The organism is Paratractidigestivibacter faecalis, assembly GCF_003416765.1.
Classification (GTDB): domain Bacteria; phylum Actinomycetota; class Coriobacteriia; order Coriobacteriales; family Atopobiaceae; genus Paratractidigestivibacter; species Paratractidigestivibacter faecalis.
On the sequence record NZ_QSNG01000001.1, the window covers coordinates 460719 to 691404 of the forward strand.

The 230686-nt window shown below is 64.1% G+C and carries 186 protein-coding genes, 6 tRNA genes and 3 pseudogenes (2 of these 195 only partly in view); 149 read left to right on the forward strand and 46 right to left on the reverse strand.

Going from position 1 to position 230686, the window contains the following annotated elements:
• The 5 genes from fmt to DXV50_RS01950 all read left to right on the forward strand — a co-directional run.
• Positions 1 to 279, forward strand: partial view of a methionyl-tRNA formyltransferase gene (gene fmt, locus DXV50_RS01930; protein ID WP_117204537.1) — the end only. Its footprint begins 636 nt before the window's first position; only the last 279 of its 915 coding nucleotides appear in the window; its start codon lies beyond the left edge, outside the window; it ends in the stop codon at positions 277 to 279.
• Complete coding sequence (locus tag DXV50_RS01935) at positions 279 to 1604, forward strand: RsmB/NOP family class I SAM-dependent RNA methyltransferase (RefSeq protein ID WP_147556664.1); 1326 nt, start codon at positions 279 to 281, stop codon at positions 1602 to 1604. The genes fmt and DXV50_RS01935 overlap by 1 nt, the downstream gene beginning before the upstream one ends.
• A gap of 177 nt (positions 1605 to 1781) precedes the next feature.
• Complete coding sequence (locus DXV50_RS01940; RefSeq protein WP_117204539.1) at positions 1782 to 2252, forward strand: MarR family winged helix-turn-helix transcriptional regulator; 471 nt, start codon at positions 1782 to 1784, stop codon at positions 2250 to 2252.
• The gene (locus DXV50_RS01945) at positions 2252 to 4072 is read left to right on the forward strand and encodes an ABC transporter ATP-binding protein (RefSeq protein WP_117204540.1); all 1821 of its coding nucleotides are present in this window, start codon (positions 2252 to 2254) and stop codon (positions 4070 to 4072) included. Before DXV50_RS01940 ends, DXV50_RS01945 begins: the two co-directional genes overlap by 1 nt.
• Positions 4065 to 5960, forward strand: coding sequence for an ABC transporter ATP-binding protein (locus DXV50_RS01950; RefSeq protein WP_408634253.1), 1896 nt, complete (start codon positions 4065 to 4067; stop codon positions 5958 to 5960). The genes DXV50_RS01945 and DXV50_RS01950 overlap by 8 nt, the downstream gene beginning before the upstream one ends.
• A gap of 136 nt (positions 5961 to 6096) precedes the next feature.
• Here the strand turns inward: DXV50_RS01950 and DXV50_RS01955 are convergent, their stop codons facing one another.
• Positions 6097 to 6333 (reverse strand): FmdB family zinc ribbon protein, encoded by a 237-nt coding sequence (locus DXV50_RS01955; RefSeq protein ID WP_117204541.1) that lies wholly within the window; start codon positions 6331 to 6333, stop codon positions 6097 to 6099.
• A gap of 163 nt (positions 6334 to 6496) precedes the next feature.
• Between DXV50_RS01955 and DXV50_RS01960 the strand changes: the two genes are divergently transcribed.
• From DXV50_RS01960 to DXV50_RS01990, 7 genes are all read left to right on the forward strand, one after another.
• The gene (locus tag DXV50_RS01960; protein ID WP_117204542.1) at positions 6497 to 7873 is read left to right on the forward strand and encodes a thiamine diphosphokinase; all 1377 of its coding nucleotides are present in this window, start codon (positions 6497 to 6499) and stop codon (positions 7871 to 7873) included.
• Positions 7874 to 8014: 141 nt separating this feature from the next.
• Entirely contained in the window at positions 8015 to 8203 is a 189-nt protein-coding gene (gene rpmB, locus DXV50_RS01965) for a 50S ribosomal protein L28 (RefSeq protein WP_117204543.1), read from the forward strand.
• A gap of 391 nt (positions 8204 to 8594) precedes the next feature.
• Complete coding sequence (locus DXV50_RS01970) at positions 8595 to 9968, forward strand: SPFH domain-containing protein (protein ID WP_117204544.1); 1374 nt, start codon at positions 8595 to 8597, stop codon at positions 9966 to 9968.
• Between the two features lie 12 nt (positions 9969 to 9980).
• On the forward strand, positions 9981 to 10685 hold the full coding sequence (locus DXV50_RS01975) for a hypothetical protein (RefSeq protein WP_117204545.1): 705 nt from the start codon (positions 9981 to 9983) through the stop codon (positions 10683 to 10685).
• Positions 10686 to 10736: 51 nt separating this feature from the next.
• Positions 10737 to 11549 carry a hypothetical protein gene (locus DXV50_RS01980; protein WP_117204546.1) on the forward strand — a complete coding sequence of 271 codons (813 nt, stop codon included), beginning with the start codon at positions 10737 to 10739 and terminating at the stop codon, positions 11547 to 11549.
• A gap of 64 nt (positions 11550 to 11613) precedes the next feature.
• On the forward strand, positions 11614 to 13257 hold the full coding sequence (locus tag DXV50_RS01985) for a hypothetical protein (protein WP_117204547.1): 1644 nt from the start codon (positions 11614 to 11616) through the stop codon (positions 13255 to 13257).
• A gap of 39 nt (positions 13258 to 13296) precedes the next feature.
• On the forward strand, positions 13297 to 13491 hold the full coding sequence (locus DXV50_RS01990) for a hypothetical protein (RefSeq protein ID WP_117204548.1): 195 nt from the start codon (positions 13297 to 13299) through the stop codon (positions 13489 to 13491).
• 306 nt (positions 13492 to 13797) lie between these two features.
• On the opposite strand, the gene DXV50_RS01995 is transcribed toward DXV50_RS01990, so the two are convergent.
• Positions 13798 to 15165 (reverse strand): IS3 family transposase, encoded by a 1368-nt coding sequence (locus tag DXV50_RS01995; RefSeq protein ID WP_117204237.1) that lies wholly within the window; start codon positions 15163 to 15165, stop codon positions 13798 to 13800.
• A gap of 302 nt (positions 15166 to 15467) precedes the next feature.
• Here DXV50_RS01995 and DXV50_RS09820 point away from each other — a divergent pair, with 302 nt between their 5' ends.
• From DXV50_RS09820 to DXV50_RS02020, 5 genes are all read left to right on the forward strand, one after another.
• A complete protein-coding gene (locus tag DXV50_RS09820; protein ID WP_232817422.1) occupies positions 15468 to 16262 on the forward strand; it encodes a DUF3825 domain-containing protein in 795 nt (264 codons plus the stop codon).
• Positions 16263 to 16380: 118 nt separating this feature from the next.
• A tRNA-Val gene (locus tag DXV50_RS02005) sits at positions 16381 to 16455 on the forward strand.
• A 382-nt stretch (positions 16456 to 16837) separates the two neighbouring features.
• Positions 16838 to 21487 carry a glutamate synthase large subunit gene (gene gltB / locus DXV50_RS02010; protein ID WP_117204550.1) on the forward strand — a complete coding sequence of 1550 codons (4650 nt, stop codon included), beginning with the start codon at positions 16838 to 16840 and terminating at the stop codon, positions 21485 to 21487.
• A 1-nt stretch (position 21488) separates the two neighbouring features.
• Positions 21489 to 22976, forward strand: a complete 1488-nt coding sequence (locus DXV50_RS02015) for a glutamate synthase subunit beta (protein ID WP_117204551.1) — start codon at positions 21489 to 21491, stop codon at positions 22974 to 22976.
• A gap of 2 nt (positions 22977 to 22978) precedes the next feature.
• The gene (locus DXV50_RS02020) at positions 22979 to 23251 is read left to right on the forward strand and encodes a hypothetical protein (protein WP_117204552.1); all 273 of its coding nucleotides are present in this window, start codon (positions 22979 to 22981) and stop codon (positions 23249 to 23251) included.
• Between the two features lie 119 nt (positions 23252 to 23370).
• On the opposite strand, the gene DXV50_RS02025 is transcribed toward DXV50_RS02020, so the two are convergent.
• The gene (locus DXV50_RS02025; protein ID WP_117204553.1) at positions 23371 to 24300 is read right to left on the reverse strand and encodes a zinc dependent phospholipase C family protein; all 930 of its coding nucleotides are present in this window, start codon (positions 24298 to 24300) and stop codon (positions 23371 to 23373) included.
• Positions 24301 to 24595: 295 nt separating this feature from the next.
• Between DXV50_RS02025 and DXV50_RS02030 the strand changes: the two genes are divergently transcribed.
• The 3 genes from DXV50_RS02030 (at position 24596) to DXV50_RS02040 (ending at position 28674) form a co-directional block, all read left to right on the forward strand.
• Positions 24596 to 25741 carry an ABC transporter substrate-binding protein gene (locus DXV50_RS02030; RefSeq protein ID WP_117204554.1) on the forward strand — a complete coding sequence of 382 codons (1146 nt, stop codon included), beginning with the start codon at positions 24596 to 24598 and terminating at the stop codon, positions 25739 to 25741.
• Positions 25742 to 25879: 138 nt separating this feature from the next.
• Positions 25880 to 27595, forward strand: coding sequence for an ABC transporter permease (locus tag DXV50_RS02035; protein WP_117204555.1), 1716 nt, complete (start codon positions 25880 to 25882; stop codon positions 27593 to 27595).
• Between the two features lie 2 nt (positions 27596 to 27597).
• On the forward strand, positions 27598 to 28674 hold the full coding sequence (locus tag DXV50_RS02040; protein WP_117204556.1) for an ABC transporter ATP-binding protein: 1077 nt from the start codon (positions 27598 to 27600) through the stop codon (positions 28672 to 28674).
• Between the two features lie 56 nt (positions 28675 to 28730).
• Here DXV50_RS02040 and DXV50_RS02045 read toward each other — a convergent pair whose 3' ends face one another.
• Positions 28731 to 30335 carry an FAD-binding protein gene (locus tag DXV50_RS02045; protein WP_117204557.1) on the reverse strand — a complete coding sequence of 535 codons (1605 nt, stop codon included), beginning with the start codon at positions 30333 to 30335 and terminating at the stop codon, positions 28731 to 28733.
• 66 nt (positions 30336 to 30401) lie between these two features.
• On the opposite strand from DXV50_RS02045, the gene hisI reads away from it, so the two are divergent.
• From hisI to DXV50_RS02145, 20 genes are all read left to right on the forward strand, one after another.
• Positions 30402 to 30779, forward strand: coding sequence for a phosphoribosyl-AMP cyclohydrolase (gene hisI, locus DXV50_RS02050; protein ID WP_117204558.1), 378 nt, complete (start codon positions 30402 to 30404; stop codon positions 30777 to 30779).
• 49 nt (positions 30780 to 30828) lie between these two features.
• Entirely contained in the window at positions 30829 to 31146 is a 318-nt protein-coding gene (hisE, locus tag DXV50_RS02055; protein WP_117204559.1) for a phosphoribosyl-ATP diphosphatase, read from the forward strand.
• A 113-nt stretch (positions 31147 to 31259) separates the two neighbouring features.
• The gene (locus DXV50_RS09825) at positions 31260 to 33539 is read left to right on the forward strand and encodes a GNAT family N-acetyltransferase (protein ID WP_117204560.1); all 2280 of its coding nucleotides are present in this window, start codon (positions 31260 to 31262) and stop codon (positions 33537 to 33539) included.
• A 2-nt stretch (positions 33540 to 33541) separates the two neighbouring features.
• On the forward strand, positions 33542 to 35491 hold the full coding sequence (gene uvrC, locus DXV50_RS02065) for an excinuclease ABC subunit UvrC (RefSeq protein ID WP_117204561.1): 1950 nt from the start codon (positions 33542 to 33544) through the stop codon (positions 35489 to 35491).
• 425 nt (positions 35492 to 35916) lie between these two features.
• A complete protein-coding gene (locus DXV50_RS02070) occupies positions 35917 to 37533 on the forward strand; it encodes an ABC transporter substrate-binding protein (protein ID WP_117204562.1) in 1617 nt (538 codons plus the stop codon).
• Positions 37534 to 37658: 125 nt separating this feature from the next.
• Positions 37659 to 38615: an ABC transporter permease gene (locus DXV50_RS02075; RefSeq protein ID WP_117204563.1), complete on the forward strand. Its 957-nt coding sequence runs from the start codon at positions 37659 to 37661 to the stop codon at positions 38613 to 38615.
• A 2-nt stretch (positions 38616 to 38617) separates the two neighbouring features.
• Positions 38618 to 40642, forward strand: a complete 2025-nt coding sequence (locus DXV50_RS02080; protein ID WP_117204564.1) for a dipeptide/oligopeptide/nickel ABC transporter permease/ATP-binding protein — start codon at positions 38618 to 38620, stop codon at positions 40640 to 40642.
• Positions 40643 to 41470 (forward strand): ABC transporter ATP-binding protein, encoded by an 828-nt coding sequence (locus DXV50_RS02085; RefSeq protein ID WP_117204565.1) that lies wholly within the window; start codon positions 40643 to 40645, stop codon positions 41468 to 41470.
• A 68-nt stretch (positions 41471 to 41538) separates the two neighbouring features.
• Positions 41539 to 42510 carry an acetylxylan esterase gene (locus DXV50_RS02090; protein WP_232817423.1) on the forward strand — a complete coding sequence of 324 codons (972 nt, stop codon included), beginning with the start codon at positions 41539 to 41541 and terminating at the stop codon, positions 42508 to 42510.
• On the forward strand, positions 42510 to 43433 hold the full coding sequence (locus DXV50_RS02095) for an acetylxylan esterase (protein ID WP_117204567.1): 924 nt from the start codon (positions 42510 to 42512) through the stop codon (positions 43431 to 43433). The genes DXV50_RS02090 and DXV50_RS02095 overlap by 1 nt, the downstream gene beginning before the upstream one ends.
• 93 nt (positions 43434 to 43526) lie before the next feature.
• Positions 43527 to 44450 carry a dihydrodipicolinate synthase family protein gene (locus tag DXV50_RS02100; RefSeq protein ID WP_117204568.1) on the forward strand — a complete coding sequence of 308 codons (924 nt, stop codon included), beginning with the start codon at positions 43527 to 43529 and terminating at the stop codon, positions 44448 to 44450.
• Between the two features lie 169 nt (positions 44451 to 44619).
• Complete coding sequence (locus DXV50_RS02105) at positions 44620 to 45585, forward strand: ROK family protein (protein WP_117204569.1); 966 nt, start codon at positions 44620 to 44622, stop codon at positions 45583 to 45585.
• A gap of 101 nt (positions 45586 to 45686) precedes the next feature.
• Complete coding sequence (locus tag DXV50_RS02110; protein ID WP_117204570.1) at positions 45687 to 46376, forward strand: N-acetylmannosamine-6-phosphate 2-epimerase; 690 nt, start codon at positions 45687 to 45689, stop codon at positions 46374 to 46376.
• A gap of 261 nt (positions 46377 to 46637) precedes the next feature.
• The gene (locus DXV50_RS02115) at positions 46638 to 47750 is read left to right on the forward strand and encodes a hypothetical protein (RefSeq protein ID WP_117204571.1); all 1113 of its coding nucleotides are present in this window, start codon (positions 46638 to 46640) and stop codon (positions 47748 to 47750) included.
• Between the two features lie 237 nt (positions 47751 to 47987).
• The gene (locus DXV50_RS02120) at positions 47988 to 48740 is read left to right on the forward strand and encodes a DeoR/GlpR family DNA-binding transcription regulator (RefSeq protein ID WP_117204572.1); all 753 of its coding nucleotides are present in this window, start codon (positions 47988 to 47990) and stop codon (positions 48738 to 48740) included.
• A gap of 164 nt (positions 48741 to 48904) precedes the next feature.
• Positions 48905 to 49804, forward strand: a complete 900-nt coding sequence (gene pfkB, locus DXV50_RS02125; protein WP_117204573.1) for a 1-phosphofructokinase — start codon at positions 48905 to 48907, stop codon at positions 49802 to 49804.
• 34 nt (positions 49805 to 49838) lie between these two features.
• Positions 49839 to 51803 (forward strand): PTS fructose transporter subunit IIABC, encoded by a 1965-nt coding sequence (locus DXV50_RS02130; protein ID WP_117204574.1) that lies wholly within the window; start codon positions 49839 to 49841, stop codon positions 51801 to 51803.
• Positions 51804 to 52038: 235 nt separating this feature from the next.
• Complete coding sequence (rapZ, locus tag DXV50_RS02135; protein ID WP_117204575.1) at positions 52039 to 52962, forward strand: RNase adapter RapZ; 924 nt, start codon at positions 52039 to 52041, stop codon at positions 52960 to 52962.
• A gap of 1 nt (position 52963) precedes the next feature.
• Positions 52964 to 53896 carry a DNA-binding protein WhiA gene (whiA, locus tag DXV50_RS02140; RefSeq protein ID WP_117204576.1) on the forward strand — a complete coding sequence of 311 codons (933 nt, stop codon included), beginning with the start codon at positions 52964 to 52966 and terminating at the stop codon, positions 53894 to 53896.
• Between the two features lie 239 nt (positions 53897 to 54135).
• Positions 54136 to 54915, forward strand: coding sequence for a creatininase family protein (locus DXV50_RS02145; protein ID WP_198666380.1), 780 nt, complete (start codon positions 54136 to 54138; stop codon positions 54913 to 54915).
• Between the two features lie 135 nt (positions 54916 to 55050).
• On the opposite strand, the gene DXV50_RS02150 is transcribed toward DXV50_RS02145, so the two are convergent.
• Positions 55051 to 56697 (reverse strand): ABC transporter substrate-binding protein, encoded by a 1647-nt coding sequence (locus DXV50_RS02150; RefSeq protein ID WP_117204578.1) that lies wholly within the window; start codon positions 56695 to 56697, stop codon positions 55051 to 55053.
• A 340-nt stretch (positions 56698 to 57037) separates the two neighbouring features.
• On the opposite strand from DXV50_RS02150, the gene DXV50_RS02155 reads away from it, so the two are divergent.
• From DXV50_RS02155 to DXV50_RS02275, 25 genes are all read left to right on the forward strand, one after another.
• A complete protein-coding gene (locus tag DXV50_RS02155) occupies positions 57038 to 57853 on the forward strand; it encodes a creatininase family protein (protein WP_117204579.1) in 816 nt (271 codons plus the stop codon).
• A 78-nt stretch (positions 57854 to 57931) separates the two neighbouring features.
• A complete protein-coding gene (locus tag DXV50_RS02160; protein ID WP_117204580.1) occupies positions 57932 to 58753 on the forward strand; it encodes a creatininase family protein in 822 nt (273 codons plus the stop codon).
• Between the two features lie 48 nt (positions 58754 to 58801).
• Complete coding sequence (locus DXV50_RS02165; RefSeq protein WP_117204581.1) at positions 58802 to 59875, forward strand: M42 family metallopeptidase; 1074 nt, start codon at positions 58802 to 58804, stop codon at positions 59873 to 59875.
• A gap of 293 nt (positions 59876 to 60168) precedes the next feature.
• Positions 60169 to 61194, forward strand: a complete 1026-nt coding sequence (gap, locus tag DXV50_RS02170; protein WP_117204582.1) for a type I glyceraldehyde-3-phosphate dehydrogenase — start codon at positions 60169 to 60171, stop codon at positions 61192 to 61194.
• Between the two features lie 99 nt (positions 61195 to 61293).
• Positions 61294 to 62484 (forward strand): phosphoglycerate kinase, encoded by a 1191-nt coding sequence (locus DXV50_RS02175; protein WP_117204583.1) that lies wholly within the window; start codon positions 61294 to 61296, stop codon positions 62482 to 62484.
• On the forward strand, positions 62477 to 63241 hold the full coding sequence (tpiA, locus tag DXV50_RS02180) for a triose-phosphate isomerase (RefSeq protein WP_117204584.1): 765 nt from the start codon (positions 62477 to 62479) through the stop codon (positions 63239 to 63241). The genes DXV50_RS02175 and tpiA overlap by 8 nt, the downstream gene beginning before the upstream one ends.
• 150 nt (positions 63242 to 63391) lie before the next feature.
• Complete coding sequence (gene secG, locus DXV50_RS02185; RefSeq protein ID WP_117204585.1) at positions 63392 to 63643, forward strand: preprotein translocase subunit SecG; 252 nt, start codon at positions 63392 to 63394, stop codon at positions 63641 to 63643.
• 281 nt (positions 63644 to 63924) lie between these two features.
• A complete protein-coding gene (locus DXV50_RS02190; RefSeq protein ID WP_117204586.1) occupies positions 63925 to 65580 on the forward strand; it encodes a peptide ABC transporter substrate-binding protein in 1656 nt (551 codons plus the stop codon).
• A gap of 196 nt (positions 65581 to 65776) precedes the next feature.
• Positions 65777 to 66817: an ABC transporter permease gene (locus tag DXV50_RS02195; RefSeq protein WP_117204587.1), complete on the forward strand. Its 1041-nt coding sequence runs from the start codon at positions 65777 to 65779 to the stop codon at positions 66815 to 66817.
• An 11-nt stretch (positions 66818 to 66828) separates the two neighbouring features.
• A complete protein-coding gene (locus DXV50_RS02200) occupies positions 66829 to 67755 on the forward strand; it encodes an ABC transporter permease (protein ID WP_117204588.1) in 927 nt (308 codons plus the stop codon).
• Positions 67756 to 67757: 2 nt separating this feature from the next.
• A complete protein-coding gene (locus DXV50_RS02205; RefSeq protein WP_117204589.1) occupies positions 67758 to 68855 on the forward strand; it encodes an ABC transporter ATP-binding protein in 1098 nt (365 codons plus the stop codon).
• Positions 68855 to 69880, forward strand: a complete 1026-nt coding sequence (locus tag DXV50_RS02210; RefSeq protein ID WP_117204590.1) for an ABC transporter ATP-binding protein — start codon at positions 68855 to 68857, stop codon at positions 69878 to 69880. Before DXV50_RS02205 ends, DXV50_RS02210 begins: the two co-directional genes overlap by 1 nt.
• A 180-nt stretch (positions 69881 to 70060) precedes the next feature.
• Positions 70061 to 70151 (forward strand) — tRNA-Leu (locus DXV50_RS02215).
• Between the two features lie 148 nt (positions 70152 to 70299).
• Positions 70300 to 70737, forward strand: a complete 438-nt coding sequence (locus DXV50_RS02220) for an amino acid-binding protein (protein WP_117204591.1) — start codon at positions 70300 to 70302, stop codon at positions 70735 to 70737.
• Positions 70730 to 72973 carry a GAF domain-containing SpoIIE family protein phosphatase gene (locus DXV50_RS02225; protein ID WP_198666381.1) on the forward strand — a complete coding sequence of 748 codons (2244 nt, stop codon included), beginning with the start codon at positions 70730 to 70732 and terminating at the stop codon, positions 72971 to 72973. The genes DXV50_RS02220 and DXV50_RS02225 overlap by 8 nt, the downstream gene beginning before the upstream one ends.
• Positions 72974 to 73019: 46 nt before the next feature.
• Positions 73020 to 73769, forward strand: coding sequence for an anti-sigma factor antagonist (locus DXV50_RS02230; protein ID WP_117204592.1), 750 nt, complete (start codon positions 73020 to 73022; stop codon positions 73767 to 73769).
• Positions 73770 to 73872: 103 nt separating this feature from the next.
• Positions 73873 to 73948 (forward strand) — tRNA-Gly (locus tag DXV50_RS02235).
• 41 nt (positions 73949 to 73989) lie between these two features.
• Positions 73990 to 74063: transfer RNA gene (locus tag DXV50_RS02240), tRNA-Cys, on the forward strand.
• Positions 74064 to 74736: 673 nt separating this feature from the next.
• Entirely contained in the window at positions 74737 to 75543 is an 807-nt protein-coding gene (locus tag DXV50_RS02245; protein WP_147556666.1) for a hypothetical protein, read from the forward strand.
• A gap of 252 nt (positions 75544 to 75795) precedes the next feature.
• Positions 75796 to 75871, forward strand: a tRNA-Gly gene (locus DXV50_RS02250).
• A 130-nt stretch (positions 75872 to 76001) separates the two neighbouring features.
• A complete protein-coding gene (locus tag DXV50_RS02255) occupies positions 76002 to 76937 on the forward strand; it encodes a putative ABC transporter permease (RefSeq protein ID WP_117204594.1) in 936 nt (311 codons plus the stop codon).
• A complete protein-coding gene (locus tag DXV50_RS02260) occupies positions 76934 to 78175 on the forward strand; it encodes a cysteine desulfurase family protein (RefSeq protein WP_198666383.1) in 1242 nt (413 codons plus the stop codon). The genes DXV50_RS02255 and DXV50_RS02260 overlap by 4 nt, the downstream gene beginning before the upstream one ends.
• On the forward strand, positions 78172 to 79293 hold the full coding sequence (gene mnmA / locus DXV50_RS02265; RefSeq protein WP_117204595.1) for a tRNA 2-thiouridine(34) synthase MnmA: 1122 nt from the start codon (positions 78172 to 78174) through the stop codon (positions 79291 to 79293). The genes DXV50_RS02260 and mnmA overlap by 4 nt, the downstream gene beginning before the upstream one ends.
• A gap of 123 nt (positions 79294 to 79416) precedes the next feature.
• Positions 79417 to 80784 carry a lysylphosphatidylglycerol synthase transmembrane domain-containing protein gene (locus DXV50_RS02270; protein ID WP_232817424.1) on the forward strand — a complete coding sequence of 456 codons (1368 nt, stop codon included), beginning with the start codon at positions 79417 to 79419 and terminating at the stop codon, positions 80782 to 80784.
• A gap of 79 nt (positions 80785 to 80863) precedes the next feature.
• A tRNA-Val gene (locus DXV50_RS02275) sits at positions 80864 to 80938 on the forward strand.
• Between the two features lie 444 nt (positions 80939 to 81382).
• Here the strand turns inward: DXV50_RS02275 and DXV50_RS02280 are convergent.
• Together DXV50_RS02280 and DXV50_RS02285 are read right to left on the reverse strand one after the other, a co-directional pair.
• On the reverse strand, positions 81383 to 82234 hold the full coding sequence (locus DXV50_RS02280) for an IS3 family transposase (RefSeq protein ID WP_198666371.1): 852 nt from the start codon (positions 82232 to 82234) through the stop codon (positions 81383 to 81385).
• A 20-nt stretch (positions 82235 to 82254) separates the two neighbouring features.
• The gene (locus DXV50_RS02285) at positions 82255 to 82746 is read right to left on the reverse strand and encodes a helix-turn-helix domain-containing protein (RefSeq protein WP_117204406.1); all 492 of its coding nucleotides are present in this window, start codon (positions 82744 to 82746) and stop codon (positions 82255 to 82257) included.
• 105 nt (positions 82747 to 82851) lie between these two features.
• On the opposite strand from DXV50_RS02285, the gene DXV50_RS02290 reads away from it, so the two are divergent.
• The 15 genes and pseudogenes from DXV50_RS02290 to DXV50_RS10050 all read left to right on the forward strand — a co-directional run bounded on the left by DXV50_RS02290 (position 82852) and on the right by DXV50_RS10050 (position 95325).
• Positions 82852 to 83511 (forward strand): YveK family protein, encoded by a 660-nt coding sequence (locus DXV50_RS02290; protein WP_117204596.1) that lies wholly within the window; start codon positions 82852 to 82854, stop codon positions 83509 to 83511.
• Between the two features lie 3 nt (positions 83512 to 83514).
• Complete coding sequence (locus tag DXV50_RS02295; RefSeq protein WP_117204597.1) at positions 83515 to 84402, forward strand: CpsD/CapB family tyrosine-protein kinase; 888 nt, start codon at positions 83515 to 83517, stop codon at positions 84400 to 84402.
• Between the two features lie 95 nt (positions 84403 to 84497).
• Complete coding sequence (locus DXV50_RS02300; RefSeq protein ID WP_117204598.1) at positions 84498 to 85157, forward strand: CpsB/CapC family capsule biosynthesis tyrosine phosphatase; 660 nt, start codon at positions 84498 to 84500, stop codon at positions 85155 to 85157.
• Positions 85158 to 85365: 208 nt separating this feature from the next.
• Positions 85366 to 85926 carry an antiterminator LoaP gene (gene loaP / locus DXV50_RS02305; RefSeq protein WP_117204599.1) on the forward strand — a complete coding sequence of 187 codons (561 nt, stop codon included), beginning with the start codon at positions 85366 to 85368 and terminating at the stop codon, positions 85924 to 85926.
• Positions 85904 to 86596: a sugar transferase gene (locus DXV50_RS02310; RefSeq protein ID WP_157966952.1), complete on the forward strand. Its 693-nt coding sequence runs from the start codon at positions 85904 to 85906 to the stop codon at positions 86594 to 86596. The genes loaP and DXV50_RS02310 overlap by 23 nt, the downstream gene beginning before the upstream one ends.
• 2 nt (positions 86597 to 86598) lie before the next feature.
• Positions 86599 to 87705, forward strand: coding sequence for a glycosyltransferase family 1 protein (locus DXV50_RS02315; protein ID WP_117204601.1), 1107 nt, complete (start codon positions 86599 to 86601; stop codon positions 87703 to 87705).
• Positions 87706 to 88710 carry a glycosyltransferase family 2 protein gene (locus DXV50_RS02320; RefSeq protein ID WP_117204602.1) on the forward strand — a complete coding sequence of 335 codons (1005 nt, stop codon included), beginning with the start codon at positions 87706 to 87708 and terminating at the stop codon, positions 88708 to 88710. It abuts the gene before it with no gap.
• 65 nt (positions 88711 to 88775) lie between these two features.
• The gene (locus DXV50_RS02325) at positions 88776 to 89819 is read left to right on the forward strand and encodes an EpsG family protein (protein WP_198666385.1); all 1044 of its coding nucleotides are present in this window, start codon (positions 88776 to 88778) and stop codon (positions 89817 to 89819) included.
• Entirely contained in the window at positions 89819 to 90808 is a 990-nt protein-coding gene (locus DXV50_RS02330; protein ID WP_117204604.1) for a glycosyltransferase family 2 protein, read from the forward strand. The genes DXV50_RS02325 and DXV50_RS02330 overlap by 1 nt, the downstream gene beginning before the upstream one ends.
• Before the next feature lie 60 nt (positions 90809 to 90868).
• Positions 90869 to 92113 carry an oligosaccharide flippase family protein gene (locus DXV50_RS02335; protein WP_117204605.1) on the forward strand — a complete coding sequence of 415 codons (1245 nt, stop codon included), beginning with the start codon at positions 90869 to 90871 and terminating at the stop codon, positions 92111 to 92113.
• A 61-nt stretch (positions 92114 to 92174) separates the two neighbouring features.
• Positions 92175 to 92702 (forward strand): annotated as a pseudogene (locus DXV50_RS10040) (LicD family protein); the annotation flags it as partial.
• A 47-nt stretch (positions 92703 to 92749) separates the two neighbouring features.
• Positions 92750 to 92953, forward strand: a complete 204-nt coding sequence (locus DXV50_RS10045; protein ID WP_157967006.1) for a LicD family protein — start codon at positions 92750 to 92752, stop codon at positions 92951 to 92953.
• A gap of 14 nt (positions 92954 to 92967) precedes the next feature.
• Complete coding sequence (locus DXV50_RS02345) at positions 92968 to 93672, forward strand: IspD/TarI family cytidylyltransferase (RefSeq protein WP_117204607.1); 705 nt, start codon at positions 92968 to 92970, stop codon at positions 93670 to 93672.
• Positions 93673 to 93674: 2 nt separating this feature from the next.
• Positions 93675 to 94736 carry an NAD-dependent epimerase/dehydratase family protein gene (locus DXV50_RS02350; RefSeq protein ID WP_157966954.1) on the forward strand — a complete coding sequence of 354 codons (1062 nt, stop codon included), beginning with the start codon at positions 93675 to 93677 and terminating at the stop codon, positions 94734 to 94736.
• A gap of 364 nt (positions 94737 to 95100) precedes the next feature.
• Positions 95101 to 95325: a hypothetical protein gene (locus tag DXV50_RS10050; protein WP_117204609.1), complete on the forward strand. Its 225-nt coding sequence runs from the start codon at positions 95101 to 95103 to the stop codon at positions 95323 to 95325.
• On the opposite strand, the pseudogene DXV50_RS02365 reads toward DXV50_RS10050, so the two are convergent.
• Positions 95322 to 96123, reverse strand: a pseudogene (locus DXV50_RS02365) (IS256 family transposase); the annotation flags it as partial. The gene DXV50_RS10050 and the pseudogene DXV50_RS02365 overlap by 4 nt on opposite strands.
• A gap of 226 nt (positions 96124 to 96349) precedes the next feature.
• On the opposite strand from DXV50_RS02365, the gene DXV50_RS02370 reads away from it, so the two are divergent.
• Complete coding sequence (locus tag DXV50_RS02370) at positions 96350 to 96976, forward strand: HEPN domain-containing protein (RefSeq protein ID WP_232817509.1); 627 nt, start codon at positions 96350 to 96352, stop codon at positions 96974 to 96976.
• A gap of 1126 nt (positions 96977 to 98102) precedes the next feature.
• On the opposite strand, the gene DXV50_RS02380 is transcribed toward DXV50_RS02370, so the two are convergent.
• From DXV50_RS02380 to DXV50_RS02390, 3 genes are all read right to left on the reverse strand, one after another.
• Positions 98103 to 99023 (reverse strand): reverse transcriptase family protein, encoded by a 921-nt coding sequence (locus DXV50_RS02380; RefSeq protein ID WP_157966955.1) that lies wholly within the window; start codon positions 99021 to 99023, stop codon positions 98103 to 98105.
• Entirely contained in the window at positions 99007 to 99312 is a 306-nt protein-coding gene (locus tag DXV50_RS02385) for a helix-turn-helix domain-containing protein (RefSeq protein WP_117204614.1), read from the reverse strand. The genes DXV50_RS02380 and DXV50_RS02385 overlap by 17 nt, the downstream gene beginning before the upstream one ends.
• Before the next feature lie 1421 nt (positions 99313 to 100733).
• Positions 100734 to 101534, reverse strand: a complete 801-nt coding sequence (locus tag DXV50_RS02390; protein WP_117204615.1) for a DUF4393 domain-containing protein — start codon at positions 101532 to 101534, stop codon at positions 100734 to 100736.
• A 105-nt stretch (positions 101535 to 101639) separates the two neighbouring features.
• Between DXV50_RS02390 and DXV50_RS02395 the strand changes: the two genes are divergently transcribed.
• From DXV50_RS02395 to rhuM, 4 genes are all read left to right on the forward strand, one after another.
• Complete coding sequence (locus DXV50_RS02395) at positions 101640 to 102869, forward strand: AAA family ATPase (RefSeq protein WP_117204616.1); 1230 nt, start codon at positions 101640 to 101642, stop codon at positions 102867 to 102869.
• The gene (locus DXV50_RS02400; RefSeq protein ID WP_117204617.1) at positions 102862 to 103446 is read left to right on the forward strand and encodes a hypothetical protein; all 585 of its coding nucleotides are present in this window, start codon (positions 102862 to 102864) and stop codon (positions 103444 to 103446) included. Before DXV50_RS02395 ends, DXV50_RS02400 begins: the two co-directional genes overlap by 8 nt.
• 713 nt (positions 103447 to 104159) lie before the next feature.
• A complete protein-coding gene (gene rfbB / locus DXV50_RS02405) occupies positions 104160 to 105179 on the forward strand; it encodes a dTDP-glucose 4,6-dehydratase (RefSeq protein ID WP_117204618.1) in 1020 nt (339 codons plus the stop codon).
• 102 nt (positions 105180 to 105281) lie between these two features.
• Complete coding sequence (gene rhuM, locus DXV50_RS02410; protein ID WP_117204619.1) at positions 105282 to 106256, forward strand: RhuM family protein; 975 nt, start codon at positions 105282 to 105284, stop codon at positions 106254 to 106256.
• A gap of 19 nt (positions 106257 to 106275) precedes the next feature.
• On the opposite strand, the gene DXV50_RS02415 is transcribed toward rhuM, so the two are convergent.
• The 3 genes from DXV50_RS02415 to polA form a co-directional block, all read right to left on the reverse strand.
• Positions 106276 to 107109 (reverse strand): HAD family hydrolase, encoded by an 834-nt coding sequence (locus tag DXV50_RS02415; protein ID WP_117204620.1) that lies wholly within the window; start codon positions 107107 to 107109, stop codon positions 106276 to 106278.
• A 47-nt stretch (positions 107110 to 107156) separates the two neighbouring features.
• Positions 107157 to 107636 (reverse strand): ribonuclease HI, encoded by a 480-nt coding sequence (rnhA, locus tag DXV50_RS02420; RefSeq protein WP_117205958.1) that lies wholly within the window; start codon positions 107634 to 107636, stop codon positions 107157 to 107159.
• Between the two features lie 110 nt (positions 107637 to 107746).
• On the reverse strand, positions 107747 to 110476 hold the full coding sequence (gene polA / locus DXV50_RS02425) for a DNA polymerase I (protein ID WP_117204621.1): 2730 nt from the start codon (positions 110474 to 110476) through the stop codon (positions 107747 to 107749).
• A 158-nt stretch (positions 110477 to 110634) separates the two neighbouring features.
• On the opposite strand from polA, the gene DXV50_RS02430 reads away from it, so the two are divergent.
• From DXV50_RS02430 to DXV50_RS02465, 8 genes are all read left to right on the forward strand, one after another.
• Entirely contained in the window at positions 110635 to 111309 is a 675-nt protein-coding gene (locus tag DXV50_RS02430; protein WP_117204622.1) for a response regulator transcription factor, read from the forward strand.
• 16 nt (positions 111310 to 111325) lie between these two features.
• A complete protein-coding gene (locus DXV50_RS02435) occupies positions 111326 to 112363 on the forward strand; it encodes a sensor histidine kinase (RefSeq protein ID WP_117204623.1) in 1038 nt (345 codons plus the stop codon).
• A 259-nt stretch (positions 112364 to 112622) separates the two neighbouring features.
• Positions 112623 to 113423 (forward strand): ABC transporter ATP-binding protein, encoded by an 801-nt coding sequence (locus tag DXV50_RS02440; RefSeq protein WP_269801593.1) that lies wholly within the window; start codon positions 112623 to 112625, stop codon positions 113421 to 113423.
• A complete protein-coding gene (locus DXV50_RS02445) occupies positions 113413 to 115515 on the forward strand; it encodes an ABC transporter permease (RefSeq protein ID WP_117204625.1) in 2103 nt (700 codons plus the stop codon). The genes DXV50_RS02440 and DXV50_RS02445 overlap by 11 nt, the downstream gene beginning before the upstream one ends.
• A 141-nt stretch (positions 115516 to 115656) precedes the next feature.
• On the forward strand, positions 115657 to 116586 hold the full coding sequence (nadA, locus tag DXV50_RS02450) for a quinolinate synthase NadA (protein WP_198666386.1): 930 nt from the start codon (positions 115657 to 115659) through the stop codon (positions 116584 to 116586).
• Between the two features lie 70 nt (positions 116587 to 116656).
• On the forward strand, positions 116657 to 117958 hold the full coding sequence (locus DXV50_RS02455; RefSeq protein WP_117204626.1) for an L-aspartate oxidase: 1302 nt from the start codon (positions 116657 to 116659) through the stop codon (positions 117956 to 117958).
• Between the two features lie 65 nt (positions 117959 to 118023).
• Positions 118024 to 118881 carry a carboxylating nicotinate-nucleotide diphosphorylase gene (gene nadC, locus DXV50_RS02460; protein ID WP_117204627.1) on the forward strand — a complete coding sequence of 286 codons (858 nt, stop codon included), beginning with the start codon at positions 118024 to 118026 and terminating at the stop codon, positions 118879 to 118881.
• Positions 118878 to 119462 carry a transcription repressor NadR gene (locus DXV50_RS02465; RefSeq protein ID WP_117204628.1) on the forward strand — a complete coding sequence of 195 codons (585 nt, stop codon included), beginning with the start codon at positions 118878 to 118880 and terminating at the stop codon, positions 119460 to 119462. The genes nadC and DXV50_RS02465 overlap by 4 nt, the downstream gene beginning before the upstream one ends.
• Positions 119463 to 119848: 386 nt before the next feature.
• On the opposite strand, the gene DXV50_RS02470 is transcribed toward DXV50_RS02465, so the two are convergent.
• The 3 genes from DXV50_RS02470 to DXV50_RS09670 form a co-directional block, all read right to left on the reverse strand.
• Entirely contained in the window at positions 119849 to 120406 is a 558-nt protein-coding gene (locus DXV50_RS02470) for a hypothetical protein (protein ID WP_117204629.1), read from the reverse strand.
• 47 nt (positions 120407 to 120453) lie between these two features.
• On the reverse strand, positions 120454 to 122955 hold the full coding sequence (locus tag DXV50_RS02475) for a glycoside hydrolase family 3 C-terminal domain-containing protein (protein WP_117204630.1): 2502 nt from the start codon (positions 122953 to 122955) through the stop codon (positions 120454 to 120456).
• A 193-nt stretch (positions 122956 to 123148) separates the two neighbouring features.
• Positions 123149 to 124156: a beta/alpha barrel domain-containing protein gene (locus tag DXV50_RS09670; protein ID WP_198666387.1), complete on the reverse strand. Its 1008-nt coding sequence runs from the start codon at positions 124154 to 124156 to the stop codon at positions 123149 to 123151.
• Positions 124157 to 124707: 551 nt separating this feature from the next.
• Here DXV50_RS09670 and DXV50_RS02485 point away from each other — a divergent pair.
• Entirely contained in the window at positions 124708 to 125565 is an 858-nt protein-coding gene (locus DXV50_RS02485) for a DegV family protein (RefSeq protein ID WP_117204631.1), read from the forward strand.
• Between the two features lie 106 nt (positions 125566 to 125671).
• On the opposite strand, the gene DXV50_RS02490 is transcribed toward DXV50_RS02485, so the two are convergent.
• Positions 125672 to 126751, reverse strand: coding sequence for a dipeptidase (locus tag DXV50_RS02490; protein ID WP_117204632.1), 1080 nt, complete (start codon positions 126749 to 126751; stop codon positions 125672 to 125674).
• 105 nt (positions 126752 to 126856) lie between these two features.
• Here DXV50_RS02490 and DXV50_RS02495 point away from each other — a divergent pair, with 105 nt between their 5' ends.
• From DXV50_RS02495 to DXV50_RS02515, 5 genes are all read left to right on the forward strand, one after another.
• A complete protein-coding gene (locus DXV50_RS02495; protein ID WP_117204633.1) occupies positions 126857 to 127930 on the forward strand; it encodes a Gfo/Idh/MocA family protein in 1074 nt (357 codons plus the stop codon).
• A gap of 62 nt (positions 127931 to 127992) precedes the next feature.
• A complete protein-coding gene (locus DXV50_RS02500) occupies positions 127993 to 128505 on the forward strand; it encodes a flavin reductase (protein WP_117204634.1) in 513 nt (170 codons plus the stop codon).
• An 18-nt stretch (positions 128506 to 128523) separates the two neighbouring features.
• A complete protein-coding gene (locus DXV50_RS02505) occupies positions 128524 to 129576 on the forward strand; it encodes a D-alanine--D-alanine ligase family protein (protein WP_117204635.1) in 1053 nt (350 codons plus the stop codon).
• A gap of 104 nt (positions 129577 to 129680) precedes the next feature.
• Positions 129681 to 129983 carry a type II toxin-antitoxin system Phd/YefM family antitoxin gene (locus DXV50_RS02510; protein ID WP_117204636.1) on the forward strand — a complete coding sequence of 101 codons (303 nt, stop codon included), beginning with the start codon at positions 129681 to 129683 and terminating at the stop codon, positions 129981 to 129983.
• Entirely contained in the window at positions 129976 to 130398 is a 423-nt protein-coding gene (locus tag DXV50_RS02515) for a type II toxin-antitoxin system VapC family toxin (protein WP_117204637.1), read from the forward strand. Before DXV50_RS02510 ends, DXV50_RS02515 begins: the two co-directional genes overlap by 8 nt.
• 151 nt (positions 130399 to 130549) lie before the next feature.
• On the opposite strand, the gene DXV50_RS02520 is transcribed toward DXV50_RS02515, so the two are convergent.
• Complete coding sequence (locus DXV50_RS02520; protein ID WP_117204638.1) at positions 130550 to 132697, reverse strand: Tex family protein; 2148 nt, start codon at positions 132695 to 132697, stop codon at positions 130550 to 130552.
• Positions 132698 to 132943: 246 nt separating this feature from the next.
• Entirely contained in the window at positions 132944 to 134962 is a 2019-nt protein-coding gene (locus DXV50_RS02525) for a YgiQ family radical SAM protein (RefSeq protein ID WP_117204639.1), read from the reverse strand.
• 546 nt (positions 134963 to 135508) lie between these two features.
• Between DXV50_RS02525 and DXV50_RS02530 the strand changes: the two genes are divergently transcribed.
• The 3 genes from DXV50_RS02530 to DXV50_RS02540 all read left to right on the forward strand — a co-directional run bounded on the left by DXV50_RS02530 (position 135509) and on the right by DXV50_RS02540 (position 139665).
• Positions 135509 to 137842: an oxidoreductase gene (locus DXV50_RS02530; protein ID WP_117204640.1), complete on the forward strand. Its 2334-nt coding sequence runs from the start codon at positions 135509 to 135511 to the stop codon at positions 137840 to 137842.
• 78 nt (positions 137843 to 137920) lie between these two features.
• The gene (locus DXV50_RS02535; RefSeq protein WP_198666388.1) at positions 137921 to 139222 is read left to right on the forward strand and encodes an aconitase X; all 1302 of its coding nucleotides are present in this window, start codon (positions 137921 to 137923) and stop codon (positions 139220 to 139222) included.
• Positions 139222 to 139665: an aconitase X swivel domain-containing protein gene (locus DXV50_RS02540; RefSeq protein WP_117204642.1), complete on the forward strand. Its 444-nt coding sequence runs from the start codon at positions 139222 to 139224 to the stop codon at positions 139663 to 139665. The genes DXV50_RS02535 and DXV50_RS02540 overlap by 1 nt, the downstream gene beginning before the upstream one ends.
• Before the next feature lie 221 nt (positions 139666 to 139886).
• Here DXV50_RS02540 and DXV50_RS02545 read toward each other — a convergent pair whose 3' ends face one another.
• The 4 genes from DXV50_RS02545 to DXV50_RS02560 form a co-directional block, all read right to left on the reverse strand.
• On the reverse strand, positions 139887 to 141827 hold the full coding sequence (locus tag DXV50_RS02545; protein ID WP_117204643.1) for a heavy metal translocating P-type ATPase: 1941 nt from the start codon (positions 141825 to 141827) through the stop codon (positions 139887 to 139889).
• An 83-nt stretch (positions 141828 to 141910) separates the two neighbouring features.
• Positions 141911 to 142129, reverse strand: a complete 219-nt coding sequence (locus DXV50_RS02550) for a cation transporter (RefSeq protein WP_117204644.1) — start codon at positions 142127 to 142129, stop codon at positions 141911 to 141913.
• Positions 142130 to 142201: 72 nt separating this feature from the next.
• Positions 142202 to 142525: an ArsR/SmtB family transcription factor gene (locus DXV50_RS02555; protein ID WP_117204645.1), complete on the reverse strand. Its 324-nt coding sequence runs from the start codon at positions 142523 to 142525 to the stop codon at positions 142202 to 142204.
• A gap of 291 nt (positions 142526 to 142816) precedes the next feature.
• Positions 142817 to 143395: a xanthine phosphoribosyltransferase gene (locus DXV50_RS02560; protein WP_117204646.1), complete on the reverse strand. Its 579-nt coding sequence runs from the start codon at positions 143393 to 143395 to the stop codon at positions 142817 to 142819.
• Between the two features lie 231 nt (positions 143396 to 143626).
• Between DXV50_RS02560 and DXV50_RS02565 the strand changes: the two are divergent.
• Positions 143627 to 143914 (forward strand): annotated as a pseudogene (locus tag DXV50_RS02565) (peptide chain release factor-like protein); the annotation flags it as partial.
• Between the two features lie 157 nt (positions 143915 to 144071).
• On the opposite strand, the gene DXV50_RS02570 reads toward DXV50_RS02565, so the two are convergent.
• Together DXV50_RS02570 and DXV50_RS02575 are read right to left on the reverse strand one after the other, a co-directional pair.
• On the reverse strand, positions 144072 to 145007 hold the full coding sequence (locus DXV50_RS02570) for a D-2-hydroxyacid dehydrogenase (protein WP_117204648.1): 936 nt from the start codon (positions 145005 to 145007) through the stop codon (positions 144072 to 144074).
• A gap of 79 nt (positions 145008 to 145086) precedes the next feature.
• Positions 145087 to 145881, reverse strand: coding sequence for a helix-turn-helix domain-containing protein (locus tag DXV50_RS02575; RefSeq protein ID WP_117204649.1), 795 nt, complete (start codon positions 145879 to 145881; stop codon positions 145087 to 145089).
• Between the two features lie 165 nt (positions 145882 to 146046).
• Between DXV50_RS02575 and DXV50_RS02580 the strand changes: the two genes are divergently transcribed.
• The gene (locus DXV50_RS02580) at positions 146047 to 146451 is read left to right on the forward strand and encodes a holo-ACP synthase (RefSeq protein WP_232817426.1); all 405 of its coding nucleotides are present in this window, start codon (positions 146047 to 146049) and stop codon (positions 146449 to 146451) included.
• 400 nt (positions 146452 to 146851) lie between these two features.
• On the opposite strand, the gene DXV50_RS02585 is transcribed toward DXV50_RS02580, so the two are convergent.
• The 4 genes from DXV50_RS02585 to DXV50_RS02600 all read right to left on the reverse strand — a co-directional run bounded on the left by DXV50_RS02585 (position 146852) and on the right by DXV50_RS02600 (position 154335).
• A complete protein-coding gene (locus DXV50_RS02585; RefSeq protein ID WP_117204651.1) occupies positions 146852 to 149710 on the reverse strand; it encodes a molybdopterin-dependent oxidoreductase in 2859 nt (952 codons plus the stop codon).
• Positions 149710 to 150561: an FAD binding domain-containing protein gene (locus tag DXV50_RS02590; protein WP_117204652.1), complete on the reverse strand. Its 852-nt coding sequence runs from the start codon at positions 150559 to 150561 to the stop codon at positions 149710 to 149712. The genes DXV50_RS02585 and DXV50_RS02590 overlap by 1 nt, the downstream gene beginning before the upstream one ends.
• Positions 150562 to 150808: 247 nt before the next feature.
• Entirely contained in the window at positions 150809 to 152605 is a 1797-nt protein-coding gene (locus DXV50_RS02595; RefSeq protein ID WP_117204653.1) for an ABC transporter ATP-binding protein, read from the reverse strand.
• Positions 152602 to 154335, reverse strand: a complete 1734-nt coding sequence (locus tag DXV50_RS02600; RefSeq protein WP_198666389.1) for an ABC transporter ATP-binding protein — start codon at positions 154333 to 154335, stop codon at positions 152602 to 152604. Before DXV50_RS02600 ends, DXV50_RS02595 begins: the two co-directional genes overlap by 4 nt.
• 156 nt (positions 154336 to 154491) lie before the next feature.
• Between DXV50_RS02600 and DXV50_RS02605 the strand changes: the two genes are divergently transcribed.
• The 17 genes from DXV50_RS02605 (at position 154492) to ffh (ending at position 174416) form a co-directional block, all read left to right on the forward strand.
• Positions 154492 to 155370, forward strand: coding sequence for a LysR family transcriptional regulator (locus DXV50_RS02605; RefSeq protein WP_198666390.1), 879 nt, complete (start codon positions 154492 to 154494; stop codon positions 155368 to 155370).
• Between the two features lie 113 nt (positions 155371 to 155483).
• Positions 155484 to 157844 carry a ferrous iron transport protein B gene (gene feoB, locus DXV50_RS02610; RefSeq protein WP_117204656.1) on the forward strand — a complete coding sequence of 787 codons (2361 nt, stop codon included), beginning with the start codon at positions 155484 to 155486 and terminating at the stop codon, positions 157842 to 157844.
• A gap of 122 nt (positions 157845 to 157966) precedes the next feature.
• A complete protein-coding gene (locus tag DXV50_RS02615; protein ID WP_117204657.1) occupies positions 157967 to 158920 on the forward strand; it encodes an AEC family transporter in 954 nt (317 codons plus the stop codon).
• Positions 158921 to 159570: 650 nt separating this feature from the next.
• A complete protein-coding gene (locus tag DXV50_RS02620; RefSeq protein WP_117204658.1) occupies positions 159571 to 159918 on the forward strand; it encodes an Asp23/Gls24 family envelope stress response protein in 348 nt (115 codons plus the stop codon).
• Between the two features lie 32 nt (positions 159919 to 159950).
• Positions 159951 to 161615, forward strand: a complete 1665-nt coding sequence (locus DXV50_RS02625) for a DAK2 domain-containing protein (RefSeq protein WP_117204659.1) — start codon at positions 159951 to 159953, stop codon at positions 161613 to 161615.
• A gap of 17 nt (positions 161616 to 161632) precedes the next feature.
• On the forward strand, positions 161633 to 163795 hold the full coding sequence (gene recG, locus DXV50_RS02630) for an ATP-dependent DNA helicase RecG (protein ID WP_117204660.1): 2163 nt from the start codon (positions 161633 to 161635) through the stop codon (positions 163793 to 163795).
• The gene (locus tag DXV50_RS02635; protein ID WP_117204661.1) at positions 163792 to 164373 is read left to right on the forward strand and encodes an RsmD family RNA methyltransferase; all 582 of its coding nucleotides are present in this window, start codon (positions 163792 to 163794) and stop codon (positions 164371 to 164373) included. Before recG ends, DXV50_RS02635 begins: the two co-directional genes overlap by 4 nt.
• Positions 164370 to 164897, forward strand: a complete 528-nt coding sequence (gene coaD / locus DXV50_RS02640; RefSeq protein WP_269801596.1) for a pantetheine-phosphate adenylyltransferase — start codon at positions 164370 to 164372, stop codon at positions 164895 to 164897. Before DXV50_RS02635 ends, coaD begins: the two co-directional genes overlap by 4 nt.
• A gap of 150 nt (positions 164898 to 165047) precedes the next feature.
• A complete protein-coding gene (locus DXV50_RS02645; protein WP_117204662.1) occupies positions 165048 to 165545 on the forward strand; it encodes an ATPase in 498 nt (165 codons plus the stop codon).
• 6 nt (positions 165546 to 165551) lie between these two features.
• A complete protein-coding gene (locus tag DXV50_RS02650; protein ID WP_117204663.1) occupies positions 165552 to 166115 on the forward strand; it encodes a YceD family protein in 564 nt (187 codons plus the stop codon).
• Between the two features lie 125 nt (positions 166116 to 166240).
• Positions 166241 to 166420 carry a 50S ribosomal protein L32 gene (gene rpmF, locus DXV50_RS02655; RefSeq protein ID WP_117204664.1) on the forward strand — a complete coding sequence of 60 codons (180 nt, stop codon included), beginning with the start codon at positions 166241 to 166243 and terminating at the stop codon, positions 166418 to 166420.
• A gap of 99 nt (positions 166421 to 166519) precedes the next feature.
• Positions 166520 to 167509: a phosphate acyltransferase PlsX gene (gene plsX / locus DXV50_RS02660; protein ID WP_117204665.1), complete on the forward strand. Its 990-nt coding sequence runs from the start codon at positions 166520 to 166522 to the stop codon at positions 167507 to 167509.
• 62 nt (positions 167510 to 167571) lie between these two features.
• The gene (locus DXV50_RS02665) at positions 167572 to 167811 is read left to right on the forward strand and encodes an acyl carrier protein (protein WP_117204666.1); all 240 of its coding nucleotides are present in this window, start codon (positions 167572 to 167574) and stop codon (positions 167809 to 167811) included.
• A gap of 15 nt (positions 167812 to 167826) precedes the next feature.
• The gene (gene rnc, locus DXV50_RS02670; protein WP_117204667.1) at positions 167827 to 168555 is read left to right on the forward strand and encodes a ribonuclease III; all 729 of its coding nucleotides are present in this window, start codon (positions 167827 to 167829) and stop codon (positions 168553 to 168555) included.
• Between the two features lie 42 nt (positions 168556 to 168597).
• Positions 168598 to 172137, forward strand: coding sequence for a chromosome segregation protein SMC (gene smc, locus DXV50_RS02675; protein ID WP_117204668.1), 3540 nt, complete (start codon positions 168598 to 168600; stop codon positions 172135 to 172137).
• Positions 172137 to 173036 (forward strand): signal recognition particle-docking protein FtsY, encoded by a 900-nt coding sequence (ftsY, locus tag DXV50_RS02680; protein WP_117204669.1) that lies wholly within the window; start codon positions 172137 to 172139, stop codon positions 173034 to 173036. The genes smc and ftsY overlap by 1 nt, the downstream gene beginning before the upstream one ends.
• 3 nt (positions 173037 to 173039) lie before the next feature.
• Positions 173040 to 174416 (forward strand): signal recognition particle protein, encoded by a 1377-nt coding sequence (gene ffh / locus DXV50_RS02685; protein WP_117204670.1) that lies wholly within the window; start codon positions 173040 to 173042, stop codon positions 174414 to 174416.
• 114 nt (positions 174417 to 174530) lie between these two features.
• Here ffh and DXV50_RS02690 read toward each other — a convergent pair whose 3' ends face one another.
• Positions 174531 to 175970, reverse strand: a complete 1440-nt coding sequence (locus DXV50_RS02690) for a L,D-transpeptidase family protein (protein WP_117204671.1) — start codon at positions 175968 to 175970, stop codon at positions 174531 to 174533.
• Positions 175971 to 176087: 117 nt separating this feature from the next.
• Between DXV50_RS02690 and DXV50_RS02695 the strand changes: the two genes are divergently transcribed.
• The 3 genes from DXV50_RS02695 (at position 176088) to ftsH (ending at position 181171) form a co-directional block, all read left to right on the forward strand.
• Complete coding sequence (locus tag DXV50_RS02695; protein ID WP_117204672.1) at positions 176088 to 176948, forward strand: TrmH family RNA methyltransferase; 861 nt, start codon at positions 176088 to 176090, stop codon at positions 176946 to 176948.
• 279 nt (positions 176949 to 177227) lie between these two features.
• Positions 177228 to 179138 carry a fructose-1,6-bisphosphatase gene (locus tag DXV50_RS02700; protein WP_117204673.1) on the forward strand — a complete coding sequence of 637 codons (1911 nt, stop codon included), beginning with the start codon at positions 177228 to 177230 and terminating at the stop codon, positions 179136 to 179138.
• A gap of 125 nt (positions 179139 to 179263) precedes the next feature.
• Positions 179264 to 181171, forward strand: coding sequence for an ATP-dependent zinc metalloprotease FtsH (gene ftsH / locus DXV50_RS02705; RefSeq protein WP_198666391.1), 1908 nt, complete (start codon positions 179264 to 179266; stop codon positions 181169 to 181171).
• 139 nt (positions 181172 to 181310) lie between these two features.
• Here ftsH and DXV50_RS02710 read toward each other — a convergent pair whose 3' ends face one another.
• Positions 181311 to 181841 (reverse strand): nucleoside deaminase, encoded by a 531-nt coding sequence (locus DXV50_RS02710; protein WP_117204674.1) that lies wholly within the window; start codon positions 181839 to 181841, stop codon positions 181311 to 181313.
• A gap of 302 nt (positions 181842 to 182143) precedes the next feature.
• Here DXV50_RS02710 and DXV50_RS02715 point away from each other — a divergent pair, with 302 nt between their 5' ends.
• From DXV50_RS02715 to lspA, 5 genes are all read left to right on the forward strand, one after another.
• Entirely contained in the window at positions 182144 to 183424 is a 1281-nt protein-coding gene (locus DXV50_RS02715; RefSeq protein WP_117204675.1) for a Y-family DNA polymerase, read from the forward strand.
• Complete coding sequence (locus DXV50_RS02720) at positions 183417 to 183647, forward strand: hypothetical protein (RefSeq protein ID WP_147556668.1); 231 nt, start codon at positions 183417 to 183419, stop codon at positions 183645 to 183647. The genes DXV50_RS02715 and DXV50_RS02720 overlap by 8 nt, the downstream gene beginning before the upstream one ends.
• Positions 183644 to 183940, forward strand: coding sequence for a hypothetical protein (locus DXV50_RS02725; protein ID WP_117204677.1), 297 nt, complete (start codon positions 183644 to 183646; stop codon positions 183938 to 183940). Before DXV50_RS02720 ends, DXV50_RS02725 begins: the two co-directional genes overlap by 4 nt.
• 386 nt (positions 183941 to 184326) lie before the next feature.
• Positions 184327 to 187146, forward strand: a complete 2820-nt coding sequence (gene ileS / locus DXV50_RS02730; protein WP_117204678.1) for an isoleucine--tRNA ligase — start codon at positions 184327 to 184329, stop codon at positions 187144 to 187146.
• Between the two features lie 6 nt (positions 187147 to 187152).
• Positions 187153 to 187662, forward strand: coding sequence for a signal peptidase II (lspA, locus tag DXV50_RS02735; RefSeq protein WP_117204679.1), 510 nt, complete (start codon positions 187153 to 187155; stop codon positions 187660 to 187662).
• Between the two features lie 141 nt (positions 187663 to 187803).
• Here lspA and DXV50_RS02740 read toward each other — a convergent pair whose 3' ends face one another.
• Genes DXV50_RS02740 through DXV50_RS02750 form a run of 3 tightly spaced genes read right to left on the reverse strand, consistent with a single transcriptional unit; the run spans position 187804 to position 192120 of the window.
• Positions 187804 to 188511, reverse strand: coding sequence for an HAD family hydrolase (locus DXV50_RS02740; RefSeq protein WP_117204680.1), 708 nt, complete (start codon positions 188509 to 188511; stop codon positions 187804 to 187806).
• A gap of 14 nt (positions 188512 to 188525) precedes the next feature.
• Positions 188526 to 190826 (reverse strand): tetratricopeptide repeat protein, encoded by a 2301-nt coding sequence (locus tag DXV50_RS02745; RefSeq protein ID WP_117204681.1) that lies wholly within the window; start codon positions 190824 to 190826, stop codon positions 188526 to 188528.
• Position 190827: 1 nt separating this feature from the next.
• On the reverse strand, positions 190828 to 192120 hold the full coding sequence (locus DXV50_RS02750) for a DUF1015 domain-containing protein (RefSeq protein ID WP_117204682.1): 1293 nt from the start codon (positions 192118 to 192120) through the stop codon (positions 190828 to 190830).
• 148 nt (positions 192121 to 192268) lie between these two features.
• Between DXV50_RS02750 and DXV50_RS02755 the strand changes: the two genes are divergently transcribed.
• The 6 genes from DXV50_RS02755 (at position 192269) to DXV50_RS02780 (ending at position 198184) form a co-directional block, all read left to right on the forward strand.
• Positions 192269 to 192940 carry an HAD family hydrolase gene (locus DXV50_RS02755; protein ID WP_117204683.1) on the forward strand — a complete coding sequence of 224 codons (672 nt, stop codon included), beginning with the start codon at positions 192269 to 192271 and terminating at the stop codon, positions 192938 to 192940.
• A gap of 127 nt (positions 192941 to 193067) precedes the next feature.
• A complete protein-coding gene (locus DXV50_RS02760) occupies positions 193068 to 193442 on the forward strand; it encodes a hypothetical protein (RefSeq protein WP_117204684.1) in 375 nt (124 codons plus the stop codon).
• A 3-nt stretch (positions 193443 to 193445) separates the two neighbouring features.
• Positions 193446 to 195227 carry an ABC1 kinase family protein gene (locus DXV50_RS02765; RefSeq protein ID WP_117204685.1) on the forward strand — a complete coding sequence of 594 codons (1782 nt, stop codon included), beginning with the start codon at positions 193446 to 193448 and terminating at the stop codon, positions 195225 to 195227.
• A 265-nt stretch (positions 195228 to 195492) separates the two neighbouring features.
• Positions 195493 to 196581 carry an AAA family ATPase gene (locus DXV50_RS02770; RefSeq protein WP_117204686.1) on the forward strand — a complete coding sequence of 363 codons (1089 nt, stop codon included), beginning with the start codon at positions 195493 to 195495 and terminating at the stop codon, positions 196579 to 196581.
• A 182-nt stretch (positions 196582 to 196763) separates the two neighbouring features.
• Positions 196764 to 197216 (forward strand): DUF4869 domain-containing protein, encoded by a 453-nt coding sequence (locus tag DXV50_RS02775; RefSeq protein ID WP_117204687.1) that lies wholly within the window; start codon positions 196764 to 196766, stop codon positions 197214 to 197216.
• Positions 197213 to 198184, forward strand: a complete 972-nt coding sequence (locus tag DXV50_RS02780) for a translation initiation factor 2 (RefSeq protein WP_117204688.1) — start codon at positions 197213 to 197215, stop codon at positions 198182 to 198184. Before DXV50_RS02775 ends, DXV50_RS02780 begins: the two co-directional genes overlap by 4 nt.
• Positions 198185 to 198810: 626 nt before the next feature.
• On the opposite strand, the gene DXV50_RS02785 is transcribed toward DXV50_RS02780, so the two are convergent.
• The 3 genes from DXV50_RS02785 to DXV50_RS02795 form a co-directional block, all read right to left on the reverse strand.
• Positions 198811 to 199143: a DUF2304 domain-containing protein gene (locus tag DXV50_RS02785; RefSeq protein WP_198666392.1), complete on the reverse strand. Its 333-nt coding sequence runs from the start codon at positions 199141 to 199143 to the stop codon at positions 198811 to 198813.
• Between the two features lie 5 nt (positions 199144 to 199148).
• On the reverse strand, positions 199149 to 199865 hold the full coding sequence (locus DXV50_RS02790) for a glycosyltransferase family 2 protein (RefSeq protein ID WP_269801597.1): 717 nt from the start codon (positions 199863 to 199865) through the stop codon (positions 199149 to 199151).
• Positions 199866 to 200008: 143 nt separating this feature from the next.
• Positions 200009 to 201235: a lipopolysaccharide biosynthesis protein gene (locus tag DXV50_RS02795; RefSeq protein ID WP_117204691.1), complete on the reverse strand. Its 1227-nt coding sequence runs from the start codon at positions 201233 to 201235 to the stop codon at positions 200009 to 200011.
• Between the two features lie 174 nt (positions 201236 to 201409).
• Between DXV50_RS02795 and DXV50_RS02800 the strand changes: the two genes are divergently transcribed.
• The 8 genes from DXV50_RS02800 to DXV50_RS02835 all read left to right on the forward strand — a co-directional run bounded on the left by DXV50_RS02800 (position 201410) and on the right by DXV50_RS02835 (position 211649).
• On the forward strand, positions 201410 to 202480 hold the full coding sequence (locus DXV50_RS02800) for a pyridoxal-phosphate-dependent aminotransferase family protein (RefSeq protein WP_117204692.1): 1071 nt from the start codon (positions 201410 to 201412) through the stop codon (positions 202478 to 202480).
• Positions 202481 to 202488: 8 nt separating this feature from the next.
• Positions 202489 to 203841, forward strand: coding sequence for a Gfo/Idh/MocA family oxidoreductase (locus DXV50_RS02805; protein WP_117204693.1), 1353 nt, complete (start codon positions 202489 to 202491; stop codon positions 203839 to 203841).
• A gap of 28 nt (positions 203842 to 203869) precedes the next feature.
• A complete protein-coding gene (locus DXV50_RS02810) occupies positions 203870 to 205057 on the forward strand; it encodes an ATP-grasp domain-containing protein (RefSeq protein ID WP_232817429.1) in 1188 nt (395 codons plus the stop codon).
• Between the two features lie 32 nt (positions 205058 to 205089).
• Positions 205090 to 205944 (forward strand): LicD family protein, encoded by an 855-nt coding sequence (locus tag DXV50_RS02815; protein WP_117204695.1) that lies wholly within the window; start codon positions 205090 to 205092, stop codon positions 205942 to 205944.
• 1 nt (position 205945) lies between these two features.
• Positions 205946 to 207088: a glycosyltransferase family 4 protein gene (locus tag DXV50_RS02820; RefSeq protein ID WP_198666393.1), complete on the forward strand. Its 1143-nt coding sequence runs from the start codon at positions 205946 to 205948 to the stop codon at positions 207086 to 207088.
• A gap of 885 nt (positions 207089 to 207973) precedes the next feature.
• Complete coding sequence (locus DXV50_RS02825) at positions 207974 to 208861, forward strand: glycosyltransferase family 2 protein (RefSeq protein WP_117204697.1); 888 nt, start codon at positions 207974 to 207976, stop codon at positions 208859 to 208861.
• Between the two features lie 83 nt (positions 208862 to 208944).
• Positions 208945 to 210873 (forward strand): cell wall-binding repeat-containing protein, encoded by a 1929-nt coding sequence (locus DXV50_RS02830; protein WP_198666394.1) that lies wholly within the window; start codon positions 208945 to 208947, stop codon positions 210871 to 210873.
• A gap of 110 nt (positions 210874 to 210983) precedes the next feature.
• Positions 210984 to 211649, forward strand: a complete 666-nt coding sequence (locus tag DXV50_RS02835) for a hypothetical protein (RefSeq protein ID WP_147556669.1) — start codon at positions 210984 to 210986, stop codon at positions 211647 to 211649.
• 105 nt (positions 211650 to 211754) lie between these two features.
• Here DXV50_RS02835 and DXV50_RS02840 read toward each other — a convergent pair whose 3' ends face one another.
• A complete protein-coding gene (locus tag DXV50_RS02840) occupies positions 211755 to 212939 on the reverse strand; it encodes a glycosyltransferase family 2 protein (RefSeq protein WP_157966957.1) in 1185 nt (394 codons plus the stop codon).
• A 93-nt stretch (positions 212940 to 213032) separates the two neighbouring features.
• On the opposite strand from DXV50_RS02840, the gene DXV50_RS02845 reads away from it, so the two are divergent.
• Together DXV50_RS02845 and DXV50_RS09515 are read left to right on the forward strand one after the other, a co-directional pair.
• Complete coding sequence (locus DXV50_RS02845; RefSeq protein ID WP_117204701.1) at positions 213033 to 214055, forward strand: acyltransferase; 1023 nt, start codon at positions 213033 to 213035, stop codon at positions 214053 to 214055.
• Between the two features lie 65 nt (positions 214056 to 214120).
• Entirely contained in the window at positions 214121 to 216097 is a 1977-nt protein-coding gene (locus DXV50_RS09515; protein WP_332871128.1) for a DUF6541 family protein, read from the forward strand.
• 57 nt (positions 216098 to 216154) lie between these two features.
• Here the strand turns inward: DXV50_RS09515 and DXV50_RS02855 are convergent, their stop codons facing one another.
• From DXV50_RS02855 to DXV50_RS02865, 3 genes are read right to left on the reverse strand one after another with little or no spacing between them, the layout of a single operon-like run.
• Entirely contained in the window at positions 216155 to 217267 is a 1113-nt protein-coding gene (locus DXV50_RS02855; protein WP_117204703.1) for a glycosyltransferase, read from the reverse strand.
• Positions 217264 to 218469: a glycosyltransferase family 2 protein gene (locus tag DXV50_RS02860; RefSeq protein WP_117204704.1), complete on the reverse strand. Its 1206-nt coding sequence runs from the start codon at positions 218467 to 218469 to the stop codon at positions 217264 to 217266. The genes DXV50_RS02855 and DXV50_RS02860 overlap by 4 nt, the downstream gene beginning before the upstream one ends.
• A 45-nt stretch (positions 218470 to 218514) precedes the next feature.
• Positions 218515 to 219744 (reverse strand): nucleotide sugar dehydrogenase, encoded by a 1230-nt coding sequence (locus tag DXV50_RS02865; protein ID WP_117204705.1) that lies wholly within the window; start codon positions 219742 to 219744, stop codon positions 218515 to 218517.
• A 152-nt stretch (positions 219745 to 219896) separates the two neighbouring features.
• Here DXV50_RS02865 and DXV50_RS02870 point away from each other — a divergent pair, with 152 nt between their 5' ends.
• The 4 genes from DXV50_RS02870 to DXV50_RS02885 all read left to right on the forward strand — a co-directional run bounded on the left by DXV50_RS02870 (position 219897) and on the right by DXV50_RS02885 (position 225939).
• Positions 219897 to 221009: a glycosyltransferase gene (locus DXV50_RS02870; RefSeq protein WP_117204706.1), complete on the forward strand. Its 1113-nt coding sequence runs from the start codon at positions 219897 to 219899 to the stop codon at positions 221007 to 221009.
• A complete protein-coding gene (locus DXV50_RS02875; protein ID WP_117204707.1) occupies positions 221009 to 223495 on the forward strand; it encodes a YfhO family protein in 2487 nt (828 codons plus the stop codon). Before DXV50_RS02870 ends, DXV50_RS02875 begins: the two co-directional genes overlap by 1 nt.
• 71 nt (positions 223496 to 223566) lie before the next feature.
• Positions 223567 to 225558 (forward strand): DUF4012 domain-containing protein, encoded by a 1992-nt coding sequence (locus tag DXV50_RS02880; RefSeq protein ID WP_117204708.1) that lies wholly within the window; start codon positions 223567 to 223569, stop codon positions 225556 to 225558.
• Positions 225559 to 225735: 177 nt separating this feature from the next.
• Positions 225736 to 225939 (forward strand): cold-shock protein, encoded by a 204-nt coding sequence (locus DXV50_RS02885; protein ID WP_117204709.1) that lies wholly within the window; start codon positions 225736 to 225738, stop codon positions 225937 to 225939.
• Positions 225940 to 226275: 336 nt separating this feature from the next.
• On the opposite strand, the gene ilvC is transcribed toward DXV50_RS02885, so the two are convergent.
• From ilvC to ilvD, 4 genes are all read right to left on the reverse strand, one after another.
• Positions 226276 to 227271, reverse strand: a complete 996-nt coding sequence (gene ilvC / locus DXV50_RS02890; RefSeq protein WP_117204710.1) for a ketol-acid reductoisomerase — start codon at positions 227269 to 227271, stop codon at positions 226276 to 226278.
• A 203-nt stretch (positions 227272 to 227474) separates the two neighbouring features.
• Positions 227475 to 227957 (reverse strand): acetolactate synthase small subunit, encoded by a 483-nt coding sequence (ilvN, locus tag DXV50_RS02895; protein WP_117204711.1) that lies wholly within the window; start codon positions 227955 to 227957, stop codon positions 227475 to 227477.
• On the reverse strand, positions 227957 to 229843 hold the full coding sequence (gene ilvB, locus DXV50_RS02900) for a biosynthetic-type acetolactate synthase large subunit (RefSeq protein ID WP_117204712.1): 1887 nt from the start codon (positions 229841 to 229843) through the stop codon (positions 227957 to 227959). The genes ilvN and ilvB overlap by 1 nt, the downstream gene beginning before the upstream one ends.
• Positions 229840 to 230686, reverse strand: partial view of a dihydroxy-acid dehydratase gene (gene ilvD / locus DXV50_RS02905; RefSeq protein ID WP_117204713.1) — the 3' portion only. It continues 818 nt past the right edge of the window; 847 of the gene's 1665 nt are visible here — the last part of the coding sequence; the start codon falls outside the window, past its right edge — the gene reads right to left on this strand; it ends in the stop codon at positions 229840 to 229842. The genes ilvB and ilvD overlap by 4 nt, the downstream gene beginning before the upstream one ends.

The window sequence follows — 230686 nt, forward strand, 5'->3', positions numbered from 1 at the left end:
CCCGCCTCCGCCAACGCCCGCCGCGTGCAGGCCGCCGGCGACACCGCGCCGGCCCGCACCGCCGTCGCCGGCCGAGGCGTGCGTGTCATGGCGGCCCGCGTGTCGGCAGACCTCCTTGCGCCCCGGGGCGGCGTCGTTGTGGAGCACGGCCGCGTGGGCCTGGGCTGCTCTAACGGCACGCTCGAGCTGCTGCGCGTGAAGCCGGACGGCAAGCGCGAGATGGAGGCCTCCGCCTGGGCCGCCGGCCTTCGCGGCGAGCTCTCTTGGGAGCGCATCTAGTGGCTGGCCAGGCCGGGCTGGCGCCCGCGCGCAGGGTGGCCCTCGGCGTGACGTCCGAGCGCCGCCGCCGGGACGCCCGTGCCCGTGACCTCTTGCGCGCCTACGCCGCCATGGGCGCCCTCGACGAGCGCGACCGCGCCCTGGCGAGCCGCCTGGTGCTGGGAAGCGTGGCCGCCGAGGGCGAGCTTGACCGCGTCATAGACTCCCACCTGCGCCGGGGCGCCAAGCTGGAGCCCCGCGTGAGGGACGCGCTGCGCCTCGCCGTCTTCGAGGTGCTCTACCTGGACACCCCGGACTCCGTTGCTGCGAGCCAGGGCGTCGAGCTCGTCCGTACGGTGGCCCCGCGCGCGGCGGGCCTGGCAAACGCCGTCCTGCGCCGCGTGGCCGGCGAGGACGTCGCCCGCCTGGCCGCCAGCCGCGAGGCCCTGGCTCGCGGGCGCTTCTCGGTGTACGACATGGCCCACGTGGGCGGGCTTCCCATCTGGCTCTGCGAGGCCGCGCTGGGCGCCCTTGGGCGCGAGGGTGCCGCCTCCTATGCCGAGGACGCGCTCGCGCCCGCGCTGCCCACCGTGGCGGCAAACCGCTGCAGACACAGCGAGGCCGAGGCCGTCTCGCTGCTTAGGGAGGCCGGCTGCGACCCGGCTGCCGGCGTGCTGCCGGGAAGCATCCTGCTCGGCCGCATGGCGCGGCTCGCCCCCTCGGGCCTGGTTGACGCCGTGGACGTGCTCCCGTGCGACTACGCCGCCCAGGAGGTGGCGCTTCTCGCCAGGCCCCGCCCGGGCTCCCGCGTGCTAGAGGTGGGGCAGGGCCGCGGCACCAAGACGGTGCTGCTGGAGTCCGTTGCCTGCGCCGCCGGCGGGCCGTGCGAGGTCACGGCCGTTGAGGTGGACGCCGCAAAGTCCGCTGCCGCCGCAAGGCGCATGGAGAAGGCCGGCTTGGCCGAGCACGTGAGGTGCGTGGCCGACGACGGGCGCGCCCTCGATGCCCTTGGCGATGACCTCTTTGACCTGGTCTTTGTTGACGCACCCTGCACGGGCACGGGCACGCTCTCGCGCCACCCCGAGATTGCGTGGTCGCTGGCCGATTCCTCAGTGGCGGGCCTTTCTCGCCTGCAGCTCGAGATGCTGACGGCGGCGTCGGCCCACGCGCGCCGTGGCGGGCGGCTGGTCTACTCCACCTGCTCCATCCTCGCCGAGGAGAACGAGCGCCTGGTGGAGGCCTTCCTCTCTAGCCCGTCGGGCGCCCGCTACGAGCTCGTGGGCACGCATCGCACCGCCATCCCCGGCGCCGACCGCCACTTCTGCGCCACCTTCCGCCGCCGCTAGGCGCCACCTCTGCCCCTGCCGTCCCGCGCTTTGCATGTGAACCTGGTCGCTGCCATGGCGCCCACCGACCACATTCGCATGCAAGCTGCGGGCACTTCTCGTCTTGCAAATAATACGAAGTCGGACTAAACTGTCCCGTGCTTTGTCCGAAATCGGATTAAGTTAGCGAGGTCAAACATGGCGAGAAACACGCAGGACTCCCTGCGCGAGCAGTCGCGCCAGATGGACTGCCTCTACAACGAGACCGACCGCCTCTACAACGGCTTTGCCCGCAGCTGCGGGCTCTCCGAGTGCGCGTACTGGGTCATGTACGAGATCGAGGTCTCCTCGGGCTCCGCCTCCCTGCGGGGCATGGCCGAGGCCTTCTCACTCAGCAAGCAGACGCTGAGCTCGGCCGTCAAGTTGCTGGAGGCCAAGGGCCTCATCGAGCTCTCCTTTGAGGAGGGGAGCCGCAAGAACAAGGTGGCCTCGTTCACCGAGGCGGGCCGCGCGTTCTCGCGCGAGCGCATCGTCCCGGCCATCGAGGCCGAGTCGCGCGCCTTTGGCTCGCTTGAGCCCGAGGAGCGCAAGCGGCTGGTGGCCCTCGTCTCCAAGTACGCCAGCGCCATTCGTCGCGAGCTCGACGCCCTGAAGGAGGGGGAGAAGTGATGCAGACCCAGACGAAGCAAGCCAAGGCCAAGAAGACGGGCGAGCTCGCCCTGCTTCTGCGCCTGATGTCTCCGTACAAGGCGCTCATCGCGGGCCTCGTGGTCACACTCATGTGCGACATCACGGGCATGCTGGTCATCCCGACGCAGCTCAGCGCCCTTCTCAACACCGCCATCACCACGCGCGACATGGCCGAGGTGGCCCGTCACGGCATCATCATGCTCGTGGCCGCGCTAGTGGGCTCCGGCGGAAACGTGATCTCGTACCGCCTGGCCGCGCGACTGGCGGCAAACGTGGGCCGCGACCTGCGCTGCGAGGTCTACCGCAAGTCCCTCGAGCTCTCGGGCTATGAGTTTGGCCAGCTGGGCGCCGGCTCCATGATCACGCGCACCCTCTCTGACGCCAACGTGGTCCAGCAGACCATCATCATGTCCTTCGTCATGATCAGCCCGGTGCCCGTGACCTGCGTCATCGCCACCGTCATGGCCTTTGGCATAGACCCGGTCATGGGCTGGCTGCTGCTTGCCGTCATCGTGCTCACCCTGGGCGCCATGGCCTTTGCCGTGTGGAAGTCCGCGCCGGTCTTCACCGTGCTGCAGGGCTTCATCGACCGCATGAACACCCGCCTGCGCGAGTCCATCACCGGCGTGCGCGTCATCCGCGCCTTTGGCAAGGAGCCCCACGAGCGCCAGAAGCTCGACCAGACCTTTGAGGACTACGCCGGCCGCGCCATCCGCGTGAACCTGGTCTTTGCGACCGTAGACTCGCTGACGTTCTTCTTCATGAACGCCGTGGAGTCTGCCATCTTCTGGGTGGGCGCTGACCGCGTGGGCGCTCACGCCATGCAGATCGGTTCCATATCCGCCCTGGTGGGGTATGCCATGCTCATCATGTTCTTCATGATGATGGCCCAGTTCTGCGTCCTGCAGATTCCGCGCGCCTGGGCGTGCCTCTCTCGCGCCAACGAGGTCCTGGACATAGATCCCGCAATCAAGGACCCGGCTGCCGGCAACCTGGCTGCCGCCGGCCGCGCTGACGGCGAGAAGCCCGCGTCGCCCGCGGCCCCCGACGCCGACGAGGTCGCCCGCTTTGACCATGTGAGCTTCCGCTTTGAGGACGCTGACGAGGACACCCTGCGCGACCTGGACTTTGTTCTGCGCCGCGGCCAGACCACGGCCATCATAGGCAACACCGGCTCGGGCAAGTCCACCATCGCCAAGCTCCTGCTGCGCTTCCACGACGTCACCTCGGGCAGCGTCCGGCTGGGCGGCGCCGACGTGCGCGACCAGACCCAGGACGCCCTGCGCGCCCAGGTGGCCTATGTGCCCCAGGCGGCGTGGCTCTTCTCGGGGACCATCGCCCAGAACCTGCGGCACGGACGCGCCGAGGCCACCGACGAGGAGCTCTGGCACGCGCTTGACGTTGCCCAGGCCGACTTCGTGCGCGGCCTTCCCGACGGGCTGGGCTCGCGCGTGGCCCAGGGCGGCTCCAACTTCAGCGGCGGCCAGCGCCAGCGCCTGGCCATCGCCCGCGCCCTCGTGCGCCACGCCGACCTCTACGTCTTTGACGACTCCTTCTCGGCGCTGGACTTCCGTACCGACGCGGCCCTGCGCCGCGCGCTGGCACCCGAGCTCGCCCACGCGGCCACGCTCGTCATTGCGCAGCGCGTGAGCACCATCCGCGACGCGGACCAGATCGTGGTCCTCTCCGAGGGTCGCGTCGTGGGCCTGGGCACCCACGACGAGCTCATGCGCGCGTGCCCCACGTACAAGGAGATCGCCGACTCCCAGGCAAGGGGAGGGGAGCAGAACGATGACTAGCAAGAAAGAAGAGGCGCGCGAGAGGGACGCGCTTCTCGCCGAGAAGGACATGGCTGACGGTGTCGTGGCCGCCGACGCCGCCCCCGCGGACCCGGCCCCCGACGAGGAGTCCGAGGTCCCCACCGACGCCGCCACAACCGCCCGTCGCCTCTGGGAGGCCGCGACCGGCCAGCGCTGGCGCGTGGTGGTGGCCGCCGCCAGCGCGGTGGCCTACGTCTGCTTCAGCCTGGCCGCCCCCGCCTACAGCGCGGGGCTGGTGGACCTGCTGTGGGCAAACATCCAGGAGGCCTTTGCCGCGGGCACGGGCTTTGTGGTCACGCTGGACAACGGCGGCACTCAGATTCTGACCTTCCTGGGCATCTGGACGGCCGCGTGGGTCTTCTACACCGTGCAGTCCCTGGTCATGGCGAGCTTTGCCGAGCGCCTGAACCTGGGCCTGCGCCGTCAGATCTCCGCCAAGGTCGGGCGCCTGCCGCTTTCCTACTATGACGCCCACCAGCCCGGAGACACCATCAGCCGTGCAACCAACGACCTGGACAAGGTCTCCGAGGTGCTGCAGCGCGGCCTTCTGCAGCTGCTCATCTCGGTGGTCACCCTCGTGGGCGCAACCATCATGATGGCCCGCTACAGCCTCGCGCTCACGGGCGTCTTCCTGGTGTTTTCCGTGGCGTCCTTCGTGCTGACCAAGGTGGTCTCGGCCCGCACGCTGGTCTACGCCTCGGAACGCCAGGCCTCGCTGGGCAGGCTCACCGGCAAGGTGGAGGAGGCCTACTCAGGCCGTGCCGTCATCAAGTCCTTCGGGCGCGACGACGCCAGCGCGGCGGAGATCGCCGAGGCAGCCGAGGCCTTTGCCCGCACGAGCGAGCGCATGGACTTTGTGACCAACGCCATCAGCCCGGCCATCCGCTTCCTCACGCGCCTGGCGCAGGTGGGCATCGGCCTGCTCGCGGGCGGTATGCTGGTTGCGGGGCAGCTCACCGTCGGCGTCTTCCAGGCGTTCTTCCAGTACGTGACCCAGGCCACCGAGCCCCTGACGCAGCTCTCGCTCACGGTGAACCAGCTGCAGGGCGCCCTGGCCGCCGCCGAGCGCGTCTTCCGCCTGCTCGACGAGCCCGAGGTGGAGCCCGACCCGGCCGAGCCCCTGCGTCCCGTCGAGCCCGTGCGCGGACAGGTGGCCTTCGAGCACGTGCGCTTTGGCTACGACCCGGCGCGTCCGCTCATGCATGACGTGAGCCTCGTCGCCGAGCCCGGCCAGAAGGTGGCCATCGTGGGTGCCACGGGAGCGGGCAAGACCACCCTCATCAACCTCCTCATGCGCTTCTACGAGGTGGACGGCGGCCGCATCACGCTGGACGGCGTGGACACCCGCCAGATGACCCGCGCCGACCTGCGCCGCCAGTTTGGCATGGTGCTGCAGGACGCCTGGCTCTTCGAGGGCAGCATCGCCCAGAACATTGCCTACGGCCACCCGGGCGCCACGCGCGAGGAGGTTGAGGCCGCGGCCCGTGCCGCCCACGTGGACTTCTTCGTGCGCACCCTGCCCCAGGGCTACGATACCAAGATCTCCAACGACGGCGAGAACATCAGCCAGGGCCAGCGCCAGCTCCTGACCATCGCCCGTGCCATGCTCTGCGACCCTGCCATCCTCATCCTGGACGAGGCCACCTCAAGCGTGGACACCCGCACCGAGCAGGCCATCGTGCGCGCCATGGAGGCCATCATGGAGAACCGCACGAGCTTCGTCATCGCCCACCGCCTCTCCACCATCGTGGACGCCGACCTCATCCTGGTCATGGACCACGGCACCATCATCGAGCAGGGCACCCACGCCGAGCTCCTCGCCGCGGGCGGCACCTACGCCGAGCTCTATCAGTCGCAGTTTGCATAGGGGCGAGAAGCGCTTCTTGCCTGGCCGTCTGCCTGTCTGTCTGCCACAAAAACCGACCTGGGTATCCACCTCCGGACACCCAGGTCGGTTTTTTGGCAGACGGTCTGTCGGTCGTCGAGAAGCCCTTCTCGCCGCGCTATGCGTTGGGGCAGCCCTCACAGCAGCCACCGCTGGTGGCCTCGGTGCAGGAGTCGCCGCCGCGCTGGTCGGTGTTGTAGAAGCCGGAGCCCTTGAAGACGATGCCGGAGGCGCCAAAGACCTGCGCGGCCTCGGCCCCGCAGCTGGGGCAGGTTACCTCGGGGTGGGAGCCCATGGGGTGCTCGACCTCAAAGGTGGTGCCGCAGGACGTGCACTTGTAGTCATAACGAGCCATTTGTATCCTCCGTGCAAAAGCGTGTCCGGGCGCGCGTGCGCCGCAATCGTTCAAACAGGGGATACCTTACCCAAACGAGGCCGCTCGCGTATCCGCCGCGCGGCGTTAACATGGACTCTGCCAAACAGGTCAGGGCCGCAAAGCCAGACAGAAAGGGGCTCGCATGCCCATCACCGGTGCCATCTTTGACTGCGACGGAACCCTCGCCGACTCCATGGGCATGTGGCGGCAGGTGGTGGAGGGCCTCCTGGTCAAGCGCGGCATGCCCGTCCCGCCCGACTTCTACGAGCGTACCGAGCCCGTGAGCCTGCGCGACGGCTGCGTCATGGTCCACGAGGAGTTTGGCCTGGGGCGGGATGCGGAGTCCCTCTACGAGGAGCTCTGCGCGGACGTGCGCGCGGCCTACGCCCGCGTGCCGCTCCTGCCGGGTGCGCGCGAGTTCCTGCAGGAGCTGGCCTGTGCCGGCATTCCCATGGTCATGGCCTCCTCCACGCCGGTGCGCGAGCTCAGGAGCTGCCTTGAGACCCACGGCATCGCCGGCTTCTTCAAGGACGTGGTCTCAACCGAGGACGTGGGCGGGCGCGACAAGGAGTTCCCCGACGTCTACGAGGAGGCCCTGCGCCGCCTGGGCACGTCCAAGGAGTCCACGTGGGTCTTCGAGGACGCCCCCTTTGGCGTGCAGACCTCCCACAGGGCGGGCTTCAACGTGGTGGGCCTCATGAACGACCATGACGGCCGCCGCGAGGAGGACGTGCGTCCCTACTGCGACGTCTACGCGCACGGATACGCCGAGCTCTCCCTCGCGCTGCTGAACGACTACGCAAGGCCCGCGGACGCCTCCGCCCTCGGCTCCTCGGCTGGCGAGAAGCCCCTGCAGGTCCTGGTGGTCGACGGCTCGCCCGAGCCCAGCTCGCCGGAGACGGTGGCCCGCCTTGCCGCCGAGGCGGACTACGTGGTCTGCGCCGATGGCGGGGCCGCCGCGTGCCGCGCCGCCGGCGTTGCGCCCGACGTCTTCTGCGGCGATGCCGACTCCGCAAGCGCTGACGACGCCGACTGGGCGCGCGCCGCCGCCAAGACCGACATTCGCTTTCCCGCCGAGAAGTACGCCACGGACCTCTCGCTGGCGCTTGACTGCGCCCGCCACGAGGCCGCGCGCCAGGGTCGCGCGCTGTCGCTGACGCTTACCTGCGCGAGCGGCGGCAGGCCCGACCACGCCCTGGCCGTGGTGGGCCTCCTGGCGGGGCTCGCCCAAGAGGGGGCCGCGTGCGCACGCCTGGTGGAGGACGCCTCCGAGCTGCGCGTCCTTGCGCCTGTCGGGCAGGCCGAGTGGCGCCTGGGCCCTGACGCCTGCGGACGCACCTTCAGCGCCGTCGCCGTTGCCCCCAACACCCGCATTGACGAGAAGGGCCTCAAGTGGGAGCTTGCGGACAAGCCCATGGGGCTTCTCGACGACCTGGGCATCTCCAACGTGGTCGTTGACGCCGACGCCTGCGTGACCTGCCGCTCCGGCGCCGTCGCCGCGTTCCTGCTGGGGGACTAGCGGCAATGGCCTGCCCGCGGCACAAAAAAGCCACACGTGAGGGCGGCGTTTTGGTTGCAACGGGCGTCTGCTGTGATACACTCATACAGCTTTTGGAAATTGCGGGCGCGATTTGCGCCGCGCCCCTGAGGAGGTCTAGTCATGTCGAAGGTTTGTGAGTTCTGCGGTAAGCACGCGGTTGCTGGTCGTTCCATCAGCCACTCCCACCGCACCGTCGCCCGTACGTTCAAGCCCAACATTCAGCGTGTCACCGTCGTCGTCGACGGCCACAAGAAGAAGGCCAACGTCTGCACCCGCTGCCTGAAGTCCGGCAAGATCGCCCGCAGCTAGTACGTGCGCAAAATCAGTGCTTCTGCAAGGAGGTCGCTTCGGCGGCCTCCTTTTTTGTTGATGGGGCGGGACGCTCTTCTCGCCGCTCGTCCTTCTCGCCGTCCGCCTTCCCGATTGCCGTTCTCATCCCAAATCGACATTTGACCCCCTCCGAGGGGTAGCAAATGTCGATTCAGGATGAGAACGCTTGCGCGGCGAGAAGAGCTTCTCGCCGGGAAGAGCGTCTGCCGCGACAATTATTGTCCGGTCGTCAGACTAGGCTGAGCTTACGTCTACCGCGCCGGGACGTCCGCTGAACAAGGGGGCGAATCGCCCCGCTGCCTGTTCGGCGTACCATGGCGAGGTGTTTCGTACCGTCCCTTAGGCCAAGTCTTGCGGGAGGAATGCAACCATGTCCCTGTTCCACAGCGAGAACCCCAAGGAAGAGCAGCATTCGGGCATCCTCGGCGCGTTCTCTGTAGACAACATCAAGTGGGAGCCGGGTGACGAGGCGGGCGCCTCTCTCGTTGCCTTCCGCTACCCGTACGAGGACTTTCCCAACGGGTCCTACCTTCACGTGGCCCAGTCTCAGGTGGCGGTTTTCACCAACAACATGGAGGCTGGCAGCTCCCTTGATGCCACCGGAGCGGGGGACTCCCAGGTCAGCGTCTTCGTCGGACCGTGCAAGATCAAGCTGGACACCGGAGATAGCCGCTTTGCACCATTCCGCAACGTGACTCATGCGCTAACTGGCGGCTCCTCGGCATTCCACTCGGTGGTTTACTTCATCAATACCAACTACATGAACGAGCTCAAGTGGGGCACCACCGATCCCATCATCGTCCAGGACCCAGAGGAGCAGGTCAACGTTCACGTGCGTGCCTATGGCCTCTTTGGCGTGCACATCGAGCAGAATGACCCGGGCCTCGCCCCCATCCAGGCGCGCAAGTTCCTGGTCAAGGTCGTTGGCACGCGTAGCCAGTACACTCGCGAGGAGCTCACCTCCTTCATGCGCGCCAAGATTCTCGAGTACGTGCCCGACCTTCTGGCAAAGTCCATCATCGAGAGGGGCATCTCGGTCCTCAAGATCTCGGCGTATCTCAGCGAGTTCTCGTCTCTGCTTCAGGAGAGACTCTCTGCTCACTTTGACTCCTTCGGCCTTGCTCTGGACAACTTCTCGTTCAACAGCATCAAGCCCTTCGAGGATGACCTTGCCGCGCTCAATCAGGCAAAGATTGTTCGCCAGACGAGCATTCTCGAGGCTCAGGGCAACGCCGCCAAGATGGACATAGAGTCCGAGGCTCTTGCGAGGAAGCGTGCCCGCGAGGGGTTCACCTATCAGCAGGAGCGCGGCATGGACGTCATGCAGAGCGCCGCGTCCAACGAGGGCGGTGGTGCCTCGGGTCTCATGGGTGCCGGAATGGGTCTGGGCATGGGCGTCGGCGTTGGCGGTGCCTTTGGAGCGGGTTTTGCCAACCTGGCAAACCAAGCCGTCGAATCCATGGGGGCGGGGGCGACGCAACCCACACAGCCTGCTTCTGCCCAGGGTACCGCATGCCCTGCCTGTGGACATGCCAACCCCGCGGACGCCAAGTTCTGCCTGGAGTGTGGAACCAAGCTCGAGCGAGGCAAGGCCTGCCCTGCCTGCGGCCACGTCAATCCGCCCGAGGCAAAGTTCTGCCTGGAGTGCGGCGCCAGGCTGGGAGTTCCTGTCTGTCCCGACTGTGGTACCCAGCTGCCTGGGGGAACCAAGTTCTGCCCCAACTGCGGAAGAAAGATCCAGTAAGGAGGGCGTGTCGTGAACGGAATGACTAAACGCGTCGTGGTGGGAGAGGCCGTTGCGCTCGTAGCCTGGCTCATCGTCATGCTGGCCTGCCAGAACGTCCTCATGAGCCCCTTTGTCTTCTATACGTCTCTGCTCTTTGGGCTTCTCGCCTTTGTGGTGTCTGCTGTCTCCATGGCGCTGGCAGACCGCCAGGGAGGGTCTCGCGCCATGACGGAGACCGGCTTTGGGCTCTCGACGGTGCTCTCCGTCGGGCTCTTTGCAGTGCTCCTTCTGGTCAACACGGTTTTCTGCTTTGCCTCCTTTGCCTGGATCTCCACTACGCTGCCGGTCGTCGTGAACGTGGCCATCTTGGCCGTCATGGTGATTGCGCGTGTGGGGCTTGACTCTCACGCAAAGACGGCCCAGGCAAACGTCAATTCGGCGGCGGCAAAGACGGGGGCTTTCGCTGGCTTCTCCGGTCGTCTGGGCGATCTTCTGGCGCAGGCGGACGAGCCCGAGGTCAGGGCTGCCCTTCTCGCCCTCAAGGAGGACGTCTCCATGAGCTCGAATGTCTCTCAGCCCCACACACTGGACTTGGAAGGGCAGTTTGCGTCGGAGCTCCGCGCCATAGAGGCCTCCATCCAGAAGAATGATCCGATTGAGGAGACGCTTGGCCTGGTGGCCCAAGCGAGGACTACGTGGCGCAAGCGCAATGCGGCGCTGACCTCGATCAAGTAGGCGTCCGGGATACCCAAAGTGGCATCCCGGTTAGGTGAACGGAGGCTTGTCTTGGAGGTATTCGGGCTCACGTGCGCTGGTTGCGGCAGCACCGACGTCGACTTCAACACGGAGACTAGGAAGGTCACCTGCAACCAGTGTGGCAAGGTGGAGTACTACTCCAGGGCGCAGCTGGGCGCTACGGGCAAGATTGTCATTGCCAAGGACAACGCCATCAAGTTCTTTGGGGAAGGCAACCTTTCGGGAGCGCGCGAGTTTGCCGTTGACGTGCTGAACGTCATGCAGGACAACGCTGCAGCCCTCTTCATCGTGGCGTATTGCGACGAATTCGTCGAGGGGCAGGCGGGCGCAATGGAAGGGTTCTTCCGCAGGACGGACCCCATGCCGCTCGAGTCAGACGAGGTGAAGGACCTCATGGCGCTCTTCGAGGACAAGCTGCCCAACCTGCGTGACTTTGAGGTCCAGATGGTGACGCTCGTGGTCAAGAACCTCCAGAGCCCTGATGACCGTGCGAGGCTCAGCGAGTTCATCGACCGTGTGTGTCCGTACTGCATCTTGCACTATGCGTCCGAGGACTTCATGACGCCTGAGCGCGAGGACTTCTATCGTGACGTCGCCGGCCACTGCGATGTGCCCAAGACCTGCCTGGCTCTTCTCAGGGGAATCCGCGAGATTCCAAGCTCTCCCTGGAAGGCGGGCTCTTTCGCCATGAGGGCCAGGGCGACGTACTTTCTTGAGCACTACGTCGAGCCGGTGGGAAGGGTCGTTTCGGCAATGAGGGACGGTCAGTTCAAGCCAAAGTTCCTGCAGGCATACGCTCAGGAGCACGAGAAGTACCTAGCTGCTATGTCGCAGTCGGCATAGTCCGCTTCCTTAGTTTCTTTCTTAATGTTTTGCAATTGGGACATACCCAGAAGGGACAGCAAGGATGGGAACTGAAGTCATCAACCTTGGCGGAGTCGAGCGCGAGCTTGCCCGTCTTGGCAACAAGGTCGACGCCCTGGGCTCTCACGTCTCCAGCGTGGAGTCCCAGATTTCCGAGGTCAGGGATGACCTCGCTGCTCTACGCAATGACTTTTTGACCATGATGGAGGAGCAACGACGTGCCTCCGCCCTGGAGCAGGCCGCCACCGAGTTGGTTAGCGTCAGACAGGAGATGGAGAGGAAGTTCGGAAACTACGGCGTCGTGCGCAACACCATGGTCGGCATCCTGCAGGCCACCGATGCGGCACTGGTCAGGAAGGCCACCATCTCCACGGTCTCAGAAGAGCTCATGATCTCTACCCCGGACTATTGGCTGGCCCCGGTCCTCGTGGCGCTGGCGGCGTGGATCAACAACAACCGAGACCTGGCCGAGCGCGCCATTACCGAGGCCGTGCGTCGCGACAACGAGCATTCCTCCCTGGCCATGGCACTAATCTGCAGAAGAAACCATCGTACCGGCACGTGTTACGAGTGGCTTGCTCGGTACTTCTCGACGCAGAATGCTGCCAAGATAGACATGGACTCCATGGTCTACATCGACGCCTACGTCAACGGAATCTTTGGACCAGACGAGAAGCACCTCTGCGACGACTACATGACTCGCTGGATCGCTCAGATCCAGAGCCAGACCCCACAGTTTGAGGAGAAGCAGTCGCAGTCCTGGGCTGAGTACTTCCGGACCTACGAGACCGACGGCGGCTCCAAGTACCCCGCGCTCAAGGCCGTGGTCAAGGAGTTTGGCTACATAGACAAGTACTTGGGCAAAATCAATGCCATCGAGAAGATCTCGACGGGCTTCGAGGGCATCAGGAATGCTGAGATCGACTCCCGCACGCTGGCCGAGCAGGTGGACAGTCACCTTATGGAGCTCGTCAACTCCGACGATCCCAAGGAACGCCAGCTGCGGGAGGAGGAAGAGTACCTCCTTGCGGTCAAGGCTTGCGAGGGTGACGTGACACAGGCTCGTCGCATGGTCAATCAGCGCAGGCAGGAGAAGCGTGAGCAGACCGTGAGCATCGTCGAGCAGATGACGCGCGTCGCGAGGGATAAGAGCCGCGGCGTCGATCACCACAAGAAGACTGCGTTGCGCTTCCTGGGCGGATACATCAACGATGGCTTTGCGAGGTATCGCGATGAGGAGACGCCTGACTTCCCGCAGGAGGTCACGCTCGAGCTTGACGGCTGGAGCGGACGGGCCACGACGGGGGATGAGGCTGCTGCTCTGAAGAGCGACTATGCCACCTTCATGGAGGGACAGAAGGCCGCGGAGCTTGCCGAGCTCCAAAGGAAGACTGAGCCCAAGAACCTCAAGGTCGCGGCCATGGTCTGCGCGGTCGCGGGCATTGTGTTCTTCTTCATTAATGCGACGCTGGGCATCGCTCTGCTCCTGGCGGCGGCCGTCTGCTTTGTGACCCTGAAGGGCAAGGAGAAGGCTCGCGTGAAGGGCGCTGAGGAGATTGCCGCAAAGTATGGGGCCAAGACAGAGGATGGCGCCAGGGAGATTGACCTTGCGCTGGGACAGTGGAAGGCTGCCAAGGCCGAGGCGAGCGAGCGCGGTTCCCTGCTCAAGATGGAGAAGGTCGCCTAATTGACAATCGCCGCATGCCGGCGAGGAATGGAGCGTGACATGTCTGACAACATGAACGTGACGGATTCCAGCCCCTCCCTGACCGAGGGCATGGACGCCCTTGCGGAGCTCAATGACCTCTTCTCTGAGGATGACGAGAAGATCAAGGAGTCCGAGGCCAACGTCTTGAGCCAGAACCTCACGGGCTTTGCGAGCTGCTTTCCCGACTGGGACCTGCATCCGCCAGTAGCATAGGGGCCGTCGTGTTTGCGCCAATTGTGACTCTCGTACGCGAGGGATGATTCTGGATTTGAGCAGCGACCACTTCCGTGTGAGGGATGCACTCGTATCGGAAGATGCTCGAGTGGAAGCCCGAGGACCCGTCCATTGAGACCGTCGTCGTCACCACATGGGAGAAATGCGGCGAGGGACAAGAGCCGTACGAGCTTCTCGTCCACGCCCTCCAGGCGCATGAGGTCGCCGGCGAGTGCAGCCGTGACGTCAACGGCGCTCTGACCTTGAGTGGGATTTGCCGAATTACACGGGGGTGCGGACAATTTCTTAGACACTACGGAGAGAGTACCCCAGGTCCCTGCGGTACTGCTCCGGGCTCCTCCACCCCAGGCTCCGCTTGATCCTGCCCGAGTTGTAGTAGGCGAGGTAGCCCGCCAGGCGCCGCCGGAACTCCTCGAAGCCCACCCCGGACCAGTCCCTGCCGTGGTAGAACTCCTGCTTGAGCCGGCCGAAGAAGCCCTCGGCCGCGGCGTTGTCGGGGCTGCGGCCCTTCCTCGACATGCTGCGCACCAGGCCGTGGCGCTCGCATATCGCCGCCCAGCCCGGCCACCTGTAGTGGCAGCCGCGGTCGGTGTGGACCACGGGCCGCTCGCCGGCCGCGAGCGTCGAGGCCGCCGCCTCCAGCATCGAGTCGGCCATGCGGGCGTCGGGGGACTCCGACAGGGTCCACGCCACGACCGCCCCGTCGAAGCAGTCGACCACCGGCGACAGCCAGCAGCGCCCCGACCCTATCGTGAACATGGTGACGTCGGTGACCCACAGCTCGTTGGGGCGCGAGGCGGAGAAGTCGTGGGTGCCGTCGGGGCGCAGCGGCAGGTTGGGAGGGGCCTCGGAGACCTCGCCGGCATAGCTGCTCCAGCGCCTGCGGCGCCTCAGGTAGCGCACCTCGAGCCCCTCCTCGCGCATGACGCGCCTCACGACCTTCTCGGAGACCGCCAGGGGCTCGTCGGGGTCCAGGCGCAGCCTCGCCCATATCGTGCGGTAGCCCCAGGCCCCGCCCCCGGCCTCGAACAGGGCGCGCACCCGCGCCCTCAGGGCGGCCAGGCGGTCGGGGGCGCCCCTGCGGGCGCGGTGGTAGTAGTAGGTGCTGCGCGCCACGCCGGCCGCGCGCAGGGCGTCCTCCAGGCCGAACCCGGGCCTAAGGGCGTCGGCGACCAGCGCCCTCTCCGCCGCCGTCAGCGAGTCCGGGCCCCGCCCCGGGCCGCCTCCTTTTAGGACGTCCAACACCGCCTCGGCCCTGGCGAGCTCCAGCCTCAGGGCCCGGTTCTCGGCCCTGAGGGCCTCCAGGTCCCCGGGGTCGGCCGGCGGCGGCACGCGCGGGGCGCCCCGTCCGTTCGCGAGCGACACCTCGCCCTCCCTCCCCGCGGCGCGGGCCCAGCCGCGCACGGTCTCCGGGTGGCAGCCGATCGACGCGGCGACCTCGGCGGGGTCCTCCCCGGCGAGCGCCCTGCGCGCGGCGTCGGCCCTCTGGGCAAGAGTATAGGGGGCGTGCCAGCCGACGCCCAGGTCGCCGGACGCCCAGCGCCTGATCGACTCGGCGGAGGCGAGCCCCGACTCCCTGGCGAACCTGTGGGCCGGCCGGCCGGACTCGCGCCAGAGCCCCAGGATGGCGTCCCTCTCGTCGCTCGAGTACATTGCGGGCTCCAATCCGGACGCCTGTCGGCGTCCAACTTTTCGTCCGCACCCCCCACCTTCCGCTGGAACGCCATTCTGAGCGCCGACCCAAAAGGGCATCTAGTCGCTCGCTTATTGCTTCCACTGGAACGGCAAAGTGAGCGAATGGCAGAGGTTATATCTGACGCGCGGAATCGCCTTCCAGCGGGAGCCCCATTTGAGCAAGGCGCTGTCTAAGGCCGCTTGGCGAGTAGCCGTCCTGCCGTCCCTTGCTACCATAGATCTCCCGACCCCGCGCACTTCTCGCCAGCAAAGGAGCCACGATGGACCTGCCCGACACGCTCGCCGCCGACCTCTACGACTTTGCCTTCTGCCCCGAGCCCTGCTATGAGCGGCTCGTTGACCTCGCAAACCCCGAGCCGTGGGGAGAGGGCAATCGCGTCCTCAAGAACTACCTGCTGTTCTCGTTCAAGCGGGCAGTGCAGCTGACCAAGCGGGACCACACCACGGCCGCCGCGCCCTCGGCCCTGCCGATCGTCTTTGACGAGGGACTCTGCCTCTTCAACACCGGCCTCTACACCCGCCGCTACGAGACCGTCTACGCGCTCTTTGAGCCCAACACGCGCGAGGACGCTCGCCAGAGGTGGTTCCTCAAGGGCTTCTTCAAGGAGAGCGACCCGGCGCTGCTCTCGTTTGAGTACCTGCCCTGCCGTGTGCGCTTTGCCGAGGACCCGTCCGAGCTGGTCTTTGACTATCGCCTGCCCATCCGCTCCAACATCGACCACATCCTGGGGGATGAGCGCAACCTCACGCGCATCCCGGCGAGCCTCAAGGGAGAAGAGAACTCCCTGCTGCTGCGACGTGCCTTCGAGGGCGCCGTAGTGGAGGCGGCGCGCCGTGCAGCGGCCAACTACACGCTTGCCGTTCCGCAGTTCTACAACGGGCGGATTCAGCTGCTCCTGCCGCTGTGTCTCACGGGAGACGAGCCCGAGCTCGCGCTCACCATCCAGCGCGAGGACGGCTTCTACTCGGCGCGCACCTGCCTCACGCTGGACATGGCCTACAACAACGCGCGCCTGATCTGCCGTCCGGAGTCTTCTTGGATTAAGCGCGGCTAGCTCGTGTCCAGCTTGCGCCCGGCTCGCGGCAGATTCTCTCAAAAAAGTTCTTGCGCTGCCCTGACGACTCCTGTAATCTATCCCTTGCTGCAACCCCAGCAGCGAGTCACCAAGCTTCGGGCGTTTAGCTCAGGGGGAGAGCGCTTCCCTGACACGGAAGAGGTCACAAGTTCAAATCTTGTAACGCCCACCACAAAGTCTGCGCGTCGTCGGAGAACTCCGGCGACGCGTTTTTTTGTTGCGCGTGCAAACCGCGGCGTGCCATTCGCCCCCGTCCCCAATGGCACTCACCCAATGGCATACTCGCGGCGAGAAGCCTGACTCGGCCCTAAAGCGCCACAAATACCGGGGTATGGCGGCAATCTCCTGCCATACCCCGGTTTTTGTGGCGGGGCCAGACGGAGCAGGGGCTTCCTTGCGTCACCAAACGTTTCTCGCCCGTTTCCCGTCCGCGTCAGCCCTGCGTCAGGCGAGAAACGCCCTCGCTTCGGGCGCGTAGCATCTTGGTCTCGCTTTTTCGCCGCCCTCCGGACGCCCCGTAGACTTCTCCCCGACATCGTTTTGAGGGGAGTCCCATGAGCCAGAACCTTGCATCCGCGCAGGCGCCCGCGCAGTCCGGCGACGCCGAGCCCGCCCAGCCGCGCGACCTGTACCGCAGCGAGTACGAGCACGACGCCTGCGGCATCGGCGCCATCGCGCACCTCAAGGGCAAGCGCAGCCACCAGACCCTGGACGACGCGCTGTCCGTCCTGGTCAACCTGGAGCACCGCGGCGGCACCGGCCTGGAGCGCAACACCGGCGACGGCGCCGGCGTGCTCTTCCAGATCCCGCACCGCTTCTTCCGCAAGGAGGCGCAGAAGGAGGGCCAGCTCCTGCCCGACGAGGGCGACTACGGCGTGGCCATGCTCTTCTTCCCGCACGACGACCCCCAGGGCGTCGCCGACGCGCGCCGCGTCTTCGAGGAGGGCTGCGCCGCGGCCGGCGTGCCCCTCATGTTCTGGCGAGAGGTGCCCGTGGACCCGCACGACCTGGGCAGCACGGCCCAGGCCTGCATGCCCACCATCCTGCAAGCCTTCCTGCGCCGCCCGGAGTCCACGCCGCGCGGCCAGGACTTCGAGCGCAAGCTCTACGTCTGCCGCCGCACCATCGAGCGCATGGCCGACGCCAACCCCGCGCTTGCCGGCAAGATCTTCTACGTGTGCTCCATGTCCAGTCGCACCATCGTCTACAAGGGCATGCTCGTGGCCACGCAGATGCGCCGCTTCTTCACCGACCTCAACGACGCTGCGGTGGAGACCTCGCTGGCCCTGGTGCACTCCCGCTACTCCACCAACACCACGCCCAGCTGGGAGCGCGCGCACCCCAACCGCTACATCATCCACAACGGAGAGATCAACACCCTGCGCGGCAACGTGTCCTGGATCCGCGCCCGCGAGCCGCACCTCTACAGCCCCGTCCTCGGGCATGACCTCGAGAAGGTCGTTCCCATCATCAACAAGGAGGGCTCGGACTCCGCCATCCTGGACAACGTCCTGGAGTTTTTGACCATGAACGGCCGCCCGCTGGACCGCGCGGTGACGCTCATGATTCCCGAGCCCTGGGACAAGAACCCCAACATCTCCGACAAGCGCCGCTCCTACGACGCATACCAGTCCATGCTCATGGAGCCCTGGGACGGGCCGGCCGCCATCGCCTTCACCGACGGCCGCATCCTGGGCGCCGCCCTCGACAGAAACGGCCTGCGCCCGGCGCGCTACTACGTCACCCGCGACGACCGCATCATCCTCTCGTCCGAGGTGGGCACCATCGACGTGGACCCGGCAAACGTGCTGCGCACGGGCTGCCTCGGCCCCGGCGAGATGCTGGAGGTCGACCCCTCCCAGGGCCGCGTCATCTGGAACGACGAGATCCGCGACCGCTTTGCAAACGAGAAGCCCTACCGAGACTGGCTCGACGAGGAGACCCTCGACATCTCCGACCTGCGCGAGCCCGGAGAGGCCGAGCTGCCCGACGCCCCCGACGGGGCCATCCCGCTGACCGAGCGCATGGCTCGCCTGGGCTACCACTACGACGACGTGGACGAGGCCATCCGCCCCATGGCAACCGCGGCCAAGGTGCCCCTGGCCTCCATGGGCGTGGACGCGCCGCTGGCGTGCCTCTCCAAGAAGACCCGCTCGTTCTTTGACTACTTCAACCAGCTCTTTGCGCAGGTCACCAACCCGCCCATCGACGCCCTGCGCGAGAGCCTGGTCACCAGCCAGGTGCTCTACCTGGGCAACCATGGCAACCTCCTGGAGGACTGCCGCGACACCTGCCGCCTGGTGCGCCTGCAGGGCCCCATGCTCACCAGGGACGCCTTCGAGCGCATCTGCGCCATCGACCGCGTGGGCTTCAAGACGGTGCGCCTGACCTGCTCCTACCCGAGGGACGGCCAAGAGGGCGCCCTCGCCGCGGCGCTTGACCGCCTGGCGGCCGACGCCGAGGCCGCCGTGCGCGGCGGGGCCAACATCGTCGTGCTCTCCGACCGCGCCGCCGCCGGGGAGGTGCCGGTGCCGTCCCTGCTCTCGCTGGGCTGCGTGCACAACCACCTCATCCGCGTGGGCCTGCGCATGAACGCCGACCTGGTGGTGGAGACCGGCGACGCCATCAACGCGCACGACTTTGCCTGCCTGGTGGGCTACTCCGCCTCCGGCATCTACCCCTACATGGCCCACGAGTGCATCGCAGACCTCTGCGAGAGGGGCGCCATCGAGCTTCCCGTGGAGGAGGCCCAGGCCAACTATGACCGCGCCGTCACGGCAGGCATCGTCTCCATCATGTCCAAGATGGGCATCTCCACCATGCAGGGCTACCACTCCGCCCAGATCTTCGAGGTGCTCGGCCTCTCCGAGGACCTGGTTGAGCGCTACTTCACGTCCACGGCCACGCGCATCGGCGGCCTTGGCATCGGTGACGTCCAGCGCGAGCTCTCCGAACGCTATGACTCCGCCCGCGCCCTGGCCAAGACCCCCGCGCCCGACCAGCTGCCCTCCCTGGGCCTCACCAAGTGGCGTCCGCAGGGCGGCGAGGAGCACCTCATCGACCCCAAGGCCGTCTACCTGCTGCAGCATGCCTGCCGCGAGGGAAGCTACGAGGAGTTCAAGGAGTTCTCCGCCTGGGTGCACCGCCCCGGCCGCGCCGTCACCCTGCGCGACCTCATGGGCTTCTCGCCAAAGGGCGCGCCCGTGCCGCTTGACGAGGTCGAGCCTGTGGAGAGCATCCTCACCCGCTTCAACACCGGCGCCATGAGCTACGGCTCCATCAGCCGGGAGCAGCACGAGTGCCTGGCCATCGCCATGAACCGCATCCACGGCCGCTCCAACACCGGCGAGGGCGGAGAGGATCCCGCGCGCGAGACCCCGCTTCCCAACGGGGACTCCAGGAAGAGCGCCATCAAGCAGGTGGCCTCCGGCCGCTTTGGCGTCACGAGCCGCTACCTGAGGAGCGCCATAGAGATCCAGATCAAGATGGCCCAGGGCGCCAAGCCCGGCGAGGGCGGCCACCTGCCCGGCAAGAAGGTCTACCCCTGGATTGCCGAGGTGCGCCAGTCCACGCCCGGCGTCGGTCTCATCAGCCCGCCTCCCCACCACGACATCTACTCCATCGAGGACCTGGCCGAGCTCATCTTTGACCTCAAGAACGCCAACCCCGATGCGCGCATCTCGGTCAAGCTCTGCGCCCTGGCGGGCGTGGGCACCATCGCCACCGGCGTGGCCAAGGGCGGCGCCGACAAGATCACCATCTCGGGCCACAACGGCGGCACCGGCGCGGCCCCGCGCGACTCCATCTACCACGCCGGCATCCCCTTTGAGATCGGCCTGGCCGAGACCCAGCAGACGCTCGTGCGCAACGGTCTGCGCTCCCGCGTCGTGGTGGAGACGGACGGCAAGCTCATGAGCGGCCGAGACGTCGCCATCGCCGCCCTTCTGGGCGCCGAGGAGTTCGGCTTTGCCACCATGCCGCTCATCGCCTGCGGCTGCCTCATGCAGCGCGACTGCCAGCAGGACACCTGCCCGGCGGGCATCGCCACGCAGAACTGCAGGCTGCGCGGCCGCTTTGCCGGCAAGCCCGAGCACGTGGTCAACTTCATGACCTTCGTGGCCCAGGAGCTGCGAGAGATCATGGCCAGTCTCGGCTTCCGCACGGTGGACGAGATGGTAGGCCACCCCGAGTGCCTGCGACAGGTGGAGGTCGAGGGCAACTGGAAGGCCAACCGCATGGACCTTTCCGACCTTCTCGCCGAGGGAACCTGCGAGTTCGGACGGCACATCCCGGGCGCCGACGGCCGCCACTTCCTGCAGTCCATGGCGCCTGACCTGGGCATTGGCAAGACGCTGGATGCCACGCTCTTTGTGCCCTACACCGAGAGCGCCCGCGCCCACCTCACGCCCATCCGCTTCCACGCGGACATCTCCAACGTCAACCGCTGCGTGGGCACGCTGCTTGGCTCCATGGTCACCAAGAGCCACCCCGAGGGGCTGCCCGAGGGTTCCGTCACGGTGGACTGCGAGGGAGCGGGCGGCCAGAGCTTCGGCGCGTTTTTGCCGGCGGGCGTGACGCTCAACATCTGCGGCGACGCCAACGACTACTTTGGCAAGGGCCTCTCCGGAGGCGTGCTCTCCGTGCGCCCGCCCGAGGATGCCACGTTCAAGTTCGACGAGAACATCGTGGTGGGCAACGTGGCGTTCTACGGCGCGACGAGCGGCCGCGGATTTGTGAACGGCCTGGCCGGCCAGCGCTTTGCCGTGCGCAACTCCGGCGCCACCGTGGTGGTGGAGGGCTGCGGCAACCACGGCTGCGAGTACATGACCGGCGGCCTCGCCCTCATCCTGGGCGAGGTGGGCATGAACTTTGCCGCGGGCATGAGCGGCGGCGTGGCCTACGTCTACGACGCCTTCGGCACCCTGGCGCAGAAGTGCAACCTGGACATGGTTGACCTCAGGCAGCCCACCGAGGCCGAGCTCGACCTCATCCACGAGCTCATCGAGGAGCACGCGCTGCGCACCCAGAGCCCGCGTGGCATCAAGATGCTCTACCGCTTCAAGGCCGTGGCGAAGGACTTCGTCAAGGTCATTCCGAGGGACTACGAGCGCGTCCTCGCGCACGCGCAGGAGGCCGAGGGCAGGGGCATGTCCCATGCCGACGCCCTGCAGTACGCCTTCGACGCAATGAAGGAGGGGAAGTAGCATGGGCAAGCCCGGCGCATTCCTTGACCTGGGCCGCCGTGCCCACGACCTTCGTCCCGTTGTCGAGCGCACGGGCGACTACGACGAGCTCTACGTGACGCTTCCCGCCGAGGAGCAGCGCGCGCAGGCCAGCCGCTGCATGATGTGCGGCGTGGCCTTCTGCCAGACGGGCGCCTCCTTTGGCAAGGCGCGCCCCTCCGGCTGCCCGCTGCACAACCTCATCCCGGAGTGGAACGACCTGCTCTACCGTGGCCAGTGGGCAGAGGCCGCAAAGCGCCTCTCGCTCACGAGCCCGCTGCCCGAGTTCACGAGCCGCGTCTGCCCGGCCCTGTGCGAGGCGGCCTGCAACCTGGGCCGCGACGACGAGCCCGAGACCATCCACGACAACGAGCGCGCCATCTCCGACTGGGAGTGGGCGCACGGCGGGCCCATGCGGTTCTCGCCTGCCGCGCCAGACGCGCCGCGCGTGGCCGTGGTGGGCTCCGGCCCCTCCGGCCTGGCGAGCGCCTGGGAGCTCGCGCGCCGCGGGGCACGCGTGACCGTCGTGGAGAAGGCCGACCGCGCGGGCGGCCTGCTCATGTATGGCATCCCCAACATGAAGCTGCCCAAGGACGTGGTGGAGCGCCGCGTGGGGCTCATGCGCGAGCTGGGCATCGAGTTCCGCCTTGAGACCGATGCCTCCGAGGCTGACGTGGCCGAGGGGCTGCTTGCCGACTTTGACGCCGTGGTGGTGGCCGCAGGGGCCGGTGCCCCGCGCGGGCTTGGCGCCGAGGGCTTTGCCGAGGGCCTGGCCGCCGGCGGCGTGGTCTTTGCCGTGGACTACCTCACGTCAGCGACCAAGGCGGTGCTGGGCGGCGGCGCGCCCGCCATCGACGCGGTCGGCAAGGACGTCGTGGTCATCGGCGGCGGAGACACGGGCAACGACTGCCTGGGCACGGCCGTGCGCCAGGGCGCCAGAAGCGTGCGCCAGCTGGAGTTCATGCCCTACGCGCCCGAGGTCCCGGCGGCGACAAACGCCTGGCCGCAGTGGCCCAACGTCAAGAAGACCGACTACGGCCAGCAGGAGGCCATCGCCCTCATGGGGGCCGAGATGCGCGAGTGGGCCGTGGACACCCTCGAGGTCCTGCGTGACGAGAAGGGCGCCGTGAGCGGCATCCGCGTCGTGGACCTCGACTGGTCGGCCGGCCGCCCCGAGCGCCGCATGGAGACCGAGCGCGTCATGGGCGCCCAGCTGGTGCTCATTGCCTGCGGCTTCACCGGCCCCAAGACCGACGTGCTCTCTGCGCTGGGCGTGGAGCTTGCTCACGAGGGGCGTCCGCTTCCCGTCATGGCCTGCCGCTGCTCCCACCGCGCGGCGGGGGAGAAGCGCGCGGGCAAGGCCTCCGTCTACGTTGCCGGCGACGCCCGCAACGGCAGCTCCCTTGTGGTCTCCGCCATCGCCGACGCCATGGCCTGCGCCTCCGAGGTTGCCGCAGAGCTGGGGCTCTAGCCATGCCCGACCTGGGCGACATTCCCGTCCTCGCCCGCGGTGCCATCCCCGGTGTCGCGGACTCGGGCCCCGGCGGTGCGTCTGTTGGCGCCGACCCCGGGCCCGCGCCGGGCCTTGTCTGGCTCGAGGACGGCCTCGAGGTGCCCTTCTGCGACGCGGGCGCCTCTCGCCCCTGGCTGGAGGCCTCATCGGACGCCCCTGACGCGCCCGTCGAGCACCTGCGCCCCCGCGACCATCACGACGAAGACGAGCCCCCGACCCTCCTGTGGGTCTAGGGGCTCGTCCCTTCTCGCCGTGCGCTTCTTACCTGCTCCGCCGTTTGCATGTGAAATTGGTCTGTCAGCGTGACCTCTCCGTCCAATTTCACATGCAAGCTGCGGGGCATCGCCGCCGGCTACGCCCCGTCCACGCGGCCGTTGTAGTTGACACCTGCCACGAGCTCCTCCACGCGGCTGCGCTCGCCGCGGACGAGGGCCTCGGCCAGGGCGGGGTAGTAGCCCAGCGCCTCGTCGAAGAGGTCGGCCATGCTCTCGTGGCGCACGCGTCCGGTCTGGGGGTCGCACCACTCGTGGCGGGCGAGGTTGGCCGCCGGGCAGTCGCAGGTGCGCACCACGCGGTGGGCCATGGACTGTGCAAAGGAGTGCGGGCGCACCAGCCGCTCCGCCACGCCCACGGCGCGCGTGAGGGGCTTCTCGGCGGGGTCTATGAGGCGGTACTGAAGCTCGTAGTCGGCCGTGCAGCCGGCGTACTCCTCGGCGGCAAGCTCCACGCCAAAGGCGGCGTAGGCCACCTGGCTGAGCAGCGCGCCCGCCACGCGGTCGATGCGCTCGGTGCGCATGAGGTTGTCCGCGGCGGGGCGGTCCAGCACCGTGGCGCGGCGCTTCTCCCACAGAATCCAGGTGTCGATGTCGCTCTCGATGACGGCGTGAAGCTCCGAGCCCGCCCCCGCGAGGGAGGCCTCTGCGGCCGCCAGCGCCTCCTGCTGCGCGAAGACAAAGGGGTGCGCCGTGCGGTCCAGCGCGTAGTGGCCGAGCGCTCCCAGGGCAAAGGCGCGCCCCACGCGCTCGTCTGCCACGGGCAGGTGGCTCACGCCGTCCCTCATGGCAAAGGCGGCCTCTACCACGCGCCCGTCGTGCATGGCGTGCCCCAGGCGCCGGCACCGCACAGCCACCGAGGGCGCCGTGGAGAAGCGCGCAAAGAGTGGGTCGGGCCCCTGGTTTCCCAGGAGGAACGCCAGGACCTCCTCCTCGCCCTCGACCATTCCGGCCGGCAGCGTCCTCAGGACGTCCTCGCCAAAGATGTGGTGCGTGATGATGGCAGGCATGGGCCCTCCTCGTCTCTGTCCGCAAGACTCTAGGGTACCCCAAACATCCCGGCGCCGGCCCGCGTGAGCCCCGCGCGCTTCTCGTCTGACAACGCGCTTACGAACGCTCTAACCGTTTAAATGGCATGTTCGCTCAAACGAGCGGCAGGTCACGGGCTGACTGGTACCGTTCGGCAGAAACCATTTGTTAACCAGGGGCAAAAGGGTTACAACACTTTGCAGGGAGAACGCCACGTAACCCTTACGTGGCGCGGACGTTTCTCCGACAAGGGGAAACCGACAGAAGGGGAAAGCAATGACTAACCTCACTCGTAGGAACTTCATCGGCGTCGCGGGCATCGCGGCCGCTGGCCTCGGCCTCGTTGGCTGCGGCGGCTCCGGCTCCAGCGACACCAAGACGGACGACGGCAAGTCCGACGCCACCACCGACAAGGTCGGCGCCTCCGAGGACCTGGTCAAGGCCGCCAAGGACGAGGGCTCGCTCATCGTCTACGGCTCCTGCGAGGAGGACTACCTCGCCGCCGCCTGCAACCACTTCCAGGAGCTCTACGGCATCGACGTCCAGTACCAGCGCCTCTCCACCGGTGAGGTCCAGGCCAAGATCGAGGAGGAGAAGGGCAACCCCTCCGGCGACGTCTGGTTCGGCGGCACTTCCGACCCCTACAACGTGGCCGCCGCCGAGGACCTGCTCATGCCGTACGAGGCCGCCAACGCCTCCCACATCACGGCTCCGCAGTACAAGGACGCCAACAACAACTGGTTCGGCATCTATACCGGTATGCTCGGCATCATGTACAACAAGGACGAGCTCGAGCGCAAGGGCCTGGACGCCCCCAAGGACTTCGCCGACCTCACCGACGAGAAGTACAAGGGCCTGATTTGGTCCTCCAACTACAACACCGCCGGCACCGCCAAGCTCATCGTCAACACGATGATCCAGAAGTACGGCCACGACGACGGCATCAAGTTCCTCGTCGACCTCGACAAGAACATCGCCGTCTACACCAAGTCCGGCTCCGGCCCGTCCAAGAACATCGGCACCGGCGAGTGCACCATCGGCCTGGGCTTCCTGCACGACGGCATCTACCAGATCGTGGACAACGGCTACGACAACATCGGCCTGCAGGTCCCCACGTCCGGCACCTCCTGCGAGATTGGTGCCACCGCCATCTTCAAGGGCGCCAAGCACGAGAACGCCGCCAAGCTGTGGATTGAGTACGCCCTGTCCCCGGAGTGCGTCGAGCTGGCCGCCAAGAACGGCTCCTACCAGTTCCTGGTCATCGACAACGCCGAGCAGCCCGCGGTTGCCACCGAGTACGGCCTCGATCCCAAGAACACCATGGACTACGACTTCGACCAGGCCAAGGCTGACACCAAGCAGAACGTCGAGGACGTCATGGCCGCCCTCGGCGGTGGCGACGACCGCTTCCAGACCGAGTAGGCGCCCGGAGTCTCCCAAGCTCTGCGCGCAGGCGTAGAATTTGACTTTGGTTAAGTGCCGGGCGGACGCTTTGATGGTCCGCCCGGCTCTGTGCTGCGAGGGTTTGTTCGACCGTCCGCAAGAGAGAGGAGCAAGCGTATGGCAAAGGACCAAGGCGCGGCTCTCGACCGTAAGAAGTTGATGGGCGACCCCATCATGGTGACCACCATCGTGGTGCTCATCGCCTTCCTGACCCTGTTCATCCTGTACCCGCTGGCAATCCTGCTCGTGGACTCCTTCGTCACGGACTCCGGTCCGAGCTTCGAGGTCTTCACGCGCATCTTCCAGATGGGTTCGTTCACCACGGCCATCACCAACACCCTGGCCGTCGGCTTCCTCGTGAGCATCGTGTCCGCGCTCGTGGGCCTGCTGTTTGCCTACGTTGAGGTCTACGTCAAGCTCAAGACCAAGTTCATGAGCGGCCTGTTCCAGGTCGTCTCCATGCTGCCCGTGGTCTCCCCGCCGTTCGTGCTCTCGCTCTCCATCATCATGCTCTTCGGCAAGTCTGGCCTCATCACCCGCTATCTGCTGGGCATGTACGACAACTCTGTCTACGGCTTCTGGGGCATTTTCGTCGTCCAGACCCTGACCTTCTTCCCGGTCTGCTACATGATGCTCAAGGGCCTGCTCAAGAACATCGACCCCTCCCTCGAGGAGGCCGCGCGCGACATGGGCGCCTCCCGCTGGAAGGTCTTCACCAGCGTCACGCTGCCCCTCGTCCTTCCCGGCCTGGGCAACGCCTTCCTGGTCACGTTCATCGAGTCCATCGCCGACTTTGCCAACCCCATGATCATCGGCGGCTCCTACGACACGCTGGCCACCACCATCTATCTGCAGATCACCGGCGCCTACGACAAGCAGGGCGCGGCCGCCATGGCAGTCGTGCTTCTCTGCATCACGCTTTTGATGTTCATCGTCCAGAAGTACGTGCTGGAGGCCAAGTCCACGGCCACGCTCTCCGGCAAGGCCAGCCGCGCCCGCATGCTCATCACTGACGCCTCCGTGCGCATCCCGCTCACCGTCATCTGCTGCGCGCTTGCCATCTTCGTCGTCGTGATGTACCTCTGCGTGCCCTTCGGCGCCCTGTTCAAGACCTGGGGCTACGACTTCAGCCTGACCACCAAGTGGTTCGAGCAAGTCTTCACCAAGTACCACGGCTTCCAGGCGTTCCGCGATTCCTTCCTGCTGTCGCTCATCGCCGCCCCGATCACGGCCATCCTGTCCATGGTCATCTCCTATCTCGTGGTCAAGCGTAACTTCCGCACCAAGGGCTTCATCGAGGCCGTTTCCATGCTCGCCATGGCCGTCCCCGGCACCGTCCTGGGCGTCGGCTACATCCGCGGCTTCTCCGGCGGCATCTTCCACACGGGCGTCCTGCAGGGCATCTACGGCTCTGCCGCCATCCTGATCATCGTCTTCATCGTGCGCTCGCTGCCCACCGGCACCCGCTCGGGCATCTCGGCGCTGAGGCAGATCGACAAGTCCATCGAGGAGTCCGCCTACGACATGGGCGCCGACAGCTTCACCGTTTTCCGCACGGTCACGCTGCCCCTCATCAAGGACTCGTTCTTCAGCGGCCTCGTCACCGCGTTCGTGCGCTCCATCACCGCAATCTCCGCGATCATCCTGCTGGTCACGCCGCAGTTCTTCCTCATCACGGTGCAGATCAACGAGTTCGCCGAGAAGGGCAACTACGGCATCGCCTGCGCGTTCGCAACCATCCTGATCGTCATCACGTACGGCTCGGTTCTCCTCATGAACCTTGCCATCAAGCACTTCGGTACCAGCAAGAAGCTCGCAACTGAGGAGGACTAGCAATGGCTAAGGAGAAGAAGGGCGTCCGTCTGGACCACGTCTCCAAGATCTACCAGGACCCCAAGACCGGCAAGGACTTCTACGCCGTCCACGACGCCAACATCAACATTGAGCCCGGCGAGTTCGTCACCCTGCTCGGCCCGTCCGGCTGCGGCAAGACCACCATCCTGCGCATGATCGCCGGCTTCGAGAGCCCCAACGAGGGAGAGATCTACCTCGGCGGCGAGCCCATCAACGAGCTCACCCCCAACAAGCGCGACACCGCCATGGTGTTCCAGAGCTACGCGCTTCTCCCGCACTACAACATCTTTGACAACGTGGCCTACGGCCTGAAGCTGCGCAAGCTGCCCAAGGACCAGATCACCGAGAAGGTCCACGGCATCCTGGGCATGGTCGGCCTGGAGGGCATGGAGGACCGCATGACCAACCAGCTCTCCGGCGGCCAGCAGCAACGCGTCGCCCTGGCGCGCGCCCTGGTCCTGGAGCCGGGTGTCCTCCTCTTTGACGAGCCGCTCTCCAACCTGGACGCCAAACTGCGCGTCGACATGCGCAACGAGATCCGCCGCATCCAGCAGCAGGCTGGCATCACCGCCATCTACGTCACGCACGACCAGTCCGAGGCCATGGCGCTCTCCGACAACATCATCATCATGAAGAAGGGCGTCGTAGACCAGATCGGCGACCCGCACACCGTCTACTACCACCCCGTGGACGAGTTCGTGGCCGACTTCATCGGAGAGTCCAACTTCCTGCGCGGCTCCATCTCCAAGAAGGACGGCGAGAGCGGCCTTGCCACCATCGAGGGCCACGAGGTCGAGGTCGCCAGCATCGGCCACCTCTCCGAGGGCGACAAGTGCGTCCTGGTTCTGCGTCCCGAGAGCGCCCAGCTCGCCGAGGAAGGCGTGCTGCCCTGCAAGGTCACGCTGTCCCGCTTCATGGGCAACTACCAGAACTACCAGGTCATGGTTGGCGACACCCTCGTCAAGATCACCGACTTCAACCCCAAGAACCACAAGATCTTCGAGGTTGGCGACGAGGCCTTCGTCAAGTTTGGCAAGGAGGACGTGCACGTCCTGTAGCCGGGTTGCAAGCGGTTGAAGCACTGGGGCCACCTCGCGTCGGGGTGGCCCCTTTTTTACAGCACGTCGGCCAGCCGCATGATGGTGGGACGTGCCTGTGCCGGGTCCTCGTCGGGAGCGTCCGCGCGGAAGTGTGCGCCGCGGCTCTCACGGCGGTTCAGCATTGCCGTGGCCAGAGCCCGGGCGGTCAGAAGCGCGTCCTGCGCGCGGCGCGTCTCGGCCAGCTGGCGTGCGTCCTCGCAGGGCTCAAGGGCGCCCTGGATGCGTTCCTCGAGCTCGTGTAGCCCCGCAAGGCAGGCCAGAAGCCCCTCCTCGCTGCGCACGACCATGCAGCGCTCCTGCATGAGGCCCCTGAGCCCCGCCAGCGCGCCTGCCGCCTCTCGCGACGCAAGGCAGGGGAGAAGCGCGTCCTTCTCGCCTGTAGGCTCGGGCGTGTGGTGGGTGCCAAATGCCCAGGCTGCGGCGCTCGTGCCGGCGATGTGCCCAAAGACCAGGCCGTTTGCGCTCGAGAGGCCGCCGATGCGGTCCGCACCGTGCATGCCGCCCGTGCACTCGCCGCAGGCGTAGAGCCCGGCGACGCCGGTCGAGGCAGCGGCGTCTATGCGGATGCCGCCATTTGACGCGTGCGCGTAGGGCGCAATGCGCACGCCGTCGGCGGGGTCGCGCCCAAAGGAGGCGCGGAACCAGTCAAAGTAGGTCTGCATGAACTCCGGAAGGCGCTCCGGCAGGTGGTAACCCACCTGGGCGCCGGCGTCTCCGGCGGCAACCACGGCCAGGTCAACGGCCCTGTCCGCAAGGCTTGCGGTGAAGGGGCCGTGGCCTGCGCGCTCGTCCAGGAGCTCCTCGGCGTATCCGCCGTCCAGCCCCTCGACGTGTGCGTAGCGAAAGGTCCTCTCGTTGAAGACGACGTTCTGGACGGGCTCGGTGAGGCCCGGCATGATCTGGATGAACTCCGGGTTGACGAGGCTCGCCCCATGCCGCAGCGCCACCGCCTGCGCCGTGCCCAGGACGTCGGGCATGGTGAGGGTTCGGCTGTAGAGCCCGCCCACGCCGCCGGTGGCAAGCACCACCGCCTTGGTCCCAATGACCTGCAGCTCGTTTGACTCCGAGTCATAGAGCACGGCGCCCGTCACGCACTTCTCGCCGTCCTGGGAGCTGCTGCTGACGAGGTCCAGCAGCTCGCGGTGGGGGAGTACCTCCACGCCCGCCGCGGCAAGGGCCGCGCCCATGGCGCCGCGGTAGGACTCGCGCCCCAGGCCGTGCCAGTTCCTGTGCTTGCGGTCAAAGCAGGGGATGAAGTCCCTCTCGCCTGCGTTGCTTGCCTCCTGGAGCTCGCAGCCCAGGGCCTGGAGCCGTGCCACGGCAGGTCCCGCTCCCGCGGCAAGGACGCGTGCCAGCGCGGGGTCGGCCACGCCGCGCCCGACCTCGCAGATGGCATCCACAAGGTCGTCCACGTCATTCTTGCCGTCGGGAGCGATGAGCCCTAGCCCCCAGGTGCCGGCAAAGAAGCTCGAGCCCGAGAACGTGCCACCCGCGCTTGCCAGCGCCACGCGGACGTCTGACTGCGCCGCGGCCAGCGCCGCCTGTGTCCCGGCGATGCCCGCCCCCACCACCAGCACGTCGCAGCAGCCGTCCGTCCCGTTGGTTACAACTCTGGTCATGGCATGCGCTCCCTGCGTCGCGGGCACTCTAGTTTGCTAAAGTGGCAAGGGACCAAAGGAGGCCCCATGTCATCAGGTTCAGAGGATTATACCTACGCTGGCGAGAGGCCCCAGGCCGTGGACCTGGCGGACGCCCGCGTGAAGTTCGACGAGCGGGGCCTGGTGCCCTGCGTGGTGCAGCAGGCGGGCACCGGTGAGGTCCTCATGGTGGCGTGGATGAGCGAGGAGTCCCTGCGCCTCACGCTTGAGACCGGCACCACCTGGTTCTGGAGCCGCAGCCGCCAGGAGCTCTGGAACAAGGGCGCCACCAGCGGAAACATGCAGCAGGTGAGGCGCCTTCTGGTGGACTGCGACGCAGACACGCTGCTCGTCGAGGTGGACTCGCCGGGCCCCGCGTGCCACACCGGCCACCGCAGCTGCTTCTTCCGAGAGATCTCCCGCTAGGCCGGTCGCGGGGCCGGCCGCAACCCACATACCGCAAAGGAGGCCCGCCATGGGCGTCAGGACAGCAAACGTGCAGGACGGCAACATCGGGGAGACCCTCACCGGGCTGGCCGAGGTCATCCACGGGCGCCGCGAGGCCTCGCCCGAGCAGTCCTACACCGCCAGGCTGCTGCAGGGCGAGGAGGACGAGCTTCTCAAGAAGATCGCCGAGGAGGCCAGCGAGGTCATCATGGCCTGCAAGGACAACGACCACGACCACATCCGCTACGAGGCGGGCGACCTGGTCTACCACCTCATGGTCACCCTGGAGCGCTATGGCGTGACCCTCCCCGAGCTCGCCGGCGAGCTCGACGCCCGCCACAAGTAGCTCTCGCCTGGCGCCGTCCCCTTTGGCACGCCCTTTTGGTGTTTCGGGGGTGGCGGGCTTCTCGGCGTACAATAAAAGGTCGCAAAGACCGTACGCCAACGCGAGGAGTCCGCATGCAGCTGAGAGAGGTCACGTTCCAGAGGTTCGAGGAGGAGGCCCAGGAGCTGGGCGTCTGCCTTCCCATCGAGCAGACCTCGGCCTGGGCCCGCCTTGAGGCCACCATCGAGGGCCGCTCCCAGTGGGGCTGCTTCCGCATCACCGAGCCCGCGGCCGATGGCGGCGAGAAGACCGTCGCGCTCATCTCCTTTGCGGACTACCTCACGCACGGCTACCACTACCTGCGTGCCCACCACGCCCCCGTCTGGGTGGGCGGCGCGCCCACGCCCGAGCAAGAGTCCGAGGCGCTCGACGCCATTGCCTCCTACGTCCGCCGCCGGGACCGCAAGGTGGCCTTCGTGCGCCTGGCCGTTGCCGCCGAGCTGCCCCAGACCAGCCCCGTGCTCTCCGGCATCCCCTACGACAACACCGTGGTCGTGGACCTCACCGGCGGAGACGAGGCCATCCTTGACCGCATGAAGACCCGCGGCAGGCGAGACGTGCGCAAGGCCCTGCGCGAGTCCCCGGTGACCTGCGCGGACGAGACCGAGCGCGCCACCGAGTGCTTTGACGAGTACTACGACGTCATGGTCGAGACCGCCGAGCGTGACGGCTTCAGCCCCGCCCCCAAGTCCGACTACCAGGACATGATTCGCATCCTCGGCCCGGAGCACTGCCGCGTCTTTGCCGGCCGCGACCCCGAGGGCAAGGTCGTGACCTGGGCCATCTCCACCATCTCGGGCACCCACGCCGTCTACTACTACGCCGCCTCCCGCGGCGCCACCAAGAGCCAGTTCGTGACCGACAAGCTCTTCTACTTCGAGTGCTGCGAGCTGGGCCGTCGCGGCTGCACCCAGTACGACCTCATGGGCATCGGCTCGGACTTCTCGCCGGCGCTGCTGGGGCTCAACATGTTCAAGACCAAGTTTGCCAAGGAGGTCACCGTGGTGGCCCCCGACCGCGACCTTCCCGTCAAGCGCGGCTTCTACAACGCCCTGCAGTCCCTGCAGTCGGTCCGCCGCAGCCGCCGCGAGGCCGCCCGCGCCAAGGCCGCCGAGGCCCAGAAGGCCCGCCCGCGCGAGGACCTTCTCCCCGTCATCCTGGGCGGGGACATCTCCGCCTACGCCTACGGCCGCGAGTTCCACGAGGCCTTCCACGTGCGTTCCCACGCCATGAACCAGGCCTTCGTCGGTGCGCTGGAGCACTCGGCGCTCTTTGACTTCACGGTCACCTCCTCCATCGAGCCTGCGGAGCTCAGGCAGAAGATCTCCGCGCTCGCAGAGGCCAATCCCGCAAAGAAGCTGCCGGTCATCCCCTCCACGGACGCCCTCGTGGCCTCTCTGGAACAGATTCGCGACGAGCTCCCGGCTAACGTGGTCCTGCCCATCCCCACGCCCGAGGCCTTTGCCCGCGTCTGCGACAAGCGCGCCTTCCAGGAGGCCTGCGAGAGGCTCGGCCTGCCCACGCCCGCAACCGAGGTCGTGAGCCTTGCCGGGCCTGCGGCCCCCGCGCCCTGCGGCCTGCCCTTCCCGGTGGTGGCAAAGCCGGCCCGCACGGCCGAGTACAGCCACCTCTACGAGCAGGGCTTCAAGAAGATCTACTCCTGCGACGACCAGGCTGCGCTGGACGCCCTCTGGGCGAGCCTGCGCGACGCCGGCTTTGCGGGCGACTTCCTCGTCCAGGAGCGCATAGACGGCGACGACACCCACATGGGCGCCCTCACGTTCTACGTGGGCGCAAACGGCCAGATGCAGGCCTTCGGCGCCGCCCAGGCGCTGCTGGAGGACCACGCGCCCACCATGCGCGGCAACTCCGTGGCCATGGTCAGCCGCGTTTGGCCCGACCTCATGGAGAAGTGCCAGCGCCTGGTGGCCGAGCTCGGCTACACGGGCCTGGGCGAGGTCGACGTCAAGCGCGACCCCAGGACGGGGGAGTGGCTCTTCCTGGAGCTCAACCCGCGCGCGGGCCGCAACTCCTACTACATGGCGGCGGCTGGCGTGAACCCCATGCGCGCCATGGTGACTGACCTCGTGGACGGCCGAGGCAAGAAGCTCTGGGTGGCCGACGAACCGGCCCTCTACACGCTGGTGCCGCAGTCCCTCCTCGAGCGCTACATAGCGGACCCCGCGCTTCTCGCCGAGGTGAGGGACCTCGTGGCCCAGGGCCGCAGCTTTGACCCGCAGCGCTACGACGCCGACCGCGGCCTGCGCCGCATGCTCGACGTGGAGCTCACCGAGAAGAACCAGATCCGCAAGTTCGCCCGCTTCTACCCCGAGCGCACGGACAGCTCGTTCTAGCCGTGGCAGAGCCCTCCGCAGACAGCGCGCCCTCCCTGGCCGAGCAGGTGGCCCAGGTTCCTACGGACCCGGGCTGCTACCTGTGGAAGGACGCCTCCGGCAAGGTGGTCTACGTGGGCAAGGCCAAGAACCTGCGCGCCCGCATGCGCCAGTACGTCACGCTCCAGGATGACCGCGCCAAGATCCCCCTCATGATGGAGGTCATCCGCGGCTTTGACTACGTGGTGGTGGGCAGCGAGCACGAGGCCCTGGTGCTGGAGAGAAACCTCATAGCCCAATACCACCCCTACTTCAACGTGGACCTCAAGGACGACAAGTCCTACCCCTACATTGCCATCACGGAGTCTGACGTATTCCCGGCCATCAAGTACACGCGCGAGCGCCACCGCGCCGGCACGCGCTACTTTGGCCCCTACACCGACGCCAAGGCCGCGCGAGAGACCATGGACACCCTGCGCAAGTGCGTGCCCATCTGCGTGGCCACCTGCGCGGAGTGGAAGCGCGCCAAGCGCCTGCTCGAGAAGGCCCCTGACCAGGCCTCCGTTGCCAACCTCATGCTTGCCGAGAAGTGCCGGCCCTGCTTTAACTCCCACGTTGGCAAGGGTCCGGGCGTCTGCTGCGGCGCCATCGACACCGTGGAGTACGCCCGTCACGTGGACCAGGTGGAGCGCTTCCTGCAGGGCCACCGAGCGGGCGTCGTGGGCGAGCTCACCCAGCAGATGACCGACGCTGCGGCCGACCTCGACTTCGAGCGTGCCGGCCGCATCAAGCGCCGCCTGGACGCCATCGGGGCCCTTGACGTGCGCCAGCAGGTGATGTTCCCGGACAACACGAGCCTTGACGCCATCGGCGTGTACCGCGAGGAGACCATCAGCGCCGCCTGCGTCTTCGTGGTGCGCGAGGGCCGCGTCATCCGCTCCGTGGAGTTCATCCTCGACAAGGGCCTGGACGTGGGGGAGGAGGAGCTCCAGGGCGGCTTCCTCAAGCGCTACTACGACGAGACGGCTGACATCCCCGCCGAGGTCTGCCTCTCCTGCGACCTCCCCGACGCGGAGGTCCTGGAGGGCTGGCTCGCGCAGAAGCGCGGGCACCTCTGCCGCCTCCACCGTCCTCAGCGCGGCGAGAAGAAGCGTCTTCTTGACATGGCTGCCGCCAACGCGCGTCACGCCCTCATGCGCTACATGGTGCGCACCGGCTATGCCGACGACCGCACCAACAAGGCCCTGCTCCAGCTCGAGAGCGCGCTCGCGCTGGACGCCCCGCCCATGCGCATAGAGTGCTTCGACATCTCCACCCTGCACGGCCGCTTCACGGTGGCCTCCATGGTGGTCTTCACCAACGGCCGGCCCGACAAGTCCCAGTACCGCCGCTTCAAGATCAAGGCCGACCTCGACGAGGCAAACGACTTCGTCTCCATGTCCGAGGTCCTGGGCCGCCGCTACTCTCCCGAGCGCATGGACGACGAGCGGTTTGGCTCCCGGCCGGACCTGCTGGTGGTCGATGGCGGAAAGCCCCAGCTCACGGCCGCCATGGAGCAGCTCGCGGCCCTTGGGCTGGACATCCCGGTCTGCGGCCTTGCCAAGTCCGACGAGGAGGTCTTCGTCCCCTGGGACGAGACCCCGGTGGTGCTGCCCTCCGGCTCCGCCTCGCTCTACCTCATCAAGCAGGTCAGAGACGAGTCCCACCGCTTTGCCATCACGTTCCACCGCGAGCTCAGGGACCGCGCGATGACGGTCTCCGTACTGGACGACGTGCCGGGCGTGGGCCCCAAGCGCAAGCGCCAGATCATGCGCCACTTCGGCTCGCTCAAGCGCCTCAAGGCCGCCTCCGAGGAGGAGATAGCCGCCATCCCCGGCGTGCCCGCCGAGGTGGCCCACTCCGTCTGGCAGACCCTGCGTGCCTGGGACGCCGAGGCCGCAGGCGTCGCCGAGAAGGCCGCCAAGCCCGAGTAGCCATTCGCTCCCCGTCCCCAATGACACGCGATTCTCCCTTGCCTTGCAACTGGTATCGGACCGTGGCACAAACGGCGAGTGGCGCGGCTCAAAACGGTTTCAGACGTGTTTCTCGCCTGGCGCGCGCCTTAAGCACGCAAGGTACTCCATGAGTAATACCAGTTCAAATGAGCCGCACGTAGAACGTAATGCCACTGGAACAAAACTCAATACTCCAGAAAAGCCCGGGAAACCTCTTCCGACTGGTTCCTAAGTAAGGTAACAACCAGAGCCATTCGCGCTCGCAAATCTACCGTTGGGGGCAACCTAACCCGCCGTTCGGCGGTGCGTGAAACCGATTCCACCCGGGTGCGGGTAGGTTGCAATCAAGGACGGGACGTAGGGCAAAGGGCCCTGCGCCCGCAGGAGGAGAAATAGAGGCAATCATGAAGAACTTTGCGAACCACGCCGTTTCCCGTCGCGCGTTCCTCGGTGGCTCTGCGGCCGCCGCGGCTCTGGGCCTCGCGGCTTGCGGCGGCAACAGCGGCTCCGACGCCAAGACCGACGCCGGCACCACCACGGGCGGCAAGGAGGGCGGTGGCACCCTGACCGTCGGCTCCGCCTACTCCCCGTCTTCCTATGACCCGGCCAACTGCTCCTCCGCGTTCTGCCTGAGCGCCAACATGAACGTCATGGAGGGCCTGTACAACATCGACTTCACCGACTACTCCGTCATCTCCGGCCTTGCCGCCGGCGACCCCGTCGAGGTCGACGCCAACACCTACGAGGTCACCCTGCGTGACGGCGCCAAGTTCTCTGATGGCACCGACGTCACCGCTGACGACGTGGTCAGCTCCTTCGAGCGCGCCACCGCCGAGGGCGGCCTGTACGTCTCCTTCCTCACCATGTTCGACGGCATCGAGAAGAAGGACGACAAGACCGTCACCGTCAAGGTGAGCATCCCCAACTTCTCGCTGCTGAAGGAGCGCCTGGCCATCATCAAGGTCATGCCGTCCTCCCTCTCCGCCGACGACGCCAAGGCCAAGCCCGTGGGTTCTGGCCCCTGGATGTACACCGAGGTCTCCGACACCTACGCCACCCTGGCCCCCAACCCCAACTACAACGGCGAGTTCCCGGCCAAGGACAACGAGCTGCGCATCGAGTCCCTCACCGACACCACCGCCCGCGTCACCGCCCAGCAGGAGGGCACCACGCTCGTCACCGAGTCCGTGCCTCCCGAGTCCATCGACCAGCTCAAGGCCGCCGGCTGTGACGTCGACCAGGTCAACGGCTTCGGCACCCGCTTCATCATGTTCAACGTCAAGAAGGCCCCGTGGGACGATGTCAAGGTCCGTCAGGCCATCATGTACGCCCTCAACACCGAGCAGATGATCGCCAACGCCTTCTCCGGCCTGGCCGCCATCCCGACCTGCTACCTGCCCGAGTCCTTCACCAACTACCACAAGGCCGCCAACACCTACACCTATGACGCCGACAAGGCCAAGAGCATGCTCTCCGAGGCCGGCGTCACCCCGGGCGACCTCGTCCTTCGCACCACCGACAACGCCCAGGTCGTCGCCATGGGCACCCAGGCCCAGGAGGACCTCAAGGCCCTTGGCTTCAACGTGACCCTGACCTCCGACCAGTCCCCGGCTACCTACGCCGCCATCGACCAGGCCGACGACTCCTGGGACATCCTCATCGCCCCTGGCGACCCGTCCTGCTTCGGCGGCGACACCGACCTGCTCCTCAACTGGTGGTTCGGTGACAACGTCTGGATGAAGACCCGCTGCGCCTGGAACACCTCCGACGAGTGGAAGAAGCTCAACGGCCTCATGTCCGACGCCCTGGCCACCTCCGGCTCCGACCAGCAGGACTGCTGGAACCAGTGCTTCGACATCCTGTCCGAGCAGGTCGTCCTCTACCCGGTCCTCCAGGTCGTCACCCCGACCGGCTCCTGGCGCTCCGCCGCCAGCCCCAAGGGCGAGTCCGTCAGCTCCGACTTCAAGGGCATCGGCACCACGGGCGTTCAGCTGACCGGCATCAACACCGTCACCGCCTAGCTTTGCAAACCGGCGGGGCCATAGCTCCGTCGCAATGAGCGCCTGATCGCGGGGGCCCGAGACATGAACTCTTCGGGCCCCCGCACTTTTGGACGTTCAACGTCTTACTGAGAGGAGAGAATCGCATGAACAACCTCCTGCGACTCGTCGGTCGGCGTCTCGTCGCCCTGCCCATCATGGCGCTTGGCGTGACGTTCCTGATCTTCTTCCTCATGTCCTTCTCGCCCATCGACCCTGCATATAAGGCCCTTGGCGAGAGCGCGACTCCGGAGCAGATCCAGCAGTACCACGAGGAGTATGGCCTGGACGACCCCTGGCCCGTCCGTTACGTCCGCTATATGGGCGACCTTCTCCACGGAGACCTGGGCACCTACAGCGCCCGCCGCAGTTCCGTCGCCGACCGCGTGGCCACCGCCCTGCCCGTCACCATGCAGCTCACCTTCTTCGGCCTGCTGCTGGGTGCCGTGGTCTCGTTCCTTCTGGGCATCATCGCGGCCCTCTACCGTGACCGCTGGCCTGACCAGGTGATCCGAATAGTCTCCATCGCAGGCCTTGCCACCCCCTCGTTCTGGCTGGCCGTCCTGCTCATCCTGGTCTTCTCGTCCTACCTGCACCTGCTGCCCGCCTCCGGCGCCCTGCCCGACCCGGCCACCAACTTCGGCGGCTACATGGGCCGCATGATCATGCCGGCCGTGGCCCTCGCGGTGCCCCTGACGGGCCAGATGACCCGCATCGTCCGCACCGCCATGGTCGAGGAGCTCGACAAGGACTACGTGCAGACCGCCAAGGGCTCCGGCCTTCCGCAGAAGGTCATCATCGCCCGCAACGTCCTGCGCAACGCCCTCATCACGCCCGTCACCACCCTTGGCATGAAGATCGGCTACCTCATGGGCGGCGCCGTCGTCATCGAGGTCATCTTCAACCTGCCCGGCATGGGCATGGCCATCCTCGACGGCGTCTCTGGCAACGAGCCCATGCTCGTCATGGGCGTCGTCATAGTCGTGGCGCTCTCCTTCATCATCATCAACATCGTGGTTGACATGCTGTATCTGCTCATCAACCCCAGGATCAGGAGCGTGTAGCCATGCTTACCCAGAGAAAAGAGGGGGCGGAGAAGCTCGAGGGCATGGCCAAGTCCAAGGGCCTCAAGTTCACCGGCCTCAAGAACATGAAGACGAGCTCCAAGATCGCGCTGGTCATCCTCGTGGCCGTGGTGCTCATCTCCATCCTCGCGCCCGTCATCGCCCCGTATGATCCCTACGCCATCGGCATGGCCCGCCAGGCCCCCGACGCCGCCCACATCTTCGGCACCGACGACAAGGGCCGCGACATCCTGAGCCGCATCCTCTACGGCGGCCGCATCTCGCTGGTCATCGGCTTTGGCTCCGTGCTCTTCGCCCTCGTGCTGGGCTCCATCGTCGGCGCCCTGGCCGCGGTCTCCCGCAAGGCCGTCTCCGAGGTCATCATGCGCATCCTGGACATCATCATGTCCGTCCCGGGCATCGCCCTGGCGGCCGTGCTGGTGACCATCCTGGGCAACTCCGTCCCGGCCATCATCTTCTCCATCGGCTTCATGTACACGCCGCAGATCGCCCGCATCGTGCGAGCCAACATCGTGAGCGAGTACGGCGAGGACTACGTCCGCGCGGTCATCGTCTCCGGCGCCCGCGCCCCGTGGATCCTCATGAAGCACGTCCTGCGCAACTGCGCGGCGCCCATCATGGTCTTCACCGTGACGCTCGTGGCCGACGCCATCATCTTCGAGGCGTCCCTGACGTTCCTCTCCGCCGGCATCGCCGAGCCTACGCCCACCTGGGGCAACATCCTCGCCGACGCCCGCGCTGGCGTGCTGTCCGGCCGTTGGTGGCAGGCGCTCTACCCGGGCATCGCCATCATGCTGACCTGCCTGGCCCTGAACATCCTGTCCGAGGGCATCACCGACGCCATGGCCGCGGCCCCCTCCGCTCCCGTGGACACCGAGAACTCCGAGAGCCGCCGCGAGGCCGACCTTCTGGTCGCAGACCCCGTCCGCGCCTACAAGGAGCAGGCCGAGAGCCTGGCCGTCCGCCTGTCCGCCCTGCGCGAGGTCGAGCTCGCCCGCACCGACCGCCGCGTGCCCGACTACTCCGTGGAGCCCCTGCTGCAGGTCAAGAACCTCTCCATCGGCTTCCCGCGCCACGGCGACGTCAACGTGGTCGACAACGTCTCCTTTGACGTGCGCCCCGGCCAGTGCATGGCCCTGGTCGGCGAGTCCGGCTGCGGCAAGTCCATCACCACCAAGACGATAATGAACCTGCTGCCTGACACCGCCCGCATCCAGGGCGAGGTCCTCTACAAGGGCCAGGACCTGCTCAAGCTCAGCCCCGAGGAGCACCGCAAGCTACTGGGCACCGAGATCGCCATGGTCTACCAGGACTCGCTTTCCGCTCTCAACCCGTCCATGCTCATCTCTGCCCAGATGAAGCAGCTGACGAGCCGCGGCGGCACCCGCTCCGCCGAGGAGCTGCTCGAGCTCGTCGGCCTGGATCCCAAGCGCACCCTCGAGAGCTACCCGCACGAGCTCTCCGGCGGTCAGTGCCAGCGCGTCATCATCGCCATGGCCCTGACGCGCGACCCGTCCCTGGTCATCTGCGACGAGCCCACCACCGCCCTTGACGTGACCGTCCAGAAGCAGGTCATCAAGCTCCTGAACGACCTGCAGAAGAAGCTCGGGTTCGCCATGATCTTCGTGTCCCACGACCTTGCCCTCGTGGCCGAGGTCGCTTCCGAGATCACCGTCATGTACGCCGGCCAGGTCGTTGAGTCCGCCCCCACCAAGGAGCTTCTCACCAACCCCATCCACGAGTACACGCAGGGCCTGCTCGGTTCCGTGCTCTCCATCGAGGCCCACGACGGCAGCCGCCTGCACCAGGTGCCCGGCTCCGTGCCGAGCCCGGCGGACTTCCCCGCGGGAGACCGCTTTGCCCCGCGCTCCAGCCACCCCACGGTTGGTCTGGACGTGCACCCCATCCTCAAGCCGGTCCCCGGCGTGGAGCACCACTTCGTCGCGGAGATCCCCGATGAGGAGCTCGCCAAGAACGGCCTCGTTTCTCGACTGGAGGTGAGGTAGATGGCCGACGAGAAGAGCAGCGCCCAGGAGCCCATCATCTTCCTGGACAACATCTCGGTCACCTTCAAGACCCGCACCGGCTCCATCCTGCACCCCAACCTCGTCCACGCCGTGAACGGCCTCACCCTGAAGCTCATGCCCGGCGAGACCATCGGCCTCGTGGGCGAGTCCGGCTGCGGCAAGTCCACCACGGCTAACGTCATGTGCGGCCTGCAGTCGCCCACGAGCGGCCACGTGTACTTCAAGGGCGAGGACGTCACCAAGCGCACCGCCGAGCTCCGCAAGAAGATCGGCCGCGTGGTCTCCGTGGTCTTCCAGAACCCTGCGACCGCGCTGAACCCCCGCATGGCCGTCCACGACCAGCTGCTCGACCCGCTGATCGTCCACTCCGTGGGCAGCGAGGACGAGCGCGAGGACCGCATCCGCGAGCTCTTTGGCCTCGTCGGCCTGCCGACGTCGGCCATGTACGCGCTTCCCGGCCAGCTCTCCGGCGGTCAGCGCCAGCGCGTGGCCATCGCTCGCGCACTTTCGCTGCAGCCCGACGTCATCATCGCCGACGAGCCCACCAGCGCCCTTGACGTCTCCGTCCGCGCGCAGATCCTCAACCTGCTGACGGACCTCAAGAAGGAGCTCGGCCTGGCCATGGTCTTCATCAGCCACGACATCCAGACGGAGCGCTACATCTCCGACCGCATCGTGGTCATGAACCACGGCCAGATCATGGAGGAGGGTCCCGCCAGGCAGGTCTTCGAGAACCCGCAGGACGCCTACACCAAGACGCTCCTCGCCGCGGCCCCGTCCCTGCTGCACCCCAACCTCGGCCAGTAGTAACGCACCTTCCCGCGGGCGCGTCCGGCACCCGGGCGCGCCCGCATGCATGAAAGGGGATGAGACACGTGCCGATTTCCGCCAGTCGCCTGCGCGAGCTGGAGTCCTGCAGGGGGGCAAACCCCATTCCGGAGGACTTTGACGAGTTCTGGGCCAAGCGGATGGTCGAGGCCGACGCCGTCGACCTCGACTACGAGATAGTGCCTTCCAAGATCCCGACCTTTGACACCTGCACCTACTACGACCTGTGGTTCACCGGCATGGGCGGCGCCCGCGTCTACGCCAAGTACGTGGTGCCCAAGACCGAGGGCAAGCACCCACTGGTGCTGCAGTTCCACGGGTACCCTGGCTGCACGCGCAGCTGGGCCGAGCAGTCCTCCTTCCCGGGCATGGGCTGCGCCATCCTGTCCATGGACAACCCCGGCCAGGGCGGCCGCAGCGAGGACGTGGGCGGCTTCAAGGGAACCACCGTCTCAGGCCACCTCATCGCCGGCCTGGACGGAGGGCCCGAGAACCTCTACTACGTTCGCCTCTACCAAGACCAGCGCATTCTCTGCCGCATTGCGCGCGAGCTTGACGGCGTCGACCTCTCGCGCGTCTTCGTCAACGGCAGCTCCCAGGGCGGCGGCATGGGCCTTGCCTGCTGCGCCCTCAACAGCGACCTCGTCAACCGCGCATCCATCCTCTATCCCTTTCTCTCGGACTTCCGCGAGGTCTTCGAGCTGGGCCGCGACGAGATCGCCTACGACGGCATCCGCTACTACTCGCGCTGGTTCGACCCGGACGGCGCCCGCCTCGACGAGTGCTTCCACACGCTCGGCTACATCGACACGCTCTCCTTCGCCCACCTCGTCCGCTGCCCCGTCCTCTTCGGCACGGGCCTGGCCGACGTGGTCTGCCCGCCGGAGACACAGTTTGCCGTCTACAACGCCCTCACGTGCCCCAAGAGGCACGTGCTCTTCCCGGACTTCGGCCACGAGGAGATCCAGGCCTACGACGACATGATCATCGGCTTCTACCAGGGGGAGGTTGACTTCTGATGGCCACGGTCTCGCAGATTCGCGCCGCAGGGGAGAAGTACCTCGGCGCAGACGCCGCCCCCGAGGACCTTGCGTCCTACTGGTCCGCCCGCGCCGGGCGTGCCCTGGCGGCCAGGCCCCACGAGCTTGCCGAGGTTGGCATCGACACCCCGGTGGCCGCCTACCGCGAGCTCTCCTTCGCGTCCACCGACGGGCAGGGGGTGCGCGCACGCGTACTTCTCCCCAAGGCGGAGGGCCCGCACCCGCTCATCCTGGTCTTCCACGACATGGACCGCGGCGTGCGCGGCTGGCACCACCTGACGCGCTACCTGGCACCCGGCTACGCCGTCTGCCACCTTGGGTGCCGCCCGTGGGCCAAGGACGTCACGGCCGGCTGGCAGGACGGGGCCGACGGCCTCGTGCTGGCGCAGCTGGTGGACGACGCCCTGGCCATGGCCGGCATCGCCCGCACGCTCGAGGGCGTGGACGCCAGCCGCGTCGTGACCTGGGGCGAGGGCCTGGGTGGCCTTCTCTCCCTGGCCTGCGCGGCGCTGGTGCCCGGCGTGGCCAAGTGCGCGGCCTTCAACCCCACGCCGGCGGACTTCCGTGGCTCTTGGGAGGCGGGCGCGTCCGACCTGGCCTTCTCGGGCGTCACGCGCCACTTCCGCGAGGAGGACCCGGCGGCCGAGCGGCTTGGGGAGTTCTTCGGCGCGCTCGGGTACGTGGACGCGGCGTCCTTTGCCGCGCTGCTGCCCGCGGGCACCGAGCTTCTCTGCGGCTGCGGCCTCATGGACGCGGCCCAGCCGCCGCTTGGGTGCTACGCCGCCTACAACCGCGCGGCCTGCGCCAAGAAGGAGCTGGCCACGTACCCCAAGTTTGTCCACGAGCGCATCAACGACTTCGAGGACAGACTCCTTGCTTTCATGCATTTCGGCGAGCGGTGACGCCCGTCGCCCTCTGAGGTCTAGTATCACTGGGGCCCGCAAGGGCCGATGGCGGGGGAGAAGCCCCCGCCGCCAACAGAAAGGTTTTCTCCCATGGCTGACAAGTTCCAGATTCGCGGCGTCGTCCCGCCCGTCGTCGTTCCCGACACGCCCGACCACGAGCTGGACGTCCCCTCCTTCGAGCGCCTGATCAACCGCCTCATCGATGCCGGCGTGGACGGCCTGTTCTTCCTGGGCTCCTCCGGCGAGGTCGTCTTCTCCACCGACGAGCGTCGCCGCCAGATCATCTCTGAGGCCGTGCGCATCGTGAACCACCGCGTGCCCGTCCTCATCGGCATCATCGACACCGAGACCGAGCGCATGATCGAGCAGGGCAAGCAGGCCCAGGAGCTCGGTGCCGACGCCCTCGTCGCCACCTGCCCGTTCTACGCCCTGCAGGGCATGACCGAGGTCGAGGAGCACTTCCGCATCCTGCACGAGGAGCTCGACCTCCCCATCTTTGCCTATGACATCCCCGTCTGCGTCCACACCAAGCTTCCTTGGAAGCTCCTCGCCAAGCTCGGCGCCGAGGGCGTGCTCGCCGGCGTCAAGGACTCCTCCGGCGACGACGTCTCCTTCCGCTACCTGGTCCAGGAGAACGAGAAGCTCGGTCACCCGCTGACGCTGCTCACCGGCCACGAGGTCGTCGTCGACGGCGCCTACCTCGGCGGCGCCGACGGCTCCGTCCCGGGCCTGGCCAACGTCGAGCCCGAGGGCTACGTCCGCATGTGGAAGGCCGCCCAGGCCGGTGACTGGGCCACCGTCAAGGCCGAGCAGGACCGCCTGAACGAGATCTCCCACATCTGGGACGTCACCTCCGGCGTCCAGGGCTACGCCGGCGGCGTGGGCGCCTTCAAGACCGCCCTCAACCTCATGGGCGTCTTCGACAGCCCCACGATGCCCCGTCCCGTCAAGGCCATGACCGGCGAGAACGTCGAGGCCATCCGCAAGGTCCTCGCGGACAACGGCCTGCTCTAAGCGGCAGAAGAGGGGAGCGGCCGCCCAACCCGCGGGCGCACCCTTTTCATCCCCCTGCGGGCGGGCGTCCTTTTCGGCGCCCGCCCGTCCTCTGGGGCGGCAGGCACCCATGCGCGCCGCGGCCGCCCGATCTTATCGACACGTCAGAACGTCTGGTGTAGGAGGAACCATGGCACAGGGCAAGAAGGTAGTGGCCATCGACATCGGCGGCACCAAGATCGCGTCCGCTCTGGTGACCCTCGAGAAGGGCGCCAAGCCCGTCGTGGAGTTCTACGACAAGATTCCGACCGAGGCCAAGAAGGGCGGCCAGCAGGTCCTGGCCAACGCCATCAAGATGGCCAGGCGCGTCATCGAGCTTGCCGGCGAGGATGTCTGCGGCATCGGCGTCTCGTCCGGCGGCGTCATCGACCCGCGCACCGGCGACGTCACCTACGCAAACGACATGATGCCCGGCTGGGGCGGCACCCACCTGGGCGTCGAGCTCACCGCGGCCACGGGCCTTCCCGCGCGCGTCCTGAACGACGTGCACGCCCACGCCCTGGGCGAGGCCCGCTGGGGCGCCGGCCGCGACGCCTCAAGCTGCCTGGTGGTTGCCGTGGGCACGGGCATCGGCGGCGCCTTCGTGGAGCGCGGCTCCATCATGCTGGGCGCCCACAATGAGGCCGGCCACATCGGTCATGTGAGCTGCACGGACGCGGCGGGCGTGCCCTGCCAGTGCGGTGCCACCGGCCACCTCGAGACCATCGCCTGCGGCCCGGGCATCATCAACCGCTACCTGGAGCTGGGCGGAGACCCCAAGGACGAGGACGGCAACGACGTGGACGGCGCCGTCATCGACCGCCGCGCCGCGGCAGGCGAGAAGGCCGCCATCGACGCCGAGGCCCGAAGCGGGCACGCCATCGGCGAGGTCCTGGGCAGCCTGGTCAACATGCTCGACCCCGACTGCATCATCCTCTCCGGCTCCGTGGCCCAGTGCGGCCCGGCCTGGCACGACGCCATGGCCGCCGGCTGGTCCGAGGCCGTCATGCCCCCGTGCGCCAAGACGCCCATCGTCTCCGGCAACCTGGGCGGCGACGCGCCCCTCGTCGGCGCCGCCGAGAACATCGTCAAGTCCGCCTACGTCGAGTTCGAGTGACGCGATAACGTGATACGAAGGGACAGTCCCTTCGTATCATTTTCGCGCCAGCTGCCGATGCGGTGGGCACTTCTCGCCGTGTCGGTCTGAAAGGAGCAAGCATGGCAATCAGTCCGCTCGTCCAGTCCATCAAGGGCAAGCTCATCGTTAGCGTCCAGGCGTACCCCGGCGAGCCTCTGCGCCATCCGGAGACCATGGCCCAGATGGCCCGCGCCTGTGAGCTTGGCGGTGCCGCCGCCATCCGCTGCCAGGGCCTCTCTGACATCGCGGCCATCAAGGGCCGCTGCGACGTGCCCGTCATCGGCCTGTGGAAGGAGGGCCACGAGGGCGTCTACATCACCCCGACCCTGCGCCACGCCGTGGCCTGCGTCAACGCCGGCGCCGACGTGGTGGCCCTCGACGCCACCGACCGCCCCCGCCCGGACGGCCGCACCTTCGAGGAGACCGTGCGCGACCTGCGCGCCCAGTGCGACACCCTCATCATGGCCGACTGCATGACCATCGAGGACATCCGCCGCGGCGTCGCCTGCGGCTGCGACCTGGTCTCCACCACGCTCAGCCACAACAAGGCGGCTATCGACACCACCATGAACGACGGCCCGGACATCCCCATCCTGCGCCAGGCGCTCGAGGAGTTCCCCGGCTTCCCTGTGATCTGCGAGGGCCACGTCCACACGCCGGCCGACGCCAAGCTCGTCATGGACGAGGGCGCCTGGGCCGTGGTCGTGGGCACCGGCATCACGCACCCCACGAGCCTGACCAGCTGGTTCAAGGCCGCCATCGAGGAGTAGCCCCTGCCGGCGCTTCTCACCATACGCGCGTCCCCCGCGGGGCCCGGACTCCTCCGGGCCCCGTTATTTTGTTGACACTCTACGGGCGCCATGGAGGTCCTCTGGAGTTTTCCGAGTCATAAAGTGTGGAATCAAGCTCCGGGCGTGCCGCCTGAACGGCCCCTTTGGCGCTTCCCGGAAAGTCAGCCGTCCGCGTTCTGCAAGCTTTGTGCAAGCGGCATCGGCTAGGCTCTTTCGTCACATTCGTCGGGGGAGGCAGCCGTGGACGTGGTGCTTGCTGGTGCAGACTCGCTTTGGGTGTTGAGAAGGGCAAGGTCAGATGCGGCACTTGGGCTGGCACGGGGCGTCCCCGCGCCCGCAAAGACCCGTGCCGCCGAGCTTGCCGCCATAGCGGACGTCCTTCCGGACGGCTTTCGCCCCCTTGGCAGCAAGACCCCTCTTGACCTGACGTACTTCTCCCGGCGCCAGCGCCCCTTCCTTGCGGCGGTCCATGCGGTGACGCATCTCTCGCCCGTATTGGAGGACACGTATCTGCTGGTCACAGGAGCTGGCGAGAATGGCGTACGGCTCTTTGTGGAAGGTCCCGCGCTGACGCTGTCGCACATGGCCGAGAGGCTGAGGGTTGCCGTGGGGCATGGGTCGCTCACGCGCACGGCCGCCTTCTTCAGGCTGATGGGACTTGCCTCGGAGCTCTGCGGAACCTATGCGCGCGATCCATCCAATCCGGCGTCGGGGGACTGCGCGTGGAAGGTCGACGTCCTCTGCGGGCCCGAAGAGCTGCGAAGGTCCCTGTCCCTGGCCTCTGGCGTTCGCGGCGTGGCCGAGGCAAGGCGGGTCGCGTCGCTGGTCGTCGGCGGGTCGGCTTCGCCCACGGAGAGCCTCCTTGCCATGGCGATGAGCCTGCCTGTGGAGTTGGGCGGCGTGCCCATGTCCGCGTTCCTGCACAACGAGGAACTGGCTTGGCCCAAGGGCACGCGCCAGCTGGTCAACCACCAGACCATGACGCCCGACTTCTACTGGCCGCGTCACGCCGTGGCCCTGGAGTATGACGACGCCGTCCACGAGGACCGCAAGAACGTCCGCGAGGACCACCGGCGCCAGCAGGATTACGCCGCGTGCGACATCGCGCTCGTGACCTCGCAGGCAGATGACCTAAGAAGTGCCCATGCCCTCGAGCGACTGATGCGGCTCGTCGCCCTCAGGCTGGCTCCCTGCGAGGAGTCTGGGTTCATGCTGCTGGTGGAGCAGGCCCTCCAAGACTCATCGGCCTCCTCGATGCGGACCACGCTCCTCTCGCAGCTTCTTCCGTCGCGACCGGAGGGCCGTGAGGACAAGAAGCGGGCCCCGGCTGGCGACAAGTCCCTGCACTCATGAGTGCGGCCCCATCCAGTGCAGGTCGGGCTGGCGAGAAACCCCTGCACTGGATGCCGCTCTGGCGAGAAAACCGCAGGTGGGTCTCGTCGGGTCCAATCCAGTGCAGGTGGTCAGGCCTGCACTGGATTGACGGATGGAGACGGAACGCCCGGCAAGCGGCGCGGCGTGCCGGCTGTCGGCGCACTTCTCGGCGTATACTTGCGCGAAGTTGGAAGAAATTGGAAGGGGAGAAGCGCTATGCTCGCGGACAAGCGCCACTCAAAGATCTTGGGCATCGTCAACGACGAGGGCTCGGCCACCGTTGGGGACCTCGCCGAGCGCATTGGCATCTCCGAGTCGACCATCCGCCGGGACCTGGCCCAGCTCGCCGACGCCGGCAAGCTCAACAAGGTGCACGGCGGCGCCGTGGCGCTTGACGCCGAGGACGTCCAGCACGACGTGCCCGTGGCCGAGCGCTCCGCCAAGAACGTGGCCCAGAAGCGCGCCATCGCTCAGGCCGCCGCGCGCCTGGTGGGCCCGCAGGACTTTGTCTACCTGGACGCCGGCTCCTCCGTCGACCTGCTGGTTGACTGCCTTGACGAGATGCGCGCGACCTACGCCACCGACAGCGTCTCGCACGCGCTCAAGCTGGCCTCGCGCGGCTTTGAGGTCATCGTCCTGGGCGGCAGCCTCAAGAGCGCCACACAGGCCGTCGTCGGTCCCGACACCAACTCGGCCATCGCCCGCTACCACTTCACGCTGGGCTTCTGGGGCGCCAACGGCATCACGCGCGAGGACGGCTTCACCACGCCCGACGCTGCCGAGGCCGAGGTCAAGCGCCTCTCCATGCGCCAGACCCTCCACCGCTTCGTGCTTGCGGACGCCAGCAAGGCGGACCGCGTGAGCCGCGTGACCTTTGCGGACTTCGAGGACGCCACCCTGGTCACGAGTGCCCTTCCCGCCAGCTCCGCGCTCCTGGGCTGCGAGAACGTCATGGTTGTGGACGCCTAGCCGCGCAGGCTGCGCTCCGCGCCCTTCTCGCCTCCGCTCGCCGTTGAAAGAAATTGCCGACTTTTGCAAATTTCTGCGCACAAACGCGCAAGAATGCGCAATAATACCCAACAACGAGCAAGACAAGCGCCCACAAGGGCCAGAGGAGAGGGCGGAGGCACCGCATGATCTTCACCGTCACGTTCAACCCCTCGCTGGACTACATCGTCCGCGTTGACGAGATGCGTCTCGGCACCATCAACCGCACCAACTACGAGCAGCTCCTTCCCGGTGGCAAGGGGATCAACGTCTCAATCGTCCTGGGTAACCTCGGCCACCCCTCGCGCGCACTGGGCTTCAGCGCCGGCGTCACGGGGGTCGCGCTGGAGAAGCTCCTTGCGGACGCCGGCGTGGACGCGGACCTCGTCCACGTCAAGGAGGGCTTCACGCGCATCAACGCCAAGGTCAAGGCCGTCGAGGAGACCGAGCTCAACGGCCAGGGCCCCCGCATTGCCCCCGAGGACGTGGATGCGCTCTTCTCCAAGCTGGACGTCCTTGGCCAGGACGACACCCTCGTCATCTCCGGCTCCGTACCCAACACGCTGCCCTCCGACATGTACGAGCAGGTCATGGAGCGCCTGGCCGGCCGCGGCGTGCGCATCGTCGTGGACGCGGAGCGCGATCTGCTCACCCGCGTGCTGCCCTACCGCCCCTTCCTCGTGAAGCCCAACAACCACGAGCTCGGGGACATCTTTGGCGTCACGCTCAAGACCCGCGACGAGGTCGTTCCCTACGCCCGCCGCATGCAGGAGATGGGCGCCCAGAACGTGCTCGTCTCCATGGCGGGGGAGGGTGGCGTGCTCGTGGCCGCTGACGGCCAGGTCTACCAGAGCCCGGCCGCCAAAGGCACCGTGGTCAACTCCGTCGGCGCGGGAGACTCCTGCGTGGCGGGCTTCCTCGCCGGCCTCATGGAGACCGGCAGCTACCAGACGGCCTTCCGGATGGGCCTGGCCGCCGGCTCCGCGAGCGCGTTCAGCGACCACCTGGCAACGCGCCCTGAGGTTGAGGACCTGATGTCCCGCTAGCGCGGGGCCAGCCAATAAGGAAAGGGGTTTTGAAGTGAGAATCACCGACCTGCTCAAGCCTGAGGCCGTGGCCATCGACGCCAGCGCCTCGACGCGCGACGAGGTCATCGACCAGCTAGTGGCCCTGCACGTCGCCGCCGGCAACGTCACCGACGCCACCGCGTACAAGGCGGGCGTACTGGCCCGCGAGGCGGAGTTCTCCACCGCCGTGGGCGAGGGCATCGCCATCCCGCACGCCAAGGTGGCCGCCGTCGCCCAAGCCGGGCTTGCGGCCATGACCGTGCCCGCTGGCGTCGACTGGAACGCCCCCGACGAGAAGCCCTGCGATCTTGTCTTCATGATCGCGGCCCCCGAGGGCAAGAACAACCTGCACCTCGAGATGCTCGCCAAGCTCTCCGCCCTCCTCATGCACGAGGACTTTGCGGCCGAGCTGCGCGCCGCCAAGACCCCTGAGGAGTTCCTCGCCGCCATCGACGCCGCCGAGGCCGCCCGCGACGAGGCCGAGGCCACGCGCGAGGCAGCCGCTGCCCAGCCCAAGGCCGCAGCCTCCGACTGGCCCGAGGTCCTGGCCATCACCGCCTGCCCCACCGGCATCGCCCACACCTACATGGCCGCCGAGAACCTCGAGAAGAAGGCCGCCGAGCTGGGCGTCACCCTCAAGGCCGAGACCCAGGGCTCCGCGGGCGCCAAGAACGTCCTCACCGCCGAGGAGATCGCCCACTGCAAGGGCGTCGTCATCGCCGCGGACAAGAACGTCGACCTCTCGCGCTTTGACGGCAAGCCCGTCTACGTGACTAACGTCTCCGCCGGCATCAACGACGCCGAGAAGCTCATCGACGTGGTGCTCTCCGGCAAGGCTCCCATCCATCACAACGCCGGCGGCGCTGCCGCTCCCATCGAGGCCGGCGAGGCCGAGTCCGCCTGGCACAAGGTGTACAAGCACCTGATGAACGGCGTCAGCCACATGCTGCCCTTCGTCATCGGCGGCGGCATCCTGACGGCCATTGCCTTCCTGGTTGACCAGCCGGGCCTGGGCACCGCGGCCTACGGCTCCTCCATTCCGGCGGCGGCCCTGTTCAAGACCATCGGCGGCGAGGCCTTTGGCCTCATGCTGCCCATTCTGGCGGGCTACATCGCCAGCTCCATCGCCGACAGGCCGGGCCTGGCGCCGGGCTTCGTGGGCGGCCTGTTTGCCAAGGCGGGCTACGACTTTGCCTACCTGGGCACGCTCGACTCCACGGCGCTCGTCTCCGGCGGCTTCATCGCCGCGCTCTTCGCGGGCTTTGCGGCCGGCTACATCACCCTGGGCATCGAGCGCGCCTGTGACAAGCTCCCCAGCTCGCTCGAGGGTATCAAGCCCATGCTCATCTATCCCATCCTGGGCGTCCTTGCCATCGGCGTGGTCATGCTCGCGCTGAACCCGCTCTTTGCCTGGATCAACACCGCCCTGAATGGCTTTCTCGCCAGCCTGGGCACGAGCAATATCGTCATCCTCGGCATGGTGCTCGGCGGCATGATGTCCGTCGACATGGGCGGCCCCTTCAACAAGGCCGCGTACGTCTTTGGCACCGCTGCCCTTGACCCCAGCTCCGGCCTGGGCGCCACCGGCCAGGTCATCATGGCCTCCGTCATGGTGGGCGGCATGGTCCCGCCGCTGGCCATCGCCCTTTCCACTACGTTCTTCAAGAACCGCTGGAGCAAGTCCGACCGCAACGCCGGCCTGGTGAACTACATCATGGGCCTCTCCTTCATCTCCGAGGGCGCCATCCCGTTTGCCGCCGCCGACCCCGGCCACGTGCTGCCCAGCTGCATCATCGGCTCCGCCATCGCCGGCGGCCTCTCCGCAGCCTTTGGCTGCACGAGCCCCGCTCCCCACGGCGGCGCCTGGGTCACCGCCGTCATCGGCAACCCTGTCATGTGGCTCGTCGCCTGCCTCGTCGGCTCCATCGTCGGCTGCCTGATCCTCTCCCTTTGGAAGAAACCCCTGAACACCGACTAGCCTCCCAGGTTCAACAAGAGGCGGCACTCTCATCCGGCCGCGGGCTCCCGTCTGAGCTCGCGGCCGGTCGCGCTTCCGTCACCGCAGGCCGCAGGCCCCCGTCCTTCTCGGCAAAAGTTCTTTGCGCAGCGTAACTTTTGCGAGAAGGGCGGGGGCCTGCGGCCTGCGATGCCCGACCCCGCGGCCTTCTCGCCTGTATACTCAGACGAAGGAAACCAGGGCAGGGGAGACCAACATGGGGGATAGCCAGAGCATGCGCGTGGCGGAGATCCGCAACCGCGTCCCGGACGTCGTCGTGATCACCGGCATGAGCGGCAGCGGCCGCACGCAGGCGCTCCACGTCTTCGAGGACATGGGCTACTTCTGCATAGACAACCTGCCGCCGCGCCTCATGCTCCAGCTGGCCGAGCTCGTGGGCATCAACTCGGGCGTGGGCCGCCACCTGGCCGTCACGTGCGACCTGCGCAGCCAGGGCCTCTTTGACGAGATTACGGAGTCCCTCTCGCAGCTGCGCGAGCACGAGCTCTCCTGCCAGGTGGTCTTCCTGGACACCTCCGACGAGGTCCTCATGCGCCGCTACGACGAGAACCGCCGCCGCCACCCGCTGGCCAAGCCCGGCGAGTCCCTTGCCAGCGCCATCTCCCGCGAGCGCGCCCAGCTTTCTGCGGTGCGCGACGCCGCCGACCTGGTCATCGACACCAGTAAGCTGCGCACGCAGGCCCTGCGCACCCGCCTGCGCCGCGCGTTCTCGGAGCTCACCGACCAGCAGCTCATGGAGGTCTCGGTCTTCTCGTTTGGCTTCAAGCACGGCATGCCCGTGGAGGCCGACCTCATGATCGACGTGCGCTTCCTGCCCAACCCGTTCTACGACCCCGAGATGCGCCGCCTCACCGGCAACGACCGCAAGGTGGCGGACTTCGTGCTCAACAACGAGGTCACGTCCAAGTTCCTGGAAGCCTGGTACCAGCTGCTGGACGTGGCCATGCCCGGCTACGTGGCGGAGGGCAAGAGCCACCTCTCCATTGCCGTGGGCTGCACGGGCGGCCAGCACAGGAGCGTGGCCATCGCCAACGCCACGGCCGCCTACCTGGAGAAGGCCGGCTACCATGTGAGCCTCTCCCACCGCGACCTGTCCCTGGCCAACGTGAGGACGAGCTAGCATGTCGTTTACCGCCGAGGTCAAAGACGAGCTCTCCCGCCTTGAGGACCGCGACAAGAGCGCGCAGCTGGCGCAGCTCTCCGCCCTCATGCGGGTCTGCGGCACGCTCTCCTTCAGGGGCAGCGGCCGCTACTCCATCCGCATAGCCACCGAGACGGGCGCCGTCGCGCGCACCGTCATCAAGATGACGCACAAGCTCTTTGACCTGGACACGGCCCTCACCGTGCGCAGGAGCGTCCTGCACAAGACCAGGAACTACCTCATAGAGATGCCCGAGCAGGACGAGCTGGCAGACGCCCTCCTTGAGCTGAGCATCCTCGCGCCGGGCCACGGCCTGGCCGCGGGCGTGCCCACGCGTCTTTTGGGCAGCCGCGCCTCGCGCTGCGCCTTCGTGCGCGGCGCCTTCATGGCTGGCGGCTTCATCGCGGACCCACGCGGGGACTTCCACCTGGAGATCGCCGTGACGGGGGAGGAGTTTGCCCAGGGCCTGGTCGCCGTCATGGGGACGCTGGGCGTGGCGGCGCGCCTCAACCGCCGCCGCGGCGCCTTTGCCATCTACGTCAAGAGCTTCGAGGACATCGTCACGCTGCTGGTGGCCATGGGCGCCGGGAGGATGGCGCGCGTGGTCAGGGTGGCGCAGGCAAAGAAGTCCGTGAAGAACGACGTCAACCGCCGCGTCAACGCCGAGATGGCCAACCAGGCGCGCTCCACCGGCGCCGCCGTGGCCCAGCTCGAGCTCATAGACCGCGCCGAGAAGACCATCGGCCTCGCCTCTCTGCCGCCTGCACTGCGGGCCTTCTGCGAGGCACGTCGGGAAAACCCCGAGCTTAGCCTCGCTGCCCTCGGGCAGGAGATGGACCCGCCCGCGTCCAAGTCGGCGATGTACCACCGGGTTCTTCGCCTGCAGCAGCTCGTGGACGAAGCGAAATCGTAAATCGAGTAGCCAATAATCGCCAAAGGTGCCCAAACCTCGGCAAACAGGTCCTGGAAAGAAGCCCTCGGGAACTTTGAGACCGTCACTTCACAGTCACGGTGAGGAATGCGGCGGCGTAAAATATGAACTTGATCCCGTTTCTATTTGTGCTTGTCTCGACCGGCCCCGGTATGGATTGCCGCGCTGGGACCCATTCATGGGGAGAGCCTTGGCTCTACCCCGGAAAGGTGGCGAAAAAGTTGCTTCTCGAGAAATCTACGTGGCCAGCTGTTGAGGCCTACTTCGCAAACAGCGACCTAGTTGTTCTTGGTTTTGGCAGCACGGAGAATCATGGACGGCATAATCCCCTGGGTACCGATTGGATGGCACCCCAGAGGATAGTGGACCTTATGGATGAGCGTCGCCCTGAAGTTCTCTATGGGCCGACGCTTCGACTTGGGTCTGCCGACCACTTCATCGATTATCCCGGAACATTGTCCCTTGGGGACGACCTTCTGCACCAGGTCGCCGCGCGCATCTGCGGTCAGCTCTACCATTACGGCGCTCGGCACTTCTGCTTCGTCAACGGTCATGGCGGCAACACCCGCGCCCTTACCATGACCGGCTATGAGCTCAATGACCGCGGCTGCCAAGTAGCGCTTCTTAACTGGTGGAAGCTGGCAGGCGAACTTAACCCCGCATGGGGCGGCGGCCACGGTGGCGCGCAGGAGACTTCGGCAGATCTCTGGATAGACCCAGAATCCGTGGATATGACGGCTCTTGGACCCATGGGCCTTGTGGATGACGGCGGAAGCAATATCAAGACGCAGGGGTTTGACGTTGTGGAGTTTGAGGGGGTTCACCCGTCGCTCATTCGTCGTGCTCGCAGGTACGCAACGAATGGGTGGATTGGGAAGGACGATCCCAGGCAGGCATCCGCTGAGTGGGGGGAGCAGATGCTCACCGCCTTTGCGGACTGGGCAGTCAAGTTTGTGGACGCTTTTGCTCAGTCCCCGCTTCCTCCCCAGGTGGATCGTTAGACAAGAAGGACGAGGCATATCCTTTCGATTACTGAATTCTTGCCGGCGTCTGGTCCTTCGCTCCTGCTTTTATACATAAACGGGGCCCATCGGCATCTGCCGATGGGCCCCGTTGTTTACCTTGGGGCTTCGGAACTACTTCGCAAGCGTTGCGTTTTGCAGCTCGGGCAGGCGCGCGGCGTTGACCTTGATGTTGGTGAACTTATTCGAGGTCACCTTGTTCAGCGTCTTGTGCAGCATGGGGATGATGGGCATATCCTCGGCAGCAATCACGTCCGCCTCGTGCATAAGCTGGATACGCTCGCTCTCGTCGACGGTCCTTCTCGCCTCGTCAAGCTTGGCGTCGAAATCTGCGTTGGAGTAGTGCGAGACGTTATCGCCCACGCCGGTGTACATGAGGGGCTGCAGGAAGTTGTCCATGATGGGGTAGTCCGCCGTCCAGCCGCGGAAGCCAATCTGGAAGTTGCCGGCAATGTAGTCGTCGAGCATCGTTGCGTATTCCTTCTGGTCGATGGTCACCTCGATGCCCACCGCCTTCCAGTCGCTCTGAAGGATCTCGCTCTCATCCGTCTTGACGTTGGAAGACACCATGACGGTGAGTTCGATTCCGCGCATCCCGTCAGGGCCAGCGGGATAGCCCGCCTCGTCAAGAAGCTTGTTGGCCTTGTCGACGTCGTAGCCGCAGTACTGCCACGTGGTCTCGTCGTTGCCCTTGATTCCCGGCGGGACGATGTCGCCTGCGGGCTTTGCGAAGCCCTCGTACAGCGTGTCGCAGAGGTTCTGGCGGTTAATGGCGAGCGACATTGCCTGGCGAACCCTCTTGTCAGAGAGGACGGGATCGTTGACGTTGTACGCGAGGTACTCCGTGTACAGAACCTCGCCGACCAACGTCTGCTTGTTGGGGGAGGTGGTGTAGCCGTCATCCGACTGGCCGTACTTGTCTACCGTCTCTTTGACGCGTCCTGCCGGGATGTCGCAAATGTCGAGGTTGCCGGCCTCAAACTCGCGATATGCCGTAGTTGTGTCCTTGTAGATGTTGTAGCGGATGGCGTCGCATTTGACGGGCCTGTCGCCGGCGTAGCCCTCATAGCGCGTCATGTTGATGTACTGGCCATCGTTCCAGGCGCCGTCCATCTGGAGGGGGCCATTGCCTACGGGCGACTTGGAGTAAGTATCGAAGTTGCCCTTGGCGCAGTCGGGAATGGGCGAGAGGGGTGCGCAGGACACAACGAAGGGGAAGTCGGCGTAGGGCTCGTCGAGCTCAACCTTGAGGGTGTAATCATCGGGGCAAGAAAGCCCCTCAAGCTCCTCGGCCTTTCCATTTACCACATCGTCGTAGCCCTTGACCATTGCGAGGTGGTACGAGACCACGGAAGGCGCCACGGTGGTTTTGGGGTTGCAAAGTCGGTTCCACGCGTACTGGAACGACTTGGCCGTCACATCGGAACCGTCATGGAACTTGAGCCCCTGCTTGATACGGAACGTCCACGTCGCTGCTTCGTCGGACGACTCCCACGACTCGGCAACGCTGGGCTTGATCTCTTCCGTGTCATAGTCGTAGGTCGTGAGCTGGTCGAAGAGCTGGGAAGCAACGGCTGCGCCATAGAACTCCTCAATGTCGAAGGGGTCGATCGACGTGGGGTTCGTGATTGCATAGTTGATGGTCCCGCCGGAGGGCTTCCCGCCGCCGGACGAACGCTGCCCGCAGGCGGCAAGACTGGTTGCCGCAACTGCGGCGGCTCCGCCCTTGATGAAGGTACGACGATTCATCGAGTGATCCATAGCTTCCTCCTATATGTCTGTCGCCTTGCAGGCGGCGCGCAGCGCGAAAGCCCGCATCGTGGGATTAATACTCTTCCTATTGGGGAGGGGTGACGGAAGAATGAAACAGATTTGAAGCAATTGTTTCCGCATCAATGCGTCCACCTCAGCCTTCCTACCGTTTGCTGTTTGCTCCATATGAACTTCACAATTCAAAGGTGGGGTGGAGCTTGCCCTCCAACCCTATTTTGTAATGTCGCGTTCAAGTTAATAGATGAGCCGTTGAACCCGAAGTCAGTTTCCTCCGACACCTTCGAGTCTAAGCTGCTAGCCTAAAGCTTTGTTATAAGGAGGAAGTCACATGTACATGGCGAGAAGCACTTGGACACAGGTTCGTGATTACTTTAAGAGGCATGACCTGGTGATTATTGGGGTCGGCTCGACCGAGTGCCACGGCAGGCACAATCCGCTGGGCACCGACACCATGGCGCCAGACAGAATCCTCGAGCTGTTGGAAGTGCGTGATGGAACATATCTCGTTGCGCCGACCCTTCCCTATGGTGCGACGGATGACCTTGTTGGGTATCCGGGCACGGTGAGCCTTGGCGTGCAGGGGCTCTACGATGTCCTCTCGAGCATCACGCGGCAGCTGGTCAGCTACGGCGCGCGTCGCTTTGTCTTCCTTAACGGCCATGGCGGCAACGTGAAGTCGCTCTCGATGGTGTCAATGGATCTGAACGACGCCGGGTGCCTCGCGGCAGTTGTCAACTGGTGGAAGGTGGCTCCGCAGCTTAACCCGGCATGGGGCGGCGGGCATGGCGGCGCCATGGAGACGAGCGCCAATCTCGCCATTGATCCCGCTTCCGTCGACATGTCGCAGGTGACCGACGAGGGCCTGCTCAACGACATCGGAGAGGATATGCCCTCGTGCGGCTGGAACACCGTGAGCTTTGGCGGAGCCGAGGTCGAGTTCCCACGCCGGCTTGCGCGTTTTGCGAGTTCCGGGTGGGTTGCCGAGGGGCATGAGGACCACCCGAGTGGCGCCAGCGCAGAGCTTGGCACCGCGATGCTCGAGGGCACGGCAACGTGGCTCCAGGGCTTTACGCACGCCTTGGAGGCCGAGGAGCTGCCCCAACCGATCGACTTCTCCCACGAGACGGACCGCCTCGACCGCTAACGTGGGCATGTCCGACGGCCATGCCTAGAACAATATGTTCCGACCTGCCGCAGGGCAGGCTGGAGTCAAGGAGGAAAGATGCGCATCGAACTAAGTACTTGGCCTGCGGTCGAAGACTACTTCCAGCGGGGAAACGATCTTGTCGTCATGGCAATAGGAAGCACGGAGGAGCACGGCAGGCACAACCCGCTGGGAACAGACACCCTCGCTCCCAACCTGCTGCTCGACAAGATCGAGGCCGCCCTTGGCAAGGACGTTCTCATCGCTCCAACAATTCCCTTCGGCAACGCCGATGACCTCCTGGGGTTCCCGGGAACGCTCTCGATAGGCTACGACCTTCTCCGTTCGCTGGTCCGGACGCTCAGCATGCAGCTCTATGACTACGGCGCGCGAAGGTTCCTCTTCATAAACGGCCACGGGCCCAACATCAAGCCCATCTCAAGCGTGTGCGAGGAGCTTAACCGGCGCGGGTGCCTTGCCGCCAGGGCGGATTGGTGGCTCATGGCCGGCGAGCTCAACCCCGCATGGCGCGGGGGACATGGCGGGGCGGAGGAGACGGCTGCCGTGATGGCCGTCGACCCCTCGCTGGTGGACGTCTCCGAGATCGGCCCCATGGCCTTGGCAAACGATATCTCAGACGAGCTTCCCACCTCTGGATGGGACAACGTTGAGTTTAAGGGGGCCCACGTTGCGGTCCCCCGCGATGCCTGCCGCTATGCTGGCAACGGCTGGATAGGCCCCGATGACCCGGTTCTTGCCGACTCTGAGTGGGGAGGCCAGATGATGGACGGCGTCGCCGAGTACCTCGTCGACTTCATCGGAGCCCTCGGGCGTGCCCCGCTTCCAGCGCCCATGCCTGTCCGCACGACCAAGGCATACAGCGAAGTCGGCAACAAGTGATATCGGCGCGTACGCGACAGTAGGTACTAGTGAGAAAGGCTATCAACCATGGAATTTAATGACAGCGAGGTCGCGGACCTTCTTGGCAGGCTTTCTAACGCAAAGTCTCCCTCGGGCTTCGAGGACGAGGTCGTTGACGTCGTGCGTGACTTTTGCAGCGGGTGGGCAAAGGTCGAGAGCAACACCGTCCACGATGCTCTCATCACTCCCAACAATTTCACGGGCGATAAGCCCGTCCTCATGCTCGACGCGCACGGCGACGAGGTCGGGGGCATGGTCAAGTCCATCCGCTCCAACGGCACGATGACGTTCGTCGAGCTTGGCCGCTTCTCTCCCAACGTGCTCGCTGGTCAGGATGTCCTGGTCAGAAACACGCTCGGCGAGTGGGTGCACGGCGTCATCGGCGTGAAGCCGCCGCACTTCATGAGCACTGCCGAGCGCGCGACCGGGGAGCTCCAGCTCATCCTGGATGTCGGTGCCACCTCCAAGGAGGAGGCGGTGAACGTCTTCCACATGGGCATGGGCGAGCCCTTTGTGCCCGCTACGAAGTTTGAGTACAACGAGGCGACCGGTGTTGCGCTGGGCAAGGCGTTCGACTGCCGCGCAGGAGTCGCCGCCGAGCTTCTCGCCCTGCGTGAGCTTTCCGGCCGCGATGATCTTCCCTTCGACGTCGTGGCGTCGGTGAGCGCCATGGAAGAGGTAGGCGAGCGGGGCGTGCTCGCAGCGGCCATGCGCTTCAACCCCATGGTCGCCTTCATGTTCGAAGGCTGCCCGGCCGATGACACCTTCACCATTCCCGATGACGTTCAGACCGCCTTCCGCCACGGCCCGATGTTCCGCTACTTCGACTGCTGCATGATCACCAATCCGCGTTACCAGCGCTTCGTTCTCAAGTGCGCTTCAGAGGCGGGGCTTGTGTGCCAAACGAGCGTTCGCGAGGGCGGCGGCACCGATGGCGGACCTATCCACATGCTTGACGTGCCTTGTGTGGTTGCCGGCGTTCCCAGCCGCTACGTCCACTCCGGGACCGCCCTGTGCACGCTCTACGACGTCAAGATGACGGCGGAGGTTGCGGTCGCGGTGGCCGAGCGCATGACCCCCGAGGACGTCCGCGCGTTCTAGTGGGGAATGCCGCGTCGGATCGCTCCGAGGCCGCGCTGCGTCTACGACAGCTTGCCGATGAAGCCAAAACCTCATCCGAGTAGGTCAAATTTCGCTCAAAGGCTCGAAAATATCGGCAGACGGGTAATTTTGTGGCTATTTTTTAGCGATTTTGCCCGACATCGGCGATTCAATTTGCTGAGCGCGGTATAAAGTCGGCCCTGATTGCGGTACACTCCAAAACGGCAATGTTTTGCCAATCGCAAACAGGCCCAAGGGGAGAAGCCCCCAAGGACCATGTGAAAGGAGAAGGCATGGCAGTAAAGGTTGCTATTAACGGCTTTGGTCGCATCGGCCGTCTGGCTTTCCGCCAGATGTTCGGTCACGAGGGCTCCGAGATCGTCGCCATCAACGACCTCACCTCCCCCGACATGCTCGCGTACCTGCTGAAGTACGACTCCACGCAGGGCAACTACGCTCGCGACCACAAGGTCGAGGCTACCGAGGACTCCATCATCGTTGATGGCAAGGAGATCAAGATCTACAAGGAGGCCGACGCCAACAACCTGCCTTGGGGCGAGCTGAACGTCGACGTCGTCCTTGAGTGCACCGGCTTCTACACCTCCAAGGCCAAGGCTCAGGCCCACATCAACGCTGGCGCCAAGAAGGTCGTCATCTCCGCTCCCGCCGGCAACGACCTGCCCACCATCGTCTACAACGTCAACCACGAGCAGCTCACCGCTGATGACAACATCATCTCCGCTGCCTCCTGCACCACCAACTGCCTCGCCCCGATGGCCAAGGGCCTGAACGACTTCGCCCCCATCGTCTCCGGCATCATGACCACCATCCACGCCTTCACCGGCGACCAGATGCCGCTCGACGGCCCGCAGCGCAAGGGCAACAAGCGTCGCTCCCGCGCCTGCTCCGAGAACATCGTCCCCAACTCCACGGGTGCCGCCAAGGCCATCGGCCTGGTTCTCCCCGAGCTCAACGGCAAGCTGATCGGCGCCGCCCAGCGCGTTCCCACGCCCACCGGCTCCCTCACCAACCTCTACGCCGTCGTTGACAAGACCGTCACCGTCGAGGAGGTCAACGCTGCCATGAAGGCCTACGCCGAGACCATCCCCGAGACCTTCGCCTACAACGAGGACGAGATCGTCTCTCGTGACATCGTCGGCGAGACCCACGGCTCCATCTTCGACGCCACCCAGACCATGGTCCAGGACCTCGGCAACGGCCAGTCCCTCGTCCAGGTCACCTCTTGGTACGACAACGAGAACTCCTACACCTCCCAGATGGTCCGCACCATCAAGTACTTCGAGAAGTTCGTCGCCTAGTCGGTACCTCGGCTTTGCATCTAGGGGGTGCGGTCGCAGCTCTCGGGCCGCGGCCGCGCCCCTTTTGTGTTTGCACCTTCCACCAGCTAAGGAGTAAGCATGGCCTTTACCAAGAAGACCGTCCGCGACGCCGACGTCGAGGGCAAGCGCGTCCTCATGCGCGTTGACTTCAACGTGCCCCTGAAGGACGGCGTGGTCACCGACGACACGCGCGTGCGTGCCGCCATCCCCACCATCCAGTACCTCAAGGAGCACAACGCCAAGATCATCCTGATGAGCCACCTCGGCCGTCCGGATGGCACCGGCTTCCAGCCCGAGCTCTCCCTGCGCCCCGCCGCCGAGAAGCTCGCCGAGCTCACCGGCTATGACGTGAAGTTCGTCGAGGACACCTACGGCGACAAGGCCACCGAGGCCGTGGCCGCCCTCAACGATGGCGACATCCTCGTCCTCGAGAACGTCCGCTTCGACAAGCGCGAGAAGAAGAACGACCCGGAGATTGCCAAGAAGCTTGCCTCCTACGGCGACATCTTCGTCCTCGACGCCTTCGGCACCGCACACCGCGCCCAGGGCTCCGTCGTGGGCCCCGCCGCCTACCTGCCCGCCTACGCCGGCTTCCTGCTCGAGAAGGAGGTCGACACCCTGACCAGCATCTTCGCCGAGCCCGAGCGTCCGTTCGTGGCCATCGTCGGCGGCTCCAAGGTCTCCTCCAAGATCGGCGTCCTCGACCACCTCATCGACTCCGCCGACACCCTGATCATCGGTGGCGGCATGGCCTACACCTTCTTCCTGGCCCAGGGCATGACCGTCGGCCAGTCCCTCAAGGAGGAGGATTGGGTCGAGCGCGCGGGCGAGATGCTCAAGAAGGCCGAGGCCAAGGGCGTCAAGATTCTGCTCCCCATCGACAACCGCGTCGCCGACCACTTTGGCGAGGACGCCGTGCCGGAGGTCGTTCCCTCCAACGCCATTCCCGATGACCGCGAGGGCATGGATATTGGCCCCAAGACCGAGGAGCTCTACGCCGAGGCCATCAAGGGCGCCAAGACCGTCTTCTGGAACGGCCCCATGGGCGTCTTCGAGTTCGACAACTTCGCTCACGGCACCGAGGCCGTCTGCCGCGCCGTGGCCGAGTCTGACTGCACGTCCATCATCGGTGGTGGAGACTCCGTCGCCGCTGTCAACAAGTTCGGCCTGGCCGACAAGATGAGCTGGATCTCCACCGGCGGTGGCGCTTCCATGGAGCTCGTCGAGGGCAAGGCCCTTCCCGGAGTGGAGGCGCTTCTCGATGCGTAACCGTATGATCGCTGGCAACTGGAAGATGAACAAGACCTACGTCGAGGGCGTCGAGCTCGCGCAGGGTCTGGCCGACCAGCTTGCCGATGGCACCGGCGACGTCGACGTCGTCGTCTGCCCGCCCACCGTTGACCTCAAGGGCGTCTCCGAGGTCATCGAGCAGTCCGAGGCCCCCTTCGCCCTCGGTGCCCAGAACGTCTACTTCGAGGAGTCCGGCGCCTTCACCGGCGAGACCGCTCCCAACATGCTCGAGGCCGTGAGTGCCACCTACTGCATCATCGGCCACTCCGAGCGTCGCGGCTACTTCGGCGAGACCGACGAGGACATCAACAAGAAGGCCAAGGTCCTCATGGCCCACGGCATCGTCCCCATCTCCTGCTGCGGCGAGCCCCTCGAGGTCCGCGAGGCCGGCACGCACGTTGACTTTGTCGTGAACCAGATCAAGGCCGACACCGAGGGCCTGGAGATCTCCGACCCCTCCAAGTACGTCGTCGCCTACGAGCCCATCTGGGCCATCGGCACCGGCAAGACCGCCACTGCCGATGACGCCCAGGAGGTCTGCGGCGCCATCCGCAAGACCCTGGCCGAGGTCTTTGGCCAGGAGACTGCCGACGGCATCCGCGTCCTCTACGGCGGCTCCGCCAAGCCCGAGAACGTCGCCGGCTTCCTCGAGAAGGAGGACGTCGACGGTGCCCTCGTCGGCGGCGCCTCCCTCAAGGCCGACTCCTTCTCCGCCATGGTGAAGGCTGCCATGTAGCTTTAAGGAGCACGCGCTTCTCGCCAGATAATGGCAGACAGACGCCGGGTCCTGGTGGCCCGGCGTCTTCTTTTTATGGGGTAGGGGACAGTCGCTGCGGGTTGTGATATTCTGAACCACTGACTGTGAAACCCCTATAAGGAGCTCTACGTGAATCCTCTGAACATCATCCTCACCATCCTGCTGTTCCTCTCCGGTGTCCTCACCGTCATCCTCGTTCTCATGCACTCCGGCAAGGGCACGGGCGTCTCCGACATGATCGCCTCCTCCCTCTACAACGCCGGCACCGGCTCCGGCATCCTCGAGAAGAACCTGGACCGTCTGACGGTCATCACCGCCACGGTCTTCATCGTCTGCGTCATCGTCATGGCCCTCTCCTTCCCGCTGGGAGCCATCGGCTAGGCTTGGCAACACTGAACCTGGTGGGGGCGTCCGACTTCGGGCGCCCCCTTTTTTTGCCGGGCTTGGCCCTTTCTCCGCCCATGGGCCCCGTAAATCCACAACTCGTGTTGTGAAAACGAATAGATAACGTTACGTAATGGTGTCGTAGCGCATGACATGGCGCTTTTTCGCCTAAAGTAAGAAAACTTGTATTAGTCAGGGGTCTGTCCTCTGGCTAGACAAGATCGGGGGATGGGACAAACAGGTTGTCCACCCCGAAGACTGCAAGAGGAGGATCGTCTATGACTCTCGACAGGAACGGTGGCGGCGTCACTCGCCGCACCTTCGTCAAGGGTGGCCTGGCCGCCAGCGCCCTCGCGGCCCTCGCGGCCTGCGGCAAGAACGAGAACGCCGCGTCCGCCCAGGGCGATTCCGCCGTCAAGGCAACTGACGGCGGCACCTTCAAGTACTACATCTCCGACCCCGTCGCCATCGACCCCTACAACCTTCAGGAGTCCGAGGGCACCCAGGTCGGCCACATCCTCTTCGACTCCCTGGTGGAGTGGGACTGGGACAAGTCCGACGTCAAGGCCAAGGCTGCCGCGTCCTGGGAGATCAGCGACGACAACACCGTCTTCACCTTCCACCTCAAGGACGCCAAGTTCCACAACGGCGACCCCGTGACCGCCGAGTCCTTCAAGCGCGGTTGGCAGCGCCTCGTCGACCCGTCCATGACCACCCCCGGCGAGATCGGCTACCACCTGTCTCCCGTCATGGGCTATGACGAGATGGCTAACGGCTCCGCCAAGGAGATTTCCGGCCTCACCTGCCCGGACGACAAGACCTTCGTCGTGACCCTTTCTGCCCCCATGGCCGACTTCCTGGCCGTCTGCTGCCACCCGGGCCTGGCCCCCGTGCCGCAGGCCGCCATCGACGACCCCGACAGCTTCCTGCTGGCCCCCATCGGCAACGGCCCCTTCATGATGGACGGCAAGTGGGAGTCCGGCCAGTACATCAACGTCAAGCGCTTCGAGGACTACTACGGCGACAAGCCCGCGCTGGACGCCATCAACTTCTCCATCCAGAAGGATCCCAAGACCGCCTACAGCGAGCTTGAGGCCGGCAACATGGACTTCTGCCAGATGCCGACCGGCCGAATCCAGGAGCTGACCGAGAAGTTCGGCAAGTCCGTCGACGGCTACACCATCTCCCCGAGCCGCCAGGCCCTGCTGGGCGCCGAGGCCTCCGTCTACTACCTGGCGGTCAACCTCGAGGACGAGACCATGGCCAACAAGGACCTGCGTCACGCCATCTCCCTGGCCATCAACCGCCAGAACATCGTCGACACCCTCTTCGAGGGCGGTCGCGAGCCCGCTGACAACGTCTTCCCGCCGATCATCGACAAGAAGGGCGGCAGCTGGGAGTTCGCCGAGTACGACCCCGAGAAGGCCAAGCAGATCATCGACGAGAAGGGCCTTGCCGGCACCTCCGTCACCTTGAGCTACAACTCCGGCGGCGGCCACGAGGACATCATGTCCTGCATCCAGGCCGACCTGCAGGCCGTGGGCCTTACCGTCGAGCAGGACACCAAGGAGTGGGCTGCCTACCTCCAGGGCCTGACCGACGGCACCTTCCAGATGGGTCGCCTCGGCTGGATCGCCGACTATCCGACGCTGGACAACTTCATCTTCCCCAACTTCTATTCCACGGCTGACAACAACTACTCCCGCTACGCCAACCCGGAGGTCGACGCCGCCATCGACGCCGCCCGCGCCATCGCCGACGAGGACGAGCGCAAGGATGCCTACCGCGCCATCAACAAGATGGTCGCCGACGACATGCCCATCATCCCCATCATGTTCTACTGCCACAACCACGTGGCCTCCGACCGCGTCAACGAGCTCTTCTACAACGCCCAGAGCATCGCTGACCTCGGTCACGCCTCCCTCAGGGCCTAAGTTCCTGAGCAGGCCGGCCTAGAGCCGCAACTGCGTGCGGGGCATCGCGCCTGTGTGCCGATGCCCCGCACATGCGGTTCAGCCCGGGCTCGCTGCGTCATCCTCTCCGCTTCGGCGGACGTGACCCCAGACCCTCTCGAAGAGGGGACGATGGCGCAGAAGGCCGACGCATCTATCCGACACTAGAGGGGAAAAAATGGGAAAGTACATCCTCAAGCGTGTTCTCCAGTTCATACCGGTGTTTCTCGGCGTGACGCTCATCCTTTTTGCGATGGAGAACATCGTCCCGGGAGACCCCATCAAGCTCATGGCAGGAGAGAAGAAGCTTGATCCGGTCACCGAGACCAACCTGCGTGCCACCTATCACCTCATCGAGACCGATGAGGATGGCAACATCCTGTACGACGAGGGCGGCAACACCATCGAGACGCCCCTGTGGAAGCGCTACGTTCTCTACGTGAACGGGCTTCTCCACGGCGACCTCGGTACGTCCTACCAGCGCAAGGGCCAGGCGGTGACCGACATCCTGGCCGCCAAGTACCCCTACACCATCAAGCTGGCCGTGGTGGCCATCCTCCTTGAGACGGTGGTGGGCATCGGCGCCGGAATGGTGTCTGCCATCAAGCGCTACTCGTTCTGGGACGTCCTGGTCACCCTCGTGACCTCCGTCCTGGTGGCAATGCCCGCGTTCTGGCTGGGCATGCTGTTGCAGCTCTTCTTTGGCGTCGTCCTGAAGGACCTGACTGGAGGTGCCTTCTACCTGCCGATCTCCGCGGACTTCTCGCCGTACTCCGAGTTCCAGAGCTGGGTGTACTACATCCTGCCGGCCATCACACTGGCGGCCGTCTCCACGGCCTACTCCGCCCGCATCATGCGCTCGCAGCTCCTCGAGGTCATGAACCAGGACTACATCCGCACCGCGCGCGCCAAGGGCCTCTCCCGCCGCGACGTCATCTGGCACCACGCTCTCAAGAACGCGCTCATCCCCGTCGTCACCTACATCGGCAACGACTTCGGCGCGATGATGGCCGGCGCCATCCTGACCGAGACCGTCTTCAACTGGCCTGGTGTCGGTTATGAGACCTACCGCGCCATCTCCCAGCGAGACTGGCCCATCGTCTTGGGTTCCGTCACGGTCATCGTCGTGCTTGTCATGATCATCAACCTCATCGTGGACGTCTCCTATGCGTTCCTGGACCCCAGGATTCGCTTTGGCGCCCCGAAGAGCGAGCAGTAGGGAGGTGCCTGATGTCTGAGAATAACGCCGCCGACGTCCAGAAGGACGCCGCCGAGGAGGCAGCTGCCCCGTCCCGCACCCTTTGGAGCGACGCATGGAAGCGCCTCAAGCGCAACAAGCTTGCCATGCTGGGAGCCATCTGGATCATCTTCATGGTCATCGTGGCTGTGTCCGCGCCGCTATGGGCTCCGTCCGTCCTGGGCGACCCGACGGCCGCCGATTCCGCCACCATGACGGCCAACTCCCGGCTGGTCCCGTCCCTGGAGCACCCCTTCGGCACCGACACCCTGGGCCGCGACGTCTTGTGCCGCGTGGTCTACGGCGCCCGCGTCTCCCTTGCCGTCGGCGTGCTGGCCACTGCCATCTCCACGGCCATCGGCCTGGTCATGGGCGCCCTCGCGGCCTACTACGGCGGCATCTGGGACACCATCATCATGCGCCTGGCCGACGTCTTCATGGCCTTCCCGTACACGCTCTTCGTCATTGCCATGATCGCGGTCATGGGCAACGGCATCCAGAACGTCTTCATCGCCATCGGCATCCTGGGTTGGCCCTCCATCGCGCGCGTCTTCAGGAGCGCCATCCTCACGGTCAAGGAGAACGACTACGTTGACGCCGCGCGCGCCATGGGCGCCTCTGACCTTCGCATCATCGCGCGCCACATCTTCCCCAACTCCGTGGCCTCCATCGTGGTCTACGCCACGATGAACATCGGCGGCGCTATCCTGACTGAGAGCGCCCTGTCCTACCTGGGCATGGGCGTCGTGCCGCCCGACCCCTCGTGGGGCAACCTCATCTCCGACGGCCAGACCTACCTGGCCACCCAGCCCTGGCTCATGATCATGCCGGGCCTGGCCATCCTCACGACGGTCCTTGCCTTCACCCTGCTGGGCGACGGCCTGCGTGATGCCCTCGACGTCAAGATGAAGGACGCATAGCCATGTTTGGAAAGAAGAAGACCAAGGTCGACCCGAGCCAGGACCTCAAGAACCAGCCGGTTCCCGAGGGCTCCCACCTGCTTGAGGTGGACGACCTCAAGATGTACTTCCACACGCAGGACGGCGTGGTCAAGGCCGTCGACGGCGTGAGCTACACCCTCGACCGCGGAGAGACCCTCGGCGTGGTCGGCGAGTCCGGAAGCGGCAAGTCCGTGACCTCGCTCACCATCATGGGCCTCATCGACATGCCCCCGGGACGCATCGAGGGCGGCGACGTCCGCTACCGCGGCCAGTCCCTGCTCAAGATGTCCGAGGCCCAGATGCAGCAGATCCGCGGCAACGACATCGCCATGATCTTCCAGGACCCCATGACCTCGCTGAACCCGGTCTACACCATCGGCCGCCAGCTGGGCGAGGGCCTGCGCCTTCACCGCGGCTACTCCAAGGAGCAGGCCACGGCCCGCGCCATCGAGCTGCTTGACCTGGTGGGCATCCCCAACCCGGAGCAGCGCGTCAAGGACTACCCGCACCAGTTCTCCGGCGGCATGCGCCAGCGCGTCATGATCGCCATGGCCCTGGCCTGCGACCCCGACATCCTCATCGCCGACGAGCCCACCACCGCCCTGGACGTCACCATCCAGGCGCAGATCGTCGAGCTCATGAAGGAGATGCAGCAGAAGAACGGCAACGCCATCATCATGATCACCCACGACCTTGGCGTGGTGGCAGACGTCGCCGACAAGATCATGGTCATGTACGCCGGCTCCCCCGTGGAGATGGGCACCGCCGACGAGATCTTCTACCAGCCGCACCACCCCTACACCTGGGGCCTCATGCGCTCCATCCCCAAGCCCGAGGGAGACGAGAAGCACCCGCTCACGCCCATCGAGGGCAACCCGCCCTCGCTCATGAGCCTGCCGACCGGCTGCTCCTTCGCGCCCAGGTGCCCCTACGCCACCGACAAGTGCCGCGCCAGCAAGCCCGAGCGCGTCGAGGTGGCCCCCGGCCACTTTGCCCGCTGCCACTACGCGGCCGACGAGGCCTTCGTCGCCGCCAACGCGCCCGAGAGCTCGCGCGCCAAGAAGGGAGGGGAGGCCTAATGGCAGACAAGAGAACCCCGCTTCTCTCCGTGCAGCACCTCTGCAAGGAGTTCCCCGTCGAGTCCGGCGTCTTTGGCAAGCGCTTCTCCAAGAGGGCCGTCCACGCCGTCAACGACGTATCGTTTGACATCTACGCCGGCGAGACCTTCGGCCTGGTGGGAGAGTCCGGCTGCGGCAAGTCCACCACGGGCCGCTGCATCATGCACCTCACCCGTCCCACCAGCGGCACGGTGCTCTTCGAGGGCAAGGACGTCTCCAAGATGAGCAAGAAGGAGCTCAAGGAGATGCGCCGCAACATGCAGTTCATCTTCCAGGACCCCTATGCGTCCCTGAACCCCCGCATGACCATTGGAGAGATCGTCTCCGAGCCGCTCATCATCCACAACGTCATGCCCGACGCCAGGGAGCGCGAGGAGTACGTCCGCGGCCTGCTGGACGTGGTGGGACTCAACCCGGAGCACATCAACCGCTACCCGCACGAGTTCTCCGGTGGCCAGCGCCAGCGCGTGGGCATCGCCCGCGCCTTCGCGCTCAAGCCCAAGCTCATCATCTGCGACGAGCCCGTCTCCGCCCTTGACGTCTCCATCCAGGCCCAGGTGCTCAACCTCCTGAACGACCTGCAGAAGGAGTACGGAACGGCCTACCTGTTCATCGCGCACGACCTCTCCGTGGTCCAGCACATCTCCGACAACATCGGCGTCATGTACCTGGGCAACATGATGGAGTACGCGGACTGGAAGGCCCTCTACGACCGTCCGCACCACCCCTACACGCAGTCGCTGCTCTCCGCCGTGCCGGTGCCCGATCCGGACATCCAGGCCACGCGCAAGCGCATCGTCCTTGCGGGAGACCCGCCGTCGCCCATCGACGCTCCCTCCGGCTGCTGCTTCCACACGCGCTGCCCCATGGCGTGCGAGAAGTGCTCCCAGGAGCGCCCGGAGTTCCGCGAGGTGGAGCCTGGCCACTTCTGCGCCTGCCACTTTGCGGCACCCAACCCCATCAAGGAGAGCTCCATCGAGCTCTAGCGCCACGGGCCGAGAAGACCTGCTCTTCTCGGCCCGCTTTTTTGTTCTGGTGGGGCTCTGACCAGGCACTTCTTGGCAATCCAAACTTTTTTGAAATTGGGGGTTGCGCCTCTCAAAAGGAGCGTGCTATATTACTCCTCGCGCAAGGGGGCGGCGGCAACGCAGCAACCGAGCAAGCAAGTCGGAGTGGCGGAATTGGCAGACGCGCTAGCTTGAGGTGCTAGTGACTGACTAAAAGGTCGTGCGGGTTCAAGTCCCGCCTCCGACACCACGAAATCAAGCGGGTCACCTTCGGGTGGCCCGCTTTTTCGTTAACAATGCGGTTCCGTGGCGTCATCATTGTTACGGAAGGGGCCGCGCGCCGTGTCCGGCCGTAAGATTCGCTCAGGAGCAGGTTTCCCAAGAGAGGGGAGCGTCCCATGATCGAGCAGCTCACCGTCTGCCTTCCCGATGGCCCCGGCAAGCTTGCCGCCATGTGCGGCCTTCTGGGCCACAACGGCGTTCAGATCCACGCCCTCATGGTTGCCGAGACCGTTGACTTTGGCATCATCCGCGTCATCTGCGACAGGCCCCGCCACACGGCAGAGCTTCTCTGCGGTGCTGGCTACAACGCCATGTGCACGCGCGTGGTGGCAGTCGAGGTGCAAAACGTCCCTGGCGCCCTGGGCACCCTACTTGACCGCCTCTCCTCCTGCGACCTCAACGTGGAGTACGCCTACACCTGCTGCGTCGACTCCCGCACGGCGGACATCATCAAGGTCACCGGCGAGCCCCTTGAGATCAAGCTGCGCGAGAGCGGTCTGGCGCTGCTGACGGCCGCCGACCTCTACGACCCCGACGAGGTGGCACGTGCCTAAGGCTCTGGGAAAGCGTCACGTGGAGGGCATCGGCGAGGGGAGCCTCTCGGGAACCCTCGCGCGCCTGCTGCAGCTCACCGGCGACGCCGTCGTGGCGTTCGACGGCGCCGGCAGGGTGCTTTTGGCAAACGACGAGGCGGCGTCCCTGTTCTTCTCGGCTTCGGAGGGCCTTGTGGGCTCTGACGTCCGCGGGCTCTTCCAGCTTGAGGCAGATGTTGCCGACGTGCCGTTCTGCGCCCAGGACCTGCCGTTTCCCGTGGACGGCTCCGGGGCCCTGGTGCTTTGCCGCACCGCTGGGGGGCACCTCTCGGCCGTGCGCGTCCGCTGCGACGCCGTCCATGCCCCGGGCGAGACCTACCTTCTGGTGGCGAGGCTTGCCGGCGACGCCGAGGCGGCCGCGCATGAGACCGAGCGGACCGTGGCGGAGCTCCGGCGCGCCAACAAGCGCCTGGCGGGCGCCATGAACATCGTGCTGGACACGCTGGACTACGAGGACGTGGGCAGCCTCTTTGGCCGTGCTCTGGAGGAGATCTGCGAGACCATGGAGGCTGACGGCGTCCTGGCCTACATCGCCGACGTAGGCGGGTTCCACCTCCGCGGCGCCACCGAGGGCGTGGACGCCTCCCGCGCCCCGCGCTTCATGGAGTACGGCCGCGGTCTGGAGACCCTTGCCGCGCGCTCGGGAATGGCCCAGCGCATCCGCGTCCTGCCGCCCGCGGGCGAGGCCCTGCGCCAGGGTCGCCTCTCCAACCGCGAGGTGATCAACGAGGAGACCCACGAGGTCCTCAAGATCTCCGCCCGACGCCTGCCGCCCTTCACCAGCTTCATCGTGGTGCCCGTCTGGTTTGACGGTCGCGCCATCGCCATGATCGAGGTCGGCTGGGAGCGCATGCACCCCCTGCGCGAGGACGACGCCAAGCTTCTGGACGCCGTGGCCCACTACCTCTCGGTGCAGCTTGTGGGCGCCCTCTCGGCCATGCGGGCGGAGCGGGCGCAGAGCTTTGACGCGCTGGGAACGGACCTGCGCGAGGAGCTCATGGGAGCCTCGGGCGAGAAGGACGTCGAGCAGCGCGTTCGTGACGTCCTGGCGGATGCCGCCGACGCCCTCGAGGCGGCCCTCGTGCCGTTGGGCGTCAACGAGCACCAGAGCGTCGTCGTGGCCGACCTACCGCTGTGCGGCCACCGCGCCATCCCGGTGGCCGAGACCCTCGGCGAGGACGTGGCCGCCCATGAGGAGGGCGCCTGCGTGACCGACGTCGGCCCGGAGAGCCCGCTCGCCCAGACCCTGCGCGACCTGGGGGAGCCCTGCGTGGGCGCCCTCGTGGACATGGGCTACCTGGCCGGGGAGAGGCGTGCCTTCCTGGTGCTGCGGCCCGACGGCGAGGAGCCCCTGGACGAGGTCGAGCACGGGTTTCTTCTCCGCCTCGCCCAGGACGTCTGCGACATCTACCGCGGCGAGGCCGAGCGCGCCCAGGACAAGCGCATATCCCAGGCATTGCAGCGCGGCATGAGAAACGAGCTCCAGAAGGTGGAAGGACTCACGGCCCAGGGGCTCTACTCGTCCGCCACCGCGGCGGCCTTCGTGGGCGGAGACTTCTACGACCTCATCCGCCTGCCGGACCGGCGCGCCTGCGTGATCATGGGAGACGTCTCGGGCAAGGGCGTTGAGGCCGCCTCGGTCTCCGCCGCCGTCAAGACCGCCCTGGGCGCCTACGCCTGGGAGGGGCTGACCCCCGCGCGCATGGTGCGCTCGCTCAACGACTTCCTTCTGGGCTTTTCTCGGCTGGAGACCTTTGCCACGCTCTTTGTGGGCATCATCGACCTGGGGGCGGCCACCATTACGTACTGCTCGGCGGGTCACCCGCCCGCGCTGCTGGTGCGTGCCGGCGCGCAGGAGATTTCCATGCTGGATGTTCAGTCCGGTGTGGTGGGGGCCTTCGCGGACATCTCGTACCAGGACGGCGTGGTGAGCGTGGGGGAGAGCGACGTCCTCATGCTCTACACCGATGGCACCACCGAGGCAAGAGACCCCGGCGGGGCCTTCTTTGGCGAGCAGGGCCTGCGAGACATGCTCATGCGCGAGTCCGCGCCCGACAAGCCCTTCGAGGGCTTTCTTGACCGCCTGCTGGCCACCCTGGACGCCTTCACGGGCCAGCGCCTGGACGACGACGTGGCCATGGTCGCCGTTCGCTTTGACGAGCTGGGAGGCCTCCCGCCAAAGATGAGCTACAAGTGACGCCGACGAGGGCATAGGACGGCGCGCGCAGGGGAATAAACCCCCTATGAAAACAGAAGCCAACATAGCGACCATTTCCGTCCCGGGAGACCTCGACGTCCTGGCGGCGCCCGCCCTCAAGCGCTCCCTGGAGGGGCTCATCGACGGGGGCTGTCACCGTGTGGTGGTCAACATGGCCAATGCCGGCTACGTGGACTCTGCGGGTATGGGCACCATCATCTGCGAGCTCAAGCACATGCGCCAGGAGGGCGGGCTCATCTCGCTGGTCAACGTGGCGCCGCGCGTGTACCGCGCCCTCGCGCTCATGCGCGTGATGGACTTCATGCCCGTCTCTCGCGCAGGCGTGCGCCGCAGCGTGCGCGAACTCGACCCCTCGGTGCTTCCGGAGTGGAGGCGCACCTTCCGCGTGGCGGCAGGTCAGATGGCCCAGGTCCGCGGGCGGGTCGAGTGCCTCTGCGAGGGACTGCCGCTTAAGGCTGACGAGGTCTTTGACCTCACGCTCGCGGTGGGAGAGGCCCTGGGAAACGCCGTGGACCACGCCGGCGAGCGTGGGGTGCTGGTGACGGTTGCCGCCTATGCGGACCGCGTCGTCGTCGACGTCGCCGACTGCGGCCAGGGCTTCTCGCTTGGTCCGGACGAGGAACTGCCGGAGGCGGCCGCCGACGCCGAGCGCGGGCGCGGCATCAAGCTCATGCGCATGCTCACGGACTCGGCGAGCATCTCTCCCAAGAGCACGGGCGAGGGCTCGGTTACGCACCTGGTCAAGCTCTTCTCTAACAGCGTTGTTGCCCGTTGATTATTTCTATGGCATCTACCTGCGCAAACGAACTTTTTTGCAAAGAAGTCCAAATTTTTGCTTGCGCGGGCGGCTGAGTTTCCGTATATTACTCCTTGCGCACGCGGGCTTAGCGCAGTTGGTAGCGCGCCACCTTGCCAAGGTGGAGGTCGCGGGTTCGAACCCCGTAGCCCGCTCCATGCGAGCACCAAGGCCGGTCTCGATCGGCCTTTTTCATATCGGCGAAGTGGCCAAGTGGTAAGGCAGGGGCCTGCAAAGCCCTCACCCCCGGTTCGAATCCGGGCTTCGCCTCCAAGAGCGCACAGGGCGCCTGCATTCGCAGGCGCCCTTTTTGCGTTATAGGGGCTTGTTCCACCTAATTAATTGCTACGTTTGCGTTTTGTTGTGTACCCCATGAGTATCAAACACTCTCTTGCTCCGTTTGCCCAGTTGGCGGCGACGTATGGCGCGCTGATACTTGGAAGGTCCGTTACAAAACGCAAACGTAGCATCAGCGGAGCCCGCGGAAGCCCCAACTCGAGCGTTTCCGGTCGTTTTCCCACCGTTTGGCGGACTTGCGGAGGCTCTGGGTTACCCGGATTCACGTACGTGCTAGCTTCTGAAAATGGCTACCACAATTTGCGACATAACGGCATTTGACTATTGGCGCATCCCGCCGATAGTGCGTCTTCTTCTCGTAGGTGAGGAAGATGATGCTACCTTGCGCAAAATCGCAACGCCCGACCAGCTGAGGACGCTGAGGTCCGAGGTCGTCGAGACGCTTCCCCTGTGCAATTCTTTCCTGAGGCCCAGTCCTCGCACAAGGCACCTCGGCGCCTCTGCCAAGGAGCTGCTTCCCGTAGCTCCCATTCTTGCCGCGGGTCACGAGGGAGCGGTCGACGTCCTGACCGACCGCCATTCGGGCTGCCATTCCTCGACTCTCATTCGACCTCGCCTTTGGACTCGCAAGCTTCCGCTTGGCTCTACCGTGGAGATTTACGACGAAGTGTGCGTTACCTCCCCGGAGCTTGCGATGCTCCAGCTTGCCGCAAGGGCCAGCCTTCCCCTGACTATCATGATGGCCTCCGAGCTCTGTGGCTCCTTCGCCGTCCATGAGCCTTCCCAACCCATCAAGGCGTTTCTTCAGAGAATCATCAAGGCAGACAAGAAGATTCCCACGGTCAATGGGTGGAAGCCCTTTGTGGACGCTAGCGGCAACCTCGGGAACCTATGGAGCCGCCCACCCCTGACGACTCCCCACAAACTTGCCGCCTTTGCCGCTGACTCAGGGGCAAAGAGGGGAGTCGTGCGCCTTGTCAAGGCGACCGAGCTCCTGGTTCCAAACGCTGCCTCACCCCTCGAGGTCCAGACGGCCATGCTCCTTGGCCTTCCTAGTAGCATGGGCGGGTATGGCATTGGCGGCTTTGAGGCTAACAGGAAGGTCAGGCTCAACACCGGAGGAAGGTTGCTTTCTAAGAAGAGCGCCTGCTATTGCGATCTGTTCTGGGAAGAGGCGGGGATTGACGTTGAATGTCAGAGCACCATGGTTCATCAGAACGCCGACAGCTTCTTGTCTGACTCCGAGCGGACCACGGCGCTCAGGGGCATGGGCTTGGATGTGCTCCCCATTACGTTTGACCAGCTAAGCGACTCCGCCAGGTTCGACTCGTTTGTCAAAGTCCTTGTTGGCATGCTGGGACTGACCCTGGAGAGTCGGACGGAGGCCGTGAAGAAGGCGACCGTTGGGCTTCGGACTGAGGTTCTTGCGCCCTGGGAGACCATCCACCACGTTTGAGTGGCCTTTGCGGCGTGCAAATTGCTACGTTTGCGTTTTTGCTCTGGGCTTGCCAAGAAGCAAGCAAAACTGCCGCGCATTTGCCCAGTTGGCAGAAGGGGCCGAAGGGCTGATATTTAGGGCCCTTGTAACAAAACGCAAACGTAGTAGTCCGAGCCCTCAAATCTCTCGCGTAGACCCTCCGTTTTTCAAAAAAGTTGAGATTCCCACTTGCGCGGGAGGCAAGATTCCCGTATTGTATCTCCTTGCGTCGCGGGCTTAGCGCAGTTGGTAGCGCGCCACCTTGCCAAGGTGGAGGTCGCGGGTTCGAACCCCGTAGCCCGCTCCATGAGAGCACAAGGGCCGGTCATCTAGGTGACCGGCCCTTTTTGCATATGGTCGACACCCGAGCCCCATAGCGGGTAAGGTTAAGGTTGACGTCAGCTTCTGCCGCCCGCCAGGGGGTCTCGGAGGGTCCCATGTTTCTTGCCATCGTCTCGCTCATGTTCTTCCTTGCCGTGGTGCAGGGCTTCGTTCGCGTGGTCATGTACTTCTGGGACTGGCTCTCTCAGGGCGAGAAGCTCGACCGCCACGAGGTAAGCCGTGCCGAGCAGGCGCTCGAGGGCTCCGAGGACGTGCTGGAGCGCGAGCTCGCCCGTGCCAAGGACGTCCGCGGCTTCGGCCGCGTCTTTGCCCGCTGGCGCGCCTCCAAGGAGGCCGTCAACGAGTATCTGGATCGCATGCACCTGGGCTGGTACCAGGTCATCATCATCTTCTTCGTCGGCTGCATGGCCGGCCTTCTGCTCGAGGAGATCTGGATGCTCCTCACGGCGGGCCTCACCGAGAACCGCGTCGGCCTGGTCTGGGGCCCCTTCAGCCCGCTCTACGGCACCGGTGCGGTCCTTCTCACCGCCCTGTGCTTCCAGCTGCGCCGCCACGGCGCGGGCAGCCTCCAGATCTTTCTGGCCTCCGCCTGCATTGGCGGCGGCCTGGAGCAGCTGACCGGCTGGGCCATGGAGGAGCTCTTCAACGCCACCTCCTGGACCTACGAGTTCCTGCCCGACCACATCACCAAGTGGGTCGCTTGGCGCTTTCTCTTCTTCTGGGGCATCCTCGGCCTGGTCTGGGCCCGCAGCGTCATGCCGCGCCTGCTCTACCAGATCGGCATGCCCACCTCCAAGCGGCAGGTGCTCTTCGTCACGCTCGTGGCCGTCTACCTGGTGGCCGACATCGGCATGACGCTGGTCTGCTTCAACCGCAAGACCGCTCGCGACGCAGGCGTCCCGGCGGCCAATGCCTTCGAGCGTTGGGTGGACACCAACTACACCGACGAGTTCATCTCCAGTCGCTTCCAGAACATGGTCATAGAGAGCGGCGCCCCCCAGCAGGACCAGTCTGGGGAGGCCGCCCAGTGATTGTCGAGAAGCCCGCGTCCGCAGAGCCCGCAACCTCTGCCTATCTGGACTATGCCGCCGCAACTCCCCTTGACCCCGAGGTCCTGGAGGCCATGACGCCCTACCTCACGGGCCGCTTCTACAATCCTTCCGCCCCCTACGCGCTGGCCCGCAACGTCCGCGCGGACGTGGAGGCCGCCCGAGCCGCGGTGGCCCGGTGCATCGGCGCCCGTCCGGGCAACGTGACCTTCACCGCCGGTGCGACCGAGGCCAACAACCTGGCGTTTGCCGCCACCGAGGGCCACGTGGTCACAGACGCCATCGAGCACGAGAGCGTCCTCGCCTGCGCCGAGGCCCGCTCGCACGCCATCGTGGGAGTGGGCCCGGACGGCCGCGTCGACCCCGAGGACGTGCTCTCCGCGGTGACGCCCGCCACGCAGCTAGTCTCCGTCTCGCTCGCAAACGGGGAGATCGGCTGCGTGCAGCCCGTGCGCGAGCTTGCCCGCATGATGGCAGGCCTTCGCGAGAAGCGCCTTGCCGCCGGCGACCTCACCCCGCCCTATCTGCATGTCGATGCCTCGCAGGCGGCAAGCTGCCTCACCGTGGACGTGGGCTCGCTCGGCTGCGACCTGCTGACGCTCTCTGCCGCAAAGATCGGCGGCCCCAAGCAGGTGGGGCTCCTCTGGGCCTCTGACGACGTGGTCCTGCGCCCGCTCGTGCTGGGCGGCGGCCAGGAGGGCGGCCTGCGCTCCGGGACCGAGAACGTCGCCGGTATCGTTGGGTTCGCGCGTGCCCTGGAGCTTGCCTGCGGCCGCCGCCGGGAGGAGTCTCGCCGCCTGTCGGCGCTCAGGGGTCGTCTGCAGCGCGGGCTTCTCGGCGAGTTTCCCTGGGCGCTGGTCTCCGGCCCCAAGAAGGAGAAGTTCCGCCTGCCCGGGCTTCTGCACGTGAGCTTTCCCGGGCTGGAGGCACGCCGGCTGGTGATTGGCCTCGAGCGCGAGGGCGTGAGCGTGGGCACGGGCTCCGCGTGCGCGGCCAGCAAGATGCGCGTCTCGCACGTGCTACGTGCCATCGGCATGCCCGAGGAGGCCGCCGCCGGAAGCCTGCGCATGACGCTCGGTCGCCCCACCACGCAGGCCGAGGTGGACTACGCGGTTGCGGCGGTGACCCGCGTCGTGCGGGCCGAGATGTCCCGCCTGGGGATTTCCGACGGACAGGCGGCCGCCAACGCCGCCCGCATCATGGGAGGTAGGCGCCAGTGAGCACAAACGCAAGCAAGGGCAAGCGGGTCTTTGCCGGCCTTTCCGGCGGCGTGGATTCGGCGCTTGCCTGCGCGTTGCTGGTTGAGCGGGGCTACGACGTCACGGCCGTCTACATGCGCAACTGGTCCCGGGACCTGCCCGGCTTCAAGTGCGCCTGGGCAGATGACCTCGCGGACGCCGAGCGTGTGGCCGTGACCCTGGGCATCGACCTTAAGGTCTGGGACTGCGAGGCCGAGTACAAGGCCACCGTCGTGGACTACCTGGTGGACGCCTACGCTCGCGGCTACACGCCCAACCCGGACGTCATGTGCAACCAGACCGTCAAGTTCGGCACCTTCGCGGAGCGCGCCTTTGCCGCGGGCGCGGACTTTGTGGCCACGGGCCACTACGCTCGCGTGGCCCCTGCCGCCGAGAAGGGCACGGGCCAGAAGTCCGCAGCCGAGAGGCCCGTCTGCCTCCTGCGCGCCGCCGACGAGCACAAGGACCAGACCTACTTCCTGTGGCGCGTGGGCGCGGACGTCCTGGCCCGCACGCTCTTTCCGGTGGGGAACGTCCCCAGCAAGGCTGAGGTTCGCCGCATGTGCGCCGAGCGCGGCCTGGGCGTGGAGGCAAAGCCGGACTCCGACGGCATCTGCTTCGTGGGGCCGGTGGGCATCAGGACCTTCCTGCTTGACACGCTGGACCGTCGCGCGGGAGACATCGTGGAGTGGGAGACCGGGCGCGTCCTGGGCCACCACGACGGGGCCTTCCTCTTCACCGTGGGGCAGCGCAAGGGCCTTGACCTGGGCGGCGGCCCCGCCCGCTACGTGGTCTCCACGGACGTCCAGAAGAACGTGGTCTACGTCACCGCAGACCACCAGAGCCCTGCGCTCTTCTCGGCGGAGGTCGATCTGACTGATGCCATGTGGATTGGCGGCTCGGCGCCCGCGGCGGGGGAGTACCTCGTGCGCACCCGCCACACCGGTCCCCTCACGCCCGTACGGGTGGAGCCCGACCCGGACGGCCGCACCACACACCTGACCTTTGCGGAACCCCAGCGCCGCGTGGCCCCCGGCCAGTCCGCCGTCATCTACGACGGCCTCACCTGCCTGGGCGGCGGCATCGTCTCTAAGAGTTGACAAAGGGACAGTCCCTTTGTCAACTTTTCGCCGCGCCGCTCCCAGCCGACGGCCCAAGCCCAGCCGGGGGTATCATGGGAGAGTTAGGCGCCCTGCGCGCAAGGGACTACCAAAGGAGTCGGCGTGGCCGAGGAGCCCAAGAAGAAGGTCAAGCTCAAGGTCAGCGGTGCCCGCTCCACCAAGGCGGCCGCAGAGGACGCCGCGGCTGACCGCGAGTCCATGGGCCAGGTGCGCAAGAGCCTGGTGTTTCTCGCCTTCGTGGTGGTTGCCTACGTGGCGTACCTGGTCTTCTCGGGCCAGTTTGACGAGTTTGTGACCTCGCTTGCCGGCGTCGACTTGGGCTGGGTCACCGCGGGCGTCGTCTGCTTCCTCTTCTACTACGTCTTTGGCGTGCTGGCCTACGTGCTCTCCGTCATCGCAGACCCGGACTCCCCGGTGGGCATCCGCGACCTCATGAGCGTGGAGGCCTCCGGCGTCTTCTTCATGCGCCTCACGCCCAACGGCGCGGCGGCGCCCCCGGCACAGATCTACCGCCTCACGCGCGCCGGGCTCTCCGTGGGCCAGGCCAGCGCCCTCAACTTCACGCGCTTCGTGCTCTACGAGGCCGGTGAGGGCGTCTTTGCGGCCATCATGCTGCTCTTCTGCGGCAACTACTTCTACGAGCAGTTTGGCGACGTCACGCTCATCGGCCTCTTCCTCTTTGGCTTCAAGGTGGTCCAGGTGGGCGCCGTGCTCTTCCTGTGCCTCTTCCCCAAGCCCGTCATGGCCATTGGCAACTGGGCCCTGCGCTTTGCCAACCGCCACGGCTGGCTCAAGGAGGAGAAGTTCAACAAGTACTACGAGATGGTCAACACCCAGGTCATGGAGTTTGCCAGCGCCTTCCGCTCTGCCTGCGGAAACGTTGGCGAGATGCTGGCCACCGAGGTGGTCACCCTCCTGCAGCTCGGCTGCATGTACGCCCTGCCGTTCTTTGTGCTGAGGGCCTTTGGCGAGCCCGCCGACCTCATCGTCTGCCTGGCCAGCGGCTCCATGTTGGAGCTGCTCATCAACGCCATCCCGCTGCCCGGTGGCACGGGCGGCGCGGAGGTGGGCTTTGCCTACCTCTTCCGCGACATGTTCGGCCAGCACCTGGCGGCGGGCTTTGTCATCTGGCGTGCCGTGGAGTACCTGCTGCCGGTCCTCATCGCCGCGCCCTGCATGGGCATGCGCTCCAACGGCGGCGTGAGCATCCGCAGACGCTGGGACGCCCTGTGGGGCGGCATCACTGGCCGCATCAACGGGTTTGTGGAGACGGGCAGCCTCAGGGGCGCGGGCGCTCGCAAGGCCTCCGGCGGCGTGACCATCAGGCCCAAGGCAAAGTCGGGCGGTGCCAGCGCCAGCGCGGCAGCCAAGCCAAAGGCGAGAAGGACCTCGGTCTCCGGCACGGGCTCCGCCAAGGTTGACGTTGCCGCAAAGATCGCCGCCGGCAAGGCGGCCGCCAAAAAGAAGTAGAAAATACTTCTTGCCTTGGCGGACGCCGTTGGGTTATTCTATCCCTTGCTGCAACCCCAGCAGCGAGTCACCAAAGTTCGGGCGTTTAGCTCAGGGGGAGAGCGCTTCCCTGACACGGAAGAGGTCACAAGTTCAAATCTTGTAACGCCCACCACAAAGTCTGCGCCCCGTCGGAGTCCTCCTCCGGCGGGGCGCTTTTGTGTGTGCGGCCAGCCTTACGGCTCCTGCGATCCGCCCACACCGCAGACGCAAAAGTTGCGCAACAAAAGCCTGCCAAAGCGGCGTCGTGGCCATTGCGCGGACCCCCGCCTCCAGTTTGTCCAAACATGGTTGTACAAGCGGCTAATAATTGCGGGTGCGTCCTAACCTACCTGCTGTTTTGTGGCCCCGCATCAACAAAACCCAATCAAAATCAGAAGCAAAAGGCAGGTACAACGCTACGCTGGCCAACCGGTTTCCAACCTGCCCCCCCCCCCCTCGTCGAATTAGAAATAAGTTTATGTTGTGTGCCCCGGGGTACACGCGGTATCTTAAAGGGAGCAAAATACCCCCTCCCACGTTGAACTGCACCCCAAAACTTGGACGGCTTAAATAAGAACTACGCCGCAAGGGACTGTCTCCGGAACTCCTCCGGGGTCAGTCCCTTCAGTTTAACCTGGCGCCTCCTCGTGTTCCAATGGACCACGAAGTCGTCGAGGTCCGCCTTGAAGGACTCGAAGTCCGGCCACGTCCTTCCACGGAAGAACTCGTCCTTGATGTGGCCGAACACCTGCTCCGTCGCGCCGTTGTCGATGCAGTTGCCCTTCCGGGACATGCTCTGCACCACGCCGGCCTCCTCCAACCGCCTGCACCAACCGGCCTGCTGGTACTGCCAGCCCATGTCCGAGTGCAGGATCGGCCTGGAGCCCTTGGGCTTCTTGGACACGAGCTGGTCGAGCAGCTCGTGCTGCTGAGCCATGTTGGGGTGCAGCGACGTGGACCAGGCGACGATCTCCTTGCTGCCGAAGTCGTAGACCGGCGCGAAGTAGGCCTTGCCCCAGGGCTGCTTGAACTCGGTGACGTCGGTGCCCATCTTTTCCCACGGCCCGTCGGCGGCGAAGTCCCTGCCGATGACGTTCTCGAAGGTCTTTCCGACCTTGCCCCTGTACGAGTTGTACCTGTGGTAGTCGGTCTCGCGGCGGATCCCGCAGCTGATGCCCATCTCGCGCATCATCTTCAGCGTCGTCTTGTAGGCTATGCGCACGCCCTGCTCGGCGCGCAGGCACATGGCGATCTGCCTGTGGCCGCACCCGTTGGCGGTGCGCGAGAATATCTCGGCGGCGGCCTCCCAGAGCTCGGGCCTGGTGGGAGCCTTCGGGTGCGACAGCGCGTAGTAGTAGCTGGACCGGGCCATGCCGGCGCACTCCAGCAGGCGCCCCAGCCCGTGCCCCTCTTCGCGCAGGACCCTCACGGCCTCGACCTTCGCCCTGGTCAGAGCCCGTCCCTCTCGACCAGGGCACGCAATTTTTTTAGGTAGGCCACCTCGGTCTCGAGCCTTCGGCAGCGCTCCTCGAGCTCCTCCTCGCGGGTCCGCGGCCTCGCCTTGGAACCGCTCGGCCGGCCCTTGGGCCTCGGGCGCAGGGCCTCCGCGCCGCCCCGGCGGTATAGCGCGCACCACTTCTTGAGCGGCGACATCGACATTATGCCGAACGCCGCCATCGCCTCGGCCTTCGTCATGCCGCCGTCGACCACGGCGGAGGCTGCGGCGACCTTCTGCTCGTATGTGTACCTGGCCTGCTTGCCGTCCATGGATAGCAGCACCCCGCTTCCGAACGACCGGTATACGCAGAGCCATTGTCTCACGGTTCCGCGCGGGACCGACAGCGCCTTCGCCGCAGACTTGTAGCCGTTGCCTCGCTCGAAGAGCCCGATCGCCGCCTTCCTGGCCTCGATGTCGTGCTTCACCCTCAAGTCGACACGCATAAAAAGCCTCCCATTTCTCGTGTCCAAGAAATGGGAGGCAGTTCACGTCAGGACGGGCCGTCCGGCCAGACGTGGGAAAGACGGCCTATGGGAGAATCGCGCGCCATGACACTGTTGGAACTGTTGCACCTGCTGAAGAAGCATTTAAAACTGGTAATCATCATGCCTCTGGTATGTGCCCTCACGGTGGGCGGCTACTCCTTCGTGGCAATGAAGAACACCTACACCGCCTCGGTGAGCATGTACGTGCTCGTCCAGCATGACAACGCCAACAGCAACTCGCTGAGCTCAGACCTCTCCGCCTCCCAGATGGTCACCAACGACGTGGCCACCCTCCTCAAGTCGGACCGCGTGGTGCTTGAGACCGCAAAGGCCCTGGGCCTTGAGGACCTCAAGGGCTACACCACCTCCATCACCAGCTCCACCACCTCCCGCGTCCTCACGCTCGAGGTCACCGGCACTGACCCCCAGCGCACCGCCGATGTCGCCAACAAGATGGCCGAGGAGGTCTCTGGCGTGGCCCGCGAGGTCATGAGCGTGGACTCCGTCAACGTCGTTGACTCCGCCAAGGTGCCCACCAGCCCCAGCGGCCCCAAGCGCCCGCTCTACATTGCCGTCGGCCTTCTCGCCGGCCTCTTTGCCGCCGTGGCCATCGTGGTCGTTGCCGACATGCTCAACACCAAGGTCCGCGGCGAGGAGGACCTCGAGGAGCTCCTTGGCGTCCCCGTCATCGGCCGCATTCCCGCCATGAAGGGAGGGCGATAATCCATGGCCAAGAAGGCACAGGACGATCGCGTCTTCATCCAGAACGCCGTCAAGACGCTCGCAACCAACATCCGCTTTGCCTCTGTGGATAACCCCGTCCGCTCCATCGTGGTGACGTCGTCCATCCCCAACGAGGGCAAGACCACCATCGCCACCAATCTCGCCCAGGCCCTCGCCTCCGGTGGCAAGACCGTGCTCATCGTGGAGTGCGACATGCGCCGTCGCTCCCTTGCGGCTGCCCTGGGCACCCACGCCCGCAACGGCATCTACGCCGTGCTCTCCGGCCAGGTTGACCTTGACGACGCCGTGGTACGCACGTCCACCCGCAACGTCTGGTTCCTTGACTCAGAGCCCCACATTCCCAACCCAGTGGACATCCTGGGCTCCAAGCGATTCTGCTCCTTCATCGAGCGCCTCAAGGACGAGTACGACTACGTGGTCCTTGACACCCCGCCCCTCTCCGCCTTCATCGACGCCGCCGTCATTGGCTCCATCGCAGACGGCACGCTTCTGGTGGTGCGCCGCAACTTTGTGCGCCGCGAGGAGGTCCTCTCTGCCTACGAGCAGCTCAAGAAGGCCGAGGCCAACGTCCTGGGCACCGTCCTCAACTACTGCGAGGACAAGAAGTCCGAGTACTACTACGAGTACTACTCAAAGGACGGCAAGAAGCTGAGCAAGGGCGGCGCCGACGCTGACGCCCCGCAGCTCAGCAACGCTCCGGCCCAGCAGACCCCGCGCCCCAGGACGACGCCTGCGGTCCCCAAGAGCCAGCCCACCACGGCTCCGGGCCTGAAGCCCATTCCCCAGGGCCAGCCGGTGGCGTCCCCCGACTCCACCTCCCAGTTCCTGGCTCAGACCGGCTACGCCCCGCGCACCTACACCGAGGAGTAGCCAAAGGCGAGAAGCCCGGCCACTCCGGCGCTCCGGAAGCCACGCGCCCCCGCCGCACCCACCCACCACACGCACCCAGAAGGGAGTGACGCACGATGAGAGACATGCACTGCCACATCCTGCCCGGCGTTGACGACGGGTCCCCAGACATGGAGACCAGCCTCGTCATGCTGGACGCTGCCAAGCAGGCCGGCGTGACCAGCATCGTGTGCACTCCCCACGTGCGCAGCCCCTACTTCAAGGACCTGGACGTCCTGTGGGATGCCTACCACCGCCTCAAGGAGGCGGCCGGTGGCTTCCCCATAACCATGGGCTTTGAGGTCAACCACACCAAGCTCATGGAGCTGGGCCTTGAGGAGTGGGCGCCTTATCTGGGCTTTGAGGGCACGGGCGAGTTCCTGCTGGAGCTTGACACCCGCTGCACAGAGGCGGACTTCCAAGACTACGAGCGCACCATCTTTGTCCTGCAGGGCATGGGCTATGACGTCATCATCGCCCACCCGGAGCGCTACCGCGCCATCCAGCAGAACACGGAGATTGCCCGCAACCTCCTCAAGATGGGCTGCAAGCTCCAGGCCTCCGCGGACTTCATCGCCGGCGGCCGCATGGGGAGAGCGAAGAAGCCCGCGCAGAAGATGTTTGACCAGCTCCTCTACCGCTACATTGCGAGCGACGCCCACAAGCCCGAGCACTACGCCCTGCTTGCCAAGGCGGTGGCGGAGTACCCCACGAGGGGAGCCCACATGCGCGTCTAGCGCGTGCGCGGGCAGGTTCCCTTGGGCTCACTTGGTCCCAGCGGACGGAGCGAGCCCAAGGGAGAAGGCCCACGCCTGATCCAACATATCTTGCTCCGAGGTGGACCGTGTCTGGTGCAGGACGCCTGAGGTGCCAGGAGGACGAATAGGTCTCTTACCTAGCGATGGAGCCAAGGGCGGAGCCCTAGGCATTGAGGGAGTTCCAAGGATGGCTACATCAAAGGTTACATGGTACGTGGTACAGGTCCAGACGGGCCGGGAGCGCGCCATGTGCGAGCTCATAGAGCGCGTGGCGCCCAAGGGCCTGGTGGGGGAGTGCTTCACTCCCAGGTACCAGACGCAGAAGAAGTTCCAGGGAGAGTGGCTAGAGGTTGAGCAGCTGCTCCTTCCCGGATACGTGATCGTAGACACCGCCAAGCCGGAGCTCCTCATGCAGACGCTCCGTAAAATCCCGGACTTCACGCGCCTGCTGACCATGGGAGAGACCTTCGCACCCCTGGAAGAGCGCGACGTAGAGTGGATAGGAACCTTCACCCAGAAGGGCAGAAGGATCATCCCCATGTCCATGGGAGTCATGGAGGGTGACCGCGTCGTGGTCACCGAGGGACCCCTCGTCGGGCGAGACGCGCTCATCAAGCGCGTCAACCGCCACAAAAGCCTTGCCATCTTGGAGCTCCAGATATGTGGCAGAACGGTCACGATAAAGGTTGGTCTTGGAATTGTTGGAAAGTCAGAGCAACAAGACGGTGAGCGCAAAGACGTTTCCTGAGCCTGGGACGCCAGAGTTTGCTGAGGCTAGCAAGTCTCTTGATACAAGGTCCCTTGGATACAAGGTCGTCAAGCGCTCGTTTGACATCGTCTTCAGTGGCTTTGCCGTTGCCGGTTTGCTGATTCCTTGTGCCATCCTTTCGGTCGCCATTGCGATTGATACCAAGGGCGCTCCTATGTATTCCCAGGTACGTGTGGGCAAGAACGGAAAGCCCTTCCGCATCTACAAGTTCCGTAGCATGGTTGCCGATGCTGACGATGTGGAGAAGTACCTGACGCCCGAGCAGCTCGTTGTCTGGAACCGCGAGCGCAAGGTTGATGACGATCCCCGCATCACCAAGGTCGGCAAGTTCATTCGCAAGACGAGCCTTGACGAGCTCCCGCAGTTCCTGAACGTCTTTGTCGGACAGCTCAGCGTCATCGGGCCCAGGGCCATTACGTTTGACGAGCTCAACAACTACACGCCCGAGGACTGCGCAAAGCTCTTGAGCGTGCCTCAGGGCATTACGGGTGCATGGCAAGCCGGTCCTCGCAATCAGGCTACCTTCGAAAACGGCGAGCGTCAGCGCATTGAGGTTAATTACGCAAGCACTGCTTGTCTTAAGTCCGACGTAGACGTGTTCTTCGGCACCTTTGGTGTGATGTTCGGCAAAAAGAAGACGGGGAAGTAGTCATGCCTGAACCGATTAGAGTGGCGCAAGTCGTTGGTAAGATGAATGGCGGCGGGGTTGAGACTGTGGTGATGAATTACTATCGCCACATTGATCGTTCCCGTGTGCAGTTTGATTTCCTCGTTGATGCGGACTCGACTCTCGTGCCACGAGAGGAGATTGAGTCACTGGGAGGTCGTGTCTTTGAGATATCGCCGTACCAGCACGTCCTCAAATACCAACGTGGTCTTCAGCGTCTCTTCAAGCAGGAGGGTTGGAAGATTGTCCACAGTCATATAAACGCCCTTTCAGTGTTCCCGCTTCGTGCTGCAAAGAAGGCTGGCGTTCCTGTGCGTATCGCCCACAGCCACAGCACCTCAGGCAAGGGCGAGTACGTAAAAAATACTCTAAAAGCTATGCTCAAGACCCAGGCCAACCGCTATCCCACGCATTGCTTTGCCTGCGGCAAACGTGCCGGCGAGTGGCTATTCGGTAAGGACACGAATTTCGATATCATCTACAATGCCATAGACTTGGACCGCTTCTCTTTCGATGCCGAGGCCCGCGCGCAGGTACGGGCTGACCTGGGCCTAGTCGACGATCAGTTTGCCATCGGTCACGTTGGTCGCTTCACGGCCCAGAAGAACCATAGATTCCTAATCGATGTGTTCGAGCAGGTGGCCAAGTGCTGCGATGACGCAATTCTCCTGCTGGTTGGCACCGGCGAAGACGAAGACTCCATAAGGATCAAAGTGACCGAACGTGGCCTTGCGGATCGCGTGAAGTTCTTGGGGCAAAGGGATGACGTTGACCGGCTGTACTCGGCCTTCGACGTGTTCGTGCTGCCGAGCCTTTACGAGGGACTCTGCGTCGTCGGCGTCGAGGCGCAGGCTGCTGGGCTGCCTTGTCTTTTCAGCGATGCGATTACCCGTGAGGTTGACATGTCGGGGAAGAACGAGTTTCTCACGATCGATGATTTCGCGCCTTGGGTTGATGGACTGTGCAATTTGTCTACCAATGGCTTGGTGTCGCGGGAGTTGACTATTCCCAGTCGGTTCGCTAACTATGACATCAATGCCCAAGCTCATTTACTGACCGAGAAATACGAAAAGCTATATAAGGACTGTTAGATGGGGCCTAACGATCTCGTTTCGGTCATCGTGCCGGTATACAACGTAAAGCAATACCTTGAGGAGTGCTTTACCAGCATTTGCAATCAGACCTATCAACACCTGGAGATTATTCTCGTTGATGATGGATCGACAGACGGCTCAGGAGATTTGTGCGATGAGCTTGTAAAGAGGGATCTGAGATCAAGGGTGCTCCACAAGCCAAACGGTGGACTGTCTGATGCTAGAAATTACGGTCTTCGCTTTGCAAACGGCGACTGGGTCTCTTTTGTCGATAGTGATGATTTTATATCGCCCGTTTTCGTTGAGGTTCTTCTTAAAGCATGTCTTAAGACGGGTTGCCAGATATCTGCAGTTCCTTTTGGAAAACCCTTTGATGATGGTGATCAGTGCGCTCTTGTTAACTCAGCTGACTCTGTGGTGGCTGCAACAGCTCTGCTCTCATCAAATGTTCAAAACTTGATGCTATATCAGGCATTGGACACTGCCGCCCAATGGCGCCTCTACGCAAATGATTTATTAGGCACTGATCCGTTTCCAAGGGGACTGTATTACGAGGATCTTGCCAGCATCTACAAAATTATTCACGGGGTTGATTCCGTTGCGATTGTCGACTGTCGTGACTTGTACGCATATCGCATGAGAAGCGATAGCATTATCAGACAAGAGTACAAACACATTAAAGGCGAGTCAGCGCTGAAAATTGCAGATCAACTTTATCGTGATATTTGCAATTGGTATCCGAACCTAAGCAAAGCTGCTGCATCTCGCTGCTTTTCAGTATGCAGAATGGTGTTTGCACAGATTCCTATACTTGCGAACGATTTTCTTGTTCGTGGGGATTCAGATGAACTTTGGCATGTATTAAAAGAATATCGTCGGGTGGTTTTGTTCGATGGCAGAGCCAGAAAGCGCGAACGTTTTGCTGCTGGAATTGCCCACCTTGGAAAGACTCCTTTCCGTATCTTCTGTTTGTTGTGCCGAGCTTTCGGATTGATGCGATGATTTATATAGTTATAATAGGGTTGCCGACTTTTCTTGCCCTTCTCTCCGACTATACAAGGGGCTTCTTGTCAAAACTCTTATTCTGCTGCGCAATGCTTGTTCCATGCTTCTTTGCAGGTGTTAGAGATTTATCTATCGGTACTGATGTGATGACATATGGTTACTGGACTTTCAACTTTGCAAAGTCGGCAAGCTTACTGTCTTTTTTAAATGCATATTCAAGTATTTCAGCTTTTGGATTTAACTTATTCAGCTGGTTAATTGCAAGGACTGGCTCGTTTGAGTTGTATCTAGCTTTAATACAAGGTCTCACCGTATTGCCAATCTGTCTCTATGCAAAGAGACGATATCCGAGATCATCCTGGGTTGCAGTTGCAGCGTATATGCTCCTGCTATTCCCTGTGTCATTAAATGCCATGAAGCAAATGATAGCAGTAGCGCTGTGCGTCCCCGCTTTTAAGTATTTTGATGAGAAGCAGCCCGTTGCTTTTTGTCTTACTGTTGCTGCTTCCGCGTTCTTGTTTCATCAAACAGCAGTTGTTGCGCTGTTATATTGGCCTGCATCCAAAGCGATTGAATCCATTGGCGAATCTAGAGCGTTTTTCGGCAGAGTTCAAAGCTTAGCGCTTATCATGATTGCCATTTTGATAGCTCTGTTTGTTTTCGTATTTGGTGAGCGCTTGATATCCGTGTTCTCCTTCTTAAAAGATTCCTACTCCTATCAATTGAATGCTTCTGGGACAAGACTTAATTACTCAGCAGTTGTGCTGTTACTTGGCTCAATGATAATATATCAAACTAATAAGCTTTCGTTAATTAATGAAGGAAAAGACAGGAGGGATGTGTGCGTCTTTGCCCTCTTCTCGATAATCGGCGCAGCCTTGATTCAGCTAAATCTAATTGCCAACAGCCTTATGAGATTTTCTTACTACGCCTTGTCGTTTTATCCATTGTTTGCATCGGGCCTAGCCAATAAGACTTCTCGAAAGAAATCGTACAGCACGGTATTTCTTCTACTGCTATTAATTGCCTATTTCGTTCAGACGACTGTAATTAATGGTGGTAATCAGGTATATCCATACACTTCAACGCTATTGGGAATTCGATAATGTTATTTTCTGTAATTATTCCAGCCTATAATGCCGAAAAATATTTCTCAGAGTGTCTGTCTTCAATCAAAGAACAAACATTTAAAGATTTCGAAGTAGTGATAATTGACGATGGATCTAGTGACTCAACTTCTGCAATGGCAGATAAGTTTGCTGACAGTCTAAGGTCGGTCAAGGTTATTCACACCTCGAATCAAGGTCTTCTTCTTGCAAGAAGAAGAGGACTTCTCAATGCGCAGGGCGAATATGTTGTCTTTGTTGACGCTGATGACTGTCTACGCAGTGATGCTCTCATGCTGCTATCTAAGACTATTCAGGAGACTAATGCAGATATCGTTTCCTTTCAGTACTCCCGTGACTCCTCATTTAAGACTATGTCCGGCCTCGGGCTTCCGGCTGGTCTATACGAGAATGAGAAATATGAGTCTGTAAAGTCTTACGTCTGTAGGGGACGATTTAACAATCTATGTGGCAAAGCCATACGGCTTTGCCACATAGATTTAAATACAACCTATGGGGCATATAGAGGATTGATGCATGGGGAAGACCTGTTTCAATTGCTTCCAATTGTTGACTCTTCTTCGTCGCTCATGCAACTCAACGATGTTCTTTATTACTACCGACCTAACGACTCGTCAAGTACAGCTCGATATAAACCTAGCCAGCTTGAAGATATTATTCGCGTAAACCGTCGACTTATCGATTATGGAAACAAGTGGGGCGGGCCCTGCTCTATAGAAGCATCGGTCGGAGAGGTAAATCAATACCTATATCTCCTGAAGCTAAGTGAGTTATCTGATTCGGATGATTCGGAAAAGAGCACGAACTTTTCATCCATTTCTTCAGCGATGAAACGTGAAGGTGCATTCGATCGCGTGTATTTACGAAACTTAAGATTTGACAACTTGATTCTCTGTGTTGCTCTTAAGTGCCGATTTAGAAAGCTTGCTGTGTTTCTAATTCTGTTGGTAGAGGCTCTGAAGAAGTGACCTGCAATTTAGCTTCAAGTCATTTATTGCACTAAGTTTTAGGGTTCTGGAAGTGTCAGTATGAAACATATTTCTTTTTATAAAAATTTATTTTGGCAGTACGGACTTCAGGGACTGAGGTATATATTCCCGCTTCTGCTGGTTCCGTATCTTACACGAGTGCTCGGGACTGACTCTTATGCAGTTTATGCCTATGTACTTTCTTTTATGGGGATTATTCAGACGATAGCGGACTTTGGTTTTACATTGTCTGGCACAAAAGGCGTTGTAAAGAAGAGGGATGATACGATCTCCGTGTCCCAGCTTGTCGGGGCAATCACCTTTGCTCGTTTGTTGCTACTTGCATTTCTCGTAGCGGTTGTTTTAGTTGCTAGTTATTTCATCCCAATTATGAGTGAAAACTTAACCTATGTAATGTTGGCATTTGTGGGGGTATCTTTAAGGGCATTGCTGCCTGATTTTGTATTTCAGGGCTACGAGCAGATGGGTCCTTTGACGACTCGCTATTTTGTCTCAAAAGGCCTTACTGTCGCGCTTAGTTTTCTATTCGTAAAAACACCGGAAGATTTGCTTCTTGTTGCTATTGCAGATATAGCAGGAGGCATAGTGGGGCTTATCTGGAGCTTCCTGGCGATGCGAAGGTTATTCCGAGTATGGATCTCATTTCCTTCAATCCAAGCAACGTTATGCGAATTGCGAACTTCCGCAATTTATTGCATTTCAAACGTCAGCTCATCGCTGTTCTCCGGGTTTACAACGATAATTATTGGACTCGCAATTACTGATAAATCAAGTATTGCTTTTTGGTCGTTAACTCTGACTACTGTTAATGCTGTTCAGGCACTGTATACGCCTATTACTAATAGTCTCTACCCTCATATGTTGAATAGCAGCGACTATTCTTTTGCAAAAAAACTAGCGCTAATGGCGCTACCAGTCCTTTTGATTGGAACCCTAGCCTATTGCTATTTATCTAAGCCCATAATGCTTCTGCTTGGAGGAACAGAATACGTGGCCGGAGCACGTATTATGTGCCTAGTTTCTCCCGTTCTCCTGTTCTCCTTCTACTCTATGTTAATTGGATGGCCAGTTCTCGGAGCCATGGGATATGTTAAAGAGCTGACCACATCAACCGTTTTTACTGGCCTTATAAACATTGCTACCTTGATGTGTCTGTATCTATCTGATCGAGCAGATATCGAGGCTATTTGTTTTGTTCGTTGGGCAACAGATGCCCTTCTGCTTGCGTCTAGGTCTTACTACATACGGAAGATTCGCGCTTCACAAAATGGAATATCTCATTGATCTAAGGAGTATGGGTGTGCGAGAACTATCAACCAGAGAAATACAACTAGAGCTGTTTTCTATGCTTCTCTCACTTTCCGAGGTGTTTGATGAGCATGGAATTCGCTATTCTCTTGACGGAGGAACACTGCTTGGAGCGGTAAGGCACAAAGGATTCATTCCGTGGGATGATGATATAGATATCCTTGTCCCCAGGCCTGATTTTGACTTGCTTCTGAACAATCCTGATTGGTGTCCTGATGGGATGATGCTTGAGGGCATGGGCATTAATGGAAACCCACTTCCCTTTCTTAAGCTAGCTAATCCTAAATTCCGAGCACAAGAGGCAGCATATGAAGGGGCCTTTGAAGAGCATTTGTGGGTAGACATTTTCCCGGCAGACTCGATGCCTCAAGATCTCAATGAGAGGGCTGGGCTTATGCGTAAACAGCAAAAGCAACAGAAGGCAGCCGCTCGTTCGGTGATTAATATTGATGCTGCGATCTCAGCCTCCAGAGGAGTTATAAAAAAGAGCCTAAAAAAATTCTATCTTCCTATATATAAAGCTACTCACTCATCTTTGTATGAGTATCAAAAAATGACCGATACAGCGCGCGCGCGACACAATTTGGATCTACAGAAGAAATCGGTAATGTGGTGTGGGGACCTTATAAGCAAGATAAGCCTGGTTTCCCCCTTGAAGATTTTAACAATCTTGTTGAGCTTGAATTCGAGGGGCATGTCTTTAAAGCCTGTCGACACTGGGATGACTACCTTACTCGTCTATATGGCGACTACATGCAGCTTCCTCCTGTAGATCAAAGAGTGACTCATGGAATGAAAGTCTGGGCTTTAGACTAGGCAAGGGAGTAAAAATGTCAAATTATGTGGTTCTAACTGCTGGTGGTATAGGTTCTCGTATGGCAAACGAAATCCCTAAGCAGTTTATTAATGTTAACGATAAGCCAGTCATTGTCTACACAATGGAGGCATTTCAGAGTCATCCGAGCATCGACGGAATTGTTGTTTCTTGCCTCAGCGGATGGGATTTAATTCTTCGGGCTTATGCAAAAGAGTTCGGTATTACCAAGCTGAAAGCCATTGTCCCCGGTGGGGAGACAGGGCAACAGTCAATTTTCAATGCGCTCACTAAATTGAAAGAGTTTGCTTTGGATGACGACATGGTAATTATCCATGATGGTAATCGTGCATACGTCTCCCCTGACATCATCTCTAATGCCATTAGCGTTGCCGAATCGAAGGGAAATGCAATTGCATGCATCCCATGCGTTGAGGTAATTGCCAAGCGCGATGCGCCCGATGCACAGACTGCTCATGTCACGATTCCCCGGGATAGCCTCGAGCGTACGCAGACTCCACACGTTTTTAAGTTCGGAGACATCATGGAGCTACACAGTTGGGCTCGCGAGAATGGGGTAGAGGCCGCCGCCGCTCCTGAGTTGCTCACATTGAGTGGTCGCGCAATTAATTTTTCGTTGGGTGATGAGACTAATTTCAAAATTACAACTCCAGGCGACCTTGAAATGTTTAAAGCGTTAATTAGCATGAGGGAGCGATAAAGTTGAATGCGTATTGGAAGTATATAGAAGAGCTTTCGGAGAGTTTTGATTCGATTCTCATCGGCTCCTTAGAGGGTCAAAGGATTTTTATTACTGGAGCCTGTGGTCTGATTGGCTCATGTCTCTCCGAAGCGTTTCTTGCGTTGAATAGGAACTTTCAAACTAAATGTCAAATTTATCTTGGTGCTCGAGATGCAAATCGACTCCGACAGCGTTTTTCTGAGTTCGTTGGCGAGTTTACCCCCGTGGAATACGATGCTCTGAAAGCCGATCTTCCTAAAGTAGATTTCGACTTCATCTTTCACTGTGCCTCTAATGCTCATCCAAAAGCCTACGCATCTCAGCCGGTTGAGACGGCTTTGACAAATACCTTAGGCACAAATAACCTGCTTGGTATGCTTCGCGCCTCCAGTGGTGGGCGCCTTGTTTATATTTCCAGTAGCGAGGTGTATGGACAAAGAAAGAGTGCCGAGCCGTACGTTGAAGAGGATTCCTACCCCGTCGATTCGCTGAATCCCCGTTCCTGTTACCCCGCTTCAAAGAGGATGGCCGAAAATTTATGTGCGGCATATCTTGCCGAATATGGAGTTGATTCTGTCATTGTTAGACCGGGACATATTTACGGACCAACAATGTCTACTTCTGATTCCCGTGCTCACGCTCAGTTTGCTCGTAATGCGGCTGCTGGCGATAATATTGTTATGAAGAGTGATGGACGACAGTTCAGATCTTACTGTTATGTTGTTGACTGCGTCACTGCCATTGTTTCCGTTGCTCTGAATGGGCGCTCTGGCGAAGCCTACAATATTTCAAATCCTGATTCCGACTGCACCATAGCCGAGCTTGCGGAGGCATTTGCCAAGGCTGGTGGAACAAAACTCGTCAGGTCTGAGTCGAGCTCAGATGAGAAGCGTGGATATAACATGATGGATAATTCCGCTCTTGATTCTTCTAAACTTCAAGCCCTTGGTTGGTCGGGACGCTATTCGCTTGAAGAAGGTACCAGAAGAACGGTTGAATTGTTAAGGGCTGGTTGTTTTAGCGGGGGCGTACTGGCAAACTGAGAGCGACTGCTATGCAGAGTGTGCCTCCAACAGTCCGCTTGATTTTATCTTTGCAGTGGCAACGATAACTCCCCGCTGGCTGCTAAGGTGCTCTCCGACATGGCCCGTGTCTCTTCCGCTTGTGGTTGATTGCTTGGTCGCTTGAAATCATATGCGGAGGCGCGGGCCATGCTCCGTTTTGTTGCGGCCAATTCGGGATAGATGCTTTTAGTTGTCGCCTTGCTTTCTATGGGTGCTTGGAAGAGCGCTAGCGTTAGGGCGTCATGGCAGTGGCATAAAGCACACTCTTTAGCGTTTTGTAAGATACCGCTCACGCAAGTAGTCCCACAACGAAAATATGGTGGTAACCGATTGAAAGTGGACGATGAATTACGAGAGCGAATCAAATATCAAGAGACTTCAAAACATCGTAAAAATCGCCATTACGCAATTTGACGTAAGTGATTGGGCCCTAATTGCCACGACCTTACCATTTGGCCATCTCGTAACGGACCATGATCGCTTGATTTGGAGCTACAACTCCGGCGACGGTACCGTCAAGGATCTTTCGCAAATTGACTCGCACGGCAGCGACCCCGCCACCTCTTAACCTTCCGCCTCGTCTATCTGTCCCTCGCCCCTCACCAACTCGCCCATCCCCTCCAGCCTCATCATGTTCAGGTACCTCCTCTTCCCCCACTCGTTCTCGACTATGTATTTCAGCCTTACGGTGACGAGCATGAGGGCAGAGTTGCCGTCGGGAAACGCTCCGACGACCCGGGTTCGCCTCCTAATCTCGCGGTTTATTCGCTCGCTCCCATTGTTGGTCCGGATGCGGCGCCATTTCTCGGGCGGGAAGCCGGTGTAGGATAGCGTCTCGGCCCGCCGTCGCGCACGACCCCGACGGCGGCGCCCAGGCGCATCTCGTCGAGCGAGCCGGCTACCTCCGCGGCCTTCCTCTCGCAGGCTTCCCTGGACTCCTGGGCGTGGACCGCCTTGAGCATGCGGGCTGCCTCCTTCCGCTTGGTCGCGGGTGCTCTCCACAGCACGTTGCGGTAGAAGTGGACCGTGCAGTGCCGGTAGCTGGTCCCGGGGAACACCTCGGCTGGCGCTCCGAGCATCCCCGTGCACTTGTCACCGGCGACCAGGCACACACCTGACAGCCCGCGCTCCCTGAGCCAGGAAAGGAACTTGCGCCACGAGTCTGCGGATCCCGTGTAGCCCTCGGCGCGGCCGACGGGTTCCCTCTCGCCGGAGGAGCTGACACCGATGGTAACCAGCACGGCAACGTTCTCATAGGAGCCGCCCCAGCTGCGCTTGAGGCAGGTACTGTCGACGAAGAGGTGAGGGCGGTCGCCCCGGGCGGGCAGGTGCCCCAGGCCTCAATGGAGGCGAATGCCTTCTCGTTCGACGTGCCCTCGATGGTCCTCCTGACCAGCCCCTCTTTGACCGCAAAGATGTCCCCTGATGCGGTCCACGCCCCTTTCGTCTGTGACTGATTGCCTGAAGCTATATGATGAGACGCGGGCCATGCTCTCTTGTGCGGCTGCCAATTTGCGAATGATATTATGCGTCACTCCCGTTCTGAAGCGAGGATTGACGTGACAAGCGGGGAGGTGCTCTAGGTGGCTGACATGTTCAAAGACTACGTCTTCCCGAAATACGAGAAGAGGCGCGTCATGAGGTCGCAGATGGAGGGCTTCGGGGACCCGGCGCTCAAAAGCTTCTCGCTGCTAGATTCATCGGCCCTGATGAAGGCGGAGCTCAAGGACGGGATGTTCGAAGACGAGTTCATTAGTTCGTTCCTCAACGCCGCCAAGGTGCTGGCTGCTGCAGGCAGAGAGGCTGTCGACAGACCTGGCATGTACGTGATGTACTACCATTCCTATGCGATTCCCGTGTTGTTTCTAACGAGGCACTGCATGGAGCTCGCCATAAAACGGGCGATCAGGAAGTGTGGGCGTGAGCCAAAGAGGGACCACAGCCTTTCGGGGCTCTGGAGCTCGCTTCTCTCGGAGTTCTCAGGGCAGAGGGGGCGTGAGGACCGAAGGGTCATCAAGAACATGGGTGCATTCGTCAGGTCCATTGCCGACATCGACGACAACGGCATCAGCCTCCGATACCCGAGGGACAAGACGGGCGAGTTGACGCAGGACAGGCCGCTGTTCGTGAACAACGAGGAGGTCGTCTCGCATCTTGAGAAGTTCGTCAATCAGCTCGAACTGATTGACTTCGATTTGATTGGCAAAGACGATGGCTAAAAGGTTTGAGCTTGGCGCCTTGAGTTGTTAAATGGATAGCTGAGCGTGCTGGTTAAATGGCTGCTGGACCCAACCGGAAATCTACCGCCTCCCAACCATTCGTTTTATATAACCCGCTTAAATTAGAGCTCTTGGATGCAATTGACGGTGAAGCGGCGCTCGCTATCGCAACGAGTGATGAGGGCCTTTATAAGGTCTAGCTTATCGAAAGGAGCGAGGTGTGTAATCAATCTGAGCAAGACCAGCTTGATACGTTTAAACGCGCGTATTGGTCATATTACATGGCGCTTGAAAATCGATTTCTGGAAACAGAGCGGTTCTGCGCGTTCTCCCCGTGCAATAAGAATGCGTATTCCATTGAATATCTGAGCCTCATCCTATCGACCTGTGGAGAAATAGATGTTCTCGGCAAGGCGATTGCATCTCACTTCTTTCCTGATATTGATTTGGACAAGGCCTCGATGCCTAAATGGGGATATTACGTTGGAGAAAGCCTAACTAACATTAGCAACGAGATTGTTGAGTTCAAAAGCGGTTACCAGTTCAGGCCATTTGATTGTTGGCATTTGCAGAAGGCAATCAATAAAAATGGAAAAAAGAGTCATTCGCTCTTAAGCCGGAATCGAAGCGTTTAACTTGGTGGGCTGATTACAACAAAATAAAACATCGGCGGACTTCACTCGATGCTCGACGAGGTCTTGCCAATTATGCAAAGGCAAATCAAGGCGCGCTCGTCAAGGCTATGGGCGCGCTGATCCCGCTTAACCGGCTCATGATGCGAGAGCTTGACAGAGACGGGTATCAGGAAAGCGAGCATTCAAGGCTGTTCAAAATTTGCGATGCGGTGAACGAAACGTTGACCACCATAGCCTATGACAGTGATGGCTATCCGTGCTATGTAATTAGCGAGGCGCCGAGTGCAAGGATACAGAAGCTGAGTAATGATTAATTGGCCGCGACTGAGGATGAGAGGATGCTGACAAGTAGTTGGATCAAATGTGGTCTGATTGAGAATCCGATTGCATTGGAAATACTGGGTAGACAACTGATTCCCGGTACGGGGGCGCGGGCGAAAAGTCGGACCGAATGAGGTCAATCTTCTCGCCCGCGCTCTCTAATTGCTTTGCTATGCGGATGCTAGAATCTGCTCCACCTGACGCTTTGAGTCGGCAAACAGGTTCCGCTCAATCATTTGCGCGGCATTGATTCTTCCCAGGCAACTGACGATTTTGCTGAGGTCGCCACTGCTAATCTGAGTGAGATCGCTGACCGTGGCTTCCCTTAGGGCGTTTGGTGCCTTCGGCTCTCCGCTTGGCGTAAGCGCGACGCCTGTGATTATCTTTGAGGTGCTCGCATCTAGGTACACTGTCTTCTCGGCCTTGATGCAATGTCCGTACTGCCTTGCGATGTGGCTGATAGAGCGTTCGAGGTTGCTTGGATTTGAAATGCCGCTTCTGGAGGAGAAAGTGAGGTCGTCGACGTATAAGGAGAATTTGCATTTGTAAAGGTCTGCGACGGCCTTGATTTCATCAAACATCTCCCTATAGGCAAGAAATGCGACGATTTGGGCCGAAGGGGAACCGGTCGGAATGATGGTCGAGCCATCCTGGAGCGTGTAGGTTGTCAGGTCGCATAGAGCTTCGGCGATGTCCGGTGAGCACTTCATGGTGTTCTTGAAGAACCGATATACGTGCTCTCTGTCGCAGTGGTCATAAAAGGAGGAGAGGTCTGACTTCACCAGGTAACGAGCTCCTTCGTGATAACGTGCGTTATCAACATAGCAGACTCCCTTTCTGGCAAAGAAAGCCCATGGAGGCATTTCAATTCTTGACAGCAGATTACCAATCCTGTGCTGGACCCTCTTGAGCGATGGATTGGGGTTGTAAATAGTGCGGAATGTTCCGTCTGCCTTTGGAGTCTGCGAAATTCTGTAGCTAGCGTTTCGCAAAGTCCTCTTCAGCTCCTGGGGATTAGTGCAGAGCACCTCTGCAAGCTTTCTTTTGCTCCTGAGCTTGTAGAAGCGACTTTGGTCAATCGGATGAGTCAACTTGGCTTCCAATTGCATAGCTATTGATTAGCTTTGACATGAGGCCCGTGATGAAGGCCTGAGCAGCGTTGTTGTCGTAGGCCTCTTCATAGTCTTCAGAGAAACGGAGTAGGGTGGACAAGCGCAGGCCAAATAGATCGGCGCTTTTTTGAAGCAGGTCGATTGAGGCCTTCTTCTTCCCGTTCTCGATCTCAGAGAGATAGCTCTTTGAGATTCCCAGGCACTCGCTTAGCTCCTGAGCGGAATACCCGTATATCCCTCGCAACCGCTTCAATGTCTCGCCGAGCATGTCTACTCCCTCTATTTGCAACCCCTAGGGGTCAGATGTCAAAGACTGAGCGGACTGTCTGGAGCTCTAGGAAGTCAGCAGCTGCTTGAACTTCAGAAGAACGTCAAGCAGGGGACCAAGGCATCCAATCAGGAGGCCGAGGCGTTCGAGCGCTTTCATGGACACCCTAAAGAACAGGGGCGCCTTCTTCTCGACTCGAACTCTGACTCCCGAGCGAACTCGGCGGTCTCCAGAACGAGATGAATTCTGCATGGAATGCACCTCCCTTCTCGCTGCGGCTGCAGCGTCCCAAAGAAAGGAGGAGGTACTTCCGGAGACGTCCGCTCAGCTTCGTGCGCCCGCGGTCCCAACGCGGGCGCCGGGGTCGGGGGCGGAACAAAGGTAGGGCGCCGAAGCGCCCCGCGGCAGATTGTCGGTCTGCCCAGAGCTGGGAAAGGACCTTTCACGGGTGCCTTGCTCCACCCGTGAATCACCTCAGTGGAGACTATAACACAATTAATTCGTCTATGGCGAATTAATTTCGCTACTAGAGAAACGTCTGACAATTATCGCTAGCTTCGGTAATTTGCCTAATTCCGTTGTCGCAATGGGATAACTACGAAAAGGTTCCGCCTCGTTGACACGAGCCCATGGGGCTCTTTTCCCTAGGGAAATAGATGGGGAGGTCAGTTGAGGCCAAGCTGCGCAGCTTGGCCTTAACTTTTAATCAGGGAAGACGATTTCTCCTACCTCGCGAAAAGAGTTCACGCATTTGCTGAGCGGCCAGGTTTTGTTCTGCGTCAGATCTCGATGCGCAGTCCAGCAAAAGTAATCAACTGCCTGAAGGTTTGGGTCACTGCATGACTTGTGGTGGAGCAGCTGATAGGGGATGTTTGAATCTTGGAACAGCTGCTTCATGTAACGTTTCAGAGGCCTTGTCACCTGACTCCGCTTGACGTCTTTGGGAAGGTCATCGGTTATGGCAATGACCTTTTCGACATTGCCGTTGCACTCCCGCTTATACACTTCATCCTACGGAAGCAATTCATACCCTCTGAGAATGTGTGCCATACCTTCGAGTCGGACGGTTGGAACAGAATTGGAAATTCGGGATGGTGGTTCTCCAACGTGGTTCTCGAGAACCATTTGTCGCAACACTCGCCCAAGTCTGGTTGATGGCACGGACTTCGCGAGCGGCCTTTCGTTGGGACACGTCGTGGAAACAGCTTAGGCCCTAGGGGTGGGTGCAATCCAGTGCGGGTCGCGGGCCTGCACTGGATTGCGGCTGGAAGGGGTCAACTGGGGTTTCTCGCCGGGCGCGCGATCCAGTGCAGGGCGATTTTGGCCTTTGGACCTGCACTCATGAGTGCAGGGCAATCAAATGCAGGCATTGCATTGTGCCGGTACGGGACGTGGGCCACAAGACGACCCTCTACCGCCCATCACGCAACGCAGCACTCAACGAACCGCTTGCCTAGGCGGGTGAGGCGGTAGACGTTGCGCGTGATGTCAAAGCACCAGCCCTCGTCCAGCGCGGTTGTCTCCTTCAGTCGCAGTATCTTCTCGCTCTGCTCCAGTCTGGGATATTCGCCGCCCTCGTCTATCGCAAACTCCTCCTCGCTTATAAGCCCCAGACGCTCCAGGTTGTCGAGGGAGAGGGGGACGTTTCCGGGCTCCTCGACGATTCCGTCGAACACGTTTGTATAGTTCTCCAGGAGCGGACGCCACGTGTGCTTGATGATCTGGTCGGTCCTGACCAGCCGCAGGTCAACGATGGGCATGTAGTCGCGGCCTTCGCCGGCGGCAAACCACGCCATGATCTTTGCCTCGTCGGGCGTCATCTGGCCGATCAGGTTCACAAAGCTCGGGTGGGCGCCGCCGCGCCTCTCCCGGTCCATCGAGGCCGCGAGCAGGTTGACGTAGAGCCTGCGCAGCTCCGCGCTGTCATAGGAGTAGGAGAGCTGCTGGATTGCCGGCACCACGACGTTTGGGGCGGGCTCGCAGAGGCGCTCCTCCGGCACTCCCTCCAGCCTCTCTGCGACCTGGCTGATGGCTAGGTCGATGCTCCTCTCGCCGTTGACGACCCACACCTTCCAGCGGCCGAGCAGCACCCCGACGGTCCTGGGAATCAGGCTGGCGGTATCTCCGATGGACACCGCGGAGGGGTGGAGCGCGTCGTCGTAGGCCTTTTCCAGGACCCCGGACGTCTGCCTTGCGAGCTCCTTTGTGGTTTCATCGTTCATTGGTATCTTCCCTTCTGCAGGTTCGAGCGGTTCGAGTGGCTTGGGTTGCTCATAGCGTATGAACAAGATTCTTGTTTATAATACTCAGTGTGGAAAGGGGAAGCCATGCGGCTACTTAAGGTAAGGGTCGACGGCGTCGAGCTATTTAGAAATCAGAGGCTCGAGATTGACTTTGTCGCAACCGACCGGGTTCCAAAGGATGAGGAGGGCAACATTGCGGATGTGTCCAAGTTGCCCAAGGGCTCGTCTCTCTACACTCAGAATGTTATGGGCATCGTCGGAGTCAATGCTTCCGGCAAGACCACCGCTCTCAACGTGGTGAGGTTTGTGCTTGGCTACATGTCTGGCACGTATGCCATTCGTCGCTTTGCGACTTCTTCGGACCGTCTTGGAAAGCTGGGGGATACGTTTTCCGTTGCATGCGTTTTCTACGAGGAGGGCAAGTTCTATCTCATAGAGTCGAGGCTTAGGCGGGTTGATGACGACCTGGGCTCTTCTCGTCTGAGGGACGCTTCTATGGCAGAGGCCTACGTGTTTGACAACGAGTGGCTGTGGTCTTGTTCGCTTCCCCCAATCAGGATGACCAGGGGCCTGGTTACGGACATCGAGGCCTTCAAGCGGGCGTCCGAGTTGGTGCTTGTCCGCAACGGCTCGCCTGACGACGAGATGACCCTGGATCCGAGGCAGAGGACCTTTTTGGGCGACAGCATGTCGATCGTCTCGATTGTCACGGGCAGAAAATCGATTCCGCTTGAGTTTCCCGACAGGGCCTTGCCCCTCATCAGCATGCCAACTCCCGTCCTGCAGGCCTTTGATCCGAGCATCGAGTACCTCAACTGGAACGTGGAAAACCAGGTGTTCCATCTCAAGTTCAAGAATGAGGCGGGGGAGCGAGTCGTCAGCGATTCCGTAGCCACCTCCATCCTCTCCAACGGAACCATTTTGGGTGCCGAGTTGGTTGACCGTGCTATCAGCGCGCTCAAGTCCGGTGGGTATCTCATTGTCGATGAGATCGAGACCGGCCTTAACCGCTCGCTCGTCGGCACGGTGATCGGGCTGTTTGCGTCGCCCGTCACCAACCCCCGTGGCGCTACGCTGCTGTTCTCTACGCACTACTCTGAGCTGCTTGACGCGCTGCAAAGAAAGGACAACGTCTACGTTCTGGTGCGTGACGATGCGTTCAAGACCGAGGTGGTGAAGTACTCTGACCGCATTGAGCGGATTGAGAATAAGAAGAGCGATGTAATCATTAACAATGTGATTAAGGGGTCGATGCCGAAGTATCCCGACGTCCAGGCGATGCGCAGCTACGTTTGCGAGCACGTCAATGGATAGCCAGGCGCTTGACGCCCTTATCAACCGATATGTGTTGTTCAGCTGCGAAGGCACTGCCGAGGGCGTTGTTGTCCAGGCGCTGTATGACAACGACTTGATGGTTGTGCCTCAAAGCCGTGTGGTGATGGACTCTGTAATTACAAACCGCCCGTATACGCGCAAGCGCAAGGCGGGGGAGATTGCAAACGAGTACTTCTCAATGGACTATGAAACCGATGGGGCTCAGGGGCTCACGGTTGCGCGGATTGTGGACAGCCATGCCGCCAAGTTTGAATTTCCTCGGCGTCAGCAGAACGGGACCAAGGTTCTCAGCTTTCTCACGCGTCCAGAGATCGAGATGCTGCTAATTCATGCGGAGTCCGCCTATTCCGACTGGCTGAAGGCGTCGAGGAGGAACCGACAGCTCAAGCCTAGCGACTTCTGCAAACAGCAGCTTGGCTTTGCGGATGTCAAGAAGGGGGAGTTTCTTAGGGAGTATTGGGGCAACCCCGGGGACCTTGTTGATGCCATTCGTGCGTATGCCGAAAACTGCCAGCGCAAGCCCGGCGAGCTGGCGCTGGCCGATTTGCTTAGGTGAGGGCGCGCGGGCGAAGAGGTGGGCTCTTCCGGGCTCGCAATCCAGTGCGAGCTCCGCATGCCCCGCCCGCCCCATGCACCGGATGCTCTTCTCATCACCGTGTCAAAGGAAGAGTGGATTCAGCATTTGGCAACAACGCTCTGCCTGCATCAGAAGCTTGTTCCAGAGACGATGAAGCGGTGCCGTGGCGAGGAGCTTGGCAGGCTGATTGTCCGGCTGCTCACAATTGCGACTGGTATTCCGCACTGCGCAAAACGGTTCGCCGTCTTAAGGGGGGCTTCCGAAGGGGGAGTGCCCCTATTTTTATGAGATGAATAGCCGAGTTAATGGGCTTCCTAACAGCGTCTCTGAGTGAGGCCTTGCTACGTTTGCGTTTTGTTGTGACTTGGCGAGTAGCGCGGCGTTTTGCCCGCTCGCCAACTGGGCAAACGCAGGGGATTTTGGCGCTGTACTTGGGGTGTCCGGATTAAAACGCAAACGTAGGGATGTGAGGGCGCGAAGGCGGCGATTTCCGGCTCCGGACTTACAAAACTCGCCTATGTTTGGCTCTTGCTTTGGCTTTGGCGAGTATCGGACGCCGTTGACTTCTTGCCAACTGGGCAAGCGTTGGCGATATTAGGCTGGTACTTGGGACTCTCAAATCAAGAGCCAAACATAGGCGAGTTCTGGCTGGGGCCTGCCGTAGACGGCGGTATTTGGAGGGGATGAATCGCATGACGGCCGTGTTTGAGCCACATAACGTCCTGGTCACGGGCGGCTGCGGGTTCATGGGCAGCAACTTTGTGCGCTATGTGGCGCGAGAGCACCCCAACGTGCACGTTACGGTGCTGGACAAGCTCACCTACGCCGGAAATCCCGCCAACATCGCGGGCCTGCCGCCCGAGCGTGTGGAGCTTGTGGTGGGCGACGTCTGCGACGCCGAGCTCCTGGCAGATCTGGTTCCCGGGCATGACACCGTCGTGCACTTTGCGGCCGAGACGCACAATGACAACTCCATCGCGAATCCGGCGCCATTCCTGCATACCAACGTCGACGGCACGTTTTGCCTGCTCGAGGCCGTGCGCAGGTGCGGCGCGCGCTACCACCACGTAAGCACGGACGAGGTCTTTGGCGACCTCGCCCTTGACGACCCGTCCCGCTTCACCGAAGGCTCTCCCTACCGGCCGAGCTCCCCGTACAGCTCCAGCAAGGCCGCTTCCGACCTGCTGGTCCGCGCCTGGACGCGCACCTACGGCCTGCGTGCAACAATCTCAAACTGTTCCAACAACTATGGCCCCTGCCAGCATGTGGAAAAGTTCATCCCACGGCAGATCACCAACATCATTGATGGAGTCAGGCCCAAGCTCTACGGCACCGGGCGCAACGTCCGCGACTGGGTCAACGTCGAGGACCACTCCAGCGCCGTCTGGGCCATCTTGACTCGCGGCCAGGTTGGGGAGACCTACCTCATCGGCGCCGACGGCGAGCGCAGCAACATCGACGTGCTGCGGATGATCATGGAGGCCATGGGCCGCGACCCCAACGACTTCGACCACGTGCCCGACCGTCCCGGCCACGACCGCCGCTACGCCATTGACTCCTCGAAGCTCCGTCGCGAGCTTGGCTGGCGTCCCGCCCACGCGGACTTTGCCGAGGGCCTTCGCCAGGCCATCGACTGGTACGTGGCCAACGAGCCCTGGTGGCGCCCCTCCAAGCAGGCGGCCGAAGCGCGCTATGGGCGGCAGGGTCGGTAGGGGAACCTCCTAGTAGCTTGTCTTAATCCAGGTAAGGCTCATATCTTGATAACAGAACATATGTACTATACTATTTGAGACGGAGCGTGATGGGAGGCAATGATGGCAGACGAAATCGTTCTATTTGAGTCGGGGGATGAGCAGGTCTCTCTGTCGGTTGGTTTTGATGGCTATACGGTCTGGCTGAGCCAAGCTCAGATGGCCGAGCTGTTTAACACAACCAAGCAGAACGTAAGCCTCCACGTGAACAACTGCTTTAAGGAAGGCGAGCTTGAGCGAGACGCAGTTGTCAAGGAATCCTTGACAACTGCGACCGATGGCAAGAGGTACAGGACAAAACTGTACAACCTGGATGTCGTTATCTCGGTAGGATATCGAGTCAAATCCAAGCGGGGCGTTGAGTTCCGACGCTGGGCAACCGATGTGCTGCGCAGGTACATCGTTGACGGGAACGCGGTCAATGAGCAACGGCTGCGCCAATTGGGGCAGGTCGCCAAGGTAATGGCTCGTATCCCAGAGCAGCTCGAGACGCAACAGGTGCTCGATATCGTGCAGAGCTACACAATCGCGCTTGATCTGCTTGATGACTATGACCATCAGCGGATTGTCCTCCCGGAAGGCGGGAGAGCTACCTATAGGCTTACATACGATGAGTGTGCACGGGTCATTAAATCCATGAAGTTCGGGGACGAGAGCACCCTGTTCGGCGTTGAGAAGGATGATTCGTTCAAGGGAAGCATCGGTAACATTTATCAGACCTTCGCGGGCGAAGATATATACCCGTCGCTTGAAGAAAAGGCTGCGAACCTGCTCTACTTTGTCACCAAGAACCACAGCTTCCTAGACGGCAACAAGCGAATTGCCGCGACCATGTTCCTGTACTTTCTGGACCGCAATAACGCCCTGTTTGTGGGCGGTCGTAAGGTAATGGATGACAGCACAATAGTTGCCGTTACCGTGATGATTGCCGAAAGCGAGCCCGATGAGAAGGACGCCATGGTTGCGCTGGTCATGAACTTCCTGGCTATGGGTCTTGGGGGACACGAGGAGAGGCGTACGCGGGAGGACCCGCTCTGAGGCACCTCCTGGAGCGCCCCTACCGCCCCTTGGCGGCGAGGATGGCGTCGATGAGGGTGGCCACGCCGTGGTCGTCGTTGCTGGGCACCAGGTAGTCGGCGTGGGCATGCATGTGCTCCTCGGCGTTGGCCACCACAAAGCTGTGGCCCACGGCCGAGAGCATGGGGATGTCGTTGTAGGTGTCGCCCACGGCGGCGGCATCCGCAAGGCCAATGCCCAGCTGGCGGCAGAGGTGCGCCACGCCGGAGCCCTTGCTCACGCCCAGGTTCATGAAGTCGATCCACTCGCGCCCGGCGTTGGTGACGTAGAGACGGCTGCCAAAGCGCGGCTCGTAGACGCTGGCAAAGCGCGGCTCGGCGTCGTAGTCGGGGAAGAAGATCGTGACCTTGTCCGCCTCGTCGTCCACCTCGTCGAAGCTCCCCACGTAGTGGATGTCCTTGTAGTACTTGTAGATGTCCTCGTGGAACTGGCGGTCACGCTCCAGGACGTAGGCCTTGTCAAACGCGCAGAGCACCGGGGCGCAGTTGCCGTCGGCGGCGGCAAAGTCCAGCACCTCGTGCCAGAGCTCGGGCCTGATGAGGTCGCGGAAGGCAGTGCGCCCCTGGTAGATGACCCAGCCACCGTTGTCCGCGCAGAAGGCGATGCTGTCCTTGTGCGCGGGGAACATCATCTGCAGCGTTGGTGCGGGCCTGCCGCTCGCCGGGCAGAAGAGCACGCCCGCCTCGGCAAGCGCGTCAATGCGCTCGTCCATATGCGGCGGCAGGCTCCCGTCGCTTGCCAGCAGCGTGAGGTCCATGTCAACGGCCAAAAGCTTGATGTCGGACAGGTCCCTGTCCTCGGTGTAGTCCTTCACGGTGTTCTCCTCCCCGGCGGGCACCCGCGGCCCGCCCCGGTCTGGGTCTAGTCGATAAACCCGGCGTCCTCGGTGCGTCCCTCGCGGTCGTCCGCGGCGGCCGTGGCCAGCGCGTCGCAGCGCTCGTTCTCGGGATGCCCCGCGTGACCCTTCACCCACTGCCAGTTCACGTCGTGGGGCTCCGCGGCCGCAAGCAGCCGCTTCCAGAGGTCGACGTTCTTGACCGGCTGCTTGCTGGCCGTCTTCCAGCCGCGCTTGATCCAGCCGGAGATCCAGTGCTGCCTGAAGGCGTTGACAACGTACTGGGAGTCCGTGACCATGGTCACGGTGCAGGGGCGCCGCAGCGCCTCCAGGCCTACGATGGCGCCCATGAGCTCCATGCGGTTGTTGGTGGTGCGCCGGTAGCCGTGGCTGAACTCGCGCTCGTGCACGCCGCCGGCAGGGTCCACGTAGCGCAGCACCGTGCCGTAGCCTCCCGGCCCCGGGTTTCCGCGAGAAGACCCGTCCGACCAGCAGGTCACCTGCATGCGTGCCCCGCCGGCAGCCACGCCGCCGGCCGCGGCCGCGCCCCCGCGCGGAGCCGCGGCCTCCACGAGCTTCTCGCCGGCGTCCTGGGCAAAGTCGTTCCAGCTTGCCACTACTTTGCCTCCGCCCAGTTGCTGCCGTAGCTCACCTCGGCGATGAGGGGGACCTTGAGCTGGGCCACGCCCTCCATGGTGGAGCGCACGAGCTCGCTTGCGGCCTCGAGCTCGCCTACGGGTACCTCGAGGTCAAGCTCGTCGTGGATCTGCAGCACCAGGCGGGAGGCAAGCCCCTCCTCGCGCAGGCGCCTCTCCACCTGAACCATTGCAATCTTGATGATGTCTGCGGCCGTGCCCTGCATGGGGTGGTTCATGGCCGTGCGCTCGCCGAAGGCAATGAGCTGCTTGTTCTTCTGCCTGAACTCCTTGATGTGGCGCTTGCGGCCGTACATGGTGGTGGCCCAGCCGCGCTCGTGCGCCAGGCGGACGGACTCGTCCAGGTAGGCGCGCACGCCCGGGTAGGCGTCAAAGTAGCGGTCGATCATCTCCTGTGCCTCCGCGCGGGGAATCTTGAGCGAGGTGGCCAGGCCGTAGGCCTGCTGTCCGTACACGATGCCAAAGTTCACGGCCTTGGCGCGGCTGCGTAGCTGCGGCGTGACCTCGTCCACCGGCACGCCAAAGACGCGCGCGGCGGTGGCGGCGTGGAAGTCCGCGCCGCTGTTGAAGGCCGCCACCAGGTGCTCGTCTCCGGAGAGGTGGGCGAGCAGCCGCAGCTCGATCTGGGAGTAGTCGCAGGCCAGGAACACGCTGCCCTCAGGCACCGTGAAGGCCTGGCGCACGCGGTGGCCCAGCTCGGAGCGGGTGGGGATGTTCTGCAGGTTGGGGTCGGAGCTGGAGAGGCGGCCCGTGGCGGCCACGGTCTGGTTGAGCGTGGTGTGGATGCGGCCGTCCCCACGCACCAGGGCCGGCAGCGCGTCCAGGTAGGTGGAGCGGATCTTGGCACGCTCGCGGTACTCCAGGACCTCGGCCACAACCTCGTGGTCGCGCGCGAGGTCTCCCAGCACCTTGGCGTTGGTGGAGTAGAACCCGCGCGAAGTCTTCTTGAGGCCCTTGGTGGGAAGCCCCAGCACGTCAAAGAGCACGTGGGAGAGCTGCATGGGGGAGTCCAGGTTGAAGTCCTCTCCTGCGGCCGCGTGGATCTTGTCCACCATGGCAGAGATCTCCGCCCCGAGCTCGGCGGACTGGGTGGCCAGGATGGACGGGTCGACGGAGAGGCCCTCGCGCTCCATCTGCGCCAGCACGGGCAGAAGCGGCATCTCTATTGCGGAGAAGAGCTCGGCCGAGCCGTCCTTGGCAAGGGCGTCCCCAAGCACGGGCACCAGCAGACGGGCCACCTCGGCGGCGTAGGCGGCGCGGGTGGGGGCGTCGTCGGCGCCGGACGCGGCCTGGCTGCCTGCGGCGGCCTCTGGCTCGGGCAGGGGGCAGCCCAGGTGGCGCTCGCACAGGGCCTCGGCGTCAAAGTCGGAGGCGTCGGACTCAAGCAGGTAGGCGGCCACGGAGACGTCCCAGATGCGCTTGGGGTCAACGTCTGCGCAGGCCAGGCGGGCAGACTCGGCGGAGTCCATGGGGCAGAGCGCGTGGAGAAGGTCCTTCACGCCGGCGGCGGCCAGGCGCCCCTGGCGGAAGAGCCGCTCCAGCGCGTCGTCCGCGGCGGCGCCGTCAAAGCGGCAGAGCGCGCCCTCGGTGGCGGCCCAGAGGGTGTGTCCCAGGCCAAAGAGGGCGCCGGCCGCGCGGTCGTCGTCAAGCGAGCAGCCCACCCAGGCGCCGGCCTCCATGGCGGCGGCAAGCGCGGCCTCGGCGTCCGCGCCGGTGACGACGCGCGGCAGGTCAAGGGCGGCGGGCGCCGGCACGTCCTTCTCGGCTGCGGACGCGGCGCCGGCTGCGGCGGCCACGTCGGCGGCGCTTGCGCCGGAGAGCTTGGCCAGGCGGCTCGTCATGCCGGTGAAGCCCAGGGCTGAGAACGCCGCCACCACGCGGGCCGGGTCGAAGGTGGGAAACCTGGCGTCGGCCAGGTCCAGCTCGATGGGCGCGTCCGTGCGGATGGTCGCCACCTTGCGGCTGAGCAGGGCGTCGTCCACGTGGGCGCGCAGGTTCTCGCCCATCTTGCCCTTGACCTCGTCCGCGTGGGCTATGATCTCGTCGAGGTTGCCGTACTGCACGATGAGGGCGGCCGCCTTCTTGGGGCCAATGCCGGGCACGCCGGGGATGTTGTCGGAGGCGTCTCCCTTGAGGCCGTAGAAGTCCGGCACCAGCTCCGGCGTGATGCCGTGGTAGAGGTCGTCCACGCTCTCCGGGGTCATGATGACCACGTCCGAGACGCCCTTCTTGGTGGAGACGATCTTGACGCTCTCCGTGGCCAGCTGGTACATGTCGCGGTCGCCGGTGAAGAGCAGCATCTCGTAGCCGGCGGCCTCGCCGCGGCGGGCCAGGGTGCCCAGGATGTCGTCTCCCTCCCAGCCCTCGAGCTCGCAGACGGGCACGTCAAGGGCGCCCAGGAGCTCCTTCACCATGGGGAACTGCTCGTGAAGCGCGGGGTCCATGGGCGGGCGCTGGGCCTTGTACTGGGGCAGCATCTCCATGCGGACGCGCGGCTTGCCCTTGTCGAAGGCGCAGATGACGCCGTCGGGCCGGAAGGTGTCGACGAGCTTGATGAACATGTTGAAGAAGCCGAAGAGCGCGTTGGTGGAGCGCCCGTCCGGCGCGCTCATGGGCTGGCGAATGGCGTGGAACGCGCGGTGCATGAGCGAGTTGCCGTCTATGACGGCGATGGTCCTTCTGTCTGGCATGTTGCTCCTCTCGGGGTGTCCTTCTCCATTGTAGGCGGCGAGGCGTGCCGTTGGGGACGGGGTGAATGGCGCGGGTGTCCCAGCGTGCCATTCACCCCCGTCCCCAATGGTGCGCCTGTGCTACGCTGCCACGCAGAAAGCGCGAGGAGGGAGATCCCATGAGAAGGCTGCTAGTGGTTGAGGACGACGCCGCCATCAGGGACGGCATTGTCTGCCTGCTGCGCCGCAACGGGTACGCTGCGGCCGCCGTGACGGACTTTGCCGACGTTGCCGGCCAGATTCTTGCCGCGGCCCCCGACCTGGTGCTTCTTGACCTCAACCTGCCGGGCGTGGACGGCGGTTTCATCTGCCGGGAGGTGCGCGCCTCAAGCCAGGTGCCCATCATCGCCGTCACCAGCCGCGACACCGACATGGACGAGCTGGTGACGCTGTCTGCCGGCGCGGACGACTTCGTGACCAAGCCCTACAACGAGCAGGTGCTTCTCGCCCGCATATCCTCGGTGCTCAAGCGCAGCTACGGCGAGGGGGCGGCCGCCTCGGCGCGCATCAGCGTGCGCGGGGTCACGCTGGACACCGCCCGCTGCGAGGTTTCCTTCGAGGGGCGCACGGCCGAGCTCACCAAGAACGAGCTGCGGATACTCGCGCTTCTCATGCGCTCGGCGGGCTCCGTGGTGAGCCGGCAGCGCATCCAGGAGGAGCTCTGGGAGTCCGACGACTTCGTGGACGACAACACCCTCACCGTCAACGTGAGCCACCTGCGGCAGACGCTCGGCCGCATCGGCGTGGAGGGCTTTGTCGGCACCAGGCGCGGCCTGGGCTACATCGTGGAGTAGGGGAGGGGAGAAGCCCGTGTCGCTTGCGACCTACCTGCGGGACCGGCTGCCCTCGGCCTTCGTGCGTGCGGCGGCGCTGGGACTGGTCGTGCTGGCGCTTGCCGCCTATGGCGTGGAGTCCGGCGTGCTGGCGTTCGTGACCGTGGCCTTCCTGGCGGGAGAGGCCACGGCGCTGCTGCTGGACTTCTGGCGGCGGCGGGGCTTCTACCGGCGGCTTGACCGCACGATGGAGGGGCTTGGCGAGCACGGCGTGGGCTACCTGGCGCCCGAGCTCACCCAGGAGCCGTCCACGCTGGAGGAGGCCGCCTTCCTGGACGCGCTGCGCCGCGCCTCCAAGTCCATGGCCGACCAGGTGGCCGCCATGCGCGCCGAGCAGCGCGACTACCGCGACTACGTGGAGACCTGGGTCCACGAGGTGAAGACCCCCATAGCCGCCGGCCGCCTGGTGGCCGCCAACAACCCAGGGCCCGCGACCGACGCCATGGACGCTGAGCTGGGGCGCATCGAGGGCTACGTCGAGCAGGCGCTCTACTACGCCCGCTCCACCACCCTTGACCGCGACTTCCAGGTGCGCGAGGTGGAGCTTTCCGACGTGGTGCGCGCGGCGCTGCGGAGAAACGCGCGGACGCTCATCGACGCGCGCGTGACGCCCGAGCTGGGCGAGCTCGGCCTCACCGTGAGCGCCGACCCCAAGTGGGTGGAGTTCATGCTGGGGCAGCTCATGGGCAACGCCGCCAAGTACCGCCGCGAGGACGGGGAGGCCGGGCGCCTGCGGCTGTGGGCCGAGCGCCGGCAGACGGGCATGGACGCCTGGGAGACGCTGCTCTTCGTGGAGGACGACGGCGTGGGCATCCCGCCCGAGGACCTGGGGCGCGTGTTTGATCGCGGCTTCACCGGCTCCAACGGCCGCCGCTACGCCCGTTCCACCGGCATGGGCCTCTACCTGGTGCGCGAGCTTGCCGGCAAGATGGGCCTGGCCGTGGGCATAGACTCCGAGCAGGGCCACTGGACCCGCGTGACCCTCGCCTTTCCCGCCAGCGCCCGCCGCTCCTAGCCGCGCAAATTGGGGACGTGTTCGTTTTTGCGCAAGTTTGGGACAGGTTGGGGCGCCGCTCGCCGCCGATGGCGTTCCGCTTGCGGCGCAGGTGTGTCCCCGGCTTGCGCAAAAACGAACACGTCCCCAATTTGCGGCGACAACGTCCCCACTGGCAGGTGAGGAAACCGTAAGGTGAGGCTCACCTGGAGACATGGCGGGGGAGGAGCCGCTGCGGGAGTATCTTCTCGTCATACAAAGCGCAACGAGAGGAGCCGCCTTGGCACCTTCGACCTCATCCTCACCTTCGACCTCAAGCGTCCCCGCCCTGCGCGTGCAGGCGGTGGAGAAGTACTACGGAAGCCGCGAGAACGTCACCCGCGCCCTGGACGGGATCTCGCTCGACGTGGCGCGGGGGGAGTTCGTGGCCGTCATGGGCCCGTCCGGCTCGGGCAAGACCACGCTGCTCAACTGCATCTCCACCATCGACCGCCCCTCGGCCGGCCACATCCTGGTTGACGGCCAGGACGTCTGCGACCTGCGTCGCGGCGAGCTGGCGCGCTTCCGCCGCGAGCGCCTGGGCTTTGTCTTCCAGGACGCCAACCTGCTGGACACCCTGACCGCGCGCGAGAACATCGCCCTGGCGCTCACGATCAACCACGTGGCCCCGCGCGAGGTCAGCGCCCGCGTGGAGGCCGTGGCCGCCCGCCTGCAGATCTCCGAGGTCCTGGACAAGATGCCGCACGAGATGAGCGGCGGCCAGCGCCAGCGCGTGGCCTGCGCCCGCGCCATCGTGTGCGACCCGGCGCTGGTCCTGGCCGACGAGCCCACCGGCGCCCTAGACTCTCGTAACTCCCGCAAGCTCCTGGAGTGCCTCACGCAGATGAACGAGGCCGGCGCCACCATCATCATGGTCACGCACGACTCCTTTGCGGCCAGCTATGCCCACCGCGCGCTCTTCATCAAAGACGGCCGCCTCTTCAACGAGCTCTCCCGCGGCGCCGCCCCGCGCGGCCGCTTCTTCGACCAGATCATGGACGTCGTGAGCTTCCTTGGAGGGGAGGACGGAGATGCTGCCTAAGATCGCGCTCGGAAACGTCCGCAAGTCCCTGCGGGACTTCTCCGTCTTCTTCATCACCCTGGTCTTTGGCGTCTGCGTGTTCTACGCCTTTGCCTCCATCAACGACCAGACCGCCGTCATCGACCTCAACGAGCTGCAGTCCGCGGCGGTCGCCACCGTCACGCGCATGCTCTCGGGGGTCTCGCTCTTCGTCGCCGTCATCCTCGGGTTTCTCGTCGTGTATGCCAACCGGTTCCTCGTGCGGAGGCGCAAGCGAGAGTTTGGCATCTACCTCACGCTGGGCATGGGTCGCGCCCAGGTGGCGGCCATCATGGTCATGGAGACGCTTGCCGTGGGCGTGGCGGCCCTGGTGGTGGGCCTCGCGCTGGGCGTGCTCCTCTCTCAGGTCATGATGTACGTCACGGCCAACCTCTTTGAGGCCACCATCCCGGGCTTTGCCTTTGTCTTCTCGCCGAGGGCGGCGCTCTCTACGCTGGTGTGCTTTGCGGCGATCTTTGCCCTGTCGCTCCTGCTCAATGTGCGCGAGGTCTCCCGCTACAAGCTCATCGACCTCATCAACGCGGACAAGGTCAGCGAGAAGGTCAAGGTGAGGTGCCTGCCCGTCTCGGTGGTGCTCTTTGTGGTCTCGCTCGTCCTCATGGGCGTGGCCTACCGCACGCTGCTCGACAACGGCATCATGTCCGACAAGTTTGGCCTGGCCACGGCCCTGGTCACGGTGGGCACGGCTCTGTTCTTCTTCAGCGTCTCCGGCTTCCTGCTGCGCTTCCTACAGGGCCGTCCCGGCGTCTACCTGCGCGGCCTCAACGCCTTCACGCTGCGCCAGCTCAACAGCCGCGTGAACACGGCCTGGGTCTCCATCACGCTGGTCTGCGCCATGCTCTTCGTGGCCATCTGCGGCGTGTGCACGGGCTTCTCGGTGAGCCGCGGCCTTTCCGACGCGCTGGAGAAGGGAAGCCCGTATGACGCGTCGATCAGCGCGTACCCCAGGGGCCTGATGATCGCGGGCATGGACGACGCCGACTACGACCTGCCCGAGGTCAACGAGGAGGCGGCGTCAGACGGCTTTGACATGGTGGCCGGCATGCGCCGCAAGGTCTCCGACTGGGACGACATCGTCTCTGCGTCCGCGCAGGTCAACCAGTACATGCCGTTCGGGTTCCAGGGCGGGATCTCCCAGCGGTGGGCCTACGAGACCACGAGCTACGCGGCCGACGCCACGCTTGACGAGGTCCTGGGGCAGAACGACTCCCGCTTTGCCTTTGTCAGGGTCTCCCAGTACAACGCCCTGCGCGCCCTTCTCGGCGAGAAGCCCGTGGAGCTGGGACGGGACGAGTGCCTGGTCTGGAGTGACTTTGCGCCGCTCGACGGCTTCTGGGAGGCGTTCATCGAGCAGCATCCCGGCTTCGAGGCACTGGGGACCACGCTTCACCCGCGGGGCATGGCCCACGAGACGCTCTACAACACTTCCGCCGCCTCGGTGACGGGCGTCTTCGTAGTAGCCGACGAGGTCCTTCCCGCCGACCTGGTGCCTTCCGTGACCAGCCTGGACGTCACGTATTCCGGTTCCGTCGAGGAGTGCGAGCAGCGCTTCCAAGACGCCTGCGAGAAGGCCTGCGGACCCGCCAACTCGCGTGGCGTGGAGGCTTGGCCGGTGTGCTTCATGGAGACCCGCCAGGCCATTGCCGACAGCACCGTGGGCCTCACGGTGGTGACCACCTACCTGGCCATCTACATCGGCGTGATCCTGCTCATCAGCTGCGCCTCCGTGCTGTCCATCCAGCAGCTCTCCGCCGTGGCCGACGACGTGAGCCGCTATCGCGTGCTGGCCGAGCTCGGAGCCGAGCCCGCCCAGATCCGCCGCGCGCTCATGGTGCAGGTGGGCGTGTACTTCGTCTTTCCGCTGGTGGTGGCCGTCTGCCACGCGGCCTGCGCGCTCACCAGCATCAACGGCCTGATCTCGCTCATGACGGGCTTCGACATCAGCAACGCCCTGGTGGCCACGGTGCTCTTCGTGCTGGCGCTCTATGGCGGCTACTACCTGCTGACCTACCAGACTTCCAAGGCCATGGTCCTGCGTCCCGCCATGAGGTAGGCGCGCCGGGCACGGGGAAGCGGGGCGGGGGAGAGTCTCCCTCGCCCCGCTATTTCTTGCTCTTCTCGTCACTGTCTTGTCACCTGTAAAGTCAAGTGTCATACTGCTGTCCGTTTACGTTGAGACGAAGAAGGGGATGGCATGGTATCTGACGAGATGCGCGCGGAGGTTGAGCGGCTCAAGCGCGAGAAGGACGCCGTGGTCCTGGCCCACTACTACGTGACGCCCGACGCCCAGGAGCTCGCCGACTACGTGGGAGACTCGTTCTTCCTCTCCAAGAAGGCCGCCACGCTTGACTGCAAGACGCTGGTCTTTGCCGGCGTCCGCTTCATGGCCGAGAGCGCAAAGCTCCTCTCGCCTGGCAAGACCGTGCTCATGCCGGAGCCCAGCGCGGACTGTCCCATGGCCCACATGGTGCAGAAGGCCACCGTGGACGCCGCCCGCGCCAAGTACGGCGACGACCTTGCCGTGGCCTGCTACGTCAACTCCACCACCGAGATGAAGGCCTGGTCAGACGTCTGCGTGACCAGCTCAAACGCCGTCAAGATCGTGCGCGCCCTTCCGCAGAAGAACGTGCTGTTCATCCCTGACATGAACCTCGGCCACTACGTGGCGCTGCAGGCTCCCGAGAAGAACGTCATCCTGAACGACGGGTTCTGCCCCACGCACGAGGCCATCGAGCTCGCCGAGGTGGAGGCCGCCCGCCGCGAGCACCCCGGCGCCCTGGTGCTGGCCCACCCCGAGTGCGGCGACTGGGTGCTCAGGGAGGCCGACGTCGTGGGCTCCACCTCGCAAATCATCGAGGCGGCCGTGGCCTCCGACGCACGCGAGTTCATCGTCTGCACCGTCCACGGCGTCATCCACGAGCTGGAGGCCCGCACGGCCGGCACCGGCAAGCGCTTCTACTTCCCGGCCACCACGCCCGTCTGCCCCAACATGGCCCGCGTCACCGCCGAGAAGGTCCTTGCGTGCCTGCGCGACGGCACCGGCGAGGTGGGCCTGCCCGACGAGTCCGTCATCGCCGGCTCTACCCGCGCCCTGGACCTCATGCTCGACTACGCCAAGAGTTGACAAAGGGACAGTCCCTTTGTCAACCCTCTCGCCCGGCACGACTGCCAACACTAAGGAAGCGAGCATCAACATGGCAACCAAGACCATCGACTGCGACGTCGTCATCGCCGGGTGCGGCGTGGCGGGCCTGTACTGCGCTCTCAACCTGCCCAGGGCCCTCAATGTGGTCCTTCTCTCCAAGGAGGACGTGGCCAGCTGTGACTCCATGCTCGCCCAGGGCGGCATCTGCGTGCTGCACGATCCGGACGACTACGAGTCGTTCTTCGAGGACACGCTGCGTGCGGGCCACTACGAGAACCGCCTGGAGAGCGTGGACATGATGATCCGCGCGAGCCGCCCCATCATCGACGACCTCATCAAGCGCGGCGTCCGCTTTGCGCGCACGGCCACGGGTGAGCTGGACTACACCCGCGAGGGCGCCCACTCTCGCCCGCGCATCGTCTACCACGAGGACATCACCGGCGAGGAGATCACCACGCACCTCCTGGCCTGCGTGCGCGAGCTGCCTAACGCGCGCGTCATGGAGAACACCTGCATGACCGACGTCATCGAGGGCTTTGACGGGGCGGGGCGGCGCGTCTGCCGCGGCATAGTCGCCGAGGACGCGGCCGGCGACCGCCTGGTCATCAACGCGGACGCCACCGTCATGGCCACGGGCGGCGTGGGCGGCCTCTACAAGCACTCCACCAACTTCCCGTGCCTCACGGGCGACGGCTGCCGCGTTGCCGCCGAGCACGGCGTGCTGCTGGAGCACATGGACTACGTGCAGATTCACCCCACGACGCTGTGGACCAACAAGCCCGGCCGCAGCTTCCTCATCAGCGAGTCCGCCCGCGGCGAGGGTGCCATCCTGCTCAACGACGCCGGCGAGCGCTTCTGCGACGAGCTCCAGCCGCGCGACGTGGTCTCGGCTAACATCCTGGCAGAGATGCGCCGCCAGGGCTCCGAGCACGTGTGGCTCTCCTTCGAGCACGTGGACCGCAGCGAGGTGGTCAACCACTTCACGCACATCCGCGAGCAGTGCGCCGAGGAGGGCTACGACATCCTCTCACAGCCCATTCCCGTCGTGCCCGCGCAGCACTACTTCATGGGCGGCATCCACGTGGACTCCGACTCCGAGACCACGCTGCCGCACCTCTTTGCCGCGGGCGAGACGTGCTGCAATGGCGTCCACGGGCGCAACCGCCTGGCCTCCAACAGCCTGCTGGAGAGCCTCGTCTTTGCCCAGCGGGCCGCCGACAAGATCATGCGGGACCGCTTTGCCGACGACTCCGCCGCCCAGCTTGCCGTGGCTGCCTCGGCCCGCAGCCGCTTCATCGCCGGCTCGCGCGACGTGACCGATGTGAGCCTGCTCTGCGGCGCCGACTGCTAGCGGACGCGGGCGCCGCCCGCTCTTCTCGCCCCGATTGCCCCATTCCCGACCTTGGAGGACTCACCATGACCACCGACCCCATGATCTTGGCAAAGATGGACGCCGCCATTCGCGCGGCGCTCGAGGAGGACATGCCCTTTGGCGACGTCAGCACCATGGCGGTCATGCCAGAGCCCCGTCCCGGCCGCGTGCAGCTCATCTGCAAGCAGGACGGCGTGGTGGCGGGGCTGTCCGTCTTCGAGAGGACGTTCCAGCTCATTGACCCTGCCGCTCGCGTGGAGCGCCTGGTGGAGGACGGCGCCGCGGTGACGTGCGGCCAGCACCTGGCCACGGTCCATGCCGACGTGCGCGTCCTGCTTGAGGCAGAGCGCGTGGCCCTCAACTACCTGCAGCGCATGAGCGGCATCGCCACCTACACGGCACGGATCGCACGCGTGCTTGAGGGCACCGGGACGCGTCTGGTCTGCACCCGCAAGACCACGCCCGGCATGCGCCTCTTTGAGCGCGAGGCCGTGCGCCTGGGCGGCGGGCACCTCCACCGCTACGGCCTCTCGGACGCGGTCATGCTCAAGGACAACCACATCGACGCCGCCGGTGGCGTGCGCCGGGCCATCGAGGCCGCCCGCGCGACGGCTCCCTTTGTGACAAAGGTCGAGGTGGAGTGCGAGAGCCTGGACATGGTGCGCGAGGCCGTGGACGCAGGGGCCGACATCATCATGCTCGACAACATGACCCACGACGCCATGGCCGAGGCCATCGCCCTCATCGGCGGCCGAGCCATCACCGAGGCCTCCGGCAACGTCACGGCCCAGAATGCCGCTGGGTACGCCGACCTGGGCGTAGACATCGTTTCTTGCGGCGCGCTCACGCACTCGGCGGGCATCCTGGACCTCTCGCTCAAGCACCTGGAGGTGCTGGGGTGAGCGCCGTCATCTCCGGAGAGCTCCGCCGCGAGAAGATTCTCGCCACCCTGTCTGCCGCCGAGGCGCCACTCTCAGGCTCGGCGCTCGGGCGGGCGTGCGAGGTGAGCCGCCAGGTGGTGGTGCAGGACATCGCGCTGCTGCGCACGCAGGGATGGCCCATCCAATCCACCAACCGGGGCTACGTCCTTGAGCGCGAGGCCACACGCCCCTCGCGGCTCATCAAGTGCCACCACACGGTGGAGCAGACTCCCGAGGAGCTTAATACCATTGTTGACCTGGGTGGACACGTTCGAGACGTCCTGGTGAACCATCGCGTCTATGGCAGGCTCTCGTGTGAGCTGGGCATTGCCAGCCGCCGCGACGTTGCCAACTACATGACGCAGATCCGCTCCGGCAAGTCGAGCCCGCTCATGCTCATCACGAGCGGCTACCACTTCCACCACGTCACCGCTGACTGCGAGGAGGCCCTGGACGAGGTCGTTCGGGCCCTGGGGGAGCGCGGCTTCCTGGCTCCAGTGAGCGACTACGAGCGCGGCGAGTTTGCCGGCGAGAACCCTACGGGGGCAAATCCGCAGGAATAGCCGGTATTACCGGGCCCTTTGGGCTGGTGATTTAAAACCTGATATGACGCCGGTCGGCCGTCGAGGCTGGTCGGCGTCATATCTTGCGCAGAAGTCCCCTTCGTGCGAGCAATTCGCGCTCGGCCGTGCAGAACCGGCCTTCGTGCGAGTGCCTTTCGGCGGGTTTGCGCCGCATCTGGACCTTTCCCCTCGCAAAACCCCAGTTGATAACTTGCGGATACTTGGACCACCCCCGAAAGTGGCTCACACCAGGGGGACTTCTGTGCAACGGCGCGCCAATTGCTCACACGAAGGGGACTTCTGCGTAAGGGAGCGCCAAAAAGAAGGCCCCGCAGCCGGATGACTGCGGGGCCTTCCCTGAAAGCGATCGCTCCGTGGCGTCGAGGCTACTTGGCGGTCTGCTGCTCTCCCTCGGGGAAGATGATCTTGTTCACGAAGAAGAAGATCACCATGGAGATGCCGCCGTTCAGCACCGTGGTGCCGATGTTGTAGACGAAGTCGGGCACAAACTGGCCGGCAACGGCAACCCAGATGCAGTTGATGGAGTTAACGATGCAGGTGATCACGATGAAGGCCAGCACGTACCACATGATCTGCTTGGCGAGGTTGCCCTTGGAGCGGAAGACAAAGTTGCGCTGGATGGGGAAGTTGATGCACTCGCCGATGATCATGGCGACCATATAGGCGCAGAAGTACGAGAAGCCGCCGGCCTCCTCGCCGTAGCCGATGATGTACCACGGGAAGCTGATGCCCGCGATGGTGAGCGTGATGCCGGGGAAGCCAAAGGCCGCGTGGGACAGGCCGGAGAAGATCATCGGCAGGAACTGCAGGATGAGGTACTTGAAGACGGTCACGAGGTTGGACACGATGACAAAGAGGCCGCCCTCGCGAATCCACGTCGCGGCTGAGGGATGCTTCTCGGCAAACGAGTTCCAGAAGTTCATTGCGTGCTCCTAATCGTTGGTCGGACGGTCGTTGCCCGCGCGGGGTGCTAGGCGAGCTTCTTGGCCACGCCAGAGTTCCTGACGAGGTTCATCACAAAGGCGTAGAGGATGGGCACCAAGATCCACAGGGCCCACAGGCCGATGCCCGCACCCACGCCCCAACCAAGGGCGATGGCGGCCGCCAGCAGGATGACGCCGCCCCAGCCAAAGCCGCGCACCTCGCGGACCAGCGCGTCGACGAGGCCCATGTCAACCATGCCGCCGGTCATCTTGGCCAGCGCGCGCAGCGGCATGTTCCAGATGAAGAGCACGTTGAGGTTGGGCTTGCCGGACTTGTCGGCGCCGGTCTTGAGGGCCTTGAGGACGGCCCAGACAACCCAGAAGATGAGTGAGCGGCCGTGGTTGAGGTCGCGGAAGCACATGTTGCGGCCGATGACGGGGCCGTCGGCGGGCACGGGGTGGCCGAGAAGCGCCTCAAAGCTGGCGTCGCTGACGGCTGCTACGCTGGCGTCCTCGTAGCAGGAGACGTCGCGGCCCTCGTAGGGGTTGGGGGCGTCGGTCCCGGCGACCTCGACCTGGGCGGTCAGGCGCACGTCGTCAGAGGAGGAGGCCACGCGCAGCTCCCACGTGCCGCCCTCGACCTCCCAGTTGCCGGTCTTGTCGTTGAAGTAGCGGAAGGCCTTGTCGCCGAGCTCGATGGTGACGACCTTGCTCTCGCCAGGCTCGAGCGTCACGCGGGCAAAGCCCTTGAGCTCCTGCTCCGGGCGGAAGACCTGGTGGTCGGGCTTGGAGACGTAGAGCTGGACGATCTCGGTGCCGGCGACGGTGCCGGTGTTGGTGACCGTGAAGGTGGCGTCCCACTCGCTGGCCTCGAGGTTGCCGTAGGCAAACGTGGTGTAGGACAGGCCGTAGCCAAACGGATAGGCCACGGGCTTCTTGGCCGTCTGGAAGTAGCGATAGCCCACGTAGAGGCCCTCGCGGTACTCGGCGCGCTTCTCGTCGGAGGGGAAGGAGGCAAAGGAGGGCACGTCCTCGAGGCGCAGCGGCCAGGTCTCCGTCAGCTTGCCGGAGGGGTTGACCTTGCCGCAGACGATGTCCAGCGCAGCGCCGGCGCCGGCCTGGCCGCCCAGGGCGCAGTAGAGGATGGAGCGGGCGTCGTCGGCCCAGTCGGTCTCCACGCAGGAGCCGGCGGAGAGAAGTACGACCACGTTGGGGTTGACCTGGGCCACCGCGTGCGCGAGCTCCACCTGGTTCTCGTTGAGCTTCATGTTGAGGCGGTCGGCGCCCTCGGACTCGGCGATCTCGTCAAGGGCCAGGGCGAGAAGGACCACGTCGGCGTGGCGCGCGAGCTCCAGGGCGGCGGCGCGCTTGCTGGCGTTCTGGCCGCCGTGGCGCTCGAAGCCCGGCTCGTAGCCCACGAGGGTGAGGTCGGTCTCGCCGACCATGTCCAGCAGGGAGTCCACCTTGGTGGAGTTGACGGCCGAGGAGCCGGCGCCCTGGTAGCGCGGGGTCTGGGCAAAGTCGCCGATGAGGGCGACCTTGGTGCCCTCGGCAAGCGGCAGCAGCGGGGCGCCGCCGGCGATCGCCTCGTTCTTGAGCAGGACGGCGCCTTCCGCGGCGGCCTCGCGGGCTAGCTCGTGGTGGGCGTCCTGGTCAAAGGTCTTGGGTGCGGCAAGCGTGGCTGGGTGGACGGAGAGCACCAGGTCGATGACCTCGTCCACGCGCGCGTCAATGTCCTTCTCGCTGAGGGTGCCGGCGGCCACGGCGTCCAGGAGCTCGCGGACGGAGCCCAGGCCGGGGGCGGGCATCTCGAAGGTGGAGCCGGCCGCCACGCCGGCGGCGTGGTCGTTGGAGCCGCCCCAGTCGGTGACGACGGAGCCGTCAAAGCCCCACTCCTTGCGCAGAATGTCGTCCAGCAGGTGCGCGTTCTCGTTGGCGTAGGTGCCGTTGATGAGGTTGTAGGAGCTCATGATGGTCTTGGGCTGCGCCTCACGCACCACAATCTCAAAGGCCGTGAGGTAGATCTCGCGCAGCGTGCGCTCGTCCAGGATGGAGTCGGACGCCTGGCGGCGGGTCTCCTGGCTGTTGACGGCAAAGTGCTTGGGGCACGCGGCGATGCCGTTGGACTGGATGCCGCGCACGTAGCCGGCCGCCATCTTGCCGGCAAGGTACGGGTCCTCCGAGAAGTACTCGAAGTTGCGGCCGCACAGCGGGTTGCGCTTGATGCACAGGCCCGGTCCCAGAAGGACGTCCACGCCCTGGCTGGCGGCCTCCTGGCCCATGGCGGCGCCGACGCGCTCGCCCAGCTCGGGGTCCCAGCTGTTGGCGACGGTGACGGCGGTGGGGAAGCAGGTTGCGGGCTCGGACCCGTTGAGGCCCAGGTGGTCGGCGGCGCCAGCCTGGTGGCGGACGCCGTTGGGGCCGTCGGAGAACTCGATGGCCGGGATGTCGGCGCGATCGATGCCCCAGCTGCCGAAGGTGGTGCCGCCCTGGAGCAGGGCGCACTTCTCCTCAAGGCTGAGCTTGCCGATGATGTCCTCGTGTTTCATGGGAGCTCCTTCTTGCGTTATACGACAGCCTTGATGATAGACGGGGGCCGCCCCCGCGCCGCCATCCTGTCACAATCGGCCCCGCAGCGGACACGATTGGCCGCGCGGCCGGCAGGCGGGCGGCGCGGCAAACAAAAGGGCGCCCCGGCGAGAAGGGCTTCTCGCCGGGGCGCCCTGTGGGTGCGAAGAGCTCCTAGCGGCCGTGGCGGCCGAGGAAGGGGAGGCGCGGCAGGCGGCTCTTGAAGGGGCTCACGAAGGGCTTGCTGGCCGGGACTGCGGCCTCGGCCTCGGGAGGCACCGTGTCCACCACGCCGGCGGGGACGTCCGCCACGGGCATGTCGGTGATGTCGGGCATCGGCGACACGGCCGGCTCGGCCTCGGCGGCGCCCACGCCGGCAGCGGCGCCGGCGTCCTCGGGGCCCACGGCCTCGACGGCCTCGCGCTCGCGGTAGCGCACCATCATGTCGCGCTGCAGCTCGGTGATGCTGGGCGGCGCCCAGATGAGCGCGTTGGCGCCGGCCTCGACCGTGGCGCCGGTGACCTCGGGCGTCTTTCCGCCGGTGGCAAGGATCGGCAGGTTGGGGTAGGCCTCGCGCAGCTCGCGGATGACGGCGGCGGTGTTGCGCCCGGCCGCCACGTTGATGATGCGGGCGCCCGCCTCCACCTTCTGGCGGGTCACCTCGTCAAAGCGTGTGATGGACGCCACCACGGGGATGTCCACCGTGGAGACCACCTGGGCCACCATGTCCGGCGTGGCGGGGGAGTTGAGCACCACGCCCGCGGCACCCTGCATCTCGGAGACCGCGGCCAGCTCGGCGGCGCGACGTCCGGTGGTGGTGCCGCCGCCCACGCCCACAAAGAGCGGGGCCTCGGCCACGGTGAGAAGCGCCTGCGTGATGGCGGGCTGCGCCGTGAAGGGGTAGACGGCAAAGATGGCGTCTGCGTTGGAGTTGCGGATGACGGCCACGTCCGTGGAGTAGAGCAGCGAGCGGATGCGGCGCCCGAAGAGCGTGAAGCCCGTGCACTCGCCGTAGCCCTCGGGCACGCGCAGCGGCGCCTTGCGGAGGCGCCCCTCGATGGGGGAGGGCCCGTCGGCGGCGGGCACGACCTCGCCGATGGCGTCTGTCCCGTCGGTGAAGATGATGGACCTGCGGGCAGACGGCTGGTCGGCCCCGGCGATGGCGCTGCTCTGATCTGACATGGGTGCCTCCAGGCTCGCGGCGGTTGCTTATGGCGTGATTGGTGCGGCGAGAAGTGCGGCCGGGACGCGGCCGGACTCGCGCGTACCCACACTTTATGCCCCAGGAGGGGCGCCGGTAATCAGACGCGTGTGCTTCTGGCCTGCCGGCAAGAACGTCGAGGTCACGGTCAAGACCCCCGTGCCCGGCACCGACGGACACCTGGAACACAGACTGCTGGTACAAGCTGAGCAGCTCTGCGGCCGCCACGGACGGTTGGTCGCAGTTTGCGCCAACTGGGAAAACGAGGCCAAAATTGCCCGGGCTACTCGGAAGTTCGCAACAAGACGCAAACGTAGCCGCAATGCTCGGATTTTTTCGCCCCAGGGACCCATGTCTTGGGCGTGGCTGATGGGCTAAGCGTGGAGAAGGACCCTTCGGCCAACTCGGGCTTGTTTTGAACCGCTCGTGCCGCATACAATTGCTCCGCTTTGTCTAGCTGCGGAAACGCTGGCTATCAGATTTAAACTACAGTCAACAAAACCGACCTAACGTCAAAACTGGAGGTCATACAGTGAGCGACATCGTCATCGTTGCAGAGACCGGCTCCGACATTCCCGCTTCCGAGGCGGCCGAGCTGGGCATCGAGCTCGTCCCCATGCACGTCTCCATTGGCGACGCCACCATCGACGACGGCACCCTTGACCCGGCCGAGATGCTGGAGCAGTGCCGCCAGCTGGGCGTCCTTCCGCGCACGAGCGGCTGCATGCCCATCGACTTCCAGCGCGTCTTCGACCGCATTCACGAGCGGTGCCCCGAGGCCAAGATCCTCTACATTGCCTACTCCGCGGTTACCACCTGCTCCTACGAGTCCGCCCGCACCGCCGCCGAGGGTCGCGAATACGTCTACAGCTTTGACACCACGCACGTGACCATCGGCCAGGGCTTCGTGGTGCGCGAGACCGCCCTCTACCTGCGCGAGCACCCCGAGGTCTCTATTGAGGAGCTCATGGCCTGGTCGGAGGACCTGGCCGGTCGCATGCGCATGGGCTTCATCCCCGGCGACCTTGGCTACCTGCGCGCGGGCGGCCGCCTCTCCAACGCCGCCTTCCTGGGCGCCACGCTGCTGCGCATCAAGCCCATCATCGAGCTCATCGACGGCAAGCTCACCGCCACCAAGAAGCTCCGCGGCAAGATGGAGACCTGCGCCCTGGGCCTCATGGACCACATGGCCCTGCAGGGTGACTACGACACGTCCGTGATCTACTTCGTGCGCTCCAGCGGCCTTCCGCTCTCCGTCCAGCAGGCCGCCGAGAAGCACGCCCGCGAGCTCGGCTTTGAGTCCTTCCGCTGGTACGACACGCAGGACGTCATCACGTCCCACTGCGGCCCCGGCTCCTTCGCCGTGGCCTTCCCCGGCATTAGGAAGTAGCCTTCCGCCCGCACGGGCTTCTCGCTGTTTGCATGTGTTTGTGGACGCTCGGCACGCGCTGGGCGTCCATTTTTACATGCAAACGGCGAGAAGCACTCCCGCGCACCTAGGCGGGCAGCTCCATGCGCTCGAAGAAGGCGAGGGCGTTGCCGTAGCAGAGCTTGCGCGTGAGGGTCTCGCCAAAGTTGGCCAGGAGCGCCTGCTGGAAGGCGGGCATCGCGGCCGCGTCGGACAGGCAGTCCGGCACGCTCGCGCCGTCGAGGTCTCCGCCCAGGGCCACCACGTCCTCGCCGTCGAGGTCGAGCCAGTGCTCGATATGGGTCATGATCTGGGCAGGCGTCACCGCGCGCCCGGCCTCGCCCCGGGCGCCGTCAACCAGGAATCTCGTGCAGTAGTTGAGTCCCACCACGCCGCCAGCGTCGCGGATGCAGCGGAACTGGTCGTCTGTGAGGTTGCGAAGGTGGCCACAGACGGCGCGCGAGTTGGAGTGGCTCGCCACAAAGGGACGCCTGGCACGGGCGGCCACGTCGGCAAAGCACTCGTCGTTGAGGTGCGAGACGTCCATCACCACGCCGCAGCGCTCCATCTCGGCCAGCGCCGCCGCGCCTGTGGCAGAGAGCCCCTCGTGCGTGTCGTGCCCGCTGGCCAAGGGGCCGGCCGCGTTCCAGCTGAGGGACGCCATGAGGAGCCCCTGGCGAGCCAGCCGCTCAACGAGGCCCAGGTCAGCGGCAAAGAGCCGAGCATTCTCTATGGTGCGCACCGCCACCAGGCGCGCGGCCTTCTCGCCAGCCGGCGCGCCCTCGAGCAGCGGGCGGATCTGGCTCGCGCGGGTGACGGCAACGGCGCCCAGCTCGGCGCAGGCGGCCACCTGGTCGGCCAGGTAGGCGCTCACGTGGGCCTCAAACGCCACGGCCTCCTCGGGCGAGAGCTCGTCCGGCACAAAGCAGGCAAAGCACTGCGCCCACGGCGTGGCCCCGACCTTCTCCACCGAGATTGCCCCGTGGTTGCGGGCGAGCTGACGGCAGCCGGCGGGGTCGGCCTCGTCTCCCGGGCCATAGAAGTGCATGCCGGCGGCCTTCCTGAGGCTGCCGGAAGGGGTCTGCCAGCTCAGGCGGTCTGCGGTGTCGCAGTGCAGGTCAAAGACGGGGATGGGCTGGGCCGCGGGTGCCGGGCTGGCTGCGTTCATGTGGGCTCCTCTGACGCGTGTGATGAGTGCGTGTTGCTCCATTCAAGCCTAATTTGCCATGGCAGAATGAGTTGACTTGCTCTTTTAACAGGAGGGGAGAAGACCATGCCCGAGTCCGAACGCCCGCTTGACTCCGCCGGCTTTGCCAAGGCCGCCTACGAGGCCGCCATCGGCAGGGAGTTTCCGACCGACGTCTTTTGCGCGCCCCAGCTCAGGTGGGCCGTCATCGGCTGTGGGGTCATCGCCAACCAGATGGCGGACTCCCTGGCGCTTGCCGGCCGCCGCATAGAGGGCGTGGCCAACCGCCACGCGGAGAAGGCCCGGGCCTTTGCCGCCGCCCACGACGTGCCCCGCGTCTACCAGACCTTCGAGGAGCTCTACGCGGACCCCGACATCGATGCCATCTACATCACCACGCCGCACAACACCCACATCGGGTTTCTCCGCGGCGCCCTCGCGGCCGGCAAGCACGTGCTGTGCGAGAAGTCCATCACGCTCAACTCCGAGGAGCTCGACGAGGCCCGCGAGCTTGCCCGTGCCAACCACGTGGTGCTCATGGACGCCACCACGATCCTGCACATGCCGCTCTACCAGGAGCTCCTTTCCCGCGCGCGCACGGGCGAGTTCGGGCGCATGAACCTGGCGCAGCTCAACTTTGGCAGCTACAAGCCCTACGACCCAGCCACGCGCTTCTACAACCCCAACCTCGCCGGCGGCGCCATGCTGGACATCGGCGTCTACGCGCTCAGCCTGGCCCGCCTCTTCATGGACCAGGCGCCCGACGAGGTGGTGAGCCTGGCCAACCGCTGCGAGACGGGCGTGGACGTCACGAGCGGCATCGTGGCCAGAAACCCGCAGGGCCAGATGGCCGTGCTCTCGCTTTCCCTCCACTCCAAGCAGCCCAAGCGCGCCGTGCTCTCCTTTGACCGCTGCTACGTGGAGGTCATGGAGTACCCGCGCGCCGACCGCGCCGTCATCACCTGGACCGAGGACGGTCGCCGCGAGGAGGTGCGCGCGGGCGAGGAGGCCTACGCGCTCTGCTACGAGATGGCCGACCTCGAACGCGCCGCCGCCGGCGACGAGGCGGCCGCCGGCCTCATAGACGTGGCTTCGGACGTGATGGACCTCATGACCCGCCTGCGCCGCGAGTGGGGCGTCACCTACCCGGAGGAGCTCTAGGGCCGGGCAGGCCTTCCGGCTCTATAATGCTCTGGCCCCATCACGCAGACCAAGGAGGGCGCATGCCTCTGAAGGAAGTGGACGTCAAGTCCCTGAACATAAATCCCTTTACCGCCATCGGTGACGACTGGATGCTGGTTACTGCCGGTGACCAGGACTCCCACAACACCATGACCGCCAGCTGGGGCGGCCTGGGTGAGCTCTGGGGAGCCCCGGTGGCCACCTGCTACATCCGCCAGAGCCGCTACACCAAGGAGTTCGTGGACGCCAGCCAGACGTTCACGCTGAGCTTCCTGGACCCGGCAAGGTATCGCCGCGAGCTGGGCTACCTGGGTCGCGTCTCCGGCCGTGACGAGGACAAGATTGCCGCCTGCGGCCTCACGCCGGTTGCCGTGGACGGCACCACCACGTTTGCCGAGGCGGGCCTCACCCTGGTCTGCCGCAAGGCCTACGCCACCTACCTGGGCCCGGAGGGCTTTGTGCCCGGCGTGGTGGACCAAGAGCGGTGGTACGCCGACGGGGACTACCACACCATGTACGTCGCATACATCGAGCACGCCTACGTGGCGCAGTAGGGAAGGGCAAGAGTCATCATGAAAAAGGTCGCAATCATCTTCGGCGGCATCTCCACCGAGCACGACATCTCCTGCAAGTCTGCCGACAACGTCATCAAGGCGCTCGACGGTCGCTATGAGCTGGTGCTCATTGGCATCACGCGCGAGGGCGAGTGGCTCCACTACGCCGGCGACGCGGCCGACGTCACCGGCGCGTGGGAGACTCACGACGTGACGCCGGTGGCGCTGGTGCCCGGCTGTGGCAGGACGCCCGGCGGGCTCTTCTCGCTGCGTGACGGCTGCCTGGAGCGCCTTGACGTCGACGTTGCCCTGCCGGTCATGCACGGCCAGGGCGGCGAGGACGGAACGCTTCAGGGCACGCTGGAGACCTGCGGCATCCCGTACGTGGGCTGCGGCGTGCTGGCCAGCGCCGTCTGCATGGACAAGGACGCAAGCCACCGCCTGGCCGCCGCGGCCGGCGTGCGCTCGCCCAAGTGCGAGGTCCTCTACCGCGGCGCCTCCGAGGCCGAGGGGCAGGCCGCCGTTGAGGCCTGCGGCGGCTTCCCCGTCTTTGTGAAGCCTGCGCGCGGCGGCTCCTCCATCGGTGTCTCCAAGGCCTCTGACCAGGCGAGCTTCCGCGAGGCGCTCGACGCTGCGTTTGCCCTTGACCCCAAGGTGGCCGTCGAGGAGGCCATCGTGGGCGACGAGGTGGGCTGCGCCATCGTCGGCGACGCCGTCAACGGCCTGCGTATGGGCGAGGTCGACCAGATCAAGGTCCTGGGAGACGGCTTCTTCCGCATCCACCTGGAGAAGAACCCCGGTCAGAACACGGAGCTGCGCTGCCCGTCCGACCTTAACGGCGCGGTCCTGGCAAAGGTGCGCAACGCGGCCCGGCGCGTGTACGAGGCGCTCGGCTGCGAGGGCTTCGCCCGCGTTGACCTGTTCGTCACCCCCGAGCACGAGGTGGTCTTCAACGAGGTCAACTCCACGCCGGGCCTCACGTACTACAGCCGCTTCCCTCAGATGATGCGCGTCGCCGGCCACGAGCTGGGCGACGTCCTCGAGGAGCTCATCGAGGCCAAGTTGGCGTAGGGAGCAGGAACGCTCTTCTTGCCGAGAAGGGCGCCCTGGCTCACTATCCAACGGTGACCACAATCTCTATAATGTAGTCACAAACGCGAGGATTGGGGGTTTCGATGGATACCACGGCTACGCTGGAGCCCGTTGGGGTCAGGGAGGCAAAGGCCAGGTTCAGCTCGCTCACCGAGGCGGTGAACGAGCTGGGTGCGCCACTCACGGTGCTCAAGAACAACAGGCCATGGGTGGTCATCCAGCCGGCCGACGCCGGTGCTGCGGAGAGGCGCCGCAAGCTCGAGGCCTTCCGCGCCCTCACGGCGTCCATTGAGGCCGAGAAGCCCGCGGGGGTTGGCGCTGCCTGGGGGAGCATCGAGCGTGACCGGGAGCTGCTTGGCGAGGAGCGGGTGAGGCGCTTTGGCTGAGGTCGTCCTGGACACTAACGTTCTTCTCGACTACTTGGATGCCAGTCGCCCGGAGCACCGTGCCGCCGTCGACGTCATCTACGAGCTTCTCGACGACGCCGAGCTGGAGCCGGTGGTGACGGCCGGGTGCCTCAAGGACGTCTACTACATCTTGTGCCGGAGGTATCGCAACGAGGCCGTGGTGCGGCAGCGGCTCGATGACTTCCGGCAGATCGTGCGTGTCCTGCCCCTGGACGCCGCGGTGCTGGACGCCGCCTTTGCGAGCGACGAGCCAGACCTTGAGGACGCCCTCGTCCGCGCCTCGGCCGAGCTCGTGGGGGCCCGCGCCATCGTCACGCGCGACGTTGCCGCGTACTCGCGCTCGAGCGTTCCCGCCATGGCGCCACGCGCGTTTCTCGCCACGCTGGAGGGGTGAGTGGCGGCCCGCGGGCAAGCGCTGCCAGCAAAATAGCGTGTCACAACTTTTGATGCAAAGCGCTTTACCGGCGCGGAGCCACCAAGTTGTGACACGCCCTTCTCGCCGAGAAGAGCGTGGCGACCGGAAGGCGCTCCGGCCGCCACGCACGCTACTTGCCCTGGACCATGGACAGCGAGATCTTCTTTCGCTGGAGGTCGACCTTCTCCACCCAGACGGTCACGGTGTCGCCGACGCGCACCACGTCGCTGGGGTGCTTGACGAAGCGGTTCGACATCTTTGAGATGTGCACGAGGCCGTCTTGGTGGACGCCCACGTCGACGAAGGCGCCGAAGTCCACCACGTTGCGAACGGTGCCCCTGAGCTCCATGCCGGGCTCAAGGTCCTCCATGGTGAGCGCCGCGCGGTTGAAGACCACCTCGGGGGCGTCGTCGCGCGGGTCGCGGCCGGGCTTCTTGAGCTCGTTGATGATGTCCACCAGGGTGAGCGTGCCGCACCCCAGCTCGCTGGCCAGGGTGCCCACGCTGCCCACGCGACGCTCGATGTCTGGCACGCCGCCGCGCGCAAGCTCGTCTGCGCCCACGCCGGCGCGGCGCAGGACCTCGGTTGCCACCGGGTAGCTCTCGGGGTGGACGCTCGTGGCGTCGAGCGGGTTCTTGCCACCCGTGATGCGCAGGAAGCCCGCGGCGTTGAGATAGGCCTTGGGGCCCAGCTTGGGCACCTTGAGGAGCTGGCGGCGGTCAGTGAAGGCGCCGTTCTGCTCGCGGTAGGCCACGATGTTTCTGGCCACGGCCGGCGTGATGCCAGAGACGTAGCCCAGAAGGCTCGCGCTCGCGGTGTTGACGTCCACGCCCACGCGGTTGACCACGTCCTCCACCACGTTGCCCAGCGCGCGGGAGAGCTCGGCCTGATCAAGGTCGTGCTGGTACTGGCCCACGCCGATGGACTGGGGCGGGATCTTGACGAGCTCGGCCAGCGGGTCCTGGAGGCGCCGGCCCAGGCTCATGGCGCCGCGGACGGTGACGTCCAGGTCCGGGTACTCCTGGCTTGCCAGCTCGGAGGCGGAGTAGACCGAGGCGCCGGCCTCGTTGACTATGGTGTAGCGCAGGTCGGGCGCGGACTCTCCGATGAACTCGCTCACGACCTCCTCGGTCTCTCGGCTGGCGGTGCCGTTGCCGATGACGATGGTGTTGACCTGGTCCTTCTTGACCAGTCGGGCAAGCTCGCGCTTGGTGCCGGCCACGTCGTGGCGGGGCTTGGTGGGAAAGACCACGCCGTGGTCAAGAAGCTTGCCCGTCTCGTCCATGACGGCCACCTTGCAGCCGGTGCGGTAGCCCGGGTCAAGCGCCAGCACGCGGGCGCCGCGGACGGGGCGCGCGGAGAGAAGCCCCTCGAGGTTCTTGGCAAAGACCTTGATGGCCTCGGTCTGGGCGCGCACAGTCAGGCGGGCGCGCTCCTCGCGCTCAAGGGAGGGGGCCATGAGGCGCTTGTAGCCGTCGGCCACGGCCGCGTCCAGGTAGGGCGCGAAGGGGCCCTGGCGGCGAGGCCAGCGTGCGCCCAGGCGGGCCACGGCGGCCGTCTGGTCCACGGCCACGCGGACGCGCAGCTTGCCCTCGCGCTCGCCGCGGTCCATGGCCAGGACGCGGTGGTTGGGAACCTTGCGCAGGGGCTCGGCGTAGTCGTAGTAGGGCTCGTAGGGGGTCTTCTCGGCGGCGTCCACGGCCACGGAGCTGACGTCTGCGGTGGCCTCGGTGAAGGCGCGCAGGTCGGCCACGTTCTCCGGCTCCTCGGCCACGGTCTCGGCCACGATGTCCTGGGCGCCCGCAAGGGCCTTCTCGGCGGTGTCGAAGCCAGCCTCGGCGTTGACGTACCCCTCGGCGGCGGCCAGCGCTCCTCCCCTGGGGCTGACCTGCATGATCATCATGTTGGCAAGCGGCTCCAGGCCTGCCTCGCGGGCCTTCTGCGCGCGGGTCTGGCGCTTCTTGCGGTAGGGCTTGTAGAGGTCCTCCACGCGCTGCAGCTGCGTGGCGGCGTTTATCTCTGCCTCGAGCTCGGGCGTGAGCTTGCCCTGGACCTTGATGAGGAGAAGGACGTCGCGCTTGCGCTGCTCGAGGTTGCGCAGGTAGCCCAGGCGCTCCTCGAGGGCGCGCAGGGCGACGTCGTCCATGCCGCCGGTGGCCTCCTTGCGGTAGCGCGCAATGAAGGGGATGGTGTTGCCCTCGTCGATGAGGCCGACAGCCGCGCTGACGGCCTCCGGCTTGAGCCCCAGCTCCTCCGCGAGCGTGGAAACTATGTCCATGTTTTATGCCCCCGTCTACTGTTGGTGCCGATGTGCATAAGGCCACTAGGATACCCGAACGGTGCGCGCTCGAGCCTCGGCGTTGTTAGGCCGCAAATGCCGACTTGGGTGTTCGCACTCGGACACCCAAGTCGGCTTTTCTCGCCATTTGACCAAGAAAACCGAGCTGGGCATCCATGGACGCATACCCAGCTCGGTATTGTTGGCATCGCTGCAGTGGGAACGCCGCCGCCAGCTCCGCTCTGGCTACCGTCGAGAAGTGCGCTTCTTGCCGCGGGGGCCACGCCCGCACTCGTCTGTCTCCTTGGGCGGGTAGGGGCGGATCAGGCACTTCTCGCCAAAGCCGATGAGGTCGGTGCGGCCGGCCTTGTGCAGGGCCTCGTTGACCAGGCGCCAGTTCTCGGGCTTGCGGTACTGGATGAGCGCGCGCTGCATGGCCTTCTCGTGCGGGTCGCGCGGCACGTAGATGGGCTGCATGTTGCGCGGGTCCACGCCCGTGTAGTACATGCAGGTGCTCATGGTGGACGGGGTGGGGTAGAAGTCCTGGACCTGCTCGGGCATGTAGCCCATGTCACGCACGGCCTCGGCCAGCTCCACGGCCTCCTTCATGGTGCTGCCGGGGTGCGAGCTGATGAGGTAGGGCACCACGTACTGCTCCTTGCCGGCGCGACGCGTGACCTGCTCGAAGCGGCGGCAGAAGGCATCGTAGACCGCGCGGGGCGGCTTGCCCATGGCGGCTAGGACCGTGTCGCTCACGTGCTCGGGCGCCAGGCGCAGCTGGCCGCTCACGTGGTGGTTGACCAGCTCCTCGAGGAACTTGTCGGACTTGTCGGCCAGGGTGTAGTCAAAGCGGACGCCGCTGCGCACGAAGACCTTCTTCACGCCGGGAAGCTGGCGCAGGTCGCGCAGGAGCTCGGCGTAGGAGTCCTCCTCGACCACCATGTTCTTGCAGAGCGTGGGCCACATGCAGCGGCGGTTGCTGCACACGCCGCGGGTGGCCTGCTTGTCGCACGCGGGTCGGCCGAAGTTTGCCGTGGGGCCGCCGACGTCGGTGATGTAGCCCTTGAAGTGGGGGTCTGCCGTGAGGGCGCGGGCCTCCTCCATGATGCTCTTGTGGCTCCTGACCTGCAGGACGCGGCCCTGGTGGAAGGTGATGGCACAGAAGCTGCACTCGCCAAAGCAGCCGCGGTTGGCCGCAATGGAGAAGCGCACCTCGTCAAAGTCGAAGGCCGGCACGCCGCCCGCGGCGTCGTAGTCCGGGTGCCACGCGCGGGCGTAGGGCAGCTCGTAGACGCCGTCCAGCTCGGGGGTGGTGAGCGGGGGCTGCGGCGGGTTCTGCACCACGAAGAGGTTGTCGGCCGGGTAGGGCTCCACCAGGCGGTGGGCTGTCACGGAGTCCATGTTGCGGTACTGAACGGCAAAGCTGCGGGCGTAGTTGAGGCGGTCCGCGCGCAGCTCGTCGAAGGAGGGCAGCAGGTCGTAGTCGTAGACCTCGTCAAGCGAGTGAGCCTTGTAGGCAGAGCCGCAGATCCAGGTCACCTGGTCGATGGAAAGGCCCGAGTCCAGGGCCTCCGCCACCTCCACGATGGACTTCTCGCCCATTCCGTAGAGGACGAGGTCGGCACCGGAGTCAAGCAGGATGGAGCGCTTGAGGGAGTCCGACCAGTAGTCGTAGTGGGCAAGGCGGCGCAGGCTCGCCTCGATGCCGCCCAGCACGATGGCCGCGTGCTTGTACGTGCGCCTGATGAGGTTTGAGTAGACCACGCAGGCGTGGTCCGGGCGCGCCCCCATGACGCCCCCGGGGGTGTAGAAGTCCTTGCCGCGGCGGCGCTTGGCCACGGTGTAGTGGTTGACCATGGAGTCCATGTTACCGGCGGAGACCAGGAAGGCCAGGCGGGGCTCGCCCAGGACGGCAACGCTCTTGGGGTCGTGCCAGTCCGGCTGGCAGATCACGCCCACCTTGAAGCCGTGGGCCTCCAGGGTGCGCGTGATGATGGACATGCCAAAGCTGGGGTGGTCAACGTAGGCGTCGCCGCAGACGTAGACGAAGTCGCACTGCTCCCAGCCGCGAGCCTCCATGTCGGCGCGGCTGACGGGGAGAAACGCCTCACGTGGGGGACGGGCGGGCTCGGGAGCGGCTGCGGCCGGCCTGCGGCGCGCGTGGGAGCGCTGGCCGCCTTGGCTGCCTTGGCCTCGCTGGCCGGCTCGGCCGTTCTGGCCGCCTCGGCTTTGGGGGTTGCGCTTGCTGCTGTGGGCCTGGGCCATGGTGCGTCCGTCCTTCTCGACTGGGGGTGTTGCTCAATGGTAGCGCTCGGGGGCGGGCTTTGTGGTTTGTGGTGCCAACGTGGAGCGAGCGTGGTCAGATTGTGCATCCGACCAGCGGTTGATTGAGGGGGAGAAAACCGTGGTAAACCATAGTCACCTTCTTTCCTTGTTGCCCCCGCCGCCCCTCCAGCGACGGGGGCGCCTTCGTTTGTGGGGCGCCTGTGGGACGTTGGTCAGGCCGCCGCCCGCCGCCTTCTTGTGTATTAAATCATTGATACAGGAAGCCCCAATTGGCACAAAAGGCCCGTGCATGCACGCGCCAATAGCAAGAAGACCCGCTTTGTGTATCAATTTCTTAATACACAAAGCGGGTCTTCTCGCGTTTGCCGTGCGCCCGCCAGGCCAGGAGCCCCTCCCGTTGCGCCGGGCGCCTGACACGCCGTGCCGCTGTTGCGCGACGCGCGACGTCTTGCAGCAAGAAATGTTGACGTCTCAACAACCGAGGGCTAGAGTCTTTGCGTCGGAGCAATGTCGAGAGGGGACACGATGGCCAAGGACGTCCTGGTGCAGGAGTTGGTTGACGGGTTTGACGACTGGCCCGCGCGGCCGCGGCCCGAGGAGTCGGCGTCCGCCGGATCGTGCGGCGGCGCAGCCCGCATGACGAGCGAGCTCTACCCCTACGACGCGCTCTTCTCGCCCATCAGGGTGAACCGCCTCACCCTCAAGAACCGCATCGTCATGGCGCCCATGGGCAACATCGACATGTGCGAGGAGACGGGCCGGCCCAACCAGAAGATGCTCGACTACTTCTTTGCTCGGGCCAAGGGCGGCTGCGGCCTCATCACGACCGGCCTCGTGCCCGTGAGCCACGGCATCGACGCCACGGTCACCGAGCCGGGCGGGCTCACCTACTTTCCGCGCATCGACCGCAGTCGCACCGTCATGGCCGGCTGGCGCGACCTGGCACAGGGCGTCCATGCCTTTGGCTCGCGCATATTCGTGCAGCTCACGGCCGGTCTGGGCCGCGTCGGCAACCCGCAGTGCCTCCTCACGCTCAAGAGGTTCCCGGCCTCGGCGAGCGTCCTTCCCAACTACTACATGCCGTCGGTGCCGTGCATGCGCCTCTCCGACCGCAGACTCGGCCGCATCGTGAGGGCCCTCGGGCAGGCGGCCGCCGACGCCTCGGCCATGGGGCTTGACGGCGTCTACCTCCACGGGCACGAGGGCTATCTCCTCGAGCAGATGGCCAACCCCGCCTTCAACCACCGCAGGCTGGGCCGCTACGCCGACTGGCGCCGCTTTGGCCTGGACGCGGTGCGCGAGATTCGCCGCCGCGTGGGGCCGGACCTCCCGATCATGTACCGCATCGACCTCTCCCTCGCCCTGGAGGAGACCTATGGCGAGAAGGTCCTCGACGGTACCTACCTGGGCCGCATGCGCGGCGGGCGCTCGGTTGAGCAGACGCTCGGCTACATGGAGGAGCTCGTGGCGGCCGGCGTGGACCTCTTCGACGTCGATTTGGGCTGCTACGACAACTGGTGGATGCCCCACCCGCCCGCGAGCATGCCGGCGGGCTGCTTCGTGCCCTTGGCCGAGGCCGTGAAGAGGCGCTTTGCCAGGGACGGCGTCAAGTCCAACGCCGGGCTTCCCGTGCCTGTCGTCGCGGTCGGCAAGCTAGGCTACCCCGACGTGGCCGAGCGCGCCCTGCGCGAGGGCGCCTGCGACATGGTGATGCTGGGACGTCCCCTGCTGGCCGATCCCGAGTGGCCCAACAAGGCCTATGCGGGCTGCGTCGACCAGATCAGGCCGTGCATCGGCTGCCAGGAGGGCTGCGTGAACGAGTTCGTGGAGGGCGGCCACCCGCAATGCGCGGTCAACCCCCGCTGCTCCTTCGAGCACGCCATGCCGGAGATCCCGCCGCGCGCCGCCTCGCCACGCCGCGTGGCCGTGGTGGGGGCCGGTCCCGCGGGCATGGCGTGTGCGCTCGTGGCGGCGCGCCGCGGACACGAGGTCACGCTCATGGACGCGTCCGACGAGCTGGGCGGAAAGCTGCTTTGCGCCGGTGCCGCCCGGATAAAGTTTGACGTGGAGAACTACCGCTCCTACCTCGTGGGGCAGCTGCGCGCCGCAGAGCGCGAGGGCGGCCTTGCCGTGGAGCTCGGGCACCGCGCCGGCGCGGGGGAGCTCGCGGCCGGCGGCTTTGACGCCATCGTGTGCGCCACGGGTGCCACCGACGCGGTCCCGCCGATTCCGGGGGTGGACGGGCTTCTCGCCAGCGGGCGGGCGCGGCAGGCCTCCGAGCTCATGCGGGACCCGGTGGCCCTTGCCGGCGCGCGGTCGGTGGTGGTCGTCGGTGGCGGCGCCGTGGGCTGCGAGTGCGCGCAGTGGCTGAGCGTCGAGCGCGGCGTGGAGAGGGTCTGCGTCGTGGAGGCACTGCCGCACATGATGGAGGGCGCCTGCACGGCCAACAGGGGCCACCTGCTCCACGTGCTCGCCCGCCGCGGCGTGCGGCTGCTCAACATGGCACGCGTCGAGGAGGTGCGCCTCGAGGACGCGGCGGCGCCCGACGGCGCCATCGCGCTGCGCGTCTCGCGCAACCACGACAGGCACGTGCCCGACCCCTACGTCTCGTGGACGCCGGTGCTGCCCAAGAACGTGGTGAACCCGCTCGAGCCCAGGATCGGCGACGACTGGCGCGAGGAGGGGCTGCGCTGCGACCTTCTGGTGCTCGCCTGCGGCGGGCGCGCGGACGACGGGCTCTTCTTCGAGCTTCAGAAGGTCCATGCGGCCCCCGAGCTGCGAAACCTCGGGGACGCCTTTGCCCCGGGGCGCGTTCTGGAGGCCGTTCGGGCGGCGTACAGGCTCGGCTGCGCGCTCTAGGGACCCGCGGCCGCAGGCACGTTGTTGACAAGAAATGCGAACGCGCCGAGGCGTGGCCCCTGGCGCGAAGGGAGGAACATGGCTATGGAGCTAACGCCTGCTCAGCAGGCGCTCCTGGACGGCTCGCGCGGACCGGCGATGGCCAAGGTCGTGCGGACGCTCGTGATGTACGGCGAGTGCTTTGGCGCCCGCAGGATGGTCGAGGTGACGGGGGCGCGCGGCCATCTGGTCACGAGCTTCGGGCTGAGCATGCTCAAGCCCGTCTACGACCTCATGGACGAGCTCGTGGCGGGAGGGGCCGTGAGCGGCCAGGAGTTCAGCGCCGACCCGCGGCCGCTTGACCCTGCGGTGCCCGCAAACCCGCTGCAGCGCCTCGTCTTCAAGGTGATGTACTCCAAGCAGGCCGATTACGAGGCGCAGCTCGGGGCCATGGGCCTCATGGGAGGCGACGCCTTCACCTGCACCTGCTACATGCCCGAGGTCGGAAACCGCCCGGGCCGCGGCGACGTCTTGAGCTGGGCCGAGAGCAGCGCCGTCGTCTTTGCCAACTCGGTGCTGGGCGCCCGCTGCAACCGCAACTCGGGCATCATCGAGATGTTCGGCTCCATCGCGGGCTTCGTGCCGGAGTTCGGGCTTCTCACCGACGAGGGGAGAAGGGCCACCTGGGTCGTCGAGGTGGCGTGCGAGCACCGGCCCGAGCCGCAGGTGCTCGGAAGCGCCATCGGCATGAGGGTGATGGAGGAGGTGCCCTACATCAAGGGCCTCGGCCGCTGGCTGGGGGACTCCCTGGACGGCAGCGCCGAGGACTACCTCAAGGACATGGGCGCCGCAGCCGCCTCCAACGGCGCCGTGGGGCTCTACCACGTTGACGGCCTCACGCCCGAGGCCGTCGAGCTCGGCGAGTCCGGCCTCGTGGCGCCGGGCGCCAAGGTCTACCGCATAGACGACGCGGAGCTCGAACGCGTGCGCTCCGGCTACCCCGTCATGTGGAAGAGGCCCGCGGACAAGCCCAAGCTCTGCTTCATAGGCTGCCCGCACCTCTCGTCCGCGCAGCTCGCGGACTGGTCTGACCGCATCGTCGAGGGGCTTGCCGCCGCAGGAAAGAGGCGCGTCCAGGTGCCGACCGTCCTCACGGCCGCCCCGGCCGTGGCCCGCTCCTTCGAGGGGACCGCGGCCGCGGAGCGCCTTGCGGCGACGGGCGCCGTCGTCTCGAGCATCTGCCCGCTCATGTACACCAACAACCCGCTGTGCGGCCGCATGCCCATGGCGACCAACTCCAACAAGCTGCGCACCTACTCCACGGCGCGCTACTACACCGACGACGAGGTGCTGGCCCTGGTGACCCGCGGCCACGCCGACGAGAGGGGAGGCGACCGCTGATGCCCAAGGTCTTCAAGGGACGCGTGGTGGTCCCGGGCACCGCGAGTGCGGAGGCGCTCGTCTCGCACGGAGGGCTCAACACGCTGGCGTCCTTCCAGAAGGCGCTGATGTTCGGCGACGGGAAGGCCACCTGCTCGGACCAGAACAACCCCGACCTCTACGGCCGCGCGATGGCGGGCAAGGCGCTCTGCCTGCCGATGACCATCGGCTCCACCACGGGGGGCATGGTGCTCTTCTGCGCGGCCAAGATGGGTAGGCAGCCCGCGTGCCTGCTCTTCTCCAAGCCCATAGACAGCCTTGCCGCGGCGGGGGCCATCCTCACGGGCGTGTGGGCCGAGGCCGCGATGCCCACCGTCGACTGCCTTGGAGACGAGTTCCTGGAGGCGGTCCGCACGGGGGACGCCGTGAGGGTCGAGGCCGACGGCACCGTCACGGTGGGGTAGCGGCGCGGGGCGCCCGGGGCCTTGGCAGCTTCTCGCCGGCAGGGCCCTCCGGCTTTGTGTATTAAATCATTGATACAGGAAGCCCCAATTGGTGCAAAAGGCCCGTGCATGCACGCGCCAAAAGCAAACAGGCCCGCTTTGTGTATCAACTTCTCAATACACAAAGCGGGCCTCAGCGGAGAAGTGCCTGTCCGCGTGGTGGCAGGAGCGCGGACCTGCGTTTACACTCTCATCGCTCTCATCGCGTTCAGGATGGCGATGATCGCCACGCCCACGTCGCCGAAGACGGCCAGCCACATGTTGGCCACGCCCAGGGCCGCCAGGACGAGGATGACCAGCTTCACTGCCAGGGCAAACACGATGTTCTGCCACACGATGCCCATGGTCTTTCTCGCCAGGCGCATGGCCCGGGCGATGTTGGAGGGCTTGTCGTCCATGAGGACCACATCGGCGGCCTCGATGGCGGCGTCGGAGCCCATGGCGCCCATGGCAATGCCCACGTCCGCGCGGGTGAGCACCGGCGCGTCGTTGATTCCATCGCCGACAAAGGCAAGCTTGTGGTGGCCCTCCTCGTCGGCCAGGAGCGTCTCCACCCGCTCGACCTTGTCCGCGGGCAGGAGCTGCGCGTGGTACTCGTCCAGGTCCAGCTGCGCGGCCACGGCGGCGGCCACTTCCTCGCGGTCTCCCGTGAGCATCACGCAGCGGCGGACGCCGGCGGCGTGCAGGTCGCCGATGGTTCGGGCGGCGTCGTCCTTGACGGTGTCGGCGATGACCACGTGGCCCAGGTAGCGACCGTCCGCGGCCACGTGGAGGATTGTGCCAACCACGTCGCAGGCCGGCGCCTCCACGCCGTGGGCGGCCATGAGCTTGGCGTTGCCCACCAGCACCTCGCGCCCGTCGACGCGGGCACAGACGCCGTGGCCGGACTCCTCGGCGGCGTCGCTCAAGCGGGCCTGGTCGACCTGGGCTCCGTACGCGCGGCGGACGGACGCCGCGATGGGGTGGTCACTGAAGGACTCGGCGTGCGCAGCCAGCTCCAGCAGCTCGTCGCTCTGGACGCCGTCTGCCGGGTGGACGGCAACCACGTCGAAGGTGCCGTTGGTGAGGGTGCCGGTCTTGTCGAAGACCACGGTGTCCACCTCAGAGAGAGCCTCCAGGTAGTTGGAGCCCTTGACCAGGACGCCGATCTGCGAGGCGCCGCCGATGCCGCCGAAGAACGAGAGCGGCACGCTGATCACCAGCGCGCAGGGGCAGGAGACCACCAGGAAGGTCAGGCCGCGCAAGATCCAGTCCGCCCAGGCGCCGGTCAGAAGGCCGCCGCCCACGGCCAGCAGCGCGGCGGCACCGGTGACGGCCGGCGTGTAGACGCGGGCGAAGCGCGTGATGAAGTTCTCGGTGCGGGCCTTCTTCTCGCTGGCGTTCTCCACGAGCTCCAGGATGCGGCTCACGGTGGACTCGCCGAAGGGCTTGGTGGTGCGCACGCGCAGCACGCCCGTCATGTTGATGCAGCCTGAGATGACCTCGTCGCCGGCCTCGGCGTGGCGCGGGACGGACTCGCCGGTGAGGGCGGCGGTGTCCAGCTGCGTTGTGCCCTCCAAGATGACGCCGTCGATGGGCACGCGCTCGCCGGGCTTGACCACAATGACGTCACCCACGGCAACCTCGTCGGGGCCCACCTGCGCAAGGTCGCCGTTGCGCTCCACGTTGGCAAAGTCGGGCGCGATGTCCATCATGGCGGCGATGGACTTGCGGCTCTTGCCCACGGCGTAGGCCTGGAAAATCTCTCCCACCTGGTAGAAGAGCATGACGGCCGCGCCCTCGGCCATGTGCGGCTCGGTCTGGGGGAAGAGCACCATGGCAAACGCGCCGATGGTGGCCACCGTCATGAGGAAGTTCTCGTCAAAGACCTTGCCGTGGCGGATGTTGCCCCAGGCCTTTTGCAGGACGTCGTGGCCGGCTATGGCATAGGGGACGAGGAACAGCGCAAAGCTCGCGTACACCGCGCCCGTGGTGCCAAAGAGGCTGGCGAGAAGCCCGAGCTCGTCTGCGGCCAGGACCGCAAAGAACACGGCCAGCGCCACGCCGATGCGCCGCGCCTTGTGCTCCAACGACTCCTTCTTCCTGCGCTTCTTTTTCTTCTTGTTGGTGCTGCTGGCAGCCATCGATCTCTCCTTAAGGCTGAACATATGAACATGCGCTCATACATACGGTGCAAGAAAGGCCGCAACGTGGTGCGGCCGGGTGACTAGACCAGGATCTCGCAATCGGGCTCGGCTTCCTCGGTGTAGTCGATGACGCGCTGGAGCACGTCATCGAACTCGGCGTCGGCGGCCTCGAGGGTGAGCTTCTGGGTCATGAAGTTCACGGAGACCGAGGTCACGCCCTCGAGCTTGGCCAGGCCCTCCTGCAGCTCGCGGGCGCAGTTGGCGCAGTCGATCTCGTCGAGCTTGAATGCCTTCTTCATGGTGGGTTCCCTTCCGTTGTGGGCTGATTCCAGGGTTGATGTGCCGCGCCGGGTGCTTCTCGCCGCGTCGCGCTACTCGCAGACGTGGGAGAGACCGACGTTCAGCATGGTGTAGACGTGGTCGTCGGCCAGGGAGTAGACCACGTTGCGGCCGTCGCGCTCGCACTTGACGAGGTGGGCCTGCTTGAGCGTGCGCAGCTGGTGGCTGACGGCGCTCTGCGTGGTGCCCGTCTCGTCCGCGATGTCCGCGACGCAGAGGTCGCGTCCCATGAGGCAGAACAGGATCTTGATGCGCGTGGTGTCCGAGAAGACCTTGAACAGGTCGGCCAGGTCATAGAGAAGCTCCTCGTCGGGCAGCTCCTCTGGCGACTCTCCGACCGGGATTCCCTCGCACATGCCTCCTCCTTTCTGAACATATGAGCAAACTCTCAATCGATACTACATGCCATTGATTGTATGAGCATGTGTTCACATGTCAATAGGAATCTCACCGTCCTCGCAAATTGGGGACGTGTTCAAATTTGCGCAAAAAGGGGACAGGCTAGCTGGCCGTAACGCCGGCAGGAAGCAACCTGTCCCAAGTTTGCGAAAAAACGAACACGTCCCCAATTTGCGGGGGGGGCGGCGAGAAAAGAGGCCGCCCGGTTGGGGCGGCCTCGATGCAAGTCAGGTTGTTGCGGGGGAGTGCTAGGCGAAGTCGATTTCGCCGGTCTCTGCGTTCATGCCGGAGACGATGGCCAGGCTCTCCACCTGGTAGCCGCGCTCGCGCAGGCTTTTGCCTCCGGGCTGGAAGTCCTTCTCGATGGCGATACCGATGCCCTCGACCACGACGCCGGCCTCCTCGCAGATTTCGAGCAGGCCGTTGAGGGCGCAGCCCATGGCCAGGAAGTCGTCGAGGATGATGACGTGCTCACCGCGCTCGAGGAAGCGCTTGGCGACGATGACCTCGTAGGTGCGGCCCTTGGTGTAGCTCTTGATCTGGGTGCGGTACTGCTCGCCGTCGAGGTTCTTGGACTCGGTCTTGCGGGCGAACACCACAGGCGCGTTGTGGAAGTGGGTGGCGGCCACGCAGGCGATGCCGATGCCGGAAGACTCGATGGTCAGAATCTTGTCGACCTTCTTGCCCTCAAAAAGGCGGGCCCACTCGGCGCCCATTTGGTCGTAAAGCGCGACGTCGCACTTGTGGTTGAGGAAGCTGTCGACCTTCAGGACGTTGCCCTCACGAACGATGCCATCCTGGCGAATGCGGTCCTCGAGCTCCTTCATGCGGAAGTCCTCCTGAGCGGCTTGTGGTGTGCAATCCTGAAAAAACGGTTGCAGTCCATAATGCCACGTTCGCAGCCGTTGCGGGGCCAAAACCTACCGTTTGCCGGCAGATTCCCTGCATTTCTTGGCTAATATGTGCTCATGGAGAAGAGCAACCTCACATACAGGGACTACGCGCGCCTGGCGCGGCTGCCGCTAGACGAGCTTGCGGCCGGCTGCGAGGCACAGGCCTTCCACGCCTCGGGTCCCGGCGGGCAGTGCATGAACACCACGGACTCCGCCGTGCGCATGACGCACCGCGCCACGGGCATCACCGTGACCTCGCGGGAGTCCCGCAGCCAGTACAGAAACCGCCAGCTCTGCCTGCAGAAGATCCGTGCGGAGCTGGAGCGCCGGGCCGTGCCGCCCAAGGTGCGCCACGCCACGCGCCCCAGCCGCGCCGCCCGCGCCCGCCGCATGGACGAGAAGAGCCGTCGCGGACAGATCAAGCGCCTGCGCGGCCGCGTTGACGAGGACTAGCGGCGCCGCTCGCGCCAGGCCCGCCGGTCCCGCCGGGCGCGTCCCACGTGCGACCGTTTGCGGTGACCCGGGGGTATGGCGTGCGCCGCCGGCGGCGTCTCCACCTACGCTTTGCCCTCCGGTGCTCAGACGCTCACGCCCACCACGGGGCACGCCCCTAGGCGTTCACGTGGTTCCTGAGGGCCTCGCCTGCCGCAAGGTGGGCGAGGTTCTCTGCCGCTATGCCCACAATGTTGTCGAGCGTGACGGCCAGGTGGAACTGGCCCGAGACGTGGGGCGTGAGCAGCAGGTTGGGCGCGTCCCAGAGCGGGCTTTCCGCAGGCAGGGGCTCGGGCGTGCAGACGTCCAGCGCCGCGCCGGAAAGGTGGCCCGAGGCGAGGGCCTCCACGAGCGCCCGCTGGTCCACGAGGTCCCCGCGGCCGGCGTTGGCAAAGTAGGCGCCGTTCCTCATAGCGTCAAAGAAGGCCTGGTCGGCGATGCCTGCCGTCTGGGGCGTGCTGGGCAGCACCGAGCAGACCACGTCCGCCTCGGGAAGGAGCCTCGGCAGGTCTGAGAGGGTCCCCATGGCGTCGAATGGGTGGTGCGGGGCGGCCTCGCGCGAGCGGACGCCGCAGACCGAGGATCCCATGGCGGCAAAGAGCCCCGCCAGGTGGGTTCCGATGTCCCCAGCGCCCAGCACCAGCACGCGGGCGCCCCTGAGGGTGGTGACGGGGCCCAGGTCGCACCAGTCGTGCGCACGCTGGCGGTCCTGGTAGGCGGGCAGGCGCTTGACCAGCGAGAGGACCATGGCAAAGAGATGCTCGGAGACCGCCTGGCCGTAGGCGCCGGTGGCGCAGCACAGGGCGCAGCCGTCCGGAAGCACGCCGGAGGCGGCGTACTGCTCGTAGCCGGCGGAGTTGAGCTGCAGCAGGCGCAGGCTGGACGCGCCGGCGAGCATCTCGGTGGGCACGTTGCCCACGATGGCATCGGCCGCCTCCACCTGCTCCCTCGTCACGGTCCTGGGCTTGACGTACTCAAAGCGCGCCCCGGGCACAGCGGCCTCGAGCCGTGCCCTCTGCTCCTTGCTCAGCGGCAGCTGCACCAAAACGTCCATGGTCTTCTCCCCACTCCTCTTGCGGCAACGACAACCCCTTCTTGTACACCCTGTGAGGGGAGGGGCGCCAGTGCCGTGGCTACTTGCGGTGCCTCCACCACTTGTCCAGGCTGTCGAAGGCGATGCACACCAGCGGGATGGTCAGAAAGACCGGCCAGGCGCTGCCCCAGCGGTCGAAGAAGATGCCCTGCCAGACGTAGTAGGCCGTTGCCAGGAGCGGCCATGCCCCGCTGACCAGCGAGAATGGTCCCTCGCCGCCCAGTGCCGCACCCACCACGTAGTAGAGCGGAACGAGGAAGCCCAGCAGCAGCGCCGCCACCCACTGGCCCGTCGCCCAGCCCACGGCCAGGTAGGCCACCAGCACCAGCGCGGGGAAGGGGAAGGCGTCCCATCTGCGCCTGAAGTCGCTCTTGCCCTTGAGGTCATGGCCGAGCTCCTCGTGCGCGTCGTGCCAGCTATCGTAGTGCGTGCCGTTGATGGTCACGCCCTCGCCCTCGGGGTCGCTCTCCACGGTGTTGCCCTCGGCGTCGGACACGTGGATGCCGTTCCAGCCCATGTGGACCTCTTCGCCCTTTGGGTCCACCACGTGGATGCCCTCGCGAAGAGAGATCCTGACCTGAGACTTTGCAGGGTTCTCGTCCTTCTCGCCAGCGTCCTTGGGGTCCGGGGAGGCTTTCCCGAAGAGAAGCTCGTCCAGCGTGACGCCGTAGAGGCCCGCAAGCGCGATGAGGTTATCGGTGTCGGGCGAGGCCTCGCCGCGCTCCCACTTGCTCACGGCCTGGCGACTCACGCCCAGCTCCGCGGCAAGCGCCTCCTGCGAGTAGCCGGCCGCCTTTCTCCGCGCGACCAGACGCTCTGCTATCTGCATGTCCATGTGACCTCCTGGGTCCGAACGCTCCGTGTGGTGGCCGATGCTATTCTGGAGGCGCCGCACATGCCACCAACTTGGGATTGAATGTGGCCGGCAGTGCGCAACCTTGGGTTGCAATGGTTGGTTGCGGCCCATTCTACCTGCGGATACGCTTTCCTGGAGGACGTTTTGGTAAAAGGCATCGGCATAGACCTGGTGAGCCTTCCCGAGTTCCGTCGCATCTGCGACGACTGGGGCGCGTCGGGCCGGGCGGGCGTGGACATCGCAAACGCCTTCGTCAGGCGCACCTTCACGGCGGCCGAGCTTGCCCAGGCGGCGGGACGCCATGACCCGTGCGAGTTTCTCGCCGGGCGCTTTGCCTGCAAGGAGGCGGTCTTCAAGGCTGTGGCCCCGCTCACGGACGAGGGCTTTGACCTGCGCCTCGTCGAGACGCTGGACGCGCCGACCGGACAGCCCCAGGTGAGCCTTGCGGGCGCCCTCACCCCCGTCCTCTCCGAGGCCGGCGTCACGAGCGTCCTCGTCTCCATCACCAACGAGGGGCAGTACGTCCTGGCCCAGGCGCTGGCCCAGTAGGCCACCACATCGGCTTCCTCTGCGCAGAACTCCCCTTCGTGCGAGTGATTTTGATTTTGGCGTGCAGAAGCGACCTTCGTGTGAGCCTGTTTTGAGGGCAATTGCTGACTCTGGCCCTCTTCGGCCAACAAAAGCCCAGTTGGCAAATACCCGATACTCGGCAGAGTCCCGAAAATGGCTCACACGAAGGCCGGCTCTGCACAAGCTTTTGGAAAACACTCACACGAAGGGGAGTTCTGTGCAAGTGATGCCCTGACCGCGCAGCCAAAGCCCATATCCACAACGAGGGCCGCCCGCCCACTTGCTAAGCCGAGGCTTTGTTCAACTGCCTCTGTGTGCAAGCGGGCGGGCGGCCCATGTCGCAGGTTGCTTCCCGCCTGTCTCGGGTCGAGAACCTGCGCTACTTGGCTGCCGGGCTCGGGCTCATCGGAGCGGGCGCCTCGGTGGGGTCGCCGTGCAGGGCCTTCTCGGGCGTGATGGGCAGCGTGCGCACGTAGTTGCCCGTCGCGTGCGCCACGGCGCTGGCGATGGCCGGCGACGGCGTGTTGATGACGACCTCGCCGATGGACTTGGCGCCGAAGGGGCCCGTGGGCTCGTAGCTGGGCATGAACTCGACGCGCACGTCCGGCACGTCCATGCGCGTCGGGATCTTGTACTGCATGAAGGAGTCCGTGCGCATGCGGCCGCGGGCGTCATAGGAGACGTCCTCGCTCATGGCCATGCCGATGCCCTGAACCAGGCCGCCCTCCACCTGCACGCGCGCCAGGTTGGTGTTGATGACCGTTCCGCAGTCCACGACGGCCGCGTAGTCGGTGAGCTCGTACTTGCCGGTGAGCTTGTCCACCTCGACCTCGGCCACGGCGGCGATGAACGGCGGGGGAGACTGCGGCTGGGTGTTGGAGCCGTGGCCGGACAGCATGCCTGGCTGCAGGCCAAAGCCGATGGCGCGGTTGGCCAGCTCGGCAACAGACATGCGCTGCTTGCCGTCGGCGGTGCAGACGGTGCCGGAGTCAAACTCCACGGCGTCGAGCGGCAGGTCCCACCAGGCTGCGGCTTGGGCGCGGATCTTCTCGATGAGGTCTCGGGCGGCCTTGACCACGGCGCCGCCGGTGGTGTAGGTGCCGGAGGAGGCGTAGGCGCCCGTGTCGAAGGGCGAGGTGTCGGTGTCGACGCCCTTGGTGACCACGTGGTCCACGTCGCAGCCCAGGACCTCGGCCGCGATCTGGGCCAGGATGGTGTCCGCGCCGGTGCCCACGTCGGTGGCGCCGATCTTGAGCACGTAGAAGCCGTCGTCCTCGAGGGTGATGTCGACGTTGGCGATGTCGCAGTTGGAGATGCCTGACCCCTGCATGGTGAGGGCCACGCCGATGGCGCGGACCTTGTCGCCCAGGTCCTCGCGAAGCGGGCGACGGCTCCAGCCGGTGAGCTGCATGACGCGCTTCAGGCAGTCGTCGGCGCGGCAGCTGCGGAGGGGCTCCTCGCCCAGCTGCCAGAGGGTCTCGCCGGGCTTGACCAGGTTCTTCAGGCGCAGCTCGCAGGGGTCCATGCCCAGCTTGTCGGCAAGCTCGTTGACGGCGGACTCCACGGCAAAGCAGCCCTGCGTTGCGCCGTAGCCGCGGTAGGCGCCACCCGGCATGATGTTGGTGTAGACCACGTCGTAGGCAAAGCGGCTGGCGGCGCGGTTGTAGAGCGGCAGGGACTTGGCGCCCACCAGGCCGATGGTGGTTGTCCCGTGGTAGCCGTAGGCACCCGCGTTGGAGAGCGCGTAGAGATCGATGCCGGTGATGGTGCCGTCCTTCTTGGCGCCCAGGCGCACGTGCATGCGCATCTTGTGGCGGGAGTTGGAGCAGCTCATGGTCTCCATGCGCGTGTAGATGCACTTGCAGGGGCGCCCGGTCTTCCACGCCGCAAACGCCGAGAAGACCTCGTTGCAGCCGGTCTGCTTGGCGCCAAAGCCGCCACCCACGCGCGGCTTGATGACGCGCACCTGGCTCTTGGGGATGCCCAGGGCATTGGCGACCTGGCGGCGGATGTGGAAGGGCACCTGCGTGGAGGCCACCACCGTGAGGCGCCCGAAGGCGTCCACGTAGGCGTAGGAGCGCATGGTCTCCATCATGGCCTGCTCGGCGGCCTGGGTGTGGTAGTCGTTCTCGATGACGACGTCGGCCTCGGCAAGGGCGGCGTCGACGTCGCCGTGCTCGTGGACGTCGTGGGCCACGAGGTTGCGCGCCGGGTCTCCCGTGCGGTCGGCGCCGTAGGACCAGTCGGCCTCGTTGTGGATGACGGTGGCGTTGTCCAGCGCCTTCTCCATGTCAAGCACGGCGGGGAGCTTCTCGTAGGTCACCTTCACCAGCTTGACGGCCTCCGAGGCCGCCTCCTCGGTCTCGGCGACGACCATGGCCACCTCGTCGCCCACGTAGCGCACGTGGGTTTCCAGGATGCGGGTGTCGTAGGGGCTGCACTCCAGGAAGGACTGGCCGGCCAGCGTGAAGCGGCTGGACGGCACGTCGTCGGGGGTGTAGACGGCCACCACGCCCGGCACGGCGAGCGCGCGGGCGGTGTCGACCTTGGTCACCAGGGCGTGCGCCTGGCCGCTGCGGACGAGCTTGACCACCAGAGCGTTCTCGGGCGCGAGGTCGTCGGTGTAGACGGGGCGTCCCGCAAGGAGGCTCTCGGCGTCCTTCTTGACCACCGGGCGCGAGAGGGTGCTGCCGCGGTCCTCCGCGGTCACGCCCTTGCTCGCGGCCTTGACCTGCGCCTCGGCTTGCGCAGCTGCCTCGGAGCGCGCGGAGATCCTTCCGTCGGGGCTCTTGTGGCGGGCCAGGAAGCGGCGGATGGCGCGCATCTGGCTGGCGTATCCGGAGCAGCGGCACAGGTTGCCGGAGAGGAAGCGGCGGATGGTCTCGTCGTCGGCGTCGGGATACTTGCGGTCGAGCGCCAGGACGTCCATCTCGAGGCCGGGGGAGCAGAAGCCGCACTGCTCGGCGCCCTCCTCGGCCATGCAGCGGGCAAACTCCTCGCGCGCGGCGCCCACGCCCTCGAGCGTGGTGACGCTGTGGCCGTCGACGCGGGCCATGAGGACGGAGCAGGAGAGCACCGGCTCGTCGTCCATCCATACGGTGCACAGGCCGCAGGAGCTGGTCTCGCAGCCGCACTTGACGGACTTGAGGGCGTGCTCTCGGCAATAGGAGAAGAGCGTCTGGTCTGCGGGGACGTCCTCGGTGACCGGACGCCCGTTGAGCGTGAAGCTGATTATCATCAGGCGGAAACCCCCTTGGGCTTGGCCGCCTCCGCGGCAAGCCTGAGCTCGGTGGCGACGTCTTGCTGGGCCGCTGCCTCCAGGATGGCGCGGCGGGAGAGGACCTCGGCCAGCTCGGCGCGGTAGGCGGCGCTGGCGCGGCGGTCGGTGCCGTAGTTGAGGTCGCGGGCGCGCTGACAGGCGGCGTCGAGCTCCTCCGGGCTGAAGCGCGCGGGAAGCCCCAGGTCCTCGCCCTCGAGGAACTTGGCCTTCTTGGGACGCGCGCCCACGGCAAGGTGCCACTGGCCGTCCCACAGCGCCGCGCAGGCGTTGAGCGTGGAGAAGTCCGTCGCGGAGTTGCGCAGGCACTGGAAGCTCGCGCGGTAGTCGTGCTTCTTGACGACGATGCGCTCGAGCACGTCGCGCGCCGCGCCGCCGTTGACGAAGTTGGCGAAGCGCATGGTGCCTGCGCCGGTGAACTCCACGTAGGTGTCAAGCGGCAGAAGCGAGGTCACGATGTCGGAGAAGCCCATGCGCGCGTAGGCGGACCCGCCCACAGTGGCGAGGTTCCTGAACTGCGTGCCGATGATGTCGTGGACGCCGTTGGTGAAGACCGAGCGCGTCATCTGGCGGAAGCCCTCGTGGTGCTCCAACTGGCCGAGGGTCACCATGGCGCCGATGACGAAGGAGTCCTCGGTCTCCTCGATTTCGTTGAGGCCGCAGCCGGAGAGGTCGATGCCCATCGGGACGGTGCGGTCCGAGAGGCGCAGCCACATCATGCCGCCTATGACGGTGGCGAGGCGGTTCTGCTGCAGGAGGTCGTATGCCTCCCGCGTGGTCTTGGGTCGGACGTACTGGTCAAAGCGCAGCACTTGTCCTCCTCGTTCTAGTCATGGGTTGAACCTCAGCATGATAGCGCAGGTGAGAGGCCACATTCAGCAAGACGGGCAACGCTCGTTGCACTTTCACGACTTCAACGTTGGCCCGCCGCAGCCGCAAAAAGGCGCCCGGCGAGAAGTGTGTTCTTCTCGCCGGGCGCCTGACCTGCAAAATGATAAAAAATGGCCGTAAGTGATAAGTCCTTATCGCCGTGCGGACCGTCCCGGCCTTGCGGCCCGCCTACTCCGCCGGGGCGAACTGCGACTCGTAGATCTGGCGGTAGAGGCCGTCTTGGGCCAGCAGCTCCTCGTGGGTCCCCCGCTCGGCGATGCGGCCCTGGTCCACCACGCAGATGAGGTCGGCGTCGCGCACGGTGGAGAGGCGGTGGGCCACCACGAAGCTCGTGCGGCCGCGCATGAGGCGGTCGAAGGCGCGCTGCACCAGGACCTCGGTGCGGGTGTCGATGTTGCTCGTGGCCTCGTCCAGGATGAGCATCTGTGGCCGGGCGAGCATGACGCGGGCGATGCAGAGCAGCTGGCGCTGGCCGGCGGAGATGGACTCGTTGCCGTCGAGCACCGTGTCGTAGCCCTGGGGCAGGCGGCTGATGAAGCCGTCGGCAAAGGCCTCGCGGGCCGCCTCGCGCACCTCCTCGTCGGTGGCGTCGGGCCGGCCGATGGCGATATTCTCGCGCACGGTGGCGCGGCGCACCCAGGTGTCCTGCAGGACCATGCCCCACGTGCCGCGCAGGCTCGCGCGGGCGAGGTCGCGCACGTCGTGGCCGTCCACGCGCACGGCGCCCGCATCCACGTCGTAGAAGCGCATGAGCAGGTTGATGAGGGTGGTCTTGCCGCAGCCGGTGTGGCCCACCAGGGCGATGCGCTGACCGGGTGCCACCTCGAGGTCGACGTCGGTGAGGACGGGACGCTCCGGCGCGTAGCCAAAGCGCACGTGGTCCAGGGTGACCGCGCCCGAGACCTCCCCCAGCTCCAGGGCGCCCTCGGCCTCCGGGAGCTGCGCGGGCTCGTCGACGAGCGCGAAGACGCGCTCGGCGCAGGCCACGGAGTTCTGCAGCTCGGTCACCACGCCCGTGATGTCGTTGAAGGGCTTGGCGTACTGGTCGGCGTAGGAGAGGAAGGCCGAAAGGCCGCCCACCGTGATGCCGCCGGAGAGCGCCACAAAGGCGCCGAAGACGCCCACGGCTGCGTACACCAGCGCGTTGGCAAAGCGCATGGTGGGGTTGGCCAGCGACGAGAAGAATACGGCCTTGAAGTTCTCGTCTCCCAGGGCGGCGTCCACCTCGTCGAAGCGCGCGCTCACGGCCTCGGCCATGCCGAATGCCTCCACGCTGGAGATTCCGCCGATCATCTCCTCGGTGAGGCCGGTGAGCTCTCCGCGCAGGCGGGTCTGCCCGGCAAAGTGGCGGCTGGCGTGGGACGAGATGAACTTGGCCGCCCAGACCGAGAACGGCGTGAGGAAGGTCACGACCAGCGCGATGGTGGCGTTCAGGCGGAACATGAAGACCAGGGTGACCACGATGGTGAGGACGCCGGTGGGCAGCTGCTGGAAGCCCATGACCAGGCCGTTGGTGAGCTGGTCCACGTCGGTCACTATGCGGCTGGTGAGGTCTCCGTGCTCGTGGGAGTCAATGTAGGAAAGCGGCATCTCCTGGATGTGGTCGAAGGCCTGGCGGCGTAGGTCGCAGGCCGCGTCGAAGGAGAGGCGGTTGGTGACGGCGGCAAGGCCCCACTGGCAGGCGAAGATGGCCACGATGGTGAGGGCGATGGCGCGCAGGCTCGCCGTCAGGCCGGCGAAGTCGACCTCGCCCGGCCCCACGACGCAGTCCACCGCCCGACCCGAGAGGGTGGGCAGCGCGAGCGTGCAGACCACCACGGCCACCACCAGGGCAAACGTGGCCGCGAGCTTTGCCGGGTGCGCCGAGAAGAGCCCGAGCATGCGGCGCACCGTGGACCTCCTGGCGCGCACGTCCTTCTCGCCGGCCTTGCCGGCCGTGGCGGCGGTTGCGTTCTTGTTGCTCATCGGCCTGCCTCCTCGCTCGTGAGCTGGGACTCGCAGATCTCCTTGTAGACCTCGCAGCTGGCCAGGAGCTCCTCGTGGGTGCCGAGGCCCGCCACCGCCCCGCCGTCCAGGACCAGGATCTGGTCGCAGGAGCGCACGGCGGCCACGCGCTGCGAGATGGTGACGACGCAAGTGCCGGCGCAGTCGCGGCGGATGGCGCGGCGCAGGGCGGCGTCGGTGGCAAAGTCGAGGGCGCTCGCGGCGTCGTCCAGGATGAGGACGGAGGGACGGCGCACCAGGGTGCGGGCTATGGCCAGGCGCTGGCGCTGGCCGCCGGAGTAGTTGCGGCCGAACTGCTCGACGCGGGAGCCGAGGCCCTCGTCCTTGGAGGCCACCACGTCGGCGGCCTGGGCGGTCTCGACGGCAGACATGAGGTCGTCGTCGCCGGCGTCCTGGGCGCCCCAGCGCAGGTTGGAGGCTATGGTGCCGCCAAAGAGCTGGGGGTTCTGCTCCACGATGCCCACCTGCCGGCGCAGGCTTTGGCGCGTGACCGCGCGCACGTCGGCGCCGTTGACGCGGACGGTGCCGCCCGTGGCGTCGTAGAAGCGCATGAGGAGGGCCGCCAGCGTGGACTTGCCCGCGCCGGTGCCGCCGATGACGCCCAGCGTGGCGCCCGGCATGACCCTGAGGCTCACGTGGGAGAGGGAGTCTCCGGAGGCGCCGGGGTAGGCAAAGCTCACGTCGTCGAGCTCCACGGCGGGGGTGCCCTCGGCGGGGGAGGGCGCCTCGGCGGTGCCGTCCGCCTGCGAGGGGACGGTGGCAAAGACGTCGTTGATGCGGCGCGCGCACGCGGAGGCCTTGGAGAGCATGGTGATGAGGTTGGTGAGCTTGAGGAGCTCGATGAGCGCCTGGGACACGTAGCTCACCAGGGCCACGAGCTGGCCCTGGGTGAGGCCGCCCACGTCAACCTGCAGGCCGCCCACCCACAGCAGGGCGATGAGCCCGAAGTTGACCACGGCGTAGGTGAGCGGGTTCACCACGCCAGAGATGTCGCCCGTCCCCACCTGCATGTCTCGGACGCCGCCTGCCACCTGGGCAAACGTGTCCTTCTCGGCGCCCTCCTGGCGAAAGGCGCGCAGCACGCGGGCGCCCTCGAGGTTCTCGGCGGTCTTGAGGGTGACCTCGTCCAGGCCCTGCTGGATCTTGCGGTAGCGGCCGGTGGTCACGCGCATGAAGGCCAGGATGAGCCCCACGGCCACGACGGACGAGGCCAGAAGGCACGCCGCCTCCCAGCCGTCCACCAGGAAGGCCGAGACCACCGACCCCACCAGGACGAAGGGGATGCGCAGGATGAGGCGGAAGAACATGTTGAGGCCGTCCTGGGCCTGCTGGGTGTCGTTGGTGATGCGGGTCACCAGGCTCGCGCGGCCCAGGGCGTCAACGTCCTCGCGCGGCAGGCTCAGCACGTGGCGGAAGAGGTCGCTTCTGAGGCCGGTGCCAAAGTGGCTCGCCAGCTTTGACGAGTAGTACTGGGCCACGATGGCCACCACGTAGCAGACCAGGGCTATGGCCGCCAGGACGGCGCCGTGCGACACGACGAAGCCGGCGTCGCGGCTGGCTATGCCGACGTCGATGATCTGTGCCATGACCAGGGGCGCGATGAGCTGGAGAATGGCCTCCAGCCCCTTGAACGTGGGCGCGAGCACGCACTCCAGGTAGTGCCCGCGAAGGTACCTTCTGAGCTTGAACACGTGACCTCCTATGCTTGGGACCGCCCTCAAGCCTAAACCCGTCATCGCCATGCGAGAAATACCAGTTTCTGCCTGCCGCTATACTCTCAAGGTATGGATGAGAAAAGGGGACAGTCCCTTTTTCTCGCTCGGCCCGTCAGGGGAGAGGTGAGGCGCGTGAACACCCGCCAGATGGAGTACTTCGTGGCCATAGCCGAGGAGCGTCAGATCACGGCCGCCGCGGCCCGGCTGCACATCTCCCAGCCACCCCTCTCGCGCGAGCTCGCCCGCATGGAGCGCGAGCTGGGCGTGCGCCTGGTGGTGCGCGGACCCAGGAGCGTGGAGCTCACCGAGGCCGGCAAGCTCCTCTACCGGCGCTGCCGCGAGGTGCTGGAGCTCACGGGCGCCATGGAGCGCGAGGTGGAGAGCTTCGGCTCGGGCGGCTCGGGCGTGGTCTCGCTGGGGCTGGTCAGCTCCTCGGGGGCGTCCGTGCCGTCCGACGCCATGGCCCCCTTCGTGGACGACTACCCCAACGTGCGCTTTGACGTGCACGAGGGAAACACCTTCGAGGTCATAGACATGCTCAACCGCGGCATCGTCGAGCTGGGCTTTGTTCGCACGCCCTTCGAGCGCGGGCAGCTTTCCTGCCGCTACGGCGCGCCCGTGCCCATGGCGGCCGTCATGCCGGCTCGCTTTGCCGTGGGCGAGCGGCCGGACGTGGTGACGCTCGCCGAGCTGTCGGGCGTGCCGCTCGTGATCTACCGGCGCTACCAGGCGCTGCTTTCCGAGCGGTTCCGCCAGGCGGGGGCGAGGCTCGTGGTGGCGTGCCTGAACGACGACTCCCGCACCACGTGCAACTGGGCCCGCCGCGGCTTCGGCGTGGGGCTCGTGCCGCTCCAGATGTGCGAGACCGTCAACATGGAGGGGCTTCTCGCCAAGCGCGTTGCGGACGAGGCCCTGGTCACGCGGCTTGCCCTGGTTCGCGAGCGGGGCCGCAGACTCTCCCCGGCCGGCGAGCGCTTTCTGGCGTGCTTCTCGTCCTGGTCTGAGGAGTGACGGGCGTCGCGTACGCACGGCCCCGCGGGCAGGCGGCCCCGGCGTGCTAGCATTGCGTCCAAACGGATTCATCCGTCCGATTGGGACGCAAGGCGGGGAGAGGGACGCTGCGCATGAGGCTTGACGAGCTCGAGATTGGCAAGGACGCGGTGGTTGCGCAGGTGAGCTCCGACGACGCGGCGCTGCACCAGCACATTCTGGACATGGGCCTCACACCCGGCACCGAGGTCACCATGGTCAAGTACGCGCCCATGGGAGACCCCCTCGAGCTGCGCCTGCGCGGCTACGAGCTCACCTTGCGCCGGGCGGACGCCGCCCGCATCGAGGTCAGGGGCGTCCACGACGCCGACGGCGTCGCCGCCGAGCCCGTCCGCCAGGCCCCCAGCGCCCACCCGGCCCTAGGCGAGAAGGGCCTCTCGCCGCGACGTTCCGGCTCCCCCGTGCCCGAGGGGCAGCCCCTGGCCTTTGCCCTCGCCGGCAACCAGAACTGCGGAAAGACCACCCTCTTCAACCAGCTCACGGGCTCCAACCAGCACGCGGGCAACTTCCCCGGCGTCACCGTGGACCGCAAGGACGGCCAGATCCGCGGGCACGCCGAGGCCACGGTCACGGACCTGCCGGGCATCTACTCGCTGTCTCCCTACACCAGCGAGGAGATCGTGAGCCGCCAGTTCATCCTGGACTCCAACCCCGATGCCATCATCAACATAGTCGACGCCACCAACATAGAGAGGAACCTCTACCTCACGCTGCAGCTCATGGAGCTCGACCGGCCCATGGTGCTGGCGCTCAACATGATGGACGAGCTCACGGCCAACGGCGGCACCGTGGACGTCAACCGGCTGGAGGGCCTGCTGGGCATCCCGGTGGTTCCCATCAGCGCCGCCAAGAACGAGGGCATCTCCGAGCTCGTGGAGCACGCGCTGCACGTGGCGCGCTACCGCGAGCGCCCGGGCCGCCTGGACTTCTGCTCGGCCGACGGGCCCGACGGCGGCGCCCTTCACCGTTGCATCCACGGCATCTGCCACCTGGTGGACGACCACGCGCAGCGCGCCGGCATCCCCGTGCGCTTTGCGGCCACCAAGCTCGTCGAGGGAGACAAGCTGGTCACCTGCGCCCTCGCCCTCGACGCCAACGAGCTCGACGGCATCGAGCACATCATCAGCCAGATGGAGGAGGAGTCCGGGACCGACCGCCTCTCCGCCCTGGCCGACATGCGCTTCTCGTTCATCGGCGAGGTCTGCGGCAGCTGCGTGGTCAAGCCCCACGAGAGCCGCGAGCACGCCCGCAGCGCCCGCATCGACCGCGTGCTCACCGGCCGCCATACCGCCATCCCGGCCTTCGTGCTCATCATGGGCCTGGTCTTCTGGCTCACCTTCGGCGTCTTGGGCGCGTGGCTGCAGGGCCTCATGGAGGAGCTCGTGGCCTGGGTCACGGCGGGCATCGACGCCGGGCTCACCGCCTTTGGCACCAACCCCGTGGTCCACTCGCTGGTGGTGGACGGCATCTGCGCCGGCGTGGGCAGCGTGCTCTCCTTCCTGCCCATCATCGTGGTGCTGTTCCTGCTGCTTTCCATCCTCGAGGACTCCGGCTACATGGCGCGCGTGGCCTTCGTCATGGACAAGGTCCTGCGTCGCTTCGGCCTCTCCGGACGGAGCTTCGTGCCCATGCTCATCGGGTTTGGCTGCTCGGTGCCGGCCATCATGTCCACCCGCACGCTGCCCTCCGAGCACGACCGCAAGATGACGGTCATGCTGACCCCCTTCATGAGCTGCTCGGCCAAGCTCCCGGTGTACGGGCTTCTCTGTGCGGCGTTCTTCGGGCGCGGCAGCGTGGCGGCCATGGTCTCCCTCTACGTGCTGGGCATCCTGGTGGGCATGGTCGTGGCTCTCGTGCTCAAGCGGACGGCATTCCAGGGAGACCCGGTGCCGTTTGTGATGGAGCTTCCCAACTACCGCCTGCCCAGCCCCAAGACAACGCTGCTGCTTGCCTGGGACAAGGCCAAGGGCTTCATCACCAAGGCGTTCACCATCATCTTCGCCGCCAGCGTTGTCATCTGGTTCCTGCAGACCTTCGACATCCGCCTGAACGTGGTGGCGGACCAGTCCGAGTCCCTTCTCGCCGGGCTGGGCGGGCTTTTGGCCCCGGTCTTTGCGCCGCTGGGCTTTGGCGATTGGCGGGTCTCCTGCGCCCTGGTCTGCGGCCTCATCGCCAAGGAGAGCGTCATCTCCACGCTCACGGTGCTTCTGGGCGCCACCTCCGCAGGTGCACTGTCCGGAATCTTCTCGCCGCTCACGGCCTACGTCTTCCTTGCGTTCACGCTGCTCTACCCGCCGTGCGTGGCCGCCATCAGCACCGTCAAGAGCGAGCTGGGCGGGCGCTACGCGGTGGCCGTCTTCGCACTGCAGGTGTGCGTGGCCTGGGTCGTGGCCTTCCTGGTGCACGCGGCCGGCCTGGCGCTGGGCCTGGCCTAGGGCTGATTCTGTCGCTTTGTCAACCCCTAGTGTCGAGAGTGGCTCTCGGGCGCCTGCGCTTCTCGCCGTTGCGACATAATCCGGGACGGCAGCTTTAGGACGGCATAGGAGCACCTCGGAACATGGACGACCTCATCTTCAGCCTCAACGCGACGCTTCCCATCTTCCTCATGATGATGCTGGGGTACTTCCTCAGGCGCGTGGGGCTGGTCGCCCAGGAGTTCGCCGACCTGGCCAACGGCTTTGTGTTCAAGGTCGCGCTGCCGGTGGTGCTCTTCGACGACCTCTGCCGCATGGACATCGTGGCCTCCTGGGACGGCGGCTTCGTGGCGTTCTGCGCGCTGGCCACGCTGGCGAGCATCCTTCTGTGCTGGCTCGTCTCCAGGGCCTTTGGCCGCGTGCCGTGGCGCGGCGAGTTCATCCAGGCGTCCTATCGCTCCGGCGCGGCCTTCCTGGGCGTGGCGTTCATCCAGAGCATCTATGGCGAGGCGGGCGTGTCTCCGCTTATGGTCATTGGGGCCGTGCCCGTCTACAACGTGTCTGCCGTGGCGATCTTGCAGCTCATGAGCCCGGACCGTCGCGAGGGGGAGGGGCTTGACGCGGGCCTGCTCAGGCGGACGCTCAGGGGCATAGCCACCAACCCTATCATCCTGGGCATCGTCGCCGGGTGCGCTTGGGCGCTGCTCAGGCTGCCCATGCCCGCCATCCTCGGAAAGGCCGTCTCGAGCGTGGGAGGCATTGCCACGCCGCTCGGGCTCATCGCGCTGGGCGCCTCCTTCAGCTTCAGGAAGGCGTTTGCCGTGGGCGTGCCGTCGCTGGTCTCCTCTGCCATCAAGCTCGTGGGGCTTGAGCTCGTGTTTCTGCCCTGCGCGATGGCCCTGGGGTATACGGGCCAAAAGCTCGTTGCCATCATGATGATGTTGGGCCTTCCCTCCACGGTCTCCGGCTACGTCATGGCGCGCAACATGGGCTACGAGGGCACCGTCAACTCCAGCGTGGTCATGCTCACCACGCTGCTCTCGTCCGTGACGCTCACCTTCTGGATCTGGCTCCTCAAGTCAAACGGCCTGGTGTAGGTGGGGCGTCGGCGCGGTTTTTCCTAACGTGCAGACGCTGCCCGCCCCTTCGGTGGGACGGGACGGCTCTTCGCTGTGCAGAACGGGCCTTCGTGTGAGCGATTGTCCGGCGGCTGTGCAGAAGTCCGCTTCGTGTGAGCCTGTTTCTCGGGCTCACGGAGGGTGACGGCTGATTTTATGCACTTCTCTAAGTTGCGCAACGCATCTGCCTGCGGTTTTCAAGCTGGCTTATTCACTGCAATTTTGATATTGCGTTCTTGGCCGGAAAACTGGCTCGCACGAAGCGGACTTCTGCGCAACGGTTTGGAAACTCCTCACACGAAGGCCAGTTCTGCGCGACCTTTCTCACGCTCCAGTGACGGGAGGCCGCAGTATGTGGGCTTTGGCATGCCCGATCGACGATGAGCCGCAAAATGCGGGGGTTGGCACCAGATCGGGTGCCAACCCCCCGCAATCCGCGGCTCATCCGCGCAAATCTCTGCCAAACCCCGCAATACGCGGCTCCCGCGTGTCGTGCCTGCGCTCGATGTTGTGTTGTCAACGTCGAGAAGCTCGCGTCTGGGCGCGACACGCTCGCCGAGAGGCCGGCCTGCGCTATACTCTTTGAGATTCAGCCGCTATCACGGTGTCACTCAGCGAGAGGAGACCTCATGTCTGGTGCCGTTCCAGGAACGCTTCGTGTGTCCAATGACTGCATTGCCGACCTCGCGGGCTATGCCGCCCTCGAGTGCTACGGCGTCGTCGGCATGGCCGAGATCGACCAGGAGGCCGGCGTCGCCCGCCTGCTGCCCAGCGCCCGCATCCGCAAGGGCATCGACGTCGCCGCCTGCGACGGCCGCGTCACCATCGACATGCACGTCATCGTCGAGCAGGGCGTCAACATGGCGTCCGTCGTCCGCAACCTGACGAGCTCCGTTACCCACCTCGTCAAGCAGATCGCCGAGCTCCAGAGCGTCGACGTCAAGGTGCACATCGAGGGCCTGCGCGCTTCCCGCTAGGCTCACCGACCACAGAACCGAGGTTTCTCCAGATGATCTCTTCCGTCATCCGCACGTGCTTCCCCGCGGCCGCCAAGGTCGTGGCCGACAAGGCCGAGGACATCAACAAGCTCAACGTCTTCCCCGTCCCCGACGGAGACACGGGCACCAACATGTCCCTCACCCTCGGCACTGTCGTCAAGGAGGTCCAGGCCCTTTCCGCCGACGCCTCCATGGAGGACATCGCCAAGGCAATCACCCACGGCTCCCTCATGGGCGCCCGCGGCAACTCCGGCGTCATCACCAGCCAGATCCTGCGTGGCATCGCCGAGGGCCTGTGCGACGCCAAGAACCAGGAGGAGCCTACCCCCGCCGACGTTGCCCACGCGTTCCGCCGCGGCGTGAAGGTCGCCTTCAAGGCCGTCCGCAAGCCGGTCGAGGGCACCATCCTCACCGTCCTGCGCGACGTCTCCAACCGTGCGGACAAGCTCGAGAAGTCCAAGATGTCCACCATGGAGATGCTGGACGCCCTGGTCGTGGAGGCCTACGAGTCCGTGGCCCGCACGCCCGACCTGCTGCCCGTCCTCAAGGAGAACGGCGTGGTGGACTCCGGCGCCTACGGCTTCGCCACCTTCCTGGAGGCCTTCGTCAACGCCGCCGCCGGCAAGGCGGGCGAGCTCACCGACTTCGACCCCACCGTCGCCACCGATGACGCCAAGGCCGGCGTCTCCTCCAAGGTTCAGATCGAGCTCAACGACGACTGGGAGGGCTCCGAGTACCGCTACTGCAACGAGTTCCTCTTCCACGCCGAGAAGCCCTTCGACCCCGACGAGGCCCTGACCTTCCTGGCCACCCTCGGCGACTGCGAGCTCGTCGTGGGCTCCTACCCCGACTACAAGGTCCACGTCCACTCCAACGAGCCCAACCGCGTCCTTGAGTACATGCTCGGCTACGGCCAGATCTTCGAGGTCTTCATCCACAACATGGACCTGGAGGCCGCCGACCGCACCGCCAAGATTGCCGCGGACAAGGCCGCCGAGAAGGCCCCCAAGAAGCCGCTGGGCTTCGTGGCCGTGGCCGCCGGCTCCGGCGAGGAGTCCATCCTCAAGTCCCTGGGCGTCGACGTCGTCGTCTCCGGCGGGCAGACCATGAACCCCTCCACGGCCGACATCCTTGCCGCCATCGAGGAGGCCAACGCCGAGAGCGTCATCGTCATGCCCAACAACGGCAACATCCGCATGGCCTCCGAGGCTGCCGCCACCGCGTGCGAGTCCGCCCAGGTGGCCGTCGTTCCCACCAAGACCGTGCTGCAGTCCTTCAGCGCCATGTTCGCTGTGGACGCCGAGGCCTCCCTCGAGGAGAACGCCGAGGCCATGACCGAGGCCATCGCCGACGTCCGCGGCGGCGAGGTCACCCGCGCCGTGCGCGACTCCTCCGCCTCCGATGGCACGCCCATCCACGACGGCGACGTCATGGGCATCCAGGACGGCTCCATCGACGTGGTGGGCTCCGACGTGGCCGACGTCACCATCGAGCTCATCAACAAGATGCAGGAGGACGAGGAGGGCGACTCCCTCACCATCCTCGCCGGCTCCGACATGGACGACAAGTCCTTCGAGGCCCTCATCGCCCGCATCGAGGAGGCCCAGCCCGACCTGGAGATTGACTCCCACCGTGGCGAGCAGCCCCTCTACCCCGTGATCTTCTCCATCGAGTAGACAAGGGCCCACGCCGCGTGGCCGCCGGACCCAGCATAGGAACCGCCTCAGAGAGGGTGCAGAGAACCTGCGCCCTCTCTGACCCTGTGTCGAGGCTGCGGTTTGTCTCGTCCTCACGGGCGGAGGCCCTGGAGCGCCTGGGCGTCTCTCGCGTCCGTGACCTGCTGCTGCACGTGCCCCACCGCTACCTGGACTTCAGCCGCGTGAGCAAGATCGCCTTCGCTGACGTGGGGCAGGACGCCACGGTGGTCGGTCGCGTGGACAAGGTCCAGCTCAAGCGCCCGCGCCCCCGCATGCAGATCGTCGAGCTCACGGTGGTGGACGAGACGGGCCTCCTCGTGGCCACGTTCTTCCGCCAGCCGTGGATTGCCGAGCAGGTCAAGGTCGGAGACGCCGTCGCGCTTTCCGGCAAGGTAACCTTCTCGTATGGATTCAAGCAGATGAAGGCCCCCTTCCACGAGGTCCTTGGCCCTGCGGACCAGGCCTCCTCGTACGCCCGCGTGCTGCCGGTCCACCCGGTGGGGGAGGGCGTCGCCCTGGCATGGATGCGCCGCATGGTCTCCGCCGCCCTGGCCGACGTGGGCGACGTCTGCGACTGGCTGCCCGCGCGCCTGGTGGCCGACCACTCCCTCATGGGCCTCGGCCGCGCCCTGCGAGAGGTGCACTTTCCCTCCAGCATGGCGGCCGCGGAGCGCGCCCGGCGCCGGCTTGCCTACGACGAGCTGCTCTGCCTGCAGGTGGCCCTTCTCACCCGCCAGAGCGTGGAGCTTGCGGGCGTGACGCCAACCGCCCACGTGACCGACGGGCCGCACCTGGACGCCCTCGCGGCGGCGCTGCCCTTCTCGCTTACGGCCGAGCAGTGCCAGGCCGTGGACCAGATTCTGGCCGACATGGCCGCCCCTCATGTCATGAACCGCCTGCTGCTCGGAGACGTCGGCACGGGCAAGACGGCCGTCGCCGCCATGGCGCTGGCCGCCGCGGCAGACACCGGCACCCAAGCCGCCATGATGGCGCCCACCTCCGTCCTGGCGGCGCAGTACGCCCAGAAGCTGGGCCCGCTGCTCGATGCCGCGGGCGTCACGTGGTGCCTGCTCACGGGCTCTACGCCGCCCGACGAGCGCGCCCGCGCCCATGAGGGCATTGCGTCCGGCGCCATCTCGGTCACCTTTGGCACCACGGCGCTCATCTCGGACTCGGTGAGCTTCTCTGCCCTGACGCTTGCGGTCATCGACGAGCAGCACCGCTTTGGCGTGGACCAGCGCGCGGCCCTGCGGCGCAAGGGGCCGGGCGCGGACATGCTGGCCATGACGGCCACGCCCATCCCGCGCACCCTGGCGCTCTCGGTCTACGGCGACGTCTCGCTCAGCCAGATCAGGCACCGGCCTCGGGCGGGCGCCGGCGTCTCCACCAAGGTGGTGACCCCCGACAACCTGGACCTGGCCTGGGGAGCCGTGCGCGACGCCGTGGCCGCGGGCCAGCAGGCCTACGTCATCTGCCCCCTTGTGGACGACGCCGATGACGGCTCCGAGCTGGAGGACGTGCCCGAGCAGGCAACCTGCGCGGCAAAGTTCCTCCACTCGGCCACCCACACGACCGAGACCCTGGCCGCCTCCGTCCTGCCCGGCCTTGCCGTGGGGCTTCTCCACGGCCGCATGGGCGCGGGCGAGAAGGACGAGGCCATGGCCGCCTTCCGCGAGGGGGCGACCGACGTCCTGGTCTCCACCACCGTCGTCGAGGTGGGCGTGGACGTGCCCAACGCCACGGTCATGGTGGTGCTGGACGCCGACCGCTTTGGCCTGGCCACCCTCCACCAGCTGCGCGGCCGCGTCGGCAGGGGAGACCTCGCCGGCACGGTCTTCCTGAGCGCGGCGGCAAAGCGCGGAAGCGTCGCCAGAAGGCGGCTCCAGGCGCTGGAGGCCACCTCGGACGGCTTCGAGCTGGCCGAGCTGGACCTCAAGCTTCGCCACGAGGGAGACGTGCTGGGCCTGCGCCAGCACGGCGGCGTCACGCTCAGGCTGGTGGACCTGGCCACCGACGCGGACCTCGTCGAGTGGGCCCACGAGGATGCGCGGGCCCTGGCCGAGGCCGACCCCGCCCTCACGCGGGCGCAGGACCGCCCCCTCGCGCTGGAGGCGCGAGACAGGTTTCACGAGTACTTCGAGGAGTTGGAGAGAGCATGAGGATCGTAGGCGGCAAGTGGAGGGGCAGGCAGATAGAGGCCCCGGACGGGCGCGACGTCACGCGGCCCACGACGGACCGCACGCGCGAGCAGATAGCCTCCATGATTCTCTCCGCGGCGGGGCTGGACCTCTCCGGCACGTCTGTGCTGGACGCCTTTGCCGGGTCGGGCGCCATGGGCCTGGAGCTGCTCTCCCGCGGCGCCGCCCGGGCCACCTTCCTGGACCGCGACCGGCGCGCCGTGGCGCGCATCAAGCGCACGGCCTCCACGCTGGGTGCCGCCCCCGGCGAGGTGAGCGCCCTTGGCGGAGACGCCCTCAGGCTCTGCGAGAGGAGCCTTCCGGGCGCACCCTTCGGCGTGGTGTTCCTGGACCCGCCCTACGCCCTTGATGCCGGCGAGGTTTCCAGGCTGGTGGGGCTTCTCGCCAGCTCGGGACAGCTCGAGCGCGGCGCCATCGTGGTGTACGAGCGCTCCTCCAAGGCGGAGGGGCTTGACTGCCCCGGCCTTGCCCTGGCAAAGACCAAGACCCGCGGCATCACCGCGGTAGACCTGCACGTATATGAGGAGGACCCCAAGTGAGCACGACCGAGCAGACGGGCGCCGCCCGCATCGACCACGTGGTGGTGCCGGGCACCTTCGATCCGGTGACCCTAGGCCACATGGACGTCATCAGCCGCACGCGCAAGCTCTTCCCGCGCGTCACCGTGGCCGTGGCGGCCTCGGTCAACAAGCGCGGACGCGGCACCGCCTTCACCCTGGAGGAGCGCGTGGAGATGCTGCGCCAGGCGCTTGCCGAGGAGGGCCTCTCCGACGTCGAGGTCCTGCCCTTCACCGGGCTGCTTGTGGACTTCTGCCACGGGATCGGCGCCCTGGGCGTGGTCAAGGGCCTGCGCGCCATGACCGACTTTGAGTACGAGCTGCAGCAAGCGGACCTCAACTGCCACATGGCGCCTGACATAGAGTCCGTCTTCGTCATGTCCAACCCCAAGTACGGCTACGTGAGCTCCTCCATCGTGAGGGAGATCTCCTCCATGGGGTCCGACGTGAGCAGCCTGGTCCCGCCCTGCGTGAACCAGCGCCTCAGGGAGCACTACTGCGCCTAGCCGGACGGGGCCGCAGGTCCGTTCCTGTCGTTGCCGTGAGGTTTGGGCGGCAGCGCCCCAATCTGCTAGGATGAAGAACACTACTGCCCGCGGGGCTTGGCCTCGTGCCGCCCGGCGGGCGCTTGCACGTTGATTCGAAAGGAGACCTGGATGGAGCCAGGTGCAGAGATCGCCCAGCTCGTCGACGAGATGGAGCAGCTGCTCGAGGAGGCCAAGAGCCCCCTCACCGGTGGTGCCGGCAGGAAGATCATCGAGGTCAATGACTTCTACGAGATCCTGGACGAGATGCGCAGCGTCTTCCCGGACGAGTTCCAGACCGCCCGTCGCATCATCAAGGAGGAGCAGGAGACCCTGGACCGCGCCCAGCAGCAGGCCAACTCCATCATCGCCGACGCCCAGCAGCAGGCCATGATCCTCGCCGGTGACCAGGAGGTCGTCCGCCTTGCCCAGCAGCAGGCCGACGCCATCCGCGACCAGGCCGACCAGTACGAGCGCGACACCCGCTACAACGCTGAGGAGTACGCCGACACGGTCCTGGCCCACCTCGAGGAGAACCTCAAGTCGCTGACCAACACGGTGACACGCGTGCGCCAGACGCTCGACGAGAACTCCGGCCCGCGCAACACCACCAACAACGTCCCCTGGTAGCGCGCCATGCAGCCCATAATCTTCGCGCTCGACGAGCGCCTCGCCAACCCCGGTGACACCCTGCCCTGGGCGGGCCACCTGGACGAGACCGGCTACACGCTGGGCCAGGACTTCACCCTGCCGGGGGGCATCGACTTCGACATCGCCCTCACCAACGCGGGCGAGGGCATCCTGGCCAGCGGCATCCTGCGCGCCCACGTCAAGGGCACCTGTGACCGCTGCCTGGAGGACGCCGAGTTCGACGTCTCCGCCGAGGTGGACGAGTACTACCTCTTCGAGGAGCCTGAGCACGTTGAGGGCGAGGACGACGACGTGGAGTTCTCCCTCGTCTCGGAGGACCACACCATCGACCTCTCCGACGCGTTCCTCTCGGCCCTGGTGATGGAGACCCCCTTCGTGGTTCTGTGTCGCGAGGACTGCCGCGGCCTCTGCCCGGTCTGCGGCGCCAACCTCAACGAGGAGGACTGCGGGCACGCCGCCCAGCGCGAGGCCGAGCGCATGGCCGCCAGCCCCTTTGCCGCCCTCGCCGGCCTCAACCTCGACCAGGGGGATGATGGCAAGGACGCGTAATGGAGAATTGCCGATGGGGTGCATTTCTCTCCAAGGCGTGTTATAGTGGTCAACGCATGATTTTTGGTGAAAGGACGTCACGCGTTTCCTTGCGGCGGCGTTGGAAGGATTAAGAGGAGTTCAACATGGCAGTACCCAAGCAAAAGAAGGGCCGCGGCGCCACCCACACCCGTCGTTCCGCAAACATGAAGCTCGAGATGCCCTCTCGTTCCGTTTGCCCCCAGTGCGGCGCTCCCAAGCTCCCGCATCACGTGTGCCCCAACTGCGGGTTCTATAAGGACCGTGAGGTCGTCGTCACCGAGTAGTGACATCACACAGCATGCTAGAGAGGCCGGCCGCATGGTCGGCCTCTTTTGTTTAGCTACGAGGCGCGGCCCCCGGGGCGCGCGGAGGAAGGAGAGAGCATGACCACCATCTGCGTCGACGTCATGGGTGCCGACAAGGAGCCCGAGGTCCTTCTGGAGGGCGTGACCCGCGCTCTGGAGAAGGACCCCGACCTCTGCGTGCTTCTCGCCGGCTCGGCCGACGTCGTGGAGCCCTACTGCGCCTCCCACGAGCGCGCCCGCGCCCTGGTGACCACCGAGGTCATCGGCATGGCCGAGCACCCTGCAAGCGCCGTGCGCCAGAAGAAGGACGCTTCCATCGTCCGTGCGGCGGCCGCCGTGCGCGCCGGCGAGGCGGACGGCCTCTTTTCGGCCGGCTCCACCGGCGCCGTGCTCACCGCCGCCACCTTTGGCGTTGGCCGCATCAAGGGCGTCAAGCGCCCGGCGCTCTCCCTGCCCTTCCCGGGCCTGGGCAGCCACAAGACCATCTTTTTGGACATGGGCGCAAACGCGGACGTCAAGCCCGAGGTCATGGTACAGTTCGCCCACATGGGACGCGCCTTTGCCGAGGTTGCCCTGGGCGTCTCCGACGCGCGCGTGGGGCTTCTGTGCAACGGAAGCGAGGACACCAAGGGCTCCGAGATGGCCCTTGCCTACCACGAGGCCCTGGCCAACGGCAGCTGCGGGTTTGCGGGAAACGCGGAGGGCACGGACGTCCTGGGAGACCGCTTTGACGTCATCGTCTGCGACGGCTTCACCGGCAACGTCTGCCTCAAGACCATCGAGGGCACCGGCAAGTTCGTGCTCTCGCGCGTGAAGGCCGCCATGAAGGGCTCGCTGGGCGCCAAGCTGGGCGCCGCGCTTCTCGCCGGCCCGCTCAAGGCCATGGCGGGCGAGCTCTCCGGCGCCGAGTACGGCGGCGCCATCCTGCTGGGCCTGCGCGCCCCCGTGGTCAAGGGCCATGGCGCCACCTCCGCCGAGGCCGTCTGCGCCGGAACGCTCTCCTGCGCCGCATACGCCCGCGCCAACCTCTGCGAGAAGATCGCCCAGGCCTGCGAGATCGCGGGCTAACGGGTAGAATCAAAGGGCTAACTCAACTCACCCGGGGCACGCGCCCCATCCAAGGAGGAACCATGGACCGTGACGCCATTCTTCAGAAGGTCATCGAGGTCGTCAATGACACGCTGGACATCGCCGATGGCACCGAGCTCACCGAGCAGACCAGCTTCAAGGACCTCGGCGCCGACTCCTTTGACCTCCTGGAGCTTGTGACCGCCCTCGAGGATGAGCTCGACATGCAGTTTGACGACGACGCCGTCCAGTCCATCGCCACCATCGGCCAGGCCGTCGACGCCATCGCCGCCGAGCTCTAGGCCGGGGGCACGCCCTTGAAGATGCACAAGAGAATCGCCGAGGCCGAGCGCATCGTCGACCACGTCTTTGCCGACAAGAACCTCATAGCCTCCGCCCTCACGCACCCCTCCGCCGTGGAGGGAAGGCCCGTCTCGGCCTCCTACGAGCGCCTCGAGTTCCTGGGAGACTCCATCCTGGGGGCCATGGTGGCCACCGACCTCTTCGAGCGCTTCCCGGGCATGGACGAGGGCCAGCTCACGCAGCTCAAGATCTCGCTCGTCTCGGGCCAGATGCTCTCGCCGGTGGCAGAGCAGCTGGGCCTGGCCCCGCTCATCCTCATGGGCGAGTCCGAGCGCGGCACCGGGGCGCGCGGCATGCACTCCGCGCTCGAGAACGTCTACGAGTCCATCGTGGGCGCCCTCTACCTGGACGCGGGCTTTGACGTGACGCACGACTTCGTCCTGCGCACCCTGGAGCCCCACATGTCCCCGGAGCTCGCCCGCAAGCCCATAAGCCCCAAGTCCCGCATCCAGGAGGTCGTCCAGCGAGACATGCACTGCGCCCCGGAGTACAAGCTCCTGGGTGAGGAGGGTCCGGCGCACGACCCCACCTTCACCTCTGTGGTCATGGTGGATGGACGCCGCGTGGGCAAGGGCCAGGGCTCCTCCAAGAAGTCCTCTGAGAGCGCGGCGGCGGCTGACGCCCTCGTGCGCATGGGCTACAACGCCCCGGAGGACTTCGAGGGCGAGGGCATCACCAACTAGCGCAAACCAATCGCAGCTCGGACGCACGAAAGGCACCAGGCCGTGTATCTCAAGTCACTCACGCTCAAGGGCTTCAAGTCCTTTGCCGACAAGACCCAGATGGTCTTTGACCCGGGCCTCACCGTGGTGGTGGGGCCCAACGGCTCGGGCAAGTCCAACGTGTCCGACTCCATCCTGTGGGTCCTGGGCGAGCAGAGCGCAAAGATGCTGCGCGGCCAGGCCATGGAGGACGTCATCTTCTCGGGCTCCTCCGCGCGCGGGGCCGTCGGCGTGGCCGAGGTGACCCTCGTGCTCGACAACTCTGACCACACGCTGCCCATCGACTTCTCCGAGGTGGGCATCACCCGCCGCATGTACCGCTCGGGAGAGTCCGAGTACCTCATCAACGGCGCCCCCAGCCGCCTCATGGACGTCCAGGACATCCTGCACGACTCCGGCCTGGGCAAGGACACCCACTCCATCATCTCCCAGGGCAAGCTGGACTCCATCCTCTCCAGCCGCCCCGAGGAGCGCCGCGAGCTCATCGAGGAGGCCGCGGACATCTCCAAGCACCGCCGCCGCAAGCAGCGCAGCATGCGCAAGCTCGCCTCCATGGACGAGAACCTCGCCCGCGCCAAGGTGCTCTCGCGCGAGATCTCCCGCCAGCTCAAGCCGCTCGAGCGCCAGGTCGACAAGGCCAAGCGCGCCCGCGAGCTCAACTCCCAGCTCTCCGAGCTCACCATCCAGCTGGCCGTGGACGACCTGCGCCAGCTCCAGCAGTCCTACGTTCGCCTGGAGGGCCGCGGCAAGGAGGCGGACGCCGCCATCGAGCTTGCCCAGTACCGCTTTGACGAGAAGAGCCGCGAGCTCGAGAAGCTCCAGTCGCTCCTCGAGCAGAAGGGCCTCTTCGTGGGAGACCTCGGCGAGCAGCGCCGCCGCATGCAGGACATCCTCGGCCGGATGGACTCCGACATGCGCCTTCTCGAGGAGAAGGGCAAGAACATGGTCTCGCGCCTCTCCGAGATGCGCATGCAGCTCTCCGTCATGGAGAAGCAGCGCGCCGACGCCCTCTTGGAGCACGAGCGCCTTGCCGGCGAGCTCTCCGACACCACCGTGCGCGAGGCCGACCTGCGCACCAAGGTCTCCGACCTCTCCGACGCGGCCCACGCCGCCTCCGACCGCCGCCGCGAGCTCGACGCCCAGATCGGCCGCCTGACCGCCGAGGAGAGAAGCGCCCGCAGTGAGTCCGACAGGCAGACCCTGGCCTACGCCAAGCTCGAGGACCAAATCGGAAACGCCGAGGTCGAGGACCAGATGTTCGCCTCTCGTCTGGCGCAGCTCGACGAGGCCGTGCGCACGGCCGAGGAGGCCCTGGTGGAGCGCCTGCAGCGCGCCGAGGAGCTCGAGGACGAGCTTGCCGGCGCCCAGGAGCTGGCCCAGGAGCTGGCCGCCTCGGTGCCCGCGCGCGACATGGCGGTGAAGGACGCCCGCCGCGAGGAGGCGGCCTGCCGCCAGCGCCTCTCCAGCGCCCAGGCCACCCTGGAGGCCCTGCGCTCCGTGGACGCGGACGTGGAGAAGGCCAGCCCCCTCGTGGCCAAGCTCGCAAAGACCGAGGAGGCCGGCGCCTCCGATTGCCGCCTGGCCGACCTCATCGACGCCACGCCGGAGGTCGAGGGCCTGGTGGAGCGCCTGCTTGGCGACGACCTCGCCGCCTTCGTGGTGGCAGACGCCGAGTCTGCCGGGCGCCTTGCCGAGGCGGCACTCGCGCTTGACGGCGTGGACGGCCGCGCCACGGTCATTGCCCGCGACGTCGCCCGCGCCGCCGCCCCCGAGGGCGCGCCCGGAGAGCCGCTCGTCTCTCGCCTGCGCATAGCCGACGAGGCCCGCGGCGTGCTCACAGCGCTTCTGGGGGACGTCCGCCTGGTCGAGGGCGCGGCTGCCGCCGTGGCCGCCCACCAGCAGGCGCCCGCCCTCACCTACGTCACCGAAGACGGCGTCGTGGTGCTGCCGGACGGTCGCGTCCACGTGGGCACCGTGCCCTCCAACGAGGCCGGCGCCCTTGAGCGCAAGCGCCGCATCCGCTCGCTTGCCTCCGGAATGCCCGAGCTCGAGGAGGCGCTGGACGCCGCTGGCGAGGCCGTCCACGCCGCGGAGCTCGCGCTTGCTGAGGCCCGCGACGCGCAGGCCGCCGCAAAGGGCGACGTCGCCCGCCTCTCCGGCGAGCTCACCTCCGTCACCTCCGAGCGCGGCCGCCTGCAGGCCCAGCTCAACTCCGCCAATTCCGAGAAGGCCCAGGTGACCAAGAAGCGCGAGGCCTCCCAGGCCCGTGCCGCGGAGGCCCGCGAGCACATCGAGGAGCACCGCAGCGCCGCCCGCGCCGCTACCCAGCGCGCCGAGGCCCTGGGCGAGGAGCTCAAGCAGCGTTCCGGCGAGCAGCAGGAGGCCGCCCGCGAGGCGGGACGTGCCAACCACGAGCTCTCCGACGCCCGCCTTGAGCTGGCCATGGCCAAGGAGCGCGTGGCCAACCTGCGCACCCGCACGGCAGACTGCATGTCTCGCGTCTCCGAGCTCGAGCAGAAGATCTCCGCCACGGAGCGCGCAAGCCGCTCGCTGGACGTGGTGCGCCTGCGCGTTGACCCGCTGCACGACCGCTACCAGGCCATCCGCGAGCGCGCCCTTGATTGGGCGGCACGCCTCAAGGACCGCGCGTCTTTGGCCGAGGCGGACTCCGACTCCCTCAAGCGCACCATCGGCGAGGCCAAGGAGGCCGTCAACGCCGCCAGCGCGGAGCTGGAGCGCGCCAAGACCGCCGCGGCGGACGTCCGCGTGGACAAGGGCAAGCTCGAGGTCCAGGTGGAGGGCGCCATCAACGCCATCACGGCCACCGGCGCCATCCTGGACGAGGCGCTTAAGATCCCGGCGCCGGATGACCGCGAGGTCGCCGAGCGCCAGGTGGCGTCTCTGCGCCGCCAGATCGAGGGCATCGGCCCCGTCAACGAGGTGGCCATGGACGAGTACCTGCGCCTCAAGGAGCGCGCGGACTACATCTCCGAGCAGGTGGAGGACCTCGAGGGTGCCCGCAACTCGCTGCGCAAGATCAACGCCGCCATCGACCGCAAGATGCGCAACCGCTTCCTCGTGGTCTTCGACAAGGTCAACCAGAACTTCGGTGAGATCTTCTCGCTGCTGTTCCCCGGCGGAACTGCCCACATCGAGATGACCGACCCCGACAACCTGGCCGAGACCGGCATCGAGATCGTGGCCCAGCCGCGTGGCAAGCGCATCTCCAAGATGATGCTCATGAGCGGCGGCGAGAAGAGCCTCACGGCCCTGGCGCTGCTGTTTGCCGTCTACCGCGTGCGCACGGTGCCGTTCTACGTCTTCGACGAGGTTGAGGCGGCGCTCGACGACTCCAACCTCTCCAAGCTGCTCGACGCCATCGAGCAGCTCAAGGAGACCACCCAGCTCATCGTGATCTCGCACCAGAGGCGCACGATGGAGCAGGCAGACGTCCTCTACGGCGTCTCCATGCAGGCGGACGGCGTGAGCCACGTCGTCTCGCAGAGACTTGACCAGGCAACCGGAAAGGTGGTTGATGCCTGATGGGCTTTCTTGACAGCCTGAAGCACGGCCTCGAGCGGTCCCGCGAGGCCATCTCCGAGGTCTTCTACATGGGCGGCGAGGTGGACGAGTCCTTCTGGGAGGACCTCGAGGACACCCTCGTCATGGGCGACATGGGCGCCGAGCTTGCCCTGCGCGTCTCAGACGACCTGAGGGAGCTTGCCGCGAAGAAGGGTCTCACCCGTGCGAACCAGCTCAAGGGCGCCCTGGCCGACCGCCTGGCCGCCGAGTTTCCCACGCCCGAGCGCGACCCCTTTGACGACGTGCCGTCCTGCGTGCTCTTTGTGGGCATCAACGGCGCCGGCAAGACCACTACCTGCGGAAAGCTCGCCGGTTGCGCGGCGGGGGAGGGCAGGCGCGTCCTTCTGGGCGGCGCCGACACCTTCCGTGCCGCGGCTATCGAGCAGCTCGAGGTCTGGGGCGAGCGCGCTGGCGTGGACGTCATCACGCGCGAGCGCGGCTGCGATCCGGCGAGCGTCTGCTACGACGTCATCGAGGAGGCCGAGCGCCGGGACTCCGACCTCGTGCTCATCGACACGGCCGGCCGCCTGCACACCTCCGCGGACCTCATGCAGGAGCTCGCCAAGGTGGTCAACGTCACCCGCAAGCGTGCCAAGATGCCCGTGAGCGTGGTCCTCGTCATCGACGCCACCACCGGCCAGAACGGTCTCAATCAGGCCAAGGAGTTCAACGACGCCCTTGACCTCGACGGCCTCATCATCACCAAGCTCGACGGCACCGCAAAGGGTGGCATTGCCCTTGCCGTCTCAAGCCAGCTGGGCCTGCCCATCTACCGCATCGGCGTGGGCGAGTCCATCGACGACCTGCAGTCCTTCGACGCGCACGACTTCTGTGCCGCGCTCGTTGGTGAAGGGATGTAACGCATGTTCAACTCGCTCTCCGACCGTCTTCAGGACACCTTCGACAAGCTGCGCGGCAAGGGACGTCTGACTGAGGACGACATCAACCTCGCCATGCGCGAGATCCGCATGGCGCTTCTCGAGGCAGACGTCAACTTCCGCGTGGTCAAGCAGTTCGTGGGACGCTGCAAGGAGAAGTGCATGGCCTCCGAGGTCCTGGACTCCCTGACGCCCTCCCAGAACGTCGTGCGCATCGTGCTCGACGAGCTCACGCAGCTTTTGGGCTCCACCGAGTCCAAGCTGGTCCTGGCCCAGAACCGCACGCCCAACGTCATCATGATGGTGGGTCTGCAGGGCTCCGGCAAGACCACCGCCTCCGCCAAGCTGGCCTACCTCCTCAAGAGCCAGGGCCACAGCCCGCTTTTGGCCGCCTGCGACACGCACCGCCCGGCCGCGGCCGACCAGCTGGCCACCCTTGGCGGCGAGATCGGCGTCTCGGTCTTTCGCGGCGACGGCAAGGACGCTGTCAAGGTGGCGTCCGGCGCCATCCAGGAGGCCGTCGACCACCTGAACGACATTGTCATCGTGGACACCGCCGGCCGCCTGCAGATCGACGAGGAGATGATGCAGGAGGCCGTCGCCATCAAGCAGGCGGTCAAGCCCGACCAGATTCTCATGGTCGTGGACGCCATGACCGGCCAGGACATCGTCAACGTGGTCACCGAGTTTGCCAACCGCGTGGACTTTGACGGCGTCATCATGTCCAAGCTGGACGGCGATGCCCGCGGCGGCGGCGCGCTCTCGGTCCGCGAGGTCACCGGCAAGCCCATCAAGTTCGTCTCCATGGGCGAGAAGCCCGACTCGCTGGAGGTCTTCCACCCCGATCGCATGGCCAAGCGCATCCTGGGCATGGGCGACGTGGTAGGCATCATCGAGCAGGCCCAGAAGGTGGCCGACGAGCAGCAGGCGGCCGACGCCGAGCGCATGCTGCGCGAGGGCTTCACGATGGACGACATGCTCGCCCAGATGCAGCAGATACGCAAGATGGGCGGCCTGCAGAAGATTGCGAGCATGATCCCGGGCATGGACCGCGCCATGGCACAGCAGCCCGGCGCCAACCTGGACGACTCCCAGCTCACGCGCATCGAGGCCATCATCCACTCCATGACCAAGGAGGAGCGCGCCAAGCCCAAGGTCATCAACGGCCAGCGCCGCAAGCGCATCGCCGCGGGCTCCGGCCGCTCGGTCCAGGAGGTCAACCAGCTCATCAAGCAGTGGGGCGAGATGAACAAGATGATGGGCAAGATGCGCGGCATGATGTCTGCCGGCAACTCCAAGAAGGCCCGCCGCAGCATGGGCAACATGATGCGCAACATGGGCATGGGCGGCCGCGGCTGGTAGGGCTTCTCGGCTGCGGCTGAGCGTACGAGCGTCTGAAAGAAATCCCCTGGGCTGCGCCTGCGGCCCAGGGGATTTTGCTTGGGCGAGAAGCCCCTCTCGCCGTCTGGTCGTTGGCTAGTCGTGGACGATGCAGACGTCGCCGACCTGGATGACGTTGTAGAGCTCGTCGGCCTTCTCCATGCTGAGGTTGATGCAGCCGTGGCTTCCGTACCAGGTGTAGATGTTGCCGCCGAACTGCGAGCGCCAGGGCGCGTTGTGGAAGCCCACGGCGCTGCCGACGACGCCCATCCAGTACTGCACGTGGCTGTCCCACTCGGGCTCGCCGTCGTCGCCCACAGGGCCGCGCAGGTTGATGTCGCCGTGCTCGCGGCTGGTGATGGACCAGACGCCGGCGGGCGTGTCGTGGCCCTTGTTGGGCTGGCCGGTGACCACGTCGGACTCCCAGATGATGGAGCCGTCGTCGCCGTAGAAGCGGGCGTGCTGCTCGGTGCGGTCGACGTCTATGTAGCGGGCGCCCCAGTCCTGGCCGTGCGGGTTGACGGTCGCGGCGCTGGAGGTGCAGGGAATCTCGATGCTTCCCGCGGCTCCCGCCTCAAGCGCGGCCGCGATCTGCTCGGCAAGGGCGTCGCCGTCGATGCACCAGCCGTAGATGCCGCCGGAGACGGTGACCACCTTGCCGTCCGGGCGGGTGTAGGTGCGCTCGGTGCCCACGGAGTCCAGCTGGTCGGAGAGCTCGCCGTGGCACCAGTCGGCGATGGCCTGCGTGTCCAGGGTGACGGAGCCGTCGTCGCCCTGGCTGAGCCAGCCGGCGATGCGCGCGGCGTCCACCGTGGCGGCCTGGTTGCCGCCGAGCGTGAGGGCCTGGGTGGCGCCTACGTAGGCGTTGAGCCTGGTCAGGGCGTCATGGAGCTCGGAGCCGCCGGAGAGGCTCTCGTCGCCGAGGGTGACGGTCTGGGGCATGTCGCCCAGGGCCTCGGCCACGTGGGCGGCCGCTGCCCTGGCGTCAACGTGGGCCGCCAGGGCAGCGTCTGAGAGCACGTAGGTGCCGCTGGCCGCGTCAAAGGCAATGTCCTTCTCGCCAGGGTCTGTCTCGGCGGCCGCCTGGGCCGCGCTGGCGATAAGCTCCTCCAGCTTGGACTCGTCGGCGGTGACGGGACACTCCACCTCGAGGTCGCGCGAGCCCGCAAGGGCAAGCGGCCACGTCCAGGCACCCTGGGCCGCGAGGGCCTTGGCCGCCATGGCCTGGCCGTCGCGGGTGAGGCCGGCCTCGTCGGCGGTGACCGTGAGGTCAAGGCCGTCGCCGGTCACGCGGAAGGAGTAGGAGGAGAGCGGGCCCTCGGCCAGCGCGGCGGCGTCTGCGGACGGCATGAGCGAGACGTCCTGGCCGTTCAGGCGGGTCTGGGGCATGAAGACGTTGCTGAAGACGGCAACGCCGCCCAGGTAGACGGCGGCGGTCACGCCAACGATGGCGACGGGCACTACCCAGAGGCGGCGGCTGCCGCCCCGGGGCGCCTTTGCCTTGGCGTTCTTCTGCGGTGACATGTGCGCTGGCATGTGGTTCTTGGGTCCTTTCCGGGCGCCTGCCGCCCGAGCGGATTCGCTCAGGCTATCGTAGCCTAGACCCCGGACGCAAAGTCCGAGAATGGTTAAATCTTTAGGAGAGGAGCGCAAATGGCCCGCACCGTGCGCCTTGAGAGCCTGGACGACCCCAGGCTTGACGCCTACGCCCGCCTGACCGAGCACCAGCTGAGGAGCCGCCTGGAGCCTGAGCGGGCGATGCTCGTGGCGGAGTCCAGAAACGTCATCGACGTCGCGCTGGCCCAGGGCCTGGAGCCGCTCTCCTTCCTGGTGGACGAGAGCCACCTTGCCTCCGCGGCGGACCTCTTTGCCCGGGCGCCCGAGGAAGTGCCCGTCTTCGTGTTGCCCCAGGAGCAGCTGGAGCGTCTGTGCGGCTTCAAGGTCACGCGCGGCCTGCTGGCGTGCTTCCGCCGGCCGGCCGAGCGCGGCGTGGCCGAGGTCCTCGACGGCGCACGCAACGTGGTGGTGCTGGAGGACCTGGTGGACGTCACCAACGTGGGGGCGCTCTTCCGGTCCGCGGCGGCGCTGGGGGCAGACGCCGTGCTTCTCTCGCCGCGCTGCGCGGACCCGCTCTGCCGCCGTGCGGTGCGCGTCTCCATGGGCACGGTCTTCCAGGTGCCGTGGGCGCGCGTGGAGGCCGGCGCGTGGCCCGCGGCCTGCGCTGACGAGCTGCGGGGGCGGGGCTTCTCGCTTAGCGCCCTGGCGCTCACCGACGACGCCCTGCCCATCGACGCGCCGGGCCTTGGCGCCAGGCTTGGCGAGAAGCGCGCCCTCCTCTTTGGCTGCGAGGGCTGGGGCCTCACCAAAGCCGCGCTTGCCGCCTGCGACCAGGCCCTCATCATCCCCATGGCCCGCGGCGTGGACTCCCTGAACGTGGCCGCCAGCTCCGCCGTCGCCTTCTGGCAGCTCTTCCGGACAGGGGCGGACAGGGGGACGCTGTTAATTACCAGGTAAAGGGGACACCCTTCTTCTCAAATTGGGGACGTGTTCAAGTTTGCGCAAAGTTGGGACAGGTTCGGGCTGCGTGCAGGTGCGGGCTGCGCGGCCCCGTGCTTGCCTGCCCCTCGGCAACGTGTCCCCTTTTTGCGCAAAAACGAACACGTCCCCAATTTGAGGGCAGGCAGCTAACAACGTCCCCACTGTCTGGTGGGCCGCTCGCCGAATGATGGTTTCTTCTGGTGATACCAGTTGGCACACTTAAACAACGTGTCAAATGGGGAAGGGGCACATCACATGCAGGACCTAGCACGCCGCTCGCCGGCCGAGCGGAAGTACCTGGAGCTTCTCGCCGAGAAGTTCCCGACGACGCAGTCCGTCTTCACCGAGGTCATCAACCTGGAGGCCATTCTCAACCTGCCCAAGGGCACCGAGCACTTCGTCTCTGACGTGCACGGCGAGTACGAGGCCTTCGAGCACATCCTCAACAACTGCTCCGGCGTCATCCGCGAGCGCGTAGGGCAGGCCTTTGCCATGGAGCTCACCCGAGACGAGCAGGCAGACCTCTGCACGCTCATCTACTATCCCGAGCTCAAGCTGAGGCGCCTTCGCGAGCAGGACCGCCTCACCTCGGAGTGGTACGCCATCACGCTCACGCGCCTGGTGCGCCTGGCGCGGCGCCTCTCCGGCTCCTACACCCGCTCCAAGGTGCGCAAGGCCATGCCCGTTGCGTACGCCTACATCATCGACGAGCTTCTCCACATCAGCCCCGACGAGCGCGAGACGCGTCTGGCCTACCACCAGCGCATCATCGACACCATCGTGGACACCGGCAGCGCGGACGACTTTGTCTGCTCTCTGGCCGCGCTCATCAAGCGCCTGGCCGTGGACCACCTGCATGTGGTAGGCGACGTCTTCGACCGAGGGCCGCACGCTGACAAGATCATGGAGCGCCTCATGGCCTACCACTCCATCGACGTGCAGTGGGGCAACCACGACATCGTCTGGATGGGCGCTGCGGCGGGCTCCTACGCGTGCCTGGCCGCAGTCATCCGCAACAACGTCCACTACGACAGCCTCAAGATCCTGGAGAGCGCCTACGGCGTCAGCCTGCGTGAGCTGGCCCTCTTCGCCGAGGCCACCTACCGCGCCGACGACGGCATGAGCCCCGTTGAGAAGGCCATCTCGGTCATCCTCTTCAAGCTGGAGGGGCAGACCATCCGCCGCCACCCCAACTGGCACATGGACGACCGCCTGCTGCTGGAGCACGTGGACGCCGAGCGCGGGGTGGCCGTGGTGGACGGCCGCGAGTACGAGCTGCGCACGCGCGACTTCCCGACGCTGGAAGCGGACGACCCCTACGCCCTCACGCCCGAGGAGCAGCGCGTCATGGACAATCTCATGAACGCGGTGAGAAGCTCCGACAAGCTGCGCCGCCACGTGGGCTTCCTCTTCGAGCACGGCTCCACCTACCTCGTGCACAACGGCAACGTGCTCTTCCACGCCTGCGTGCCCATGAACGAGGACGGCAGCTTCTGCGCCGTCAACCACCAGGGCCAGATGCTCTCGGGCCGCGCCTACTACGACTACGCCGACCGCCTGGCCCGCCGGGCCTGGCACGAGCACGACCAGGTCTCGCTCGACTGGATGTGGTACCTCTGGTGCGGGCGCTTCTCGCCGCTTTCCGGCCGTGTGGTCAAGACCTTCGAGCGGACCTACTTTGCCGACCGCTCCACCTGGGAGGAGCCGCGCGACCCGTACTTCTCGCACACGGAGGACCCGGCCATGTGCGCCCGCGTGCTGGAGGAGTTTGGCGCCGACGTGGAGCGTGGCGTCATCATCAACGGGCACACGCCGGTCCACGCCGCGGCGGGGGAGAGCCCGGTCAAGGCCGGGGGCAGGCTGGTGGTCATCGACGGCGGCTTCTGCCAGGCCTACCACTCCACGACGGGCATCGCCGGCTACACGCTCATCGCCGACCCGGAGGGCATGCGCATCAAGGCCCACCGCCCCTTTGGGTCCATCGCCGACGTGCTCGACCTCAACGCCGACATCGTGAGCGACGACGACCGCTTCCAGAGAAACCCGCGGCCGCTCTTCATTGGCGACACGGACACCGGCGCCGACATCCGCGGCCAGATCGCCGACCTGCGGGCCCTGCTTGACGCCTACCGCACCGGCGAGGTTCTGGAGCGCACCGGCGCCTGACCGGGGCTGGACGCGCCCGCCCCGCAAATTGAGGGCGTCTGGACAGGTGGGTGCGGTTTTGGGTATCACATAACCCATGGGCCAGCACGCTGGCCGCTCAACCACGGACGAAAGGTCCCCGCACGATGGACATGAACGAGAACAAGCGAAGAAGGTCGATGCTGCTCTACATCCTCATTGCAGTCGTCGTCTACCTCGCCGTGAGCCAGACCATGTACCCGGCTCTCACCAACTCCCAGACCAAGGAGGTCAGCTACTCCGACTTCCTCACCATGGTCGACAAGAACGAGGTCACCCAGGTCCAGAAGACCCAGGGAGACGCCCAGCTCTACTTCACCACCGGCTCGGGCGACTCGCAGCAGAAGTACAGCACCGTCATCTTCGGCTCGGGCGACGGCCTCAACGAAAAGCTCGAGGACCATGGCGTCCAGATGGTGGGCAAGATCGCCGACACCTCCGGTGACATGTGGTTCTACCTGCTGCTCTCCTACGGCCTGCCCATCGTGATCTTCCTTCTCATCGGCTGGTGGTTCAACCGCCGCATGAAGAAGGCCATGGGCGATGACGGCCCCTCCATGAACTTCGGCGGAGGCGGCTTCGGCATGGGCGGCGGCCTGGGCAAGTCCAACGTCAAGGAGGTCAAGGGCGAGGAGACCGGCGTCACGTTCAAGGACGTCGCCGGCCAGGACGAGGCCAAGGAGTCCCTGCAGGAGATCGTCTCGTTCCTCAAGAAGCCCGACAAGTACAACGAGATCGGCGCACGCTGCCCGCGCGGCGCTCTTCTCGTCGGCCCTCCGGGAACCGGCAAGACCCTCATGGCCAAGGCCGTGGCGGGCGAGGCCGGCGTGCCGTTCTTCCAGATCGCCGGCTCCGAGTTCGTCGAGATGTTCGTCGGCCGCGGCGCCGCCAAGGTGCGCGACCTCTTCAAGCAGGCAAACGAGAAGGCCCCCTGCATCGTCTTCATCGACGAGATCGACGCCGTGGGCAAGAGGCGCGACAGCTCCCTCAACTCCAACGACGAGCGCGAGCAGACCCTGAACCAGCTGCTCTCCGAGATGGACGGCTTCGACAACCACAAGGGCATCGTCGTCCTGGCCGCCACCAACCGCCCCGAGTCCCTCGACCCGGCCCTGCTGCGCCCCGGCCGCTTTGACCGCCGCATCCCCGTCGAGCTGCCCGACCTCGCCGGCCGCGAGGCCATCCTCAAGATCCACGCCAACGACGTCAAGATGGAGGGCTCCATCGACCTGTCCGGCATCGCCAAGTCCACGCCGGGCGCCTCGGGAGCCGACCTCGCCAACATCATCAACGAGGCCGCCCTGCGCGCCGTGCGCTTCGGCCGCAACCGCGTGACCCAGGAGGACCTCGCCGAGTCCGTCGACGTGGTCATCGCCGGCGAGAAGAAGAAGTCCACCGTGCTCTCCGAGCACGAGAAGGAGATCGTGGCCTACCACGAAACCGGCCACGCCATCGTGGCGGCCATGCAGAAGGGCTCCGCGCCCGTCTCCAAGATCACCATCGTGCCGCGCACCTCGGGCGCCCTGGGCTTCACCATGCAGGTTGAGGAGGACGAGCACTTCCTGACCACCCGCACCGAGGCCAAGAACAAGATCGCCGTGCTCTGCGGCGGCCGCGCGGCCGAGGAGCTCATCTTCGGCGAGGACGAGAAGACCACCGGCGCCTCCAACGACATCGAGAAGGCCACCGGCATCGCGCGCGCCATGGTGACCCAGTACGGCATGTCAGACAAGTTCGGCATGGTGGCCCTAGGCCAGCAGCGCAACCGCTACCTGGGCGGCGGCTCCGAGCTCACCTGCTCCGAGGGCACCGCGCAGGAGGTGGACGCCGAGGTCAGGCGCCTGGTGGAGGAGGGCCACCAGCAGGCCCTGGACACCCTGCGCGCCAACCGCTTCAAGCTGCACGAGATCGCCCACTACCTCCAGAAGAAGGAGACCATCACGGGCGACGAGTTCATGAACATCCTCACGCGCGACGACGGCTTCGCGCCCCAGATGCCCAAGCCTCAGCAGTAGCGGCCACGGCCCGCATCCATTCCGAACGCAACAGGACGCCCCGGCGAGAAGCGCTTCTCGTCGGGGCGTCCTTGTGCTGGATAGGTTGCGGCGCCCCTTGCCCGTGGGCGCTGCCGCGGCTGCCGCTGCCGTCTCGAGGCTAGTCCCAGTAGCCCTTGTGGACCTCGCAGGCCTCCTCGACGAGCTCGGGGAAGGGGCCGACGACCTCGATGTCCTTCTGGCTGGAGCCAAAGATCTGGCGGCAGGGGGTGTCCAGCGTGGGGTTCTGCTCGTTGTCGCCGGTCTGGCCGAGGATGTCGCGCTCGGTCATGGCGTACACCACGCGGCCGACGTTGCCCCAGTAGATGGCGCCCGAGCACATGGCGCACGGCTCGCCGGTGGTGTAGAGCGTGCACTGCCAGAGGTAGTCGTGGTCAAACTTCCTGCTGGCGGCCTCCATGAGGGAGGTCTCGGCGTGGCCGGTGCAGATGTGCTCTGAGATCTCGCGGTTCTCCTGCTCCAGCACGATCTCTTTGTCCTCGTTCACCAGGATGGCGCCAAAGGGGGTGTTGCCGTGCTCGCGGCTGAGGCGGGACACCTCGATGGCGCGGCGCAGGAACGCGACGTCCTCCTCGTGGGTGAACTTGGCGCGGCGCGGCTCGTCCCAGCTGCTCTTCTTCTCGTCGGACATGGCTCTTCCTCTCTTTCTTGTGGCCCCAGGGGCCGACGGGGCGAGAAGAGAAAGGGCACGCGGAGCGTGGCAAGGGGATGCTTGCCTTCTCCGTGTGCCCAACGCCGTCCCTGCGCGTCACCTCGCGCGCGCAGCCGCAGATGCGGTCCGGACGGTGTCTCTATTCGCAATGTGTGTCGCCAACCATATCACAGCTGGGTGACGTGTGTGCCAAGAAATACGCACATTTGTTCTAGTATTTGAGTCCGGTTGGGGTACCATGATGTCAGACGACAAGAACACGCGTTTGCATTGGGGGTGCCATGTCAACGGGACCGGCGGATACGGGGAGCGTCTACCTCTGCATTGACCTCAAGTGCTTCTACGCCTCGGTGGAGTGCGCGGACAGGGGCCTTGACCCGTTTAGGACCAACCTGGTGGTGGCCGATTCCTGCCGCGGCAAGGGCACCATCTGCCTTGCCATCACGCCGGCCATGAAGGCCCTGGGCGTCCGCAACCGCTGCCGCGTGTTCGAGATACCAAAGTCGGTCGACTTCATAGAGTGCCGCCCCCACATGCGCAGGTACATGGAGGAGTCCGCAGAGATATACGGCATCTACCTCAGGTACTTCTCGCCCGAGGACATCCACGTCTACTCGGTGGACGAGTGCTTCATAGACGTCACCGGCTACCTCAGGCTCTACGGAGAGACGCCCGTCTCCATGGCAAAAAAGCTCATGGCCATCATCAGGCGGGAGCGGCACATCTGCGCCACGGCGGGGGTGGGCACCAACCTCTTCCTGGCCAAGGTGGCGCTGGACGTGCTGGCCAAGCACGAGCCAGACGGCATCGGCTGGCTTGACGAGGAGACCTTCAGGCGCCGCGTCTGGCACCATCGCCCCCTCACGGACATCTGGGGCATAGGGCCGGGCACGGCCCGCAGGCTGGAGCGCTACGGGGCCCTTGACCTGGCCGGCGTCACTCGCGTCAACGAGGAGCTTCTCTACGGGGCCTTTGGCGTCAACGCGGAGTACCTCATAGACCACGCCTGGGGGCGCGAGCCCTGCACCATGGCGGACATCCACGCGTTCCGACCACAGACCCACTCCATAAGCAATGGGCAGGTCCTCATGCAGGACTACCCCTCTGAGCAGGCGCGCATTGTGCTGAGGGAGATGGCGGACGCTTCGTGCCTGGACCTCGTGCAGAAGGACGTCGCCTGCACGGGGGTCGCGCTCTGGGTGGGGTACTCCTGCGCCGAGGAGGGGCCGGCGGGGGCCAGCGCCTCTCGCAGGCTGGGCGCCCCCACGGACTCGCGCACGGAGCTTTGCCAGCTGCTCCTTGCCCTGTGGGACGAGGTGGCAGACCCGACGCGCAACGTGAGGCGCCTTGGCGTGGCGCTCACGGGGCTGGTGCCGGCGGGGGTCTCCCAGCCCTCCCTCTTTGACGACGGGGCGGCTTTGGCCCGCGAGCACGAGCTTACGCGGGCGACAATCGCGGTCAAGGGGCGCTTTGGCAAGAACGCCCTGGTGAGGGGCACGAGCTTCAGGCCCGGCTCTACGGGAAGGGCAAGAAACGAGCAGGTTGGAGGTCACCTTGGGTAGCATGCCGTCGCATGGACGGGGGGACGGGCGCCCCGCGCCGCCGGCGGGGGCGGGCCCGCACCCGCCGCGGCCGCGCGCGCAGAGGGCTGCCCAGTTCATGCCCTTCTCGGCGCTCACGGGGCTTGAGGAGCTGCTGCGGGCCGCGGAGGCAAGGGCCGCCTGCCAGGACCCGGCGCCCTGGCCCGCCGACGAGGTGCTCGAGGAGGAGGTGAGGGGCGCATGAGCGGACGGCACTCGCTGGCGGGCACCAACGGCATACCGCTGGAGGCCGGGCGCACCTACCTGCGCGTGGTCTCCGAGTGCGCGGAGGACGGCCGCGTGCGGGTGGACGAGGTGCTCTGGCCGGACGGAAGGCGCTTTCCGGCGGCCTCCACCACCCACATCCGCACGCTGGGCCGCTGGGAGATGGGCAACGTGGTGGAGCAGTACGAGGTGGCCTTCAAGCGCTCGGGTCGCCGGGAGGTCCGCCGCACCATCTGGTGGGAGCGCGGGAGGTGGTTCACCTCGCGGTCGTGACGGCGTGCCATCGGGGACGCGCGTCGCGCAACCTGTCCCTAGTTTGCGCAAAAACGAACACGTCCCCAATCTGCGAGAAGAACGTGGTACCATCTTTGACCATAGGCGATGAAGGGGAGAGTACCCGGGATCGCGCGGTCAGAAGAGAGCGAGGCTGGTGGGATCTCGCGTCCGCGTCCCGGAGAAGATCACCCCCGAGCCGCGGCCCCAAAGCAAGGCGCACGCGCCCTGCAAGTAGGCGTCGCCGGAGTGGCCGCCGTCACAGGCCAGCCGAGTTACGCGGTAATTCCGCTCGCTGGGTGGTAACAAGCGAAGTGTGACGTGAGCGCTTCGTCCCAGCACGACGGGACGGGCGCTTTTTTGGTGCCCAGAAAGGGGTCACAGAGGTGGCAAACGAGTACAAGAAGACCACTAACCTGCCGCAGACGGGCTTCCCGATGCGCGCGAGCCTGGCTCAGAACGAGCCCAAGAGGCTCAAGGAGTGGTACGACAACGACGTCTACGCCCAGCTCCTCAAGAAGAACGAGGGCCACGACAAGTTCGTCCTGCACGACGGCCCCCCGTACGCCAACGGCCCCATCCACCTCGGCCACGCGCAGAACAAGATCTCCAAGGACATCATCAACCGCTTCTGGGCCATGCAGGGCTACCAGACGCCCTACGTGCCCGGCTGGGACTGCCACGGCCAGCCCATCGAGCACAAGGTCGAGCAGATGCTCGGCACCGAGAAGTTCAACCAGCTCCCCACCGAGAAGATTCGCGAGCTCTGCCGCAAGATGGCCGTCGAACAGGTCGACACCCAGCGCCAGGGCTTCAAGCGCCTGGGCGTCCTGGCCGAGTGGGACAACCCCTACCTGACCTACGTCAACGACTACGACGCCACCGACGTTGAGATCTTCAAGGCCATCTTCGACAATGGCGCCATCTACCGCGGCCGCAAGCCGGTGCACTGGTGCACCCACTGCCACACGGCCCTGGCCGAGGCGGAGATCGAGTACGGCGACGAGGTCAGCCCCTCCATCTACGTGCGCTTCGTCCTGACCAGCACTCCTGCGGGCCTGGAGAACTACGCCGGCAAGACCGACGTGGTCATCTGGACCACCACGCCCTGGACCATGCCGGCCGACACCGGCGTCATCCTGGGCCCGGACTTTGACTACGTCGCCGTGGTCCACGACGGCCGCGCCGAGATCATGGCCGACGCCCTGAAGGAGCGCGTCTGCGAGATCGCCGGCTGGGACTGCGAGGTGGCCCTGGGCGCCGACGGCCAGCCCTGGCACGCCACGGGCGCCGAGCTTGCCGAGAACACCTACGAGCAGCCCATCTTCCCCGAGTTCCAGGGCCGCTTCATCACCGCCGACTACGTGAGCCTGGACGACGGCACGGGCATCGTGCACACCGCCCCCGGCCACGGCGTGGACGACTACAACGCCGGCTGCAAGTGGGGCCTGGAGCTCGTCATGCCCGTCGACGACGACGGCCGCTTCTACGTGGGCGACACCATCGGCACCGGCGGCCCCTGGTCCGGCATGGACGTCAACGAGGCCAACCCCAAGATCATCGAGTGGCTCCGCGAGAAGGGCACGCTGGTGGCCCACGTGGACATCAACCACAGCTACCCGCACTGCTGGCGCTGCAAGGAGCCCGTCATCTTCCGCGCCACCAGCCAGTGGTTCGTCTCCATGGACAAGCCGCTCGCCGACGGCCAGAGCCTTCGCCAGAAGGCCACCGACGAGCTCTCCCGCGTCGACTTCTACCCGGCGCACGCGGTCAAGCGCATCGGCTCCATGGTCGAGGGCCGTCCGGACTGGTGCATCTCCCGCCAGCGCAACTGGGGCGTGCCCATCCCGGCCTACACCTGTCAGGACTGCGGCGAGACGGTGATGAACGACGACACCCTTGACGCCGTTATCAAGCTCTTCCGCGAGAAGGGCTCCGACGCCTGGTTCACCGACGAGCCGTCCAGCTACCTGGGCGACGCCTGCACCTGCCCCAAGTGCGGCGGCCACAACCTCAAGGCAAACAAGGACATCCTGGACGTCTGGTGGGACTCCGGCGTCTCCCACACCGCCGTCTGCAAGCACCGCGGCTACCTCAAGTTCCCGGCCGACATGTACCTCGAGGGCTCCGACCAGCACCGCGGCTGGTTCATGAGCTCACTCATGACGTCCGTGGCCGCCTACGGCGTGGCGCCGTACCGCTCCGTGGTCTCCCAGGGCTTCACCCTGGACGGTCAGGGCCGCAAGATGTCCAAGTCCCTGGGCAACGTCATCGACCCCAACGCCGAGTGCGACTCCCGCGGCGCCGACGTCATGCGCCTGTGGGTCTCCTCGGTGGACACCTCCACCGACGTCCCCTGCGACGACGCCATCCTCGGCCACGTGGGCGAGGCCTACCGCAAGATCCGCAACACCCTGCGCTTCCTGCTGGGAGAGATCGAGGGTCAGTTTGACCCGGCGACCGACGCCGTGGCCGTAGACGAGCTTCTGCCCTACGACCGTCTGACCCTGGCCCGCATGTGCGAGGTCCACTCCGTGGTGACCGAGGCCTACCGCGGCTACCGCTTCAACGTTGTCTACCGCAACCTCTACGACTACGTGACCGAGCTCTCCAACGGCTACCTCAACGCCACCAAGGACCGCGTCTACTGCGGCCAGAAGGACGGTATCGACCGCAGGAGCGCCCTCACCGTCTGGGCCCAGATCCTCTCCATGCTCGTGCACGACCTGCAGCCCATCCTGTGCTTCACCTGCGACGAGGTCATGGCCTTCCTGCCCGAGTCCATGCGCGACGGCCAGAAGTACGCCGCCCTGCTGGACTGGTACCAGGCTCCCTGGACGCCCGAGGAGTGCAAGGACGAGCTCGCCGCCTACGCCGAGCTCAGCGTCGCCCGCGACGCCTTCACCAAGGCCTTCGAGGAGGCCAAGGTCGCTGGCGCCGTGACCGAGAAGACCTCCCAGGGCGCCAAGGCCGCCCTGGTCCTGCCGCACGAGGCCTACGCGCTTCTCGCCGGCGAGAGCGCCGTGGACCTGTCCGAGGTCTTCGTGTGCTCCGAGGTCAGCGTCTCCGAGGGCGAGGAGCTCTCCTGCTCCGTCGCCCCCGCCGACGGCCAGAAGTGCCCGCGCTGCTGGAACTACCGCACGCTGGGTGCCGACGGTCTCTGCTGCCGCTGCCACGACGCCGTGGCCGACGCCAGCGCGGAGTAGGTCGGCTTGGCCGCCAAGAGGCTGCGCGAATCCGCGGCCGCGCGCCTTGCCCTTCTGGGCGGGGCCGCGGCCGCGGTCGTCGTGCTCGACCAGCTGAGCAAGGCATGGGTGCGCGCCGCGCTCGTGCCGGGCAAGCCCGTGACGCTCATCCCTCACGTCATGGACCTGTCGCTCGTCTACAACACCGGCGCGGCATTCTCCATGGGGGAGGGCAGGGGTGCGCTCTTCGTCCTCATCTGCGCCGTCATCTGCGTGGGCTGCTGCGTGCTCGCCTGGCGCGAGAGGGAGATGCCGCCCGCGCTTCTGGCCACGCTGGGCTGTGTCTGCGGCGGGGGCGTCGGCAACGCCATCGACCGCGTGGTGGCCGGCCGGGTGACCGACTTCTTTGCCACCACGTTCATGGACTTCGCCGTCTTCAACGTGGCCGATGTCTTCATCACCTGCGGCGTCATCCTGGCCTTCGTCCTCTGGTGCCGCTGGGACGCCAAGCGAGAGGGCGACGCCTCTTCCGACTAGCACCCGCCAGCCCAACGTACCTCTCGCCGCGGTTTGCCGGCATTTTCGGACGCTCACGCCATCGTGGGCGTCCGCTTTCACATGCAAACGGCGAGGCGCGTGGGAAAGGCTCGCGGAGCGGGCGGCGAGAAGGACGTGGCGCTAGAACGCGATGTCGGTCCAGGAGTCCAGCCAGAGGTCGGCCTCGTGGCGGAGGGCCTCGCGGGGCTGGCGGGGGTCGGCGCAGCGGACGGCGCAGGCCATCATGCCGCACCCGCGGGCGCTCCTCACGCCGGGGAGGATGTCCTCAAAGACCAAGCAGGCAGCGGGGTCAACGCCCAGTCGCCGGGCCGCCTCCAGGTAGACGTCCGGGTGGTCCTTGGTGGCGTGGGCAACCTCCTTGCCGCAGACCACGGCATCAAAGAGCTCGGCCACGTCAACGCGCGGCGCCATTGCGGAGAGCACGTACGGGTCGTTGGTCGTGGCCAGCGCAATCGGGACGCCGGCCCGCCTCAGCGCGGCCAGGTACTCCCGCGCACCGGGTCTGAGCTCCACGCGTGTCTCGTAGAGGGCATGCCCCAGGCGGTTCCACTCGTCGCAGATGTCGGCCGTCGGCTCGTCCAGCCCGTATGTCTGGCGAACCCACTCGGCGCCGGCCGCAAAGCCGAGGGTCGCCAGCGTCTGGTGCGCCAGGGCGTCGTACTCAATGCCGCGCTGGCCAAAGAAGATGCGGTCGACCTCCTCCCAGAGGCCCTCGGTCGCGGCCAGCGTGCCGTCAAAGTCAAAGATCGCGGCGCCAAACGCCGGTGGCCAGAGCGCCTCCGCACCGTTCCTCTGTGCATCAAACCCTGTATCAGTCGAGAAACCCATGGCCTCAGAGGCTCCTAGCGGTCGGGCGCGTCCTCGAGGGAGCGCAGGATGCCAAAGTAGACGTCGTCGCGAGACATGGTGCCCAGGTTGGACATGAAGTCCCCGGCCACGGGGAAGATCTCCTGGTCAAGGCTTGCGCGCAGGCCCTCGAAGAAGACCTCGCTCACGCGGTCCGTGGGCGCCAGGGGAACGTCCGCCTCCAGCAGCGTCGCCCGCGCCTCCTCGGCGGTGGGCTCGCCCTCGGGGTCAAGGGCGTGGCCCATGATTGCCATGACCTGCATGCCGGCCGCCCAGAGCGGCCCCGGCACGTACTCGCGGGCGCGCTGCAGGCACGCGCGGGCCACGCGCGGGCGGTCCCGCTCCCACTGCAGCTGCGCCATGCGGATGTAGCCCATGCCGATGGCCTCAGGGTCGTGCGCGTAGGCAAGCATGCGGCGGACGGTCGCAGTGGCGCCGTCGTTGTCACCCAGGGCGGAGAGGCAGTTGGAGAGCTGCAGCGCCGCCTCGGCGGAGAGGGGAGCCAGGTGAGCCGCGCCTGCGGCAAGGCCGCGGGCGCTCTCGGCGTTGCCCTGGATGAGCTCGGTCTGCGAGGCAATGAGCCGCGCCTGGTAGAGGGCGGCGGGGGCAAGGCGGGTCCTCGTGCCGGCGCCCGCCGTCAGGCGGTTGTAGAGCACGCGGTCGACGTAGCTGCCAAAGGCGCGCCAGGCCACATCGTCTCCGTCCGCGTAGGTGCCGGCGTCCTCGACGGGCGCCAGCGCGTCAAGGACCGCGCGGCCCGCGCCGGCCACGTCCTTTGCCATCATGCGGCTGGTGCCCAGCTCGACGGCGCGAGAGAGCGCGTCTCCGTGCGCAAGCTCCTCGGCCACGACAAGCGGGTCGTCGTCGGGCAGGGTCCCCTCGATGAGGCCCTCCATCACGCGGCGGCAGGCGGCGTCCATGGCCGGGTCCGCCCCGTCCGTCATGAGGGACATCAGGAGGCGCACGTTGCCCTCGGTGGAGTCCGTGATGCCGCGGGTGAGCTCGTCTGCGGCCCTGGTGCGCCAGCAGGCCTCGTCTATGCCCAGGTCCGCCACGCAGGAGGCCCCGAGCGCCCGGGCCGCCTCTGCGGGCAGCTCGCGGTCGGAGGTCTCGGGCGCGTCGTAGCGCGCGGGCGGGCAGAAGAGCTCGTCCTCAAGCGAGAAGCCCTGTCGCACGGGCAGCAGCGCCCCGTCGTCGAGCTCCATGGTGACGCCTGCCGCACGGAGCGCCTCCGCGGGGTCAAGACCCGGCCCAAGGTCAATGCCCTCCAGGTCAGAGCGGGTGAGGCGGCCCCAGTAGAGGCACTCGTGAGAGGTGGCGGTGTCAAGCGTGCCCGCAACCCAGACCTCGTTAAGCGCGGGCGCCCCCTCGAAGGCCCAGGCGGCCACCAGAAGACCCAGCCTGAGGTTGTAGTCGGACGCCATCTGGCGGCGCATCTGGCCCGTGGCGGCAACGACGCCCAGCTCGTCCACCCAGGCCTCGCCCGGCATGACGCGGGGCGGCACCAGCGCCAGCTCAAAGGCCGCGGCCCCGGCGGCCGCGTTGACACGGAAGTCGGCCTTCAGGCGGAAGGGCAGCTGGAAGGCCTCGATACCGTAGGCCAGCGCGCGACGGCACCCCCACTCGCCGCAGCCGTCGTCGGGCTCGGTGGCCGGCCCCAGGGTCCGGGCCTGCTCGGCGATGGAGCGACGCAGCAGGCGCTCGTCTCGGACGAGGTCCCTCTCGCCGGCGGCAGGGTTTGCGTCGGGCATGGCCTGGCTGAGCAGGGCCTCGTTGAGGGCGGCCTCGAGCGCCATGACGCGCAGCTTAGCCAGGTAGGGGAGCTCGCGGTCGGTCACGCGCAGGTAAACCAGTCCCGTCATGCGCGGCTGGATGACCCTCAAGCCGGGCAGCTCCACGTCGTCGTCAAAGAGCCCCGCCTCGCGCAGGCGCCGCGCCAGGTGGCGTTCCCGCCCGCAGGGGAGAAGCGCGTCCTGCCGTGAGGCGTCCCCGGCGGCCCGCCCCTCGACGTCCGTGACGAAGCCGCGCAGCCGGCCCAGTGGCTCCCTGCTGCCGAGCAGCTCCCTGACCAGGGCGGCCATGTCCAGCGCGCTCTCGCTCGGAGCGGCCTCGGTCTCGGCTTCGGCCGTGGCAGAGGCTCCCGCCGCGCCCTTCTCGCCGGCCTCGCGCGAAGCGGCGGCCGGCGCCACCTGCGCGTCCTCAGCCTCCGTGCCCTTCTCGGCCGCGGCCCTGCCCCTTCCGGCAAGCGCCGAGACGAGCCTGCCCAGGCCGGAAAGCGGCCCCTTGGCGGCACCCACGCTAGTCCTCCCTGGGCGCGGGCCTGCCCACGCCGTCGATGACGGTGTTCTTGTTGGCGATGCGGCGGATGAACAGGCCGCTTCTAAGCTTGGGCTCAAACCAGGTTGACTTGGGCGGCATCAGCAGACCGGCATCGGCCACGGCCATGAGCTCGTCCACCGAGGTGGCGTGGAGGCTGAAGGCCACGCCCGTCTTTCCGGCGCGGCGCTCGAGCTCGCCCAGCCCGGCCGCCCCGCCGACAAAGCTCACGCGCGGGTCTTCGCGCGGGTCGCCGATGCCCAGCACTGGTCCCAGCACGCGGTCCTGCAGGACGGAGGCGTCCAGGCGCGCCACAGGGTCCGCCGCGACGGCCTCCCCGTCAACGAAGCGCAGCTCGCGCCAGGCACCGAAGGCGTACATGCCAAAGGTCCCGCGCTCGCCTGGCTCCACGGGTTCCTCCCGCCTAGGCCCCACCTCAAAGCCCGTCGCCGCCACGGCCGCCACGAGCTCGTCCTCGCCCATGCCGGCGGCGTCCGCCACCACGCGCTCGTAGGGCAGCACGGTGAGCTGGCTTGCCGGAAAGAGAACGCACAGCAGGTAGTTGTAGGCCTCGCGGCCGGTGTGCTCGCGTCCCTCCTCGGTGCGCATCTCCTGGCAGACGCGGGCGGCCGAGGCGGCGCGGTGGTGGCCGTCGGCGATGTAGGCGCGCGGGATGTAGGCCAGCATCATCTGGAAGGCCTCGACGGCGGCCGGGCGGGCCACGCGCCAGACGGTCTGGCGGACGCCCTCGCCGTCTGTGAAGTCATAGAGGGGCTCCGCGCCCTTTGCGGCCTCCACCAGCGCCTCCAGCGCCGGGTTGTCGCGGTAGGCGAGGAAGATCGGACCCGTCTGGCAGCCTGTCGCGCGGATGTGGCGGACGCGGTCCGCCTCCTTGGCGCGGCGGGTGCTCTCGTGGCGGCGGATGACGCCGTTGTTGTAGTCGTCGAGCGAGCACGCGGCCACGATGCCCGTCTGCTCGCGGCCGTCCTGCTCCAGGCGGTAGAGGTAGTAGCAGGGGCGGCCGTCGCGCACCAGGGTGCCGTCGGCCACGCGCTCGTGCAGGAGCTCGGCCGCGTGTGCGTAGACGTCGTCCGCGTACATGTCGTGGTCAGGCGAGAAGCCCGTCTCGGGGCGGTCTATGGCCAAAAAGGAGCGGGGGTGCTCGCTCACGTAGGCGGCCGCCCCCTCGCGGTCAAAGACGTCGTAGGGCAGGGCGGCAAACTCCGCGGCGGACTCCGGCGCGGGGCGGTAGCAGGCAAAGGGCTCGGCGTGCACGGTACTCTCCTTTGGTAGGGTGACGCAGGGTGACTCTCCATGATACGACTCGGATGTTGCGGGGCAATGACGGCGAGCCGCGAGGCCGCGGGGCGCCTGGGCGGCACGTGTTACCATAGGCGCGAACCCCAACCAGAAAGGACTCCTCATGCCCCTCACCGGCGAGGACGTGGCCAACAAGGGCCTCGTCATCTTTGACTTCGACGGAACGCTCGTGGACTCCATGCCCGGCATCATCCGAACCGCGCGCTCCGTCATGCACCGGCACGGCTGGAGCGACGAGGCGCTGGGGGACATGCGCCGCATCGTGGGGCCGCCCTTCCCGGCCGCGTTCACCGAGGTCTACGGCGTGGACCCCGAGGAGGCCATGCGAATCACCGAGGAGTACCGCGCCGTCTACCAGAACCTCGGGCGCGACGGCTGGCCGCTCTTCGACGGCATGCGCGAGCTGCTGGGGGACCTGCGGGCCGCCGGCCGCAAGGTGGCCATCGCGTCCTCCAAGAGGCAGTTCCTGCTGGACCGCGGCATCGACACCAACGAGGTCCGCGACCTCTTCGACCTGCCGCTGGGCAAGGAGCGCGACAACGGCCAGACCAAGGCCATGATCATTGGCGACGTCCTGGGCCGCCTGGGCTTCTCGCCCGACCAGGCCGTCATGGTGGGGGACCGCCGCTTTGACGTTGAGGCCGCCCACGAGGCGGGTCTGCCCTGCGTGGGCGTGACCATGGGCCACACGTGCGAGCCGCAGGAGCTCGTTGACGCCGGGTGCTGCGCCCTGTGCGACACCGTGGACGACCTGCGGCGCGTTCTTCTCGGCTAGCCTTCCGCCCCGCGGGGCGGCCCCGTCTGCCGGACGGGGGCGCCTGGCAGGAATTGCCCGCCGCGCCAAGGGGTACAGTGAGACAAACGAGGGGCGCGCCCCGCGCCCGCCAAGAAGGGAGAAGAGCATGGCTGGAATTGACATCATGGGTGGCCTCAACAAGGCGTTCCTGGCAACCGTCGGCGCCGTGGCCATCACCGCCGAGAAGTCTCAGCAAGCCGTGGAGGACCTGGTCAAGAAGGGCGAGCTCACCGTCCAGCAGGGCAAGTCGCTCAACCAGGAGCTCTCGCGCAAGGCCAAGGAGGCCGCGCAGGAGACCACCGACACCGCGCTGCGCACCTTCCTGGAGGCCCTCTCCGACGAGGACCGCGCCGCCTACGCCGCCAAGGTCGCCCAGATGACGGCCGATATCGAGGCCGCCAAGGTGACTGTCGACGTCGAGGACGGCGTCGAGGAGGAGCCCGCCGCCCAGGCCGAGTCCGCTGAGGACGCCGCGGAGTAGAACGTGACCCAGGCGCAGGACAACGGCAGCAGGCAGGCCACGGGCCAGCACGTCGAGGAGCCCCCGCGCGGACAGTCCGCGCAGGAGCTCCTCGACGCCTGGTACGCGAGCGTCCAGGAGGAGCTCGACGGCGCCGACGCGGACGGCCAGACCATAGGCCTTCTCGGCGGCCGCAGCTCAGGGGCGCAGGGGCCTTCTCGCCGCTCCAAGCTGCGGCGCATTGGAGAGATGCTGGCCATCGTGAGGCGCTACGACATCTTCCACGGCCTCACGCCCAAGACGCTGCGCCGCATGCTGGAGGAGCTGGGCCCCACCTTTGTCAAGGCGGGCCAGATCCTCTCCATGCGGTCCGAGATTCTGCCGCCGAGCTTCACACGCGAGCTGGAGCGCCTGCGCACGGACGTGGAGCCCATGGACCGCGACACCGTGCTCGCCGCCCTGCGCGCCGAGTACGACCGGCCCATCGAGGACATCTTTGACGCCATTGACGACAACCCTCTGGGGTCTGCCTCGGTGGCCCAGGTGCACAAGGCGCGCCTGGTCACGGGCGAGCTCGTGGCCATCAAGGTCCAGCGCCCCCACGTGCAGGAGACCATGGCGCAGGACATCTCCATCATGAGGTCGCTGGCGCGCTATATGAGTCGCTTCATGGGGCAGAACCAGTTCCTTGACCTGCAGTCCGTGGTGGACGAGCTCTGGCAGTCCTTCCGCGAGGAGACGGACTTCCTCGTGGAGGCCAGAAACCTCGAGGAGTTCCGCCGCAACAACGCCGGCTGCGTCTACCTGGAGTGCCCCAAGCCCCACCCGGCCCTGTGCACCCGCCACGTGGTGGTCATGGACTACGTGGAGGGCATCGCCATAGACGACACTGCCGCCCTCACCGCGGCCGGCTACGACTGCGCTGAGATCGGCGAGAAGCTCGTGGACAACTTCGCCACCCAGATGCTAGACGACGGCTTCTTCCACGCGGACCCCCACCCCGGCAACATCGTGGTCAGCGGCGGCAAGATCGTCTACATGGACTTGGGCATCATGGGCAGGCTCTCCTCGCGCGACCGAGGCGCCCTCTCGGACATGATCGTCGCGGTTGCCGAGAAGGATTCCGCGCGCCTGGCGGACGGCCTCATGCGCTTCTCCATATCCGACAGCGCCGAGGTGGACCAGGCGCACCTGCTCTCCGACCTGGACGCCATTGTGGCGGACTTTGGCACGGCCAACCTGTCTGACCTGGACATCGGCGCCTTCGTGGGGTCTCTGGTCTCCATGGCGCAGAAGAACGGCATCGAGCTGCCGGGCACGGTGACCATGCTGGCTCGCGCCCTGGTGACCCTGGAGGGCGTGGTGGACAACCTCATGCCTGGCGCCTCCATGGTGGACATCATCAAGCGGCACCTGCGCGCCCATACCGACCCCGAGGAGCTTGCCAGCCGCGAGCTGCGGCGCCTTGCCAAGGAGACCCTTGCCGCCACCCACGGGCTTCTTGGCGCGGCGGGGGAGGCCCAGGTTGCCATGCGCATGCTCACCCGCGGCCAGCTGCGCGTCAACCTCGACCTTGCCGGCACCGAGGACCCGCTGGAGGACTTCTCCCGCACGGCCAACCGCCTGACCATGGGCATCATCGTGGCGGGCCTGTTCATAGGCTCGTCGGTGGTCTACTACGCCCGCATCCAGCCGGTCATCTTCGGCATCCCGGTCATCGGCTTTGTGGGCTACATCGCGGCGTTCTTCCTGGGCATCTGGATCGCCCGCGACATCATCCGCGACGCCCGGAGGCACCGCAGGTAGCACGCGCCGTGGGCGCGGCGTGCCGCGTTGTCCTTACCTTCCGCGACATCTATGTCGTCGCAATTGCGCATAGATGTCGCAAATCTTCAGCTCGTCATGAATCGAAAGTGACTATGGTCACGAATTCATACGAACCGCGACGAATTCAAACGAAAGCGCTAGAAACCGCTAGAATTCAGACGAAAAGAGCGACAAGGATAGAAATCCAACGTATTGATGGAGAATCTATCGCCAGTCGACATCAACAACCTCAGATTGGAGCGTCATGCGCAACCCATTCAAGCCAACTGCGGGAGCGGAGCCGCCTATCCTCATCGGGCGCGATGACGTCGTCCTTGCCTTTGAGGAGGGTCTCGACAATGGATGCGGCGCGCCGGGGCGTCTGATGCGAATCAGTGGCCCAAGAGGCTCTGGCAAGACGGTTCTGCTCAATGATTTGGGTGACCGTGCACGCGACGCAGGGTGGAAGGTCGTTGACGTCTCTGCGGGCTCAGACTTTCTATCCGACCTTTTCCACGAGCTTGCTCCCCAGCGGGAACTTTCAGGGGCAAAGGTCAGCCTCAACCTGCCGTTTGCCTCGGGGGAGGTCTCTCTTGTACAAGACGAGCCCAGTCTGCGTGACCTCATCCGCAAAGCAAGCGAGTCCTCTGCCGGCCTCTTGGTGACCGTTGACGAGGTGCAGGATGCCGAGCTTGGACAGATGCAGACGGTGGCCCATGCTGTTCAGCACCTCATCAGGGAGGGGAAGGACGTCGCCTTCGTCTTCGCCGGGCTGCCAATGGGCGTGGCGGACCTCATCAACGGCAAGGCAATGACATTCCTGAGGCGCGCCCTGAGCGAGGAGCTGGGAGCAATCAATATCCAAGAGGTTTCTCTCTCCCTCGGCGACAGTTTCAGAGGTACTGGAATGGACGTCTCAAAGGACATGCTGTCGGAGCTTGCCGAGGCGACTGGCGGATATCCCTACCTGATTCAGCTTGTCGGCTACTATGTGTGGCAACGAGCCCGCATTCACCATGACGACAACCCTGTCGTCACCAGCCAAGACGTCTCCGAAGGCGTCTCCATTGCAATGAGTCGCTTTCATGAGGCGGTCCACGAGCCAGCGATCAGCGGCCTCAGTTCCACAGCGGTTGATTATCTCCTTGCCATGGCTAGGGACCCTGGCCCCTCCTCGGCCAAGGACCTTGCGGCAAGGCTCGGGAGGTCTACGAAGTCGCTTTCTTCGGTCAGGAGGCAACTTATCCAGCGGCAGGTTATAGAACCCGTTCGCCGTGGTTATGTGGACTTTGCCATTCCCTTCATGAGGAAGTATCTGGTGGAGAACGAGGAAGAGATAAGAGAGCGGTTCTGACGAAAGCCCCGACCTTACCCTTTGCGACACCTATGACGCCTCTAGCGCCCATACGTGTCGCAAAGGGCAAGGTCGTCCTCGCCAATGCCCTTGGGCCGGCGTCTCTCGACTTGCCTTCTGCGAAAAGCTCAAGTCCCCAGATTTGCCATAATGGAACTCGCAATCACCAAGGGAGGGACCTCTTGCTCACAATCCACTACGGAGACATGGACGGCGTCGTCTACAACACGTCGACGTACTTCAACAACACATATTCGCCCGAGTGGCTTGAGGACCCGTTTGCCCAGAGAATCATCAAGTCCGTCGACAAGGGCGTGGTGATGGGGCCCAACGCCATACAGACCAAAGTTCTGGGCATCATTCCGCCCGAGAAGCTCTCCAGCGGCACCAAGACCCTCTTGCTCATGAACTTCGACCCCACACGGGTCTTCAACGCCACCAATTGCGGAGACAACTGCGCTTACTGGATCTTGCGCATCGCCGCCAAGAAGGACGTTACCATCAACCTCTACCACCTCATGGACTTTGGCGGCGGCAGGTTCACTGCCAAGGTTGCCAACACGGGACAGATCGTTCACACCATGGATGAGCTGGCCATCATTGGCGCCAACTGCCTGAGGGAGGACTGGGCATGAGAGGCGAGCACCTGGTCACCGTCAGAAACAACAAGGTGCAGATCAAGCTTCCCATTCGCCGCAATCTCACCATCCTGAAGGGGAGAAGCGCAACCGGAAAGTCCACGCTCATCGACCTCGTGGGCCAGTTCGACGAGCTTGGTCCAGACAGTGGAGTGGTCGTCAGCTGCGATGTGCCTTGCAAGGTCCTTTCCGGCAAAAACTGGCAGCGCGACCTTGAGCTCATCAGCGGAAGCATCGTCTTCATTGATGAGGACAACGCTTTCATGAGGTCGCGCGAGTTTGCGCATGCGGCCAAGAACAGCGACAACTACTACGTGCTCGTTGCACGTGAGGCCCTGCCTCAGCTGCCCTACAGCGTCGACGAGATTTACGAGCTCAGAAACACGGGCCGCTCATCGTCGAAGTACCCCGCCTACTCAAGGACCTACACCTCGGCGCACAAGGTCTATGGACCTCGTCAGTTTGACGGCGCGCGGCCAGATCTTGTGGTGGTCGAGGACAGCAACTCGGGCTTCGACTTCTTCTCAGCGCTTTGTCAGAAGAGTGGAGTTCCCTGCGTGAGTGCCAAGGGGAAGACTAACGTCTTCCGTACGGTTCGCGACGCTGGAGCAAACTCGATTCTGGTCATCGCCGACGGTGCGGCTTTTGGACCCGAGATCGAGACGGTCCTCGCGCTTGCTCGCTACAAGAGACTGCAGCTCTTTCTTCCTGAGTCCTTCGAGTGGCTGGTGCTGAGCTCCGGCCTCTTCAAGGACAAGAAGACGCAGGACATGCTTCTACATCCAGCGGATTTCATCGAAAGTGCCGACTTCTTCAGCTGGGAGCGCTTCTTTACCAGGCAGCTTGTGGAGCTGACCTCGGGAAGCTATCTTGCCTATGAGAAGTCCAGCCTCAATCCTGCCTATCTGGAGGCAAGGCAACGCGCAATCCTTGAGGCCTCACTGCCAAAGTTGGGACTCGAGTAGTTTTGATCGCTTGAATGCACTTGGACAGAGCGTAGCTCGTCAAAACTCGGCTACGTTTGTGTTTTGTTGCGTATGCTTCGGATAGAAGCCCAGATGGTACCTCTATCAACTGGGCAAATGCTGCCAATTTGCAGTCGATACTCAACGGTCTCGAATTAAGACGCAAACGTAGCTGAGTTATTGGCGGAGCATTACCTGGATGTGGCGAGGAGGCCAAGTTCGGCTGTCGGTTCGTTGCCTCCTTAATAAAAATGCCGGAGGATAAGCCCCCGGCGCTTGGAGGAAGCTTTCATCTGTGCCTCCTCTGGAATCCCCTATAACACGTTTGGCTGCTTCTTGTCACACCGGGAGGAACGCCGCATTCCTCCCGGTGTGTTTCTATCGTACTTAGGTTTGGGTGATATCGCCGTAAAAAACTAGGCGGAACCACTTTCGCAGCTCCGCCTTACAAAACCCGCAGGTTTTTCTGTCTGTGCCAATTATGCCGCATCAGAACCAACTGTGTGCCGGTGCCTTGCCTAATAGAAAAAGCGACTGAAGGCGCAGGCGCCCGCAGCCGCTAAAAGCCAGTCGGCTTTTCACAATGACATCATGCTAGTCCAGTCATAACCCAAGCGAGAAGCACCCTACCTCTCATGCTCCTTCAGCGCCTCGGTCTGCGTCAGCGTGGTGAGCTTTCTCTTGAGCGTGGCCACCTTGAGGTCCTGCGTGAACAGGCGGGCGAGAAGCACCAGGATGCCGCAGAAGAAGACGAAGTTGGAAGACGAGTCGAACCCAAAGATCCCGGTCACCCAGAACACCAGCTGCGGGAACGCCGCCACCACGATGAGCAGCACGGCAAGAAACACCCAGAAGATGGAGTCGATGATCTCCAGCGCAGACTTCCTTAGCTTGCGCACAACGAACAGCAGCGTGAATACCGCAACAAGAAGCAAGAAGATTCGCAAAGTGATGTTCACGCAGATCACCTGAACCACTGGACGAAGAGGATGGACATGCAAGTGCGCGCCATGTAGGAGATGGACTTCCAGGCGTTGAGGTAGCTCTCACCAGCCTGGCGCTCGCGCATCTGAACCTGCACCTCGGAGACCTTTGCGCCCTTGCGCAGAAGAAAAGCGACGGAATCCGGCTCGGGGCCAAAGTCAAAGCGAGAAACAAACTCTCCAACCATCTTGCGGTTGAAGAGCCTCATCCCGCTTGTGGGATCGTTGATGGTCTGTCCGCAAGTTAGCTTGATGATGGACGTAATGAGTCGGGACCCAATCATGCGCGCCGAGACGGGCTTCTCCTCGTCAACAAAGCGGGAGCCGATGACAATGTCGGCCCCATCGCGTTCCATGCGCTCAATCATCGGCGTGACATACTTGGGCATGTGCTGCCCGTCCGCGTCAAACTGAATGACAGCATCGTAACCATGCTCAAGCGCATAACGGCATCCAGTCTGGAATCCGCCCGTGAGCCCAAGGTTGACGGGGTGACTCACGTAGTTGAAGCCACGGCGTTTGCAGATTGCCTCAGTCTGGTCAGAGGAGCCGTCATTAACAACGAGGTAGTCGCATTCCGGCACGACGGACGTGAACTCGTCCACCGTAGCCTCAATGCACCCCTCTTCGTTGTATGCGGGGATTATTGCAAGTACCCTCAAGTTGGTTTCCGCCCTACTGCTCGGTAATTGGCACACCAGATAGTACCTGATTGGTGGTGTGGCTCTGGCACTGAGAGCTATTGTTCACTGTCAAAGCATGCATGGCATAAATCTCGGATGAGCGCTGTGATTGCGGGCTGAGGAGAACAATGGAAAAGCGCTGCTATCCTGCGTTCAGCTTAAGCAATCGCTTTGGGTTTTACCAGCCGAACTAATCTAAATAACAAAATGATTGAAACAACGATATAGCTGATAGATATGGAGTAGCTTGTCCCGTTCATTCCAAATTGGCTCACCAGTATATGGGTCGCTGGAAATGAGACGAGGCAGCCGATAAGGTTTCCAATAAAGCAACCGTTCATGTCCCGGAGAGATATCAATAAATCGCTCAGAAAGGCGACGAGCGCTGTCAGCATTGAGCAAAGAAGGCCCGCGTAAATAAGATTACCGTTGGCGGCGATGGTTGGGCCGAAGATAAAGCCCAGAAGCTGGTCTCCAACCATTACAAACCCCACTGCACATACTGCGAAAATGACTACAAGCGCGAAAAGCGTCTTCATCAGGAGCGATATAAAGTCACTCGTTCTTCCTGTATCGTAGCTCTCGGCAAAAATACCCAGAAGAGGTGCATATACATAGTTGGCACATGCTTGGATAATCACTATGGGTGTGCAAACAGTCGCATAGATTCCAAGAGCTGAGCTTCCGCAGGCTTCTCCCAGGTATTGTCTTGCGTAAGTTACTACCACGGAGCATAAAGACATTCCGATAACTGCGGGAAGACAGGTCAGGAGAAGACGCTTCGATTTCTCCAAGGTGATTGACGGCCTGATGTCCGAGAGCCCTCTTGTTTTCGTGATGTCATAAATTATTGCGAGGTACGTGCTAAGAACCATTCCGGAGATTGCAACGTTCAAGCTATTGAAAAAGGCTAGGCCTATCGTAAAAGAGACGAGAAATAGCGTTGCCCTGATAAGCATCGATTTGCCGCAATAATCCATCCTAAAGTGCTGTTGGTCCACTCCGTGCAGCACGTCGACAAATGTGTCACCAGCCCTGAATAACAGATAGAGGAGTATCGGAACGAGCATTTCTAGTGAGCAAGATATCAATGCGTAGACAATGGTGATTAAAAAGCCCACCGCTATCGTTTCTAGGCGAAAACCCACGTACTCTCTCGAGGAGTACTCTTCGTGGATATCTGAGACCTGATATGACCTTATTCGATACAGACCAATTTGAGAAAAGATATTTGATACTGACATGGCGATTGACAGAATACCTGCCGCATCGAATCCCGAAGAAAGTCGAGCCACTAATACGGTAATCAGCCACTGGCATGTTGAGTAATAGAGGGAACCGACGGAGTTCCAAAGCATGTTTGATTTAAGCGACTTGCTTTCCAAGTGCAGTCAGCCCTTTCAATGGGTTGTTGTCCCTTTTTCATACGAGTCTACTTGGGTTTGAAACAAATTGAGGGTTGTTTTCTAGAAAGGTGATGCATCTGCAAGCCCCTTATACATGGCAAAACTGCAAAGCTATATCCTTGCTCATGCGTAACGTTTACGGAGGGATTAAAGATGCTTAACTTTACGGTTGGTCCTGTGATGAGTTTTGAAGATACTCTTCGTATTTCTTCGGAGAACTCGCCCTACTTTCGTACACAGGATTTCTCAGACGTTGTTTTGGGCTGTGAATCACGCATGCTAGCGCTTCTCAACGCCCCGGCTGGATCGCGGTGCGTTTTTTTGACTGCCTCCGGAACCGGTGCTATGGAGGCAACTGTTATGGGTGTTCTCAAGCCGCGCGAACACGTTGCCGTTGTTAATGGAGGTAGCTTCGGACAGCGCTTTGTGGATTTGTGCCGGCTTCATGGCCATGAAGTTAATGAAATTGCACTTGCGTTTGGTACTCAGATAACTCTCGACAGGCTTGAGTCATGCGTGGGTGCTGAATGTGGGGCTCTTCTCGTTAATATGCACGAGACCTCTTCGGGGTTGCTGTATGACATGGATTTAATCTCCTCGTTCTGTAGAGAGAGAGGCATTCTGCTGATTGTCGATGCGGTCAGCGCTTTTATTGCTGATGAGCTGGATATGAGCCGGCTCTCCGCTGATGTTGTTCTGACGGGGTCCCAGAAAGCACTTGCTTGCCACCCTGGCATCTCCATCATTGCGCTTTCCCCAAAGGCGCAGAACCGAGTTCGTTCGATTCCTGAGCGTTGCAAGTATCTGAGCCTTAAAGAGGCCCTGTCAAACGGCGAGCGAGGTCAGACTCCATGGACTCCTGCGGTTACGACCATTCTCGAAATCGCTGACAGACTGAAGAACATTGAGAGAACGGGAATTGAGGGTGAACGCAATCGTATCTCGGAGCGTGCCAAAGCCGTTCGCCTTGCTTTGGCTGAGACATCTTTGCGGATGGTCCCGCAACATCCTTCCAATGCCGTAAGTGCTTTCTATTGTCCTTCCCACAATGCAAAGGCAGTGATTGACAAGGCCAGAGAGTCCTACGGGATTTGGCTATGTCCGAATGGCGGAGCTTACGCGAACGATGTATTTAGGATTGGACACATCGGAAACATCAGTGATGAGAACAACAGGTATCTGACGAAGGTCCTAATCTCTATGATGGAAGATGGGCTGTACTAGGACTTAATATGAAAAAAGTAATCACCTACGGTACCTTTGACCTAATTCATCGTGGGCACATCAGGCTTCTTGAGCGAGCAAAGGAACTTGGTGACTATCTCATTGTTGGTGTGACGGCTGATGGTTTTGACCAAGCACGGGGCAAAATCAACGTGAGTCAATCCGTAAATGAGCGAATCGAGGGCGTTAGAGCGACTGGCCTTGCTGATGAGATTATCGTCGAGGAGTACGAGGGTCAGAAAATCGATGACATCCGACGTCTCGGAATTGACGTTTTCACCGTGGGGTCCGATTGGCAAGGTCATTTCGACTATTTGTCTGAGTACTGCGATGTTGTCTATCTAGATCGAACTCAAGGAATCTCTTCGACTGAGATCAGGTCTGATAGAAAACCTATTGCGATTGGATTTGTCGGTGCGGCTCAAGAAACGGTTAAGCATCCTGCGGAAGTCAAATATGTCAACGGAATGAGCGTGAGCGGTCTCTTTGACCCCTATGCTGCCTCCAACGGATTCAAGACAGGCTACTCGAGCTATCAGGAACTGCTTGCAAAATCGGATGCGGTATTTGTCCTCTCTAAAGCTGCTGACCACTACGGACATGTTAAAGCAGCTCTTGAACAAGGCAAGCATGTAATCTGTGAGTCTCCGCTTGCCTTGCTGCCTCACGATGTGGAAGAGCTCTTCTGCCTCGCCGACTCCAAAGGTCTTGTTTTGATGGAGGGGATAAAGACCGCCTACTCTACGGCTTACCATCGTCTCGCTCTGCTGGTTCAGAGTGGAACGATAGGTCGAGTTGCTTCGGTGCAGTCGACTTGCACTAGCTTGGCTGACCTTAGTCATGGCGCTTTATCTGTGAATTCAAAGCTACCTTCAGCTGACACGTGGCTTCCAACTGCGCTACTACCCATTCTTCAATTTCTTGGATGCGACTATCGCGACAAATTGATGGTTCGTTCTGATCTTTCTGGTCACAAGGACTTTGATGTTTTTGGGAAAGTTGACTTGGTTTATGAAGAGGCGGTTGGGTCGGCCGTAATTGGCAAAGCCGTTAAGTCGGAAGGATCGCTTTGCATTGCAGGGACCGACGGTTACATCTGGGTTCCGTCGCCATGGTGGAAGACTGACTATTTTGAGGTGAGGCGAGAGAACCCATCTGAAAATAGAAGATACTTTTACCAATTAGAGGGCGAAGGAATCAGGAATGAACTTGCCTCTTTTGCTCGTTCGATTCAGACCGGTCATAACCTGCCCTTGGTAGACAGAAGCGTCTCGATTGCGTTGTCGAGACTCGTCGGTGAATTCAAAGCCGGAACTGGCACATATCGATTAAAAGACATCGATGTGCCTCAGCATCGTTGATTTCGAGAAAGCTGTTCTAGGAGGAAGAATGAAAAGGCTGCTCATCCTTGGCGGTCCCGTGTTTCAGAAGCGAGTTGTTGAGAAGGCGCACGAGATGGGTCTCTACGTTGGTCTCATGGATATTAACGACGATGCTCCTGCAGCAGAATTAGCTGACGAGTTTTTTGTGGGCAGTATTCTGGATAAAGCCGCGGCGCTTGAAGTTGCACATGAGTTTAAGCCCGATGCAATTATGAGTGGCGCTTGTGACACCTCAGTGAGGACTGTAGCTTGGCTTTGCGCAAAGCTGGGTTTGCCGGGTAACAGCGAGGAATGCGCTTATCGGGCTACAGATAAGGTTGCGATGCTCGAGGCGTTCGCCCATAGCGGAGTTTCGCACCCTGCGTTTGAAGTTGTTCCGAAAAATTCCTTGGAGGGTTATGACACCTCGCTTGAATATCCCGTCATCGTGAAGCCTACGGATAGCGCGGGCGGGAGAGGCATCAACCTTGTTGAATCTGAAGACAAACTTATTCCGGCATTACTCTCCAGCTCAAGAGCCGGCAGGTCTGGTGATATTCTTGTTGAGGAATGCATGCATGGCCCTGAGGTCAGTGTCGAAGTTCTGGTCGTTGATGGAGCCCCACATGTTCTTCAGATTACGGACAAAATTACATCAGGTGCTCCTCACTTTTATGAAGTGGGACACGTGCAGCCGTCTTCGTTGCCATCTGCATCTAAAGAGGCAATCGCCAGCCTTGCTTCTCGGGCGGTCTTGTCTGTAGGTGTAGACAATGGGCCTGCTCATGTCGAAATCATGCTTACCGCTGATGGTCCAAAGATGGTCGAGCTCGGTGCGAGGCTGGGCGGAGACTGTATTACTAGCTACTTGATTGACGGATCGATTACGGGGATAGACATGACCAAGGCGGCGATTAAGCTTGCACTTGGAGAGAGGCTCCAGTCTCTTAGCTATTCGAACAGTGGACGTTTTTTTGCCGTAAAGTTTATTCCTTCCTCTAAGGGAACCATTAAAAGTATTGATGGCATTGATGAGGCGAGAAAAACCGCTGGCGTGATTCATGTAGAGTCCACCGGAGTCGCTGGGAAGGATTATAAAGCTGCCGTTGACGATTCTTCGAGGTTTGCGTTTGTGGTTGCTTCGGGCGACAACAGAGACGATGCGCTCAGCTGCTGCGACGGGGCCATCGAGAAGATTTCGATCGACGTTAGGTAGCCATCTTTCAAATTACATGATGGGATGCTGAAATGGATAGTTCAACTGCCCTAAAGAAACTGCAGAAGGCAGAACTAGATATCGTTTTGATGCTTAATGAGTTTTGCGCAAAGCACTCTATCTGCTGGGCGTTGGATTCGGGCTCGGCATTAGGTGCTGCTCGCCACGGAGGTTTTATTCCGTGGGATGACGACATAGACATCTCTATGCCAAGAGATCATTATGAGAAATTTTCCGCCTTGGCTGGTGAATACTTGCCTGACGGGTATGTATTCAAGCGTTTTGATAACTCTGATGCGATTGCTGGCTTTTTCGGTAAGGTTTATAAACAGGGAACTAAGTTCGAAACTGCAGAGACGCGGAGCGCAGGGTGCGAGCAGGGGATATTTGTTGACATTATTCCCTTTGATGCGATTTCCAATGACCCCAAGGAACAGAAAAGACAGCTTCTAAATGCCGCTAAATGGCAGAAACTGTCCTATCTCTATCACTCTTCGACCATTAATGTCCCGCATGGAGGCGCTCTTGGCTCTTTTGAAAAATTCGTGGCGGCACTTGCGCATGGTTTAATCAAAACAGTAATTTCAGATCGTGTGCAACTTGAGCGGAATTTCAACAAATCAATTTTAAAATCAAGTCCATGTGCGGGTGATTTGCTAACGAATATGACCTACTATCCAAACGGGCTTGTTCCGTATGAGCATATGTATCCCGCTCGCTTCGTTAAGTTCGAGGGTGTAAATCTGCCTGCTCCACGAGACCTGGATGCCTATCTGACAATCATGTATGGTGACTGGCACAAGATTCCCGCTCCCAAAGATCGCCACACCCACTTGCCTCTGCTGCTTGATTTTGGCGACGGAGAAGTATGGATGGCTGAGGAATAGCATGGCAAAGAACCTTGCTATATTTTCTGCTCAATTCCCTCCTCACATGGGTGGAATCGAGAACTTTACCCGGAATCTCGCGCGTGCCTTGGCAAATCGGGGCAACGCTGTGACGGTCGTAACCAATGATACCAATTCCATTGGAATCGGTTGGGACCGCGAGGATAACTTTGATGTGCTTCGCCTGCCCTGCGTTCCTTTGGTGGATGGCAGGCTACCGCTCCCTAAGCCCTCTGCGGTGAGAAGGGAGCTTCTGAAGGAGCTCGATGCCCGCGAGTTCGATGGAGTGCTTGTCAATGCGCGGTTCTATCCGCATTCGCTCCTGGGCATGAAGACTGCCCGCGCCAAGGGCCTAGCTCCGTTGGTGCTGGACCACGGCTCGGCATACCTCTCCTTCAGCAATCCGGTGCTTGATCCCTGCGTGCGGGTGTATGAGCACGTTATGACGACGCTGGGTAAGCGATATAAGCCGAGATACTTCGGCATTTCTCACAAGAGCGTCGAATGGCTTCGTACGTTTGGGATAGAGGCTGAAGGAGTCATATCAAATTCAATTGATGCCGCCGAGTTCCGCGAGTGCGCCTCCAAGCGAGACTTTCGTACAGAACTTGAGCTCGATGAGGACGACTTTCTCGTGGCGTTTGTCGGGCGTTTTATCCCCGAGAAGGGTCTTTCCGCCATTATTGAGGCCTCTCGAACTAGCGAGCTCTCCAATCGCCACGTGGTGTTTGCCCTGGCGGGTGATGGCCCGCTGGCCGATGAGGTTAAGGCGGCAGAAGGCCCCAACCTGTGCTGGATGGGTCGCTTGGGCAAAGATGACGTCTCTGCCCTCTTGCAGCAATCCGATGCTCTCTGTCTTCCTTCGAGGTCTGAGGGCTTCTCTACGACTCTGCTTGAGGCGGGAGCTTGCGGATGCCCGGCCGTTGTCACGGATATAGGCGGAGCGCGTGAGCTGATTCCAGACGAACATTACGGGACAATCATCCAGTCGAGAGAAGCTGCTGCAGTAATTAGCGCACTTGCTTTCGTTGTGGACAATCGCTCCGTTCTTCTCGAGCAGTCTCAAAACTGCCGTAGACAGGTTGATGGAAAGTTTTCTTGGGATAAAAGTGCTTTGCAAGTTGAGGAATATCTGACTAAGTAATGGGCAAAGCCGTCTTCAGTTGGAGGGATTTTAAACTCTTTGATATCGATAAAAAAGCATGCTGGCAAGACTCTCTATCCGCTTGCTATCTTAGTCGCAATAGGGATTGCGGTTCTAGGCTTTTTTGTATCAAAAAATGCATCTAATCTGTTGGGCCTTTATCTGGTTTTGATGCCTTTGGCTCTTGTTGAGCTGTTTTACTGCATAAACACGTTTTTTCTTACTCCAAAAGAGTCTAGCTTTGGGAAAACGGATTGGAGGCTTTTTGCAAAGCTGCTGCTTGTGGTGTTTTGTGACCCCCTCTGATTTGAAGAGAATTTTATAAACCTCGGAGCGCGGATAGTCCTATTCTTGGTTACTATCAAGGATGCTTACCTTGGTTATCGTTTCGATTGAACTTGGCTGCCCGCACGTCCGAAATGGCGTCCTCGCTTGTCGAGCTCGCTTTTCTTGAATTGCTAGGGGATTACTCATGAGACGACCCGTGGCTGGTTTTGTAGCCTTCGCACTCACACTGTGCCTTACTCCCACTGCGCTATATGCTGACCAGCTTCAGCCGTCTGCGGAGGGGGCGGTGGATACGTCAGGCTCTACTCCCGTGATTTCATCCGATGACGTGTCCTCTACTTTCAAAGAGTTGGGGGCTACCGAGGATAGCTCTCCTGAATCCCAGGAGGGCAGCGATGGCGCCCTTGACTCCGTCCCTGATTCTGATGGCTTGAATACAGGCCCCGCGAACGGGGGCTCCCTGAGCAAGTTGAGCGGCTCGCAGTCCAGCGAGGTGTTCTCCATTTCTTCCAACGAGGGAACATGGGGTATCTCGGGCACCTGGGCGTCTGACGGTTGCCGTGAGCTACGACGTCTGCTCTCTGGGGTGAGATGCGCGTGAGACTTAGGAATGACGGGCGTTTTGCCCGTGCCAAGAACAAGCTCCGACGCGAGGTCACGCTTGCCTTGAGGCCCCGTGACCGACAGAGGGTCATCGTCAGCCTGACCTCGTATCCTCAGAGGATTGACTACGTGGCGGACGTTGTTCGTTCGCTGTTTGCACAGCTGCAGCTGCCCGACCTCACGGTGCTCTACCTTTCCGAGGATCAGTTCCCTGATGGCGTGAAGTCTCTTCCCCCGAGCCTGACTTCCTGCCTGGGCAGGGATTTCCAAATCCGCTGGGTCAGGGGAGACATGCGGTCTCACAAGAAGTACCTCTACGCCGTTAGGGACTTCCCGGAGGATCTGGTAATCACCGTCGACGATGACATCGTCTGCAGAAACACGCTTGTGGGAGACCTCCTGAGCGTCCATACGCGTCACCCGCATGCGGTTGCCGCCATACGCACCCACCTCATGGAGTTTGACTCGAACGGTGTCTTGCTCCCGTACTCTGACTGGCAGATGGAAGTGGGTAACACAAGGCCCGAACTCTGCGATCGCCCGAGCATGAGGCTGTTTGGAACCTCTGGGGCGGGCATGCTCCTTCCGCCGGGAAGCCTTCCAGCGGCGGCCTTTGACACAAGGGCGATAGGGGAGACCTGCCCCAATGCGGACGATGTCTGGCTCAAGGCAATGACTGCCATTGCTGGATGGCCCACGGTCTCCGTTACTGGCTGGCAGGGCGTCGACTGCATAGAGGGCTCCCAAGAGACCTCGCTGTGGGCGACCAACCAATGCGGCGGAAACGACGACGCAATCCGCAAGGTACGTGCATATTGCGAGAAGGACCTGGGCATTGCGCGCCTTGACTCCCTGTTTCATGACGACACGCTGGTAGACTAGCAATGCTATGGCCTATGACTTGTGGCTCAAACGTAGATTGGACGTATCACATAATGAACTTTACGAGACGAGAGTGCTTTGCGATGGCGTCGTCTGCTGTGGTTGCCGGGCTCGGCCTGCCCCAGCTTGCCCTTGCAGAACAGTCCGACGGCTCCGACGCCGAGGCCCTTCCGCTCAACGCCAACGATGACCTTGAGTTCTCCTTTACCCCCGACGATGCCGACCTGAGCGTTGACGGCCAGGACTACGGCATTGCCACGCTGGCGGCCACCCCCTCGACCAACGTCGTGGAGCTTTGGGGCCAGACCCGCTACGAGACCTCCAGGGAGGAGGCCCTCTACAGCTATTCCTCCAACAGGCGGGTTGTCGTTGCCTCTGGCGAGGACTTCCCGGACTCCCTTGCGGGTTCCTCCCTTGCAGGTGGTCTTGATTGCCCCATTGTGATGACCTCCTCCGGAAGCCTCTCTTCTACGGCGCTTGAGGCCATCGACAGGCTGGGGGCAACGGAGTTTTACCTTCTTGGCGGAACGGCTGCGGTCTCCCAGGCTGCCGAGGGCTCTCTTGCTGGCCGCGGTATCGTGCACAGGATTGCCGGCCCCACGCGCTTTGAGACCCAGCTGGCCGTCTACAAGTACGGCAAGGACAACGGCCTCTGGGCCGGCGACTATGCCATCGTGGCCTCCGGCATGAATTTCCCGGACGCCCTCTCTGCCTCTCCGCTTGCGTTTGCCCTCAAGGCACCGCTCTTCTTCGTCAACGGAAACGGAGACCTTTCTTCCGAGGAGCTTGCGGCGCTCAAGGCGTTCTCTCCCAAGAAGATCCTTGTGCTGGGCGGAACTGCCGTGGTCTCTGATGCGGCCTTCTCCGCTGCAAAGGGGGCGCTCGCGGCCGGCGGTTCCATCGTGCGCCTCTGGGGCCAGACCCGCTACGAGACGAGTGCTGCGATCGCTCGCTATGCGGTGGAGAACTGCGGGTTTAGCTGGGATGGCGTTGCCTTTGCCTCTGGCAACGCCCCGTATGACGCCCTTGGTGGCGGCGTGGTCCAGGGCAAGGCCAAGTCCGTCCTGCTGCTTGCCGACGAGGGGTCCATGGGCAACGTCAACACATGCCCGAGCAACGCGCAGATTGACACCATCAAGTTCTTTGGCGGTGAGGCCGTCTTCACTGCTACGACGCGTGCCGAGACCTGCAAGAGCCTTGGGGCTACCTATACGGGCCGCTTTGTTCCCTATACAACCTACAAGAGGTACAACCTCACGCTTGAGCACATGCTCCAGCTACAGGCGGCCCGCGGCGACCACTCCTACTCCGAGTACAAGGACTACGTCGATCCTGCCGACTACGAGTGGCACGACAACTCGTTCTTTGCCTTTGCCGTCTTGGACAACGGCTACAGCGGCCTGACCGCAAAGCAGATTGATGACTACATTGCGGCCAACTGCACCTACTGGGAGGGCCAGTATGGCTGGAGAAGCACGTTCAGGGGCATGGGCCAAGCCTTCATCAACGCTGCCAAGCAGTCGGGCCTGAACGAGGCATATCTTCTTGCGCACGCAAAGCTCGAGTCCGCCTGGGGCTGCTCCTACTTTGCGCATGGCTGGTCTCCCGAGGAGGACGGCCAGTACGAGGTCAAGGGGCGGGTCTTCAAGTACTACAAGGGAACGACCTACTACAACTTCTTTGGCATTGGCGCCTACGACAACAATCCATCGACGGGTGCGCACATCATGTCTATCAAGGAGGGGTGGACCTCCCCCGAGAAGGCCATTATTGGTTCTGCCAAGTGGCTTTCTGACAACTACGTGAGGCGCCGCTACAAGCAGAACACGCCCTACCTGCAGCGCTTTGATTGCGCTGGTTGCGAGGCTTACAACGACGCCTGGCACGAGTACTGCACTGGCCTGACCGAGTTCCAGTACATCGGCTACGCGATGTACTGGATGTACCACGACAACGGCATTGACCCGTTTGGCGGCGTGGTGCAGTTCGAGGTCCCGGTGTACGCGGGGTAAGCAGTTGCGATAGAGCGCCTTTAAGCCGAGAAAGCCTAGGGGCGCTTCAAGCCTAATGTGGCGGTGGCCTGGCGCGCTCAAGATCACTTAGACCCTCAAAGGAGGTTAAGATGGATGAACCTATCGAGCCAAATGCTGTACGGTGTGAAACAACACTTAGTGGCCAACAGATTGTTGAGTTCGCAAGCTCTATCGTTGAATATCTATGGGACTGCGTGTCAGCGGGCCTGAGGGGAGAAAGTGTCCCGGGGCTGACGCTCAGCGGTGCAACTATCAAAATTATAAAGACGGTAATGTCGATTCCTGACATGCTATTTATGCGAAAAATCGAACGATTTTGTAGGGGACTTCAATCTTTAACCAAAGAGGAATCAGAGAAATATGTGACGAACATCGAGAAGTTAACTTCCCAGAGAGAGCACGTGTTTCTTCTGAACGTTCTTAATAAAATCGAGGAAGAAGAGAAGCTTGACATCCTCGCAAGTGTTTTTGCTGCTCGTGTGTCGGGTGTCCTTGATCACAAGAGCTACAGGCGTCTTGCTCTTATGGTTGAGTCAAGCATGTACGATGATTTGAATTTTCTTATTAAGAGGCATGGAGATGGCCCTGTGGAATTGGAGGATGCCGAAGCAATTGGTCTCCTATCAGAGGGGTGGCTCCAGTATGGTGGTCAGACGTGGGGGACAACTGAAAACGAAGGAACCCATGTTTATGATTTTACTGAAATGGCAGCCCTGTTATATTCGTGTGTTAAAGCCTCTGGGGAGACCTCTTAGTAATTTGGGGAAAGCGACTAATTTCCTTGACAGATGTTGAGCTCTGACCTGAGGCTGTTCAAGATGCGGTCTGAGATTGCGATACGCCAGCGGTAGCCACTGAAGTTAAAGACTCAGACGTTGTTTCATGAATGACAGAGGAGCCAGCAACTTGTTGCCAAGTTTGTAGGAATGTGAGTTTCTGACGGCTTTGATCTCTGTTGCCAGGTCTTCGACCGTCGCCGCGTTCTTGCTGTTTCGGTCCTCTGCCATCCTTAGACTGTCAGCCAAAGTAGTCTTCTCGGATTCGAGCTTATTGATGTGCCCGACAAGCTCGGCTATCTTTCGCTCTTCCTCTGCCCACAGCTTTACATAGGCTGCTTGAATCTCGCTATTAGTCGCGTGAGCAAGTGCAGCAAAGTCGGCGTCAACGGGGTTGTAGTAGTCGGATGCGGGAAGAGTGTTCTTCCCGATTAACTCAAAGAATGCATCTGCCACATCGGGAGATAAAGCATCTGAGTCCAGCGAAGCCATATTCCAACGAGAGAAATGGGCGACCCAGTTGCAATAGGACTTCCAGACTGACGGAGACACCTCGTTGTTCTTGAGATAAGAACCGATGGCTTCCATGGCAGATAGGGCACAACGCCAGCTCTTAGAGCGCGTGTGCTCAAGAGATGCAACATTGTTTGTCCTGTGGGTGACCAGGTCATCGTTCGTACAGTAAAGCCTCGCGGCCTTGGCTAGCGCCACAAATACGAATAGCGCATCGTTGGAAGTGCGCTGCTCTTGGAAGGCTATGCCAAGTCCATCGACGAAATCTCTCCTAAACAGCTTGTCCCAAGGCCAGCCGACGAATGACTGAAAGGGCTTATGGGGGAGTGCGTCGCCAGCTAGGACCTTATTAGTCTCGACGTCAATCATCGAAAAGGTCAGCGGGCTGGTTTCCTTTGTCTTGTCGTCTAGGTAATGCGACTTGCAAATGACGACATCGGCATTTGACTCTTTAGCACATTCCGTGAGCTTAAGCAAGCAGTCTTCGCTAATGAAGTCATCCGCATCAAGGAAATAGAGATAGTCTCCAGTTGCCTTGTACATTCCGAGATTGCGGGCCCTGCCAGCATTTGAGTGAGGGGCCTCAATGAGGCTCAACCTATTGTCTTGGAAAGTCTTTATCAGGTTGACCGTGGAGTCTGTTGATCCGTCATCAACAACAATCAGCTCAAAGTCTTTAAGGCTTTGACTCAGGACGCTGTTGACGCACTCTTCGATGTAGCTCTCGGCATTGTACGAGGGAATGATGACAGACACCAGAGGCATGGGTCCTCCAATTAAGCCAAAGGCCGCAATCGGCTAGAATTCTTATTGGAAAGTGTAATGGCTTAGGCTATTGATTGGGACCCAATGTCTACAAAACGTGTTGTGTATTTTGACTTGTTGAACGTTGCCGCCTGTATCGCGGTCGTTGCTCTTCACTGCAATCAAATGGTGCATACATGGCAGCCTGGTAAGAACTGGCTGCTCGCTATGGCGATAGAGACTGTCTTCTACTGGGCTGTCCCCATCTTCTTTATGCTGACTGGTGCCACTCTTATGTGCTATCGGGAGAGGTACGACACCCGCACCTTTATTGAGAAACGAGTTAAGAGGACTGTCATTCCCTTTTTTGCCTGGAGTCTGATTCTGTTCCTGGTTGTATCTGTCCCTCTTGGTGGAGCCCACCTGGGCATTCGTACCTTCTTAAATATGATGCTTAACAACCAGATTGAACAGGTGTACTGGTTTTTCTTCCCGCTCTTTTCCCTTTACCTCGCGCTTCCGATGATTTCCCTCTTGGCTGACAATAAGAAAGTCATCCTCTACGGTGTTATGGTCTCGTTTGCATTGGTGAGCGTTCTGCCCTATCTCTGCCAACTGGGGGGGGTTAATTGGAATGGGGCAATCTCCATTCCCTCCTTTGGGGGCATGCTTCTATATGTCGGGCTGGGGTACCTGCTCGCTTCGACTGATTTAGACGACAAGACTACAAGAACGTTCTACGCGTTGGGCATACTGGGAACCGTCTTTAGGTTTGTCTACACGGCCGGCATGTCTGAGTCCATTGGTGCTGTAGACAGACTCTTCTTTAACTACTCTGCCTTCCCGGCGGTTCTTCAGGCCGTAGCTGTCTTTCTCTTCTTTAAGAACCTGAATCTATCGCGGCTTCAAGGACGTGTAATAACGGTCTTGCCTGAGCTGTCTGCGTGCAGCTTCGGGGTTTACCTTATTCACAAGCCCATTCTTGATCATGTCGTATTGGGACTAATGAACGTCCCCATGCAGTCCGTTGCGCTAAGAACAGTGGGGGTGTTGGTTCTCTACACCGCCTGCGTGCTGACTGTGTTTCTGCTAAAGAAGGTGCCTCTTGTTAAGGCAATTATTCCCTAACTCCCTGGAGCTTCTCTGATATGAAAATTCAATTCATGATTTCAATCGCGCTGTTATTGACCATTATGGTCGTTCCGGGCTACTCCGTGGGTCGACTCCTTAGCCTTCCGCCATTGGATTCTGCCTGCGTTGCCCCTGGACTCTCTATATTTCTTCTGTCTGTCATGGCGATTCTTTATTCCAGGCTGTCAATCCCGGCGTCTTTTTTTACGCTATGCCTTCCGATCATATTAATGGCAATACTTATTTTTGTTGCGACTCGGCCACTAAGGCGCCTTACGAGTGAGTCTGACTCCTTTCGGGTGAGTGACTTACTCTGTTTTGCAATCCCCGTCCTGGTGCTAGCCATCTACGTGTTTTACACAGGGTTAGATGGCCTTGACTCGTATTACCAGGCCTGGGATAACGTTTCTCATATGGCGACGATTCGGACCTTTATTAATTCTGGCGACTGGTCTCCATTCGCAAATAGCTACTACGCCTCTTCTGACATTGCTCCCATCTTATCTTCTGGTTCCTTTTATCCCTCCGCTTGGCACCTGCTATGCGCATCGGCTGTCTCTGCTCTCAACATCCCGGTTTCAATGTCAGAGAATGTGGTGAACTTTTTTGTAATAGGACTGGTTTATTCGCTCGGTTTCTTCTCGCTCATTAGGGTTCTTGGGGTAAGGGGAAAGCTACCTTGCGCCATGGCTGGCGTTATATGCGTTGGAGTTCCAGCGGCCACCTGGGGACTTATGACGTTTGGTCCCTTGTATCCGAACTTGTTGGGATTTTCTTTGATACCTGCGGGGATAACTCTATTCGTAGGCTCTTTTAAATCTGAGGACGGTAGCTCAGCTAAAATAGTTTGGCTGCGACTTCCGCTTGTGGTCATTTACATTGTTGGAATGGCTCTCGCTCACCCCAATGCCGTATTCTCCTACGGAGTAATTCTTGCTCCCTACATTGTCGTGTTTGCCAGTCGCTATGCATCAGTCATGGGTGCTTCGAGAAACGTGGCAAAATGGGCCGTTCCGCTCATTTCAGTCGCCTTGATTGTCGGAGTATGGTTTGGTGTATACAACATGCCCTTCGTTAGCGGAGTCGTTGCAACGGGGTGGTCAGCAATCTCTTCACCCCTTTCTGCGCTGAGGCATGCCGCATTTCTTGGCGTTGCGAATCACCCAATTCAGGTGTTAATTCCCCTGCTCTCATTTTTCGGTCTTGCTTGGATACTTGGTCGAGGAGAACATCGCTGGGTTGCAATTAGCTATGTAATTGTCATCGCAATTTACGTGGTTGACGCGGGGTCTGACGGTCTTCTGAAGCATTTGCTTTCAGGTTTTTGGTATACGGACTACAACCGCACCGGCGCGATGGTCGCCTTTATGGCTTCGGTGCTTGCTTGCTTGGGTGTTAAAGCGTGCGTCTGTATGTTCAACATCTCGCGGATTGACGCCATGTCTCCTTGGGCGAAGACGCTAGCGATTGGAATGTCGACTTTGCTGTTTGCTCTTGCAGTATTTGTCCCCTCTATTCCATTTGGTCACGGTCGCTCTCTAACGACCGCTTTTGGATACGAGGTTACCGAACTTGCCAATCAAAATGATAAAGACTTAATCTATTATGATGTTCTGAGCCCAATTGAAGAGGCGTTTTGCCGAGAAACGGTTGCTGGCGAGTGCGGTGACAGCTTGATACTGAACAATCCAGAAGACGGAAGTATCTTCGGTTACTCGGTATATGGCTTGAACATGTACTACCGAAACTGCTACACGCCTTCTCCTGAAACAGAAACCGAAGCGAGCTACCTGGTCCGCACCAAGTTGAACGAGTATTCGTTGAATCCTGAGGTACAAAGCACTGTTCGCTCAATTGGAGCTAAGTACGTCTTGCAGTTGGACAGTGGCGACTCTTCGGCTGAATATCGGATTACCTACGTCACTAATAACTTTGATGAATGGGATGGCATCAATGCCATTGACGAGAATACTCCTGGGTTTGAGCTGATCGCCAGCGTCGACGATATCAGGTTGTATAAGATTCTTGATACCGAGTAAGGTTGGAAGGTAAAACCGAGGGGGCATCCGATTTGTCGGATGCCCCCTCGGTTGGTTCTATTTAGTGAAGTGCTTCAGAGTCCGCTTCAGTGCCCCGCCAATGCCATCGTTCTTTGCGTGGAAGGCGAAGAGAGCCAACGTACCCTTAGACTTAGCGGCTTGGTAACCGGCTTCCCATTCATCCTTCTTTCTGGACTCGTCCAGATACTCCTTGGGGTTAGCGACGATGCGCTTCAGGGTGTCTAGCTCATCAGGGAAGAAGAGGGTCTCGTCGACCTGCTTCTTTTGGAAAGCCTCGCGATACTCCTTGGCGTACCTCTCGAGGAAGGGCAGCTGGTACTCAGCCGCGAGCCTGCTGTAGGCAAACATGCAGTTGTGAATCTTCTTGTACTCAAAGATGCCGACGAACTTCTCGTAGAGAGTCGACTGGCCCTCAAGCCAAGACTGAATCCACTTGTACTCATCCAGCATGGTGAAGACCTTGTTGGGCTGGTTGATCGAGGAAGCAGCGTTGTCAACTCTGTAGCAGTAGAAGGGGCGATCAATGAGCGCAATTCTGGTTGCCCAGCAATAAGACTGGAACCAGAACCCGTTGTCCTGGAACGCAGCTCCGGGACTCTCGTTGAACTTAATGTTGTTGGAACGGACAAAGTCGGCATTATAGATACCAGTCCAGTTCTCCATACGGACATTAAAGAGGTCGAGGTTGTCTTGCGGGTTGAGCACTGCGTCGTAGTACTCCGTTTTGGAGGCAATCTTGACCTCCTCGAGAGACTTGACTCCGTTCTGATCGGTCGTAAACCTGTTGTAGTTTGACCTTACGAAATCCAGGCTGTTCTCCTTGGCCTTGACGTAAAGGGTCTCGTACATATCGGAAATCAGGTAGTCGTCGGGCTCGAGAATGCCAATGTACTCGCCAGTTGCGGAGGCCATGCCGGTGTTCATTGCGTGACCGTAGCCACCGTTTGGGCCATCGATGATCTTGATGCGGCCATCCCTTGCCGCATACTCCTCCAGGATGGACAGAGATGAATCCTTGGAGCCATCGTTAACGCATACAATCTCAATATCTTTGAGGGTCTGCCCCACAACGCTGTCAAGTGCTTGCCTAAGGAAGGGCTCGGCGTTGTATATGGGCATGACTACGGAAACCTTGGGCTGATCTGTCACTTGGACTCTCCATTCATCTGATCAAGGTGACGCAAGAGGGCTTGCCGGTCTGAAATCAAATAGTCGCTTGAACGTACGATTTTTGGTTTGGAACTCTCATTTTGGTCTGCGCTGTCGCTACCTAGTTTATTGCCAAGGAAAACCTTAATGGCCTTGCCAAAACCGAGCTCATCCACCCTGAGCAGGAACCAGCCGAGTCGGTTTAAGAACGACTGCCGCTCCACCTTGTTCTTGGGCAGGTCGTTTGCCTCGCATAGGAGGTCCAGATACTCGTCGTATAGGACGGGATTGAGCGCAAAGAACGCTCCGGCATGGTGGTTTAGCTCTAGCTCAGCGAAGTCACCGTTGCCCAGAGCTTTGAGTTGCAACTTGCGCGCCGTGGCGTCCGTCATGGTGTTGATGTTCCAAATCATGTACTCGAAGGCCCAGTTGAAAAAGGACCAAGAGAACTTGGAGTAAAGCATCGGATCTTCTTTGAGAGCCTTCTTCAGGAGGCAGCTGCTCCTGTAGAAGTCCAGGGGGGCCTTTGACCTGGATGTGGAGACGGAATCGCTCCGGTTCATTCGATGTTTTACGAGACGCTGGTCAACGATGCTGATCAGGTTTGCCTTGGCGTTTGCGAGGAAGACGAAGTAAAGGTCCTCGCTGTTTTGGAGCGAGGGATAACGTAGGGCGTTCTCTTCGACGAATGCGCGCTTGTACAGCTTGTCCCAGGGCCATCCCATGAATGCCGTGAAAATGAAGTCCTGGATGTCCGTGGGCGTGAATGTGTTCTCTGCGGGCAGCTGGTTGTCCTTAACTGTCCACTCGGCATCAAGGCTTTCTCCGGTCCGGTCGTCGAACATCTCGCATCTGCAAATAACGACGTCGGCATTGGTTTCCAGAGAGCGGGTGTGCATGACCTCAAGCATGTGTCCGTCGTATAGGTCGTCTGCATCAAGCATGCATACGTAGGTGCCCCTTGCGTTATCGAGACCTATGTTACGGGCTGCGCCGGGGCCCATGTTGTCCTGTCGAAGGATAATCACCCTAGGGTCCTTCTTGGCATAGGCTTCGAGGATTTGCGGGGTCTCATCGGATGATCCGTCATCGACACAGATAAGCTCGAAGTTCGAGAAAGACTGGTTAATCAGACTATCCAAGGTCTCGCAAATGAAGCCCGAGGCATTGTAGACGGGGATGATTATGCTGATTTCCGGCATTAAAACTCCTATTAGCTGCTGGGATTGATTTTGCGATGAGAGCGACTAGTCTCGTTGCCACAAATCCCTCGTATAGACCTTCTGCTTAACGTCCAAAAGTTCGGGGGACATGCGATTGGCAAGGATGAGGTCGCAGGACTCTTTGAGCGTGCCTATGTCCTGCGTCACCCTGACCCCCAGATACTCGGAGTCTTTGCATCGGGGCTCATAGATAAGCATCTCAACGTCTCGCCTTGCTAGCCGGTTGATAATTCCCTGAATGGAGCTTTCTCGGAAGTTGTCGCTTCCACTCTTCATGACCAGGCGATATATGCCAACCCTCCTCGGCCGTGCGTCTTCCACCGTTTGCGCGATGAAATCCTTTCTCGTCTCGTTGGAGTCAACAATGGCCTTTATGAGGTTCTGGGGAACGTTGCCATAGTTGGCAAGCAGCTGTTTTGAATCCTTCGGGAGACAGTAGCCTCCGTAACCAAAGCTCGGGTTGTTGTAGAAGTCTCCAATGCGACTGTCCAATGACACGCCGCGAATGATTTCGCTGGTATTCAGGCCGTTTGCCTGCGCATACGTGTCGAGCTCATTGAAGAAGGAGACCCTCAGCGCGAGGTAGGAGTTGGAGAACAGCTTGATTGCCTCGGCCTCCGTTGATCCCATTATCAATACGGGAATGGAATCGCGGACCTTTTCATCGGCTCCTTCGATGAGCGCATCGGCAAAGTCTTTGGCCCTGACGTGGAGACGAGCCTGCTTCCCAGTCGTTGCCGATGGAACTCCGACAATGACCCTGGAAGGCCTCAGGTTGTCCTCAAGAGCGTGGCCCTCGCGGAGGAACTCGGGTGAGAAAATGATGTCAAGTTCCGCATATTGCTCAGAGATTCTGCTGGTATAACCAACGGGAACGGTCGACTTGACAACAACGCATGCCGAGGACCCAAGGTCCACAAGGTTTTGGAGGACGGCTTCGATGGAAGAAGTGTCAAAGGTGTTCTTCTCGGGGTCATAGTTTGTGGGCGTGGCGATGATGACGTAGTCGCAGTCCTTATAGGCCTCTTCTGCGCTAAGCGTTGCGGTCAGCGAGTCGGGCTTGAGAGAGAGGACCGCCATGATCTTCTCGTCACCAATTGGGGAAACGCCGCGGTTGATTGCGTCTACCTTCTCTGGAACGATGTCCAGAGCTCTGACTTCGCCAATGGCGCTGAGGAGGCAGGCGAGGGAAAGGCCCACGTAGCCCGTTCCCGCCACGGCGAAGACGGGGTGCTTTGACGAAGAAGAGACCATGCACACTCCTTGAGACTCATTTATTGCAATAATGAGTTTAGCAGGGTTGGTTCTTGCGATAATTGCCGCCCCCAACGCTACCAGAACTATAGATGCGCTTGCGCTTCTCGAGCTTGCCTGGCGCCATGCTATGTATCCGGAGGTACTTGTACATGTCCAGCGATCCCACCACCCTCGTATCCGTCATAGTCCCCATCTGCAACGTGCAGAAGTACCTTGCGGAGTGCCTGGAGAGCATCCTGGCGCAGACGCACCGGGAGCTTGAGGTCATCTGCATCAATGATGGCAGCAAGGACGCCTCGCTGGCCATCATCCAGAACTATGCCGCCAGGGATTCGCGCATCGTTGTGGTGGACAAGCCCAACGAGGGATATGGCGCCACGTGCAACCGCGGACTTGAGATGGCTCATGGCCAGTGGGTCTCCATCGTCGAGCCGGACGACTGGATCGCCCCCACCATGTACGAGGACATGCTGGCCTTTACCGGGCGCTTCTCGCAGTCGGTGGACATCGTCAAGACGCCCTGGATAGACATCTGCGAGTGGGACTGCCCCTCCACCCAGTACGCCCGCAAGAGCGACATGTGCGGACGCGTGAAGACCTCCGCCACGCCCTTCTCCATTGCGCAGAACCCTGTGCTCATGGAGCTTCACCCGTCCATCTGGTCTGCCATCTACCGCACGGACTTCCTGCGGCAGAACCGGATCAAGTTCATCCCGTTCCCCGGTGCCGGCTGGGCGGACAACCCCTTCCTGGTGGAGACGCTCTGCCAGGCAAAGGCCATCGTCTACCTGGACAAGCCCTACTACAACTACCGCTGCGACCTTCCGGGCTCCACGCTCCACCACGCCACGGACGAGGCGGTGGCCCGTCCCTTTGATCGCTGGATTGACATGATGCACGTCCTGGAGCGCCTGGGCGTCACGGACGAGCGCATCATTGCCGCCCACTACGTGCGCGCCTTCAACTACACCTTTGGCGCCATCCACGACGACGGGTGGGACAACCCGGTGGTCAAGGCCAAGACGCGCGAGGTCTTTGGCATGATGGACTCCGAGCTGGTCAAGGCCATGCGCAACGTGGCTCCGCACCGCAAGCGCTTCTTCTTTGAGGAGCGCGGCCTTGAGGTGCCGAGGTTCCCGATAGGCCCCTGGGTTAGGCACCTCTCTGGCGAGACGGTGCATACCCTCAAGAACGATGGCCTTGGCCGCGTGGTCAAGCGTGCCGGCCGCGTGCTGAGGCCCACCGAGCGCAAGGACATCTAGTGGGGGAGAGTTCCGAGCATCTCCGTTCCTCCAAGCTGGGAGCCCTGGTCTTCTGGGGCGCCTGGTTTGTTGTGCCCATTGCCATGCTGTGCGTCGTGGCCGCCGTGCGTGGGGTGTATCCGTTTGGCGCGCAGTCCTTCCTTGCGGAGGACCTGGTCTTTCAGTACGTGGACTTCTTTGCCTGGTTCAAGCGGGTGCTTGCCGGGCGGGAGTCGGTCTTCTACTCCACTGCGTGCGGGCTGGGAGCCAACACGTGGGGCCTCTACAGCTACTACCTGGCGAGCCCCTTCAACCTGCTCCTGCTGCTGTTTGACCAGGAGCACCTGACGCTCTTCGTCTTTGTGGCGGACGCGCTCAAGCTGGGGTGCATGCAGCTAGCCGCCATGTTCTACCTGCGGCGGCGCTTTGGCGTGGGCCGCGGGTGGTCGGGCGTGCTGGCTCTGGGGTACACCTGGTGCCTGTGGACGGCAACCAACCTGCGCAACCCCATGTGGCTGGATGCGCTCATCCTTCTGCCGCTGCTCATGTGGGCCGTGTGGGAGCTGGTGCGCCGCGGGCGATGGCTGCCGCTGTGCCTGCTCGCGGCTGCGGACGTGGTCTGCTGCTGGTACACGGCGTACATGACGGTGCTCTTCCTCATCCTGGTGGCCATCCTGGAGTGGTGGTGTGCGGGATGCCGTGACGAATCTGGCGAGCGCGTGCCGCTCTGGAGGCTTGCCCTGAAGTTTGCCCACCCCATGCTTTTGGCGCTGGTGCTCTGCGCATGGACCTTCGTGCCCACGGTCATGGCCATGCTGGAGAGCGGCGGCGTGGAGGAGACGAGCCTTTTGGGCATCATCCAGTCCATCCTGGGGGCGGACTCCCCGCTTGGGGTGGCCATGAAGCTCTTCACCACAAAGCCCGGCTGTTTTGTGCGCGGCTTCGTCCCGGCGCTCTACGACCGCCTGAGGCCGGTTCCACAGTTCTACTGCGGCGTGCTTCTCATGGGCTGCTTCCTGGGCTTCTTTGTGTCTGGCCGGGTGCCGGCGCGTGCCAAGCGGGGCCTTGGGATGCTGGTAGCCGTCATGATGGCGAGCATCCTGCTGACGCCTCTGCAGGCCATCTGGTGCGGCTTCCGCGCGCCCACGGGGTTCTACTCCCGCGTGTGCGTCTTTGTGGCCCCGGTGCTGATGTGGGCTGCGGGGTGGCTCTGGGCGGAGGAGGTCGCTGCTGGCGGCAGTTCTCGCCTGGCGGGGGTCCTGGGGTCTCGCATGGCGTTGGGGGCCGTCTGCGCGCTTGCCGTGGTTGACCTGACCCTGGGTGCGGCGCTGGCGTGGAGAACGCTCTACTGCGGCTACTCCCAGGAGTACCACGACGACTATGCGGCCCAGGCAGCGCAGCAGGTCTCTGACCTCAAGGATCGCGATGACGGCACCTGGCGCGCGGACCGCACGTTCACACGCGCCGGCTTTGCGGCGCTGAACGACGAGATGTGTCACGAGTACATGGGTCTCTCGTCGTACTCCTCCGCGCACAATCAGGACGCGCTGGACTTCCTGAGCGCCCTTGGGTACAGCAGGCCCAGACAGATCTCCGTCCGGTATGCGCAGCCCCTCCTGGCGTCTGACGCGCTGCTGGGCGTGAGGTACGTGTGCTCTCCGCTGGCAGCGGCGGGGGAGCGCCTGCTTGGCGACGTTGCTCAGGTGAGCGGCGCCGGAACCTACGAGAACCCCTATGCGCTCGGGTTGGGGTACCTGGTCTCTGGCGATGCGGCGGACGCGTCGCTTGACGGGGGTAACCCTTTCGAGCGGCAAAACCAGCTGGCGAGTGCGCTGGTGGGGCATGACGTGGAGCTGTTCAGGCCCGTGGAAGCCGAGGTGGTCGAGGCCGGGGAGGGCGCCCGCGCGTGGGACGTCACGGTGCCTGCCGGCTGCCTGGGGTATGCGTACGCAGACGTGCCGACGGGCTACGTCGACGGCGTCATGCTTGACGTGGACGGCGTGAGCCAGCAGGAGGGTTGGCGCTTCCAGCAGACGCTGCGCCCGTTTGCGCAGGTTGAGGGCGAGGTCCCGGGCGTGCACCGCGTCATCATGACGGGCATTGACTCCAAGGTGGCCGTGCCGCTGGAGGACGCGTCACGCACGTTCTACTGCCTTGACCTCGCCGTCCTGCAGCAGGTCACGTCCGAGCTTGGCGGCGGACAGGCAACGTTTGACTCCTTCTCCGGCTCTGACATCAGCGGGACCGTGACGGCTGACTCCGATGGCTGGCTCATGGTCTCCGTGCCGCATGAGGCCGGCTGGACCGTGACGGTCAACGGGGCGCAGGTGGAGACCCGTGGCGCGTTTGGCAACGCTCTCACGCTGGTGCCGGTCACAGCGGGCCAGAACAGCTTTGAGATGACGTTTGTCTCGCCTGGGCTTGTGCCTGGGTGCGCGGTGAGCGCGGTCGGCGCGGCTGGGCTCTGCGCATGGGCACTCTGGCGGCGGCGCAGGTCTAGGGGTTAGGGGGAGTTTGGCCCCCGGGGTCCGTCTTGTGGTAGCGTGCTTTTAGTTTTTATCGAACGTGAGGAGCGTTGATGGCTAAGCACTTCAAGACCCCCGAGGGGGATGCGGGCCGCGAGTCAACGGGCCGCTTTGAGCCCCTGCCCGCGCAGACCACGGCGCCGCACCGCCGCAGCTGGGACGACGACGCCGACGTCACGGCCTCCGGTCCCGCCGCTGGTGGCGATGGCTATGGCTTTGACGGCGTCTACGGGTACGACCCCCAGCCGCAGGAGCCCGTCCGCCGCGTCAAGAAGCGTCGCCGCCACCGTGGCCGCACGGTGGGCATTGTTGCAGGCGTGCTGCTGGTGGCGCTTCTCGCCGCGGGGGGCGTCTGCGGCTTTACGCTCTACAACCAGGCAAAGTCCGTGAAGGACCAGGCCAAGACCGCCATGAGCCTTGCCTCCTCCGCGGTGGACTCGGTCAAGGAGGGCGACTTTGCGTCCGTCTCGTCCGACCTGCGCGAGCTTGACGCGCTGTGCGACAACATCAACGACCAGACCAGCGGCCCCCTGTGGACCGTGGCCTCCTTTGTGCCCGTCTACGGCGGGGACGTGAGCGCCGCCCGCACGCTGGTGGGCGCGCTCTCCGACGTCTCGGAGTCTGCGCTGCTGCCCCTGGCGGACGCCCTCCAGAACGTGACTCCGGGCAAGCTCCTCTCCGACGGCACGGTCAACGTCTCTGCGCTGCAGGCCGTGGCGGACACGTTCTCTGAGGCGGCCCCTGCCGTGCAGACCGCCAACCAGAAGGTCCAGGCCATCGGCCCGACCAGCATCTCCGAGGTGAGCGACCTGGTGAGCAAGGCCAAGGGTGGCTTCTCTGCCCTTGCCGGCGCGGTGGATACCGCCAAGGGCGTGGCGCCCGTGCTGCCCCAGATGCTCGGCGCGGAGGGCCAGACCCGCAACTACCTCGTGGTTGCCGAGAACAACGTAGAGATCCGCGCCAACGGCGGCTACGGCGGCAGCCAGGGCGTCATCTCCGTCACCGACGGCAAGCTCGAGATCGGCGACTTCCAGCCCAAGATGTCCCTGGGCATCGAGAACGCGCTGCCCGTGACCGAGGAAGAGGAGGTCCTCTTCAACCAGGCCACGCACGAGATGGGCTCGGACTCCGGCGACACGCTCTTCACGCCGGACTTCCCGCGCGCGGCCGGGCTCCTCTCACAGATGTGGGAGATCAAGTACGGCCAGCACCTGGACGGTGTGGTAGCGCTTGACCCGGTCTTCCTGCAGTACCTGCTGGGCGTCGTGGGCGGCGTCGAGCTTCCTGACGGCAGCTCCATCGACGGCACCAACGCGGCGCGCGTGCTCATGCACGACGTCTACTGGAACTACGACCCGTCCACGCAGGACGCCATCTTTGCGGCCGCTGCCGGCGCGGCGTTTGACAAGGTCCTGGGCGGCCTTGGCAGCGCCGACCTGGCGCAGCTGAGCGCCGCGGTTCAGAGGGGCTGCGAGGAGGGCCGCTTCATCGCCTGGATGGAGAACCCCGACGAGGAGAATGTCATCAAGGAGCTTGGCCTCGCAGCCGCGCTGCCGGATGTCAGCGACACCTCCGCCGCACCCGTGGCTGGCGTCTTTGTCAACAACATCCGTGGCTCCAAGCTTGACTGGTTCCTCAACAAGGACGTCACCGTGGGCACTGGCAAGCGCAACTCCGACGGCAGCTGGTCCTACCCGGTGACGGTGACGCTCTCTTCCGTCATGAGCGAGGAGGAAGAGGAGTCTCTGCCGCTGTACGTGGCCGGCGTCGGGCGCCAGGCCTCCGACTGGAACGACGAGAGGCTCACGGTGCTTCTTTACGCGCCGGCTGGCGGCACCATCAGCGACGTTTCGACTTCCGGCTCCGCGGCCTTCTCCACGGCGCCCGAGGAGCACGCGCACAACGGGCTGCAGGTGTTCTATGGCGTGCTGGAGCTGCTGCCGCGCACGGACGCCACCGTCACGTACACGGTGACCACGGCCTCCGCCGCAGGCGATCAGCCGCTCACCGTCCGCACGACGCCCACCTGCCAGGCGGCGAGGTAGCAGGCGTCCGGGGGAGGGGCCTCTTTCCGTCCCCGGACGGGCCGAAATGGGTTGTCAGCGGTTTCTTGTGGTTTGGCGACTGGTTTCGGGGTACTATATTCTTTGTGGCTCAACGCCACGGTATCGCGCGTGAGCGCAGCAATTTGGCCCTGCGGGGCTAAGAACGAAAGGCACGACATGGCTCAGGGTACTGTTAAGTGGTTCAATCCGGACAAGGGCTACGGCTTCATCTCTCGCGAGGATGGCGACGACCTGTTCGTCCACTACTCCGAGATTCAGATGGACGGCTTCAAGACTCTGGACGAGGGCCAGGCCGTTGAGTTCGAGATCACCACTGGTCAGAACGGCAAGCTCCAGGCTTCCAACGTCCACAAGCTCTAAGTCCTACTTCATATAAGAGCTGAGAGGGGGGGTCCGCTTATGCGGGCCTCCCTTTTTGTGTCCGGTGCTGCCGTCCCGCAAATTGGGGACGCGCAAATTGGGGACGTGTTCAAATTTGCGCGAAAACGAACACGTCCCCAATTTGAGGGGCAAGAGCATCAAAGACGGGAAATGCGGTCGTTGGCACGCAAAGGGGAAGAAGCAGTCGGGAAATGCGGCCGTTGGCAGAGATTCCGTGCCAACGGCCGCATTTACCGGCTCGTGTGTGCCGGCGCGAAAGAAAGGGCGTCCTGCCTGCGACAGGACGCCCTTGGTGACGGCAGATGGGCCAGTGACCTACTTCTTGATCCAGGAGAACATGGAGCGGATCTTCTCGCCGGTGACCTCGATGGGGTGGGAGTTGATGGCCTCGCGCTGCTCAAGGAGCCACTTGTGGTCGTTGTTGCAGTCGTCGACGAACTCCTGCGCAAACTCGCCGTTCTGGATGCGGCGCAGGATCTCCTTCATGGCCTCGCGGGACTGCTCGTTGATGACCTTGGGACCGGCGTAGTACTCGCCGTACTCGGCGGTGTTGGAGATGGAGTAGTTCATGAAGTGGATGCCGCTCTCGTACATGAGATCGACGATCATCTTCATCTCGTGGTAGCACTCGAAGTAGGCGAGCTCCTCCGGGTAGCCGGCCTCGGTCAGGGTCTCAAAGCCAGCCTTGACCAGCTCGACCAGGCCGCCGCACAGGACGGCTTGCTCGCCGAAGAGATCCTCCTCGGTCTCCTGGGCGAAGGTCGCCTTGATGATGCCGGAGCGGGCTCCGCCGACGCCCCAGCAGTAGGACAGGGCGACATCCCAGGCGTCGCCGGTGGCGTCCTGGGCAACGCAGGCCAGGTCGGGCACGCCGGAGCCCTCGGTGTACTGGCGACGGACGATGTGGCCGGGGCCCTTGGGGGCGCACATGATGACGTTGACGTCCTCGGGGGCCTTGATGTAGCCGTAGTGGATGTTGAAGCCGTGGGCAAAGGCCAGGGTGTCGCCGGGCTTGAGGTGGTTCTTGATGTGCTCCTCGTAGACCTTGGGCTGGGTCTCGTCGGGGGTCAGGATCATGATGACGTCGGCCTCCTCGGCGGCGGTGTCCATGTCCACGACCTTGAGGCCGGCCTCGGCGGCCTTCTTGGCGGAGGCGGAGCCCTCGCGCAGGCCGACGCGGACGTCGCAGCCGGAGTCCATGAGGTTCAGCGCGTGGGCGTGGCCCTGAGAGCCGTAGCCGATGATGGCGATCTTCTTGCCCTGGATGACCTCGGGCTTGCAGTCGTTCTCGTAGTAGATGGTGACGGCCATGTGTCTTGCTCCTTTGCTTTGTTGCCGTTCGTTGCCGTATGCAGGCCGCCGCGGGAACGGCGGGCGTTGCCGTGATTGTTGGCGTGCCATTGGGGACGGGGGTGAATGGCACGGTCGTGCGGTTTTGGCTTTACGCCGAGAAGCCCGTGCCATTCACCCCCGTCCCCAATGGCACGCCGGATGTCCCGTGGGGCGAGAAGCGCCTACGCGTCGTGGCCGCGGCCCATGGCGACCATGCCGGTGCGCGTGAGCTGGCGGATGCCGTAGGCGCGGAAGAGGTTCTCCATGGCGTCCAGCTTGCTGGCGACGCCGGTGGCCTCGATGGTGAGCGTGTTCTTGCCCACGTCGACCACCTTGGCGCGGAAGACATCGGCGATCTCTATGACCTCATGGCGGCGCTCGGGGGAGGCTTGGACCTTGAAGAGCACCAGCTCGCGCTCGACGGCGTCCTCGTCGGTGAAGTCGGAGATCTTGTAGACGCTGACCAGCTTGTGGAGCTGCTTGGTGATCTGCTCGAAGCCCACCTCGTCGGCCTCCACGATGATGGTCATGCGAGAGAGGCTCTCGTCCTCGGTGGGGGCCACCGTGAGGGACTCGATGTTGAAGCCGCGGCGAGAGATCATACCGGTCACGCGGGAGAGCACGCCGGACTTGTTCTCCACCAGGACGGAGAGGATGTGGCGCATCACTCGTCGCCTCCCTTCTCGTCGGGCTCGGGCGCGGCGGAGGCGTCCGCCGGCTTGCCGAAGCCCTTCTCGCTGACGCGGACGCCGCCCAGGGTGACGTCGAGCGCGCCGATGATGTCGTCGATGGGGGCGCCGGGGGCCACCATCGGATAGACGGTCTGGTCGCGCGGGATCATGACGTCCAGGAGGAACGGCTCCTTTGAGGTCAGCATCTCGTCGAGCGCGTCGTCGACGTCCTCGGGCTTCTCCACGCGGCGGGCGCGCCAGCCGTAGGCGTCGGCCAGCTTGACGAAGTCGGGGTTGTCGGCAAGCTCGGTGAAGGAGTAGCGCTTGTTGTAGAAGAGGCTCTGCCACTGGTGGACCATGCCGAGCGCGCGGTTGTCGATGATGAGCACCTTGACCGGCACGTCGTTGATCTTGGCGGTCGCCATCTCCTGGGAGTTCATCTGGAAGGAGCCGTCGCCGGCCACGCAGACCACCTCGGACTCCGGGCAGCCAATCTTGGCGCCGATGGCCGCCGGAAAGCCAAAGCCCATGGTGCCCAGGCCGCCGGACGAGATGAACGTGCGCGCGTGCTCGCGGTGGATGTTCTGGTGCGCCCACATCTGGTGCTGGCCGACCTCGGTGGTGACGACGGAGGCCTCGGGGTCCAGCTTCTGGGACAACTTGTGGAGAACCACCTCGGGCGCGATGGCATTGGGGTAGTCCGAGAAGTCGCTGGTGTAGAAGGGCCAGCGCTCGCGCCAGCTGAAGACGTCCTCCACCCAGGCGCGGTCGATGGGCTGGGCGTCGGCCTTGGCCAGGCGCTCGTTGATGGCGGCAAGGACTCCCTTGGCGTCGCCCACGATGGGCACCACCGGGTTGATGATCTTGCCGATCTCTGCCGGGTCGATGTCGATGTGGATGACCTTGGCGTGCGGCGCGAACTCGGAGACCTTGCCGGTCACGCGGTCGGAGAAGCGCGCGCCAACGGCGATGAGAAGGTCACACTCGGTGACGGCCATGTTGGCGTACTTGGAGCCGTGCATGCCCACGGGGCCGAGGTTGAGCGGGTTGGAGCAGCGCATGGCGCCCTTGCCCATGAGGGTGGTGACCACGGGGATCTGCATGCGCTCGGCAAGCTCGGTGAGCTCGGCGCAGGCGTGGCTGGTCACGATGCCGCCGCCGGCGTAGAGCAGGGGGCGCTCGGCCTTCTGGATGAGCTCGGCGGCCTGCTTGACCTGGCGCGCGTTGCCGCGGTAGGTGGGCTTGTAGCTGGGCAGGCTCACGGAGTCGGGGTAGTGGAAGACCATCTCGGCGCCGGAAAGGTCGCTCGGAATGTCGATGAGGACGGGGCCAGGGCGGCCGGTGGAGGCAATGTAGAAGGCCTCGCGGAACATGCGGGTGAGGTCGTCGGTGGACTGCAGCAGGAAGCTGTGCTTGACCACGGGCATGGTGATGCCCACGATGTCGGACTCCTGGAAGCTGTCCGTGCCTATGACGCCGCGCGTGACCTGGCCGGTGATGACCACCATGGGGATGGAGTCCATGTAGGCCGTGGCGATGCCGGTCACGGTGTTGGTGGCGCCGGGGCCGGAGGTTACGAGGACCACGCCCACCTTGCCGGTGGCGCGGGCGTAGCCGTCGGCCATGTGCGTGGCGCCCTGCTCGTGGCGGGCCAGCACGTGGTGAATCTGCTTGCTGTCGTAGAGGGCGTCGTAGATCTTGATGGCCTGGCCGCCGGGGTAGCCAAAGATGGTGTCCACGCCCTCGGCCTCGAGGGAGGCGATGATGGCCTGGGCACCGGTCATGGTCTTGCCCTCGTGCGGGGTGTGGCTGCCGGGACCGAACGGCTTGCCCTCGATGGCCAGCTTGCGCACGGCCATCTTCTCCTCGAGCGTCGTCATGAGAGGTAAGCCCCCTTGTCTGCACTGGTAACGAGCCTTGCGTAGCGGGAGAGCACTCCCGTGGTGTACTTGGGCGCGGGCGGCTGCCACGCGGCGCGGCGGCTGGCGAGCTCCTCGTCGGAGACCTCGAGCGTGAGCGTGCCGGCGTCGATGTCGATGGAGATGACGTCGCCTTCCTGCACGAGCGCGATGGGGCCGCCGGCCGCCGCCTCGGGGCTCACGTGCCCGATGGCCGGGCCCTTGGTGGCGCCGGAGAAGCGCCCGTCGGTGATGAGCGCGCAGGACTTGTCGAGCCCCATGCCGCAGATGGCGGAGGTGGGGGTGAGCATCTCCCTCATGCCGGGGCCGCCCGCGGGGCCCTCGTAGCGGATGACGATGACGTCGCCGGTGTTTATCTTGCCGCCGAAGATGGCCGTGCAGGCCTCCTCCTCGGACTCAAAGACGCGGGCCGGGCCGCGGTGCTGGCGCATGTCTGCGGAGACCGCGCTCTTCTTGACCACGCCGCAGTTGGGCGCGAGGTTGCCGCGCAGGACCTTGAGGCCGCCGTCGGGGGAGTAGGCGTTGTCCACGGTGCGTACAACCTCGCCGTCCACGGGCGGCTGCTCGGCCACCCAGTCGGCAACGGAGCCGTGGCAGGTCTGGGCCGTGAGGTCCAGGTGGCCGGTGCGGCCGAGCTCGCCCACGATGGCGCCCACGCCGCCCACGGCGTTGAGGTCCTCGATGTGGAGCGGGCCCGCCGGGGCGATGCGCACGATGTTGGGCGTGGCAGCGCAGACGTCGTCCCAGTCCTGCATGCTGACGGGGCAGCCGGCCGCCTGAGCGATGGCCGTGAGGTGGAGCATG

What these genes read in the sequence shown, in the direction of transcription:
- DXV50_RS01940 (WP_117204539.1), top strand. Translation starts at nt 1,782, where the DNA reads ATGGCGAGAAACACGCAGGACTCCCTGCGCGAGCAGTCGCGCCAGATG.
- DXV50_RS01945 (WP_117204540.1), top strand. Translation starts at nt 2,252, where the DNA reads ATGCAGACCCAGACGAAGCAAGCCAAGGCCAAGAAGACGGGCGAGCTC.
- DXV50_RS01950 (WP_408634253.1), top strand. Translation starts at nt 4,065, where the DNA reads ATGACTAGCAAGAAAGAAGAGGCGCGCGAGAGGGACGCGCTTCTCGCC.
- DXV50_RS01955 (WP_117204541.1), bottom strand. Translation starts at nt 6,333, where the DNA reads ATGGCTCGTTATGACTACAAGTGCACGTCCTGCGGCACCACCTTTGAG.
- DXV50_RS01960 (WP_117204542.1), top strand. Translation starts at nt 6,497, where the DNA reads ATGCCCATCACCGGTGCCATCTTTGACTGCGACGGAACCCTCGCCGAC.
- rpmB (WP_117204543.1), top strand. Translation starts at nt 8,015, where the DNA reads ATGTCGAAGGTTTGTGAGTTCTGCGGTAAGCACGCGGTTGCTGGTCGT.
- DXV50_RS01970 (WP_117204544.1), top strand. Translation starts at nt 8,595, where the DNA reads ATGTCCCTGTTCCACAGCGAGAACCCCAAGGAAGAGCAGCATTCGGGC.
- DXV50_RS01985 (WP_117204547.1), top strand. Translation starts at nt 11,614, where the DNA reads ATGGGAACTGAAGTCATCAACCTTGGCGGAGTCGAGCGCGAGCTTGCC.
- DXV50_RS01990 (WP_117204548.1), top strand. Translation starts at nt 13,297, where the DNA reads ATGTCTGACAACATGAACGTGACGGATTCCAGCCCCTCCCTGACCGAG.
- DXV50_RS01995 (WP_117204237.1), bottom strand. Translation starts at nt 15,165, where the DNA reads ATGTACTCGAGCGACGAGAGGGACGCCATCCTGGGGCTCTGGCGCGAG.
- DXV50_RS09820 (WP_232817422.1), top strand. Translation starts at nt 15,468, where the DNA reads ATGGACCTGCCCGACACGCTCGCCGCCGACCTCTACGACTTTGCCTTC.
- gltB (WP_117204550.1), top strand. Translation starts at nt 16,838, where the DNA reads ATGAGCCAGAACCTTGCATCCGCGCAGGCGCCCGCGCAGTCCGGCGAC.
- DXV50_RS02015 (WP_117204551.1), top strand. Translation starts at nt 21,489, where the DNA reads ATGGGCAAGCCCGGCGCATTCCTTGACCTGGGCCGCCGTGCCCACGAC.
- DXV50_RS02020 (WP_117204552.1), top strand. Translation starts at nt 22,979, where the DNA reads ATGCCCGACCTGGGCGACATTCCCGTCCTCGCCCGCGGTGCCATCCCC.
- DXV50_RS02025 (WP_117204553.1), bottom strand. Translation starts at nt 24,300, where the DNA reads ATGCCTGCCATCATCACGCACCACATCTTTGGCGAGGACGTCCTGAGG.
- DXV50_RS02030 (WP_117204554.1), top strand. Translation starts at nt 24,596, where the DNA reads ATGACTAACCTCACTCGTAGGAACTTCATCGGCGTCGCGGGCATCGCG.
- DXV50_RS02035 (WP_117204555.1), top strand. Translation starts at nt 25,880, where the DNA reads ATGGCAAAGGACCAAGGCGCGGCTCTCGACCGTAAGAAGTTGATGGGC.
- DXV50_RS02040 (WP_117204556.1), top strand. Translation starts at nt 27,598, where the DNA reads ATGGCTAAGGAGAAGAAGGGCGTCCGTCTGGACCACGTCTCCAAGATC.
- DXV50_RS02045 (WP_117204557.1), bottom strand. Translation starts at nt 30,335, where the DNA reads ATGACCAGAGTTGTAACCAACGGGACGGACGGCTGCTGCGACGTGCTG.
- hisI (WP_117204558.1), top strand. Translation starts at nt 30,402, where the DNA reads ATGTCATCAGGTTCAGAGGATTATACCTACGCTGGCGAGAGGCCCCAG.
- hisE (WP_117204559.1), top strand. Translation starts at nt 30,829, where the DNA reads ATGGGCGTCAGGACAGCAAACGTGCAGGACGGCAACATCGGGGAGACC.
- DXV50_RS09825 (WP_117204560.1), top strand. Translation starts at nt 31,260, where the DNA reads ATGCAGCTGAGAGAGGTCACGTTCCAGAGGTTCGAGGAGGAGGCCCAG.
- DXV50_RS02070 (WP_117204562.1), top strand. Translation starts at nt 35,917, where the DNA reads ATGAAGAACTTTGCGAACCACGCCGTTTCCCGTCGCGCGTTCCTCGGT.
- DXV50_RS02075 (WP_117204563.1), top strand. Translation starts at nt 37,659, where the DNA reads ATGAACAACCTCCTGCGACTCGTCGGTCGGCGTCTCGTCGCCCTGCCC.
- DXV50_RS02080 (WP_117204564.1), top strand. Translation starts at nt 38,618, where the DNA reads ATGCTTACCCAGAGAAAAGAGGGGGCGGAGAAGCTCGAGGGCATGGCC.
- DXV50_RS02085 (WP_117204565.1), top strand. Translation starts at nt 40,643, where the DNA reads ATGGCCGACGAGAAGAGCAGCGCCCAGGAGCCCATCATCTTCCTGGAC.
- DXV50_RS02095 (WP_117204567.1), top strand. Translation starts at nt 42,510, where the DNA reads ATGGCCACGGTCTCGCAGATTCGCGCCGCAGGGGAGAAGTACCTCGGC.
- DXV50_RS02100 (WP_117204568.1), top strand. Translation starts at nt 43,527, where the DNA reads ATGGCTGACAAGTTCCAGATTCGCGGCGTCGTCCCGCCCGTCGTCGTT.
- DXV50_RS02105 (WP_117204569.1), top strand. Translation starts at nt 44,620, where the DNA reads ATGGCACAGGGCAAGAAGGTAGTGGCCATCGACATCGGCGGCACCAAG.
- DXV50_RS02110 (WP_117204570.1), top strand. Translation starts at nt 45,687, where the DNA reads ATGGCAATCAGTCCGCTCGTCCAGTCCATCAAGGGCAAGCTCATCGTT.
- DXV50_RS02120 (WP_117204572.1), top strand. Translation starts at nt 47,988, where the DNA reads ATGCTCGCGGACAAGCGCCACTCAAAGATCTTGGGCATCGTCAACGAC.
- pfkB (WP_117204573.1), top strand. Translation starts at nt 48,905, where the DNA reads ATGATCTTCACCGTCACGTTCAACCCCTCGCTGGACTACATCGTCCGC.
- rapZ (WP_117204575.1), top strand. Translation starts at nt 52,039, where the DNA reads ATGGGGGATAGCCAGAGCATGCGCGTGGCGGAGATCCGCAACCGCGTC.
- whiA (WP_117204576.1), top strand. Translation starts at nt 52,964, where the DNA reads ATGTCGTTTACCGCCGAGGTCAAAGACGAGCTCTCCCGCCTTGAGGAC.
- DXV50_RS02150 (WP_117204578.1), bottom strand. Translation starts at nt 56,697, where the DNA reads ATGGATCACTCGATGAATCGTCGTACCTTCATCAAGGGCGGAGCCGCC.
- DXV50_RS02155 (WP_117204579.1), top strand. Translation starts at nt 57,038, where the DNA reads ATGTACATGGCGAGAAGCACTTGGACACAGGTTCGTGATTACTTTAAG.
- DXV50_RS02160 (WP_117204580.1), top strand. Translation starts at nt 57,932, where the DNA reads ATGCGCATCGAACTAAGTACTTGGCCTGCGGTCGAAGACTACTTCCAG.
- DXV50_RS02165 (WP_117204581.1), top strand. Translation starts at nt 58,802, where the DNA reads ATGGAATTTAATGACAGCGAGGTCGCGGACCTTCTTGGCAGGCTTTCT.
- gap (WP_117204582.1), top strand. Translation starts at nt 60,169, where the DNA reads ATGGCAGTAAAGGTTGCTATTAACGGCTTTGGTCGCATCGGCCGTCTG.
- DXV50_RS02175 (WP_117204583.1), top strand. Translation starts at nt 61,294, where the DNA reads ATGGCCTTTACCAAGAAGACCGTCCGCGACGCCGACGTCGAGGGCAAG.
- tpiA (WP_117204584.1), top strand. Translation starts at nt 62,477, where the DNA reads ATGCGTAACCGTATGATCGCTGGCAACTGGAAGATGAACAAGACCTAC.
- DXV50_RS02190 (WP_117204586.1), top strand. Translation starts at nt 63,925, where the DNA reads ATGACTCTCGACAGGAACGGTGGCGGCGTCACTCGCCGCACCTTCGTC.
- DXV50_RS02195 (WP_117204587.1), top strand. Translation starts at nt 65,777, where the DNA reads ATGGGAAAGTACATCCTCAAGCGTGTTCTCCAGTTCATACCGGTGTTT.
- DXV50_RS02200 (WP_117204588.1), top strand. Translation starts at nt 66,829, where the DNA reads ATGTCTGAGAATAACGCCGCCGACGTCCAGAAGGACGCCGCCGAGGAG.
- DXV50_RS02205 (WP_117204589.1), top strand. Translation starts at nt 67,758, where the DNA reads ATGTTTGGAAAGAAGAAGACCAAGGTCGACCCGAGCCAGGACCTCAAG.
- DXV50_RS02210 (WP_117204590.1), top strand. Translation starts at nt 68,855, where the DNA reads ATGGCAGACAAGAGAACCCCGCTTCTCTCCGTGCAGCACCTCTGCAAG.
- DXV50_RS02220 (WP_117204591.1), top strand. Translation starts at nt 70,300, where the DNA reads ATGATCGAGCAGCTCACCGTCTGCCTTCCCGATGGCCCCGGCAAGCTT.
- DXV50_RS02230 (WP_117204592.1), top strand. Translation starts at nt 73,020, where the DNA reads ATGAAAACAGAAGCCAACATAGCGACCATTTCCGTCCCGGGAGACCTC.
- DXV50_RS02255 (WP_117204594.1), top strand. Translation starts at nt 76,002, where the DNA reads ATGTTTCTTGCCATCGTCTCGCTCATGTTCTTCCTTGCCGTGGTGCAG.
- DXV50_RS02285 (WP_117204406.1), bottom strand. Translation starts at nt 82,746, where the DNA reads ATGCGTGTCGACTTGAGGGTGAAGCACGACATCGAGGCCAGGAAGGCG.
- DXV50_RS02290 (WP_117204596.1), top strand. Translation starts at nt 82,852, where the DNA reads ATGACACTGTTGGAACTGTTGCACCTGCTGAAGAAGCATTTAAAACTG.
- DXV50_RS02295 (WP_117204597.1), top strand. Translation starts at nt 83,515, where the DNA reads ATGGCCAAGAAGGCACAGGACGATCGCGTCTTCATCCAGAACGCCGTC.
- DXV50_RS02300 (WP_117204598.1), top strand. Translation starts at nt 84,498, where the DNA reads ATGAGAGACATGCACTGCCACATCCTGCCCGGCGTTGACGACGGGTCC.
- loaP (WP_117204599.1), top strand. Translation starts at nt 85,366, where the DNA reads ATGGCTACATCAAAGGTTACATGGTACGTGGTACAGGTCCAGACGGGC.
- DXV50_RS02315 (WP_117204601.1), top strand. Translation starts at nt 86,599, where the DNA reads ATGCCTGAACCGATTAGAGTGGCGCAAGTCGTTGGTAAGATGAATGGC.
- DXV50_RS02320 (WP_117204602.1), top strand. Translation starts at nt 87,706, where the DNA reads ATGGGGCCTAACGATCTCGTTTCGGTCATCGTGCCGGTATACAACGTA.
- DXV50_RS02330 (WP_117204604.1), top strand. Translation starts at nt 89,819, where the DNA reads ATGTTATTTTCTGTAATTATTCCAGCCTATAATGCCGAAAAATATTTC.
- DXV50_RS02335 (WP_117204605.1), top strand. Translation starts at nt 90,869, where the DNA reads ATGAAACATATTTCTTTTTATAAAAATTTATTTTGGCAGTACGGACTT.
- DXV50_RS02345 (WP_117204607.1), top strand. Translation starts at nt 92,968, where the DNA reads ATGTCAAATTATGTGGTTCTAACTGCTGGTGGTATAGGTTCTCGTATG.
- DXV50_RS10050 (WP_117204609.1), top strand. Translation starts at nt 95,101, where the DNA reads ATGAATTACGAGAGCGAATCAAATATCAAGAGACTTCAAAACATCGTA.
- DXV50_RS02370 (WP_232817509.1), top strand. Translation starts at nt 96,350, where the DNA reads ATGTTCAAAGACTACGTCTTCCCGAAATACGAGAAGAGGCGCGTCATG.
- DXV50_RS02385 (WP_117204614.1), bottom strand. Translation starts at nt 99,312, where the DNA reads ATGCTCGGCGAGACATTGAAGCGGTTGCGAGGGATATACGGGTATTCC.
- DXV50_RS02390 (WP_117204615.1), bottom strand. Translation starts at nt 101,534, where the DNA reads ATGAACGATGAAACCACAAAGGAGCTCGCAAGGCAGACGTCCGGGGTC.
- DXV50_RS02395 (WP_117204616.1), top strand. Translation starts at nt 101,640, where the DNA reads ATGCGGCTACTTAAGGTAAGGGTCGACGGCGTCGAGCTATTTAGAAAT.
- DXV50_RS02400 (WP_117204617.1), top strand. Translation starts at nt 102,862, where the DNA reads ATGGATAGCCAGGCGCTTGACGCCCTTATCAACCGATATGTGTTGTTC.
- rfbB (WP_117204618.1), top strand. Translation starts at nt 104,160, where the DNA reads ATGACGGCCGTGTTTGAGCCACATAACGTCCTGGTCACGGGCGGCTGC.
- rhuM (WP_117204619.1), top strand. Translation starts at nt 105,282, where the DNA reads ATGGCAGACGAAATCGTTCTATTTGAGTCGGGGGATGAGCAGGTCTCT.
- rnhA (WP_117205958.1), bottom strand. Translation starts at nt 107,636, where the DNA reads ATGCAGGTGACCTGCTGGTCGGACGGGTCTTCTCGCGGAAACCCGGGG.
- polA (WP_117204621.1), bottom strand. Translation starts at nt 110,476, where the DNA reads ATGCCAGACAGAAGGACCATCGCCGTCATAGACGGCAACTCGCTCATG.
- DXV50_RS02430 (WP_117204622.1), top strand. Translation starts at nt 110,635, where the DNA reads ATGAGAAGGCTGCTAGTGGTTGAGGACGACGCCGCCATCAGGGACGGC.
- DXV50_RS02445 (WP_117204625.1), top strand. Translation starts at nt 113,413, where the DNA reads ATGCTGCCTAAGATCGCGCTCGGAAACGTCCGCAAGTCCCTGCGGGAC.
- nadA (WP_198666386.1), top strand. Translation starts at nt 115,657, where the DNA reads ATGGTATCTGACGAGATGCGCGCGGAGGTTGAGCGGCTCAAGCGCGAG.
- DXV50_RS02455 (WP_117204626.1), top strand. Translation starts at nt 116,657, where the DNA reads ATGGCAACCAAGACCATCGACTGCGACGTCGTCATCGCCGGGTGCGGC.
- nadC (WP_117204627.1), top strand. Translation starts at nt 118,024, where the DNA reads ATGACCACCGACCCCATGATCTTGGCAAAGATGGACGCCGCCATTCGC.
- DXV50_RS02470 (WP_117204629.1), bottom strand. Translation starts at nt 120,406, where the DNA reads ATGAACTTCTGGAACTCGTTTGCCGAGAAGCATCCCTCAGCCGCGACG.
- DXV50_RS02475 (WP_117204630.1), bottom strand. Translation starts at nt 122,955, where the DNA reads ATGAAACACGAGGACATCATCGGCAAGCTCAGCCTTGAGGAGAAGTGC.
- DXV50_RS09670 (WP_198666387.1), bottom strand. Translation starts at nt 124,156, where the DNA reads ATGTCAGATCAGAGCAGCGCCATCGCCGGGGCCGACCAGCCGTCTGCC.
- DXV50_RS02490 (WP_117204632.1), bottom strand. Translation starts at nt 126,751, where the DNA reads ATGAACGCAGCCAGCCCGGCACCCGCGGCCCAGCCCATCCCCGTCTTT.
- DXV50_RS02495 (WP_117204633.1), top strand. Translation starts at nt 126,857, where the DNA reads ATGCCCGAGTCCGAACGCCCGCTTGACTCCGCCGGCTTTGCCAAGGCC.
- DXV50_RS02500 (WP_117204634.1), top strand. Translation starts at nt 127,993, where the DNA reads ATGCCTCTGAAGGAAGTGGACGTCAAGTCCCTGAACATAAATCCCTTT.
- DXV50_RS02505 (WP_117204635.1), top strand. Translation starts at nt 128,524, where the DNA reads ATGAAAAAGGTCGCAATCATCTTCGGCGGCATCTCCACCGAGCACGAC.
- DXV50_RS02510 (WP_117204636.1), top strand. Translation starts at nt 129,681, where the DNA reads ATGGATACCACGGCTACGCTGGAGCCCGTTGGGGTCAGGGAGGCAAAG.
- DXV50_RS02520 (WP_117204638.1), bottom strand. Translation starts at nt 132,697, where the DNA reads ATGGACATAGTTTCCACGCTCGCGGAGGAGCTGGGGCTCAAGCCGGAG.
- DXV50_RS02525 (WP_117204639.1), bottom strand. Translation starts at nt 134,962, where the DNA reads ATGGCCCAGGCCCACAGCAGCAAGCGCAACCCCCAAAGCCGAGGCGGC.
- DXV50_RS02530 (WP_117204640.1), top strand. Translation starts at nt 135,509, where the DNA reads ATGGCCAAGGACGTCCTGGTGCAGGAGTTGGTTGACGGGTTTGACGAC.
- DXV50_RS02535 (WP_198666388.1), top strand. Translation starts at nt 137,921, where the DNA reads ATGGCTATGGAGCTAACGCCTGCTCAGCAGGCGCTCCTGGACGGCTCG.
- DXV50_RS02540 (WP_117204642.1), top strand. Translation starts at nt 139,222, where the DNA reads ATGCCCAAGGTCTTCAAGGGACGCGTGGTGGTCCCGGGCACCGCGAGT.
- DXV50_RS02545 (WP_117204643.1), bottom strand. Translation starts at nt 141,827, where the DNA reads ATGGCTGCCAGCAGCACCAACAAGAAGAAAAAGAAGCGCAGGAAGAAG.
- DXV50_RS02550 (WP_117204644.1), bottom strand. Translation starts at nt 142,129, where the DNA reads ATGAAGAAGGCATTCAAGCTCGACGAGATCGACTGCGCCAACTGCGCC.
- DXV50_RS02555 (WP_117204645.1), bottom strand. Translation starts at nt 142,525, where the DNA reads ATGTGCGAGGGAATCCCGGTCGGAGAGTCGCCAGAGGAGCTGCCCGAC.
- DXV50_RS02560 (WP_117204646.1), bottom strand. Translation starts at nt 143,395, where the DNA reads ATGAAGGAGCTCGAGGACCGCATTCGCCAGGATGGCATCGTTCGTGAG.
- DXV50_RS02570 (WP_117204648.1), bottom strand. Translation starts at nt 145,007, where the DNA reads ATGGACGTTTTGGTGCAGCTGCCGCTGAGCAAGGAGCAGAGGGCACGG.
- DXV50_RS02575 (WP_117204649.1), bottom strand. Translation starts at nt 145,881, where the DNA reads ATGGACATGCAGATAGCAGAGCGTCTGGTCGCGCGGAGAAAGGCGGCC.
- DXV50_RS02585 (WP_117204651.1), bottom strand. Translation starts at nt 149,710, where the DNA reads ATGATAATCAGCTTCACGCTCAACGGGCGTCCGGTCACCGAGGACGTC.
- DXV50_RS02595 (WP_117204653.1), bottom strand. Translation starts at nt 152,605, where the DNA reads ATGAGCAACAAGAACGCAACCGCCGCCACGGCCGGCAAGGCCGGCGAG.
- feoB (WP_117204656.1), top strand. Translation starts at nt 155,484, where the DNA reads ATGAGGCTTGACGAGCTCGAGATTGGCAAGGACGCGGTGGTTGCGCAG.
- DXV50_RS02615 (WP_117204657.1), top strand. Translation starts at nt 157,967, where the DNA reads ATGGACGACCTCATCTTCAGCCTCAACGCGACGCTTCCCATCTTCCTC.
- DXV50_RS02620 (WP_117204658.1), top strand. Translation starts at nt 159,571, where the DNA reads ATGTCTGGTGCCGTTCCAGGAACGCTTCGTGTGTCCAATGACTGCATT.
- DXV50_RS02625 (WP_117204659.1), top strand. Translation starts at nt 159,951, where the DNA reads ATGATCTCTTCCGTCATCCGCACGTGCTTCCCCGCGGCCGCCAAGGTC.
- DXV50_RS02635 (WP_117204661.1), top strand. Translation starts at nt 163,792, where the DNA reads ATGAGGATCGTAGGCGGCAAGTGGAGGGGCAGGCAGATAGAGGCCCCG.
- DXV50_RS02645 (WP_117204662.1), top strand. Translation starts at nt 165,048, where the DNA reads ATGGAGCCAGGTGCAGAGATCGCCCAGCTCGTCGACGAGATGGAGCAG.
- DXV50_RS02650 (WP_117204663.1), top strand. Translation starts at nt 165,552, where the DNA reads ATGCAGCCCATAATCTTCGCGCTCGACGAGCGCCTCGCCAACCCCGGT.
- rpmF (WP_117204664.1), top strand. Translation starts at nt 166,241, where the DNA reads ATGGCAGTACCCAAGCAAAAGAAGGGCCGCGGCGCCACCCACACCCGT.
- plsX (WP_117204665.1), top strand. Translation starts at nt 166,520, where the DNA reads ATGACCACCATCTGCGTCGACGTCATGGGTGCCGACAAGGAGCCCGAG.
- DXV50_RS02665 (WP_117204666.1), top strand. Translation starts at nt 167,572, where the DNA reads ATGGACCGTGACGCCATTCTTCAGAAGGTCATCGAGGTCGTCAATGAC.
- ftsY (WP_117204669.1), top strand. Translation starts at nt 172,137, where the DNA reads ATGGGCTTTCTTGACAGCCTGAAGCACGGCCTCGAGCGGTCCCGCGAG.
- ffh (WP_117204670.1), top strand. Translation starts at nt 173,040, where the DNA reads ATGTTCAACTCGCTCTCCGACCGTCTTCAGGACACCTTCGACAAGCTG.
- DXV50_RS02690 (WP_117204671.1), bottom strand. Translation starts at nt 175,970, where the DNA reads ATGCCAGCGCACATGTCACCGCAGAAGAACGCCAAGGCAAAGGCGCCC.
- DXV50_RS02695 (WP_117204672.1), top strand. Translation starts at nt 176,088, where the DNA reads ATGGCCCGCACCGTGCGCCTTGAGAGCCTGGACGACCCCAGGCTTGAC.
- DXV50_RS02700 (WP_117204673.1), top strand. Translation starts at nt 177,228, where the DNA reads ATGCAGGACCTAGCACGCCGCTCGCCGGCCGAGCGGAAGTACCTGGAG.
- ftsH (WP_198666391.1), top strand. Translation starts at nt 179,264, where the DNA reads ATGGACATGAACGAGAACAAGCGAAGAAGGTCGATGCTGCTCTACATC.
- DXV50_RS02710 (WP_117204674.1), bottom strand. Translation starts at nt 181,841, where the DNA reads ATGTCCGACGAGAAGAAGAGCAGCTGGGACGAGCCGCGCCGCGCCAAG.
- DXV50_RS02715 (WP_117204675.1), top strand. Translation starts at nt 182,144, where the DNA reads ATGTCAACGGGACCGGCGGATACGGGGAGCGTCTACCTCTGCATTGAC.
- DXV50_RS02725 (WP_117204677.1), top strand. Translation starts at nt 183,644, where the DNA reads ATGAGCGGACGGCACTCGCTGGCGGGCACCAACGGCATACCGCTGGAG.
- DXV50_RS02740 (WP_117204680.1), bottom strand. Translation starts at nt 188,511, where the DNA reads ATGGGTTTCTCGACTGATACAGGGTTTGATGCACAGAGGAACGGTGCG.
- DXV50_RS02755 (WP_117204683.1), top strand. Translation starts at nt 192,269, where the DNA reads ATGCCCCTCACCGGCGAGGACGTGGCCAACAAGGGCCTCGTCATCTTT.
- DXV50_RS02760 (WP_117204684.1), top strand. Translation starts at nt 193,068, where the DNA reads ATGGCTGGAATTGACATCATGGGTGGCCTCAACAAGGCGTTCCTGGCA.
- DXV50_RS02770 (WP_117204686.1), top strand. Translation starts at nt 195,493, where the DNA reads ATGCGCAACCCATTCAAGCCAACTGCGGGAGCGGAGCCGCCTATCCTC.
- DXV50_RS02780 (WP_117204688.1), top strand. Translation starts at nt 197,213, where the DNA reads ATGAGAGGCGAGCACCTGGTCACCGTCAGAAACAACAAGGTGCAGATC.
- DXV50_RS02800 (WP_117204692.1), top strand. Translation starts at nt 201,410, where the DNA reads ATGCTTAACTTTACGGTTGGTCCTGTGATGAGTTTTGAAGATACTCTT.
- DXV50_RS02805 (WP_117204693.1), top strand. Translation starts at nt 202,489, where the DNA reads ATGAAAAAAGTAATCACCTACGGTACCTTTGACCTAATTCATCGTGGG.
- DXV50_RS02810 (WP_232817429.1), top strand. Translation starts at nt 203,870, where the DNA reads ATGAAAAGGCTGCTCATCCTTGGCGGTCCCGTGTTTCAGAAGCGAGTT.
- DXV50_RS02815 (WP_117204695.1), top strand. Translation starts at nt 205,090, where the DNA reads ATGGATAGTTCAACTGCCCTAAAGAAACTGCAGAAGGCAGAACTAGAT.
- DXV50_RS02820 (WP_198666393.1), top strand. Translation starts at nt 205,946, where the DNA reads ATGGCAAAGAACCTTGCTATATTTTCTGCTCAATTCCCTCCTCACATG.
- DXV50_RS02830 (WP_198666394.1), top strand. Translation starts at nt 208,945, where the DNA reads ATGGCGTCGTCTGCTGTGGTTGCCGGGCTCGGCCTGCCCCAGCTTGCC.
- DXV50_RS02835 (WP_147556669.1), top strand. Translation starts at nt 210,984, where the DNA reads ATGGATGAACCTATCGAGCCAAATGCTGTACGGTGTGAAACAACACTT.
- DXV50_RS02845 (WP_117204701.1), top strand. Translation starts at nt 213,033, where the DNA reads ATGTCTACAAAACGTGTTGTGTATTTTGACTTGTTGAACGTTGCCGCC.
- DXV50_RS09515 (WP_332871128.1), top strand. Translation starts at nt 214,121, where the DNA reads ATGGTCGTTCCGGGCTACTCCGTGGGTCGACTCCTTAGCCTTCCGCCA.
- DXV50_RS02860 (WP_117204704.1), bottom strand. Translation starts at nt 218,469, where the DNA reads ATGCCGGAAATCAGCATAATCATCCCCGTCTACAATGCCTCGGGCTTC.
- DXV50_RS02865 (WP_117204705.1), bottom strand. Translation starts at nt 219,744, where the DNA reads ATGGTCTCTTCTTCGTCAAAGCACCCCGTCTTCGCCGTGGCGGGAACG.
- DXV50_RS02870 (WP_117204706.1), top strand. Translation starts at nt 219,897, where the DNA reads ATGTCCAGCGATCCCACCACCCTCGTATCCGTCATAGTCCCCATCTGC.
- DXV50_RS02880 (WP_117204708.1), top strand. Translation starts at nt 223,567, where the DNA reads ATGGCTAAGCACTTCAAGACCCCCGAGGGGGATGCGGGCCGCGAGTCA.
- DXV50_RS02885 (WP_117204709.1), top strand. Translation starts at nt 225,736, where the DNA reads ATGGCTCAGGGTACTGTTAAGTGGTTCAATCCGGACAAGGGCTACGGC.
- ilvC (WP_117204710.1), bottom strand. Translation starts at nt 227,271, where the DNA reads ATGGCCGTCACCATCTACTACGAGAACGACTGCAAGCCCGAGGTCATC.
- ilvN (WP_117204711.1), bottom strand. Translation starts at nt 227,957, where the DNA reads ATGCGCCACATCCTCTCCGTCCTGGTGGAGAACAAGTCCGGCGTGCTC.
- ilvB (WP_117204712.1), bottom strand. Translation starts at nt 229,843, where the DNA reads ATGACGACGCTCGAGGAGAAGATGGCCGTGCGCAAGCTGGCCATCGAG.